This window comes from Acinetobacter sp. HY1485 (assembly GCF_027568475.1).
Classification (GTDB): Bacteria; Pseudomonadota; Gammaproteobacteria; order Pseudomonadales; family Moraxellaceae; genus Acinetobacter.
On record NZ_JANKZG010000001.1, the window covers coordinates 1 to 230,686 of the forward strand.

At 38.1% G+C, this 230,686-nt stretch carries 210 protein-coding genes, 5 tRNA genes and 7 pseudogenes (1 of these 222 cut by a window edge); 113 read left to right on the forward strand and 109 right to left on the reverse strand.

The window, feature by feature from the left end:
* From PCI70_RS00005 to PCI70_RS00015, 3 genes and pseudogenes are all read left to right on the forward strand, one after another.
* Positions 1-125: pseudogene (locus tag PCI70_RS00005) on the forward strand (OmpA family protein); the annotation flags it as partial.
* A 145-nt stretch (positions 126-270) separates the two neighbouring features.
* Complete coding sequence (gene lysM, locus PCI70_RS00010) at positions 271-747, forward strand: peptidoglycan-binding protein LysM (RefSeq protein WP_269913309.1); 477 nt, start codon at positions 271-273, stop codon at positions 745-747.
* 43 nt (positions 748-790) lie between these two features.
* Positions 791-1,609 (forward strand): alpha/beta fold hydrolase, encoded by an 819-nt coding sequence (locus PCI70_RS00015; protein ID WP_269913310.1) that lies wholly within the window; start codon positions 791-793, stop codon positions 1,607-1,609.
* A gap of 54 nt (positions 1,610-1,663) precedes the next feature.
* On the opposite strand, the gene PCI70_RS00020 is transcribed toward PCI70_RS00015, so the two are convergent.
* The 5 genes from PCI70_RS00020 to PCI70_RS00040 form a co-directional block, all read right to left on the reverse strand.
* On the reverse strand, positions 1,664-1,822 hold the full coding sequence (locus tag PCI70_RS00020) for a hypothetical protein (protein WP_269913311.1): 159 nt from the start codon (positions 1,820-1,822) through the stop codon (positions 1,664-1,666).
* Between the two features lie 3 nt (positions 1,823-1,825).
* Positions 1,826-3,022 (reverse strand): RtcB family protein, encoded by a 1,197-nt coding sequence (locus PCI70_RS00025; RefSeq protein ID WP_269913312.1) that lies wholly within the window; start codon positions 3,020-3,022, stop codon positions 1,826-1,828.
* A gap of 205 nt (positions 3,023-3,227) precedes the next feature.
* Positions 3,228-4,694 (reverse strand): amino acid permease, encoded by a 1,467-nt coding sequence (locus PCI70_RS00030; protein WP_269913313.1) that lies wholly within the window; start codon positions 4,692-4,694, stop codon positions 3,228-3,230.
* Positions 4,678-5,679, reverse strand: a complete 1,002-nt coding sequence (locus tag PCI70_RS00035) for a class I SAM-dependent methyltransferase (protein ID WP_269913314.1) — start codon at positions 5,677-5,679, stop codon at positions 4,678-4,680. Before PCI70_RS00035 ends, PCI70_RS00030 begins: the two co-directional genes overlap by 17 nt.
* Positions 5,680-5,710: 31 nt before the next feature.
* Positions 5,711-7,057 (reverse strand): nucleobase:cation symporter-2 family protein, encoded by a 1,347-nt coding sequence (locus PCI70_RS00040; RefSeq protein ID WP_269913315.1) that lies wholly within the window; start codon positions 7,055-7,057, stop codon positions 5,711-5,713.
* Between the two features lie 164 nt (positions 7,058-7,221).
* On the opposite strand from PCI70_RS00040, the gene typA reads away from it, so the two are divergent.
* Together typA and mscL are read left to right on the forward strand one after the other, a co-directional pair.
* Positions 7,222-9,060, forward strand: coding sequence for a translational GTPase TypA (gene typA, locus PCI70_RS00045; RefSeq protein ID WP_269913316.1), 1,839 nt, complete (start codon positions 7,222-7,224; stop codon positions 9,058-9,060).
* A 93-nt stretch (positions 9,061-9,153) separates the two neighbouring features.
* Positions 9,154-9,582, forward strand: a complete 429-nt coding sequence (mscL, locus tag PCI70_RS00050) for a large conductance mechanosensitive channel protein MscL (protein ID WP_269913317.1) — start codon at positions 9,154-9,156, stop codon at positions 9,580-9,582.
* A gap of 31 nt (positions 9,583-9,613) precedes the next feature.
* Here mscL and PCI70_RS00055 read toward each other — a convergent pair whose 3' ends face one another.
* On the reverse strand, positions 9,614-9,904 hold the full coding sequence (locus PCI70_RS00055) for a peptidylprolyl isomerase (protein WP_269913318.1): 291 nt from the start codon (positions 9,902-9,904) through the stop codon (positions 9,614-9,616).
* Positions 9,901-10,722 (reverse strand): bifunctional DNA-formamidopyrimidine glycosylase/DNA-(apurinic or apyrimidinic site) lyase, encoded by an 822-nt coding sequence (gene mutM / locus PCI70_RS00060; RefSeq protein ID WP_269913319.1) that lies wholly within the window; start codon positions 10,720-10,722, stop codon positions 9,901-9,903. The genes PCI70_RS00055 and mutM overlap by 4 nt, the downstream gene beginning before the upstream one ends.
* Positions 10,723-10,807: 85 nt before the next feature.
* Here mutM and PCI70_RS00065 point away from each other — a divergent pair, with 85 nt between their 5' ends.
* A complete protein-coding gene (locus PCI70_RS00065) occupies positions 10,808-12,868 on the forward strand; it encodes a TonB-dependent receptor (RefSeq protein ID WP_269913320.1) in 2,061 nt (686 codons plus the stop codon).
* 13 nt (positions 12,869-12,881) lie between these two features.
* Here PCI70_RS00065 and mdtD read toward each other — a convergent pair whose 3' ends face one another.
* Entirely contained in the window at positions 12,882-14,234 is a 1,353-nt protein-coding gene (gene mdtD, locus PCI70_RS00070; RefSeq protein WP_269913321.1) for a multidrug transporter subunit MdtD, read from the reverse strand.
* Between the two features lie 11 nt (positions 14,235-14,245).
* Positions 14,246-14,905 (reverse strand): CAF17-like 4Fe-4S cluster assembly/insertion protein YgfZ, encoded by a 660-nt coding sequence (ygfZ, locus tag PCI70_RS00075; protein WP_269913322.1) that lies wholly within the window; start codon positions 14,903-14,905, stop codon positions 14,246-14,248.
* Between the two features lie 404 nt (positions 14,906-15,309).
* Here ygfZ and PCI70_RS00080 point away from each other — a divergent pair, with 404 nt between their 5' ends.
* Complete coding sequence (locus tag PCI70_RS00080) at positions 15,310-15,621, forward strand: DUF2939 domain-containing protein (RefSeq protein ID WP_269913323.1); 312 nt, start codon at positions 15,310-15,312, stop codon at positions 15,619-15,621.
* Here PCI70_RS00080 and PCI70_RS00085 read toward each other — a convergent pair.
* Together PCI70_RS00085 and PCI70_RS00090 are read right to left on the reverse strand one after the other, a co-directional pair.
* Complete coding sequence (locus PCI70_RS00085) at positions 15,609-15,956, reverse strand: VOC family protein (protein ID WP_269913324.1); 348 nt, start codon at positions 15,954-15,956, stop codon at positions 15,609-15,611. The two genes, PCI70_RS00080 and PCI70_RS00085, sit on opposite strands and share 13 nt — an antisense overlap.
* A 35-nt stretch (positions 15,957-15,991) precedes the next feature.
* Positions 15,992-16,639 carry a helix-turn-helix transcriptional regulator gene (locus tag PCI70_RS00090; protein WP_269913325.1) on the reverse strand — a complete coding sequence of 216 codons (648 nt, stop codon included), beginning with the start codon at positions 16,637-16,639 and terminating at the stop codon, positions 15,992-15,994.
* Positions 16,640-16,642: 3 nt separating this feature from the next.
* Between PCI70_RS00090 and PCI70_RS00095 the strand changes: the two are divergent.
* Positions 16,643-17,611: pseudogene (locus tag PCI70_RS00095) on the forward strand (DUF1176 domain-containing protein).
* A gap of 3 nt (positions 17,612-17,614) precedes the next feature.
* Here the strand turns inward: PCI70_RS00095 and PCI70_RS00100 are convergent.
* Positions 17,615-18,544, reverse strand: coding sequence for a tRNA dihydrouridine synthase (locus PCI70_RS00100; RefSeq protein WP_269913326.1), 930 nt, complete (start codon positions 18,542-18,544; stop codon positions 17,615-17,617).
* A 32-nt stretch (positions 18,545-18,576) separates the two neighbouring features.
* Entirely contained in the window at positions 18,577-19,383 is an 807-nt protein-coding gene (locus PCI70_RS00105; protein ID WP_269913327.1) for a cytochrome C assembly family protein, read from the reverse strand.
* A gap of 128 nt (positions 19,384-19,511) precedes the next feature.
* On the opposite strand from PCI70_RS00105, the gene ffh reads away from it, so the two are divergent.
* Entirely contained in the window at positions 19,512-20,909 is a 1,398-nt protein-coding gene (gene ffh / locus PCI70_RS00110; RefSeq protein ID WP_269913328.1) for a signal recognition particle protein, read from the forward strand.
* Between the two features lie 26 nt (positions 20,910-20,935).
* On the opposite strand, the gene PCI70_RS00115 is transcribed toward ffh, so the two are convergent.
* Entirely contained in the window at positions 20,936-21,517 is a 582-nt protein-coding gene (locus PCI70_RS00115; RefSeq protein ID WP_269913329.1) for a LysE family translocator, read from the reverse strand.
* Between the two features lie 274 nt (positions 21,518-21,791).
* Between PCI70_RS00115 and PCI70_RS00120 the strand changes: the two genes are divergently transcribed.
* Positions 21,792-22,178 (forward strand): tautomerase family protein, encoded by a 387-nt coding sequence (locus tag PCI70_RS00120; RefSeq protein ID WP_269913330.1) that lies wholly within the window; start codon positions 21,792-21,794, stop codon positions 22,176-22,178.
* Here the strand turns inward: PCI70_RS00120 and PCI70_RS00125 are convergent.
* A complete protein-coding gene (locus PCI70_RS00125) occupies positions 22,160-22,879 on the reverse strand; it encodes a type III pantothenate kinase (RefSeq protein ID WP_269913331.1) in 720 nt (239 codons plus the stop codon). The two genes, PCI70_RS00120 and PCI70_RS00125, sit on opposite strands and share 19 nt — an antisense overlap.
* Complete coding sequence (locus PCI70_RS00130; RefSeq protein WP_269913332.1) at positions 22,872-23,606, reverse strand: biotin--[acetyl-CoA-carboxylase] ligase; 735 nt, start codon at positions 23,604-23,606, stop codon at positions 22,872-22,874. Before PCI70_RS00130 ends, PCI70_RS00125 begins: the two co-directional genes overlap by 8 nt.
* Positions 23,607-23,629: 23 nt before the next feature.
* Between PCI70_RS00130 and PCI70_RS00135 the strand changes: the two genes are divergently transcribed.
* A complete protein-coding gene (locus PCI70_RS00135; protein ID WP_269913333.1) occupies positions 23,630-24,418 on the forward strand; it encodes a sulfite exporter TauE/SafE family protein in 789 nt (262 codons plus the stop codon).
* On the opposite strand, the gene PCI70_RS00140 is transcribed toward PCI70_RS00135, so the two are convergent.
* Positions 24,401-25,012: a LysE family translocator gene (locus PCI70_RS00140; protein WP_269913334.1), complete on the reverse strand. Its 612-nt coding sequence runs from the start codon at positions 25,010-25,012 to the stop codon at positions 24,401-24,403. The genes PCI70_RS00135 and PCI70_RS00140 overlap by 18 nt on opposite strands.
* The gene (locus PCI70_RS00145) at positions 25,009-25,590 is read right to left on the reverse strand and encodes an alpha/beta fold hydrolase (RefSeq protein WP_269913335.1); all 582 of its coding nucleotides are present in this window, start codon (positions 25,588-25,590) and stop codon (positions 25,009-25,011) included. The genes PCI70_RS00140 and PCI70_RS00145 overlap by 4 nt, the downstream gene beginning before the upstream one ends.
* A 107-nt stretch (positions 25,591-25,697) precedes the next feature.
* On the opposite strand from PCI70_RS00145, the gene PCI70_RS00150 reads away from it, so the two are divergent.
* The 5 genes and pseudogenes from PCI70_RS00150 to ftn all read left to right on the forward strand — a co-directional run bounded on the left by PCI70_RS00150 (position 25,698) and on the right by ftn (position 32,606).
* Entirely contained in the window at positions 25,698-29,021 is a 3,324-nt protein-coding gene (locus PCI70_RS00150; protein ID WP_269913336.1) for a chromosome segregation SMC family protein, read from the forward strand.
* A pseudogene (locus PCI70_RS12145) lies at positions 29,018-29,192 on the forward strand (cell division protein ZipA C-terminal FtsZ-binding domain-containing protein); the annotation flags it as partial. The gene PCI70_RS00150 and the pseudogene PCI70_RS12145, both read left to right, overlap by 4 nt.
* A 203-nt stretch (positions 29,193-29,395) precedes the next feature.
* Positions 29,396-29,935: pseudogene (locus PCI70_RS12150) on the forward strand (cell division protein ZipA C-terminal FtsZ-binding domain-containing protein); the annotation flags it as partial.
* Between the two features lie 5 nt (positions 29,936-29,940).
* Positions 29,941-31,968: an NAD-dependent DNA ligase LigA gene (gene ligA, locus PCI70_RS00160; RefSeq protein WP_269913338.1), complete on the forward strand. Its 2,028-nt coding sequence runs from the start codon at positions 29,941-29,943 to the stop codon at positions 31,966-31,968.
* A gap of 173 nt (positions 31,969-32,141) precedes the next feature.
* Positions 32,142-32,606, forward strand: coding sequence for a heteropolymeric bacterioferritin subunit Ftn (gene ftn / locus PCI70_RS00165; RefSeq protein WP_269913339.1), 465 nt, complete (start codon positions 32,142-32,144; stop codon positions 32,604-32,606).
* Positions 32,607-32,637: 31 nt separating this feature from the next.
* Here the strand turns inward: ftn and gltA are convergent, their stop codons facing one another.
* Positions 32,638-33,912, reverse strand: coding sequence for a citrate synthase (gene gltA / locus PCI70_RS00170; RefSeq protein WP_269913340.1), 1,275 nt, complete (start codon positions 33,910-33,912; stop codon positions 32,638-32,640).
* A gap of 529 nt (positions 33,913-34,441) precedes the next feature.
* Between gltA and sdhC the strand changes: the two genes are divergently transcribed.
* The 7 genes from sdhC to lpdA all read left to right on the forward strand — a co-directional run bounded on the left by sdhC (position 34,442) and on the right by lpdA (position 43,628).
* Positions 34,442-34,843, forward strand: a complete 402-nt coding sequence (gene sdhC / locus PCI70_RS00175) for a succinate dehydrogenase, cytochrome b556 subunit (protein WP_269913341.1) — start codon at positions 34,442-34,444, stop codon at positions 34,841-34,843.
* Positions 34,843-35,208, forward strand: a complete 366-nt coding sequence (gene sdhD / locus PCI70_RS00180) for a succinate dehydrogenase, hydrophobic membrane anchor protein (protein WP_269913342.1) — start codon at positions 34,843-34,845, stop codon at positions 35,206-35,208. The genes sdhC and sdhD overlap by 1 nt, the downstream gene beginning before the upstream one ends.
* A gap of 9 nt (positions 35,209-35,217) precedes the next feature.
* Complete coding sequence (gene sdhA / locus PCI70_RS00185; protein WP_269913343.1) at positions 35,218-37,098, forward strand: succinate dehydrogenase flavoprotein subunit; 1,881 nt, start codon at positions 35,218-35,220, stop codon at positions 37,096-37,098.
* 14 nt (positions 37,099-37,112) lie between these two features.
* Positions 37,113-37,823 carry a succinate dehydrogenase iron-sulfur subunit gene (locus PCI70_RS00190; protein ID WP_269913344.1) on the forward strand — a complete coding sequence of 237 codons (711 nt, stop codon included), beginning with the start codon at positions 37,113-37,115 and terminating at the stop codon, positions 37,821-37,823.
* 305 nt (positions 37,824-38,128) lie between these two features.
* On the forward strand, positions 38,129-40,936 hold the full coding sequence (locus PCI70_RS00195) for a 2-oxoglutarate dehydrogenase E1 component (protein WP_269913345.1): 2,808 nt from the start codon (positions 38,129-38,131) through the stop codon (positions 40,934-40,936).
* Positions 40,937-40,954: 18 nt separating this feature from the next.
* Complete coding sequence (gene odhB, locus PCI70_RS00200; protein ID WP_269913346.1) at positions 40,955-42,142, forward strand: 2-oxoglutarate dehydrogenase complex dihydrolipoyllysine-residue succinyltransferase; 1,188 nt, start codon at positions 40,955-40,957, stop codon at positions 42,140-42,142.
* 52 nt (positions 42,143-42,194) lie between these two features.
* A complete protein-coding gene (gene lpdA, locus PCI70_RS00205; RefSeq protein ID WP_269913347.1) occupies positions 42,195-43,628 on the forward strand; it encodes a dihydrolipoyl dehydrogenase in 1,434 nt (477 codons plus the stop codon).
* A gap of 219 nt (positions 43,629-43,847) precedes the next feature.
* On the opposite strand, the gene trpS is transcribed toward lpdA, so the two are convergent.
* The gene (gene trpS / locus PCI70_RS00210; RefSeq protein ID WP_269913348.1) at positions 43,848-44,861 is read right to left on the reverse strand and encodes a tryptophan--tRNA ligase; all 1,014 of its coding nucleotides are present in this window, start codon (positions 44,859-44,861) and stop codon (positions 43,848-43,850) included.
* Between the two features lie 132 nt (positions 44,862-44,993).
* Here trpS and PCI70_RS00215 point away from each other — a divergent pair, with 132 nt between their 5' ends.
* The 17 genes from PCI70_RS00215 (at position 44,994) to PCI70_RS00295 (ending at position 67,108) form a co-directional block, all read left to right on the forward strand.
* Positions 44,994-45,890, forward strand: a complete 897-nt coding sequence (locus PCI70_RS00215; protein ID WP_269913349.1) for a DUF808 domain-containing protein — start codon at positions 44,994-44,996, stop codon at positions 45,888-45,890.
* 2 nt (positions 45,891-45,892) lie between these two features.
* Positions 45,893-46,744, forward strand: coding sequence for a KPN_02809 family neutral zinc metallopeptidase (gene ypfJ / locus PCI70_RS00220; protein ID WP_269913350.1), 852 nt, complete (start codon positions 45,893-45,895; stop codon positions 46,742-46,744).
* Positions 46,745-46,886: 142 nt separating this feature from the next.
* The gene (locus PCI70_RS00225) at positions 46,887-48,386 is read left to right on the forward strand and encodes a cation:proton antiporter (RefSeq protein WP_269913351.1); all 1,500 of its coding nucleotides are present in this window, start codon (positions 46,887-46,889) and stop codon (positions 48,384-48,386) included.
* Between the two features lie 179 nt (positions 48,387-48,565).
* Positions 48,566-49,381 (forward strand): ABC transporter permease, encoded by an 816-nt coding sequence (locus tag PCI70_RS00230; protein ID WP_269913352.1) that lies wholly within the window; start codon positions 48,566-48,568, stop codon positions 49,379-49,381.
* Positions 49,378-50,049 carry an ABC transporter ATP-binding protein gene (locus tag PCI70_RS00235; RefSeq protein ID WP_269913353.1) on the forward strand — a complete coding sequence of 224 codons (672 nt, stop codon included), beginning with the start codon at positions 49,378-49,380 and terminating at the stop codon, positions 50,047-50,049. The genes PCI70_RS00230 and PCI70_RS00235 overlap by 4 nt, the downstream gene beginning before the upstream one ends.
* A complete protein-coding gene (locus PCI70_RS00240) occupies positions 50,030-51,127 on the forward strand; it encodes a capsule biosynthesis protein (RefSeq protein ID WP_269913354.1) in 1,098 nt (365 codons plus the stop codon). Before PCI70_RS00235 ends, PCI70_RS00240 begins: the two co-directional genes overlap by 20 nt.
* Positions 51,128-51,130: 3 nt before the next feature.
* The gene (locus PCI70_RS00245) at positions 51,131-52,804 is read left to right on the forward strand and encodes a polysaccharide biosynthesis/export family protein (RefSeq protein ID WP_269913355.1); all 1,674 of its coding nucleotides are present in this window, start codon (positions 51,131-51,133) and stop codon (positions 52,802-52,804) included.
* Positions 52,805-52,817: 13 nt separating this feature from the next.
* Entirely contained in the window at positions 52,818-53,237 is a 420-nt protein-coding gene (gene tagD, locus PCI70_RS00250) for a glycerol-3-phosphate cytidylyltransferase (protein WP_269913356.1), read from the forward strand.
* Position 53,238: 1 nt separating this feature from the next.
* Positions 53,239-54,510, forward strand: coding sequence for a LicD family protein (locus tag PCI70_RS00255; RefSeq protein ID WP_269913357.1), 1,272 nt, complete (start codon positions 53,239-53,241; stop codon positions 54,508-54,510).
* The gene (locus tag PCI70_RS00260) at positions 54,477-57,974 is read left to right on the forward strand and encodes a CDP-glycerol glycerophosphotransferase family protein (RefSeq protein WP_269913358.1); all 3,498 of its coding nucleotides are present in this window, start codon (positions 54,477-54,479) and stop codon (positions 57,972-57,974) included. Before PCI70_RS00255 ends, PCI70_RS00260 begins: the two co-directional genes overlap by 34 nt.
* A gap of 12 nt (positions 57,975-57,986) precedes the next feature.
* Positions 57,987-59,576, forward strand: a complete 1,590-nt coding sequence (locus PCI70_RS00265; protein ID WP_269913359.1) for a hypothetical protein — start codon at positions 57,987-57,989, stop codon at positions 59,574-59,576.
* Positions 59,577-59,588: 12 nt separating this feature from the next.
* On the forward strand, positions 59,589-59,975 hold the full coding sequence (locus PCI70_RS00270; RefSeq protein ID WP_269913360.1) for an HAD-IIIC family phosphatase: 387 nt from the start codon (positions 59,589-59,591) through the stop codon (positions 59,973-59,975).
* Positions 59,976-59,978: 3 nt separating this feature from the next.
* Complete coding sequence (locus tag PCI70_RS00275; RefSeq protein ID WP_269913361.1) at positions 59,979-60,716, forward strand: glycosyltransferase family 2 protein; 738 nt, start codon at positions 59,979-59,981, stop codon at positions 60,714-60,716.
* Entirely contained in the window at positions 60,713-62,263 is a 1,551-nt protein-coding gene (locus PCI70_RS00280; RefSeq protein WP_269913362.1) for a hypothetical protein, read from the forward strand. Before PCI70_RS00275 ends, PCI70_RS00280 begins: the two co-directional genes overlap by 4 nt.
* Positions 62,264-62,324: 61 nt before the next feature.
* Complete coding sequence (locus tag PCI70_RS00285; protein WP_269913363.1) at positions 62,325-63,881, forward strand: hypothetical protein; 1,557 nt, start codon at positions 62,325-62,327, stop codon at positions 63,879-63,881.
* Positions 63,882-63,924: 43 nt separating this feature from the next.
* Entirely contained in the window at positions 63,925-65,877 is a 1,953-nt protein-coding gene (locus tag PCI70_RS00290) for a capsular polysaccharide biosynthesis protein (protein WP_269913364.1), read from the forward strand.
* 1 nt (position 65,878) lies between these two features.
* Positions 65,879-67,108 carry a capsule biosynthesis protein gene (locus PCI70_RS00295; RefSeq protein ID WP_269913365.1) on the forward strand — a complete coding sequence of 410 codons (1,230 nt, stop codon included), beginning with the start codon at positions 65,879-65,881 and terminating at the stop codon, positions 67,106-67,108.
* Between the two features lie 37 nt (positions 67,109-67,145).
* Here the strand turns inward: PCI70_RS00295 and PCI70_RS00300 are convergent, their stop codons facing one another.
* Complete coding sequence (locus PCI70_RS00300) at positions 67,146-69,557, reverse strand: membrane-bound PQQ-dependent dehydrogenase, glucose/quinate/shikimate family (RefSeq protein ID WP_269913366.1); 2,412 nt, start codon at positions 69,555-69,557, stop codon at positions 67,146-67,148.
* A 200-nt stretch (positions 69,558-69,757) separates the two neighbouring features.
* Positions 69,758-69,952 (reverse strand): heavy-metal-associated domain-containing protein, encoded by a 195-nt coding sequence (locus PCI70_RS00305; protein ID WP_269913367.1) that lies wholly within the window; start codon positions 69,950-69,952, stop codon positions 69,758-69,760.
* A 135-nt stretch (positions 69,953-70,087) separates the two neighbouring features.
* Here PCI70_RS00305 and PCI70_RS00310 point away from each other — a divergent pair, with 135 nt between their 5' ends.
* From PCI70_RS00310 to PCI70_RS00320, 3 genes are read left to right on the forward strand one after another with little or no spacing between them, the layout of a single operon-like run.
* The gene (locus tag PCI70_RS00310; protein ID WP_269913368.1) at positions 70,088-72,670 is read left to right on the forward strand and encodes a heavy metal translocating P-type ATPase; all 2,583 of its coding nucleotides are present in this window, start codon (positions 70,088-70,090) and stop codon (positions 72,668-72,670) included.
* Positions 72,667-73,068, forward strand: a complete 402-nt coding sequence (gene cueR, locus PCI70_RS00315) for a Cu(I)-responsive transcriptional regulator (RefSeq protein WP_269913369.1) — start codon at positions 72,667-72,669, stop codon at positions 73,066-73,068. Before PCI70_RS00310 ends, cueR begins: the two co-directional genes overlap by 4 nt.
* Positions 73,068-74,237: an amino acid aminotransferase gene (locus tag PCI70_RS00320; RefSeq protein ID WP_269913370.1), complete on the forward strand. Its 1,170-nt coding sequence runs from the start codon at positions 73,068-73,070 to the stop codon at positions 74,235-74,237. The genes cueR and PCI70_RS00320 overlap by 1 nt, the downstream gene beginning before the upstream one ends.
* Positions 74,238-74,264: 27 nt before the next feature.
* Here PCI70_RS00320 and betA read toward each other — a convergent pair whose 3' ends face one another.
* The 3 genes from betA to betI all read right to left on the reverse strand — a co-directional run bounded on the left by betA (position 74,265) and on the right by betI (position 78,078).
* Complete coding sequence (gene betA / locus PCI70_RS00325) at positions 74,265-75,959, reverse strand: choline dehydrogenase (protein WP_269913371.1); 1,695 nt, start codon at positions 75,957-75,959, stop codon at positions 74,265-74,267.
* Positions 75,960-76,037: 78 nt separating this feature from the next.
* Complete coding sequence (betB, locus tag PCI70_RS00330) at positions 76,038-77,477, reverse strand: betaine-aldehyde dehydrogenase (protein WP_269913372.1); 1,440 nt, start codon at positions 77,475-77,477, stop codon at positions 76,038-76,040.
* The gene (betI, locus tag PCI70_RS00335) at positions 77,470-78,078 is read right to left on the reverse strand and encodes a transcriptional regulator BetI (protein ID WP_269913373.1); all 609 of its coding nucleotides are present in this window, start codon (positions 78,076-78,078) and stop codon (positions 77,470-77,472) included. Before betI ends, betB begins: the two co-directional genes overlap by 8 nt.
* Before the next feature lie 302 nt (positions 78,079-78,380).
* Between betI and PCI70_RS00340 the strand changes: the two genes are divergently transcribed.
* The 6 genes from PCI70_RS00340 (at position 78,381) to epmA (ending at position 84,569) form a co-directional block, all read left to right on the forward strand.
* On the forward strand, positions 78,381-80,444 hold the full coding sequence (locus PCI70_RS00340; RefSeq protein ID WP_269913374.1) for a choline transporter: 2,064 nt from the start codon (positions 78,381-78,383) through the stop codon (positions 80,442-80,444).
* Positions 80,445-80,557: 113 nt separating this feature from the next.
* Positions 80,558-80,971 carry a DoxX family protein gene (locus PCI70_RS00345; RefSeq protein WP_269913375.1) on the forward strand — a complete coding sequence of 138 codons (414 nt, stop codon included), beginning with the start codon at positions 80,558-80,560 and terminating at the stop codon, positions 80,969-80,971.
* 74 nt (positions 80,972-81,045) lie between these two features.
* The gene (locus PCI70_RS00350; protein WP_269913376.1) at positions 81,046-82,341 is read left to right on the forward strand and encodes an MFS transporter; all 1,296 of its coding nucleotides are present in this window, start codon (positions 81,046-81,048) and stop codon (positions 82,339-82,341) included.
* A gap of 77 nt (positions 82,342-82,418) precedes the next feature.
* Positions 82,419-82,509: transfer RNA gene (locus PCI70_RS00355), tRNA-Ser, on the forward strand.
* A 78-nt stretch (positions 82,510-82,587) separates the two neighbouring features.
* Positions 82,588-83,610 carry a 4-phosphoerythronate dehydrogenase gene (locus PCI70_RS00360; protein ID WP_269913377.1) on the forward strand — a complete coding sequence of 341 codons (1,023 nt, stop codon included), beginning with the start codon at positions 82,588-82,590 and terminating at the stop codon, positions 83,608-83,610.
* Positions 83,607-84,569, forward strand: coding sequence for an EF-P lysine aminoacylase EpmA (epmA, locus tag PCI70_RS00365; RefSeq protein ID WP_269913378.1), 963 nt, complete (start codon positions 83,607-83,609; stop codon positions 84,567-84,569). Before PCI70_RS00360 ends, epmA begins: the two co-directional genes overlap by 4 nt.
* On the opposite strand, the gene PCI70_RS00370 is transcribed toward epmA, so the two are convergent.
* The 6 genes and pseudogenes from PCI70_RS00370 to lipA form a co-directional block, all read right to left on the reverse strand.
* Positions 84,544-85,773, reverse strand: a complete 1,230-nt coding sequence (locus PCI70_RS00370; protein WP_269913379.1) for a multifunctional CCA addition/repair protein — start codon at positions 85,771-85,773, stop codon at positions 84,544-84,546. The genes epmA and PCI70_RS00370 overlap by 26 nt on opposite strands.
* A gap of 60 nt (positions 85,774-85,833) precedes the next feature.
* Positions 85,834-87,084, reverse strand: a pseudogene (locus tag PCI70_RS00375) (malic enzyme-like NAD(P)-binding protein); the annotation flags it as partial.
* Positions 87,085-87,192: 108 nt separating this feature from the next.
* Positions 87,193-89,907, reverse strand: a complete 2,715-nt coding sequence (locus PCI70_RS00380; RefSeq protein ID WP_269913380.1) for an EAL domain-containing protein — start codon at positions 89,905-89,907, stop codon at positions 87,193-87,195.
* A 53-nt stretch (positions 89,908-89,960) separates the two neighbouring features.
* The gene (locus PCI70_RS00385) at positions 89,961-90,677 is read right to left on the reverse strand and encodes a 16S rRNA (uracil(1498)-N(3))-methyltransferase (RefSeq protein ID WP_269913381.1); all 717 of its coding nucleotides are present in this window, start codon (positions 90,675-90,677) and stop codon (positions 89,961-89,963) included.
* Between the two features lie 22 nt (positions 90,678-90,699).
* Positions 90,700-91,824 carry a DUF1624 domain-containing protein gene (locus PCI70_RS00390; RefSeq protein ID WP_269913382.1) on the reverse strand — a complete coding sequence of 375 codons (1,125 nt, stop codon included), beginning with the start codon at positions 91,822-91,824 and terminating at the stop codon, positions 90,700-90,702.
* Between the two features lie 79 nt (positions 91,825-91,903).
* Positions 91,904-92,905 carry a lipoyl synthase gene (gene lipA / locus PCI70_RS00395; protein WP_269913643.1) on the reverse strand — a complete coding sequence of 334 codons (1,002 nt, stop codon included), beginning with the start codon at positions 92,903-92,905 and terminating at the stop codon, positions 91,904-91,906.
* Positions 92,906-93,113: 208 nt separating this feature from the next.
* Here lipA and PCI70_RS00400 point away from each other — a divergent pair, with 208 nt between their 5' ends.
* From PCI70_RS00400 to PCI70_RS00415, 4 genes are read left to right on the forward strand one after another with little or no spacing between them, the layout of a single operon-like run.
* Entirely contained in the window at positions 93,114-93,773 is a 660-nt protein-coding gene (locus PCI70_RS00400) for an amino acid ABC transporter permease (protein WP_269913644.1), read from the forward strand.
* On the forward strand, positions 93,763-94,431 hold the full coding sequence (locus PCI70_RS00405) for an amino acid ABC transporter permease (protein ID WP_269913383.1): 669 nt from the start codon (positions 93,763-93,765) through the stop codon (positions 94,429-94,431). The genes PCI70_RS00400 and PCI70_RS00405 overlap by 11 nt, the downstream gene beginning before the upstream one ends.
* Before the next feature lie 3 nt (positions 94,432-94,434).
* A complete protein-coding gene (locus PCI70_RS00410; protein ID WP_269913384.1) occupies positions 94,435-95,166 on the forward strand; it encodes an amino acid ABC transporter ATP-binding protein in 732 nt (243 codons plus the stop codon).
* 10 nt (positions 95,167-95,176) lie between these two features.
* Positions 95,177-95,995, forward strand: a complete 819-nt coding sequence (locus tag PCI70_RS00415) for a cysteine ABC transporter substrate-binding protein (protein WP_269913385.1) — start codon at positions 95,177-95,179, stop codon at positions 95,993-95,995.
* Between the two features lie 171 nt (positions 95,996-96,166).
* Here the strand turns inward: PCI70_RS00415 and PCI70_RS00420 are convergent, their stop codons facing one another.
* Positions 96,167-96,463, reverse strand: a complete 297-nt coding sequence (locus PCI70_RS00420; RefSeq protein WP_269913386.1) for a class I SAM-dependent methyltransferase — start codon at positions 96,461-96,463, stop codon at positions 96,167-96,169.
* Between the two features lie 196 nt (positions 96,464-96,659).
* On the opposite strand from PCI70_RS00420, the gene PCI70_RS00425 reads away from it, so the two are divergent.
* Together PCI70_RS00425 and sthA are read left to right on the forward strand one after the other, a co-directional pair.
* Positions 96,660-97,817, forward strand: a complete 1,158-nt coding sequence (locus tag PCI70_RS00425) for an aminotransferase class V-fold PLP-dependent enzyme (RefSeq protein ID WP_333473508.1) — start codon at positions 96,660-96,662, stop codon at positions 97,815-97,817.
* Between the two features lie 54 nt (positions 97,818-97,871).
* Positions 97,872-99,287, forward strand: coding sequence for a Si-specific NAD(P)(+) transhydrogenase (gene sthA, locus PCI70_RS00430; RefSeq protein WP_269913387.1), 1,416 nt, complete (start codon positions 97,872-97,874; stop codon positions 99,285-99,287).
* 42 nt (positions 99,288-99,329) lie between these two features.
* Here sthA and PCI70_RS00435 read toward each other — a convergent pair whose 3' ends face one another.
* Genes PCI70_RS00435 through mrdA form a run of 3 tightly spaced genes read right to left on the reverse strand, consistent with a single transcriptional unit; the run spans position 99,330 to position 102,725 of the window.
* Positions 99,330-100,082 (reverse strand): N-acyl amino acid synthase FeeM domain-containing protein, encoded by a 753-nt coding sequence (locus PCI70_RS00435; RefSeq protein ID WP_269913388.1) that lies wholly within the window; start codon positions 100,080-100,082, stop codon positions 99,330-99,332.
* A 60-nt stretch (positions 100,083-100,142) separates the two neighbouring features.
* Positions 100,143-100,688 (reverse strand): 16S rRNA (guanine(966)-N(2))-methyltransferase RsmD, encoded by a 546-nt coding sequence (gene rsmD, locus PCI70_RS00440; RefSeq protein ID WP_269913645.1) that lies wholly within the window; start codon positions 100,686-100,688, stop codon positions 100,143-100,145.
* Positions 100,689-100,691: 3 nt separating this feature from the next.
* Entirely contained in the window at positions 100,692-102,725 is a 2,034-nt protein-coding gene (gene mrdA, locus PCI70_RS00445; protein ID WP_442865116.1) for a penicillin-binding protein 2, read from the reverse strand.
* 142 nt (positions 102,726-102,867) lie between these two features.
* Here mrdA and PCI70_RS00450 point away from each other — a divergent pair, with 142 nt between their 5' ends.
* The 3 genes from PCI70_RS00450 to PCI70_RS00460 are packed head-to-tail and all read left to right on the forward strand — an operon-like array spanning position 102,868 to position 105,066.
* Positions 102,868-104,178, forward strand: a complete 1,311-nt coding sequence (locus tag PCI70_RS00450; RefSeq protein ID WP_269913389.1) for a hypothetical protein — start codon at positions 102,868-102,870, stop codon at positions 104,176-104,178.
* A 21-nt stretch (positions 104,179-104,199) separates the two neighbouring features.
* Positions 104,200-104,850, forward strand: coding sequence for an adenylate kinase (adk, locus tag PCI70_RS00455; protein ID WP_269913390.1), 651 nt, complete (start codon positions 104,200-104,202; stop codon positions 104,848-104,850).
* A 48-nt stretch (positions 104,851-104,898) separates the two neighbouring features.
* Entirely contained in the window at positions 104,899-105,066 is a 168-nt protein-coding gene (locus PCI70_RS00460; RefSeq protein WP_269913391.1) for a hypothetical protein, read from the forward strand.
* Positions 105,067-105,219: 153 nt separating this feature from the next.
* On the opposite strand, the gene nth is transcribed toward PCI70_RS00460, so the two are convergent.
* The 3 genes from nth to PCI70_RS00475 form a co-directional block, all read right to left on the reverse strand.
* Positions 105,220-105,879, reverse strand: a complete 660-nt coding sequence (gene nth / locus PCI70_RS00465; RefSeq protein ID WP_269913392.1) for an endonuclease III — start codon at positions 105,877-105,879, stop codon at positions 105,220-105,222.
* Positions 105,879-106,619, reverse strand: a complete 741-nt coding sequence (locus PCI70_RS00470) for an RnfABCDGE type electron transport complex subunit B (RefSeq protein ID WP_269913393.1) — start codon at positions 106,617-106,619, stop codon at positions 105,879-105,881. Before PCI70_RS00470 ends, nth begins: the two co-directional genes overlap by 1 nt.
* 73 nt (positions 106,620-106,692) lie before the next feature.
* The gene (locus PCI70_RS00475) at positions 106,693-107,472 is read right to left on the reverse strand and encodes a ferredoxin--NADP reductase (protein WP_269913394.1); all 780 of its coding nucleotides are present in this window, start codon (positions 107,470-107,472) and stop codon (positions 106,693-106,695) included.
* Between the two features lie 96 nt (positions 107,473-107,568).
* Here PCI70_RS00475 and tsaA point away from each other — a divergent pair, with 96 nt between their 5' ends.
* Positions 107,569-108,234, forward strand: coding sequence for a tRNA (N6-threonylcarbamoyladenosine(37)-N6)-methyltransferase TrmO (tsaA, locus tag PCI70_RS00480; RefSeq protein WP_269913395.1), 666 nt, complete (start codon positions 107,569-107,571; stop codon positions 108,232-108,234).
* Positions 108,218-109,966: a GspE/PulE family protein gene (locus tag PCI70_RS00485; RefSeq protein WP_269913646.1), complete on the forward strand. Its 1,749-nt coding sequence runs from the start codon at positions 108,218-108,220 to the stop codon at positions 109,964-109,966. Before tsaA ends, PCI70_RS00485 begins: the two co-directional genes overlap by 17 nt.
* On the opposite strand, the gene hemP is transcribed toward PCI70_RS00485, so the two are convergent.
* The gene (hemP, locus tag PCI70_RS00490) at positions 109,959-110,117 is read right to left on the reverse strand and encodes a hemin uptake protein HemP (protein WP_269913396.1); all 159 of its coding nucleotides are present in this window, start codon (positions 110,115-110,117) and stop codon (positions 109,959-109,961) included. The two genes, PCI70_RS00485 and hemP, sit on opposite strands and share 8 nt — an antisense overlap.
* An 83-nt stretch (positions 110,118-110,200) precedes the next feature.
* Here hemP and PCI70_RS00495 point away from each other — a divergent pair, with 83 nt between their 5' ends.
* Positions 110,201-111,034, forward strand: coding sequence for an NUDIX domain-containing protein (locus PCI70_RS00495; protein WP_269913397.1), 834 nt, complete (start codon positions 110,201-110,203; stop codon positions 111,032-111,034).
* Here PCI70_RS00495 and PCI70_RS00500 read toward each other — a convergent pair.
* Both PCI70_RS00500 and mrcB read right to left on the reverse strand, forming a co-directional pair.
* Positions 111,016-111,555, reverse strand: a complete 540-nt coding sequence (locus PCI70_RS00500; protein ID WP_269913398.1) for a tetratricopeptide repeat protein — start codon at positions 111,553-111,555, stop codon at positions 111,016-111,018. The genes PCI70_RS00495 and PCI70_RS00500 overlap by 19 nt on opposite strands.
* Positions 111,555-113,918: a penicillin-binding protein 1B gene (gene mrcB, locus PCI70_RS00505; RefSeq protein WP_269913399.1), complete on the reverse strand. Its 2,364-nt coding sequence runs from the start codon at positions 113,916-113,918 to the stop codon at positions 111,555-111,557. The genes PCI70_RS00500 and mrcB overlap by 1 nt, the downstream gene beginning before the upstream one ends.
* Before the next feature lie 112 nt (positions 113,919-114,030).
* Between mrcB and PCI70_RS00510 the strand changes: the two genes are divergently transcribed.
* Together PCI70_RS00510 and PCI70_RS00515 are read left to right on the forward strand one after the other, a co-directional pair.
* Positions 114,031-114,945 (forward strand): NAD(+) kinase, encoded by a 915-nt coding sequence (locus PCI70_RS00510; protein ID WP_269913400.1) that lies wholly within the window; start codon positions 114,031-114,033, stop codon positions 114,943-114,945.
* Complete coding sequence (locus tag PCI70_RS00515) at positions 114,942-115,196, forward strand: YeaC family protein (protein ID WP_269913401.1); 255 nt, start codon at positions 114,942-114,944, stop codon at positions 115,194-115,196. Before PCI70_RS00510 ends, PCI70_RS00515 begins: the two co-directional genes overlap by 4 nt.
* Here PCI70_RS00515 and PCI70_RS00520 read toward each other — a convergent pair.
* Positions 115,189-116,184 (reverse strand): glycosyl transferase family protein, encoded by a 996-nt coding sequence (locus tag PCI70_RS00520; protein ID WP_269913402.1) that lies wholly within the window; start codon positions 116,182-116,184, stop codon positions 115,189-115,191. The genes PCI70_RS00515 and PCI70_RS00520 overlap by 8 nt on opposite strands.
* A gap of 85 nt (positions 116,185-116,269) precedes the next feature.
* Between PCI70_RS00520 and pheA the strand changes: the two genes are divergently transcribed.
* From pheA to PCI70_RS00535, 3 genes are all read left to right on the forward strand, one after another.
* On the forward strand, positions 116,270-117,376 hold the full coding sequence (gene pheA, locus PCI70_RS00525; RefSeq protein WP_269913403.1) for a prephenate dehydratase: 1,107 nt from the start codon (positions 116,270-116,272) through the stop codon (positions 117,374-117,376).
* Positions 117,376-119,607 (forward strand): bifunctional prephenate dehydrogenase/3-phosphoshikimate 1-carboxyvinyltransferase, encoded by a 2,232-nt coding sequence (locus PCI70_RS00530; protein ID WP_269913404.1) that lies wholly within the window; start codon positions 117,376-117,378, stop codon positions 119,605-119,607. Before pheA ends, PCI70_RS00530 begins: the two co-directional genes overlap by 1 nt.
* Positions 119,608-119,684: 77 nt before the next feature.
* Complete coding sequence (locus PCI70_RS00535) at positions 119,685-120,467, forward strand: glycosyltransferase family 25 protein (RefSeq protein WP_269913405.1); 783 nt, start codon at positions 119,685-119,687, stop codon at positions 120,465-120,467.
* A 30-nt stretch (positions 120,468-120,497) separates the two neighbouring features.
* Here the strand turns inward: PCI70_RS00535 and PCI70_RS00540 are convergent, their stop codons facing one another.
* On the reverse strand, positions 120,498-121,121 hold the full coding sequence (locus tag PCI70_RS00540) for an alpha/beta hydrolase (RefSeq protein ID WP_269913406.1): 624 nt from the start codon (positions 121,119-121,121) through the stop codon (positions 120,498-120,500).
* A 124-nt stretch (positions 121,122-121,245) separates the two neighbouring features.
* Here PCI70_RS00540 and yaaA point away from each other — a divergent pair, with 124 nt between their 5' ends.
* Positions 121,246-122,004 carry a peroxide stress protein YaaA gene (gene yaaA, locus PCI70_RS00545; RefSeq protein ID WP_269913407.1) on the forward strand — a complete coding sequence of 253 codons (759 nt, stop codon included), beginning with the start codon at positions 121,246-121,248 and terminating at the stop codon, positions 122,002-122,004.
* On the opposite strand, the gene phrB is transcribed toward yaaA, so the two are convergent.
* The 4 genes from phrB to PCI70_RS00565 all read right to left on the reverse strand — a co-directional run bounded on the left by phrB (position 122,001) and on the right by PCI70_RS00565 (position 126,641).
* Positions 122,001-123,377, reverse strand: coding sequence for a deoxyribodipyrimidine photo-lyase (gene phrB / locus PCI70_RS00550; protein ID WP_269913408.1), 1,377 nt, complete (start codon positions 123,375-123,377; stop codon positions 122,001-122,003). The two genes, yaaA and phrB, sit on opposite strands and share 4 nt — an antisense overlap.
* Before the next feature lie 67 nt (positions 123,378-123,444).
* Positions 123,445-123,930: an FKBP-type peptidyl-prolyl cis-trans isomerase gene (locus PCI70_RS00555; protein WP_269913409.1), complete on the reverse strand. Its 486-nt coding sequence runs from the start codon at positions 123,928-123,930 to the stop codon at positions 123,445-123,447.
* Positions 123,931-124,016: 86 nt separating this feature from the next.
* On the reverse strand, positions 124,017-125,306 hold the full coding sequence (locus PCI70_RS00560; protein WP_269913410.1) for an NAD(P)/FAD-dependent oxidoreductase: 1,290 nt from the start codon (positions 125,304-125,306) through the stop codon (positions 124,017-124,019).
* A gap of 72 nt (positions 125,307-125,378) precedes the next feature.
* On the reverse strand, positions 125,379-126,641 hold the full coding sequence (locus tag PCI70_RS00565) for a D-alanyl-D-alanine carboxypeptidase family protein (RefSeq protein ID WP_269913411.1): 1,263 nt from the start codon (positions 126,639-126,641) through the stop codon (positions 125,379-125,381).
* A 120-nt stretch (positions 126,642-126,761) separates the two neighbouring features.
* On the opposite strand from PCI70_RS00565, the gene PCI70_RS00570 reads away from it, so the two are divergent.
* On the forward strand, positions 126,762-128,450 hold the full coding sequence (locus PCI70_RS00570; protein ID WP_269913412.1) for a M61 family metallopeptidase: 1,689 nt from the start codon (positions 126,762-126,764) through the stop codon (positions 128,448-128,450).
* Here PCI70_RS00570 and PCI70_RS00575 read toward each other — a convergent pair.
* The 3 genes from PCI70_RS00575 to PCI70_RS00585 are packed head-to-tail and all read right to left on the reverse strand — an operon-like array spanning position 128,445 to position 131,772.
* A complete protein-coding gene (locus PCI70_RS00575; RefSeq protein WP_269913413.1) occupies positions 128,445-129,917 on the reverse strand; it encodes an amino acid permease in 1,473 nt (490 codons plus the stop codon). The genes PCI70_RS00570 and PCI70_RS00575 overlap by 6 nt on opposite strands.
* A 5-nt stretch (positions 129,918-129,922) precedes the next feature.
* The gene (astA, locus tag PCI70_RS00580) at positions 129,923-130,939 is read right to left on the reverse strand and encodes an arginine N-succinyltransferase (protein ID WP_269913414.1); all 1,017 of its coding nucleotides are present in this window, start codon (positions 130,937-130,939) and stop codon (positions 129,923-129,925) included.
* A 56-nt stretch (positions 130,940-130,995) separates the two neighbouring features.
* Entirely contained in the window at positions 130,996-131,772 is a 777-nt protein-coding gene (locus PCI70_RS00585; protein ID WP_269913415.1) for a pseudouridine synthase, read from the reverse strand.
* 140 nt (positions 131,773-131,912) lie between these two features.
* Here PCI70_RS00585 and icd point away from each other — a divergent pair, with 140 nt between their 5' ends.
* The 5 genes and pseudogenes from icd to PCI70_RS00610 all read left to right on the forward strand — a co-directional run bounded on the left by icd (position 131,913) and on the right by PCI70_RS00610 (position 137,852).
* On the forward strand, positions 131,913-133,163 hold the full coding sequence (gene icd / locus PCI70_RS00590) for an NADP-dependent isocitrate dehydrogenase (protein WP_269913416.1): 1,251 nt from the start codon (positions 131,913-131,915) through the stop codon (positions 133,161-133,163).
* Between the two features lie 186 nt (positions 133,164-133,349).
* On the forward strand, positions 133,350-134,732 hold the full coding sequence (locus tag PCI70_RS00595) for an L-cystine transporter (RefSeq protein WP_269913417.1): 1,383 nt from the start codon (positions 133,350-133,352) through the stop codon (positions 134,730-134,732).
* Positions 134,729-135,503: pseudogene (locus PCI70_RS00600) on the forward strand (PhzF family phenazine biosynthesis protein). The gene PCI70_RS00595 and the pseudogene PCI70_RS00600 overlap by 4 nt, the downstream one beginning before the upstream one ends.
* 2 nt (positions 135,504-135,505) lie before the next feature.
* Entirely contained in the window at positions 135,506-136,021 is a 516-nt protein-coding gene (locus tag PCI70_RS00605; RefSeq protein ID WP_269913418.1) for a hypothetical protein, read from the forward strand.
* A 211-nt stretch (positions 136,022-136,232) separates the two neighbouring features.
* A complete protein-coding gene (locus PCI70_RS00610; protein WP_269913419.1) occupies positions 136,233-137,852 on the forward strand; it encodes an inorganic phosphate transporter in 1,620 nt (539 codons plus the stop codon).
* Positions 137,853-138,432: 580 nt separating this feature from the next.
* On the opposite strand, the gene PCI70_RS00615 is transcribed toward PCI70_RS00610, so the two are convergent.
* Positions 138,433-139,029 (reverse strand): rhomboid family intramembrane serine protease, encoded by a 597-nt coding sequence (locus tag PCI70_RS00615; RefSeq protein ID WP_269913420.1) that lies wholly within the window; start codon positions 139,027-139,029, stop codon positions 138,433-138,435.
* Between the two features lie 71 nt (positions 139,030-139,100).
* Between PCI70_RS00615 and nfuA the strand changes: the two genes are divergently transcribed.
* The gene (gene nfuA, locus PCI70_RS00620) at positions 139,101-139,721 is read left to right on the forward strand and encodes a Fe-S biogenesis protein NfuA (protein ID WP_269913421.1); all 621 of its coding nucleotides are present in this window, start codon (positions 139,101-139,103) and stop codon (positions 139,719-139,721) included.
* Positions 139,722-139,747: 26 nt separating this feature from the next.
* On the opposite strand, the gene PCI70_RS00625 is transcribed toward nfuA, so the two are convergent.
* Positions 139,748-140,524: a hypothetical protein gene (locus PCI70_RS00625; RefSeq protein WP_269913422.1), complete on the reverse strand. Its 777-nt coding sequence runs from the start codon at positions 140,522-140,524 to the stop codon at positions 139,748-139,750.
* 98 nt (positions 140,525-140,622) lie between these two features.
* Between PCI70_RS00625 and PCI70_RS00630 the strand changes: the two genes are divergently transcribed.
* Positions 140,623-141,231, forward strand: coding sequence for a carbonic anhydrase (locus PCI70_RS00630; RefSeq protein WP_269913423.1), 609 nt, complete (start codon positions 140,623-140,625; stop codon positions 141,229-141,231).
* On the opposite strand, the gene PCI70_RS00635 is transcribed toward PCI70_RS00630, so the two are convergent.
* Entirely contained in the window at positions 141,196-141,816 is a 621-nt protein-coding gene (locus PCI70_RS00635) for a rhomboid family intramembrane serine protease (RefSeq protein ID WP_269913424.1), read from the reverse strand. The two genes, PCI70_RS00630 and PCI70_RS00635, sit on opposite strands and share 36 nt — an antisense overlap.
* On the opposite strand from PCI70_RS00635, the gene mtgA reads away from it, so the two are divergent.
* From mtgA to serC, 3 genes are read left to right on the forward strand one after another with little or no spacing between them, the layout of a single operon-like run.
* Positions 141,815-142,468, forward strand: a complete 654-nt coding sequence (gene mtgA, locus PCI70_RS00640; protein WP_269913425.1) for a monofunctional biosynthetic peptidoglycan transglycosylase — start codon at positions 141,815-141,817, stop codon at positions 142,466-142,468. The genes PCI70_RS00635 and mtgA overlap by 2 nt on opposite strands.
* Positions 142,469-142,507: 39 nt before the next feature.
* Complete coding sequence (gene ppk1, locus PCI70_RS00645; RefSeq protein WP_269913426.1) at positions 142,508-144,568, forward strand: polyphosphate kinase 1; 2,061 nt, start codon at positions 142,508-142,510, stop codon at positions 144,566-144,568.
* 39 nt (positions 144,569-144,607) lie between these two features.
* Positions 144,608-145,687 (forward strand): 3-phosphoserine/phosphohydroxythreonine transaminase, encoded by a 1,080-nt coding sequence (serC, locus tag PCI70_RS00650; RefSeq protein WP_269913427.1) that lies wholly within the window; start codon positions 144,608-144,610, stop codon positions 145,685-145,687.
* 147 nt (positions 145,688-145,834) lie between these two features.
* Here the strand turns inward: serC and PCI70_RS00655 are convergent, their stop codons facing one another.
* Entirely contained in the window at positions 145,835-146,761 is a 927-nt protein-coding gene (locus PCI70_RS00655) for a hypothetical protein (protein WP_269913428.1), read from the reverse strand.
* A gap of 119 nt (positions 146,762-146,880) precedes the next feature.
* On the opposite strand from PCI70_RS00655, the gene PCI70_RS00660 reads away from it, so the two are divergent.
* The 4 genes from PCI70_RS00660 to PCI70_RS00675 are packed head-to-tail and all read left to right on the forward strand — an operon-like array spanning position 146,881 to position 151,528.
* Positions 146,881-147,351, forward strand: coding sequence for a YaiI/YqxD family protein (locus PCI70_RS00660; RefSeq protein WP_269913429.1), 471 nt, complete (start codon positions 146,881-146,883; stop codon positions 147,349-147,351).
* A 55-nt stretch (positions 147,352-147,406) separates the two neighbouring features.
* Positions 147,407-148,642, forward strand: coding sequence for a lipoprotein-releasing ABC transporter permease subunit (locus PCI70_RS00665; RefSeq protein WP_269913430.1), 1,236 nt, complete (start codon positions 147,407-147,409; stop codon positions 148,640-148,642).
* Positions 148,635-149,315 carry a lipoprotein-releasing ABC transporter ATP-binding protein LolD gene (gene lolD, locus PCI70_RS00670; RefSeq protein ID WP_269913431.1) on the forward strand — a complete coding sequence of 227 codons (681 nt, stop codon included), beginning with the start codon at positions 148,635-148,637 and terminating at the stop codon, positions 149,313-149,315. Before PCI70_RS00665 ends, lolD begins: the two co-directional genes overlap by 8 nt.
* Entirely contained in the window at positions 149,303-151,528 is a 2,226-nt protein-coding gene (locus PCI70_RS00675) for a DNA internalization-related competence protein ComEC/Rec2 (RefSeq protein ID WP_269913432.1), read from the forward strand. The genes lolD and PCI70_RS00675 overlap by 13 nt, the downstream gene beginning before the upstream one ends.
* On the opposite strand, the gene PCI70_RS00680 is transcribed toward PCI70_RS00675, so the two are convergent.
* A complete protein-coding gene (locus PCI70_RS00680; protein WP_269913433.1) occupies positions 151,519-152,451 on the reverse strand; it encodes a lysophospholipid acyltransferase family protein in 933 nt (310 codons plus the stop codon). The two genes, PCI70_RS00675 and PCI70_RS00680, sit on opposite strands and share 10 nt — an antisense overlap.
* A gap of 111 nt (positions 152,452-152,562) precedes the next feature.
* On the opposite strand from PCI70_RS00680, the gene sppA reads away from it, so the two are divergent.
* Positions 152,563-153,558 carry a signal peptide peptidase SppA gene (gene sppA, locus PCI70_RS00685; protein WP_269913434.1) on the forward strand — a complete coding sequence of 332 codons (996 nt, stop codon included), beginning with the start codon at positions 152,563-152,565 and terminating at the stop codon, positions 153,556-153,558.
* A 26-nt stretch (positions 153,559-153,584) separates the two neighbouring features.
* Here sppA and purN read toward each other — a convergent pair whose 3' ends face one another.
* Positions 153,585-154,214, reverse strand: a complete 630-nt coding sequence (gene purN / locus PCI70_RS00690; protein ID WP_269913435.1) for a phosphoribosylglycinamide formyltransferase — start codon at positions 154,212-154,214, stop codon at positions 153,585-153,587.
* On the reverse strand, positions 154,211-155,260 hold the full coding sequence (gene purM, locus PCI70_RS00695; RefSeq protein WP_269913436.1) for a phosphoribosylformylglycinamidine cyclo-ligase: 1,050 nt from the start codon (positions 155,258-155,260) through the stop codon (positions 154,211-154,213). The genes purN and purM overlap by 4 nt, the downstream gene beginning before the upstream one ends.
* Positions 155,261-155,413: 153 nt before the next feature.
* On the opposite strand from purM, the gene cxpE reads away from it, so the two are divergent.
* Positions 155,414-156,550, forward strand: coding sequence for a chloramphenicol efflux transporter CxpE (gene cxpE / locus PCI70_RS00700; RefSeq protein ID WP_269913437.1), 1,137 nt, complete (start codon positions 155,414-155,416; stop codon positions 156,548-156,550).
* A gap of 5 nt (positions 156,551-156,555) precedes the next feature.
* On the forward strand, positions 156,556-157,260 hold the full coding sequence (gene hda, locus PCI70_RS00705; protein WP_269913438.1) for a DnaA regulatory inactivator Hda: 705 nt from the start codon (positions 156,556-156,558) through the stop codon (positions 157,258-157,260).
* Positions 157,261-157,263: 3 nt separating this feature from the next.
* Here the strand turns inward: hda and PCI70_RS00710 are convergent, their stop codons facing one another.
* The 11 genes from PCI70_RS00710 to PCI70_RS00760 form a co-directional block, all read right to left on the reverse strand.
* Positions 157,264-158,040: a TrmH family RNA methyltransferase gene (locus tag PCI70_RS00710; protein ID WP_269913439.1), complete on the reverse strand. Its 777-nt coding sequence runs from the start codon at positions 158,038-158,040 to the stop codon at positions 157,264-157,266.
* A gap of 2 nt (positions 158,041-158,042) precedes the next feature.
* Positions 158,043-159,014: a class 1 fructose-bisphosphatase gene (locus tag PCI70_RS00715; protein WP_269913440.1), complete on the reverse strand. Its 972-nt coding sequence runs from the start codon at positions 159,012-159,014 to the stop codon at positions 158,043-158,045.
* Between the two features lie 127 nt (positions 159,015-159,141).
* Entirely contained in the window at positions 159,142-159,702 is a 561-nt protein-coding gene (gene pal / locus PCI70_RS00720; RefSeq protein WP_269913441.1) for a peptidoglycan-associated lipoprotein Pal, read from the reverse strand.
* A 10-nt stretch (positions 159,703-159,712) separates the two neighbouring features.
* Positions 159,713-160,984 carry a Tol-Pal system beta propeller repeat protein TolB gene (gene tolB, locus PCI70_RS00725; protein WP_269913442.1) on the reverse strand — a complete coding sequence of 424 codons (1,272 nt, stop codon included), beginning with the start codon at positions 160,982-160,984 and terminating at the stop codon, positions 159,713-159,715.
* 21 nt (positions 160,985-161,005) lie between these two features.
* Complete coding sequence (tolA, locus tag PCI70_RS00730) at positions 161,006-162,670, reverse strand: cell envelope integrity protein TolA (RefSeq protein WP_269913647.1); 1,665 nt, start codon at positions 162,668-162,670, stop codon at positions 161,006-161,008.
* The gene (gene tolR, locus PCI70_RS00735) at positions 162,670-163,098 is read right to left on the reverse strand and encodes a protein TolR (protein WP_269913443.1); all 429 of its coding nucleotides are present in this window, start codon (positions 163,096-163,098) and stop codon (positions 162,670-162,672) included. Before tolR ends, tolA begins: the two co-directional genes overlap by 1 nt.
* Complete coding sequence (gene tolQ / locus PCI70_RS00740; protein ID WP_269913444.1) at positions 163,098-163,781, reverse strand: protein TolQ; 684 nt, start codon at positions 163,779-163,781, stop codon at positions 163,098-163,100. Before tolQ ends, tolR begins: the two co-directional genes overlap by 1 nt.
* Position 163,782: 1 nt before the next feature.
* Positions 163,783-164,202 carry a tol-pal system-associated acyl-CoA thioesterase gene (ybgC, locus tag PCI70_RS00745; RefSeq protein ID WP_269913445.1) on the reverse strand — a complete coding sequence of 140 codons (420 nt, stop codon included), beginning with the start codon at positions 164,200-164,202 and terminating at the stop codon, positions 163,783-163,785.
* Positions 164,203-164,211: 9 nt separating this feature from the next.
* Positions 164,212-165,207 (reverse strand): Holliday junction branch migration DNA helicase RuvB, encoded by a 996-nt coding sequence (gene ruvB, locus PCI70_RS00750; RefSeq protein WP_269913446.1) that lies wholly within the window; start codon positions 165,205-165,207, stop codon positions 164,212-164,214.
* A gap of 2 nt (positions 165,208-165,209) precedes the next feature.
* Positions 165,210-165,800, reverse strand: a complete 591-nt coding sequence (ruvA, locus tag PCI70_RS00755; protein WP_269913447.1) for a Holliday junction branch migration protein RuvA — start codon at positions 165,798-165,800, stop codon at positions 165,210-165,212.
* A 12-nt stretch (positions 165,801-165,812) separates the two neighbouring features.
* Complete coding sequence (locus PCI70_RS00760; RefSeq protein WP_269913448.1) at positions 165,813-167,144, reverse strand: deoxyguanosinetriphosphate triphosphohydrolase; 1,332 nt, start codon at positions 167,142-167,144, stop codon at positions 165,813-165,815.
* Between the two features lie 98 nt (positions 167,145-167,242).
* Here PCI70_RS00760 and PCI70_RS00765 point away from each other — a divergent pair, with 98 nt between their 5' ends.
* The 4 genes from PCI70_RS00765 to sohB all read left to right on the forward strand — a co-directional run bounded on the left by PCI70_RS00765 (position 167,243) and on the right by sohB (position 174,223).
* Positions 167,243-167,938: a VIT1/CCC1 transporter family protein gene (locus tag PCI70_RS00765; RefSeq protein ID WP_269913449.1), complete on the forward strand. Its 696-nt coding sequence runs from the start codon at positions 167,243-167,245 to the stop codon at positions 167,936-167,938.
* A gap of 168 nt (positions 167,939-168,106) precedes the next feature.
* On the forward strand, positions 168,107-171,874 hold the full coding sequence (gene purL / locus PCI70_RS00770; RefSeq protein ID WP_269913450.1) for a phosphoribosylformylglycinamidine synthase: 3,768 nt from the start codon (positions 168,107-168,109) through the stop codon (positions 171,872-171,874).
* 406 nt (positions 171,875-172,280) lie between these two features.
* Positions 172,281-173,183, forward strand: a complete 903-nt coding sequence (locus tag PCI70_RS00775; RefSeq protein WP_269913451.1) for a DMT family transporter — start codon at positions 172,281-172,283, stop codon at positions 173,181-173,183.
* 113 nt (positions 173,184-173,296) lie between these two features.
* Positions 173,297-174,223: a protease SohB gene (gene sohB / locus PCI70_RS00780; protein WP_269913452.1), complete on the forward strand. Its 927-nt coding sequence runs from the start codon at positions 173,297-173,299 to the stop codon at positions 174,221-174,223.
* Positions 174,224-174,251: 28 nt separating this feature from the next.
* Here sohB and PCI70_RS00785 read toward each other — a convergent pair whose 3' ends face one another.
* Both PCI70_RS00785 and PCI70_RS00790 read right to left on the reverse strand, forming a co-directional pair.
* Positions 174,252-174,980, reverse strand: coding sequence for a 5'-nucleotidase, lipoprotein e(P4) family (locus PCI70_RS00785; protein WP_269913453.1), 729 nt, complete (start codon positions 174,978-174,980; stop codon positions 174,252-174,254).
* Positions 174,981-175,052: 72 nt separating this feature from the next.
* Positions 175,053-176,249, reverse strand: a complete 1,197-nt coding sequence (locus PCI70_RS00790) for a L,D-transpeptidase family protein (RefSeq protein ID WP_269913454.1) — start codon at positions 176,247-176,249, stop codon at positions 175,053-175,055.
* Positions 176,250-176,371: 122 nt separating this feature from the next.
* On the opposite strand from PCI70_RS00790, the gene hemE reads away from it, so the two are divergent.
* Together hemE and PCI70_RS00800 are read left to right on the forward strand one after the other, a co-directional pair.
* Entirely contained in the window at positions 176,372-177,445 is a 1,074-nt protein-coding gene (hemE, locus tag PCI70_RS00795; protein ID WP_269913455.1) for a uroporphyrinogen decarboxylase, read from the forward strand.
* Positions 177,442-178,236, forward strand: coding sequence for a DUF817 family protein (locus tag PCI70_RS00800; protein ID WP_269913456.1), 795 nt, complete (start codon positions 177,442-177,444; stop codon positions 178,234-178,236). Before hemE ends, PCI70_RS00800 begins: the two co-directional genes overlap by 4 nt.
* 11 nt (positions 178,237-178,247) lie before the next feature.
* Here the strand turns inward: PCI70_RS00800 and folE are convergent, their stop codons facing one another.
* The 6 genes from folE to PCI70_RS00830 all read right to left on the reverse strand — a co-directional run bounded on the left by folE (position 178,248) and on the right by PCI70_RS00830 (position 182,358).
* The gene (gene folE, locus PCI70_RS00805) at positions 178,248-178,790 is read right to left on the reverse strand and encodes a GTP cyclohydrolase I FolE (RefSeq protein ID WP_269913648.1); all 543 of its coding nucleotides are present in this window, start codon (positions 178,788-178,790) and stop codon (positions 178,248-178,250) included.
* A 58-nt stretch (positions 178,791-178,848) separates the two neighbouring features.
* Positions 178,849-179,502, reverse strand: coding sequence for a Smr/MutS family protein (locus PCI70_RS00810; RefSeq protein ID WP_269913649.1), 654 nt, complete (start codon positions 179,500-179,502; stop codon positions 178,849-178,851).
* Positions 179,503-179,511: 9 nt separating this feature from the next.
* On the reverse strand, positions 179,512-180,297 hold the full coding sequence (gene trpC, locus PCI70_RS00815; protein WP_269913457.1) for an indole-3-glycerol phosphate synthase TrpC: 786 nt from the start codon (positions 180,295-180,297) through the stop codon (positions 179,512-179,514).
* On the reverse strand, positions 180,294-181,343 hold the full coding sequence (gene trpD / locus PCI70_RS00820) for an anthranilate phosphoribosyltransferase (protein WP_269913458.1): 1,050 nt from the start codon (positions 181,341-181,343) through the stop codon (positions 180,294-180,296). Before trpD ends, trpC begins: the two co-directional genes overlap by 4 nt.
* 5 nt (positions 181,344-181,348) lie before the next feature.
* Positions 181,349-181,933, reverse strand: coding sequence for an anthranilate synthase component II (locus PCI70_RS00825; protein WP_269913459.1), 585 nt, complete (start codon positions 181,931-181,933; stop codon positions 181,349-181,351).
* 134 nt (positions 181,934-182,067) lie between these two features.
* Positions 182,068-182,358, reverse strand: a complete 291-nt coding sequence (locus PCI70_RS00830) for a DUF3817 domain-containing protein (protein WP_269913460.1) — start codon at positions 182,356-182,358, stop codon at positions 182,068-182,070.
* 200 nt (positions 182,359-182,558) lie between these two features.
* On the opposite strand from PCI70_RS00830, the gene glnA reads away from it, so the two are divergent.
* The 6 genes from glnA (at position 182,559) to PCI70_RS00860 (ending at position 186,582) form a co-directional block, all read left to right on the forward strand.
* Positions 182,559-183,968, forward strand: coding sequence for a type I glutamate--ammonia ligase (glnA, locus tag PCI70_RS00835; RefSeq protein ID WP_269913461.1), 1,410 nt, complete (start codon positions 182,559-182,561; stop codon positions 183,966-183,968).
* Between the two features lie 73 nt (positions 183,969-184,041).
* Complete coding sequence (locus PCI70_RS00840) at positions 184,042-184,467, forward strand: MarR family winged helix-turn-helix transcriptional regulator (protein WP_269913462.1); 426 nt, start codon at positions 184,042-184,044, stop codon at positions 184,465-184,467.
* Between the two features lie 49 nt (positions 184,468-184,516).
* Positions 184,517-184,942: an organic hydroperoxide resistance protein gene (locus tag PCI70_RS00845; protein WP_269913463.1), complete on the forward strand. Its 426-nt coding sequence runs from the start codon at positions 184,517-184,519 to the stop codon at positions 184,940-184,942.
* A 76-nt stretch (positions 184,943-185,018) separates the two neighbouring features.
* Positions 185,019-185,483 (forward strand): chorismate--pyruvate lyase family protein, encoded by a 465-nt coding sequence (locus tag PCI70_RS00850; RefSeq protein WP_269913464.1) that lies wholly within the window; start codon positions 185,019-185,021, stop codon positions 185,481-185,483.
* 9 nt (positions 185,484-185,492) lie between these two features.
* Positions 185,493-186,344, forward strand: a complete 852-nt coding sequence (gene ubiA / locus PCI70_RS00855) for a 4-hydroxybenzoate octaprenyltransferase (RefSeq protein WP_269913465.1) — start codon at positions 185,493-185,495, stop codon at positions 186,342-186,344.
* A gap of 28 nt (positions 186,345-186,372) precedes the next feature.
* Positions 186,373-186,582: a hypothetical protein gene (locus PCI70_RS00860; RefSeq protein WP_269913466.1), complete on the forward strand. Its 210-nt coding sequence runs from the start codon at positions 186,373-186,375 to the stop codon at positions 186,580-186,582.
* A gap of 41 nt (positions 186,583-186,623) precedes the next feature.
* Here the strand turns inward: PCI70_RS00860 and PCI70_RS00865 are convergent.
* The 6 genes from PCI70_RS00865 to PCI70_RS00890 form a co-directional block, all read right to left on the reverse strand.
* Positions 186,624-186,699, reverse strand: a tRNA-Asn gene (locus tag PCI70_RS00865).
* Between the two features lie 157 nt (positions 186,700-186,856).
* A tRNA-Asn gene (locus PCI70_RS00870) sits at positions 186,857-186,932 on the reverse strand.
* A 157-nt stretch (positions 186,933-187,089) separates the two neighbouring features.
* Positions 187,090-187,165: transfer RNA gene (locus PCI70_RS00875), tRNA-Asn, on the reverse strand.
* Positions 187,166-187,462: 297 nt separating this feature from the next.
* Positions 187,463-187,538 (reverse strand) — tRNA-Asn (locus PCI70_RS00880).
* Positions 187,539-187,654: 116 nt separating this feature from the next.
* The gene (locus PCI70_RS00885; RefSeq protein WP_269913467.1) at positions 187,655-188,281 is read right to left on the reverse strand and encodes a superoxide dismutase; all 627 of its coding nucleotides are present in this window, start codon (positions 188,279-188,281) and stop codon (positions 187,655-187,657) included.
* A 109-nt stretch (positions 188,282-188,390) separates the two neighbouring features.
* Positions 188,391-189,146: a Nif3-like dinuclear metal center hexameric protein gene (locus PCI70_RS00890; protein WP_269913468.1), complete on the reverse strand. Its 756-nt coding sequence runs from the start codon at positions 189,144-189,146 to the stop codon at positions 188,391-188,393.
* A 62-nt stretch (positions 189,147-189,208) separates the two neighbouring features.
* On the opposite strand from PCI70_RS00890, the gene PCI70_RS00895 reads away from it, so the two are divergent.
* Positions 189,209-190,372: a S1C family serine protease gene (locus PCI70_RS00895; RefSeq protein WP_269913469.1), complete on the forward strand. Its 1,164-nt coding sequence runs from the start codon at positions 189,209-189,211 to the stop codon at positions 190,370-190,372.
* A gap of 32 nt (positions 190,373-190,404) precedes the next feature.
* Here the strand turns inward: PCI70_RS00895 and PCI70_RS00900 are convergent, their stop codons facing one another.
* Together PCI70_RS00900 and radA are read right to left on the reverse strand one after the other, a co-directional pair.
* Positions 190,405-191,352 carry a Tim44 domain-containing protein gene (locus tag PCI70_RS00900; RefSeq protein WP_269913470.1) on the reverse strand — a complete coding sequence of 316 codons (948 nt, stop codon included), beginning with the start codon at positions 191,350-191,352 and terminating at the stop codon, positions 190,405-190,407.
* 117 nt (positions 191,353-191,469) lie between these two features.
* Positions 191,470-192,855: a DNA repair protein RadA gene (radA, locus tag PCI70_RS00905; protein ID WP_269913471.1), complete on the reverse strand. Its 1,386-nt coding sequence runs from the start codon at positions 192,853-192,855 to the stop codon at positions 191,470-191,472.
* Between the two features lie 39 nt (positions 192,856-192,894).
* Here radA and PCI70_RS00910 point away from each other — a divergent pair, with 39 nt between their 5' ends.
* Genes PCI70_RS00910 through PCI70_RS00935 form a run of 6 tightly spaced genes read left to right on the forward strand, consistent with a single transcriptional unit; the run spans position 192,895 to position 198,071 of the window.
* Complete coding sequence (locus PCI70_RS00910; RefSeq protein WP_269913472.1) at positions 192,895-194,259, forward strand: amino acid permease; 1,365 nt, start codon at positions 192,895-192,897, stop codon at positions 194,257-194,259.
* A gap of 4 nt (positions 194,260-194,263) precedes the next feature.
* Positions 194,264-194,425, forward strand: a complete 162-nt coding sequence (locus tag PCI70_RS00915; RefSeq protein WP_269913473.1) for a hypothetical protein — start codon at positions 194,264-194,266, stop codon at positions 194,423-194,425.
* Positions 194,426-194,437: 12 nt separating this feature from the next.
* Positions 194,438-195,685 carry a diaminopimelate decarboxylase gene (lysA, locus tag PCI70_RS00920; RefSeq protein ID WP_269913474.1) on the forward strand — a complete coding sequence of 416 codons (1,248 nt, stop codon included), beginning with the start codon at positions 194,438-194,440 and terminating at the stop codon, positions 195,683-195,685.
* A gap of 4 nt (positions 195,686-195,689) precedes the next feature.
* Positions 195,690-196,532, forward strand: coding sequence for a diaminopimelate epimerase (dapF, locus tag PCI70_RS00925; RefSeq protein WP_269913475.1), 843 nt, complete (start codon positions 195,690-195,692; stop codon positions 196,530-196,532).
* Between the two features lie 2 nt (positions 196,533-196,534).
* Positions 196,535-197,200 carry an enhanced serine sensitivity protein SseB C-terminal domain-containing protein gene (locus tag PCI70_RS00930; protein WP_269913476.1) on the forward strand — a complete coding sequence of 222 codons (666 nt, stop codon included), beginning with the start codon at positions 196,535-196,537 and terminating at the stop codon, positions 197,198-197,200.
* A complete protein-coding gene (locus PCI70_RS00935; RefSeq protein WP_269913477.1) occupies positions 197,187-198,071 on the forward strand; it encodes a tyrosine recombinase XerC in 885 nt (294 codons plus the stop codon). Before PCI70_RS00930 ends, PCI70_RS00935 begins: the two co-directional genes overlap by 14 nt.
* On the opposite strand, the gene PCI70_RS00940 is transcribed toward PCI70_RS00935, so the two are convergent.
* Both PCI70_RS00940 and PCI70_RS00945 read right to left on the reverse strand, forming a co-directional pair.
* Positions 198,047-198,628: a GNAT family N-acetyltransferase gene (locus PCI70_RS00940; RefSeq protein WP_269913478.1), complete on the reverse strand. Its 582-nt coding sequence runs from the start codon at positions 198,626-198,628 to the stop codon at positions 198,047-198,049. The genes PCI70_RS00935 and PCI70_RS00940 overlap by 25 nt on opposite strands.
* A 10-nt stretch (positions 198,629-198,638) precedes the next feature.
* On the reverse strand, positions 198,639-199,124 hold the full coding sequence (locus tag PCI70_RS00945) for an Lrp/AsnC family transcriptional regulator (RefSeq protein WP_269913479.1): 486 nt from the start codon (positions 199,122-199,124) through the stop codon (positions 198,639-198,641).
* Positions 199,125-199,229: 105 nt separating this feature from the next.
* Between PCI70_RS00945 and PCI70_RS00950 the strand changes: the two genes are divergently transcribed.
* The 5 genes from PCI70_RS00950 to gyrA all read left to right on the forward strand — a co-directional run bounded on the left by PCI70_RS00950 (position 199,230) and on the right by gyrA (position 204,916).
* Positions 199,230-199,829: a LysE family translocator gene (locus tag PCI70_RS00950; protein ID WP_269913480.1), complete on the forward strand. Its 600-nt coding sequence runs from the start codon at positions 199,230-199,232 to the stop codon at positions 199,827-199,829.
* A 235-nt stretch (positions 199,830-200,064) separates the two neighbouring features.
* Entirely contained in the window at positions 200,065-200,811 is a 747-nt protein-coding gene (locus tag PCI70_RS00955; RefSeq protein WP_269913481.1) for an electron transfer flavoprotein subunit beta/FixA family protein, read from the forward strand.
* Entirely contained in the window at positions 200,811-201,740 is a 930-nt protein-coding gene (locus tag PCI70_RS00960; protein ID WP_269913482.1) for an FAD-binding protein, read from the forward strand. Before PCI70_RS00955 ends, PCI70_RS00960 begins: the two co-directional genes overlap by 1 nt.
* Positions 201,741-201,773: 33 nt before the next feature.
* Positions 201,774-202,211, forward strand: coding sequence for a hypothetical protein (locus tag PCI70_RS00965; RefSeq protein ID WP_269913483.1), 438 nt, complete (start codon positions 201,774-201,776; stop codon positions 202,209-202,211).
* A gap of 65 nt (positions 202,212-202,276) precedes the next feature.
* Positions 202,277-204,916: a DNA gyrase subunit A gene (gyrA, locus tag PCI70_RS00970; RefSeq protein ID WP_269913484.1), complete on the forward strand. Its 2,640-nt coding sequence runs from the start codon at positions 202,277-202,279 to the stop codon at positions 204,914-204,916.
* Positions 204,917-204,941: 25 nt separating this feature from the next.
* Here gyrA and oxyR read toward each other — a convergent pair whose 3' ends face one another.
* From oxyR to PCI70_RS00985, 3 genes and pseudogenes are all read right to left on the reverse strand, one after another.
* The gene (gene oxyR / locus PCI70_RS00975; RefSeq protein ID WP_269913485.1) at positions 204,942-205,838 is read right to left on the reverse strand and encodes a LysR family transcriptional regulator OxyR; all 897 of its coding nucleotides are present in this window, start codon (positions 205,836-205,838) and stop codon (positions 204,942-204,944) included.
* Positions 205,839-205,854: 16 nt separating this feature from the next.
* Positions 205,855-206,709 (reverse strand): annotated as a pseudogene (locus PCI70_RS00980) (alpha/beta fold hydrolase); the annotation flags it as partial.
* 37 nt (positions 206,710-206,746) lie between these two features.
* A complete protein-coding gene (locus PCI70_RS00985; protein ID WP_269913486.1) occupies positions 206,747-206,911 on the reverse strand; it encodes a rubredoxin in 165 nt (54 codons plus the stop codon).
* A gap of 206 nt (positions 206,912-207,117) precedes the next feature.
* Here PCI70_RS00985 and PCI70_RS00990 point away from each other — a divergent pair, with 206 nt between their 5' ends.
* Positions 207,118-207,645: an adenine phosphoribosyltransferase gene (locus PCI70_RS00990; RefSeq protein WP_269913487.1), complete on the forward strand. Its 528-nt coding sequence runs from the start codon at positions 207,118-207,120 to the stop codon at positions 207,643-207,645.
* 2 nt (positions 207,646-207,647) lie between these two features.
* Here the strand turns inward: PCI70_RS00990 and PCI70_RS00995 are convergent, their stop codons facing one another.
* On the reverse strand, positions 207,648-208,154 hold the full coding sequence (locus PCI70_RS00995; protein WP_269913488.1) for a YqiA/YcfP family alpha/beta fold hydrolase: 507 nt from the start codon (positions 208,152-208,154) through the stop codon (positions 207,648-207,650).
* Positions 208,155-208,273: 119 nt separating this feature from the next.
* Here PCI70_RS00995 and lysS point away from each other — a divergent pair, with 119 nt between their 5' ends.
* On the forward strand, positions 208,274-209,800 hold the full coding sequence (lysS, locus tag PCI70_RS01000) for a lysine--tRNA ligase (protein WP_269913489.1): 1,527 nt from the start codon (positions 208,274-208,276) through the stop codon (positions 209,798-209,800).
* Between the two features lie 177 nt (positions 209,801-209,977).
* Here lysS and PCI70_RS01005 read toward each other — a convergent pair whose 3' ends face one another.
* The 3 genes from PCI70_RS01005 to PCI70_RS01015 form a co-directional block, all read right to left on the reverse strand.
* Complete coding sequence (locus tag PCI70_RS01005) at positions 209,978-211,300, reverse strand: hemolysin family protein (RefSeq protein ID WP_269913490.1); 1,323 nt, start codon at positions 211,298-211,300, stop codon at positions 209,978-209,980.
* A gap of 30 nt (positions 211,301-211,330) precedes the next feature.
* A complete protein-coding gene (locus PCI70_RS01010) occupies positions 211,331-212,290 on the reverse strand; it encodes a LysR family transcriptional regulator (RefSeq protein WP_269913491.1) in 960 nt (319 codons plus the stop codon).
* Positions 212,291-212,375: 85 nt separating this feature from the next.
* Positions 212,376-212,726, reverse strand: a complete 351-nt coding sequence (locus PCI70_RS01015) for a hypothetical protein (protein ID WP_269913492.1) — start codon at positions 212,724-212,726, stop codon at positions 212,376-212,378.
* Positions 212,727-212,878: 152 nt separating this feature from the next.
* On the opposite strand from PCI70_RS01015, the gene mnmG reads away from it, so the two are divergent.
* Entirely contained in the window at positions 212,879-214,744 is a 1,866-nt protein-coding gene (mnmG, locus tag PCI70_RS01020; RefSeq protein WP_269913493.1) for a tRNA uridine-5-carboxymethylaminomethyl(34) synthesis enzyme MnmG, read from the forward strand.
* A 14-nt stretch (positions 214,745-214,758) separates the two neighbouring features.
* On the opposite strand, the gene PCI70_RS01025 is transcribed toward mnmG, so the two are convergent.
* The 13 genes from PCI70_RS01025 to ppsA all read right to left on the reverse strand — a co-directional run bounded on the left by PCI70_RS01025 (position 214,759) and on the right by ppsA (position 227,789).
* On the reverse strand, positions 214,759-215,748 hold the full coding sequence (locus tag PCI70_RS01025) for a helix-turn-helix transcriptional regulator (RefSeq protein WP_269913494.1): 990 nt from the start codon (positions 215,746-215,748) through the stop codon (positions 214,759-214,761).
* The gene (gene alr, locus PCI70_RS01030) at positions 215,745-216,809 is read right to left on the reverse strand and encodes an alanine racemase (protein WP_269913495.1); all 1,065 of its coding nucleotides are present in this window, start codon (positions 216,807-216,809) and stop codon (positions 215,745-215,747) included. The genes PCI70_RS01025 and alr overlap by 4 nt, the downstream gene beginning before the upstream one ends.
* Before the next feature lie 18 nt (positions 216,810-216,827).
* Positions 216,828-218,231 (reverse strand): replicative DNA helicase, encoded by a 1,404-nt coding sequence (gene dnaB / locus PCI70_RS01035; protein WP_269913496.1) that lies wholly within the window; start codon positions 218,229-218,231, stop codon positions 216,828-216,830.
* Between the two features lie 83 nt (positions 218,232-218,314).
* Positions 218,315-218,761, reverse strand: coding sequence for a 50S ribosomal protein L9 (gene rplI, locus PCI70_RS01040; protein ID WP_269913497.1), 447 nt, complete (start codon positions 218,759-218,761; stop codon positions 218,315-218,317).
* Between the two features lie 8 nt (positions 218,762-218,769).
* The gene (gene rpsR, locus PCI70_RS01045) at positions 218,770-218,997 is read right to left on the reverse strand and encodes a 30S ribosomal protein S18 (protein WP_087513862.1); all 228 of its coding nucleotides are present in this window, start codon (positions 218,995-218,997) and stop codon (positions 218,770-218,772) included.
* A 12-nt stretch (positions 218,998-219,009) separates the two neighbouring features.
* Positions 219,010-219,399 carry a 30S ribosomal protein S6 gene (gene rpsF, locus PCI70_RS01050; RefSeq protein ID WP_269913498.1) on the reverse strand — a complete coding sequence of 130 codons (390 nt, stop codon included), beginning with the start codon at positions 219,397-219,399 and terminating at the stop codon, positions 219,010-219,012.
* Between the two features lie 154 nt (positions 219,400-219,553).
* Complete coding sequence (gene cyoE / locus PCI70_RS01055; RefSeq protein ID WP_269913499.1) at positions 219,554-220,432, reverse strand: heme o synthase; 879 nt, start codon at positions 220,430-220,432, stop codon at positions 219,554-219,556.
* Between the two features lie 10 nt (positions 220,433-220,442).
* Positions 220,443-220,760, reverse strand: a complete 318-nt coding sequence (gene cyoD, locus PCI70_RS01060; RefSeq protein ID WP_269913500.1) for a cytochrome o ubiquinol oxidase subunit IV — start codon at positions 220,758-220,760, stop codon at positions 220,443-220,445.
* Positions 220,757-221,380 carry a cytochrome o ubiquinol oxidase subunit III gene (cyoC, locus tag PCI70_RS01065; RefSeq protein ID WP_269913501.1) on the reverse strand — a complete coding sequence of 208 codons (624 nt, stop codon included), beginning with the start codon at positions 221,378-221,380 and terminating at the stop codon, positions 220,757-220,759. The genes cyoD and cyoC overlap by 4 nt, the downstream gene beginning before the upstream one ends.
* A 4-nt stretch (positions 221,381-221,384) precedes the next feature.
* Entirely contained in the window at positions 221,385-223,376 is a 1,992-nt protein-coding gene (cyoB, locus tag PCI70_RS01070; RefSeq protein WP_269913502.1) for a cytochrome o ubiquinol oxidase subunit I, read from the reverse strand.
* Positions 223,377-223,379: 3 nt separating this feature from the next.
* A complete protein-coding gene (gene cyoA, locus PCI70_RS01075) occupies positions 223,380-224,426 on the reverse strand; it encodes a ubiquinol oxidase subunit II (protein WP_269913503.1) in 1,047 nt (348 codons plus the stop codon).
* Between the two features lie 254 nt (positions 224,427-224,680).
* Positions 224,681-225,376 carry an RDD family protein gene (locus PCI70_RS01080; protein ID WP_269913504.1) on the reverse strand — a complete coding sequence of 232 codons (696 nt, stop codon included), beginning with the start codon at positions 225,374-225,376 and terminating at the stop codon, positions 224,681-224,683.
* A gap of 52 nt (positions 225,377-225,428) precedes the next feature.
* Positions 225,429-227,789, reverse strand: a complete 2,361-nt coding sequence (gene ppsA / locus PCI70_RS01085) for a phosphoenolpyruvate synthase (protein WP_269913505.1) — start codon at positions 227,787-227,789, stop codon at positions 225,429-225,431.
* A 94-nt stretch (positions 227,790-227,883) separates the two neighbouring features.
* On the opposite strand from ppsA, the gene ppsR reads away from it, so the two are divergent.
* Positions 227,884-228,711 (forward strand): posphoenolpyruvate synthetase regulatory kinase/phosphorylase PpsR, encoded by an 828-nt coding sequence (ppsR, locus tag PCI70_RS01090; protein ID WP_442865124.1) that lies wholly within the window; start codon positions 227,884-227,886, stop codon positions 228,709-228,711.
* On the opposite strand, the gene folE2 is transcribed toward ppsR, so the two are convergent.
* The 3 genes in view from folE2 to PCI70_RS01105 are tightly spaced (at most 16 nt apart) and all read right to left on the reverse strand, a layout consistent with a single transcriptional unit that may run on beyond the window.
* Positions 228,691-229,554 carry a GTP cyclohydrolase FolE2 gene (gene folE2 / locus PCI70_RS01095; RefSeq protein ID WP_269913506.1) on the reverse strand — a complete coding sequence of 288 codons (864 nt, stop codon included), beginning with the start codon at positions 229,552-229,554 and terminating at the stop codon, positions 228,691-228,693. The genes ppsR and folE2 overlap by 21 nt on opposite strands.
* Complete coding sequence (locus tag PCI70_RS01100) at positions 229,551-230,657, reverse strand: GTP-binding protein (protein ID WP_442865136.1); 1,107 nt, start codon at positions 230,655-230,657, stop codon at positions 229,551-229,553. Before PCI70_RS01100 ends, folE2 begins: the two co-directional genes overlap by 4 nt.
* A 16-nt stretch (positions 230,658-230,673) precedes the next feature.
* On the reverse strand, positions 230,674-230,686 hold the end of the coding sequence (locus PCI70_RS01105; protein ID WP_269913508.1) for a D-Ala-D-Ala carboxypeptidase family metallohydrolase. 590 nt of this gene lie beyond the right edge of the window; 13 of the gene's 603 nt are visible here — the last part of the coding sequence; its start codon lies off the right edge, out of view; its stop codon occupies positions 230,674-230,676.

The following is a 230,686-nucleotide window of genomic DNA, read 5'->3' on the forward strand; positions in this document are numbered from 1 at the left end:
CACAAGGTTTTGCATGGGATCAACCGATTGCTGATAACAGCACAAAAGAAGGTCGTGCGATGAACCGTCGTGTATTTGCTACAATTACAGGTAGCCGTACAGTGCTTGCACAGCCAAACCAATAAGACAGATTAAAAAAAGATAGCATCCTAAGGGGTGCTATTTTTTTGCTTACATAATTTTACTTATTACGGCTCAAATGTAATCTTTTTCTTTGTTATATTAATTATAACTTATTATATTTTAAATAATTAATAACAGGAGTTGAATATGGGTCTTTTTGATTTTATTAAAGGTATTGGTAAAAAAAACGAAGCTAAACCAGCGCAACCTGCAGTAAATCCATCAGAACCAACTGCACAAGAAATTGCTAATCAGCTATTAGCACATATTCAAAGTTTGGGTATTCCTGTAGAAAGCCTTTCTGTATCTTATAACAGCACAACAGATACAGCAGTTGTAAAAGGTCAGGTACAAACTCAAGCAGATAAAGAAAAAATCGTAATTGCTGTAGGTAATATTGACCACGTTGCACAGGTAGATGATCAACTTACAGTAGCGCAACAAGAGCAGCAACAAGAACAGAGTCAATTTTATACCGTAAAATCTGGTGATACACTTTCAAAAATTTCAAAAGAAGTATATGGTGATTCAAACCAATATAATAAAATTTTTGAGGCAAATACGCCTATGCTGAAAGATGCAAATTCTATCTTTCCAGGACAGGTTCTACGTATTCCCCAATAAATTAAAAAGGACGCTTCAAGCGTCCTTTTTTAGGAATAAAAATATGTATTTTAAAACAAGTAAAGATGAGCAACTTTTTTATAAAGATTGGGGAGAGGGACAACCTATAGTTTTTTCTCATGGGTGGCCACTCTCAATTGATGCATTTGAAGACCAAATGCTCTTTTTAGCAAATCAAGGCTATCGAACTTTAGGGTTTGATCGGCGTGGGCATGGGCGTTCTGAGCAAACTTGGAATGGGCATTATATTGACCAATATGCCGAGGATTTACATCAATTTATTGAGCATTTAAATTTAGAGAATATTGTACTTGTCGGACATTCTACAGGTGGGGCAGTTGTTACACGCTATTTAAAAAAATATGGCTCGTCTAAAGTTGCCAAATTGGTACTTATTGCCTCCGTAACTCCGTTGATGATTGAGCGAGAAGATCATCCAAATGGTGTACCAAAAAAAGTATTTGATGATATGCGAGAGCAAGTTTTGGTAAATCGTGCAGATTTCTATCTTACGTTCTCTAAAAAGTTTTTTGGTTTTGATAAGTTACTGAATAAGACCTCAGAAGGGCTATGTCAGAGTTTTTATAATCAAGCGATGGCAGGTTCAATTAAAGCACAATACGAATGTATTGCGGCATTTTCAGAAACAGATTTGCGTGAAGATTTAAAAACAATAGGTGTGCCGGTCTTAGTACTTTATGGTGATGCAGATGAGATTGTGCCACCTGAGGTATGTAGTCAGGTTGCTGTAAATTTACTACCACAAGCACAAGAAGTCCGTATTGCGGGTGCACCACATGGTTTATGTTCTACGCATAAGGATGAGGTAAATCAAGCCTTGTTAAATTTTATTCGTGGTTAATAAAAAAAAACCTGACGGTTTCGTCAGGCTTTTTGCTCCTAAAGTATTCATGATTTAAATTCCTAGATGTTTAAGCATTTGCTTACTTTGTTTACGATCACGACGATGTTGTGCTTTCGGTTTTTCTGTTTCATGTATTCCACCTTTTTGCATAAGGGGTGAAAGCGCCACATGATTACGTGCCTTAACTTTTGGTAGTTTTTTAAGTTTCATAAATTATCCTTTAATACACATCACTTGTTTTAACGTATGAACAACTTCAATTAAATCAGTTTGATTACGCATCACCTCATCAATATCTTTATAAGCCGATGGAATTTCATCAACAACACCTTTGTCTTTACGGCATTCGATACCTTGCGTTTGTGCAATTAGGTCTTGTTGAGAGAATAAATTTTTAGCTTTACTACGGCTCATTTTACGTCCTGCTCCGTGTGAGCAAGAGCATAAAGAGTCAGGATTTCCTTTACCTTTGACAATAAAAGATTTAGCACCCATTGAACCGGGAATAATACCGTATTCATCTAAACCAGCACGAATGGCACCTTTACGTGTTACAAAGACGTCTTCGCCAAAATGGTGTTCTTTTTGTACGTAGTTATGATGACAATTGATTGCTTCTTTTGTCATTTGAAAACTAGGTAAAAGTGGACGAATAGCTTCTAAAATAAGTCGCATCATTTCACGACGGTTCTCGTAAGCGTATTCTTGTGCCCATTCTACGGCTTCTACATAATCATTAAAACTTTCAGAGCCTTGCGCAAAGTAAGACAAATCTTTATCGGGTACATGTCCAAAGCGGTGTTGTGCTTCTTTTTTGGCACGTTCAATAAAGTAGGTGCCAATCGCATTACCCAAACCACGGCTACCAGAATGTAACATAATCCAAACATCTTGATTCTCATCAAGGCAAAGTTCGATAAAGTGATTGCCACCGCCAAGCGTACCTAACTGTTTTGCCCATGTGATATCAAAATGACGAAGCATTCTTTTAAGACCGGGATGTTTCGTTATAATGACATTTAAGCGTTTTTCTAATGGTGTAAGCGTAGAAGCTTTAGCACGGATTTGTTTGTGCATTTCAAAGCCAACTGGCACTTTTCGTTCTATGGCATTGCGTAATGCACTTAAATTATCAGGTAGTTGACTTGATTTTAAACTTAAACGTAATGCGTTCATACCACAGCCAATATCAACGCCCACCGCAGCAGGAATAATGGCATTTTTAGTTGGAATGACACTGCCAACTGTTGCGCCTTTACCAACGTGTACGTCTGGCATTACTGCAATATGTGAGTGAATAAATTGTAACTGTGACATTTTATTCAGTTGCGTCATGCTGTCTGAATCAATGTCTGTGGTGTAAATTTTAACAGGTACACCACCATTATTTAGGGTGAGTTGTATGCTCATTTTGCTCTCTTTGGTTTAGTTTTTATTTTGTCCAAACAAAAAAAACCTAGCAAATGCTAGGTTTTGTAAGCATTCGGACACTGACACGTGTCCGTGAGCTGACATCGTGCCAAATTTAGATTGTATTTAATTGTAATGGCATGATGTCCTCCTTTAAGTCAAAATGGGTAAATTTTGACGCAGTTTAACGTGATTTTCTAAAAAATCAAGTTTTTTTGAGTGGTTGTACGTCCATTTTGTCGTATGGTACCAATTTTGTTTTGTGCTTAATCTTGTAAGTTAACCAAACAATTAAAAACACAGGGATGGTAATGTAAGTGGATAAAATTCCTTTCCAATCAATATGATCGCCTACAAATGCCTGATAGTTTTGACCTAACGTAATGACAAGGCAAAGTGCAAAAGCAAACAGTGGTCCAAATGGAAATAATTTAGCACGGTAAGATAAATCTTTAACTTGATAACCTTGTGCGACGTAGCCTTTACGGAAACGATAATGTGAAATTGCAATGCCTAGCCAAACAATAAATCCACACATACCTGACATATTGAGTAGCCAAAAATAAACTTCTTTTTCGCTGACAAAGTAGGTAAGTAAGCACAGTGCGGCAACAACTGTCGTGGCAATCAATGCATTCATTGGTACGCCACGTTTATTCAATTTAGCAAATGATTTTGGGGCACGTCCTTCTTTTGCCATGTTCCATAACATACGAGTTGATGAATACATGCCTGAGTTACCCGCAGATAACACTGCAGTTAAAATAACGGCATTCATTAAGCCTGCTGCAAATGCAAGTCCAGCTTTTTCATATAATAAGGTAAATGGAGAAAGTGCAACGTTATTGTCTGCTGCTGCTTGTAAAAGCATTGGGTCATCATAGGTAATCAGGGTACCAATAATGAAAATACACAGCACATAAAACAGTAAAATACGCCAAAAAATTTGTTTAATTGCCAATGGAATCGTTTTTTCTGGATTTTTAGATTCGCCTGCTGCAACGCCCACCATTTCTGTGCCCTGAAATGAGAATCCTGCAATCATGGCAACGCCAATCATGGCTTGTAGACCACCTGCAAAAGGGGCATCTTTATAGTGCCAATTATTTAACACTGCGCTTGGTTCTTGCATCATAATCTTTGCAATCATGAATAAGCCCAAACAAATAAAGATAACAATGGCGGTCACTTTGATGAGTGAAAATAAAAATTCACTTTCACCAAATCCCTTTACTGAGCAAGAGTTAATTGCAAAAATAATGGCAAGAAAAGCAGCACTCCAAATAACGCTTGGAATATCTGGAAACCAAAATTTCATAATAAACTGAACAGCAACAAGCTCAAATGCCACCGTAATTGCCCAGTTGTACCAGTAGTTCCAACCGAGTGCAAAACCAAAACCTTCTTCGACATATTTGGTGCCATAACTAAAAAAAGCACCTGATGTTGGATTATGTGTTGCAAGCTCACCTAAACTGGTCATCAAAAAGTAAATCATGATGCCAATGAGGGCATAGGCAAGTAACGCACCGCCCGGTCCTGCACTGGCAATGGTTGAACCAGAAGCCAAAAATAGCCCCGTACCAATACAACCGCCAATGGCAATCATATTAAGATGGCGAGCACCGAGCTCTCGTTGTAAATTCTTTTCTTCGCTATTTTGCGCAGGCATGTAGCACCTTAAAACCTTGTTGATCAGCTTTTACGGTACATTGACCGAATTGCTGTTCGATTAAACTTGAATAATTGAGAAAACGATTCGCGACAATCCACAATTCGCCTGATGTTTTTAAATGCGTTTTGGCTTGTTTGCATAGTGTTTCACTGACATCGTAATGTGTGTGAATACCTTGATGAAACGGTGGATTGCTAATGATAGCGTTTAAATTTTGGGGTGCATCTTGAATGCCTGTGACTGCACATAGTTTAAGTTGATGTGAAACTTGGTTTTGTGCAAACGTCAGCTCTGTAGATTTAAGTGCAAATGCATCTACATCAAGTGCATAAATGGTATTTTGTGAGTTAAGCTTTGCTAAATAGCAGCTAATAATGCCTGCACCACAACCAAAGTCGGCAAGTGTACCCGATTTTACTTGTGTAAGGTAAGGTAGAAGTACGGCTGTTCCAATATCTAAATGATTTTGACTAAAAACACCTGGTAAAGCACATACTGTAATATCTGATACGGTATAGGTTTTTACCCAATCTTGAAGTGGTTTAGGAGAAACAACCACATTTAAGCGTGTATGCCACATTTGGCAATGACGTGCACTATCAAGTTTCAGTGTTTTACCATAGCTTTGTAATTGTTTTGCTGCGCGTTCTATCCCCCCTTTTTTTTCACCGACCAAAAAAATGTCAGCTTGTTGAGGTAGATGACTTGCAACTTCGTATAGTACGTAAGCCAATAATTCTTTAGATTTTGGAACAAAAATCACTACTTGATCAAACTGATCTGAAGGAAATGCAGTATCAAAATATGATGTACCACCATTTTGCTGTTGCGCTTGATGGTCTGCGTAATTCCATGTCCAAATTGAGCCTTGAATAGATGTGCCTAATTCTGAGAGCAAAGTATCATGAGGTGCATTAATAAATAGTACACGCCCTTGAAGATGTTCTATTTGTCTTAAGACAACTTCGCTTCGTGGATCCATAGGGAGTTCTCTAAAAATTGAGGAATAGACTTTATTCGTTATTCTCTGGCAATACAATATTTAAAATGAGGGCAGTAATGCCACCTGTTGCCACGCCAGAGCCTAAAATATTACGAATGAGTTCGGGCATATGTTTTAAAAATTCGGGCACTTGAGCAATGCCTAAACCCAGTGCCAAAGAAATTGCAATAATAAGTAAAGCACGACGGTCTAGTTTTATGCTGGCTAAAATATTAATGCCCGATGCTGCTACAGCACCAAACATCACCATGACAGCACCGCCTAATACTGCTTGTGGAACAGCTTGAATAATACCTGCCACTTTAGGGAATAAGCCTAAAAGAATTAAAAGTCCTGCAATCCATATGCCAATATAACGACTTGCCACGCCTGTCAGTTGAATGACACCATTGTTTTGGGCAAATACTGAACTTGGAAATGTATTAAAAAGCCCTGCAAGTAATGAGTTTGCACCATTGACCAATACACCGCCTTTGATACGTTCCATCCATGTATCACCACTTACAGGTTGATGTGAGACCTTACTGGTTGCGGTAATATCGCCAATTGCTTCTAAAGAGGTGACTAAGTAAATAAAAGCAAAAGGAATAAACAACGACCAATCAAAAGACAGCCCAAAATGTAAAGGTGTTGGAATTTGAACCAATGGTGCTTGCTCAAATGCTTGGAAGTTAAGTTGACCTAAAATACCTGCCAAAATATAGCCAAACACTAAGGCAATCAAAAGTGATGCACTTTTAACCCAAATAATTTTAGAACGATTGAGCAAAATAATAAGAATTAATACAGAGCAAGATAGAATAAGGTGTTGCGTGTTTGCAAAACTACCATCTGCCATTGCTCCATATCCGCCACCCATGCTAATGAGCCCTTCTTTAATGAGCGTCAGTCCAATTAAAAGTACCACAATGCCTGTAACCAAGGGTGTAATGAGTTTTTTTACCCAAGGTAATATCCGTGATACGCCCATTTCAATAAATGCGCCTACCATCACCACACCAAAAATAGCACTCATAACGTGTTGATAAGGCGTACCATTGGCAATCATCATGCTACCAATGGCCATAATTGGTCCAATAAAGTTAAAGCTGGTGCCTTGAACAATAAGTAAACCTGCACCAAGTGCACCTACTTTTTTACATTGTAAGAAGGTCGCAATGCCCGATATGACCAATGACATGGATAAAATCATGGTTGTTTCGTGAATTGGTACATTTAATGCGCCACAAATGAGGATTCCTGGCGTTAATATTGGTACAATAATGGCAAGCAAGTGCTGTAAAGCAGCAAATAGGGCAACGCTTGCTTTCGGTCGATCATTAAGTGCAAGAACTAAATCGGATGATGTGTCTGACATAAAAGGATACGGATATTTGGCAGGGTGCTTGTATTCTAATCGACTTACATTGCTTTACAAATCTTTTTGTTTTTAAAAAAAGCAGACACTGAAGTCGGACTGACTACTCATTAGTCACTTTTTTCTATATAATCTGCCCTCAAATTTTAGGCGTATTGAATTTCATGTCATCAGATATTAAAAATCTCCGCAATATTGCAATTATTGCGCACGTCGACCATGGTAAAACAACTTTGGTTGATAAACTTCTTCAACAATCAGGTGCTTTAGGCGAACGTGCAGGCGAGATTGAGCGTGTCATGGACTCTAACGCGTTAGAGAGCGAGCGTGGTATTACCATTCTTGCAAAAAATACGGCAATTACATGGTTAGACAAACGTACTGATACCACTTACCGTATCAACATCGTGGACACCCCGGGACACGCCGACTTTGGTGGTGAAGTAGAACGTGTAATGTCGATGGTTGACTGCGTATTACTTCTTGTAGATTCTCAAGACGGTCCTATGCCACAAACACGTTTTGTAACGTCTAAAGCGTTTGCACGTGGTTTAAAACCAATTGTTGTTTTAAACAAAGTTGACCGTCCGGGCGCGCGTCCTGATTGGGTAATGGATCAAGTATTTGATTTATTTGATAACCTAGGTGCATCTGACGAACAGTTAGATTTCCCTGTTGTATATGCTTCTGGTTTAAATGGTATTGCAGGTCGTACGCCTGATGACCTAGCACCAGACATGACACCATTATTTGAAACAATCGTTGATATTGTTGAACCACCTAAAGTTGATGCTGAAGGTCCGTTCCAAATGCAAATTTCTTCACTTGACTATAATAGTTTTGTGGGCGTAATTGGTGTTGGTCGTATTCAGCGTGGTTCTGTGAAGTTAAATACGCCTGTAACAGTGATTGATAAAGAAGGTAAGACACGTAATGGTCGTATCTTAAAAATCATGGGTTACCACGGTTTAGAGCGTGTTGATGTTGAATCTGCGGGTGCAGGCGACATCGTATGTATCACAGGTATTGATGCATTAAACATTTCTGATACGATTTGTGATCCGAAAAATGTAGAAGCTTTACCGCCGTTATCTGTTGATGAACCAACAGTTTCGATGACATTCCAAGTAAACAACTCACCGTTTGCAGGTAAAGAAGGTAAGTTTGTAACTTCACGTAATATCCGTGAACGTTTAGACCGTGAACTTATTCATAACGTAGCGTTACGTGTTGAAGATACTGAAAGTCCAGACCGTTTCAAAGTATCGGGTCGTGGTGAGCTTCACTTATCTGTATTAATCGAAAACATGCGTCGTGAAGGCTTTGAGATGGGTGTATCTCGTCCAGAAGTAATCATGAAAGAAGTTGATGGTGAAATCCAAGAGCCGTATGAAAACGTAACATTTGATGTTGAAGAACAACATCAAGGTGCGATCATGGAGCAAATGGGTAACCGTAAAGGCGAAATGACAAACATGGAGCTTGACGGTAAAGGTCGTATGCGTATCGAAGCGACTGTTCCATCACGCGGTTTGATTGGTTTCCGTTCTGAATTCTTAACCATTACTTCTGGTTCAGGCATCATGACGTCAAGCTTCTCGCATTATGGTCCTGCGAAGCAAGGTGCTGTAGCGAAACGTCAAAACGGTGTGTTAATCTCTATGGTTAACGGTACATGTTTAGCGTTTGCTTTATTCACGTTACAAGACCGTGGTCGTTTATTTGCAGAGCCACAGCTTGAAGTGTATGAAGGTATGATCGTGGGTATTAACTCTCGTTCAGACGACATGACAGTAAACCCAACTAAAGCAAAACAGTTAACAAACATGCGTGCATCAGGTACTGATGAAGCATTAACGTTAACACCTGCAATTCGTATGACACTTGAACAAGCATTAGAGTTCATTGAAGATGACGAATTAGTTGAAGTAACACCGAAATCTATCCGTGTGCGTAAAAAATTCTTAACTGAAAATGAGCGTAAGCGTAACAAAGTTCGCTAAGTTCTTTTCAATAAAAAAGCTATCCTTGTGATAGCTTTTTTTTACTTAAATAAACTAGTATATTGATAAATAAATTACAAAAAGGAAATACCAATGAGTATTGTTAAAGAATTTAAAGAGTTTGCAATTAAAGGCAACATGATTGATCTAGCGGTGGGTGTGATCATTGGTGGCGCATTTAGTAAGATTGTCGATTCTTTAGTAAAAGACATCATCATGCCACTTATTACGCTAATTACAGGCGGTGGCGTTGATTTTACACAAAAGTTTGTTGTACTTGGTCAAAATCCAAATAACTTACAATCGCTTTCAGAATTACAAAAAGCAGGGATTAACGTCCTCACTTATGGTAATTTCTTAACCATCTTTATTAATTTTATTATTCTTGCGTGGGTCGTATTTTTAATGGTTAAAGTCATTAACCGAGTACGCCGTAAAGAAGAAGCAGCACCTGCACCTGCTAAAACACCTGAAGATATTGAGTTGTTACGTGAAATCCGTGATCAACTTAAAAACCGTTAAAATGAAAAAGGTCGCATGATGCGACCTTTTTTTAGCGTAATGATCCCATTCTAAACTTAACCTCAAGTAGGTGATAACCAAATTTGCTTTTAACTGGGCCTTGCAAGACTTTTTCAGGGGCAGAAAAAACAAGTTTATCAATTACAGGGACAAGTTGTCCTTTTTTAACTTCGCCTAATTCTCCACCACGATTTGCTGAATTACAAATAGAATGTTGCTTGGCAAGTTTTGCAAAATCTGCACCATTTTTAAGTTTTTGTTTAAGTGCTTCTGCTTGAGCAATATCTTTTACTAAGATATGACGGACGATAGCTGTACTCATGGTGTGACCTTTTTAAGTGGCTGACATTGTGGGCAAAATACGCTTGCACGTTGTCCAAGTTTTAGATTTTCAAGCGGAGTTTCGCAGTTAATACACATTTCGCCTGCACGTCCATAAGCAAGGAGCGTTTGCTGAAAATAGCCATTTTCCCCGTTTGCATTAGTATAGTCACGTAGTGTGGAGCCACCAAGTTCAATGGCTTGTTTTAAAATGCGTTTAATTTCAATGACCAGTTTTTTAAGAATAGATAGGTCTAAATCGCAGGCAGGCTGTGCAGGATGAATACCAAGGTTAAATAAACTTTCTGTTGCATAAATATTGCCTACACCTACCACCACATGGTTATCCATTAGGGCAACCTTAACGGCAACTTTTTTATTTTTAAGTTTTTGTTGTAAGTATTCTGCATTAAATGCATCAGTAAGTGGTTCAGGGCCAAGCGTATCTAATAGTTTTGTTTGCGTGGTTTCGTTTAACCACAAAATACAGCCAAAGCGTCTCGGGTCGTGATAGCGTAGTTCAAGCTCTGAAAATCCAAGAATAAAATGATCATGCTTTTTTAATGGTTCTGAAGGTTCGCAAATTCTAAAACTACCCGACATACCTAAATGCCAAAGCATCGTATCTTGGCTAAATTCTGCCAAAATATATTTAGAACGCCGTGTTAAAGCGTTAAGTGTTTGTCCTACTAAACGAGTGACATCTTCTGGAATTGCCCATCGTAAACTTGCATTATGGACATGAACGTTTTGAACCGTTTGACCAATCAAAGGTAACAAGCTTGTTTTGGTAGTTTCAACTTCTGGTAATTCAGGCATAAGCGTGCGAACAAGAAATAAAGATGATTATATCATGCGCTTTTTGCTGTTATTATGTGTGTTCTTGTAAGGGAATTATAATAAAATGCGTTTTCAACTTTTATTACTTAGCGTTTGTGTATGCCAAAGTTTGTATGCTGAAGAAACGGTATTACCTGTAATTACAGCAGAAGCAACTCATACCGATACGACTTATCAAAATACACCTGCTTCAATTTATCGTATTGATGCACCAAAACAACAAAATAATATTGGCGTTAACTTAACCGAAGTCGTGCAAGGTATTCCAAGTTTACAGCTCAACAATCGCCTAAACTACGCACAAGATTTACAGTTATCTATGCGTGGTTATGGTGCGCGTTCTACTTTTGGTGTGCGTGGTATTCGTATTTATGTTGATGGTATTCCTGCCACCATGCCTGATGGTCAAGGACAAACATCGAATATTGATTTGAACAGTTTAGATCATGTTGAAGTCCTGACAGGGCCATTCTCATCTTTATATGGTAATTCATCAGGTGGTGCAGTTTTAACTACTTCTAAAGAAGGTACAGGACGTGATTCAGTCACGGTGAATTATGGTGGTGGTAGTCATAATACGAACCATACAGGTATTGTGTTACAAGGTGGTGCAAAGAGCTCGAATGAGCCTACTTATGTAGTGAGCAGTTCTTATTTAAATAGTGATGGTTATCGTGATCATAGTAAAGCTGATAAAGTCTTAACTAATGCCAAATTAACATGGAATTTAGACGACGGCACAAAAATTAATTGGATTACAAATTACACTAAAATTAATGCTGATGATCCAATGGGTTTAACACGCGAGCAGTGGAAACAAAATCCACGTCAGGTTGTTGCAAGTGCTGATACGTTTAACACACGTAAAGAGTTAACCCAATTACAAACAGGGGCAACACTCACCAAGCCAATTAACGACCATAACGAAATTTATGCGATGGGTTATGTGGGTAGTCGTGATATTACGCAATATCAGTCTATTCCTGTCGCGGTACAAAAAAATCCAAAACATGCCGGCGGTGTCATTGATTTTAGCCGTACTTACTATGGTGCAGATTTCCGTTGGACGGGTAAAGAGCTTTTGCCTAATACCACACTCAGTGCTGGTGTTGCTTTAGATGCGATGGACGAAGACCGTAAAGGGTATGAAAACTTTAGTGGAAGCACGTTAGGGGTAAAAGGTAATTTACGCCGTAATGAAGAAAATACGCTGTGGAACATCGACCCATATTTACAAGCATCTTGGCAGTTTTTACCAACATGGCGTTTAGATACAGGTGTTCGTTATAGTAACGTGCATTACAAATCTAAAGATCATTACATTACAACAGGTAATGGGGATGATAGTGGTAAACAGACCTATGAAAAAGTTTTACCATCTGCTGCGTTAAGTTGGCAAATTATTCCGCAACTGACTGCCTATGCAAGCTATGCAAAAGGTTTTGAAACACCAACCTTTACTGAAATGGCATATCGTACAGATGGTCAAGGTGGTTTTAACTTCGAGCTTAATCCATCAACCAGTGATAACTATGAAGCAGGTTTAAAATCTGATAACCATTTAGGTAACTTTACGCTTGCTGTTTTTCAAAGTAAAACCAAAAATGATATTGTATCGGCAGGTACAAAAGATGGACGTGCAACTTATCGTAATGCAGATAAAACCTTGCGTGAAGGCGTAGAGTTTTCTTGGAATAAAAAGTTATGGCAAGACTTAGTTGCACAAGCAAGTTATAGCTACTTAGACGCAACTTTTGATGCCAATAGTGGTGATATTAAAAAGGGAACAAACATTCCCGGTATTGCTAAAAACCAAGCATTTGCACGTTTGGCATGGCAACCGAAAAATGGCGTGTACGGTGGTGTAGATGTACGTTATATGGATAGGCTGTATGTGAATGATGCCAATACAGATGCAGCACCAAGTTATACTGTAACTTCTGCAAATGTAGGTTATGCCTACACTTTACGTGATTGGTCATTTAATACGTATGCGCGTGTAGATAACTTATTTAACCGAAATTATATTGGTTCTGTCATTGTGAATGATGGAAATGGACGTTATTTCGAACCTGCAGATAAGCGTAATTGGAGCGCAGGTTTAAGTGTAACCAAGCAGTTTTAAACTAAGAGCGACCTCATAAGGTCGCTTTTTTTCTAAGTTGTGCAAAAATTAAACTTGAGCAAATGGTGAGAGCACCTAGACATAAGAACGTATAATGAAAAGCAGTCATTATTTGGTACTGATGGGTAAAATTATTAAGTACCGCACTTGCCATTGCTACACCCATACTCATCGCAAGTTGTTGTGTAACAGAAAGCAAACTGTTGCCACTGCCTGCATCTACTACGTCTAAATCTTTAATGGTAACAGTATTCATTGCTGTAAACTGAATGGAGTTTACCAATCCAAATAAAAAGAAATGAATAGCTTGCCACCACATAGGTGTATGCGTAGAAATAAGTGCAAAACTTGCAATACCTAATCCTACAAGTAATGTATTAACAACTAATACTTTTTTATATCCAAAGGCATGAATAAGACGACTAATAAAGCGTTTAATGAGCATTGCACCTAAAGCGAGTGGAATGATCATCAAACCTGCAACAGTTGGGTTAAAACCTAAAGCAACTTGTAGCATAAGTGGAATGATAAAAGGAATTGCCGCATTGCCTAAACGGGCAAACAGATTACCTAATAAACCCACACTAAAACTATTCACTTTAAAAATATGTGGTGAAAATAAAGGATCCTCTACACGGCTAGAGTGTAACCAGTAAGCAACACCTGACGACAAACCAAGAATAAAAATAAATAACATGATGGCTTGCGAATGCGTTTGATCTACTAAGTTATCAAGTACAAACAGTAAACTCACCATACTGATTGCAACAAATGTAAAGCCTGTAAAATCGAACGGTTTAAGCTGTTCTAGTTTTAAATCTGGCAAAATTTTGAGCGTGAAAAAAGCCCCAATCATACCAATCGGAACATTCATCAAGAAAATCCAATGCCAACTGGTATATTCAACTAATAATCCCCCTAAACTTGGACCAATGAGTGGGCCAATCAGCCCGGGAATACTTACAAAACTTAAAGCTGCCAAAAGTTGTGTTTTAGGCATTACTTTTAAAAGCGTTAAACGTCCAACGGGTTGTAGTAGAGCCCCGCCTATGCCTTGAAATACACGTGCAATAATGAGTTGTGTTAAATTTTGGGACAGTGCACAACCAATTGACGCAACACTAAATAGAACAATCGCAAAAAAGTAAGTTTTTCGAAGACCATATTTGTCTGCAATCCAACCACTTGCGGGAATAGTAACAGCCATTGCAAGCACATATGCCACAATAACAGACTGCATATTCAGCGGGTTTTCATGCAGACTTTTGGCAATATTAGGTAATGCAGTATTGATAATCGTGCTGTCGAGTTGTTGCATAAAAAAGCCCATTGCAACAAGCCATAAAATAGAACGATATTCCTGCATTGTATTTCCTTTTATTTTGGACGCCCAACCTCTTCATTGAGTGGTGTAGGGAGTTCGATCATGTTTTGTAATGCATCAGGTTTAGCGACAACAAGTGCATAGTCTTTAACAGCATTTACGATCGCAACATTCTCAGGTACAGGTGTGTTAACAAGGTGCAACCAACTTTTTGGTTTTGCTTTAAACCATAAACGTGCCACAATTTCTTGACCCAAGTAACAGCCTTTGTCGTAATGTACACCGTGACGCTGGTGTAAACGTAATTCTTGTGGCTGAAAAACATGTGCCGTGTTTGCGGTAATCCATGCTTGTCCATGCAAAATTGCTTGTTGTTCCCAGGCTTGTATATCTGTGGGTTGTGTATCAAACACGGTGGTTGTATCTTGAAGCGTTGGGTAAACCTGAGTAGCTTCGGTTAAACTAATTTTAGAAAACGCACCATATTTTTTAACATGTTTTTCAAAGTTTTCGCTTTGGTCTTGTGTAACCACAATCTCAAAATGTTCTGCAGAATGACGAGTTAGCCATAGACCAAACTCAATCCGTCCTTTTAAATCGCAAATAGCAGTATATTGAGAGGTAGTTACACGCTCTACATGAACAGTCACTTGCCCTTGTAAAAACTTTTGTACGTCTAAACCTGCAAATTGATAACGAATAAATGCCAACATAAATCATCTCAGTGTGTTTTCATTTATTGTGGCGGATTTTTTTGTTTTTAGGAAGTTTTCTAAGCATAGTGAGTGTTGCAAAAATTCATGCAAGAATAGATTTTGAAATCCTTTAAAAAGTATCTTCCTTTTTTCTATAGAAATCGAAATTATGCAATGTTTTATTACGTTGTCCATATAAGGAACTTTGTAAACTAAGATGTACCTTTTAATACTCAAAATGCGATTCTTGTTTTGGTAGCATTTTGGGTTGAAGCGAAAAACTTAACTTGAATGTTTAAGCTTATCGTAATCAAGTTTTGTGGGCATAGGATATTGCATGAAAAACGTCCATCAATTCGAGAGACTTACTTACTAAAAAAAGTACCGACTGTCTTTTTGAAAAAACACGCAAGAGATTATTTATGCAAAAAACTCGCAGAGGCTTAATCATTCTTATTTTATTAGGTATAGGAGCTTGGTTTGCTTCACCTTATTGGGTGCTATATCAAATTCATAACGCCGTAGAGCAGCGTGATTATCAAAAACTACTGACATATGTTGATTTAAAACAAGCAAAAATTAATCCATTGATGTTTATAGGAAAACATCACGATGGAAAAGACCAAGCTCACTATATGGGTTTAAATACATTTATGGTAACAACACATCAATTACCTGTGACATTTATTTTAACGCGCGATGGTTGGAGTTGGAAAATTACTCAGATTGAGTAGACACGTACTCGAATGCCATCGCAATCTTGTAAAGTAAATGTGTAACCAAATACCTGAGTAGGTGTTTGTAATACGATAAATTGTGATTGCCATGCTTTAAATAGCTCATCTACTTGATTTGTATTATCCACCTTTAATGCAAATTCGCTATTTGCACCTTCAAAATTGACAACAGGTTGTACTTGATTGGCTTGCCAAAAAGCCAGTTTAACGCCATTTACAAGCAATAAACAAAAAGTGGTTTGTTGTTCTAAAATTTGGGCATTAAGTAGCTCTGCGTAAAACATAGCAGAATTTATTGGATTTTGAACATAAAATACGGTCATCGGTTGCATGGCAATCTCCTTTAAAAACCGCAGTATAAAAGCGACTACTGACAATTTCTGACAGTAGTTTGCCATTGTTTTAAAAGTTCTGATTTCGGATCGTGAAATTGGCTATTAAGTACAGTGAGATGAGCAATCCGATCTAATCTAAAATGCCGAAAATCTTGTTTTTGTATACACCAACCCACTAACACGGCATTTTTTTCAAAATATCCAATAGTAATAGGGCAAATCATACGTGTGGAGTTTTCGTTTTTAAGGCTTAGATATTCAATCAATATTTCTTTTTTATGGCGAATGGCCTGTCTGATACTGTGCAAATCTACATTGTGCTGTGCATACATAATAGGACCCACACGTAAAGAGGTGGTAGGTGTATTGGTTACAGCCTTAATTTTATGTAATGCGTTTTGTGCGGACTTAGTTAAGTCAGGATCATTGAGTTTTTGTACCCATTGAATGCCAAGCATCACAGCTTCTAACTCATTTGCTGTAAATTTAAGTGGTGCAAGCACTAAATCTTGTCGTAAAACATAACCTGTACCTGCCTCACCTAAAATATCTGCACCCTGACTTTGTAGCTCGGCAATGTCGCGATATAGTGTACGTAAACTAATACCCAATGCTGTGGCTAAAGTCTGCCCTGTAATGGCTGTGGTTTGTTTTCTAAGTAACCGTTGTGTTCGAGACATATAATGAAAAAAATTCTATTGTTATTAAGCTGTTTAACTACAAGTGCATTTGCCCAATATTTTGAGCATAAAGATTGGGAAGTTGCATGTGATAATACACGAACTTGCCGTGTAGCAGGTTATTCTAAGGAAGAAGATGATTTGCGTATGTCTGTTTTGTTTACACGGCTTGCAGGACAAAACCAAGCTTTAACAGCTAAAATTACACTATCAGATATTGATGAAAATAATACTGATCGAGCTGTTTTGTTAATTGATGGTAAGCCATTGCGAACACTAAATTTTTCTAAAACAAGTAATCTTTCTTTAACAAGTGCAGAGACACAACAAGTTTTAGAGGCGATTAAAAGTACAGGTAAAGTACAACTAACTACCAATAAATAAATAGCAACCTTATCAAATGAGGGTGCAAATGCGGTACTACTTAAAATGGATGATGTACAAGGGCATGTAGGTACAACATCGGCAATCATCAAAAAAGGCAATAAAACGCAAGTCTTTCCTGCACTACCTGTACCTATTATAAAAAGCCAGCCTGTTAATACTTATGTGAAAAATATTAAAATAGATAAAAAAATATTTTTAAAAGATGCAATTACAGAAAAATTAAAAGATGAATGTATGGCGGATAGCTATGAACCTACGGTTGAAGCGATTTTAAATCAAGATAAATTATTAGTCAGTGCACGCTGTTTGGAAGGGGCTTATAACTTTTCTAACGCTTATTGGATAATCAATAAGCAAAAGCCATATCAACCTAAACTTATCAATACACAAGCCGATGGCTTATCTAATAATCAACTAAACTCTGATCAGAAGGGTAGAGGTGTAGGCGATTGCTGGTCACATGATACTTGGACGTGGGATGGGAAAAACTTTGTACACACAGCAAGTTGGGATACAGGTATGTGTCGTGCTATTCATGCAGGCGGTACATGGCAGCTCCCAACCATTGTGACAAAAGTAAAATAGCTGCTAGGTTTGCTGTAGTTTTTGGACAATTTCATCTAACGACTTAATGCGTTTGACGTCATTCCATACTTCTTTGGCTTGGGGGTATGCTTTGGTCATCATGCCTAACCATTGCTTGTAACGCCCCACCATATTAAGTTCTTTTTTACAGTTTCCATTTAAAAAACGGATTTGTAAATCTACGAGTTCTTGCCAAGAAATTAATGCCGTATCAGCATTTTCACGAATACATAATGTGAGGTCGGGTGTAGTGACTGCACCACGTCCAAGCATTAAATCATCACAGCCTGATTGTTCTTGGCAACGTTTAGCATGCTGATTATTCCAAATTTCCCCATTGGCAATAATATTGATATTGAGTGCATCTCGAATCGGTTTAATTTTTTCCCAATAGGCAGGTGGCGTATAACCATCTGCTTTCGTACGTGCATGTACAGTCAGCCAATTTGCGCCTGCATCTTCAATGGCATGGGCATTTTCTAACGTATGATTTTCATCTAAATAGCCTAAGCGTATTTTAGCTGATACAGGAATATGGCACGGCACAGCATCACGTACAGCTTTTACAATTTCATGAATGGTTTCTGGCTCATCAAGTAATACAGAACCACCACGGTGTTTATTCACTGTTTTTGCAGGACACCCAAAGTTTAAATCTATAGCAGGTGCGCCAAGCTCTACAGCTCTTACAGCATTTTGTGCTAAGCGACTTGGGTTATTTCCTAAAAACTGCACATGAACAGGTGTGCCTGATGCAGTTTTGCCTTCATTTTTAAGTTCGGGGCAGTAGTTATAATAAACATGATCGGGGAGTAAACTGTCTGTAACGCGAATAAACTCGGTGACACACCAATCAAAACTGCCTGTAGATGTTAAAACATCACGCATAACAGGGTCGGTTAAGCCTTCCATTGGTGCAAGTACCAGTTTCATTGTTTACTCTAATGGGAAAAACAGCGTTTATACTAGCGTCCTAAAATCATTTCAAGTACAAATTTACTGCCAATAAAGCCAACGGCTAAAAATAAAAAACCTGCAATAGTAAAACGAATGGCTTTTTGTCCACGCCAACCAAATCTAAAATGTCCAATTAATAGCGAACCGTACACAAACCAAGAAATGATACTAAACACGGTTTTATGAGCAAGATGTTGTTGTAAAAAGCTGTCTACGACGCAAAAACCAATACCCAGTGCCGCCGTAAGCATAATAAAGCCGGTTAACAGCATGTCAAACAGTAAAGATTCCATAACTTGAAGTGGTGGAAGTAAATTAACCCACAAGCGTTTTTGTTTATTTTTCAGTTCTTGGTTTTGAAACCACATCATCACGGCTTGAATTGTTGCCATGAGCAATACAGCGTATGCAGAAAGTGATAAGATAATATGAACATCTAACCCCAATGAATGTGCGACACTGTATTGGTTAGGTTGGCTAAATGCAAAACCTAAAATGAGTCCTGTTGCTGCAACAGGTGTGCCCAATAAATTGAGGGCAGACACAGGGCGATATGTGCTATACAACACGCTTAAACCAAGCATTAAACCAGAGGTAAACGAAACAAGGTTGAAAACGTCATAATTGACGCCATTTGCTGTAAGCATATCATTATGTAAAACATAACCATGTAACAGCAAACCAATGGTTAAGATGATGCCAATAAACCAACGGTTCGGTTCTTTTTTAGACACTAAATGTATAAAAGAGTACCAAAAACCTGTGGTATAAGCGATTAAAGCGAGTATCGTGTACACCAGTGGAAGACTAATCATGTCAAACCTTTGTTGGAATAATGAATATTCATGCTATGCGATATCAAGTATCCTATAGCATTTCATGCATAAATTTTCTATTTTAAGAAAGATTTTTTTGCAACAGACCATTTTAAGCGGAATTTGCAATGTTTGATACCTTAACAGAACGACTCACGCAGAGTTTAAAAAATGTTACTGGCTCAGGACAACTGACCGAAGACAATATTAAGGACACCCTACGCGAAGTGCGTATGGCACTTTTAGAGGCTGATGTTGCCTTACCTGTAACGCGCGAATTTATTGCGAAAGTTAAGGAGCAGGCATTAGGTCAGGAAGTTTTAACCCAACTTTCGCCGGGTCAGGCATTTGTGAAAATTGTTCACGATGAATTGACCAAAATGATGGGTGAAGAAAACCAAACCCTAGACCTTGCAGCAAAACCGCCTGTTGTGGTGCTTTTAGCAGGTTTACAAGGGGCGGGTAAAACCACTACAGCAGCTAAACTTGCACGCTTTTTAAATGAGCGTCAAAAGAAAAAAGTCATGACGGTTTCTGCCGATGTGTACCGTCCTGCTGCAATTAAACAGTTAGAAACAGTATCAGGTGAAGTTGGTGCGGAATTTATTCCATCTGAAGCAACAGAAAAACCAATTGATATTGTAAACCGTGCCATCGAACAAGCAAAAATTAAATTTGCTGATGTATTGATTGTGGATACGGCAGGTCGTTTACATGTAGACGACAACATGATGGACGAAATTAAAGCGTTACATCAGGCGGTTAAGCCAACAGAAACCTTGTTTGTGGTTGATGCCATGACAGGTCAAGATGCGGCAAATACAGCCAAAGCATTTAATGATGCGTTACCACTTACGGGTGTTATTCTTACCAAAACTGATGGTGATGCACGTGGTGGTGCGGCACTTTCCGTACGTGCCATTACAGGCAAGCCAATTAAATTCTTGGGTATGGGTGAAAAGTTAGATGCTTTAGAACCTTTCCATCCAGAACGTGTGGCACAACGTATCTTAGGCATGGGTGATGTTTTATCACTTGTGGAAGAAGTCGAGCGTAAAATCGACAAAGAAAAAGCCGAAAAAATGGCGAAAAAATTGCAAAAAGGCGGCAGCTTCAACTTTGAAGATATGTTGATGCAATTTGAGCAAATGAATAAAATGGGCGGAATGATGGGCTTCTTAGATAAGTTGCCTGGCATGAGTAACGCAGGTTTACAGCAAGCACTTGAACAGGCAAAACCTGAAAAACAAGTGAAAAAAATGGAAGCGATTATTCAGTCGATGACCATTAAAGAACGCCGTAATCCCGAGTTGATGAACCCAAGCCGTAAAAAGCGTATTGCCAATGGGTGTGGTATGGATGTTGCTGAGGTAAATAAACTGATCAAACAACATTCTCAAATGGCAAAAATGATGAAAAAATTTGCTAATCCAGCAGGCATGAGCAAAATGATGCGTTCATTAAGTGGTTTACAAAAGCAATTTGGTGGGGGCAACATGGGACCATTGTTTGGTGATAAAAAATAATTAAAAAGGTGCGTAAGCACCTTTTTTTACGCCTCAAATAAACCTAGGCGAACTCCTAGCCCAATAAAAATACTGCCACCTAGCCATTTAAAAGCCCGGTTGGAAGTTTTAACTTTTTTGCAAATTGTATGCGCTAAAAATACGCAACAGACATCGGCTGACGTGAAAGCTAAATTGACGATAAAGCCAAGTAATAAAAACTGTAGCCAAATTGTACCTTGTGTATCAATGAATTGCGGTAAAAAAGACACATAAAACAAAGCTGTTTTAGGGTTAAGTACTTCAACTAAAATGCTTTCTGTAAAAGTTTTTTGAGATGTCGTTTGTGTTGTCGTGTTTGGCGTAAACCACATTTTTAAACCTAACCAAATGAGCCAACACGCACCTAAAATTTTAATGGTGCTATATAAAGCAGGAATAAGCTTAAAGACAATGGTTAAACCAAATGCAGCAAGTGCAATATGTACATATCCGCCTAAGTGAATGCGAAACGTTGCCATTAAACCTGCTTTTTTACCTTTTGTAAGGGATTGATTTGCGGTGTACAGCATGGCAGGGCCGGGCAAGTAAGCAAAAATAAGTGTTGTTATTAAAAAAGTAGTGAGCATCAGTCTTCTGCATTCGGCTTTTACAAAAGAATAGAATAAAAAATAAGCACTTTAAGAATAAAATAAAAAGGAAATATGATGAACAGTTTTGTATTTAAAGCAAATATTATTATATGTAAACATGAGTCTCTGAGTTTTAAATGACTTGAACATTTTTTAATAGTAAGCGATAAAACTAGACATTTACGACAATACAAAATTTGCTTGCGTTAAGCACCTGTATTTACTGAATAATCAATGTATAGTTGTTTTATATATAAAGTTGAAAATCAATATGTCCCAAATTAAAATTTACGCACAACAATACACCATTCAAACGTATCGCCAATTACTTTCTGATGCTATTCATCATGCTTTAGTCAGTGCTTTACAGTATCCTAAAGATAAACGTTTTCAGCGTTTTATTGCCTTAGATTCAGAAGATTTTATTTACCCTCAAGACCGTACAGAAAACTATACAATTATTGAGATTTCGATGTTTGAGGGGCGTTCTACTGATGCGAAAAAGCAATTGATTATGCAGTTATTTAAAAACATTGAAGCAATTGGAATTGCACCGCATAGCGTAGAAATTACGATTTTTGAAACCCCAAAAGAAAATTGGGGTATTCGAGGACAGCATGCGCCAGATTTAGCGTTAAACTATAAAGTAAATGTATAGCGTTTTAAACCTTTTAGAAGTAAGTCAGGTTCTACAATAGGCTGATAATCACGTAAATGTTGTGCAAATAATGGTGCATCTCCACCTGTTAAAATAAGTGGCTGCGGTGTTTGTTGAAGTATCTTTTCGATAACACTGACTAACCCAAGTAAAATACCATGATGCACACAATCAAGCGTATTTGTACCGGGGGTGAGTTCTAAAAAAGCAGCATCAGGAATTTGAATACCTTTGGTATTTTGAATAAGCGCATCTCGTTGTAAGTACAAATTAGGTAAAATATAGCCACCTAAATGTTTTCGGTTTTCAATTAGGTCAATCGTTAGCGCTGTACCACAGCCCACCACACACGCCGTATTATGTTCTACGGCAAGCATTTGCAACCAACGATCAACTCCAAGTTGTGTTGGGTCTTGATAGCCACAGCGCAATCCTGCAAATTCTTGATGAACTTTGGCAAAGGTAATGGGAATACCTAACAAACTGAGTGTATTTTGCATACGTTTATTGTTTGTTGGGTCTAAAACTGAAGATATACCAATACAATCGAGCTCTTGTGCTTTTAAATGATGTATTAAGCCAAGCAATAAATCTGCAGGAGACTGTAGATGTAGTTCTGCCATATGCTCTACAATCTGCTGATCTTGTGTGATCCAATACTTTAGGCGGGTATTACCCACATCTAGCCATAAATTACGCATGACGTAAACGCCCTTGGTAATACGTTTGAACACCTAATGCTGTTTGTAATAGCACTGCACCGTCATCTTGAATACCCAAAAATGTACCTTGTACGGTGGTTTGGTTGGTTTCAAATAATACCTGTTCATTTTTATACATGGCAATATGGTTAAAACGTTGTGCCAAATTTTGACTACCATGTTCAAACCATTGTCCTGCTTGTTGTATGGCTTGATAAACCTCTGCGATCAACTCTATTTTAGATACATCTAATAAGCCAAGTTGCGAAAGCGAAGTGACTGCTTGATCAAGCTGTTGTAGTTCTGCACGAGGTAATACATTAATGCCGACACCAACGACAACTTGATGAGGTGAAATCGGCTCAATTAAGATGCCACCCCATTTGCCTTGTTTGCTATATAAGTCATTTGCCCATTTTACATATAAATCTTTAAAGTGGGCTAAACTTGGCATATGAATAAGGTTGAGCGCTACTTCTAAGCTTAAACGTCCGTCAATTGGGCGTATTGTATTTATGATAGTGCTGAGGTAAATATTCCCTTGTGGAGATTGCCATGTACGGTCATGTTGACCACGTCCTTTAGTTTGTATTTCACTACAAACTAAAGCAGTTTGCGTTCCTTGAGAAATAAGTGCTTTTACATCATCATTGGTTGAACCTGTGGTTGGTTTTAAAAGTACAACTTCAGGTACGTCCGGTAGCAGTTGTTGTAATTGTTGATCCATTTTGAATAAGTTAAGGAAATAACGTGGAGTTAATCATATATTTAGGGATTGGTGCAATTGCAGGATTTACAGCAGGTTTATTTGGTGTAGGTGGTGGATTGATTATTGTACCGATCTTATATGTGGTATTTACCCAACAAGGTTACGATGCCTCAGTGATTATGCAAATGGCATTAGGAACTTCACTTGCTACTATTGCAATTACATCAATTGGTTCAATTATGGCACATCATAAAAAAGGTGCAGTACTTTGGCAGGTTGTTCGCAACATTACACCGGGATTATTATTAGGGTCATTTTTGGGTGCAGGCATTGCACATTTGTTGCCAAGTCAGATTTTACAATTACTTATTGGATTTTTTGCCATTGTTATTGCTTATCGTATGTTTAGTGGAGCAAATAAACTTGTAGATAAATCTCAGCAGTTGCCTAATAAATTTGCCCAAGCAGGTGCAGGCGTAGGGATTGGGGTTGCATCGGCTATTTTTGGCATAGGCGGAGGTTCTTTAACAGTTCCCTACTTAAATAAATACGGTGTTGTTATGCAAAAAGCAGTTGCCACTTCGGCAGCATGTGGTTTTCCTATTGCAGTATCGGGCGCTATTGGTTTTATGTTTTTTAGTAATATATACATTCCGCATGCGATTGGATACGTCCATATTTATGCATTTTTAGGTATTAGTATCATGAGTTTTATAACAGCAAAATTTGGTGCTAAAGTTGCGCATACATTATCACCTGCCATGCTAAAAAAATGTTTTAGCGGATTATTATGTGTAATTGGCTATTATTTTTTATACAAGAGCTATTAATTCGCGAATAGGTGAAATAACCGAAATGACTAACAGCACTGCCATGGCTTGATTAAACCATTTTATTTTTTTAGGGTTTTTAGTAAAACGTTGAAATGATTCGCCAATATATGCCCAAATACCCACACTTGGAATACTCACAACACCATAAATAAATCCAATCCAAAGAAACAACCCAATAGAGCTTTGTGCCGAAGTATATGCCGTTACTGCACCCATAATCATAATCCATGCTTTAGGGTTAACCCACTGAAATAATGCCGCACCTAAAAAACTAAGGGGTTTGCTTTGGTTTGATTGTGTATTGATGCTGTCTGAATGATAAATTTGATATGCCAAATACAATAGGTAAGCAATTCCTAAGACTTTTATGCCTGTGAATAACATTGGAGAAGTACTGAGTAAAGTGCCTAAGCCAAGTCCAACTAAAATCACCATCAGCCCAAAACCAAAGCCAATGCCTAAAATATGTGGAATACTGCGTTTGAAACCAAAGGTAATGCCTGACGATGCCAACATAATGTTGTTAGGTCCGGGTGTCACGGAGGTCACAAAACAATAAATGATAAAAGAAAATAAAGTGATAAGGCTCATAAAAAACTCTGAACAAAAGGGGCAACAACGCTAGCTTGACTACAGGCAAATTGATGGTCGCCGTTATCAATAACATGAAGTTGTGCGTTTGGTATCGTACGTTGCAAGTATTGTCCGACACTTATAGGGCTAATCGTGTCTGCACTCCCCCAAAGGAGTAATGTTGGGCATTGAATTTGAGTTATATCTAAATGGATTTGAGCAGTTGAAAACCAATCGGGTACATAGTTTTGATGATGATAATCCGCTCGCCAATCGGCAACATCAAAAGGCGTAAGGTCTATACCACCTGATGTGGCAACTAGAACTAGTTTTTTAACTAAATGTGGCTTTTTGAGTGCTGCCAATACTGCAAAAATACCACCCATCGACTGTGCGATAATCCCACACTCTTGAGTAACCTGATCAAGTACATAATTTGTTAAATCTTGAAAGTTTTGAACATCAGGATGATCTGCACAACCATGAAAACTTGGATAAGCAATAATACGGTGCGGTGCATTTAAATTGAGGTTTTGAATAAGCGGGTGCCAAAATTGGGTATTACCTGATGCACCGGGAAAAAACAAATATTCCATTATTTGATCTAATCATTGGTTTTGTTGGAATTTTATACTAAAAAATAACGACAGTTGTCTACACATCACTTAAAATAGTCGCGCATCTTCTATAGACCTAGGACACTATGCGTTTAAGCAGCTTAAAACTTTCGGGCTTTAAATCTTTTGCCGATCAGACGACTTTAAACTTTAAAGCAAGCCGTAGTGCAATTGTGGGTCCAAATGGCTGTGGAAAATCAAACGTGATTGATGCTGTACGTTGGGTGATGGGGGAGTCGAGTGCAAGGCAGTTGCGTGGTGGCAACATGCAAGATGTTATTTTTACAGGCACAGCAAAACGTAAACCTGTGGGAATGGCAAGTGTTGAACTACGTTTTGAAAATACGCAAGGTAAATTAGGCGGTGCATATAATGCATATACAGAGCTTGCGGTACGCCGTCAGGTGACGCGTGAAGGAAAGTCTGAATATTTTTTAAATGGTACAAAATGCCGTCGCCGTGATATTACCGATATATTTTTAGGGACAGGTTTAGGACCACGTTCATACGCGATTATTGAACAAGGCATGATTAACCGCTTAGTTGATGCTAAGCCTGAAGATATGCGTATTTTTATTGAAGAAGCTGCAGGCGTTTCGCGTTATCAAGCCCGACGCCGTGAAACGTTACAACATTTAGAACATACGCAACAAAATTTAGAGCGTTTAGAAGATATTGCACACGAACTAAAATCGCAGTTAAAAACACTCAAAAAACAATCTGACAGCGCTGTACAGTACCAAGAAAAGCAAGCACAGGTACAACGTTTAAAAGTCGAAATTTTATCGTTTGAATATGAACAAAGCACACGCCTACAACAAACCTATACACGTGAACTGACAGAACTTGGTGATGAGTACAAGCTCGTTCATTCAGAGCTGACCACTAGGCAGCACAATCTACAAAATACACAAGTATTGTTCCAAAAATTACTTGAGCAATCTGCACCATTACGCCAACAAGAACAATTAGCAGAAAAAGAGCTTGCTGAACTTAGTATGCGTTTGGAGCAACAACAACACAGATTAAAACGTAATACGGCACGTTTGAGCGAACTTAAACAGCAACAGCAATATGTTCAAGAGCAATTACAAATTGCTGAGCTTAAAAAAGAAACGTTACAAACACAAGAAGAACAAATAGTAGAAGCCGTTGAAACACTTGAACAGCAATTACAGCAAAGCCAAACTGTACAACTCAAAAACGAATATGAAATACAAAAACAAGCCCATCAAACAGCACAACAGCAGTTAGAGCAATGTGAACGTGCTGTACAACAACAACAGTTACAGCTTGAGCAACTTAACCAAAACATTGCTCGTTTAGAACAGCAACACCAAGCATTTACTGCACAAATGCAACATGTTGAATCTTTAGATTTGCTTAAACAAGAATTACAAGATGCTCAAGCAACGGTTGATTTAACTCAAAAGATTTTAGAGGAAGACCATCAAAAGCTTAAAAATTTACAGACACAATCAAGCCAAACACAGGTAGATGAATTAAAACATCAAATTACCTTACTTGAAAAAGAACGCACACATATTCAAAAAATTAGTCTTAAAAAAAGTAAAACTTCTGAAAAGCAAAAATTACTTGATGTATTACAATTAAGTGAGCAAGCAAAGCCACATACAGCATTAATTGAAAAGTTTTTAGCACAGTGGTTATCTGCACATCTTGTAGATGAGTTTGAGCCTCAAATCGCACGACAAATTAAAACATCTCAAAGTAGAGTAGGCATTGAGGGTTTAACTTGCTTAGGTGAATGGATTAAAAGTCCGCAAGTATCACTGTGGCAAAATGTGGGCATTGCCAATACTTTGCAAGATGCACAAAATTATCCGCTACAAACAGGGCAGAGCATTTTAACGCTCGATGGTTATCATGTTGGAACAGATTGGGTCGTTGGGCTTGATTTTGAGCAACACACGCAAGGTGAATTGATCCATCGTGTACGTTTACAAGAGATTGAACAGTTATTTAAAAAATTAAACCCTCAATTAGAGCAAGCCGAGCAAAACCAACAGCAATGGCAAGAGCATGTACAACAGCTTCAAGATATTATTCAAGCCGAACAGCAACAGCACGATACACAAAAACAGCATGTGCAACAGTTGGCAATCCGCGTAGCAGAAGCACAGGCGTTTAGTGTGCAAAAATCTCAGCTTGAGCATATTTCTGCACAACTTATGCAAGATCAACGGCAAAAGCAACAGTTAGATCCTGCACCATTACAAGCACAATTAGGCAAGTTTAAAGCACAGTATGAGCAAGCTTCTCAGCAGTTTGACCAGATTGCAGAAAGTTTAGAGCAAGCACAAAAAACAGATCAGAACTTAAATGCACGATTGACCGAGCACGAACAGCAGTTACAGTATAATCAGCAACAAATTGCATTGTTAGAAAAAGATATTACGGTGCTCAAAGAAACGAGACATCGTTTAAATACAGAAGCTCAAAATACGCATGTTAATCCAACTTTAGTGCAAGAGTTGAGTGAACAACACGCTTTAAAAGCCGAACAAGTACAACGGCTACATCAAAATACACAAGGTTGGCAAACACAGTTAAACGATACGCAACATCAGCAACAACAACTTGAGCAAGAACGCCAACAGCTACAACAACGTGAGCAAAATTTAAAAACACAACTTGAAGAAAAACGTCTTGCTTGGCAACAAGCCAAAATCAATGCCGAGCATTACCAAGAGCAACTGAATGCGTTAGAAGCAAAAGCGATTACAGGTTTAAAGATTGATGTGCAACAACATCAAATTCAATTAGAACAGGCACAACAGCAACTTAAAAAATTAGGTGTAGTAAACTTAACTGCATCAAAAGAGTATCAAGAAATATCACAGCGTTACGATAATTTAAAGCGTCAAATGCAAGATTTAGAAAATACGGTTGATCAGCTTCAAAAAGCCATGAAAACCATTGATCAAGAAACAAAAAAACTGTTTATGGATACATTTGATCAGATTAACCACGCGTTAGGTGAGTTATTTCCAAAAGTGTTTAATGGCGGAGAAGCAAGTTTAATGTTAGAGGGTGATTGGCATTCAGGCGTTAAACTAATGGCACGCCCACCGGGTAAACGTAATAGCTCATTGGCGTTACTATCAGGCGGTGAAAAAGCCCTGACGGCACTTGCATTGGTATTTGCTATTTTCAAACTGAACCCTGCACCGTTTTGTGTACTTGATGAAGTAGATGCACCATTAGATGATGCCAACGTACAACGCTTTTGTAATTTGGTAAAAGAGCTTTCCGAACAAGTGCAATTCATTTACATTACACATAATAAATTAGCAATGACCATGGCAACGGATTTACTTGGAGTAACCATGCCCGAACCAGGTACATCTAAATTGGTTACAGTAAACTTAGAGGCGGAACAGATATGAGTATCGGCACAATTATTGGAATTGTCATTGCAGTTTTAATTGTTTTTATGGGCATCTTTATGATTGCAAGACGACCAAAACAATATGAATCGTCTTTAGATTCAGAACTTCATATTAACCCTGAAACAAATATGCCGATTATTCCGCGTTTTGTGCGTGACCAATTACAAGCAACACCTGATGAAGTTGTAGAAACAAAAATTGATGAGACTATTGAAGACTCAAAAGACTCAAAAGACTCAAAAGACTCAAAAGACTCAAAAGACTCAAAAGACTCAAAAGACTCAAAAGACTCAAAAGACTCAAAAGACTCAAAAGACTCAAAAGACCCCGAACCTACAGTAGAAGAATCAAAACCTGTTGCACGCCCTGCACCTGTGGTTGAGTTGAATAATATTGAGCCTGCACCTATTAAAGAGTTTGACGAAGAAAGCTCACTACTTGATATTCACTTGCATGAACAGCAGTGTTTTGATGATGCAAGTGCACTTGCTAATGCTCAACATATCATTGCGTTAAATGTGTATCCAAACCCACGCCGTGTACTAGCAGGCGATAAAGCACTTAAAGTGTTGACAAAGTACGGCTTACGTTTTGGTGAGATGTCATGTTTTCATCGTTATGAGAATACCGAAGAGCCAAGCCCACTCATGTTTTCTGTATTACGCGTTACTGATGAAGGACCTGCAGGGTTTGACTTGGAAACATTATCAGCAGAGCAAGTGCAAGGTTTAGCATTTTTCTTAGCATTACCAAGCAGTAACGCTCAAAAAGGCTTTGATATGATGGTGAGCATTGCTAATCTAATCGCACGAGATATTGATGGCAAGGTATACGATGAAAATAATCAAGAGCTGACACCACAACTCAAAGAACATTGGCGTCATCAAGTGATCGATTTTAAATCTGAGTAAACAAAATGATGAATGTTGTCACGCAAATGCGTCAGTTGATACAGCTGATCGCAAAACATAACCATGCTTACTATGTTATGGATCAACCTAGCATTACAGACAATGAATACGATCAATTGTTTCATCAACTCAAGGATTTAGAGCAACAGTACCCCGAGTATGTACAAGTCGATACGCCTACCAATAAGGTAGGTGGTGAGGCATTGGCTAAATTTACAACGGTGACGCATGCAGTGCCCATGTTGTCTTTAGGGAACGTTTTTAATCAAGATGATTTATTTGCGTTTGCACGCCGTGTAGAAGAGCGTTTGCCTAATCAAAAAGTACAATATGATGTTGAACTTAAACTTGATGGTTTGGCTATTTCGGTATGGTACGAAAAAGGGATATTGGTACGTGGCGTAACACGTGGTGATGGTGAAACAGGTGAAGATATTACCCAAAATGTAAAAACGATTCGTAATTTGCCCAAGTTTTTACATGGTGATGTGCCCGAGCTTTTAGAAGTACGTGGCGAAGTGCTCATGCCAAAACAAGGCTTTGAAAAACTCAATGCCACCAATGAAGCCAAAGGTGAAAAAACATTTGCAAACCCACGTAATGCAGCAGCAGGAAGTTTAAGACAGCTAGACCCTGAAGTTGCAGCATCACGTCCATTGGCATTTTATGCGTATGGTATTGCACAATGTGAGCCAGCACACCCATTAGAGACCATGCATGAAAGCCTACAATGGCTGACTACGTTAGGTTTTGAAATTGCGGAACGTCAATTTTTATGTGCATCTATTGAAGAAGTACAAGAAAAGTACGAGAAAATTCAGGCAGAACGTCCAAACTTATTGGTCGAAATTGATGGAATGGTCATTAAAGTCGATAACCTTAAACAGCAACAACAGCTTGGGTTTTTAAGCCGTGAACCACGTTGGGCAACGGCTTATAAATTTCCTGCTGTAGCAGCCGTGACTGATGTTGAAAATATTGATTGGCAAGTTGGACGGACAGGGGCATTAACACCTGTTGCACGGCTTAAGCCTGTATTGGTAGGTGGTGTTACTGTTTCTAATGTCACTTTACATAATATTGGTGAAATTCAACGCTTAGATGTGCGTGTAGGCGATCAAATCAGTGTTTATCGCACAGGTGATGTAATACCAAAAGTAGAGCGTGTATGGACAGAACTACGTAATACAGACTTACCGCGTACCAAGCTACCAAGTCATTGTCCTGTATGTGAATCGCCTGTGGTAATGCCAAAAGATGAAGCACTTGCACGTTGTTCGGGCGGTTTATATTGTGCTGCACAACGTATTGAGGCGATTCGTCATTTTGTTTCACGCAAAGCAATGGATATTGATGGTTTAGGTGACCGTTGGGTAGAATCTTTATTGCATTTAGATTTGCTTAAAGATGTGTCTGATATTTACCATTTACATAACCACCGTGAAACATTATTAGGTATTGAAAAAATGGGCGAAAAGTCTGTTCAAAACCTATTTGATGCGGTTGAGAAAAGTAAAGAGACCACGCTTGCCCGTTTTATTTATGCCTTAGGTATTCGTGGTGTGGGTGAAACAACGGCACGTATGTTAGCCAATACGTTTCAAACATTAGATGCACTACGTAAAGCCAATTTAGATGCGTTAAAAAAGACACCTGACGTAGGCGATATTACAGCAGAATGGATTTTAGACTTTTTTAAAGCAAAGCATAATATTGAAGTGGTAGATCGTTTACTTGAAGTAGGTATTGTTTGGGATGCACCGACAGCATCAACCCGTCAACCTTTAAATGGTGAAAGTTGGGTTTTAACAGGTACACTTTCTCATTGTACACGTGACCAAGCAACACAAATGTTACAAGCGTTGGGTGCGCGAGTAAGTGGTAGTGTGTCAAGCAAAACAAAATGCTTAGTGGCAGGCGAAAAAGCAGGTTCCAAGCTAGAAAAAGCTAAAAAATTAGAAATTAAAGTTTTGTCTGAACAAGCATTTTTAGACTTAATGCAACAGTACGGACAAAATTTACCAACTGAATAAGAAGCATTCTGTTTAGTTACAAAAAAAAAGATAAGTGTTTGCAACGGTAAGCACTTATTTTTTTTAATAAATTAAATGTAAATGCGTATGCTTATCATTTTAAGTTTATAAAAATCATGTACTTAACTAAATAACAAATCTATAATAAGCATGTCTAGTGAGGAGTATTAAAAATGCGTGGTAACCCAGAAGTAATTGACTATCTTAATATGCTTATCGGTGGTGAGTTGGCTGCCCGTGACCAATATTTAATACACTCACGTATGTACGAAGATTGGGGTTTAGGTAAAATTTTTGAACGTATCGACCATGAAATGCAAGAAGAAGCAGAACATGCTGATGCTATTATTCGCCGTGTCCTGTTTTTAGAAGGTACACCCAACATGAACCGTGACGACATTGATGTTGGCACAGATGTTGTTTCATGTTTAAAAGCAGATTTAGCCCTTGAATACCATGTACGTGAAAAATTGGTACAAGGCATTAAGTTATGTGAAGAAAAAGGCGATTATGTAAGCCGTGATATGTTACGTCAACAATTAAGTGATACAGAAGAAGACCATACATATTGGTTAGAAAAACAACTTCGCTTAGTTGAGCTAATCGGCGTACAAAATTATATTCAATCTCAAATGTAAAAAAAAGGACTGCGAAGCAGTCCTTTTTAGTTTAACGCTCAATATTGCGTTGTTGCTCGCCTGTATAAAGTTGGCGTGGACGCCCAATTTTATGCGGTGCAGACTGCATTTCTAACCAATGACTAATCCAACCTACAGTACGTGCAAGCGCAAAGATTACTGTAAACATTTCAGTTGGAATACCAATTGCTTTTAAAATAATGCCTGAGTAGAAATCGACGTTTGGATATAAGTTACGCTCGATAAAGTACTCATCAGACAATGCAATACGTTCAAGCTCCATCGCAAGTTCTAACTGAGGATCATTGATACCAAGTGCTTCTAACACTTCATCACATGTTTCTTTCATTACTTTGGCACGTGGGTCAAAGTTTTTATAAACACGGTGACCAAAGCCCATCAGTTTAACTTCTTTGGTTTTTACTTTTTCCATGAAAGACGCAACGTTGTCTACGCTACCAATTTCATCTAACATTTTAAGTACAGCTTCGTTTGCACCACCATGTGCAGGTCCCCAAAGGGCTGCAATACCTGCTGCAATACATGCATACGGATTAGCACCCGTTGAGCCTGCTAAACGTACAGTAGAAGTAGATGCATTTTGTTCGTGATCTGCATGTAATGTAAAGATACGATCCATTGCTTTGGCACAAATTGGATTAACTTTATAGTCACGGTCAGCAGGGGTTGCAAACATCATATGCAAGAAATTTTCTGCATAATCAAGGTCGTTACGTGGGTAGATAAAAGGTTGCCCAATGGTGTATTTATAGCTCCACGCCGCAATGGTTGGAATTTTGGCAATTAAACGAAGCGCTGTAAATTCACGATGATCGACATCTTCCATATCAAGGTTGTTATGATAAAACGCAGAAAGTGCACCCACAACGCCTACCATAATTGCCATTGGGTGGGCATCACGGCGAAAGCCATTAAAGAAACGGCTCATTTGGTCGTGAACCATCGTATGTTTGCGCACAACATCAGTAAATTCTGTTTTTTGTTGTTCGTTTGGTAACTCGCCATTTAGTAACAAGTAACAGGTTTCTAAATAATCTGTTTTAGTTGCAAGTTGGTCAATTGGATAGCCACGGTGTAAAAGTACACCTTTATTACCATCGATAAAGGTAATTTTTGATTCACACGATGCGGTTGCCATAAAACCAGGATCGAATGTGAAATGTCCAGATTTTAAGATGTCTTTGACATCGATAACATCGGGACCCATTGTACCGCTGTAAATAGGAAGTTCGTATTTTGTTCCATCTATTTCTAAAATAGCTTTCTTGCCAGTTAGGTCAGACATTCAGTAGATCTCCTGTCTTGTTGAATGTAACTCTTTTGTTGTAGTGATTGTTATTGAACAAAAAGAGTTGTTGTGAAATTGAGTATAGTCCATTTTCGAGGCTCAATGTACAGCAAGCGTATATTAAAAATATAGTGTTTATTTAAAGAAGTATTAAAAAATAAAAGAGGTTTAGTATAAAAAACAAGCATAAGAACAATGTAAGACACCATATTTAAAGGTTTTTGCATTGAAATATTTAGTAAAACTTTTTCTATTTAGCCGAATGTCTAAATTGACAAAAAAGTACAATTGAGCCTAATTTAAATATAATTTCGATAGCTTGTTGATTTTAGGATTAATTCAAAGGTAAATGAGAAAGTTTCGTATTTATCTTCTTGTTTTTTATGCAATAACCTTGTTTGAAATTTGTCAAGAGCCGTTCTATAATCAATTTAAGTATAAGGAGTTTAGGCGTATTATTGCCTAACAAATGCTAGCTTTCCTTCGAATCAATCAAACAAACTCCAGAGGGAGTTTTCACTACAGGATGCCCGCTGTGAAAAGCAACAGACCTGTCAATTTGTCCATGGGACAGGTGTTAGCGGTAAATTTACGCTCTCCCGTGGCAATTGCATCTATTTTACACCGTTTATCAGGTGTTATCGTATTTTTGCTGGTACCCGTACTTTTATGGATATTAGATAAGTCATTGTCTTCGCCTGAAGGCTTTACTTATGTGAAAGAAGAAATTTTTGGAAACTTTTTTGTACGCTTTGTGGTTTGGGTGTTTGTTGCAGGTTTAATTTACCATTTAATTGGTGGGATTAAACATCTAATTGCAGACCTTGGCTATAACGAAGGGCTACAAAGTGGTCGAATGGCAGCTACAATTTCATTGGTTTTATCTGCAATTGGGATTATTGCAGCATTTATATGGATTGTAATTTAATGAAAAGTGCGACTGGTTTAACAGGCTCAGGCTCACGCGATTGGTTTTTACAACGCGTGAGCGCTGTGGTATTGGCAATCTATACCTTTATCGTATTTGGTTGGATTTTATTTCATAGTGGCTTTAACTATGAGCAATGGTCTGGATTTATGATGACCTTGCCAATGAAAATTTTTTCATTACTTGCAATTTTATCGCTCATTGTTCATGCATGGATTGGTATGTGGCAAGTGTTCACAGACTATGTGACCACCCGACAAATGGGACCATCTGCCTCAGGCTTACGTCTTGTTTTAACGACTGCTGTGATTGTTGGTGTATTTATCTATGCAATCTGGGGCATTCAGATTTTTTGGGCGAAATAGGACACAATCATGCACGCAAATTATTCAAATATAGAAAGTTTAACCTTTGATGCTGTGATTGTTGGTGGCGGTGGCTCAGGAATGCGAGCAGCGTATCAACTTGCCCAAGCAGGCTTAAAAGTAGCAGTACTCACTAAAGTATTCCCAACACGCTCGCACACGGTTGCAGCACAAGGGGGTATTGGTGCATCTTTAGGCAATATGCAAGAAGATAATTGGCACTACCATTTTTACGACACCGTAAAAGGGTCGGATTGGTTAGGCGATCAAGATGCCATTGAATTTATGTGTCGTGAAGCACCAAAAGTGGTGTATGAACTTGAGCACATGGGTATGCCTTTTGACCGTAACGCAGATGGTACGATTTACCAGCGTCCATTTGGTGGACACTCTGCAAACTACGGCGAAAAAGCAGTACCACGTGCTTGTGCTGCAGCCGATCGTACAGGGCATGCGCTTTTACATACGCTTTATCAAAGCAATGTAAAAATGGGAACACAGTTTTTTGTAGAATGGGTTGCATTAGACTTAATTCGTAACGAAGCTGGCGATGTGTTAGGTGTAACGGCGTACGATCAAGAAACAGGTCAAATTGCTGCATTTCAAGCCAAAGCAACGTTATTTGCAACAGGTGGTGCAGGACGTGCTTACCGTGCATCAACCAATGCCTATATCAATACAGGTGATGGTTTAGGCATGGCTGCCCGTGCAGGTATTCCATTACAAGATATGGAATTTTGGCAGTTCCACCCAACAGGTGTAGCAGGTGCAGGTGTATTGTTAACCGAAGGTTGCCGTGGTGAAGGTGCCATTTTACGTAACAAAGATGGCGAACCATTCATGGAACGCTATGCACCAACATTAAAAGATTTGGCACCGCGTGACTTTGTTTCTCGTTCAATGGATCAAGAAATTAAAGAAGGACGTGGCTGTGGTCCTAAAGGTGATTATATCTTGTTAGATATGACGCATCTTGGTGCAGAAACCATCATGAAACGTTTGCCATCTGTATTTGAGATTGGTAAAAAGTTTGCCAATGTAGATATCACCAAAGAGCCAATTCCTGTTGTACCGACGATTCACTATCAAATGGGTGGTATTCCAACCAACATTCATGGGCAAGTGGTGGTTCCTATTGATCAGCAAGATGAACAGTTACATGCAGGCTACGATGTGGCATCTGATGAATACAGCACGAACAGTACGCGTAACTTTACGCAACCTGTAAAAGGGTTTTATGCCATTGGTGAGTGTTCTTGTGTGTCTGTACACGGTGCAAACCGCTTAGGTACAAACTCGTTGCTTGATCTTGTGGTGTTTGGTAAAGCAGCAGGCGAACACATTATTGATTATGTGACGAAGCATCATGGTGATGATTATGCACCGTTACCAAACGATGTATTAGAAAAAACGCTTGCACGTATTAATAAGTTAGATTCAACGCAATCAGGTGAGAATGCACAAGATGTTGCTGATGCGATCCGTGACATTGTTCAGGACCATGCAGGTGTGTTCCGTACTCAAGCATTGTTGGATAAAGGCGTAAAAGAAATTTTAGCCTTAGAACCACGCGTACGTAATATTCATTTAAAAGACAAATCTAAAGTATTTAATACAGCACGTGTTGAAGCGTTAGAAGTCGAAAATTTATACGAAGTGGCAAAAGCAACCTTAATCTCTGCGGCTGCACGTAAAGAGTGTCGTGGTGCGCATACGGTGGTTGACTATGAATTACCTGCGGATCATCCACAGTATTCGTATGGTCGCCGTGATGATGAGTGGATGAAACACACACTTTGGTACTCTATAGACAATCATTTAGAGTACAAGCCTGTGCGTTATAAACCACTGACTGTTGATGCGATCCAACCTAAACCACGTACATTCTAATCGGGAGAAATAAGATGAGTAGAGGCACTCGTACGTTCGAAATCTACCGCTATGATCCTGATAAGGATAAAGCGCCGTACATGCAAACTTATAAATTAGAGCTAACAGAAAAACACCGTATGTTGTTAGATGCGTTGTTGGCTTTAAAAATACAAGATGAAACATTGACATTCCGCCGTTCGTGCCGTGAAGGTATTTGTGGTTCTGATGGTGTGAACATCAACGGTAAAAATGGTTTGGCATGTTTACAGAACATGAATGATTTACCTGAAAAAATTGTAATTCGTCCGCTTCCTGGTCTGCCTGTGATTAAAGACCTAGTGGTAGATATGAACCAATTTTATGATCAGTACGATAAAATTCAACCGTTCTTAATTAACAATCAACCTGCACCGCCAAAAGAGCGTTTACAGTCTCCTGAAGAACGTGAACATTTAGATGGTTTATACGAATGTATTTTGTGTGCATGTTGTTCAACAGCGTGTCCATCGTTTTGGTGGAACCCTGATAAGTTCTTAGGACCATCTGCATTGTTAAATGCATATCGTTTTATTATTGATTCACGAGATACAGCAACGCAAGATCGTCTAGCACGTCTTGATGATCCGTTTAGTTTATTCCGCTGTAAAGGCATTATGAACTGCGTATCGGTTTGTCCAAAAGGCTTAAATCCAACAAAAGCGATTGGGCATATTCGTAGTATGTTGTTAGATCAAGCAGGTTAAACTTACGAAGCGCACATTCTAGAATGTGCGTTTTTTCTTTAAAACAATACATACAACATGGTAAAATTACTCCAACAAATACCACTGTTATACGTGTTACATTTTAATAAAATAAAGCCGAGTCAAGGAATGAGTCGCTTTTTAATAAAAACGCTCTGCAAAACTCGACTAAAGTTGAATGTATTTATGGAAAATGACGTTTTACCTAAACGTTATAATTCATAGTGATAACGATGAAAAGATATGTCGCATGGCATATCATAAGCAACTAATTGGTTTTTGCAAAAAAGGAAATGGGTCCACAAATGCAAGAAATTACCGACGCATGGCGTCTTGATACTGAACTGTCTGCTGATAGTGCAGCATATATCGAAGAACTATATGAGCAGTACCTCGCGTCACCGTCATCTGTCAGTGAAGACTGGCGTCAATACTTTGATAAATTCCCTAAAGGTGACCAGCCACATGGCACAGTGCGTGAACAGTTTTTATTACTAGGACGTAATTCAAACCGTGTTCAGCCTATTGTTCAAAGTACCATCAGCACTGAGCACGAACGCCGTCAAATTGGTGTATTACAACTGATTGCTGCATACCGTAATCGTGGACATCAAAAAGCAAAATTAGATCCACTCGGTTTGGCAAAACGTGAATATGTACCAGATTTAGAGCTTAATGCGCATGGTTTAACTAAGTCGGACTTAGACACTGTATTTAATACAGGCAATCTTGCTATTGGTAAATCAGAAGCAACGCTAAGCGAAATGCTAGATGCCATGGAAGCAACCTATTGTGGTTCAATCGGTGCTGAATATACGCATATTGTTGATACTGTAGAACGTGATTGGATTCAAGAGCGTTTAGAAAGTACGCGTGGTCAATTCAAGTTTACGCCTGAGCAGAAAAAACACGTTTTAGAGCGTTTAACAGCGGCAGAAGGCTTAGAAAAATATCTAGGTAATAAGTTTGTCGGTGCAAAACGCTTTGGTGTAGAAGGCGGTGAGTCTTTTATTCCAATGGTAAATGAGCTCATCCAACGTGCAGGCGCTGTAGGTTGTAAAGAAGTGGTTCTTGGTATGCCACACCGTGGGCGTTTAAACTTACTTGTAAATATCATGGGTAAAAACCCTGCTGATTTATTTGGTGAGTTTGAAGGTAAAGCACTCAATAAACGTGGTTCGGGCGACGTAAAATATCACCAAGGTTTCTCATCTAATGTAATGACACCAGGCGGTGAAGTACATTTAGCGCTTGCTTTTAACCCATCTCATTTAGAAATTGTAGGACCTGTGGTTGAGGGTTCTGTACGTGCGCGTCAAGTTCGCCGTGAAGATATTGGTGGTGATGACGTTTTACCTGTGATTGTGCATGGTGATGCTGCATTTGCAGGGCAAGGTGTAAACATGGAAACCTTCCAAATGTCACAAACGCGTGGCTATACGGTAGGTGGTACAGTTCATATTGTGGTGAATAACCAAGTTGGTTTTACTACATCTGATCCGCGTGATGCACGTTCAACAGAATACTGTACTGATATTGCAAAAATGGTTCAGTCACCAATTTTTCATGTGAATGGTGATGATCCTGAAGCAGTTGTGTTTATCTCGCAACTTGCACATGACTTCCGTCATAAGTTCCGCAAAGATGTTGTAATTGATTTATTCTGCTATCGCCGTCGTGGACATAATGAAGCAGATGAGCCATCAGCAACACAGCCATTGATGTATCAAGTGATTAACAAAAAAGCGACCACGCGTACGCTTTACGCTGATCAATTGGTGCAAGAAAATGTGCTTGATCGTGCTAGCGCAGATAAGATGATTGAAGATTATCGTTCTGATTTAGAAGCAGGTAAGCATGTTGCAAATGCATTGGTACTTGAGCCAAACAAGCATATGTTTGTGGATTGGTCGCCGTATTTAGGGCATGACTATACCGATGATTGGGATACCTCGTTTGACCTTGAGCGTTTAAAACAACTTGGCGAAAAAATGCGTGAGTTACCAGAAGGTTTCCAAATGCAACGCCAAGTGGCAAAAGTGATTGATGATCGCTTAAAAATGCAAACGGGTGAAATGCCACTAAATTGGGGTGCAGCTGAAACTTTAGCGTATGCCACTTTAATTGACGAAGGCTATTTGGTGCGTGTTAGTGGTGAAGATGTTGGGCGTGGTACGTTCTCACATCGTCATGCAAAGCTACATAACCAAACTGATGGCTCTGTGTATATTCCGCTGTGTCATGTAAAAGAAAACCAACCACGTTTTGCACTTTGGGATTCTTTATTATCTGAAGAAGCAGTGCTTGCGTTTGAGTATGGTTATGCAACAACAGTGCCAAATTGCTTAACCATTTGGGAAGCACAATTTGGTGATTTTGCAAACTGTGCGCAAGTAGTGATTGACCAATTTATTGCATCAGGTGAAACTAAGTGGGAACGTGTGTGTGGTTTAACCATGCTATTGCCACATGGCTTTGAAGGGCAAGGTCCTGAGCATTCATCTGCACGTTTAGAGCGTTTCTTACAGCTATGTGCAGAAGATAATATGCAAGTGGTAACGCCAACCACACCTGCACAAATCTATCATATTTTACGTCGTCAAATGGTGCGTCCATTACGTAAACCATTGATTGTGATGTCACCAAAATCATTACTACGTCATAAACTTGCAACATCAACATTAGATGAGCTTGCGCATGGTCAATTCCAAACAGTCATTGACGAAGTGGATCAAGTGGCAAAAGATGCTGTAACGCGTGTAGTTTTATGTGGCGGTAAAGTGTATTACGATTTACTTGAAAAACGTCGTGAACAAGCACTTGAGAATGTGGCAATTGTGCGTGTAGAACAGCTTTATCCATATCCTGAAAAACGTTTGCAAGAAGTGTTAGCAACTTATCCAAACATGAAAGATTTGGTATGGTGTCAAGAAGAGCCGAAGAACCAAGGGGCATGGTTGTGTATCGCACCGTTCTTAATGGAAACTGCGGGTCAAAAAGTTCAATTTGCAGGACGTGCAGCATCGGCAGCACCTGCATGTGGTTCACCTTACTTACATGCGAAACAACAAGCTCAACTTATTTCTGACGCACTTGCGATTGAAGTTGAATAATCAGGAGAGATAAAAACAATGTCCACCGAAATTAAGGCACCTGTATTTCCAGAGTCTGTGGCAGACGGCACTATTGCAACTTGGCACAAACAAGTGGGCGAGCCAATTGCACGTGACGAAGTGATCTGTGATATTGAAACAGATAAAGTGGTGCTTGAAGTTGTTGCCCCTGCTGATGGTCAACTTGTACAAATTGTAAAAGACGAAGGCGATACCGTTCTTTCAAGTGAAGTAATTGCGCAGTTTGAAGCAGGCGCGGTAGCAGCACCACAAGAGAAAAGGGTTGAAGAAGAAGTTGCTCATACACAAGCAGGTGCAGCGCCTGTCGTAGAGCGTCAGCCTGTGCAAGATCAAGCACCTGCGGTACGTAAAGCACTGACAGAAACAGGTATTGAAGCGTCTGATGTACAAGGTACAGGACGTGGCGGACGTATCACAAAAGAAGATGTGGTAAACCATCAGACAGTTGCACCTGCAACAACACCTTTAAGTGTTGCTGTGGGCGAACGTATTGAAAAACGTGTACCGATGACACGTCTGCGTAAACGCGTTGCAGAACGTTTATTATCTGCAACACAACAGACAGCGATGTTAACCACGTTTAACGAAGTGAACATGAAGCCAATCATGGACTTACGCCAACAGTATAAAGATGTCTTTGAAAAGCGTCATGGCGTACGTTTAGGCTTTATGTCTTTCTTTGTGAAAGCAGTGACAGAAGCACTTAAACGCTATCCTGCTGTAAATGCCTCTATTGATGGTGATGACATTGTTTATCACGGTTTTTATGACATTGGCGTTGCTGTATCTTCTGAACGTGGCTTAGTGGTACCTATACTACGTGATACCGACCGAATGAGTTATTCTGAGGTTGAATCAAATATCCGTGGTTATGCAGCTAAAGCACGTGATGGCAAGCTTTCAATTGAAGAGATGAGTGGCGGCACATTTACTATCACAAATGGCGGTACGTTTGGTTCATTATTATCTACACCAATTTTAAATCAACCACAAACGGGTATCTTGGGTATGCATAAAATCCAAGAGCGTCCAATGGCGGTTAATGGTGAAGTGGTAATTTTACCTATGATGTATCTTGCATTGTCTTATGATCACCGTATGATTGATGGAAAAGAAGCAGTTGGTTTCTTAGTGACCGTAAAAGAGTTGCTAGAAGAACCTGCAAAACTTATTCTTGACCTTTAACTATAAAAAACCACAATAACTCAAGCAGTTATTGTGGTATATGGAGATAAGTATGTCTCAACAGTTTGATCTTGTTGTGATTGGTGGTGGTCCTGGTGGTTATGAAGCGGCAATTCGTGCAGCACAACTGGGTTTTAAAGTTGCATGTATCGAAAAGCGTATACATAACGGTAAGCCATCTTTAGGTGGTACGTGTTTAAATGTGGGTTGTATTCCTTCTAAAGCGCTTTTAGATTCTTCACACCGTTATGAAGCAACAAAACACGAACTTGCAGAACATGGCATTACTACAGGCGAAGTTAATTTTGATTTAGAAAAATTACTTGCACGTAAAGAAAAAGTAGTAGAACAGTTAACAGGTGGTGTTGCAGGTCTATTGAAAGGCAATAACATTGAATGGTTACAAGGTACAGGTAAACTACTTGCAGGTAAAAAAGTAGAATTTGTACCACATGAAGGTGAAACACAAGTTTTAGCGCCAAAATATGTAATTTTGGCATCTGGTTCTGTGCCTGTAAATATTCCTGTTGCGCCTGTAGATCAAGACCTTATTGTTGATTCAACGGGTGCTTTAAGCTTTCCTGAAGTACCAAAACGCTTAGGTGTGATTGGTGCAGGTGTTATTGGTTTAGAGCTTGGTTCTGTTTGGCGTCGTTTAGGTTCTGAAGTTGTTGTGTTTGAAGCGATGGATAGCTTCTTACCAATGGCAGATAAAGCACTTGCAAAAGAATTCCAGAAAATTCTGAAAAAACAGGGCATGGATATTCGTATTGGTGCCAAGGTTGCAGGTACAGACATTAACGATCGTGAAGTGACTGTAAAATACACGCAAGCAGGCGAAGAAAAAACAGAAATATTTGATAAGCTGATTGTTTGTGTAGGTCGTAAAGCGTATGCAGAAGGCTTACTTGCAGATGATAGTGGTATTAAACTGACCGAACGTGGTTTAGTTGAAGTGAATGATCACTGTGCAACTTCTGTTGATGGTGTTTATGCAATTGGTGATTTAGTTCGTGGTCCAATGCTTGCACATAAAGCAATGGAAGAAGGCGTGATGGCTGTTGAGCGGATTCATGGTCATGCAGCACAAGTGAACTACGATACGATTATCAGTGTGATTTACACACATCCAGAAGCAGCTTGGGTAGGCTTAACTGAAGAACAAGCATCAGCAAATGGACACGAAGTTAAAACAGGTCAGTTCCCATTTGCAGTGAATGGACGTGCGTTAGCCGCAGGCGAAACAGCAGGTTTTGTGAAATTTGTTGCAGATGCCAAAACAGACCGTTTATTAGGTATGCACGTTGTAGGTCCTAATGCGTCAGATATCGTTCATCAGGGTATGATTTCTTTAGAGTTCGTATCTTCGGTTGAAGATTTACAACTCATGACGTTTGGTCACCCAACATTCTCTGAAGTGGTACATGAAGCTGCCTTGGCTGTAGATGGTCGTGCAATTCATGCCATACAGCGAAAACGCAAATAAATCAAACGATCCTTCGGGGTCGTTTTTTTTGGACAAAAAAAATGCGCAGTAGTTGGGGTGACGACTGCGCAGAACAACGAAAACCGTTGTAAAAATCAATAAAGGAATTATATGCCTAAAACCGAGTAAAATGCTAGGTTTTTAGTCATTAAATGGTGATTTTATGTACTTTTGCTTAAAAAAGGCGCTCATATGAGTGCCTTTTTTAAGGTGTATTACTTAAAAGCGAAACATACCAAGTCCGTGTTTGACTTCATTAAGTGTTTCTTGCGTAATAATTTGACATTTTTTAGTCCCTGTTTGCAGTACATCCATAATATAGTCAGGGTCTTTGGCAAGTTCGTTACGGCGTTCACGAATAGGTGCAATTAATTCTTTTAAAATACCTTCTAAACGTTTTTTTACTGTGCCATCACCTAAACCACCACGGCGATAATGCGCTTTTAAATCTTCTAATTCTTCTTTATTTGGATCAAATGCATCTAAATAAGTGAATACCACATTGCCTTCAACTTGACCTGGATCTTCAATGCGTAAGTGATTTGGATCGGTATACATTGAATTAACTGCTTTTTTAATATCTTTATCTGTTGCATTTAATACGATGGTATTGCCCAAAGACTTCGACATTTTCGCTTTGCCATCGAAACCTGGTAAACGTCCCATGTTAGACAGTAATGCTTTGCATTCAGGTAAAACATCTTGTCCAATTTGACGATTGATACGGCGTACCAATTCATTGGTTTGCTCAATCATTGGAATTTGATCTTCACCAACAGGGACAACTGTGGCTTTAAACGCAGTAATATCTGCCGCTTGTGCAACTGGGTAGCATAAAAAACCTGCTGGGATATCACGCTCAAAACCGCGCATCTGAATTTCAGATTTAATGGTTGGGTTACGTTCTAAACGTGCCACTGTTACAAAGTTTAGATAAAGCATGGTGAGTTCATTTAAAGCAGATAAATGAGATTGCACGCAAATTGTAGTTTTAGTTGGATCAATACCCACAGCAAGATAATCGGTTGCAACCTCTAATACGTTATTACGCACTTTGGCAAAATTATCGGCATTGTCAGTGAGTGCCTGCGCATCGGCAAGTAAAATATGTTGATGATGAGAGTCTTGTAAGCCGACGCGTGAACGTAACGAGCCTACAAAGTGTCCAAGATGGAGCTGTCCTGTTGGGCGGTCTCCTGTCAAAATAATAGGGCGTTGGTCTGCTACTGTCATCTGTTTTCCTAAAACTCTTTCTATTATGCGATTATTGTACGGTATAAAATGTGTGTCTATACATAATCTTGCTGTGTCAGATTAAATAAAACGCTTTACAATAATTGTGATAACTAAAATTTGGAAAAAATTATGGCAGGTAGTTTGCTTGTTTTATTAGATGATATTGCAACAGTATTAGATGATGTTGCCTTAATGAGCAAAACTGCTGCAAAAAAAACAGCAGGTGTCTTAGGTGACGATTTAGCACTCAATGCACAACAAGTCACAGGGGTAACAGCAGATCGTGAATTACCTGTGGTTTGGAAGGTTGCAAAAGGCTCATTACTCAATAAATGTATTTTAGTGCCCCTTGCGCTAGTGATTAGTGTGTTTGCAGCATGGTTAATTACACCGCTTTTGGTGATTGGTGGTTTATTTTTGTGCTATGAAGGTGTAGAAAAGGTTTTACATTCTTTGATGCATAAAGAAACAGAAGAGAAAAAAGAGCCTATTCAAGATGTAGAACAGTACGAAAATGAAAAAGTAAAAGGAGCGATTAGAACCGATTTTATTTTATCTGCTGAAATTGTAGTGCTGACTTTAGGTACAGTGGCAACGACAACATTGATGAATAAAATTGTTGTCATGAGCCTAATTGCACTTGTAATGACAGTAGGGGTTTATGGCTTTGTGGCAATGATTGTAAAAATTGATGACCTAGGCTTATACCTGACTAAAAAGCAATCTGCTGTACAAAAAGCATTAGGCAATTTTTTACTTTCTTTTGCACCTAAGCTCATGAAAGGTCTTTCTATTGTTGGAACAATTGCCATGTTTTTAGTGGGTGGTGGCATCATTGCACATGCAATGCCATCTGTTCATCATTTTACTGAAGAAGCAACACATCATGTTTCTACTATTCCAACAGTGGGTACAATTATTGATGGGCTAGTACCAACACTCATCAATATGGGGATTGGCTTTATTGCAGGCGCAATTGTGGTTGCAGTGGTATTACTTGGGCAAAAAATCTTTAAAAAGGCTTAATTATGCGCTTAGATAATCAAGAAGAAAGTAAAAATGTAGAAGACCGTCGCGGTGGTGCGGTTAAAACAGGTGGCATTAGTATTATTGGACTTGTGGTTGCATTTGTTGCATGGAAATTTTTTGGTGCAGACCCTCAGCAGGCATATCAAGTTACAAAACAAGTGACCTCTCAACAGCAACCCCAACAAATACAGCAACCTACCGCTGAGCAAGTTGCGTCTAAGACCTTTGTATCTAAAGTATTGCGTAGTACAGAAGAAGTATGGACACCCATTTTTCAACAGCACAATATGACCTATAAAACTCCTACTTTAGTGATGTATACGGGGGCAACTTCAACCGCATGTGGGCAAGGTCAATCGGCAATGGGTCCCTTTTATTGTCCTGCCGATCAAAAAGTATATTTAGATACTGAGTTTTTTAAACAAATGAAAACACAAATGGGGATGCAAGGAGGCGATTTTGCTTATGCTTATGTGATTGCACATGAGGTTGGACATCATGTACAGACGCTTTTAGGCACATCAAGCCAAGTCTCTAAATTACGTGCACAATCTAATAAAGTACAAAGTAATTTACTCTCGGTACGCCAAGAACTTCAAGCAGATTGTTATGCAGGTATTTGGGCAAAACAAAATAACGATCAAAAACAGTTTTTACAACAGGGCGATATTGAAAAAGCAATGGATGCTGCACAGAAAATTGGTGATGATTATTTACAGCATCAAGCAACGGGGAGAGTCGTACCTGATAGCTTTACACATGGAACAAGTCAGCAACGGATGACATGGTTTAACCGAGGACTACAAAGTGGCAATTTAGAGAGCTGTGATACATTTAGTGGCTCAATTTAATTTTGTTTTAAGCAAAGTGTCTTAAAGAAAGGCACTTTTTTTTGTGCAAAAATTCCATTTTTTTTGTACAATAATCGAAGTAATTGGACTTTTTTATAAATTCGATTGGTTTTTTGAATATCTTTTAAGAATAAGGTTGTCTATGGGAAGCTATTTTATTTTACAGGTTTTTACAGTGATTTTTGCACTGTCTATTGCAACCACCATTTTTAACCGCCGTATTCTTGGCTTTCCACAGGCAATTGGCGTACCAATTGTTTCAGCTGTTCTTGTCTTTATTTTGCAATGGTGTGCAAGTTTATTGAATGGGAATCAGTTTATTTCTATTAATATTCACCATATTGAAGATGCTGTCCGTCATATTGATTTTTATGACTTTTTAATTAATGGGGTCATCTGTTTTATCTTAACCTCATCTGCACTTAAGTTTAAAATTTCAGATCTACGTAATCATTGGAAACCAATTAGTATTTTAGCAACCATTTCATTAGTGCTTTGTGCAGTTTTGTTTGGTGGCATGTTATACGGTTTTCAGGCACTTATTGGCAATACTGTACCGCTTTTAGTTTTAATTTTATTGGGTTCTGCATTAGGTGCAACCGACCCAATTGGAGTAAAAGGTGTTTTAAGTTCAGTCCGTGCACCACATCATCTTATTGTTAAATTAGAGGGTGAGTCTTTATTTAATGATGCCATGTGTATTGCCGTGTTTATGACACTATTAAGTGTGTTACAGGGGAACAACTTTACGTTGCTTGGTACGTTAGAAACCTTGCTCTATGAAATTGTCATCGCAATTATTATTGGATGGGGCTTTGGTTTAGCTATTTTACGTTTGATGCGTGGTAAGCATGAGCATGAGTCTTTGATTTTAACGACTGCATTGCTTGCGTGTGGTTCTTACTTAGTTGCATTGTTTGCACATGCTTCTGCCCCTATTGCATGTGTGATTGGTGGTTTGATTGTTGGCAACAAATGGGAAGAGATTGTTGGTAAGCGTGAAACTCAAGAAATTAATCATTTTTGGCATACTGTAGAAGGTATTATTAATTCGTTTTTATTTACATTGATTGGCTTAGAACTTTTTATTCTTGATTTAAATGTAAGTATGATCATTGGTGGTATGGTTGCTTTTGTTATTTTACATATCTCTCGATTTGCTGCGAACTTCTTATCTTTTGCATTTATTCCGACATTTAGAAAAAATAGCTATAACGGTAGCTTAGCCATTTTAAGTTGGGGCGGAGTTCGTGGTGGTATTTCGCTTGCATTAATCCTAGCGGTTGCGAACCATCCTGCTTTAAGTCCATACAGTAGCATTTTAATTGGTTATACATTCATTAGTGTATTAATGTCTGGTGTGGTGTGTGGTTTGGGTTTACCTGCGGTGATGAATGCATTTTATCATAATCCAGACGAAGAAACGCAAGGCTTTAAAGGTTTGTACCAACGTTTATGCCATAAAATGAACCGTACAGGGGTAAAGTATATTGTAGGTGAAGATGCACATGGGCATGAAACAATTAGTGTATATAACCCAACAATTGTTGAAGACATTAAAGCAGATGATGGTGTGGCTGCATTTCATGACCCAAGTAAAGTTTCGGAAATGAAGAAGTTAGAAAATCCGAATAATTTCTAAATATTTATAAAATATAACTTTTTTAAACGATACATTTATGTGTCGTTTTTTACTTGGATAATCAATATTTTAAAGATTTTACCTTTTTTATATACATACAAAGCCTTTTTAAAGCAGAATGTTGTCTGTATGATGAGTAAAATTTTGAAATATTTTAAAAAAAATATATAGAGCGAAACATGTCATCATCTGCGCAAAAGCTGCCACGGCTTAAACCAAGAAGTGGTTTAAAAGTCATGTATGCGTCTATACGTGCTTTGTTGCTAAGAGAGCTACAAACACGTTTTGGTGGATATAGATTGGGCTATTTATGGGTATTATTAGAACCATTATTCAACATTGGAATTATGATTTTCCTGTTTGGTTCTTTAATGAAAAAAACACTTCCTGGTATTGATTACGAGATTTTTCTAATTAATGGAATTGTCCCATTTTTTATGTTTAGAACAGGGGTAACACAAGCGCTTAGTGCAGCAGCCTCCAATCAGGGTTTGTTTAGTTATAAGCCTGTTAAACCAATTGATGCTTTGCTTGCTCGTAATTTTTTAGAACTTTTTTTAGGTTTTTCAACCTATATATTTTTTACAATCGTTGTTTTGTGGTCAGGTTATCAGATGAGTTTTGAGGCTGTACCTGAGCTCTTATTTTATTGGTTCTTATTCTTTTTGTTTACAGTGGCTTTTAGCCTTGTATTTATGGTTCTAGGCGATTTTTCTAAAGAAGTTGCTAAGTTTTTATCTGTATTATTTACAGTTCTATATTTCTTATCTGGAATTATTTATTCAATTTCATTAATTCCACAGCAATATCAGTCTTATTTACTATTTAACCCAATTATTCATATTATTGAGCTTATGCGCCATGCAGTTGCACCAACTTATCCATTAGTACAAGGCATTAGCTTGAGTTATTTTCTTATATGGTTACTTGGTACATTGTTTTTAGGCCTTTTATTGTACAAGCGCTTTGAACGCCGTATGGTGAAGTCAAAATGATTAAGTTACAGAATTTGACAAAGTCTTATGTGACACCAAAAGGGCGACATTATGTATTTAAAAACTTAAATGCAGTGTTGCCAGAAAATAAAAGTGTTGCATTACTCGGGAAAAATGGTGCAGGTAAGAGTACGCTTTTGCGTATTATTGGTGGAATTGACTATGCTGATTCAGGAAAAGTGATTACAAATAAAACGATCTCTTGGCCTGTAGCATTATCAGGTGGTTTTCAAGGTAGTCTAACAGCCCGACAAAATGTAAGATTTGTAGCACGTTTATATGTAACAACCGAAGAACAAGTAGAATATGTGGTTAGGTTTGTTGAAGAATTTGCCGAAATTGGAAAATATTTTGATATGCCGATCAAAAGTTATTCTTCGGGTATGCGTAGCCGTATTGGCTTTGGGTTAAGTATGGCTTTTAATTTTGACTATTATTTACTAGATGAAGCAGGAGCAGTTGGCGATGCGGCGTTTCGTAAAAAGAGTCAAATGCTGTTAGATCAATTAAAAGAAAGCTCAAATATTATTATGGTTTCACATGATTTGGGTGATTTAACTCGAAATTGCGATGTTGCATTTTTGGTAAGAGATGGTGTTGCTGAATATTTCAGTGATGTTAAAGAAGCGGTAGAGGTATATAAAGATTATGCAATCCACAATAAATAAACGTATGGTAGGTGCATACGGTGCGTTTGTTATCGTACCGCTGCTTATAATTATTTTGTACCTCTGTTTTTTTGCAAGCGATCGTTATGAATCGTCTTCTGTTGTATTAGTTAAGCAAGTAGGAACTTCTTCTGCAGTAGATGGTAGCGGATTGAGTGCATTGTTGGGTGTGTCTAATACCAGTAACGAAGATACGAATATTTTAAAAGAATATATTACTTCGCGTGATATGGTCGAAAAATTAGATAAGACACTGAATTTAAAACAAGCATTTCATCAATCAAATGATCCATTTTTTTCATTATCACAAGATGTACCAATTGAAGATTTAGTAGAATATTTTAAGAAACGTGTAGATATTCGTTTAGATGAAAAAACCATGATGTTACAAGTGGCTACTGAGGGTTTCTCACCTGAATTTTCTCTAAAATTGAATCAAGCCATCTTAAATCAAAGTGACACTTTTATTAATTATATTTCACAGAGTATTGCAACGGAGCAACTTACCTTTGCTGAAAAACAATTAAAAGATGCAAATTTAAAGTTAGGCCAAGCACGCGAAAAAATGATTGCTTATCAAAATAAGAATCAAATGTTTGACCCTGAAACACAAGCTAAGGCAGTTGCAACTTTAGTTGCAGGATTACAAAGTAATCTAGCTCAGCTACGTACTGAAGAAAGAACACTACTGAGTTACTTAAACCCAGATGCACCACAAGTTGTGGCTATTCGTAGTCAAATTCAATCGGTTCAAAAACAAATTGATGATGAAAATGCAAAATTAACCTCGCCTAACCATCAAAAACTTAACCGTAATATTGCCGATTTTGAAGAGCTTAAAGCAGAGGTTGTCTTTGCTACAGATCTATACAAAATCTCATTAGGTTCTTTAGAAAAAGCGCGTCTAGAGGCTTCTCGTAAGCTCAAAAAACTAGTTGTAATTTCTACACCACGTTTGGCACAAGATGCCTTATATCCACGTAAAGTTTACTTAAGTTGTACAGCTTTTATTATTCTTAATATTTTATTTGGAATTGGTCTTTTGACTTACTCTATTATTCGTGAGCATCGAGAATAAATTATGAAAAAAATTCTACTTCTTTCAGTTTTGGCAACCAGTATTGCTCATTCTTTTGCTGCGGATATGAATAATCTCATACCAGATGTTGCCTATTCAAAAACAGAAACGACGACAGCATCTGCAGATCGTACAATTTTACCAAATCAATCTATTGTAGGACTTTCAGCAAGTAGTTCAAATAAGTATCTCAGCACCAAAAATATGTTTGGCTCACAGCTATTTAAAGGCGCTTTTGCAACAACGGCAGGTTCTACGTTTAATAGCAGTTATCGTTTAAATCCAGGTGACAATATCAATTTACGTTTGTGGGGTGCATATCAGTTTGCAGGTACACAAACCGTAGATCCACAAGGGAATATTTTTATTCCAAATGTAGGGCCTGTTAAAGTTGCAGGGACAACAAATGGCAATTTACAAAGCTTAATAGAGGCAAGTGTACGGAAAACCTACGTTGCAAATGTAGGGGTATATGCAGCCTTAGAACAAGCACAACCTGTAAAAGTACTTGTCACGGGTTTTGTAAATCAGCCAGGTAATTATGGTGGCGTTGCAAATGATACGGTAACTGCGTATTTAGATCGTGCAGGTGGAGTAGACCCAGAGCGTGGTAGCTATGTAGATATTAATATTATGCGTGATGGTAAGCTTATGCAGCATGTAAATCTTTATGATTTTTTACTTGCAGGAAAAATCTTACCATTTTCGTTTAAAGATGGCGATGTGATTGTAGTAAGTCCAAGAACACATACATTTAATGTAAGTGGAGAGGTGTACAATCAGTATGATTTTGAATTTAATCGCTCTGAAATTACAGTAGGTCAAGCATTAGGTATTGCTAAAACTAAGCCTGGTGCAACCAATGTAAGTATTATGCGCCGTCAAGGTAATGAATATCGTAGTGAGTATTACTCACTTGCAGCTGCTCAAAATGTAATGGTGCAAGATGGAGATGTTCTAAGCGTAACAGCAGACCGTTATGCAGGTACAATCCAAGTGCGTGTAGAAGGTGCACATAATGGGGCACATGCTGTAGTTTTACCTTATGGTTCAAAGTTATCTGAAGTTATTCAGCAAATTCAGCCAAACAGCTTGTCTCAATTACAGGCATTACAACTATATCGTCCATCTGTAGCAAAACGTCAAAAAGAGATGTTAAATACTTCTTTAGACAAGTTAGAAGATGCAACATTTAATGTACGTTCTAGTACACAAGAAGAAGCAAATTTACGTTCTAAAGATGCTCAACTTGTTAGAGAGTTTATCGCAAAAGCACGTTTAGTTGAGCCAAAAGGGCAAGTGATCTTAAACCCGAATACATACAATAATGTCATTTTAGAGCAAGGCGATGTATTAGTTGTACCAGAAAAAACATCTGTTGTTATGGTACATGGTGAAGTTGCTTTTCCAAATGGTGTTGAATATCAACCTAACATGACAGTAGAGCGTTATATTGATCAAGTAGGTGGCTTTAGTCAGAAATCCAATAAATCTAAAGTGATTGTAATTCGTCAAAATGGCGAAGCTTTACTTGTGAAGAAAAGCTATAAAATTCAAGAAGGTGATGAAATTATAGTCTTACCAAAAGTTTCATCTAAGTCTGTAGAAATTGCACGTGGTATTACCGAAATCTTGTACCGTATTGCTGTTGCTACTAAAGTTGCGTTAGATTGGTAAAGGAGAGTGTAATATGAAAAAAGTAATTACTTATGGAACCTTTGATTTGTTTCATGTTGGGCATTTGAAATTATTAAAACGTGCAAAAGCTTTAGGTGATTATTTAATTGTTGCTTTATCAACAGATGAATTTAACCAAGCAAGTAAAAATAAACATACTGTTATTAGCTATCAAGATCGAAAAGCGATTCTTGAGGCTTTAAAAGTAGTGGATATGGTTATTCCCGAAACAAACTGGGAGCAAAAAATTCAAGATATCCAGCAACTAGAAGTGGATACATTTGTAATGGGACATGATTGGGAAGGAAAATTTGATTTTTTAAAAGATTTCTGTGAAGTTGTATATTTACCAAGAACGGCTGCAATTTCTTCAAGTGAGCTTAAAAATCATATCTCGAGTCAACCAAATACTAAATATGAAAGAATAGCCTGAAATGCAACGACTTCATACTTTGCAACAAAAAATGAGAGATGAATATCTCTCATTTAATAAATATATGTGTCTTAAAAACTTTAAAGTTTATCCCTTTATTGTAATGTATAAAAAGTATCTAATGAGTGAAGGGGCTTACACTTACAAGATTCAAGATCTTATTGAAAAGATTAAGATTGTAGACAAAAATCTTGGTGAGTTTTGCCAAGCTGAAATTCTCTTTTTACAAGGAAATTTTAGTCAATCATTAGAAATTCTAAATCGTTTAAAACCAAATCAAGTTAAAAATACAGAAATTTATTATTTGATTCATAAAAATTATATTTTTCTAAATGAAAAAAATAAAGCAGATAGTATTCTTTATGAGTTACTCATGTTTTCAAATAGAAAAAAAACATGGTTGTACTTAGCAAACAATGTCAGTAGCCAACAACAATTTATTCGATTTAAAAAGTTATTTTTTAAAAAAATTAATATACAAGTAGAAAAAAATATTCAAATTTTTAATTATTATTCTGAAGCAGCATTACGTTCATGTAATTACAAAGAGGCATTAGATATTTGGATTATATTTATTAAAAATATAAAAAATAATATTAAACCACAGCAAAAAAAATATTTTAGTGATAAAAATGCAGAACAAGCATTATTAAATTTAAAAGAAATGTTAGATAATTCTAATATTCCTTTCTTTTTGGTAAGTGGTACATTACTTGGATGTATTCGAGAAAATAAGATATTACCACATGATAAAGACTTAGATATTGGGGTTTTTTCTGAAAAAATTAATAAAGAAAGATTAATAAAAACAATACTATATTCAGGATTTTTTGAAATCTTACCGACACGTATTTCTGAACAAGTTAAATTAAAACACCATAATGGTACGTATATTGATATCTTTATACATAATAAAAAAGATGAATATATTTGGCATTATGCTGCCAAGATTAAATGGTTTAATACGCCATTTAATCTTAAAAAGATTAAATTTTTAAATACAGAATTTTTAGTACCTGAAAATACAGATCAGTATTTAATAGAAAATTATGGTCAAGATTGGACAGTTCCTAAAGTAGACTTCGATTCTAATTTTGATACACCAAATGCTGTTATATCTAACCAACAAGAAATGCAAATTTTTTATGTTAGAATGTTGGCGTATAAATATTTACATAATGATATAAATTCACTTTCTTTTAATAGATTAGTCGAAAATTTAAGTAATGAGGTTATAGAGTGTTTAAAGCAAGAATTAATCTTAACAAAATAGTTAATGAGGCTTCTAAAAAAAGTAATTTAAATATATCATTTTTAAATGGACTGGTTTCTAAAGAGTCGATTAAAAATCCTGTAGATACATTAACTTTAATTAAAGCGATAAAACTTTATAATCAAAAAGATTATCAACAATCTGCAAAAGAGTTTTTAAAAGTAGAACACGTATTTCATGACAGCGCTTATGTAAATTTTAAAATAGGTATGTGCTTTTTTAAACAAAGTGAATGGGAAAAGGCAGTTCATTATTTTGAAATAGCTAAGAAAGGTATAGGATATAAACAAAGTTGGGATGTTCAGTATAATGCTGCATTTAAACATATCAATAAATCTACAACTAACCTAACAGTTGCAAAGAAAAAATATAAAACAAATAAAACTGATATTCTAAAATATGCTCAAGAACTATTTAAAAATAAATCGTATTGGGTTGCTGTGCATGAATTACAAGATTATATAGCACAACATAAAACTAATAATGAAATTGAGTTTTTACTAAGTAATTGCTACGAAAAATTAACTGATTATACAAATGCATTACTAATTTTAGAAAAGCTTTATGAAGCTCATCCAACTAACACAAATTATTTATACCGTTATGCTTACAACTTAGAATGTAGCGGTAATACAGATAAAGCCAATGACATTTATCAGGAATTTTTACTCTTAAAAATTTCAGACCAAGAAATATTTGACCATGGTATTGGTGTGGTACACGCAAAACGTGGTTTATGGGATACAGCTTTATCTGCTTATAAAGAACATCAAAAAATATTAGATGATTCAACGCCTGCAAGTTTATATGAGAAAATGGGTTATGCTTTTGGGCGCTTATATTTGTGGGCTGAAGCTGCAGAAGAATACAAAAAAGCTATTTTAACTTTAGATTATGCACCTGCAATTTTATATTTTAAGTGTGCAGAGGCATATGAAAAGTCAAAGAATGCTAAGGAAGCGATTGTCTTTTACAAACAGGCAATTATGCGTTCTAATGATTTTCAAGAATATTGGTATTACCGTTTAGGCACGGTATTAGAACAAAACAATCAATACAAAGAAGCAGCGCAATACTTTGAACAATCTCGGAAATACCAAACAGCATATGGTTTAAACCCCGACGATGTTTTAAAAACAAAAGAACAAAAAATGCTTGGTGTATATACCGAGTATTACGAAAAATTAAAAATTGTTGAAAATACAATTTTATTTGAAAGTTTTTTTGGTGATACGTTAAGTTGTAATCCGTATGCGCTTTTATGTAACTTCTTAGAAGATACAAAATTCAAAAATTATACTTTTATTGTTATTTTAAATAATTTAGCCCATATTCCCTTAGGTTTAAAAGACCCAAGAATTATTTTTATTAAAAGACAAAGTGATAGTTATTTGCGCTACCTTGCGTCTGCAAAATATTTAATTAATAACGTTTCTTTTCCTTATTATTTTATCCGTAAAGAAGCGCAAATCTATTTAAACACTTGGCACGGTACACCTCTAAAAACATTGGGCAAAGATATTCGTAAGCCATTTTTAGATTATGCCAATGTTGCACGTAACTTTTTACAAGCGACTCATCTTATTTCGCAAAATAGATATACCAACGAAATTTTGTTAGAAAAATATAATGTTAAAGATTTATATAGTGGTAAGGTTGCAGATACGGGCTACCCAAGAGTTGACCTCACATTAAATCTTACTTTAGATCGAAAACAAGAGATCTTACACGAGTTAGGTTTAACTAACCGTAAACCAATTGTGGTCTATGCACCTACATGGCGTGGCACAAGTGAAAGAAAAGACTTTGACACAGCACGTCTTGTTAGGGATTTACATCACCTTAAATCAGATAAATATCAACTTGTTTTTAAATGTCATCATTTAGCAGAAGCGGTTGTTAAAAAAGCCAATCTAAATATTGCTTTAGTTCCACATCATATTGATACCAATGAGCTTTTAGGATGTGCAGACGTTCTTATTAGTGATTACTCAAGTATTGTCTTTGATTTCTTACACTGCAATAAGCCTATCATTTCTTATGCATACGATTATGAACAGTATGTTGAAGAGCGAGGTATGTATTTTAGTAAAGCAGAGCTTTTGGGCACTGTTTGTGAAGATATTAAAAGTTTAAGAAAAGCAGTTATGCAAGCTTTAAACACAAAAGTTTCTTATTCTAAAGATATTAAAAAATATGCCCAACAAGATACTGGTAATGTTGCTAACAAAGTTAAAGACTTTTTGTTTAAACATGATGAAACCTATTGTTACCACTATGAGAAAAAGCCTGTAAATTTAGTTTTTTCAGGTCCTTATATTCCAAATGGTATTAGTCGTTCTTTTTCTAATTTGATGACCAATTTGCAAGATGCTTCTGATTTTCAGTTAAGTGTAATTGTGAATCGACAAGATATTAATGCTCATAAAAATCGTTTAGAAGAATTTGATCGTACATACTTAGATACGATTGCGTACCATGGTCGTATAGGCGCGATGCCAATGACAGCAGAAGAGTTATGGGTACGTACCAAATTTGAGAATATCAATAAATTCTATTCTCAACAATTTGAAGATATTTATAAAAAAATGTTTGCACGTGAATCTAGAAGATTATTTGGAGATACAACATTTGAGGCTGTTATAAATTTTGAGGGCTATTCAGTATTTTGGGCTTCTTTGCTTTCACAAACTAAATCACATAAAAAAGTAATTTTTCAGCACAATGATTTACATAGTGAGTGGAAAACACGTTTTGCGTATTTAGAAGGTATTTTTAATTTATATCCATATTATCAAAAAGTAGTTTCTGTATCTGAACTTACAATGTTAAATAATATTGAGAAGTTATCTTCACTTTTTAATATTAATAAAGAAAAATTTGAGTTTGCAAATAATACTATTTTGCCAAAAGAAATTTTGGCACAAGCACAGGCAGAAGAGGAAGCAAATCCAATTTATGCAGAATATACAGGGAAAAAGATATTAAATATTGGTCGTTTATCGCATGAAAAAGATCAAGAAAAATTGATTCGTGCTTTTGCAAAATCTGACATTATTGAGCAAGATGTAAAATTATTTATTCTTGGACAAGGTCCTCTGCAAGAGCATCTTGAAAAATTAATTACAGAATTATCTGTTACAGAAAAAGTTCATTTACTCGGACAAGTAGATAATCCATATATTTACTTAAAAGATGCTGATTTATTCGTTCTTTCATCTAATCATGAAGGTCAGCCAATGGTATTGCTTGAAGCACTCACACTTAATATTCCAATATTAGCAACTGATATTGTAGGAAACAGAAGTGTTTTAAATACAATGGATGAATGCTTAGTTGAGAATACCGAGGATGCTTTAGCAGTTGGATTGTCATACCATTTAGAGCATGCAAAGCCAAATAACTTTGATGCTGAGCAATATAATATAGATGCAATTAATAAAGTTTTAAAGATAATAGCTTAATTGGAAAGAATAATGGGTTTATTTAATCATCTAATTACCACAAAGTTAGAGACTAAAAAAGAAGCTAGATATAATTCTCCAGAGTTATATCTAGAATATTTAACTTTTTTGGGTCACACAGGGAAAGTAGATCAAATCTATTTTTCCATTAGACTACTAGATAAGAGTTTTATTGACAGCCAGAAAAACTTTTTTGATAAAAGTGATGTTTTTTTACGTCTAGAAAATTTAATCAAAAGAATTGAAGATAAAAATCAATATGGCATCAAAAATTTTCTTATAAAAAATAATGAGGAAAAGGTTGAGATTTATAAAACTGTAGAAATGTATTTTAAAGGTTTACAACCCGATACAGCATCTCATGAACAAAACTTTATTCTTAACTTTATGCTTAATATGCTGATTGAGCATAAATTATTAAATACAGACCTTGCTAAAAGTTTAGTTGAATATTTTTGGAAAGCAAAAAATTGTAATAATTACCGCAAAGATTTTTCTATTTTTTCAATTGTAAATTATTGTTTCGATCATAATATGCAAGATTTTTTTGCGTTAAGAAAACAATTCTATAATCATATACAGAAAATATATAACCAAATATACAAATCATCTCTCTTGAAAAAAGATGAAATAGCACTGTACCAAAAATATTTAAATGATCATATTAAGTCTATTAATCATTTAAAATCTAAGTCTAAATATAAAGTCGCTATTTGTATTTCAGGTTTGTACAGAAATCACGAAAATGCACTTAAAAGCATAAAAGATAATTTAATAGATCCCTTAGATGCTGATGTCTTTGTGCATACTTGGGATCAGAAAGCTGTATGGACTGGATTTGGAGGTACCCCGCACTATACTCGTGTTTTTGGTGATAAAGCTCAACAATTCGTACCTAAAGAAATATATAACTTAAAAAAGATAAAAGATTTTTTACCTTGTACATATTCTAAATTGGAAGCTGCTATTTATCATAAATGGGACGGCGAGGAGTTTTTAAATTACTTTAAACCAAAAAAGATCTTAATTGAAAATCAAGATGAGTTTGTAAATACTTTAAATAATAAAGAAAATTATACTTTAGCTCGTGGAAGTCTTAATCAAATTAAGATGTTTTATGGTTTGCAAAAAAGTTTAGAGTTAGCATTTAATCATGATAAATATGATTATATTATAAGAATTCGTCCCGATATTTTAGTAAATAGTCAAGTAAGTTTAGAAAAAGTAGCAGATCTAGAAAATAATATTATTTATACAAATGTAGGAGATTTTGGTCTACAGGACTTTGAATTCATGACATCTTCATCTGTTGCATATAATTTTTCAAACTTTATTAAAAAGATGTTTGATTTTGAAGCATTAAGTCCTTACGAAAAATATCCATTATATGATGCTCATAATTTAATGCTGTCTTGGATGATTGAAGGAAATTATAGATTTGATAAAGATGTTATGAAAAGATCATTATTAAACATGGTTAATCGTAAAATTTTAATTGATGGTCTAAATGAAGCGTTAGATCAAGATTTTGAGAATCTCTCACAAGACAATAAAGCGAAATTTATATTTTTTGTTGAATATTTAAGAGAAAACTACTGTTAAGCAGGTTTATAGATGAAACGAATTATTATGGATTTAGATGACACCATTTGCCAAACTCAAAATGGTGATTATGTAAACTCTAAGCCTGTTCCTACGGTTATTGAAAAAATGCACGAATACAAAGCATTAGGATTTGAGATCGCCATCAATACAAGCCGTAATATGCGTACCTACCAAGGTAATACAGGTAAAATTACAGCCAATACACTACCTATTATTTTAAAATGGTTAGAACAGCACAATGTACCATATGATGAAATCTATGTAGGCAAACCTTGGTGTGGTATGGAAGGCTTTTACGTAGATGATCGTTCTATACGTCCAAATGAGTTTGTAAATTTAAGTTTAGAAGAAATAAATCAACTTCTTGGCCCACTAGATATGGAAGAGCATCGTTAAGTTATGATTATTATCCCTATGGCAGGTTTAAGCTCTCGATTTTTTAAAGCGGGCTTTGCAGTACCCAAATATCAATTGACCTTACCAAACGGCCAAACCATGTTTGATTGGGCGGTTTCTTCTTTTAAACATTATTTTGAAACAGAAACATTTTTATTTATTGTAAGAGACGTATATAACACGCCCGAATTTGTAAAAAATCAAATAGAAGAAATGGGTATAAAAAATGCTCAAATTGTAGTGCTAGATAGAGAAACGGTAGGACAAGCCGAAACAGTACTATTGGGTTTACAAGGCGTACAACAATTAGATCAAGAAGACGAATGCTATATTTTTAATATAGATTCTTGTCGTCATAATTTTATTAAACCTGAAATTGCAAACCAAGTAGATGGTTATCTAGAAGTATTTGAAGGAGAAGGCGAGCATTGGTCTTTTATTGAACTTAATGACAATGACCAAGTGATTCGCACGACAGAAAAAGTCCGAATATCTAATTTATGTAGCGATGGTTTATACTTTTTTAAAAAAATTGCTAAATTCATACAACTTGTAGAAATTGCATTAGCTAAACAAGATTTTGTAAAGGGTGAATTGTATATTGCACCACTATATAACAGTATGATTAAAGAAGGGCACACAGTTGGTTATGATTTAATTCAACAAAATGCTATTAGTTTTTGTGGTACACCTGAAGAGTATGCTGAAATTTCCGCTGCAATGAAGGAGAAACAAGGATGATCTTAATTACTTCGGGTGCCTATGTAATTAATGAATTCCAAGCAGAACTTGGTAAAATTCCACCTTGTTTTTTACCTTTAGGCAATAAAAAATTATTAGAGCATCAAGTGTTAACGCTTAGTCAGCATTTTCCTGATGAGCAAATTATTTTATCGTTACCTGAAAGTTATCAGCTTTCTAGTGCAGAAAAAAAACTAATTATCAGTTTGAATGTTTTGGCTGTAGCTGTACCAGATGACTTTTCTTTGGCTGAATCTATCAGTTATATGATTAATGTAACGAATTATCTGCCAAAAGAAGATTCAATTAAAATTATGTATGGTGATACGCTGATACATGATTTGCCTGAGAATTTAGAGCAAGCAGATCTTTTAGGCGTTTCAGTCTCTCAAGATAGCTATGATTGGAAAATAGAATCTACTGGCTCTGATAACTCTACAATTTGGTGTGGTTTCTATATCTTTAGTGATCAAACACTTTTAATACGTTGTTTGGCTTTAAAAAGACATAATTTTTTAGAAGCAGTAGAAATATATAGAACGGAAAAGCCACTTACAATTCATTGTTTTAAGCAATGGTTTGATTTAGGGCATGTAAATACGTATTTTCGTTCACGAGCTGCAATTACCACGCAACGTGCTTTTAATGAATTACGTATAGAAAATGGTGTGCTACATAAAACAGGCTTACCTACACATAAAATAGAAGCAGAAGCAAATTGGTTCAAGCAACTACCACCTAAACTTAAACCATTTACACCTCAATTGATTGATACCTATACAGATCAAGAAGGGAAACCATTTTATGCATTAGAGTATCTACCAAACATGCCATTGAATGAGTTATTTGTGCATGGAAAAAATAGTGCTTTAGAGTGGAAGAGTTTGTTTAACTTAGTTAAAGGATTTCTTAAACAAGCCAATGTAGATTTACCTAAAGAACAACATACTAAAATTGCTCTAGACTTTAAATGTTTGATAGAAGATAAAACATTTATTCGTTTGGCTGAGTATGCAAAAGCTGAAAATTTGAATTTAGATGAACCTGTTTACTATAAAAACACAAAGTTACCAACGTTAAATGAAATTTGTAGAATTTGTATAGACAAAGTTCAAGCACTGCCTAAGTGTCATAGCATTTTACATGGGGATTTATGCCTTAGTAATACGCTATATGATTCAAGAGCATTACAAATTAAAGTGATTGATCCAAGAGGAATGAATTCTCAAGGAGAGTTAAGCATTTACGGCGATCAAAAATACGATTTAGCGAAGTTAACTCATTCAATTATTGGTTTGTATGACCATATTATTGCAGGGCGATATGTTTTATTAAAAAATGAAATTAAGTTTGATATTGACGAGCGAATTTTAGAAATTCAGAAGCAATATGCTAAATTTGATTTAATTGATGGTATTTCTATTGCTAAAATTATGCCATTGGTTGTTTTGTTGTTTTTATCTATGTTGCCATTACATAGCGATAGACCTGACCGCCAAAAAGCAATGTTAATGAATGCTTTAAGATTATATTCAGAGTCTCTTTAATTTATAAAATGGGGTAACTATGTTTAGTTATCCTATTTTAATGTAAAACTTAGGTTTATAAATGTTCAATTATATCTTGTCTTCAAAATATTCTAATATTATAAATAATAAACAGGATTCTTCTCATCATCAAAACTATATAAAGTTTTTATTAGATATTGGAATGTTAGAGGAATTAATATTAGAAAGTAAGAATATAAAATATGATTTTGACGTAAATAAATACTACCTTAATAAAAATATTGTCAAATTCAATGAAATAGAAAAGTTAGAAGACTTATGTAGTTATACACTAAAAAATAAATTTAGTTATGAAATTTATAATAAATTTTTTGATCAAATATTTCCTCAACATAAGCCTAGTACAAATACAAGTGAAGAAAACTTATTATTTTGCTATTTCTTAAATCTATCAATTAAATATGCTTATCTACAACATGATCATGCTGAAAAATTTGTTAATTTTTTCGCAAGATGCGCCAAAGTGAATCTTATTAGAAGAGAACATTGCTTTATAAGCATAACGCAATATATGTTAAATTCTACAAATTCTTTTTTTATGTTTCAAAGTGGATATAGCCATCAACAAATTATATTAAATGGAATAAAATCAACTCAGTTACTAGATAACCATATCAAAAGAGATATTCAGGCTCAATTTTTTAGAAAAATAAAAGCTTGTAATCCCCTTAATATAGAAAAGCCTAAAAAAATAGCAGTATGTATTTCTGGTATGTATCGAGGGCATGAACAATCTTTAAAAGAAATAGCTGAAAATATTGTAAAACCTTTAAATGCAGATGTATTTATGCATACATGGGATACGCAAGCTGATTGGCCAGGGATTGGAGGAACAGCAAGCTTTTTTAGATTGTTTGGACATGAGAACGAAAAAAAAATACCTAAGAAATATCATGGTGTAAATAATATTTTTAAGATTGAAGAAAGGTTTCCTCATCTATTTAACTTAATAAAAACACCTATTAGTCAAAATTTAGACCAAGAAAAAATAAAAGCAATATTTCCAAACATTCATATAAAAATAGAAAATCAAAATCAATTTGAAGAAATATATATAAAGAACAATAGATATGCAAAAAATACTAGATATAAAAATCAGTTAAAAATGTTTTATGGCATATATCAATCTTTTTATATGGCCTTACAACAGAGTCTTGAGTATGATTTTATTATTCGTATTAGACCCGATGTATCTGTAGAAACGTTTAACCCTAAAATATTTGATAATTTAGAAAATAATTTATTCTATGGTTTATCAGAAAATATAGCTGGCCCTACAGATGTAGAGTTTGTTTGTTCGTCTCAAATGGCATTATCTTTTATAAATTTTTGTAAAAATATTTTCTCAAAAGGAAGATTAAATCCATTTGAGCAAATGCCTGATGTAGATTCACATCGTCTAATTTTACTTTGGTTAATTGACAATGAATATAGTTTAGGCGATGACGTTATTAAAACTAAAATTTTAGATAGTCGACATTTTAAAGCTTTTAAAGATTTGGATAAGATTTTGGAAAAAGATATTTCAAATTTATCAGAGGCAGAATTTCTAGAAGAAGCTGACTTAATTGAGTTTTTCGCAAAAATTGTGGAATAAAATTCCTGTATAATTGCTATGCTTTTAAAAGAAGTTATTGATTATGCACTTTATTAATAAAAAAATAGCAAATATCCCAAACATTCATCAATTTTTTGATGAAGGTAATGCTGTTGTAGGATGGGGAAGAAAAAAGAGTTTTTTTCTTGCACAACACTATGCGCAACAGCATCATTTACCTGTTATTTGTGCAGAAGATGGTTTTATTCGTTCATTGGGCTTAGGTAAAGAAGGTTATCCGCCATTATCTTTAGTAGTTGATAAAATAGGAATTTATTTTGATTCAACACAACCTTCTGATTTAGAAAATTTAATAGGTCAACCTGAAGATATAGCTCAAAACAAAAGAGCACAGCAAAGCATTGAATTGATTACACAATATGGTATCACCAAATATAATCAAAAATTTAACAAAATAGATTCTGCTTTTTTTAAAGATAAAAAAAACATTTTAGTGGTCGATCAAACTTATGGCGATCAATCGATTAAATATGCAGGTGCAAGTGAATTAGATTTTAAACGTATGTTAGCACAGGCTTGTAAAGACCATCCTGATGCAACCATTTGGGTGAAAACCCATCCTGATGTAATGGCAGGGAAAGCTAAAGGTCATTTTATTAAAGATGACTTTAGTTCCAATGTAAAAGCATTAACACAAAACTATAACCCCTACGATTTATTGCAATATATAGATGAAGTTTATGTGGTGAGCTCGCATCTTGGTTTTGAAGCATTGCTTGCAGGTAAAAAAGTACAATGTTTTGCTATGCCTTGGTATGCAGGTTGGGGGTTAACGCAAGATCAGAAAAAAAATAAGCGACGTAATACTAAATGTTCTTTAACACATCTATTTGCTAAGGCTTACTTTGACTATGCCCGTTATGTATGCCCTGTAACACAGCAGCGTTGTGAATTAGAAAATATTTTACAGCTATTGATTGTAAATATTAAACAGCAAAAGCGACTACCTAGTGACTTAGATATTTTTGGATTTAGTCGTTGGAAACGTGTATTTATGCAGGAGTATTTAGATTTTCCTCATCTAAAATTAAATTTTAAATGGCGAAAACCTAAAAAAAACAATCATATATTTGCATGGGGTAAAAGAGCGCAAAAATTAAAACAAGAAGATTATAAATGTGTATGGACGGTAGAAGATGGATTTATACGTTCGTTAGGATTGGGTGCTGCATTGATAAGACCTTACTCATTGGTTTTTGATCCAATTGGAATTTATTATGATGCAACACAGCCTTCTTATTTAGAGAAGTTGTTAAATAAAAGTGAACTTTCTTTTGCACAAAATAAGCGTGCAGATCAACTTATTCAGACTATTCTTGAAACAAACATCTCAAAATATAATGTGGGTATAACAAAAGAACTGGCTAGACCTTCTACAAAAAAAGTAATTTTGGTGGTGGGGCAAGTTGAAGATGATATGTCTATTCAATTAGGTGGCATAGACATCAAAACAAACCTTGCTTTACTTAAACAGGTGAGAGCAAATAATTTAGATGCCTATATTATTTATAAACCTCATCCTGATGTGCATGCAGGGCTTAGAGTTGGACAAGTAGATGCGTCTGCTTATGCAGATCATGTAGAGCTTGAAACATCTATTTTAGATTGTTTTAAGATTTGCGATGAGTTGCATACTATTTCCTCTTTAAGTGGCTTTGAAGCATTGCTAAGAGGTCTTAAAGTATATTGTTATGGTTTACCATTTTATGCAGGTTGGGGGTTAACGCAAGATCGGCATAAATGTGCAAGAAGAAAAAAAGACATTACATTACAAACCTTGGTGTATATGACGCTAATAGAGTATCCTATTTACAATGTACCAGTTACAAAGCGTATGCGTCTTCCATTTGTAACACCTGAACATGTGATTGACTATATAAAAAAAGAAATGCAACAGCCACGCACTGTAGAATATTCTTTCATAAGTCGAATGTTTACAAAGGTAAGACGTATTAAGTTAGGAAATTTTCATTAATATGTCTGTTCATTTAGATGCACTATTATCTTCTAAAAAAGTGCTGTTATTACAAGGCCCAATGGGGGATTTTTTTAGTCAGTTAGCAACTTGGTTAAAAACAAAAAAAATTGAACCTTATAAGTTAAATTTTAATGGGGGAGATTGGCTTTATTATCACCACCACAAAAATGTATTTAATTACAGAGGGCGGATGGGAGACTTTTCGCTGTGGCTACATGATTTTTTATTAGAACATCAAATAGATAGTTTAGTATGTTTTGGTGATTGTCGAAAATACCATCGTATTGCCAATCAGGTCGCGCTTGACTTGAAGTTACAGTTTTTTGCATTTGAAGAAGGATATATTCGGCCCAATTATATTACGTTTGAGCAAGATGGCGTAAACTTCTTTTCCAATTTTACCAAACATTTGTTACAACAAATAGAAAGTAATCAGCAGTTACCTTTAGATCATTATATTGATGTGCATAATGATTATGCAAAGTTAATTAGAAGTGCTTTTTGTTATTATTTGGCTTGGTCATTTTGTGTTTTTGTTTATCCTCATTATAAACATCACCGTGGTATGACACCCTTGTTTGAACTGTATTGTTGGTTTCTCTCGGGTTTAAGAAGAATAAAAAATTACCATTTAGAAACACCACGATTTGAGCGATTTTTAGAACAACACTCAAAACAATATTATGTGTTTGCTTTGCAAGTGCACAATGATTTTCAAATTCGTATTCATAGCGATTTAAAACGAATGGAGTCTTATATTGAGCATGTGATTGAGTCCTTTAGTTTAAATGCCAAACCAGAACATCATTTAGTTTTAAAGCATCATCCAATGGATCGTGGTTATAGAGAGTATAGCCGTTTAATTAAAGATTGTACGAAGAAGTTTAATGTGGTGGGGCGAGTTCATTATTTTTGTGATATTCATTTACCAACGTTGTTAAAGCAAAGTTTAGGCATGGTCACGATTAATAGTACAACAGGAATACAAGCATTATTTCACGGCATTCCTGTAAAGGTATTAGGACGTGCATTATATGATTTACCTCGTTTAACTTCTCAATATCCCCTTTCTAAATTTTGGCATCAGCCGGGTGTAGTGGATAAAGTCTATTTTAGCCATTTTAGACATCAGCTTATAGAATACTCTCAACTGAATGGGGCCTACTATGGAGTATCTGCATGGATGGAAAGCTACCAAGAACCTGTTTTAGAAACTGTTGAGTCATAAAAAAAGAAGCCATTAGGCTTCTTTTTTTATTTGAGGTTTACTGTTTATTTTTAGGAAGTTTGTACGCCACTAAATAATCACCCACAGGGGTTTTCATAAAGTGATGACCGCCTGCCATAATCACAACGTATTGCTCACCGTTTATTGAGTAAGTCATTGGGGTTGCTTGACCACCTGCTGGCAGTGTATCGCTCCACAACTCTTTACCATTACGGTTATCATATGCACGGATTTTGTCATCTGTTGTTGCTGATACAAAGCTGATATTACTCGCTGTTGTAATTGGGCCACCGTTGTTTGGTGTACCAATGTTAATCGGCATATGTGTTGCAAGATTAAATGGACCGTTACGTTCTGCACTACCAAATGGATGTTGCCATAGAATTGATTTTGTATGTAAATCAATGGCTGTGATCATACCGTAAGGTGGTTCACTACATAACATACCTGTTGGGCTAAAGAAGGCACTAATTTTTACACCATAAGGTGTATCTGCCATAGGACGACCAGTACCACCCACTGGTTTGTAATTTTTAGCATCCATAGACTCTAAGCCTTCTTTGTTTGCTTCTTTACGTGACAGTAGTTGTGCGTACATTGGTGTGTTATTCCAATTGGCAATAATAACACCGCGGTTGCCATCATAAGCATAGCTACCCCAGTCACTACCGCCGTTATTACCTGGATACATAATCCAAGGTTTATCTAAGCTAGGTGGTGTATCAATACCTTGATAGTTTGCTTTACGGAATTTAATACGACACATCATTTGATCGATTGGTGAAATACCCCACATTTTTGTTTCATTTAAATCTGGGAAACCTAAACGCGGAATATCAGTAACAAATGGCTGTGTTGGTGAACGTGTATCATCAGGAACGCCACCTGTTGTTGGAACAGCACGTTCTTCTACTTTATTGAGTGGTTTACCTGTTTCACGGTTTAAGATGAAAGTTTGACCCAATTTAGTTGGAACAAGCATAGCAGGAACAGGTTTGCCTGATGCATCAGGGTAGTCCATAAGCGTTGGTTGAGAGCCTAAATCCTGATCCCATACATCTTTATGTACAGTTTGGAACGCCCAACGTAAATCACCTGTTTTTGCGTCTAATGCAACTACAGCAGCATTTACTTTTTCTTCTTCAGGGCTACGCATTGCGCTATAGTGATCGGCAGCGGCATTACCCATTGGTAAATAGACTAAACCAAGTTTGTCATCACCCACCATAGTTGCCCATGAGTTTGGTGTACCACGGCTATATTCTTCGCCGTCTTTTGGTTCACTATGGTCGTTTGGACGTTTTACATCCCAAGCCCATTTGAATTTACCATTTTCAGCATCGTAACCACGGATAACACCTGATGGTGCCCAACGGCGTTGATTATCACGTACTTCTTGGTTAACTACCACTGTACCATTTACAATAGCAACAGGCGATGTTACAGAAACGAAGCCCGGTGTTACAGGTCCCATCCCTTTGTTCAGGTCGGTTTGTCCGTGTGTACCAAAATCTTCACATGGTTTACCTGTTTCTGTATCTAATGCGATTAAACGCATATCCAGTGTACCCATCACCACACGTGTATGACACGCCTGACCTGTTGGTACAACTTTTGATTCGTAATAAGTTAAACCACGACATGCTGCCGTGTATGGGATACTTTGGTATTGAACGCCTGATTTAAATTTCCAAACTTCTTTACCCGTTGCAGGATCAATACGGCTTACGTTGTTTGTTGCACTACATACGTAAAGTCCATTACCCACTTTGATTGGGGTATGTTCCGCTGCCCATTTATCTGCTTTACCCGGAGGCGGTAGATCGCCTGTACGGTATACCCATGCTTTTTCTAGGTATTTAGCGTTATCGGCATTAATTTGCTTGAGCGGTGAGTAACGTGTAGCGTTGGCATCACGTCCGTAGTATGTCCAATCAGAATCTGACTGAGTGGTATCATTTACAGCACCTGCAAGCGGTTTGTCTGAAGGTTCTTTACCAGATTCGTAGTTATCATGCGGTACAAATGCACAACCACCTGCCACGATAAAACAAAATACAATAATACCTGTTAAAGAATAAGACAGTTTACGACTGACGCCTTGACCAATACGTGGTAGTAGTAAGGTTAGGAAAAATGCAAAAACTGCAAATAATCCTAGACGTGGTACCCAGCCCCAAAAGCGGCTACCTGTTTCATAGATGGTCCAAATGAGTGTACCAATAAAAAATAAACCAAAGATTTGAGCGCCCAATAGTTTATTTTTAAATAGTAGTACACCTGATGCGATGAGCATGATACTAGAGATGAGGTAGTACCAAGAACCACCTGCAAATGCAAGATCAACGCCTCCGATGAGTAAAGGCAATGCAAAAAGTGCTAAAATAACAGCAAAAACCTTGACTGCTATTGTACTTTTTGATTGTCCTTGTGAATTTTCTATCTCCATAAGTCCTCCATAGACTCATTTATTTTAATTCTTAAGAGATATGATCGTGGACTTTTCTTAAATAAAAAAGTAAAAATTTAAGTTTTATAAAAGTAAACCGATCGGTTTTTATGTAACATATTGTTTTTTATTGGTTAAATGAAATATTTTTTTTTTGTAAAAAAGTGAGTAATAGGTTAACTATTACTCACTCTAAAATTTTACTTAATAGTTGGTGGAAAACCATCTTCTTCTAAAGCTGATTTTACGGCATCTAAACTGGCTGTTGTGGTCACATCCACTAATTTTGTGTCTAAATCAATATTTACTTCTGCATTTGGGTCGACTTCTTTAATGGTTGCTGTTACACCTTTTGCACAGCCACCACAGTTCATATTTAAAATTTCGAATTTCATGCGTTTAAGTCCTATTTTGAGACAAAGATAGTGTAAACCTTTCCATAGGAAGAAGGTCAAGGTTTACAATAAAAAAATTGACCTTTACATAGGGTTAAGGTTTAAGGTGTTTTTGTTCAAATTTGAGTTGTGGCTATGAAAAAATATACATTATCTATTGAGGGCATGACGTGTGCTTCATGTGTGGGGCGCCTTGAAAAAGCGTTGAAAAAAATAGATGCTGTGACTGATGCACAGGTCAACCTTGCAACCGAAAAAGCCATTATTCAAACAGAACAACCCATATCAGTCCAAACACTTTATGATGCTGTTGAGCGTACAGGTTTTGGCGTAAAGCGTTATCCTGAAATTACATTAGGTATTCAAGGGATGACGTGCGCTTCATGTGTAGGACGCGTTGAAAAAGCTCTCAAAAGAGTAGAGAGTGTTGCCGATGCACAAGTTAACCTTGCTACAGAAAAAGCCACCATTCAAGTATTACAGCCTATTAACCAACAAGTTCTTGCCCAAGCTGTACAAAAGGCAGGGTTTGATGTGGTTAAAACCGTATCGCTCAAAGTTCAAGGCATGACATGTGCTTCATGTGTGGGACGTGTTGAAAAAGCCCTCAATAAATTAGAAGGGGTAAATAATGCACAAGTAAACTTAGCGACTGAAATGGCACATATTCAAACATTGCTTGAACCTCAAGAATTAATTAAAGCAATTCAAAAAGCAGGGTTTGATGCATCTATACCACAAACACAACAAGTTAATACGCGTGAAGAAGAAGCAACTCACTTAAAAAAAGATCTACTCTTTGCTTTTATTTTGGCACTCCCTGTTTTTTTAGTTGAGATGTCAGCGCATTTTATTCCTGCTGTACATATGGCGTTGATGCCGTATTTAAATGTAATTTGGTATATTCAGTTTGTTTTAACAACGATTATTTTGATATTTCCTGCACGCCGTTTTTACAAAAAGGGGTTGCCTGCGCTTGCACGTTTTGCACCTGATATGAATTCTTTGGTGTCTGTCGGTACACTTGCTGCATACAGCTATTCATGTATTGCCACATTCTTGCCACAACTTTTACCAAAAGATACGGTCAATGTTTATTTTGAATCGGCAGCGATGATTGTTGTGCTTATTTTACTTGGTCGTTATTTTGAGGCACGTGCTAAAGGTAAAACATCACAAGCCATTCAATCGCTTATTGGTATGCAACCTCAGGTCGCACGTTTAGAAAACCATCAACAAATTGCGGTTGATCAAGTTCAAGTCGGAATGACATTGCTGATTCAACCGGGTGAAAAAATCCCTGTAGATGCTGTGGTAACGCAGGGACAGAGCTTTGTAGATGAAGCGATGGTAACAGGAGAGCCGATTGCCGTTGCTAAACAAAAAGATGATCAAGTGGTTGCAGGTACGATTAATCAGCAAGGTATCTTGCATGTAAAAGCCACAGCAGTTGGTGAAAATACCCTGTTGTCTCAAATTATTCGTTTAGTAGAGCAGGCACAAGGTTCAAAATTACCTATTCAGAATGTAATTGATAAAATTACGATGTGGTTTGTGCCTGTGGTCATGGGAGTTGCATTACTTACTTTTATTTTGTGGTTTATTTTTGGTCCACAGCCTGCTTTAACATATAGCTTAGTCAATGCAGTGGCTGTACTTATTATTGCTTGTCCGTGTGCGATGGGTTTGGCTGTACCCACTTCAATTATGGTCAGTACAGGGCGTGGGGCGGCACTCGGTATTCTGTTTCGTAAAGGTGAAGCATTACAACAACTCAAAAGTGTGCAAACGGTTGCATTAGACAAAACAGGTACGCTTACACAGGGTAAACCACAACTGACAGACTTGATAACAGACCTTGACCGCCGTGATGTTTTAGCGTGGATAGCAGCAGTAGAGCAATACTCAGAGCATCCAATTGCGCAAGCCATTGTGGAACAAGCCCAAAAAGAACAATTAATGTTGCCAAAAGCAGAAAATGTAAAAGTTCTGGTAGGTTATGGCATACAAGCGACAATTGATGATCAAACTGTATATATTGGTGCAGATCGCTTAATGACTCAGCAAAATATTGATATTGATGACTATCAAAATGAAGCGCAAACGCTTGCACAAACAGGTAAAACACCGTTATATGTTGCAATTAATAATCAAGCGATTGCGCTTTTAGCTGTATCTGATCCAATTAAAGAAACCACACCACAAGCAATTAAAGCCCTACATCAAATGGGTTTAAAAGTGGCAATGATTACAGGGGATAATCAAAAAACAGCCCAAGCGATTGCCAAACAGTTAGGCATTGACCATGTGGTGGCAGAAGTTCTTCCTGAAGGAAAAGTAACCGCTTTACAAGCATTACAGCAAAATGGAAAAGTTGCTTATGTAGGCGATGGTATTAATGATGCACCTGCACTTGCACATGCCGATGTAGGTATTGCAATTGGAACAGGGACAGATGTTGCCATTGAATCGGCAGATGTCGTGTTAATGTCAGGGCAATTAACAGGGGTAACAAAAGCGATTGCATTGAGTCACGCTACAATTAAAAATATTCATCAAAATTTATTTTGGGCATTTATTTATAATATTATTTTAATACCTGTCGCAGCAGGTGTGTTGTACCCAATTTTGTTGTCACCTATGTTTGCAGCAGGTGCAATGGCGTTGTCTTCGGTATTTGTACTGACTAATGCACTACGTTTAAAGGCATTCAAATGAACATTGGACAAATTGCACAACAAACCTTGTTATCTGCAAAGATGATTCGTTATTACGAAGAAATTGGCTTATTAACTCATGTAAAACGTACCGAGGCAGGGTATCGTGTTTATACACATCAGCATGTGCGGACGCTTAAATTTATTCGACATGCAAAAAGCTTACATTTTTCGTTTGAGCAAATTAAAGAGCTTTTGCAACTGTGGCAAAACCACCATCGGCAAAGTGCTGAGGTAAAACAGCTTGCATTAAAACATATTGATCAGTTAAATAAAAAAATTGCTGAAATGCAAGAAATGGTTGATATTCTGAGTCAGACAGCACAATGTTGTGCAGGTAATGAGAGCGCAGACTGTCCAATTTTAGAGAAATTGGAACGTGGTATAAAGGAAAAATAATGTTTCAGCATATAGATGCCTATGCAGGCGACCCCATCTTAACATTAATGGAAAAATTCCAAAAAGATGAGCGTGCACATAAAATAAATTTAAGTATTGGGCTGTATTACAACGAAGATGGTGTTGTGCCACAGTTTGATGCCATTAAACAAATTGAACTTGATAAAAGTCATGCTCAACTTTATTTACCAATGTCAGGCTTGCCTGCATATTGCCAAGCAACGCAAGCGTTATTGTTTGGTGAAAAAGTGAGTGACCGTGTAGTCACCATTCAAACTTTAGGTGGTTCTGGTGCGTTAAAAGTTGGTGCAGATTTTCTTAAAAAATATTTTCCACAAGCAACGGTATGGGTAAGCCAACCGACATGGGAAAATCATATTGCAATCTTTGAAGGGGCAGGCTTTAAAACAGCGGAATATCCATATTTTGATGTGCAAACCAATGGCGTTGCATTTGAAAAAATATTGGCTTGTTTAAAGCAAATTCCAAAAGGTGATGTGGTGTTATTACATCCATGTTGCCATAACCCAACAGGTGCAGATTTAACCCAAGCACAATGGGATGAGATTATTCCTGTATTAATTGAGCGTGAGTTAATTCCATTTTTAGATATTGCTTATCAGGGCTTTGCAGAAAGTTTAGAGCAAGATGCCTATGCCATTCGTGCCTTGTACCGTGCGGGTGCAAACTTTATTTTAAGTAATTCTTTTTCTAAAATTTTCTCGTTATATGGCGAGCGTGTGGGTGGCTTAACAGCTGTGTGTGATGATGCAACCTCAGCACAACATGTACTTGGTCAATTTAAAGCAACTGTACGTAAGATTTATTCAAGCCCACCAACTACAGGTGCAAAACTTGTCAGTGGTGTACTCACAAATGACGAACTAAAACAAAATTGGCAACAAGAGCTTAGCCAAATGGCAACGCGAATTGCAAAAATGCGTACTATTTTATGTGAAGAGTTAAACAAACGTGTACCAAATCAAGACTTTACTTATTTAGTTAAACAACGTGGTATGTTTAGTTATACAGGTTTAAATGCAGAACAAGTAGACCGTTTGCGTGAAGAGTTTGGAATTTACTTATTACGTAGTGGTCGTATGTGTGTTGCAGGGCTAAATCAAAATAATGTATATAAAGTTGCTGAAGCGATTGCTCAGGTGATTTAAAAAAAGCGACCCGAGGGTCGCTTTTTATTATTTGATCATATCTTGTGTAAATTCACGTTTAGGTTGTTGGCGTACAGGTATGCCATCTGCCTTAAAATAAGGGGCAGTAGAACGTGGTAATTTTTGTCCACGAATTGCATCTGCAATTTTCTCACCAATCATAATGGTGGTGGCATTTAGGTTACCTGTAATAATGATTGGCATAATAGACGCATCAACCACACGTAAACCTTGTACACCATGTACACGACCTTCGCTATCGACTACTGCCATATCATCTTCCCCCATCTTACAACTACCACATGGGTGATATGCCGTTTCTGCATGAGTACGCACAAATTCATCTAATTGTTCATCTGTCACTACATCTTTACCCGGACTAATTTCACGACCACGGTATTCATCTAAAGCAGGTTGATGCATGATTTCGCGTGTGATGCGGATACAATCACGGAATTCTTGCCAATCTTGCTCGGTTGCCATGTAGTTAAACAAAATGCTTGGGTGCTCGTTTGGATCTAACGATTTGATACGAATGCGACCACGAGATGGTGAACGCATAGAGCCAACGTGGGCTTGGAAACCATGTTCTTTAATGGCTTTTGAACCATTGTAGTTAATTGCAACAGGTAAGAAGTGATACTGAATATTTGGGAAGTCAAATTCAGGACGACTACGAATAAAACCGCCTGCCTCGAATTGGTTACTTGCACCAACGCCTGTACCTAAGAACATCCACTCGGCACCAATAGCAGGTTGGTTTTGTAGTTTAAGAGCAGGTGCTAAAGATACAGGTTTTTTGCATTCGTACTGTAAATAGAGTTCAAGGTGATCTTGTAAGTTTTCACCCACACCTGGTAACTCATGTACCGTTGGAATATTAAATTCTGCAAGAAGCTCTTTAGAGGCAATTCCTGAGCGTTGTAAAATTTGTGGTGATGCAATAGTACCTGAACAGACTAAAACTTCACGACGTGCCTGAGCTGTTTTAGTTGTGCTACCTTGTAAAAATTGAACACCTGTTGCACGTTTACCCTCAAACAATACTTTGTCTGTTACCGCATGCGTAATGATGGTTAAGTTAGGACGACCTTTTGCCATGTCCAAATAACCACGCGCTGTACTAGAACGACGCCCTTGTTTGGTTACAGTACGATCCATTGGACCGAAACCTTCTTGTTGGTAACCGTTTAAGTCGTCTGTACGTGGATAACCTGCTTCTACACCCGCATCAATCATCGCTTTAAATAAAACGTTGTTGCCTGCTTTAGGTGTTGCAACACTAACAGGTCCTTCACCGCCGTGATAATCATTTTCACCAATATCACGTGTTTCTGCTTTGCGGTAGTACGGTAAGCAATCTGCATAGGTCCAATTCTCTAGACCTTTAAGTTTTGCCCAACCGTCTAAATCCATAGCGTTACCACGGATATAGCACATCCCATTGATTAAAGATGAGCCACCTAAGCCTTTACCACGACCACATTCCATACGGCGATTATTCATATGTGGTTCTGGATCTGTTTCGTATGCCCAATTATACGTACGCCCTTGTAGTGGGTAAGCCAATGCCGCAGGCATTTGTGTACGGAAATCAATACGGTGGTCTGGTCCACCTGCTTCTAAAAGTAAAACGGTTGTATCTTTGTCTTCTGTAAGGCGAGTTGCAAGAACGTTACCTGCCGAACCTGCACCCACAATAATATAATCGTAACTTGCCATGATTGTATCCTTATTGTGCTAGCAATAAAAAAGGCACACACCGCGTTGGAGTGTCGTTGTGTGTGCCATAACTTAAAATTACTCGTACGCTGCCATTTCAACTTGGATTGATTTCACACGAGTATAGTGTTGTAGAGTCGAGATCCCATTTTCACGTCCAACACCAGATTGTTTGTAGCCACCGACAGGCATTTCTGCAGGCGATTCGCCCCATGTATTGATCCAACAAATACCTGCTTCAATTTGATGAATAATACGATGTGCACGATTAATATTTTGACTGACAACACCTGCAGCTAAGCCATAAATGGTGTCATTGGCACGTGCAATTACTTCTTCTTCTGTGTCGTAGTACAAAATGCTCATGACAGGACCAAAGATTTCGTCTTGTACAATTGCCATATCGTCTGTGCAGTCTGTAAAGACTGTTGGTTCTACAAAAGCACCGTTTGGATAATCTTTTGCACGTTCACCCCCACATAATAGTGTTGCACCTTGTTCTTTACCTTTTTCTAGGTAAGACAGGACTTTTTCCATGTGCGGGAAGCTTACTAATGGACCAAAATCAGTGTCTTGAGCCATTGGATCACCCATACGGATGTTTTTAATACGCTTTAAAATTGCATCTTCAAATTCTGCTTTCATGGCACGCGGTACAAATACGCGTGTACCATTTGTGCATACTTGTCCTGTACTAAAGAAGTTTGCAAGCATGGCAATATCTGCCGCTTGGTTAATGTTGGCATCATCACAAATAATAAGTGGAGATTTACCACCAAGTTCCATGGTTACTTCTTTCAGCGATGAGCTTGCTGCACTTGCCATCACTTTTTTGCCTGTTGGCACGCTTCCTGTAAATGAGATTTTTTCAATAACAGGATGCTCAGACAACATTGCACCAACTTCGCCCAAACCTTGTACCACGTTAAATACGCCGTTTGGTACGCCTGCTTCTGTATAAATTTCGGCAAGTTTAAGGGCAGTAAGAGGAGTTACTTCACTTGGTTTGAAAATCATGGCATTACCTGCAGCGAGTGCAGGGGCAGATTTCCAAAGTGCGATTTGAATTGGATAGTTCCATGCACCAATACCTGCAACCACACCTAATGGCTCACGGCGTGTATAAAAAAAGCTCGTATCACGTAATGGAACTTGATCGCCTTGAATGGCTGTTGCAAGCCCTGCGTAATATTCTAAAACATCTGCACCGGTTACAATATCTACAGTTGAAGTTTCAGAATAAGCCTTACCTGTATCTTGAGTTTCAAGCACTGCAAGTTCATCATTACGTTCACGTAAAATGTCGACAGCACGGCGTAAAATACGTGAGCGTTCCATTGCTGTCATAGCAGCCCAAACTTTCTGACCTTTTTGTGCACTTTCTACAGCTTTATTAACATCTTCTTGTGATGCTGCTTGCACAGTTGCTAATACTTCACCATTGGCAGGATTAACAGTTTCAAATGTTTTACCACTGGTTGCATCTACGTACTGACCGTGAATATAAAGTTTACTCATCTTTATTCTCCTGCACTTGCATTTGTAAATAGTTGTAAGCAATTGAGCGTGCTTGTTGAGTATCAAAGTTATCATGATGATGACTCATTAAGCTGCCTCGTAACCATAAACCATCAATTAAAGCTGCCATGCCACGTGCGGCAACATTGGCACGCTCGGTGGGAATTAATTTAAGAAAATGATGTCTTAAATTAGAGTGAAGGCGCTGATCATTAATTCTTTGTAGGCGTTGCAGTTCAGGGGTATGCAAACTTGCCGACCAAAATTCAAGCCATAAACGCATTGCTTTAGGGTTGGTTTGGCTAATATCAAAATTTGAATCAATAATCGCTTTAATTTGGGCGCTTGGTGTACGGCTTACATCTGCTTTGTACTGTTCTGTTTTTACACGAAGATTGTTGAGCATGTTGCGCATACACGCATTAATGAGACCTTGCTTATCACCAAAATAGTGACTCACAATACCTGTTGATAAGCCTGCTTGTTTTGCAATTTTGGCTATCGTTGTATGTGTTAAGCCAAGTTCATAAATTACCTCAAATGCGGCATTCATAATTTGTTCTCGGCGAACATGTTCAGGTTTAACTCTGCTCGTAGTCATAAGTGCTTTGTGATTTAACGCTTAAATATAGAATAGCCCAAATTGATTGAACGTTCAATCAATGGGCTGTATGATGGGGGTAAGAAAATAAGCATAAAAGCATTAAATTATTGTTTTTACGCTTATTTTTATATTTGTTTTCAATTGTAGAAATATAAAAGGTGGTTTTTTGTACGTTTAAAATGTATTCTTAAGCGCAAGAATGCATACATCTTTTTTAAAGTTTTACTTTATATCTTACTGCTTTGAAAGCACATCTTTACACATTGTTGTGTACTCATTTTAAATAATAAGAGGATTTTATGAACCAAGATAACTCCTCCGCATCGCCTAAGGATAAGCTTAATAGCACGGTATTTTTTACCTCTGCTACAATTGTTTTAGCTTTTTCGTTTTTAACGATTATGTTTAATGAGGCAGCGGCAACCACCTTAGACCTTGTTCTTGATTGGGTAAGTTCTACGTTTGGTTGGTACTATTTTGCAGCGGCATCTATTTATATTGTTTTTGTTTTATTTTTGGCATGTTCTCGTTATGGCGACATTAAATTAGGTCCCAAACATGCAAAGCCTGAATTTAGTTTAATGAGTTGGTCTGCCATGCTGTTTGCAGCAGGTATTGGGATTGACTTAATGTTCTTCTCGGTTGCAGAGCCAATTACACAATACATGCAACCTCCTGTAGGAGAAGGGCAAACCATTGAAGCTGCACGCCAAGCCATTACATGGACAGTTTTCCATTATGGTTTAACAGGTTGGTGTATGTATGCGCTAGTGGGTATTTCATTAGGTTATTTTGCCTATCGTTATAATTTACCTTTAACCATTCGTTCTGCGTTATATCCAATTTTTGGAGATCGTATAAATGGTATTGTTGGGCATTTGGTAGATATCGCTGCTGTATTGGGTACTATTTTTGGTATTGCAACCACCTGTGGTATTGGTGTTGTCCAACTCAATTATGGTTTAACCACTTTATTTGGTCTACCTGAAGGCTTATCTGTTCAATTTGGACTGATTATTTTAGCTGTTGTGTTGACGATTATTTCTGCAACAACAGGGGTAGATAAGGGTGTTAAGTTCATGTCTGAAATGAACGTATACTTTGCTATTGGCTTAGTATTGTTTATTTTATTTATGGGCGATACCAAATTTTTATTAAATTCATTGGTATTAAATGTAGGCGATTATATTAGTCGTTTCCCTGCAATGACATTAGATACGTTTGCTTATAATCAAGATAAAGACCCACACTCATCGCAATGGATTAAAGATTGGACACTGTTCTTTTGGGCGTGGTGGGTAGCATGGTCGCCGTTTGTTGGCTTGTTTTTAGCACGTATTTCTAAAGGGCGTACTATCCGTGAATTTGTTGCAGGTACACTGATTATTCCTTTTGTATTTACGCTCGCTTGGTTATCTGTGATGGGTAATAGCGCGTTATATGAAATTATTCATGGTAACTTACAGTTTGCGCAAGAAATTTTAGCAAGACCAGAACTTGGGTTTTATAAATTACTTTCATTTTATCCATTGTTCAAATTTACGGCATTTATTGCATTTGTGACAGGGTTACTATTTTATGTAACGTCTGCCGATTCAGGTGCGATTGTACTAGGTAATTTCACATACAAGTTAAATGATGTAAACAGCGATGCGCCTAATTGGATTCGTGTATTTTGGGCAATGGTAATTGCAGTCCTTACACTTGCAATGCTGATGACAGATGGAATAACAACACTGCAAAAAGCAACAGTGATTATGGGATTACCATTTAGCTTTGTGATGATGTTTGTGATGGCGGGCTTATTTAAGTCATTACGTTTAGAAGATTACCGTTCGCAAAGTCGTTCGCTTAATGCAGCACCTGTAGCAGGGAATGTTGATATTTTAAATTGGAAACAACGTTTATCACGCGTGATGCATCACCCTGGGCGTCAAAATACACTGATTATGCTTGAAAATGTGTGTAAGCCTGCACTTGAAGAGGTAGTTAAAGAGCTACATCAAAAAGGTACAGATGCAGCACTAAGTGTTAAAGCGTTAGATGATGATCCTGATTTGTATCATATCGATTTAACCATTGGTATGAAGAGCGAGCAGAATTTTATTTACCAAATTTGGCCGCAACGTTATAAAACACCTGAGTTTAGTATTCGTAAGCAACATCGCGATAAAGCACACTACTATCGTTTAGAAACATTTTTATACGAAGGTAGTCAAAACAATGACTTAGTGGGTTACAACAAAGAACAAGTGATTAATGATGTACTTGATAAATATGAACGTCATTTAATGTTCTTACATTTAAATCGTGAAGAAACTGAAGGTAAAACATTAAGTTTTCCTGATCCAAATAACGATTAAACATTTCCCCCATATGGGGGATTGTTTCATAAATGCAACAGAGCGATATGTAAATATCGCTTTTTTTGTAATAAATAAAAATTAAACTAATAAAAAATATCAAGGATAAAACAATGCGTTATTTAGAATTTGGACACAGTAAAGATTTGATTTTGTTGATTGCCCGTATTTTATTAGTGGCACTTTTTTTAATTTTTGGCTTACCTAAAATTGCAGGTTTTTCAGGATTTGTAGGTTATATGACGTCATTAGGTGCACCATTACCAACTCTAGCCGCAGGCATTGCTGTATTTATGGAAGTTATTGCAAGTCTTGCCATTATGGTGGGTTTTTATACACGTCCACTTGCTTTAATTTTTGTATTTTATACTTTAGGCACTGCATTGATGGGACACGCGTATTGGTCAATGATAGGTGATGCACAACATGCCAATATGATTAACTTTTATAAAAATATAAGTATTATGGGGGGATTTTTGTTATTAAGCGTAGCAGGCCCAGGGCGTTTTTCATTAGACAAACGTTAGTTAGACTTTAGGCTAATATTACAACAATTGCTCTATTTTATCTGTATTTTAAAAAGATAAAAGGAGGGCTAGCCATGCAAGAAGCACAGCAAGAGTCCCGTATACGTTCAATTTTTAATGTAACGAGCGGGAATTTTTTAGAACAATACGATTTTTTCTTGTTTGGACTTTATGCCAAATTTATTGGAGAAACCTTTTTCCATTCAGATAGTGCATATGCCGCTTTGCTCAAAACCTTTCTGATTTTTGCAGTTAGTTTTTTTATGCGTCCAATTGGCGCACTCGTATTGGGTCCTTATGTAGACCGTTTGGGTCGCCGTAAAGGTTTAATGCTAACCTTGAGTATTATGGCTTTTGGTTCTTTAATTATTGCATTTACCCCAGGTTATGACACGTTAGGTATCGCCGCTGCTATTTTGATTTTAGTGGGACGTTTGGCACAAGGTTTCTCAGCAGGTGTTGAGCTGGGTGGGGTATCTGTATATTTGTCTGAAATTGCAGATGAACATAACAAAGGGTTTATGACCAGTTGGCAATCAGCAAGTCAGCAAGTGGCTGTAATTTTTGCCGCTTTACTCGGTTTTGGTATTAGTACATGGTTTACTACTGCACAAGTGGCAGAATGGGCATGGCGTATTCCCTTTATTATTGGGTGTTTAATTATTCCTGCTATTTTCTATTTGCGTGGAAATCTTAAAGAAACAGAAGATTTTGCGTCACGTACAGAACATCCAACCACAAAACAAATTTTAAAAACATTGGCAGAAAATTGGAAAGTAGTGATAGCAGGGATGTTATTGGTAGCAACTACCACCACGATGTTTTATTTTATTACGGTTTATACGCCAACTTACGGACGCGAAGTATTACATCTTTCAATAGCAGATAGCTTAATTGCGACAATTATGGTGGGCATCAGTAATTTTATTTTACTCCCTATTGGCGGTATGTTGTCAGATAAGTTTGGACGTAAGCCAATGCTTGTAGGTATGTCTGTACTTATTTTATTTTGTGCTTATCCATTACTCAGTTGGTTAACTGCTAATGTAAGTTTGGCACATATGTTGATGGTACTTTTTTGCTTTTCTTTAATTTATAGCTTTTACAATGGTGCAATGGTAGTAACACTTACCGAAATTATGCCACGTTCTGTACGGACATCTGGTTTTTCTGTAGCCTACAGTTTGGCAACGTCTGTGTTTGGTGGTTTAACACCTGTGATTGCAACTATGATCGTGCAACATACGGGTAGTAACAGTACACCTGCGTTTTGGTTAATGACAGCAGCCGTTTTAAGCTTATTGGCATGTTTTTATGTGTTTTCTGTTGCAAAATTGCACCATCAATCTAGAGAAACAGTAAAAATTTGATTTTTTGATGATTAAATGTTCGTTTAATCAATAAATTACTTGATTGAAAAAGCAAGTCTTTGTAATATACACCCCATGGAAGCGTGGCAGAGCGGTTTAATGCACCGGTCTTGAAAACCGACGTGGGTTAATAGCCCACCGTGAGTTCGAATCTCACCGCTTCCGCCAAATTCTAAAACCCCTGCACAAGCAGGGGTTTTTTTATATCTAAAATTAGGTATGATCATAGAATTTAGGTGTTAATGCATGAAAATTATTGCAGATGAGAACCTTGCATTTACAGAATATTTTTTTGAAGAATTTGAAGTAGAGCAATGTGCAGGACGTACATTACAAGCCAAAGATGCTGAGGCTTTATTAATACGTTCTGTCACGCAACTAAATGAAAAGTTGCTCAAAGATAGCCACGTTAAATTTGTGGGGAGTGCAACCATTGGTACAGATCATCTTGATATTGCTTATTTAGAAAAACAACAAATTAAATGGTGTAATGCAGCAGGCTGTAATGCACAAGCTGTTGCTGAGTATGTCGTCACTGCACTATTACACGTTAATCCAAAATTTTTGCATCAGAACATCACATTAGGCATTGTGGGGCTAGGAAATGTAGGCAAGCGGTTATCTGCACTTGCACAACGTCTAGGTTGGAATGTGGTGGCTTATGACCCATTTATAACAAAAACAACATGGGCAGAACTTCTAAGCCAATCAGATGCAATTTCTATTCATGTACCCCTCACCAAAACAGGTGATTATCCAACGTATCATTTATTTCATGAAAAGACGTTTAAACAAATGAAGCCCGATACAGTGCTTATTAATAGTGCGCGTGGTGCGGTAATTAGTGAACAGGCTTTATTAGAAGATATCAAATACACACAGCGCAAAGTGGTGTTAGATGTTTTTGAACATGAACCTGTAATTTCTCAAGCTGTATTAGATGCTGTGACGTTAGTAACGCCTCATATTGCAGGTTATAGCTTAGAGGGTAAAGCGCGTGGTACACAAATGGTATATGACCAATTTTGTGAATTTTATCAACGTCCAAAAATTAAAGATTTTAGAACACAGCTTCCAAGTTGTCAGCAGTATTTTGGTGAGCTTAAAACAGTCTTAGAACAACCAAAGCGTTTATATAATATTGCACAAGATGATGCCAATTTGCGTGCTTGTTTAAAAAATGGTGTTGTAGAGCAAAGTGCTTTTGATGATTTAAGAAAAAATTATCCGCTACGCCGTGAATGGGCATCACATGGAGATATTGCATGAACTATCAACCTACTTGTGGCTTAAGTGCGCTACAAGCCCGTGCCCGTATGTATGCGACTATTCGTCAATTTTTTGCTGAGCGAAATGTTCTAGAAGTTGAAACGCCTATTTTGTCAAAAGCAGGGGTAACCGATGTACATTTGGCATCTGTAAAAACACAGCGACATATTGCAGGTAAAGCACAAACACATTATTTACAGACATCGCCTGAATTTCCAATGAAACGCTTATTGGCAAGTGGTAGTGGGGCAATTTATCAGATTTGTAAGGTTTTCCGTGATGATGAACATGGGCGTAAACATAACAGTGAATTTACTATGTTGGAATGGTACCGCCCTGCGTTGAGTTTAAAAGACTTAATGCATGAAACTTCAGATCTGTTACAAGCGTGCTTAGGGGACCGTGTAACCCGCCCTGTGGTTTTAAGTTATAAACATGCTTTTGAAGACCGCTTAGATATTAACCCTTTACAAGCCACACTCATAGATTTAAAGACCTGTGCGCAACGTGTTGGACTAGATATAGATTTGGGTGATGATCGTTTAGGGTATATGGATTTACTGTTTTCACATATGGTTGAGCCAAGTTTAGGCTTTGATACACCTGTCTTTTTAACTGATTTTCCACCTGAAATGGCGTCTTTGGCAAAAACACGTTTAAATGATGACAACGAGCAGGTTGCAGCACGCTTTGAGGTATATATTGACGGGTTAGAGCTTGCAAATGCCTATGATGAATTGATTGATGCAGATGTGTTGCGTTTGCGCTTTGAAGCGGATAATAGCGAGCGTAAAAAACTAGGTCTAAATCCAATGCCAATAGATGAGTACTTATTAGCAGCATTACCTCATATGCCTGAATGTTCAGGCATTGCGTTAGGATTAGATCGTTTATTGATGATTGCACAACAAAAGCTTAAGCTAGCAGATGTGATTACGTTTCCTGCTGAGATCGCTTAAGTTGGTCTAGTTCATAAATGCGTTTTTTAATGAGTTGCTCGCCAATGTCAGGACCTTTTACATAGCTTGGAAGGTCTTTGGCTTTAATGTTGCGAACACATTCCATTGCTTTAAGTAAATAATCTTTTTGTGGGTAAGGACGGTTTTCTAGTCCTAAACGACCTCGTGCATCACACTCACAAGCTTGAATAAACTCAATAACACGCTCGGGACGTCTAAGAACGTCTAAGCGTTGGAGTAAACGCCATAGTGTTCCACCTTTTAATGTCATGGCTTGATGACATTTAAGGTGTTCTTTACATACAATTAGTGCAAACTGTTTTGTAGCGGTGGGTACTTTAAAGCGTTCACAAAGCATTGTTACAGGCTCAATACCGCGCTGCTCGTGCATAATGTGCCTTGGTAGCACATCGACAGGGGTTAGTGCTTTACCTAAGTCGTGTACAAGTACGGCAAAACGTACATCTAAGCTGTAATTGTGTTGGCAGGCTTGTTGCAGTGACATGAGTGTATGAATACCACAATCTATTTCAGGGTGATATTCGGGGCGTTGAGGCACTCCAAAAAGCGCATCAATTTCGGGGAATAAAACTGTGAGCGCACCACATTGGCGTAATACTTCAAAATAAACATCGGCATGTTTTTCCATAAGCGCGCGTGAGGTTTCTTTCCATACACGTTCAGGCGTTAAACATTCTAATTCGCCCGATGTTGCTAAAGTGCGCATAAGAGCAAGTGTTTCTTCTGCCACAACAAAACCATATTGTGCATAGCGTGCAGCAAAACGTGCAACACGCAATACGCGTAGTGGGTCTTCTACAAAGGCATCTGATACATGGCGTAAAATTTTATTTTGAATATCCTGTGCGCCACCGTAAGGATCATATAAATGCCCTGCATCGTCTTGTGCAATTGCATTGATTGTTAAATCTCGGCGGATTAGGTCTTGCTCTAAAGTAACACTTGGGTCTGTATAAAACTCAAAGCCATGGTAGCCTTGTCCTTGTTTTCGTTCTGTACGGGCAAGTGCATATTCTTCTTTTGTTTTAGGATGTAAAAAAACAGGAAAATCTCGACCAACAGGTTGATAGCCCTGATCCAACATTTTTTGTGGTGTGCTTCCAACCACAACGTAATCTTTTTCGTGATAGGGATGCCCAAGTAATTGATCTCGAACAGCACCGCCTACTAAATAAACGCGCATAAAAAACCTCTATTCTTAACATTTATCATGCATGAGAATAGAGGTTTACACAAGCTTTTAAACGAGTTGAGCGAGTGTTTTACGGTAAGCGTCAAAGTCTTCGATTGGGCGTGTTGCAACGCCTGAATCCATTGCTGCTTGTGCAATTGCAGGTGCAATTTCTGCAATTAAACGGTTGTCTAGAGGACCTGGGATCAGGTAATCACGACCAAATGATACGGCTGTTCCTTCTACTTCTGTATCAAGATGTGCCATTTTTGCAATTGCATGTACACATGCTACTTTCATTTCTTCGTTAATTGTAGTTGCACCTACATCTAACGCGCCACGGAAAATATATGGGAAACAAAGTGCATTATTTACTTGGTTTGGATAATCCGAGCGACCTGTTGCCATAATGGCATCTGGACGTACTTCATGCGCATGCTCAGGTAAAATTTCTGGATCTGGATTTGCCAAAGCAAAAATGATTGGATTTTCAGCCATAGTTTTAACCATTTCTTTGGTTAAAATCCCTGCTGCTGACAAACCTAAGAACATATCTGCACCTTCAATTACTTCGTGTAACTGAGTTTGTGGAATGTCTTGCATATATTGCTTTTTAGACTCATCTAAATTGCTACGTGAAGTAGTAATAAGACCACGTGAGTCAGCAACAGTAATATTTTCTTTTTTAACCCCTAATGCACAAATTAGGTTTAAGCAAGAAAGTGCTGCAGCACCTGCACCAGAAGCAACAATTTTGATATCTTCAATTTTTTTGTTGGTAATTTTAAGTGCATTGAGTAATGCTGCACCTACAATAATACTTGTACCATGCTGATCATCATGGAACACAGGAATATTCATGCGTTCACGTAATTTACGCTCAATGTAAAAACATTCAGGCGCTTTAATATCTTCTAAGTTAATACCACCAAATGTTGGTTCTAACGCAGCGACAATATCCACAATTTTATCTGGATCGTTTTCTGCAATTTCGATATCAAAAACATCTACACCTGCAAACTTTTTAAATAGAACGCCTTTACCTTCCATTACAGGTTTAGAGGCTAAAGGTCCAATGTTTCCAAGACCCAAAACGGCTGTACCATTGGTGATAACAGCAACTAAATTACCACGTGCAGTGTAGCGGGCAGCCACAGAGGGGTCACGGGCAATCTCTAAACAAGGTTCAGCAACGCCGGGAGAATATGCGAGTGCTAAATCACGTTTGCTTGCCAATTGCTTGGTTGGCGTAACGCTAATTTTTCCAGGGTGTGGAAATTCATGATAGTCTAAAGCTTGCTGTTTAAATGTTTTTTCGTCCATTTGAATCTCGTTAGTTACGGGTTAATCTAGCCATAAGACTGGGATAGACTTTTTAAATATAACACTACTGAACCCATTCGCACAGTTGCAAAGATGCTTAAAAAAGCCTTAATTATGAAAATTTTGCATAAAGTAAGTGGCATCATTGGCTTTTAAAGGTTTTGAAAATAAGTAACCTTGTATAATATGACACTGTTTACTTTGAAGGTAAGCAAGTTGTTCTTGCGTTTCAACACCTTCAGCAATAAGCGTTAGCCCCATTGCCGTTCCCATTGCAATAATGGCATTTAAAATGGCATTTTTACGGGGATTCTCAAAATCTTGAACAAATTGTTTATCAATTTTAATAACATCAAATGGAAACTCAGTTAGATAACCTAATGATGAGTAACCTTTACCAAAATCATCTAGTGCCAGTTTAATTTGTCGAACCTTAATTTGTTGCAAAACACGTTGTACGTAATCTGTATTTTCTATAAGAGAAGACTCAGTCATTTCAAATTCTAGGTATTGTCCGTTAATGTTGTATTTGGCAAGAAGATGATCTAAATGTGTTAAAAGTTGCCCACGATAAAGTTGTTGTGCATCTATATTGATGGATAATTGAATTAAAGGTAAGCCTTCATTTTGCCATTTTTTGAGTTGTATAATGGCATGTTTTAATACGTATTGCCCAATCTCTGAAATAATACTGGTTTGTTGGGCAGCAGGTAAAAATTGATCGGGTAACAATATACCTTTGGTTGGATGGTTCCAACGAATAAGAGTCTCAAAACCGAAAATACGTTGTTGTTGCGTGTCGATTTTGGGTTGGTAGTACAGTTCTAGTTCATTATTTTTAAGTGCACGATGAAGCTCATTTTCTAAGTGAATGTCAGGTAAATATGCCGTTTTATGTGTAGTTGAATAATATTGCACACTATCACCACCAAGTTGTTGAGCATGGTTAAGGGCTTGTTGTGCTTGCTGGTTCAGCGTTTCAAAGTTCTGACTATGATCGGGATAAATTGCAACCCCAATTGACAACGTTAAAATGAGTTCATGTTCTTCAACAGAAAATGGTGCTTTAAAACTTTCTAAAATTTGCTCACATAATGACTGAATACTTGGTTGAATATGATTGAGCTCATATACCAATACAAAATCTTCGCGATTTAAATACGCAATAATAAATGCATTCGGGTTGCTGATACGCAAACGTTGTGCAATCTTCTTGAGAAGAGTTGATGTCGCTTGATTACCTAAAAAAGCATGTAAAGCATTGAAGCGATCTATGCCAAGGCGAATAATAGCAATTTGATGAACGCTATTTTGGTGACTAATAAAAAATTCGTAAGTTTTATAATTGTAAGCAAAACGATTAGGTAAATTGGTAATGACATCATGATTTTCTAAGTAAGATAATCGTTTTTCTTGTTGTCTGTATTGGGTTAAGTCGGAGAATATACCTACATATTGCACAATATTTTGTTGATGGTCACGGATTGCATTGATATGACAGCGTATGTAAAGAGTATTCCCATGGGTGAAATGTTCTTCAAATTCACCTGTAAACTGTGCTTTTTTTAAAATTTGATCAGTAATAGAAAAATGTAAACTACGCTGCTGAGGACGGTAATTATCTGCAATTTCGAAGATCTTTTTGTTTAAAATTGCATTGGGTTCTAAACCTGTCATTTTATAAAAAAATGGATTAGCCTCAACATAGCAAAGGTTTTGATCAAGCGTGACCACGCCCACATCAATGTGTTGTAAAATATTACTTGAATACTCTATTTGTCCTTGTGCCTTTTTTTCCACCTCTATATCGTGAAAAACGCCTACCATATACAAGGGTTCATGGGTAAAGGTATTCCATTGAATGATTTGTCCTATACTTGAGATCCAAATCCAATCGCCTACATTATTTTTTATACGATATTCACATTTGAAAAATTCAGTGTCTTTTAAAAAATAACGCTTGAGGTTTTGTACTACGTGATCAATATCATCGGGATGAATGACTCCTTCTAAATATTTTTCGATTGTCGTGTCATTGCGCAAAATAATGGCTTCATGATGAGTTGCTTTAAAAATACTTTGTACCATATCCCATTCCCATGTTTTAACAGGAGTCAGATTATTGGTCATTGAAAGAATAGAGTTTTGTTTTTGTAATGTATTTGAAACCATATTAAATGAAGCTTGGGTCTGACAGCGTGTAATTTCTAAATTTTCTAAACGCTCTTGCAATTGTTGATGATTGTTTTGCAGTTTTTTGATTATATTATTTTTAGATGTGGCTTGTCTTTTCTTTTTGTCTAATAAATTCTGATATTTAAGGGTTGTTTTAGTTAAACGACTTTGTAAAGTATAAATAGGAATAGCTGTGGCAATAATAGCCAAAAAAAATAAATGAAAATCGAGAGGATAAACAACCACTAAAGGTAAAAGAGCTGGTATAAAATTAATTAAAAAATAAGTTAAGCGTTGGGTTAAAAATATCAGGCTTAAAATAGCATAAACCATTAAAAATAAAAAAGAAGTATAAGCGAGTAACTGAATACCACCCATGATCAAACCAATAATAAAAACAGTAATTTTGATAAATTGATGTTGTCTGTTTTGGCTTTGGTGAATTAAAAGTGTTTTTGAAAAAACGAGTAACCCAATGAGTATTGTTAAGCTTGCAAGTAGATACATAAAGAAGTGATGTAGCTGTAGAGAGATACAGCTAATCAGCATGATTGTACCCGTTATAAAATAGGGGAGAAAGCGTAGCGTATTTCTAATTTGAACGGCAAACGCATTTGAATGTTGGTATTGCCGAGGTGAAAAAGGCATGCAAAATTTAACTCCTCTATTCTTATTTTAAAGAATAATTTATAACAGAAAAGTTAAGAGAAGTGAAAGTTTAAAATTGATAATGCAACCACAGGTGCGGTTTCTGTACGCAGTACACGCTCGCCAATACACCAATTTTTGAATTCAGCTTGATTTGCAGCTGTAATTTCGGCTTCACTTAAACCACCTTCAGGACCAATCAATAAGGCAATATCTGTCGTAGCATTTTGTAATACATTGGTTTTTTCTTTATTAGGCGCAAGAACTAAACGCGTTTTAGGTAGTGTGGTGGTTAACCATTCTTGTAATGGCAGTGGTGCAAGAATTTGAGGAACTTGATTTAAACCACATTGCTCGCATGCAGCAATAGCAACTGCTTGCCAATGATCAATTTTCTTTTGATCTCGGTCATACTTTAGGCGCATTTCACAACGGTCACTTGTGAGTAGTTGAATTTGACTTACCCCTAACTCAACCGCTTTTTGAATAGCGTAATCCATTCGGTCACCTTTAGACATGACTTGCCCTAAAGTAGCGTTAAACGCTGGTGTACGGTTATCTAAATTGAAGTGTATAATTTCAACAGTGGCATTTTTTTTATTAATTTCAGTTAAACGAGCTGTATATTCGCCACCTTGTCCATTAAACAAAATGGCTTCATCATCTAATTTTGCACGTAATACCCGAACCCAATGATGAAAAACGGTTTCGTTTAGTAAGATTGATTCACCTAACGTTAATGGGGTTTCAATATAAAAACGGTTACTCATAAGAAGGCTCGGTATTAAGATACTAAAAATATTTTAACATCTTGATGTGCTTATTTTGATGTTTATATTTAGAAAACCAAGCAACCGCAGGATAAAGCGCCAAACAAAGAAAAATGGCAATCAGCCAAACGCTATATACATGGTCAACACCAAAATAAGCACCGTGATTTAAGCCAAACAGTTGTACGGCAATGAGGTACAGCGCTTTGAGCACATAAAGATGTAAAATATAATAAAACATAGGTACTGAGCCAAAGATCACTAATGGTTTAAACTCAAAGCGTTGTAGTAGTAACAATAGAAGTAAACCAATGCCACCATTCCATAAAATAAAGAACAAAGAAGGTGGGTATTTTGTTAGGTTAAAGAAGCTCATCACCGTTTGTAGTGCCGTTGGCATCACTTGCCAAGCATGGTCGCCGTAAATATTGATAAAGCGTAATACAAAAAATAGCCCAATAGCGCCTAAGGCAGTATATAAAATTTTACGATTACGTTGAGCAACGCTGATTCCTTCTTTAAACCATGCAGAGCCTAAGCAATAACCTAATAAGATCACACCAATCCAAGGCAATACAGGGTATGAGGTACGCATTTTAAAATGCTCACTCACTTGAATCCAACCACGGTCATGTAAGATATTCCACAGTGCCGAATCAAAATGAATGCCATCGAGTAAGTTATGTCCAAACACAATGGTTAAAGCAAGAATCCACTGCCACATTTTGGGTAAACCAATTAAAAGGGCGAGTGAAATCATACTTAACCCAATTGCCCAAATGACTTGTAAATAAACCACTTGTGGCGGAAATTGTCCTGTCCAAGCAAAGTTGACAACAATTAGTTCTAAGAAAATAAGAAAAAATCCACGTTTTAATAAAAACTCACGCGTCATTTTAAGGTTATTATTTTTGTTTTGATACAAATAGGCTGACAGCCCTGTTAAAAGAACAAAAACAGGTGCGCATAAATGAGCCAGTAAACGGCTGACAAACAGACTTGGTTCTGTTTCGCTTACGACCATAGGATCGGGTACTTGTTGATGTAAGAAAAAAGTTTCACGCACATGGTCAACCATCATAATAAGCATAACGAAGCCACGTAACGCATCAATTGCATGAAGACGTTGAGAATTTTGCACTGACATAATCTAAAAAAAATGATATGTTATAAGGTAACATTATTGTGCGTAAAAAAATACCCTCTCAGTGAGAGGGCGTTAATTTTTATGCTTCTACAACATCAATTTTGCGTTGTGTTTTGCGTCTTACTTCAGGTACAGGCTCGCCGTAATATTGACGATCTGCAAAATAACTTGAACGTACCATCGGAGCAGACCAAATATTTCTAAAGCCAAGTTTACGTCCATGCTCGGCATAACGCTCAAATTCTTCAGGCGTTACAAAGCGATCTAACGCAGCATGCTCTTTAGAAGGCTGTAAATATTGTCCAATCGTGACATAGTCAACACCATGTGCATGCAAGTCATCAAGTAACGATAAAACTTCTTCTTCTGTTTCACCAATACCTACCATCAAACCACATTTTGTTGGAATATCAGGGCAATACTCTTTAAACATTTTGAGTAAGGTGAGTGAATGTTGATAGTCTGAACCCGGACGCATCGCTTTATATAAACGTGGCACAGTTTCAATATTATGGTTAAATACGTCAGGTGGGCATTCAGTCATAATACGTAGCGCAGTTTCCATACGTCCACGAAAATCAGGGACTAAAATTTCAAGTAATGTTTTTGGGCTTAATGCACGCGCTTCTTTAATACAATCTACAAAATGCTGTGCACCACCATCTAGTAGGTCATCACGGTCTACCGAGGTAATAACGGCATATTTTAGTTTTAAGTTTGCAATGGTCTCGGCCATGTGGCGCGGTTCGTTTTCATCAAGTGGATTTGGACGACCATGTGCCACATCACAAAATGGACAACGACGCGTACAGATATCACCCATAATCATAAAGGTCGCTGTGCCTCCACCAAAACACTCAGGTAGGTTAGGGCAGGCTGCTTCTTCACACACGGTATGTAATTTTTGTGCGCGAAGGGTAGTTTTGATACGTTGCACTTCTTCTGGTGCAGTCATTTTAACCCGTATCCAGTCAGGCTTACGTGGTACATCAACGGTAGGAATGACTTTAACAGGAATTCTAGAAACTTTGTCTGCACCGCGTAGTTTAACGCCCTGTTCTGGCTTACGGCTGTTGGTCATATTCCATTTCCAATCTTTCATCTTTAACGGGTTATTTTATCGCTTGGTTTGCAGAAGATAAACCTTATTTTTGTAGAAGGTTTTAATCATAAGATAACCTGATAAGTCAAATATTATTTTTTGATAATAATATGATAAGAAAAGCTTTTTATGATTAAGCATTTAAAATAATATAGGCAAACTGAAAGTAAGTATGTTGGGTCTATCCTTGGATTGGCAATATCTTAGTAGCGTGATGCCTCAGTTTTATGATGCAACGTTAACCACGCTCAAAATCTCCTGTATTAGTATTGTGCTTGCTTTAATAGTAGGTTTGCTGTGTAGCATTAGTGTGGTTTATAAAGTTGCCGTACTAAACCAAATTTCGCGTGTATATATCCAATTTTCACGTAATACACCGTTGCTTGTGCAGTTATTTTTCTTGTATTACGGTTTGCCTAAATTAGGAATTAAGATTGATGGCTTTACCTGTGGGGTAGTCGGTCTTACCTTTTTAGGTGGAAGCTATATGGCAGAAGCATTTAGAGCAGGCTTACAGTCTGTGGCAAAGGGTCAGCTTGATGCGGCAAAAAGTTTGGGTTTAACGCCTGCACAGGTATTTAAATATGTGGTGTTTCCACAAGCATTTTCTATTTCAATCCCTGCTATTGGCGCAAATTGCTTATTTTTAATTAAAGAAAGCTCGATTGTAAGTGCGATTGCTGTTGCAGAGCTGTTGTTTGTGACCAAAGATTTAATTGGTATGGATTACAAAACCACGGAAGCATTATTTTTATTGGTGATGTCGTACGCCGTTATTTTGTGTCCTGTTTCTATTTTAACGAGCTATTTAGAGCGTCGTAGTCGTCGGGTGAGTTATGGGTCTTGAGTATTTATTTCAGCCTAGCCATCTTGAGCGTTTGGCATTTGGTTTATTAGAAACAGTTAAAATTTCTTTTATTTCGGTCGTTTTATCGGCAATTTTAGGAACGATATTCGGTGTCATCATGACATCAAATCATGTTGTTGTGCGTATGATTTGTCGTACTTATTTAGAAGTTATTCGTGTTGTGCCTATTTTGGTTTTACTGTTTATTTTCTATTTTGGTTTTGCCACATGGTTTGATTGGCATTTTTCAGCGTTTTATGTGTGCATTATGGTATTTGTATTGTGGGGCACTGCTGAGATGGGCGACCTTGTACGTGCAGCTATTAGTTCTATTGATCGTCATCAACAAGATGCAGCTTATGCGCTTGGGCTCAATAAATTACAAACGCTATGGTATGTGGTGTTTCCACAAAGTTTACGCCGTGTAACACCCGGTGCAATTAACTTGTTTACTCGTATGATTCAAACCAGTTCTTTAGCAGTTTTAATTGGCGTAATTGAAGTCATCAAAGTGGGTCAACAAATTATTGAAAATTCATTGTTGATTATGCCAAATGCATCGCTTTGGATTTACGGTTTAATTTTTATTTTATATTTTGCGCTTTGCTACCCATTATCGCGCTTGGCAAATCATTTAGAAAAGATTTGGGAGTTTTAACAGATGGCTTTATTACAAATTAAAGCGCTCAAAAAGAGCTTTGGCGACCATCAAATTTTAAAAGGCATTGATTTAGACGTTCAACAAGGCGAGGTCGTGGTGGTCTTGGGTCCATCGGGGTGCGGTAAAAGTACGTTGTTGCGTTGTTTAAATGGTTTAGAGCCCATAGATAGTGGTGAAATTAAATTAGAAAGTTTGGGTGTTTTAGGTAAAGATACATCGTGGGAAAAAGCACGCCAACATGTGGGAATGGTGTTTCAAAGTTACGAGCTTTTTGCACACATGAGTGTGATTGATAATATTTTACTTGCACCATTAAAAGTACAAAAACGTGTAAAAGCAGATGTAGAAAAACTCGCAGATGATCTTTTAAAACGTATTGGTTTGTTTGAGCGTAAAAATGCATACCCGCGTGAATTATCGGGTGGGCAAAAACAGCGTATTGCGATTGTTCGTGCTTTGGTGATGCAACCACAACTTATTTTACTTGATGAGATTACAGCAGCACTAGACCCAGAAATGGTACGTGAAGTATTAGAAGTGGTGATGGAACTTGCCAAACAAGGCATGACCATGATGATTGTAACACATGAAATGGCATTTGCTCGCCAAGTTGCCGATCGTATTATTTTTATGGATCAAGGGCATATTATTGAGCAGGCAAGTCCTGAACAATTTTTTGAACAGCCAAAAACTGAACGTGCTAAAAATTTTTTAAACATATTATCGTATTAAGGAAAACACAATGAAATATTTACTCAGTGGTTTAGTAGTTGCATTAGGGTTAGCAGGATGCAGTAAACCTGCCGAACAACAGCCAACCTCGACTATCGAACAAATCAAAAAAAATGATGTGGTACGTATTGGGGTATTTACAGATAAACCACCGTTTGGTTATTTAGATGAAAAAGGAACAAACCAAGGCTTTGACGTTGAAATTGCAAAGCAAGTGGCAAAAGACCTACTGGGTGATGAGAAAAAAGTTCAATTTGTTTCAACAGAAGCAGCAAACCGTGTTGAGTATTTAAAATCAAATAAAGTTGATATTATTTTTGCAAACTTAACGGTAACACCAGAACGTGCACAAGTAGTTGATTTTGCAAGCCCTTATCTAAAAGTATCTTTAGGTGTGGTATCACCTAAAACAAATTTAATTACAAATCTTGATCAACTTAAAGATAAAACGTTATTGGTGAATAAAGGCACAACAGCAGACAGTTTCTTTAGCAAACAACATAAAGAAATTAAATTGCAAAAATACGAGCAAAATACAGAAACGTTTGATGCGCTTAAAGATGGGCGTGGCGTAGCACTTGCACATGATAATTTACTTGTATTGGCATGGGCTAAAGAGAACCCAAATTATCAAGTGGGAATCACAACACTTGGGCAACATGACTATATTGCACCTGCTGTGAAAAAAGGTGATAAAGAACTCTTAGATTGGTTAAATAAAGATTTAGACAAGCTTAAAAAAGAAGGTGTAATGCATCAAGCATATGAAAAAACACTTAAACCTGTCTATGGAAATGGCATTTCTGAAAAAGATTTACTTGTAGAATAAATCCAAAAAGAGATAGGTCAGTGGGCATATCTCTTTTTTAAGATGAGTGTGTGCAAATGCCAATTTTTCATTTCACCACTCGCCAATGGCTTAGGTGCTTACTCTTCTTCGCAAAATAAAATGTCGTAATCTTGCCTGAATTGTGTTTCAAGCTCTTGTGTAGAAAAACCTTTAAAGCGTTGAGAGGTATGTTGTACCCAAAAATTGTAATAAAAAAATACCATTTTGTGGCAAAGCATCTTTGATATTAGATAAAACTCTTGTGAGTTGACTAGGCTGACAAAAAAATAAACTAAATAATGCAACGACTAAACTTGCTTTAGGAAAAGAGAAATTTTCAAATGTGCTTTGATAAAAAGAAAAACTAGGATGGTTCTGAAATCGCTCAGAACATAATTGTTTAGATTTTTCTAAACAATCAAAAGCAGTAACGCTAAAACCATTATTTAAAAGATGCACCACATCCATAGTCTATTGCCGTAAGTGGTAAATTTTGCATGTGATTATTGGTCGACGAAGCCCATTTTTAGTTACTTCTACGCAAGTTAAAATAAAAATTGGGATTAATTATCAGATAATCTCATAAGTTATATTTAAAATAGAGATGTTTTTTTAGGCATAATCATATATTTTATAAAAAGTGCTTTTTTTGTATTTTGTTATTATGAAACCTTTAATTTATTTAGATTACGCTGCGGCAACTCCTGTTTATCCAGAAGTATCAAAAAAAATGATGGAATGTTTATCTATTGACGGATTCTTTGGTAATCCTGCTTCTTCTTCCCACCATTATGGTGTAGATGCTCAAACGCTTGTACAACAAGCCCGTCAAGATGTAGCAGACTTAATTGGTGCAACTGCAAATGAAATTATTTGGACATCAGGTGCCACTGAATCTGATAACTTGGCGATTAAAGGAGTTGCTGAATTAGCACAGTCTGGGCATATCATCACCAGTGCTATTGAACATAAGGCAGTGTTAGATACATGTGCCAAACTTGAGAAAAAAGGCTTTAGCGTCACGTATTTACAACCACAAACAGATACAGGGCTCATTTTACCTGAGATGGTTGAGCAAGCAATCCGTGCTGATACTATTTTAGTCTCACTGATGATGGTAAATAACGAAATTGGAACGGTAACTGACGTAAAAAAAATTGGTGAAATGACCTATCAAAAAGGCATTAAATTCCATGTAGATGCAGCACAAGCAGCAGGTAAACTCCCTATTGATGTACGTGCTATGCATATTGATTTACTTAGTTTATCTGGGCATAAAGTATATGGACCTAAAGGTATTGGCGTACTGTATGTAAACTCAAATTTACACGTAGAAGCACAAATGCATGGCGGTGGTCATGAAAATGGCATGCGTTCAGGCACACTTGCGACGCATCAAATTGTAGGTATGGGCGAAGCATTTAAAATAGCAAAAGAAAAATTAAATTCTGAGCAATCACGTTTAAAAGAACTACGTGATTATTTATTTAATTCATTAAATGAAATGACAACTATTCAGTTAAATGGTGATTTAGATCAATCAGTTGCTAACTATTTAAATGTTAGTTTTACAGGTGATGATGCACTCGGTATTATTAATGCGATTAAGCATGTGGTTGCAATTTCAAGTAGTTCAGCGTGTAACTCTAAGCTAAAAAAACCATCACATGTTTTGGTGGGGTTAGGGCGTGAAGCCGTTTTTGCTAATCAGTCAATCCGTTTTAGTTTTGGTGGTTATACAACCAAAGCGCAGTTAGATACGCTTCTAAACTATATTAAAAAGCACTTAGAATTGAAAAAGCGATTTGTGACATTTGTATAAAGGTTACTATCTTCTTTTCTGATAAAATAAAGAGAAGAAGATGGAGGATCTTAGATGACACGTAAAAAAGAAATTATAAAAGGGAATTTTAGTAAATACGATGCACTTGTACTAGGTGCAGGACCTGCAGGTGAAGGTGCTGCCATGAAACTCTCTAAATCGGGAAAACGTGTTGCTATTGTGGATATGCGAGAACAGTTGGGTGGTAATTGTACGCATGTAGGGACAATTCCAAGTAAAGCACTGCGTCAAACCGTATCAAGCATTATGCGTTATCAACGTGATCCAATGTTTCAAAAAGTGGGTGAATGGAAAAAATTCACGATGAAACAGGTGCTGGCACATGCACATCGTGTTATTCAAAAGCAAGTTACCACTCACACACGCTTTTATGATCGAAATAATATTGATGTATTTCACGGGCGTGCTTACGTACAAGACAAAAATACAGCATTTGTATTTACCCCAGAAGGCATTAAAGAAACCATCTCATTTAAAGAGTTAGTCATTGCAACAGGGAGTCGTCCGTATCATCCGCAAGGTCTAGATTTTAATCATCCGCGCGTACTTGATTCCGACACAGTATTAGATCTTGATTATCCAATCAAAAAAATCATTATTTATGGTGCAGGAGTGATTGGTTGTGAGTATGCCTCTATTTTTATTGGGCTCAATCACAAAGTAGATTTAATTAATACACAGCCTAAATTACTCAGTTATCTTGATGCAGAAATTTCAGATGCGTTGTCTTATCACTTACGTGAACAAGGCGTTCTTATTCGTCACAATGAACAAATTGATCACTTAGAAACGTTTGACGATCATGTGGTTTTACACTTACAAAGTGGCAAAAAAATTAAAGCAGATGCAATTTTGTGGTGCAACGGTCGTTCAGGTAATACTGATGGGTTAGGTTTAGAAAACTTAGGTTTAAAGCCAAATAGTCGTGGGCAAATTCATGTCAATGAGCGTTACTGTACTGACGTAGAAAATATATATGCAGCAGGCGATGTTGTGGGGTGGCCATCTTTAGCATCGGCTGCTTATGACCAAGGGCGTTGTGCAGGTGCCAATATTGGTGGTGAAGAAAATGTAAAACCTGTAACAGATATTCCAACGGGTATTTATACTATTCCTGAAATTTCCTGTTTTGGTAAAAATGAAGAACAACTGACAGAAGAAAAAATCCCTTATGAGGTTGGGCAGTCATCATTTAGACATTTAGCCCGTGCGCAAATTACAGGTGATACGGTTGGCGAACTTAAAATTTTATTTCATCGAGATACGCTAGAAATTTTAGGTATTCACTGTTTTGGTAATAATGCCTCTGAAATTATTCATATTGGGCAAGCAATTATGCAGAGCTCAAATAATACGTTGAACTATTTTGTTGAGACGACATTTAACTATCCAACAATGGCAGAAGCATATCGAGTTGCTGCGCTTAACGGTATTAATCGTTTATTCTAAGATTAATGTGGGTTAGTATTTCTAACCCACACGAATTTATCATCACGTCATAATATTACATAAATGATTATATTTTTGGCGATCTTCTTCTGTCCAATCAAACGTATTACGATTTAATAAAGATTTTTTGAAAGATTTATAACGGTCATATACTTCAAAATCCTTTAAGATAGCAATAATATTAGAAAAATTTTGATAGCTTTTACTCTCGTGCGTATGTTTCAAAAATTGCCATGTTTGTCTCAGATCAAGATGCATAAGCACAGATTCTATGTTGTTATATTGTTTTAAAACACGATTTTTTCCAACTTGGGTAAACAATAATTTTTGATAAAAAGATGCTTTTCGGGCTTCAACCTGAATAAAAATATGATCAGCTTTTACTTTAAAAATAGCATGTAAAATGGCATGAACATACAAATCATAAAAAAGGCTTCTGTTTTTGTAGCTTTTAGAAATTGATAAAGAACCAAGTTCTACGGCTGTATCTGTGCCAATATCAATTAAATCTGCGAAGTTAGAAAAAACAGGTAGCTGACCTGTAAGGACGCCAATCGTACCGATCACTTTATAGTTGGACTTTGCTGTAAAAAGTATATTTTGTGAAGAAAAATAATATGGCAAATAAAGTAATGAGCTTTTTTGGGGTTGAATATATTGACGATAAACATAGTTATCGTGCAGTAATCTGCTACCACTAATGAGCTCTTGAATTGAGCTCATAGGTGAAATTTCAACATTTTCGCAGTGTGAGCGAATTTGAAATGGTCGTGACTGTATAATGTTCCTGTTCATTTTTTAATATCCTTTGTGTATTTTTTATACATAAAGTTTATCAAATTACTTGGGAGTTTGTTAACTTTTTTTAAATAATCCTGCTTGAACAGTGCCTGCTTTAGTTTGCTTAATAAGTACCCAATCGCTAGGTAATTGTAATTGCGTTAAATTTCTGTCTGCTTCAATGTATATGAGCCCAGTAGATTCAATTAACGGATTAATCATTAAAGCCAGCTCTTGCCATAGGTTGAGCGAATAAGGTGGATCTAAAAACACTAAATCAAATTTTTGATTAATTTTTGACAATATATCTTGAGCATTTTTAACATGTACTTCACAATTTTCAATTTTAAGAAGTTTACAGTTTTCTTTCAATTGTTGTGCTTGCACGCTGTTAGGTTCAATCATAACAACGTGTTTTGCACCTCGTGATAAGGCTTCAAATCCAAGTGCTCCAGAGCCTGTGCAAACGTCTAACACTTTTGTATTTTGAATATCCCACATGAGCCAATTAAACAAGGTTTCTCGAACACGATCGGGTGTTGGGCGCAAGCCTTCAATATTTGCAAAGTTTAAGGTGCGGCGTTTAAATTCACCGCCAATAATTCTGAGTTGGTTTTTCATCATTTATTCGCTAATGTCTGTTGGCGTTGGCGTTGGCGTTGGCGTTGGCGTTGGCGTTGGCGTTGGCGTTGGCGTTGGCGTTGGTTTTTTTACCGTAGCATTTGGATCTGGAGCAAGTAGGTTACTACCACTTGGGAGTTGTCCCGGTTGAATGCCTGCTGTCATTAAGCCGCCACTAATTTGTTGGGATGTTGGCTTAATGGGGTTATTTTTACGTTGTAACATCCAATAGTCAAAAATAGGGCGTGCAAGATGCGCTGCAGATCCACCGTGTCGTCCATTCTCCCAAATCACTGCAATCGCAATTTCGGGATTTTCTGCAGGTGCAAAACCAACAAATAAACCATGATCAAGTTGGCGTTCTGTTAGTAATGACTCATTATAGCGTTTGCCTTGTGCAATACTTTTTACCTGTGCAGTTCCTGTTTTACCTGCAATTTGATAAGCATTCGTTTTGATGCTACGACCTGTACCTTCGTTAATTACATTGATCATCGCATCACGCATTTTATTCCAATCGTCAGTTGTGCCATTAAATTTAACCTGACCATCGGGTGCGTTTAAAATTGGGTGTGGTTTTGCGCCTTTTGTACTGTACAGCACATGCGGCGTGATGTGTTTACCTTGGTTAGACACAATACTCACTGCCATGGCAAGTTGTAGCGGTGTTGCAATAAATGCACCTTGCCCAATACTCACAGAAATGGTTTCGCCTCGTAACCATTTTGATTTATAGGCTTTCATTTTCCAATCAGGATTTGGGTAAATCCCACGTGCTTCACTTGGTAAATCGACACCTGTTTTTTCACCAAAACCAAATTCGCGCATCCATTCATTCATGCGCTCAATACCCAATTGATTGGCAAGAATATAAAAATACGTATCGCAGGAAAATTGAATGGCTTTGTTCATATTCACAATACCATGACCTGTTTTTTTCCAGTCACGGAATTTGTGTGAGTCTCCTGGAAGTTGGAAATAACCAGGGTCATTAATTGCAGTCGACCAATCCACCACACCAAAGTGAATACCACCTAAACCTTCCATCGGTTTAATGGTAGAACCCGGTGGATAAGCGCCTTGTACCGCTCGGTTGTATAAGGGTTGATCGAGATTATCACGCAAGGCAGAATAATCTTTTCCGCTGATGCCTGTTACAAATAAATTTGGGTTAAAACTTGGACTAGAAACTAAAGCTAAAATTTCACCTGTACGTGGATCCATGGCAACAATCGCACCACGACGTCCTGCAAGTTGTTCTGAGGCAACCGTTTGTAAACCATAATCTACGGATAAATATAAATCATTACCACGCGCAGGGTCTTTTTTTCCTAAGTGACGTAGCACGTTACCATGTGCATCGGCTTCAACAGCTTCATTGCCCGGTGTGCCATGTAACAAGTCTTCGTAATAGCGTTCTATGCCACTTTTACCAATAAGGTTTGTGCCGGCATATAAGTCTTTGTTAATTGTTTTAAGTTCGCGGTCACTAATACGCCCAACATACCCAATCACATGCGCAAATAGTTCGCCATATGGATAGTAGCGTGTCATCTGCGTTTCAATTTGCACACCCTGAAATTGATATTTTGATTCACTAAACCGTGCAATTTCTGCTTCATTGAGATTAAGTTTAAGTGCCACACGTTCAGTTTTTTTAGCTGTTTTAATACGGCTGTTAAAACGGTCAACATCTTCTTGAGATAAATCTAAAATAGGGATAAGTCGTTTAACGGTATCATCTAAATTTTCGATATCTGCTTTACTAAGGGTAGCAGTAAAAACAGGATAGTTATCAGCTAATAATATGCCATTACGATCGTAAATATACCCACGCGTTGGCGGCATGGGTTGTAAACGGATACGGTTGTTATCTGATGCTGTAACAAACTGTTGATGATTGATGACTTGTAAATAAATATAGCGAGCAATTAAGACTGCAAAGCAAACAGTTACAATGCCCACCGCAATAAAAACACGGTTACGATAAATTCGTTTTTCTTCTTGGACATTCTTTAAAGGAAAATGTTGCTTCATATCCGCGCTAGGGTGGCAAAAGGCGAGCTATTTTAACGTAATATCGGCACCCATATCTATAAAGATAACAAAATACTGATTGGGTATGGCACAATAGGGCACGCATCCATCATATAGATATTAAAAAAACAGAGAGCGTTTCATGTTCGATTATATCAGTCAGTTATGGCACGAGTTTTGGCTTCGTCCAGACCATCTAGCAGTTTTAAGTATTGTACCTGTAACTGCATTCGTGACATGGGCTCATGTATGGATGGCGCTTAAAATGGTATTTTACCCGATTAAATTTTGGGGTTTTCATATTGGACGTTTTCCTGTGGGATGGCAGGGAATTGTGCCACGTAAAGCAGGTCGTATTTCAGGCATCATTACTGATAACACACTAAAAAAAATTGGTTCTTTAAGTGAATTTCTTGAGGCAATGGACCCTGAAGAAATGGCAACGATTATTGGTAAGCAAGTCGATGCACAGCTTGAAGATTTAATTGATGAGGTAATGTATGAGCGTTATGCAGTGGTATGGAATAATATGCCTTATTCAATTAAACGCCGTATTTACGATCAAGCACACAAACAATTTCCAACCGTATTGCATGATTTAGTCACAGAACTGACGTCAAATGTAGAATCATTAGTAGACATGCGTGAGATGGTGGTGAGTCAGATGGAAAATGACCGCCGTTTAATGGTACGTATGTTTTTAAAAGTAGGTCAAAAAGAAATTGATTTTATTTGGCATATCAGTGCGTTGATTGGTTGTGCATTTGGCTTGGTACAAATGTTGGTTTGGTTTTTAGTGCCATGGCATTGGACGGTGCCATTTTGGGCATCGGTATGGGGCTTACTCACAAATTGGATTGCTATTTGGATGGTGTTTAATCCAATGTATCCACATTATGTGCGTTACCCACAATTTTTCCGCCGTACACAAGGTTTTCCTTGGATAGTGCCTATAATGCCACGTATTGGGCGTTACAATATTCAAGGTGCATTTATGAAGCGTCAAGAAGAGGTGTCTGATGTGTTTGCCAAAGTGGTCACAGAAGAACTGATTACGCTTAAAACCATTATGACTGAAATGATGTATGGTCATTATAAAGACAAAACACGCCGTATTGTGAAAAAACATGTCAACCAAATTACAGATACACCGTTAGTACGTACCACGTTGCAGTTATCGTTAGGTGTAAAAGAATACGCAAAACTAAAAACAGACTTGATTGACCGCTCAATTGAAATTACGATGGTGCCTGTATGTGATCCGGCATTTAACGCAAGTCGGGCACGCAAAATTTTTCAAATGTTTAGAGATCGAATTCGCGATTTAACCCCACACGAATTTCAAAATTTATTACGTCCTGCATTTAAAGAAGATGAATGGATTTTGATTGTATTGGGTGGCGTTACGGGGTTTATTGCCGGAACGATCCATTTATTTGTGGCTTTTTTATAAACTTAAATGAGGATGTATTCGATGCGCATTATTTTACTCGGACCACCGGGCGCTGGTAAAGGCACACAAGCTCAGTTGATCTGTAAGCGCTATAATATCCCACAAATTTCTACAGGCGATATGCTTCGTGCTGCAATTCGCGAAGGGACTGAGTTAGGTTTACAAGCGAAAAGCGTGATGGATGCAGGCGGCTTAGTTTCTGACGAGTTAATTTTAGGCTTGGTAAAAGAGCGCATTGCACAACCTGATTGTGAGAATGGCTGTATTTTTGATGGTTTCCCACGTACGATTCCACAAGCACAAGCATTAGAAGATGAAGGCATCAGCATTGATCATGTGATTGAAATTGCTGTACCTGACGAAGAAATTGTAAAACGTTTATCAGGTCGCCGTCAGCATCCTGCTTCTGGTCGTGTTTACCATGTGGTATACAACCCACCAAAAGAAGAAGGTACAGATGATGTAACAGGTGAAGAACTTGTACAACGTCCTGATGACCAAGAAGAAACAATTCGTAAGCGTTTAAAAGCGTATCATGCAGAAACTGCGCAACTAGTTGGTTTTTACCAGCAACGTGCAAATCAAGAAAATGCTGCAACGTATGATAAGTTAGATGGCCTACGTCAAATTGATGATGTACAAAAAGAATTATTTGCTATTTTAGATAAATAATTTTGATAAAAAAGAGCCTTATTGGGCTCTTTTTTTAGGAAAAGTAAGATGAAAATACTGATTGTTATTGTACTGATTGTATTTATTGGAATTTCTATCTGGTTTTTAATTCAAAGCAAAAAGCTATTAAATGCAACTGTAAAAGCCGAGTCTGAATTACCTAAGCAACCAAAACCACGTCAATTGCATCCTCAAATTGCAAAAAATAAAAAATAAAGTATTGATCTAAATCTTGTATCAGTTTCACGATTTCACGATTTCACGATTTCACGATTTCACGATTTCACGATTTCACGATTTCACGATTTCACGATTTCACGATTTCACGATTTCACGATTTCACGATTTCACGATTTCACGATTTCACGGCTAATTTTGGGTTGCACCAAACTCAAAGCGATCTGTCCAATGGCACACATCGCTCACCACGCACTCACCACATTTAGGTTTACGTGCCACACAGCAGTAACGACCATGTAAAATAAGCCAATGATGGGCATCTAAAATAAACTCATCGGGAATCACTTTAATTAGGCGTTTTTCTACTTCTAATACATTTTTACCAACCGCTAACCCTGTACGGTTACCTACACGAAAAATATGCGTATCCACCGCCATTGTAGGCTGTCCAAATGCTGTATTTAAAACCACATTGGCAGTTTTGCGTCCTACACCGGGTAAGGCTTCTAGTTCTTTACGCGTTTGAGGGATTTCACTGTTATGTTGTTCAATCAACATTTTACAGGTTTTAATGACATTTTCGGCTTTAGCGTTATATAACCCAATGGTTTTGATATAGCTTTTTAGTGTATCTACGCCTAAGTCATAAATGGCTTGAGGTGTATTTGCAATCGCATAGAGCTTTTCTGTAGCTTTATTAACACTGACATCTGTGGCTTGTGCAGATAAAATAACTGCAATTAAAAGCTCAAAGTTGGATTTATAGTGTAATTCTGTACGTGGATTAGGACGTTGATTACGTAAACGTTCAAAAAAAGTTTGAACTTCTGCTTTGGTCATATTTTTCATTATTCACCTAATTGTTGTTGTAATGCATTCAGTTGATCACGTTTTTTAGCATCTTCACGCACACTTAACTGTTTTTCCAATTTTTTAATTTGTGTGCGTAAGCGTGCTTGTTCAATGGTCGTTTTTGCATCTAACATTGGGGTCTTAATGGCTTGTTTGGGTTTTAAATTTGGTACAAATTCGGCAAATAAAGCCGTATCAATTTGAGCTTTAACAATAGGTCCCTTGCGTGTACGTTCTGCTTCACGCGTGATATGTGCGTAATAGCGTGTGCGTAGGTCATTTTGTTGTTGCTGTTGTTCTTGTGCAGTTGGGACGTGTGGATCTTCGATTAAATCAATACAATCGACAGGGCAAGGTGGTACGCATAACTCACAGCCTGTGCAGAGGTCAGTCAAAATGGTATGCATCATTTTACCTGTACCAATAATGGCATCTACAGGGCAAGCGCTAATACATTTGGTACAACCAATACACTCATCTTCTCGAATAACAGCTTTGATCCGTTGTGGACGTCCATCACTTACCGTTTGCCACTGACTTGGTTGAGCAACCAAAGTAGGACGACCTAATAATTGAGCTAGTGCATCGGCAACAGGTTGCCCACCTGGTACGCATTTGTTGGCTGCTTCTCCTTCGGCAATTGCTTTGGCATACGGTAAGCATCCATCACGATGTCCACAAAGTCCGCATTGTGTTTGTGGCAGTTGTGCATCTATTTGCTGAATAAGGGAAAGCATGGGTCTCGTGTTTGCAACAAAAAAAACAATTGTATCACAAGCCCAAAAAAAGCCGACTGATGTCGGCTTTTGATTATTTTTCTACAAAGGCACGTTCAATCACGTAATCGCCCATTTCACCCATGCGTGGTGATTCTTTTAGACCATGTTGATCAAGTAGTGCTGCAACGTCTTTTAAGAACGCAGGGCTACCGCATAACATGGCACGGTCTGTTTCACGGTTAAAACGTGGTAAACCAATTTTTTCAAATAGTTCACCTGTTTCAATGGCAGTGGTTACACGGCCTTGAGTGTGGAACTCTTCACGCGTTACCGTTGGGTAATAAACTAATTTATCTTTAATGCCTAAATCTTCAAAGATCTCATTGTTTGGTAGTTCATCGGTAATCAGGTCTTGGTAAGCTAATTCGCTCACAAAACGTGTACCGTGTACCACAATTACTTTTTCAAAGCGTTCGTAAGTTTCAGGATCACGAATAATGGACAAGAATGGTGCAAGCCCAGTTCCTGAAGATAAGAGGTAAAGGTTTTTACCCGGTAAAAGGTCATCATGTACCAATGTGCCTGTTGGTTTGCGTGATACTAAAATCTCATCGCCCACTTTTACTTTTTGTAAAATAGAGGTAAGTGGTCCATCAGGTACTTTAATTGAGAAGAATTCGAGTTCTTCTTCATAGTTGGCACTGGCAATAGAATAGGCACGCATTAATGGTTTGCCATTTACTTCTAAGCCAATCATCACAAATTGACCGTTTTTATAACGTAATGCTTGGTCGCGTGTTGTTTTAAAGCTAAATAAAGTATCATTCCAATGGTGAACGTCTGTAATACGCTCAACGTTAAAAGCAGCCATTTATACGGTCCAGTAATTTAATATCTGTGTTCTATTTTAATCTAATTTTAATGCCGATAAACTGAATATATTTAATTGTCTTTATAAGAAAAAGTGATGAGCGATTTTTTAACCATTCCAATCATTGGAAAAATGCATTCTCCCTTTAAAGAAAAGTTTGGCATACCCCGTCAGCCTAATTTAGTGGAAATCGAAACTTTTATTGAGTTAAACCCACCGTACAATGACCTTCGTGCATTTGAAGGCATTGAGCAGTTTAGCCATTTATGGTTGTTGTGGCATTTTCATGAAAATAAACATACCGATTTTAGACCACAGGTACGTCCACCACGTTTAGGGGGTAATGAAAAATTAGGGATATTTGCGACACGCAGTATGTACAGACCTGCACCGATTGGTTTGTCTGTGGTGAAATTTAAACGCTTAGAACACACTCAACACGGCTTACGTTTAGTAGTGACAGGTAGTGATTTATTAGATGGAACGCCCATTGTAGATATTAAGCCGTATATTGCGTATTCAGATGCGGTGGATGCCCAAAGCGGGTATGCTACTGCTGTGCCTGAGCGTAAACGTGTAATTTGGGAAGTGACCCCCAATATTGCAATACAACAAGAAATTGAACAAGTGTTATCGCTAGACCCACGCCCTGCTTATCAGCAAGATCCAAACCGAATTTATGGTATGCGTTTTGGCGATTGGAACGTGCGTTTTAGAGTCGATGATGCCATTTATATTTGTGGGGTTGAACATGAACTTTGAAATTGATGTACTATGGTGTTTAGAGCAGTTAGTAAAAGATGGATTAATCAACGAGCGTGAAAAAGCACTTGTTCAAACCACACATCGTAAAAAAGAACAACTGATGTGGCATCCACTTCAATGGATTGCAGATTTTAATTTGCAAAATCAACAAGACCAAAAAGCGACCCTAAATTTAGTTTTTTTATGCAAATGGTTAGCACAAAAAGCGAATATTGCGTTTTATATTATTGATCCATTAAAAGCAGATGTTGCATCCCTTACCAAAGTGATGTCGCAAGAATTTGCCTTACGCAATAAAATTTTAGCGGTAGAAAGCAATGCCAATGAAGTGGTGATTGGGACAGCACAACCATTTGCAAATGAATGGGTCAAAAATCTAGAACATAGTTTAAGCCCTAAAAAAATACGCAGTGTTCTACTCAACCCAGAACAATTACAGCGTTATTTAACCGAATATTATCAAGTAAGCCGTGCCGTTAGCTCATCGCAAAAGCTCCAAACGACAGAAAACAAAGGGGTAGAGGCACTTTTACAATTAGGCGATACCCAAAACCCCGATGCCAATGATCAGCACATTGTGAAATTAGTGGATTGGATTTTGCAGTTTGCCTTTGAGCAAGGGGCAAGTGATATTCATTTAGAGCCACGTAAAGAAAAAAGTAATGTGCGTTTTCGTATTGATGGGGTGTTGCATACCATTTATAACATGCCTGCAACCACGCTCACAGCAGTGATTGCCCGTATCAAAATTTTAGGACGCATGAACGTTGCGGAAAAACGTAAACCGCAAGATGGTCGTTTAAAAACCCGTACACCTAAAGGTATGGAGACCGAGTTACGTTTAGCCACGCTTCCCACCGCTTTTGGCGAAAAAATGGTGTTGCGTATTTTTGACCCCGATGTGCTTGTGCGTACTTTTGAACAACTTGGTTTTGATCAACGTTTACTCAGCCAATGGAATACGATGACACAAAATAGTCATGGCATTATTTTGGTGACAGGTCCAACAGGTTCGGGTAAAACCACCACGTTATATTCATCTTTAAAACAGCTTGCGACGGAAGAAGTAAACGTATGTACCATTGAAGATCCCATAGAAATGCTAGAGGGCAGTTTTAACCAAATGCAGGTTAACTATGGCATTGATTTGGGTTTTGCTGATGGAATACGTGCCTTAATGCGTCAAGACCCCGATATTATTATGGTGGGGGAAATACGTGACCAAGATACGGCAGATATGGCAATTCAGGCGGCACTAACAGGGCATTTGGTACTTTCGACATTGCATACCAATGATGCACCGTCAAGTTTAACGCGTTTACACGATTTGGGCGTTCAGCCATTTTTAAGTTCTGCAACTTTGCTTGGTGTTTTGGCACAACGTTTGGTACGTAAACTCTGTAGCTGTAAAAAACAAGTTTCGGCTAATCCACAAGAATGGGCACAGCTCACTACAGGTTATACGGTTACACCACCACAATCAGTTTGTCAGCCTGTTGGTTGTGAGTTGTGTCGCCATACAGGGTACAAAGGGCGTATTGGTATTTACGAGTTCATGCCAATGACGTTATCACTTAAACAATTGGTGAGTGATAATGCGCCATTGGCTGATTTGCGTTACCAAACCAAGAAAGAAGGCATAGAACCACTGCGGATTGCAGGGGCACGAAAAGTAATGATGGGCTTAACTTCGATGGAAGAAGTTTTGCGTGTTGTGCCACTTACTTAGTTAAAATAAGGCGATTATTACGTGTGAGACGTAAACGGTATTCTTCCCCTGCATGCATGATGCGAATTTCACGCCCTAAGGCAAATAAATTATTAGAATGTAGCATTGGTAGGCTGTGTGCAGTTTCGGTTGTACGTGTAAAAAAATTCATGCCGTTGTCTCCATGACTTAACGATTTAAATGATAATCATTATCGAATAGACCTGTCAATATAAATTTACGAGTAATTACACAATGTCAAAAGTTGATGTCGCAATTGGATTATTGTTCTGTAAAAGCAAAGTTTTAGTGGGGTGGCGTGAAGCAAAACAGCATCAAGGTAACAAGCATGAATTTGCAGGTGGTAAGGTAGAACAAGGTGAAACACCACGCCAAGCATGTGAACGTGAAATTTTAGAAGAAACAGGCTTACATATAACAAATTGGCATGCGTGGGATACCATTTGCCACGAATATGAAGACCTTACAGTAACATTACATTTATTTTATGCACATACTCATCAAACAGAAGTAAAAGCCCCATGGCAATGGTACGAGCGTGATGAATTATTAAATCTAAATTTTCCTAAAGCCAATGATGCTATTTTACAGCGTTTGCAGTGGAAAAAATGGATTAAGATTACAGATCAATTTGAGCAATCTGAAAAAGCATTGGTGTATTGGCGCAACAATGTTGAATTGGCTGATCAGCCACTAGCCAATTTAATTATAAATATAGAGATTGCAAACACCTTACTACTAGATCAACAAAAACAACTTGGTGCTATACATTTAAGTCATTCACAGCTTTTACAAACCACATCACTCAAAACAGGCGTACGGTATATCGCTGCTTGCCATGATGCACAAAGCCTACAGTATGCGGAAAAAATTGGGTGTGATGCGGTACTTTTAAGCCCTGTATTTGCAACAAAAACCCATCCCGAAGCAGTGCCATTAGGATGGGAACAATTTACACACCTTGCTCAAAAAAGCAATTTGTTGGTTTTTGCTTTAGGTGGTGTGTCCCCACAACAAGATGTCCCTTGTTATGGGGTCGCAGGTATTTCTCAATTTAAAGCACTTTGAGCCTTTTGGATGGTTGCTGTGTCATTTTGTAGTTGAGCCGTACGTAATACTACTTGCCACAATTGCTTTTTGATTCCAGCATCTGAACTTAAGCTAATGCCACGATTTGCCAAAGATTTTGCTTGAGGCAGTTTGTTTTTTTGTAATGCAATTTGCGAAAGTAACAAATAACCCTCTGCCGATTGAGGAGCAAGGCGTTGTGCCTGTAAGCCTAATTGCTCGGCACGATCTAAATTATTTTGTTTAAATGCTTGTTGCGCTTGAGCAAGTGTACTTTTAAATGCAGGTAACGTTGAGCCATCGTTATGCTGTTGTGGTTGCTGTTTAGGCGCAACCACAATAGGGCGTGATTCACGCTTAATTTCACCCACGTTATAAGGTGTAATCGTTACCCCATTTTTGTTTGTGGTCGGTTGTACTGCTACAGGTGTTGGGGCAGGTTTAGGTTGTGGCTGAGGTGGGGTGGTGGTTGTACACCCCACTAATAGCAACATTAAAATACTACCAAGTTGAATTTTCATTATTGTTGTCCTTGCTCATAACTACCTGAAGAAATGACTTGTGCAGGTGGTTCAGTTGGTGGTGTTTCTGTTTCATTAATTAAGTTTTCAAGTGGGTCGCTTGCATCACTGCTTGGTTCGGTTTGGTAACCAGGTAAAGCACAAGATGTGGCATGTTTAGGTACAGTATTGGCAAGCAAGGGCACATACATTGCATTTGAACAGCCCTGAGCAGATAAATCACCTGATGGAACATCAATCCACTGCCATTGTACATCTTCAGGCTGTTTAAGATTAACAGGCTGTTGGCGAAGCTGACGCATTACATTTGTCCAAACAGGCAATGCCCCTGTAGAACCTGTTAAGCCTGTGATTTTATTATTATCTAAGCCTAACCAAACCACTGTGACATAGTTACCTGAATAACCTGCAAACCAAGAGTCACGCGCATCGTTTGTAGTACCAGATTTACCTGCAAGATTAAGGGTGCTTGGAAGCGCTTTATAAGCAGACTGACCTGTACCTGAACGCATCACTTGTTGTAAACCATAGTTTAAAATATAAGCTGATGCCGGGTCGATGGTTTGCTGAACATCTAAACTGTAGCGGTCTAAAACTTTACCATTTTGATCGACCACGGCACGGATGGATTTGGTTGGATATTTAAAACCACCTGTTGCAAAGTTACCATAAATACTCAGTACTTCCATAGGCGACATATTCACTGCACCTAAGAATGTAGATGGGTACTGTGGGACATCACTCGTTACGCCAAATTTATGCAGGTTATTGATAAAAGAAGCAACACCAAACTGTTGACCCATATTTACAGCAGCCAAGTTATATGAATGTTCAAGCGCTTGTACCATTGGCACCATGCCATGTTCACCGCCACCGTAGTTTTTAGGTGTCCATGCTTTACCATTACTGCGAATACTCACAGCTGTATCAGGAATTAAACTTGCCCAGTTGTAGCGTCCTGATTCAATCGCTGTAATATAAATGGCAGGTTTTAACAATGAGCCAACTTGACGTTTCGCATCAATTGTACGGTTAAAGCCTGTAAAGTCTTGAGTAGAGCCAACAGCTGCCACAAGTTCGCCATTTTCAGGACGTTGAATGAGTACAGCACCTTGTAAATTATTAAGTGCTTTAGGATTACGTTTAATGAGTAAATCCACACTTTGTTTCATTGCATTTTGTGTACGTATTTGGGCAATTGGGTCAAGTGTGGTGAAAATACGTAAACCTTGATTCGTCAGATCTGAATCTTGATATTCTGTACGCAGTTGACGACGTACAATATCCATAAAATCAGGGAAACGTGTTGGACCCAATGCAGGTTTTTCTACAACACCTAATGGGCGTGCAATTTCACGTTCATATTGTTCTTGCGTTAGCTTACCCATCACGAGCATATTGTGCAGTACGGTATCTCGGCGGTTTTTAGCCCCTTGAGGGTTGCGCCATGGGTTATAAAGCGATGGACCTTGTACTAAACCTACCAAAAAGGCTTGCTGTGAGATATTAAGTTCACGTAAGGGTAAACCAAAATAAAACTGTGAAGCTAAGCCATAACCGTTAATTGAATAGTTGCCGTTTTGTCCTAGATGTACTTCATTTAAATAGGCTTCTAAAATTTCATCTTTGCTGTAATGAACTTCGAGTAACAACGACATGAACGCTTCATTAAATTTACGTTTAAAAGTTTGTTCAGGCGATAAAAAGAAGTTTTTAACCAGCTGTTGGGTTAGGGTTGAACCACCTTGACGTCTACCGCCTGTCACATTACTCACAATGGCACGTGCAGTACCTCTAAATGACAAACCATGATGCTCATAAAAATTACGATCTTCGGTGGCAATCAATGCATTAATGAGCGGTTGTGGTACATTTTTTAATTTAATCAGTACACGGTCTTCGTTGTGTTGTGGGTAAATTCCACCAATCAACATTGGCTCTAAGCGAGTCATGCCTGTACTAGAGGCTTGGGTACTTTGTACGTTTATAATTTGGTCTTGGGCAAAAGCTAAAGAAATGACTTGCTCGGCTTCAGTGCTATCACCAAAATCGAAACCGCGCGTATGTACGGCAACCTGATTGCCATTGACTGTAAATGTACCGGGTTGGGTATAGCTATCGGCTTTTTTATAGTTTAACAGCTGTAATTCTTGTAAAAAATCGGTTTCGCTTACAGGCGCCTGATTATAAATTTCTAAAGGACGTGCATAAACTTTTGCAGGAATATCCCAACGTTGTCCTTCAAATTTAGATTGAATAACATTGTCTAACCGAACAAGATAAAAACTAAAAGCAATAAAACCGCCTATAACTAGGAGGACAAAAATCAGTGCAATAACACCAAGACCGCGTTGTGACTTCATATAAAAGTGATAAGCTATCTGAATAAACCCCGTAATCATGCGAAGCTTTTTTTTATTTTGCAATGATTATTCGTGTAACAGGTAAAAAAATATTTTAAATGGAGCGCCACCCTTGGCAAAAATTTCACCACAATCTTTTAGAAATATTGGACTTGTTGGACGCCCAGATAAATCTGCTGTGGTCGATACCTTGTGCTTAATTTATGATCATTTGCTTAAGCGAGGCTTACATCCTATTTTTGATGCAGATACGGCAAAATTAGTGCCATATCAACAATGCCAAAGTGTAAGCCGTGATGAACTTGGTGAAATTGTCGATTTAGTGATTGTCGTTGGTGGTGATGGATCATTGTTGCATGCCGCACGCGCTTTGGTTAAATATAATACACCTGTGATTGGGGTGAACCGCGGACGTTTAGGTTTTTTAACTGACATTAAACCTAACCAAGTGTTACAAAAACTCGACCAAGTGTTACAAGGTGATTTCCAACAAGATCGCCGTTTTTTACTTGATATTGAAATCAAAGCAGGCGATCGGGTCAAACATCGTGCAATTGCTTTAAACGATATTGTACTTCATTCGGGTAAATCTGTGCATATGATGGATTTTGACCTGTGTATTGATGGGCAATTTGTTTATCGTCAACATAGTGATGGACTGATTGTGGCAACACCCACAGGTTCAACCGCCTATGCACTATCAGGTGGTGGACCAATTTTACATCCTAATATGGATGCCATAGCACTTGTACCGATGCATCCGCACACCTTGTCATCACGTCCAATTATTGTAGGCGATCAAAGTGAAATTAAAATTACGGTAGGCGAAAGTCGCCTTGTGGCAATGGTGAGTGCAGATGGTCAGCAGAGTGTGGCGTTAAGTGTGGGCGAGAGTTTACATATTCGTAAACACCCGCATAAATTAAATTTGCTTCATCCACCGGGGTATGACTTTTATATGGCATGCCGAACCAAATTAGGATGGAACCAAGATTTTGAAGCCTTGCGTGAACAGGAAGAGTCATGAATATTGAGCAGATGTTAGCAATTTTAAACCCTGAAATTGTGCAAAAACTAAAAACAGCCGTAGAAATTGGCAAGTGGGAAAATGGCGTAGTACTCACAAAAGAACAGCGTGCAACATGTATGCAAGCCGTGCTGGCATGGGAGCATACGCATTTACCCGAACAAGAACGCATAGGTTATATTGATCGTGGTTCTAAGGAAGAAGGGGAGCAGTGCGATGATGAGCCACCACAACCCATTCGGTTTATTTAAAACGGTTTTGCCATAATTGTGTTGCAAGCGTTTGAGCCTCTACAAAAGTAGGGGCTTTTTGTAAGGCTACAAGTGCAATTGCCATGGTTTCAATAATTGCCACTTCGCCATAAGTATGAGGTTGTCCCTCCCAAACAGCTTTAATGGTGTCTAAATCAAGATATTCTTCTGCAGGGCTACGGTCGGGTGTGAGCTTTGGTAGTTCATGTTCGTACAGTTCACCATTTTGAATACCACATACTAAGGTTTTCGCATCAGGGTTACGTTCAAACTCACCACCTTCACCTTTAATTACTACACTGTTTAAGTAGCCTAAGCGTAATGCTGCATGTTGGTGGGATGTGCGATATGCAGGATGAAAAATAGACTGTAAAGTCACGGGTGCATTAAAGGGATTAATCAAGCGTGCAAGCGTATGCACAGGTGAGCGAAGCCCCATGACGTTACGCAATCCAATCAGTTCATCTAGTACAGGTGAGATTGCATATAAAGGCATGTAGGCAAAATTTTGTTGTTTAAGTTGCGCTTCTACTTCTGCTTGAGTTGTACAAATTGGAAAACCTAAATAGCTTAAGACTTGTTCTGAATAAACACGGTTAAGGGTATGACCTGCCGCCCCATGCATGACAATACGAATCCCATTTTTTGCAAGCGTAAGCGCTGCAAGTAAATACCATGGGTAATGTTTACGTTTGCCTGCATAAGATGACCAATCTAAATCAACCTCAAGGGGTTCAAACGTAAGTTGGTCTTTGGTGGCTTGTACAAAACCTGCGAGCTCGTCCACAGATTCTTCTTTAACACGTAACAGCATTAAAAAAGCGCCAAGTTGAACGTCTAATACGTCGCCGTTTAAAATCAGCCTAAATGCATCATATGCCTCTTGGTATGTGAGGCTACGTGCGCCATTTTTTCCTTTGCCAATAATTTTAATATATTGTGCAAATGGGTGTTCTAAGTCTTGGTATAAGTTGCGCTTTGTTGACATTTGCATCATTTCTCATTTGAATAATACGATTATATCTTGAATAATGGTTATACTTAAAATCCGTTATGTATAGGGCGAAATCAACATGATCCATGATGATCATCAAACGACTTCTTTAAATTTAGATCAAATCCGTTCAGATATTGATAGTGTGGATCAACAAATCCAAGATCTTATCAATCGCCGTGCACGTTTGGCTGAAGCTGTAGCAAAAGCAAAATTTGCAACAGAAGAAGATCCTTTGTTTTATCGCCCTGAACGAGAAGCACAAGTATTACGCAAAGTGATGGCACGTAACGAAGGTCCATTATCTGATGCAACCGTTGCACGCTTATTTCGTGAGATTATGTCGGCTTGTTTGGCACTTGAAGCACCGCAAAGCATCGCATTTTTAGGTCCTGAGGGCACCTTTACTCAAGCTGCGGCACTTAAACATTTTGGGCAAGATGCTGTGGTACGTCCACTCACAACCATTGATGAAATCTTCCGTGAAGTAGAAGCAGGGAGTGCACATTATGGTGTTGTTCCTGTTGAGAATTCATCTGAAGGGGTTGTCAACCATACATTAGATTGTTTTAAAGCATCACATCTTAATGTGATTGGTGAAGTTGAATTACGTATTCATCATCAATTCTTAGTGTCTGAAAATACGCGTAAAGACAGTATTAAACAAATTTATGCGCATCAACAAGCATTAGCACAATGCCGTCAATGGCTTGATTTACATTATCCAGGGGTGGAGCGTGTACCATTAACGTCTAATGCAGAAGCCGCACGCCGTATTCGTAATGAGTGGCATTCGGCAGCGATTGCATCTGATATTGCAGCAACGACGTATGGTCTAGAAATTTTACACAGCAATATTGAAGATAATCCTGAAAATACCACTCGCTTTTTAGTGATTGGGCGTGAAAAAATTCCTGCAAGTGGTAATGATAAAACCTCACTTTTAATTTCTGCGCATAACCGTGCAGGCGCATTGCTCGAAATTTTAGAACCTTTTTCAAAACACAAAATTAGTTTAACGAGTATAGAAACTCGCCCTGCATTACCAGAAAAATGGTCTTATGTCTTTTTTATTGATTTAGAAGGGCATATTGATCAAGAAAATGTAGCTGCTGCCATTGAAGAAATTCGCCCAATGGTCAAAGAACTTCGTGTACTTGGTTCATACCCTGTGGCGGTGTTGTAATGTTTGAAAAGGTCGCATTTATTGGGCTTGGGCTCATTGGTTCAAGTTTGGCTCGCGTTATTCATGTCAATCACTTAGCAAAAAATGTGGTGGCATCTACACGTTCACAAAAAACACTTGATGATGCGGTGGCACTTAGACTCATTTCTAAAGGGTTTTCTAACCCTGTAGATGCGGTAAAAGATGCCGATTTAGTCATACTTGCATTACCTGTACAAGCTACCGAAAAGGTACTTGCACAAATTAAACCATATTTGGGTGAACGTACGATTATTACCGATGTTGGCAGTACCAAAGGCAATGTGGTTGCTGCAGCCGAGCGTGTTTTTGGTACTTTGCCCAGTGGTTTTGTACCAGGGCATCCTATTGCAGGGGCAGAACATACAGGTGTGCATGCAGGTAAAGTTGATTTATTTGCACATCATAAAGTGATTTTGACACCTCTACCCACAAGTTCAGATTGGGCGGTACAAAAGCTGATTGCCCTTTGGCAAGCTGCGCAAGCTGAAGTGATTTGTATGGATGTTAAAAAGCATGATGAAGTGCTTGCTCATACTAGTCATTTACCGCATTTAATGGCTTTTAATTTGGTAGAACAGCTTGCAAATCGTGAAGATAACCTTGATATTTTCCGTTACGCTGCAGGTGGTTTTAGAGATTTTTCAAGAATTGCAGCATCTGACCCACGTATGTGGCACGATATCTTTTTTGGAAATAAAGATGCTATTTTAAATGCGGTAGATGGGTTTGAAACACAACTCGCTAAAATTCGTCAACTGATTGAAAATGAAGATTCTCAGGCATTGATGGGGCTTCTTGGACATGCTCAAGCAGCACGTCAACATTTTAATTATATGCTTGCTAAAAAACCTGTTATGGAGAAAAACAAGGTGACTCAAAAATTTACCATCCTGCCACAACAACACCGTTTTGAAGGAACATTTACTGTACCGGGTGATAAATCTGTGTCACATCGTTCTATTATGTTTGGTGCATTGGCAGAAGGCACAACCCACGTAACAGGCTTTTTAGAAGGCGAAGATGCTTTGGCAACACTACAAGCATTTAAAGATATGGGTGTAGAAATTGAAGGTCCGCACAATGGCGAAGTGACCATTCATGGTGTGGGCATGCACGGCTTAAAAGCACCAACAAAAGAGCTATACATGGGTAACTCAGGTACCAGTATGCGTTTGCTTTCGGGCATTTTAGCGGCACAAAAATTTGATTCTGTAATGACAGGTGATGCGTCGTTGTCTAAACGCCCAATGGAACGTATTGCAAAACCACTTCGTGCGATGAATGCTCAAATTCAAACAACAGGGGAAAAAGGTACACCACCTGTCAGTATTACAGGCAACCAGCCATTACAAGGCATTGATTACGAGCTACCAATGGCATCGGCTCAAGTAAAGTCGGGTGTGTTATTGGCAGGTTTGTGGGCGGCAGGTACAACCTCTGTGGTAGAGCCTGAGCCAACGCGTGATCATACAGAGCGTATGTTACGTGCCTTTGGTTATGATGTAAAAACTGAAGGCAATAAAATTAGCCTTGTGGGCGGTGGCAAACTAGTAGGTACTAATATTCAAGTACCATCTGATATTTCATCATCAGCATTCTTTATGGTAGGTGCTGCCATTTGTGAAAATTCTGATGTGACGCTTGAAGCGGTAGGGATTAACCCAACACGTACAGGTGTAATTGAAATTTTAAAACAAATGGGTGCGGATATTCAGGTACTAAACGAACGTATTGCAGGCGGAGAGCCGATTGCAGATATCCGTATTCGTGGTACACGTACATTAAAAGGAATTCATATTCCTGAAGATCAAGTACCTTTAGCGATTGATGAGTTCCCTGCATTATTTGTAGCAGCATCATGTGCTGAAGGACAAACTGTGTTGACAGGTGCGGCAGAATTACGTGTTAAAGAATCAGACCGTATTCAAGTGATGGCAGATGGTTTACAAGCCATGGGTATTGATTGCACACCAACAGCAGATGGTATTGTGATTGAAGGCAAGGGTAAAGCAGGCGATTGGTCACCAATTTTTAAAGGTGCAGAAATTGAGTCGCATCATGATCACCGTATTGCAATGAGCTTTAGTATTGCAGGTTTACGTGCAAGTGAAGCCATTACAATTTGTGGTACAGAAACGGTTGCAACGAGCTTTCCAACGTTTACACAACTTGCAAACGAAGCAGGATTAACCATTCAAACAGTAAATTAACACAAAGAAGCCGAACATTACGTTCGGCTTTTTAAATTCAAGTTAAACTATGAACAAGTTTATTTGTTTTATTTTTTATGAAAAAATTTGTGATCAGTTTGATTAATGAGAAGCAAAGACGTTCACATATTGTGCGTGAATTTACGCAGAAAAATGTAGAGTTTGATTTTTTTGATGCAATTGATTGTTCTCAAATCCATGAACAATTAGAAAAACTACAACTTTCAAAAGTTCCAACAGAGTTAAGACCCGCAGAAATTGCCTGTTTATTAAGCCACTTAATTCTTATTCAAAAATGTGTTGATGAAAATTTAGACTATATTTGTATTTTTGAAGACGATATCCATTTAAGTAAAGACATTAAGCAAGTCTTAGAGCATGGATTTCAGCAATACCATATTGTAAAATTAGAGGCGTTTTACCCTAAAGTTATCGTTAAAAAAGCAGCCCAATCTTATATGGGTCATCATGCTTTACATCGTTTATGTTCTAAACACTTAGGTTGTGGTGGTTATATAGTATCGCAAGCAGGTGCTTTAATTATTTTGGAACAGATCAGAAAAGCCGAAAAATTAATACCGATTGATCATTTTATCTTTAATTATTTTGTACAAGAGCAACGCTTGGAAGTATCACAAATATTACCTGCGGTTTGCATTCAAGATCATATCTTAATGCACAATCATGAGAACTTTCCAAGTGCATTAGAGGCTCAAAGAAGAGAACGTAAAAACTACCAGCCTAAACAAAGCACAAAAAAGACATTGTGGACGAAAATAAAAAATGAAACATATCGTCTTCAAGAAAAAATAACTTTATATGTTTTAGGAAAGAAAAAAGTCACTGTAAAATTTAAATAAAAGGCTCAAGAAAAATCTTGAGCCAAGGTTTTACATGGTAAAAAAGCGTGAAATTGTCACGCGCATTTGCTTGAGATAACCTGTAAAAAAGTGATTTGCCCCTGGAAAAACAGTAATGGCATGTTTTTGTGGTTGTGCCCATTTAATTGCATCAGACAGTAACGTCACTTCATCTGCTTCACCATGAATCAGTAAAATATCGCCTTTTAGATCTGGTGTTACATAATGGCGTAAGCCTTGTACGGTTGCGGTAGGTAAACCACAAAGCACCATTTGTAATGGACGGTCTGTAAGTGCATCATATGCTTTTGCCATAACATGTGCACCAAAACTAAAGCCTGCTGCATAAAACGGTAGGTCTGGATGTTGGCTACGTGCGTATTCAATGACAGCTAAAATATCATCAGTTTCGCCAAAACCTTCGTTATGTATGCCTTCACTTTGTCCAGCACCACGAAAGAAGGGACGATAAACCACGCAACCACGTTCTGCTAAAATAGTCGCTAACAGTGCAGGTACCTTATGATGAGGTGTACCGCCTTGTAAAGGATGTGGATGACAAACAATGGCAAATCCTTTTGGCTTATCTTGAGGTACATCTACGACAACTTCAATCTTTCCGACAGGTCCATTGAGAAATATTGTATTTGACATATTTTACGTAATTTTTAAAAAACAGAACCTATATTTTACCGATAACTATCATTAAAAACACAAATTGGCGTTAAAAATTACAGACTGATATAGTGATATGATTAGAAAATGAATAAGGTTTGTAATGTTAGCTTTAATTTCACCTGCAAAAACACTAGATTACACATCAGCATTACCAACAGACCAATACACTCAGCCCCGTTTGCTAGAGCAATCTGAGCAATTGATTGAAGTTTGTCGTCAGCTTTCTGTAACACAAGTTGCAAGTTTAATGAGTGTAAGTGAAAAAATTGCACAGTTAAACGTGGCACGTTTTCAAGATTGGACACCTGAATTTGATTTTTCAAATGCACGCCAAGCGTTATTTGCTTTTAAAGGCGATGTATATACAGGTTTAGACGCTTACAGCTTACAAAACATAGAGTTTGCACAACAGCATGTGCGTATGTTGTCGGGTTTATATGGACTTCTTAGACCTTTAGATTTAATGATGCCTTATCGTTTAGAGATGGGTACTAAGTTAAACAATCATATAGGAACTAATTTATATAGTTTTTGGGGCGATCAAATTACAGATTTAATTAATCAAGATTTAAAGCAAACAGACAGCCAAATTTTAGTGAACTTGGCATCTAATGAGTATTATAAAGCAGTGAATGAGAAAAAAATTAATGCTGAAATTGTACAGCCTGTATTTTTAGACCGTAAAGGGGATGAGTATAAAACGATTAGCTTTTATGCTAAAAAAGCTCGTGGTTTTATGACACGCTTTATTGTTGAAAATAAATTAAATACGGTAGAACAACTTAAAGACTTCAATACCGAAGGTTACTATTTTGATAGCACCAACGGTAAAGAACTCATTTTTAAAAGAGAAAACTAAAGACTTTTAAATGCTTCAAGCGCACGTTGGCGGGTCTTTTTAAGGTCGCATATTGGTTTAGGGTAATCTAAATGCGCATTGGCATTTTTAGAATATGGATCATGAATTTGTTTTTCATCAAGTTGTTTAAGCTCAGGAATCCATTTTTTAATATAGTCACCTTTCGGATCAAAACGCTCCGATTGTGTGATGGGATTAAAAATTCTAAAGTAAGGCACTGAGTCTGTCCCTGTAGAGGCAGACCATTGCCATCCACCATTATTGGCAGCTAAATCACCATCAATAAGATGTTGCATAAAAAACTGTTCGCCTTTACGCCAATCTACTAATAAGTTTTTAGTTAAAAACATCGCACAGATCATGCGTACACGGTTATGCATCCAACCTGTACTCAAGAGTTGACGCATGCCTGCATCTACAATCGGGATGCCTGTTTGACCTTCTGACCATGCTTTAAAGTCTTTTTCGTTATTTTCCCATTTTAGTTTTTTGGTTTCATCTTTAAATGGAAGATGTTTAGACACTTTAGGAAAATCATATAAAACATGTTGATAAAATTCACGCCACAATAGCTCATCTAACCAAGTTTGCTCGCCATCATGTTTGAAGTGCATTTGCCCATCATAAGGTGCAAACAACGCATTTAAACATTGACGAGCAGACAAAATACCAATATTCAAATACGCCGAAAGCTGACTTGTACCTGCATATGCAGGAAAATCACGTTCTTTGTTGTAGTCTTTGACATCATCTTGAATAAATGTATTTAAAAGTTGGTGGGCATGTTCTTCGGTGACATTCCAATGGGCTTGCTTGTGCTGATAATCTTTTTGATCAAGCGCATCCGACTGAATATGACAGTCTATTTTTGCTTGCTTTTCTATGCTTGGATAGCAACTTGGCACATCGTGATGCAGGCGTTCGTAACATGCTTTTTTAAATGGGGTAAATACTTTGTAAGGTTCGTTAGATTTATTACGGATACTTTTAACAGGGAACAAGGTTCTGTCTTGAAACAGTTTTAGGTTTTTAACTGCTTGGTCACGCTGTTGTTCGTGAATACCCAATTCTGCATTGGCATAAATATGCTCAATATCTAATTCTTTAGTGAGTTGTTCTAAGTAGTGTGGAATGTCTTGCCATTCATCAATTTTTTTAATGATAAGCGGAATATTTTTTTGTGCAAGTGAGTCTTTTAAACTTTCAAGTTGACGTAAATAAAAGTCAATTTTGATAGGTGCATCATTATGCTGTTGCCATTGTTTAGGAGAAAGTGCCACAAATGCAATACATTGACCTGCTTGCGTTGCATGCCATAAAGCGGAATTGTCTTGAATACGGAGGTCTTGGCGAAACCACATGAGTTGGGTCATGTTAAATCCCTAATTTTTTTTATTATAATAAAAAAAGGGTAAGGCCTAAACCTTACCCTCTTTGGAATTAGTGGTGATGACCACCAGCACCGTGTACGTGACCGTGCTCTAATTCTTCTTCTGTTGCATCACGTACTTCTGTGATTTCAACATCAAATGTTAAATCTTGACCAGCAAGTGGGAAGTTAGCATCAACAAGTACGTTGTCGCCTTCAACCGCTTTAACAGTAACGATTTGTACACCGTCATCTGTTTGTGCTTGGAATTGCATGCCTGCTTCGATGTTTTCTACACCTTGGAACATTTGCTTAGGTACTTCTTGTACAAGGTCAGCGTTGTATTCGCCATAACCTTCAGCAGCAGGTACAGTTACAGTGAACTTATCACCTACTTTTTTACCAAGAAGTTGTTTTTCTAAACCAGGAATAATGTTGCCTGCACCTTGCAAATATGCAAGTGGTTGACCTTCTTGAGATTGGTCAAGCGTTTCACCTTCTGCATTTGTTAGCGTGTAGTGAAATTTAACTACGTGGTTATTTGCAATAGCAGTCATGTTATATACCTATTTTGGTGTATGTTTAAAAGTACATGGGGTGTACCAAAACAATTTCAATGTTTTGGTGGTTAAATATTGTACACCTAGTAAAGTTTAATCTTTGGACCCACTTTTCTTGTCACAAAATCTTTAGTGGCAAGTAAGCCTGCTTGGGTATAGCCATGAATATGTGCCTGATGGATGCGATACAATGACGCATACATTGAACGGGCAAGTAATCCATGGACTTTGACTTGTCCTAAAATTTCGCCAATCGCTTTTTTCTGACTTAACGACACTAAAGAACCTTTATCTGTAAAGTTAAACATGGGCAGTTGTCCGCCACGTAAACGAATAGGGAGAGCATTGGCTAAAAACGTGGCTTGTTGGCTTGCTACTTGTGCACGTGGTCCTAAAGGTGGTTGTTTGGCTTCAGGTTGGCAATGTGCACAATCGCCAATCGCAAAAATATTAGGATCGGTAAGGGTTTGTAATGTTGCATAGACTTTTAAGCGGTTAATACGGTCACGCTCAAACCCTTCTAACTGTTCTAAAACAGCAGGGGCTTTTACGCCTGCTGCCCACACGGTTAAGTCTGATGCAATAGAGGTGCCATCTGCAAAATGGATACTTTTTTCATCTACACAATTAACTTTATGATGGGTTAAAACCGTAATTCCCATTTGCTCAAGGGTTTTTTGTGTTTGTGCCGAAATAGATTCGGACAAGGCAGGTAGAATACGTGGTGATGCTTCGATCACTGTGATTTTTACCAATTCAGGATTAATACGGTTTAAACCATATTGATGAAAGTTTTCTTTTGCATCAATAAGTTCTGCTGCAAGTTCAACCCCTGTTGCGCCTGCACCAATCACTGCAATATTGAGTGCATCCATATGGCTAGAATTTTGCGCATCTAAATATAAATGGAACAAATCTTGTTGGAATACTTCTGCTTGTTCACGGTTATCTAAAAAGTAGCAGTTATCACGCACACCTTGTGTACCAAAGTCATTACAGCGTGAGCCAATTGCCATCACAAGCGTATCGTATTCAAGCGTTGCAACGTGGTCGTGGTAGTATTTTTCGGAAAGTTGAGGAGAGCGAATGGCAATGGTTTTTGCATTGCGATCTAAACTTTCAAAATTACCAAGCACAAATTGATAATGATGTTTTTTGGCATGTGCAAAGTAATTGGTTTCTTCTGCATGCGGGTTAAGTGTTCCTGCTGCAATTTCGTGAAGAAGAGGTTTCCAAATATGGGAGAGAGCACGATCAACAAGGGTAATCTGCGCTTTTTTGTGTTTGCCTAATGTGTTGCCTAGCTGTGTGGCAAGCTCTAACCCACCAGCACCGCCACCCACAATTACAATACGATGTAACGCGTTACTCATGTAATTTGCCTATATAAAAAGCGAAAGATTTAATATGCCATTTTTTTTAGGCAGTTACATGAGACTTAGGTATTAATTGATTGGATAAACAACAGCTTCGGCAGTTTTTTTGGTAAAAAATGAACAAATCCATGTCAATAGACGTTCGAAAATATTGGCTTGTTCAATTTGTACGTGGGTTGCTATTGGAAACTCATCAATGACTTGGTCATTTTGTGTCACTTTGACTTGAGCAAGTTGCATGTTTTGATTAAGTGGCGCAGTTAAATTTTGCTTTAATAACGTGATGTTTAAGCGAGTTTGGCTTTGTGTAAGCGGTGCAATCGGTAGTTGCCCTGAACTGTTGTTAAACTGACGCATATCAATGGGTGCAATTTGATTATATAGCGATGTGGTCATGACTTTGGCTTGAGGTGAGATAAGTTTAAAATTCTCTTGTTTGCCTGTAAGTACAGGTAAAAGTGCAATTGGTTGATTAGCTTTAATTGCAACCTCATCACGTGTGTAGTTGTATGCCATATTCATCAGTTCATAAGCAACTTCTGCACGTTTAACAGCACTTTTTGTTCCCATCACAACCACAATTAAGCGTCTTTGTGGTAAATCAGGATTAGCACTTGGGCGTAATGCAGTTAGTGCTAAATTATAACCTGCTGCAGCTGTAAAACCTGTTTTTAGTCCATCAACGGTTGCATCTTGTTTTAATAGTAAGTTGGTTGCATGGTGTTGATGATTATTAAATGTATAGCTTTGTTGTTTTGAATAGCCTAAGTATTCGGGATAATTCTGAATTAAAGTGTTCCCTAGTTTTGCTAAATCCGACGCAGATGAATAGTGTCCATCCATCGTAATGCCCGCAGGATTGGTAAAGTGTGTATCTGTCATACCCAGTGCTTTGGCTTCTTGATTCATCATCTCAACAAAATGGGGGACATTACCCCCAATTTTTTCTGCCAATGTTACCGCTGCATCGTTGGCTGACATTACGACCAACCCTGCCAAAAGCTGATCAACAGAAATTGCCTGACCTTCTTTTAAAAACATTTGAGATTCGTCGGGTTGTACCATTTTAACGACATTAGTTGCGGTCAAAATATCGGATGTTTTGAGGTGTCCTGCTTTAATTTCTTTTAAGGTGATGTATGCCACCATCATTTTAGTTAAAGAGGCAGGGGCACGTTGTGCGTGGCTGTTGTATTCTGCAATGGTTTGCCCTGATTGTGGATCGTAAATTGTCCAAGCCGCAGCTTCTACAGAATGAGGTTCGATATTTAAAATAGAAGCATTTGCAACCGTTGCACATAAGCTTGCAACGACAAAAAAGAAACATTTCAAAACAGGCAGCCTTACACAAAACAAAAAGATGCTCTACTGAATCAGCAAAGCGGTACAGGCAAGCATATTAGAGTAAAAAAATGCTAAGCTAAAGTGTTATTAGAATGAGAATTCCGACTGATGTTGCACTATCAAATTGAGTTTGACGATTATCAACAACACCTGATGCACGTAACCGTGCGTTTTATGGCAAATCCAACACAGGTTTTATGGTTACCCACTTGGATTCCGGGCAGTTATTTAATTCGTGAATTTGCAAAGCATATTGAAGCGGTCAAAGCATATGATGAGGCAGGACGCCCACTCACCATCAGTAAATTTGAAAAAAATAAGTGGCAACTTTTTAATACAGATCATGAGCTGATTACCGTTGAATACGATGTGTATGCATATGATTTGTCTGTACGTGGGTCTTATGTAGACCAAACACGTTTTTATGTAAATCCTGCGTGTGCATGTTTAGGTTTACAAGACCAAGAAGATGCGCCGTGCGAAGTTGAGTTATTTTTACCTAAAGCCGTACAACATTTTACCTTGGCAACAGGGTTACCTTCTAAAAGTGCAGTAAAAGGGCGTTATACGTTAAAAGCCCAAAATTATATGGCACTCATTGATAGTCCATTTGAACTTGCTGAGCAAACCTGTTTTGATTTTGATGCAAAAGGGATTAACCACCGTTTTGTGGTATCGGGTAAGCACAATACAAATCTTGAGCGTTTAAAAACAGACCTCAAAAAAATCTGTGAAACTGAAATTGCGATGTTTGGTTCTGCACCGTTTAAGGATTATACCTTTATGACTATTGCAACAGGCAATAGTTACGGTGGGCTTGAGCATCCAAACAGTACCAGTTTAATTACTCCACGCGATGATCTACCTAAAACCGATGAACCGCAAGAACCGTCAGAAGGGTATCAACGCTTTTTAGGCTTGTGTAGCCATGAATATTTTCATTCTTGGTTGGTCAAGTTTATTCGCCCCGAAAATTATGCAACGTACAATTTGCATCAAGAAAGCTATACCTCGTTGTTATGGGTGTTTGAAGGCTTTACCTCTTATTATGATGATTTAATTTTGTTGCGTAGCGGTGTGATTTCACAGGAATCGTATTTAAAACTACTTAAAGCACAGATTGACCGTTATTTGCAAAATGCAGGGCGTCATGTTCAGTCGGTTGCCGAGTCTAGTTTTGATACATGGATTAAATTTTATCGACCTGATGAAAATACAAGTAATGCAGGCACAAGTTACTATAACAAAGGTGCATTAGTAGCATTGTGTTTAGATTTAGGCTTGCGTACCTATGGTTCAAGTTTAGATGCGTTGGTACGTAGATTATATGAGTCTGCACAGCAAAACATCCAAGTAACAGAACGCTTAATTTTAGCCTTATGTAAAGAACTAACAGGGCAAGATTGGACAGAGCGGTTAAATCATTTAATTCATACCACAGATGAGTTACCGCTTGCAGAGCTGTTACCTAATTTTGGCTTAAAGTTTGAAATACAGACGCAAGAAAGCCGTCCATTTGGGTTAAAAACGGTAGAAAAACCAGAAGGTGTATTGGTTCAGCAAGCGTGGCGTGATGGTACAGGGGCAAAAGCAGGCATTTCTGCACATGATGTGATTATTGCCATTGATGGACTTAAAGCAACCCAGAAACGTTTGAATACCACACAAGAGGTTGAAATTTTAGCATTCCGCCGTGATGAGCTATTAAAATTTAGCGTACAAGCAGATGCACAAGCTCAGCATACGGTAAAATTAACACCGCATGATGAGCAAAAACTAAAGGAATGGTTGTTATAAATCGATGCGTTTTCCATGCTTTAGAATCCATGCACGTTCTTCATCTTTACGTACACGGCGTTTATAGGTAATCAATAAGCCAATAAACCAAATGGGTGAACATAATAGTGCAACCAGTGTGTCTTCATCGAAGGCACACACTATTACCACAAAACTTAAAAAAGCCAAGCAAATCCAACTCATCGCAATACCAAATGGCATTTTATAAATTGAATTTTGGTGTAGGTCGGGGCGTTTACGGCGATACACTAAGTAAGACGATAAAATCATTCCAAAAGTAAAGACCATCAAAATAGAAGTAAATGCTGCCAAAATTGTAAATACGGTCATCACGTTTGGAATAACAAATAATAACGATGTGCCAAGTACCACAATACCAAGCGAAAACAATAAGCTATTAACAGGTACTTTGCCTTTAGACAGTTTTTTAAATTTAGGCGAGGCGTCTTTTTCAACCGCTAGACCATACAACATACGGCTTGTTGAAAAAATCCCGCTATTGGCAGAAGACATGGCTGAGGTTGCTACCACAAAATTAACAATACTTGCCGCAGCAGGTAAGCCAATTAATGTAAAGACCTCTACAAAAGGGCTTTGCGAAGGTGAAATTTTACTCCAAGACATAATTGTCACAATACAAATGAGTGACCCTACATAAAACAATAAAATACGCAGTGGAATGGTATTAATTGCTTTGGGTAGTGTTTTTTCAGGGTCTTTTGTTTCTGCAGCCGTAGTCCCTACAAGCTCAATACCTGCAAAAGCAAATACAGCAATTTGAAACCCTGCAACAAAACCACCAATGCCGTGCGGTAAAAAAGACTCACGCTCAGTTAAGTGTGATAACGAAGCTGTGACACCATTAGGCGAAACAAACGCCGTAGACACCAAATAAATACCAATAATTAAAAATAGAGCAATGGCAATCACTTTGATGAGTGCAAACCAAAATTCAAGCTCACCAAAAATTTTAACGGTAAATAGATTTAAAAACCCAAGTAATATTAAGGACGAAAATGCAGGAATCCAAACGGGGAGATGCGGAAACCAAAACTGAAAATAACCACCAATGACCACAACATCAGCAATAATGCTGGTGATCCAATTAAACCAATATGACCAACCTAAAAAGTAACCTGCCCAAGGTCCAAGATAGTCTGTTGCAAAATCTGCAAATGATTTATAATTGGTGTTGGAAAGTAATAACTCTCCCATGGCACGCATAATAAAAAATAAAAAGAAGCCAATAATCATGTACGTTAAAATAATAGACGTACCTGAAATGGCAAGATTTTTACCCGAACCTAAAAATAAACCTGTACCAATCGCACCACCAATGGCAATCAGCTGAATATGCCGATTGGTTAATGAGCGTTCTAATTTATCTTCTTGTTCAATAGGGGTGTAAGTATGACCCCCTAAAAGATCACCACGAATACGTGTCACATGAAGTTTGTTTCTCTGCATATTCCTTATGCCTCTAAAGGTAAAATACGTACCGCTTGTCCTTGTTGTAATTGCAATTTATCAAGTTGAGCTTGTGTCAGTTCAATTGAATTATCGCTGATTGTTGTTTTGGCTAAAATACCACGATAGTTTAAGTAGTCATCATTACTGACTAAGTAAAACTGTTCTTCTACAGGTGTATCGTTGAGTACAGTATTGAGGATTTGACTGTCTTTTACAGCACGTAGGTCTTGTATATCGGTTTGAAGCGTTGGTCCTGCATCAAAAATATCAATATAACCTTGAAAACGTAAGCCTTCAGATTCTAATAAGCGTGCCGCAGGTTGGGTATGTGGATGGGTTTTGCCAATCACGTCTTTGGCACTTTGCGGTAATAGGTCAACATAAATAGGGTGGCGTGGCATCAGCTCGGCAATAAAGGCTTTTGATACCGTACCGCTTAAATAGTCGGCATGCGAAAAGTTGGTATTAAAAAACTGTTGCCCTAATGCACTCCAAAATGGAGATTCGCCATTTTCGTCTGAAAAGCCACGCATCTCGGCAACCAATTTGTCTGAAAATAAGTCTTTAAAGGCACTAATAAACAAAAAACGGATTTTAGATAAAAATTTGCCATTTTTACTGTGGCGATAATCGGGATCTAAAAATAACGTACACAGTTCGCTATAACCTGTGTGGTCGTTACTTAAAAATAAAGTAGGAAAAGATTTGTGTACGCCTAAGGTTTTAGATGCATGCACTTGTTGTCCTACATGGAAGTTGTACCATGGCTCATTTAGACCCACAGCCACTTCTAATGCACTTAACCCAACCACTTTTTGGGTTGTGGTATCTTCCAAAACAAATAAATAGCCTTGCTGGTCACGGCTTGCTGTGCCATCTAATGTTTGGCGCATTCTTGTTATTCGATCACGCAAAATATCTTCATTACATGGCAAAGAGGTCAGTCCTGTACCTCCTTTTTTTGCCAATTCACAGATACTGTTTAAATCCCGTTCTTCTGCATGTCGAATAATCATCATGTTCCTACATTCTTATTGTTTCAATCGAGACTCAAAATGCAAGAAATGTACCAAGATTAACGAGGGCGACGACCACGACTTTTGGTATTTGGTCGTGTTGTCCCATTGGTAATACGGCGCGGTGATTTCACATCTGATTTAAAAATTTCAGCACGTACTTTGTCACGCTTTTTGTTTTTATTGGTTTTTTTGGTATCGCGTGATGATGTTGAAACAGGTTTTTTGTTAAAACGTTCGCGTGTTGGTTTTTCAGGTTCATTAAGTACTGCACGGAACTCATCGTGTAGTAAAGGTTCAATTTCACGTTGATCGCCTACTTCTAAGCCTAAATTTTCAAGCTTAATTGACCCAATTTGGATACGCACCAAACGTAATGTTGGAAAGCCAACTTTAGCGGTCATACGGCGTACTTGGCGGTTACGCCCTTCCATAATTTGGATTTCAAGCCATGTCGTTGGAATGTTGGCACGGTAGCGAATAGGCGGGTTACGTTCCCAAAGCCACTCAGGTTGTTCTACTTTTTTAACTTTAGCAGGTAGCGTTAAACCATCGTTTAATTCTACGCCCTTTTCTAGCGCATCAATGGCACTTTGTGTTACATCGCCCTCTACTTGTGCAAGATAAACTTTATATTGCTTCTTTTTAGGGCTCGTGATGGTGTTGTTAATCCCACCATGATCAGTTAAAAGGAGTAAACCTTCAGAATCACGGTCTAAACGCCCTGATACACGTAAAGTTGGGTCTGTAATAAAATCGGCAAGCGTTTGATGCTCACCATCTTGTCTGAACTGTGATAAAACGTTAAGAGGCTTATTCAGCGCAATAATTTTCATGCTATGCTCACTTATGCGTGAAGAAACATTCATATATAAAATATAGAACATTTCGGATTTAAATTTCAGATTCGGCAGTTTTCTATTAAGATGGACTTAGACAGTGTGTCGCCAAAATCATAAAAAGGGAGAACCTTGTAATGGGTTATGAAAAGATCGTTGTGCCAAACCAAGGCGAAAAAATTACCGTAAATGCAGATTTATCATTAAATGTACCCAATAACCCCATTATTCCATTTATTGAAGGGGATGGGATTGGTGTTGATATTACGCCTGCGATGAAAGCAGTGGTAGATGCAGCAGTACAAAAAGCATACGGTGAACAACGTTCGATTGAATGGATGGAAGTATACTGTGGTGAAAAGGCAAATTCTATCTATGGTAGCTATATGCCGCAAGAAACTTTTGACGTATTACGTGAATATGTAGTTTCAATTAAAGGACCACTGACAACGCCAGTAGGCGGTGGTATGCGTTCGTTAAACGTTGCATTACGTCAAGAACTTGATTTATATGTATGTGTACGTCCTGTACGTTGGTTTGAAGGTGTTCCTTCACCTGTGAAACACCCAGAACAAACAGACATGGTCATCTTCCGTGAAAATTCAGAAGATATCTATGCAGGGATTGAATGGAAAGCAGGCTCTGACGAAGCTAAAAAAGTCATTAAATTCTTACAAGAAGAAATGGGCGTTAAAAAAATTCGTTTCTCTGAAGATTGTGGTATTGGTGTAAAACCTGTTTCTAAAGAAGGCACACAACGTCTTGTACGTAAAGCAATTCAATTTGCAATTGATAATGATAAACCTTCTGTGACATTAGTCCATAAAGGTAACATCATGAAGTTTACCGAAGGTGCATTTAAAGAGTGGGGCTATGAGCTTGCACAAAATGAATTTGGTGGTGAGCTTCTTGATGGTGGTCCATGGGTTAAGATTAAAAATCCAAAAAATGGTAACGACATCATTATTAAAGATGTCATTGCAGATGCGTTCTTACAACAAATCTTGATGCGTCCGGCTGATTATTCAGTCATTGCAACGCTTAACCTAAATGGTGACTATGTATCTGATGCACTTGCTGCTCAGGTGGGTGGTATTGGGATTGCACCGGGTGCAAACTTAGGTAGCGGTATTTCAGTTTATGAAGCAACACATGGTACAGCACCAAAATACGCAGGTCAGGATAAAGTAAATCCAGGTTCTGTAATTTTATCTGCCGAGATGATGTTACGTGATATGGGTTGGACAGAAGCAGCTGATTTAATTATCAAAGGTGTTTCAGGTGCCATTTCTGCTAAAACAGTAACATATGATTTTGAGCGTTTAATGGAAGGTGCTCAATTATTACGTTGTTCTGAATTTGGCGATGCCATTATTAAGCACATGTAAAAGAAAAAGCCCCAAATTTGGGGCTTTTTTTTATAATAATAATTGCTATGTTTAGCATAAAACTAAATAAAACAAGCTAACTGGTTATAATAATTAAAGAAATATTTTTAGTCTAAAATCTCATCGTTTTATTTCTTTATCAATAAATGTTACTTATCACATTATAAAGCATATAGGGTATTTGTCATGATGATCATAAACATAATTGTGTTTGTGATGCTTTTGCTATTGTTAGCAAAAACACGCAACACGAATTGGAGTTTATCTAAGAAAGTATTTAGCGGTTTAATTTTGGGCGTACTGTTTGGTTTAGTACTGCACCTGATCTATGGTGCTGAAAGCACCGTACTTAAAGACTCACTCACATGGTTTAACGTGGTAGGCAGTGGTTATATTAAGCTATTACAAATGGTGGTTATGCCGTTGGTATTGGTTTCCATTTTAAGTGCGGTGAGTAAATTACATAATGCCACGACATCACTAGGTAAAATGAGTGTCTTGAGCATCGGTGTGTTATTGATTACCACGTTTATTTCTGCTTTGGTAGGTGTATTTGTCACCACATCATTTGGTTTAACCGCAGAAGGATTAGTGCAAGGTAGTGCCGAAACTGCACGTTTAGCAGCTATTCAAGGGTCTTATGTGGGTAAGGTGGCAGATTTAAGTGTGCCACAGTTTTTACTTTCTTTTGTACCCACTAACCCATTTGCAGAGCTAACAGGGGCAAATCCAACTTCTATTATTAGTGTGGTTATTTTTGCAACTCTTTTGGGTATTGCTGCACTTAATTTAGTTAAAGACCATCCTAAAAAAGGACAAGCAGTATTAGAAGCCATTGATACGGCACAGTCTTGGGTAATGAAATTAGTGCGTTTAATTATGACATTAACGCCGTATGGTGTTTTTGCCTTAATGACTAAGATGGTAGCAAGTTCAAATTTAGCAGATATTTTCAAACTTGGTGGCTTTTTAGTGGCATCTTATTTAGGGCTTGCAATTATGTTTGCGGTGCATGCACTGGTGCTTATGGGCGTTAAAGTATCGCCGTTACGTTTTTTTAAAAAGGTAATGCCTGTTTTAGCATTTGCGTTTACAAGCCGTTCAAGTGCAGCCACTATTCCACTAAGTATAGAAGCACAAACACGTCGTTTGGGTGTCCCTGAATCAATCGCATCGTTTGCTGCATCGTTTGGCACAACGATTGGGCAAAATGGCTGTGCGGGTCTTTATCCTGCTATGTTGGCGGTAATGGTTGCACCTACACAAGGCATCAACCCATTAGACCCAACATGGATGCTCACACTTGCTGCTGTGGTGACCATCAGCTCTGTAGGGGTTGCAGGTGTCGGTGGTGGCGCAACTTTTGCTGCACTGATTGTCTTACCTATTTTAGGTTTACCTGTCACTTTAGTCGCATTGCTTATTTCAATTGAACCGCTTATTGATATGGGGCGTACTGCATTAAATGTGAATGGTTCAATGACAGCAGGTATGGCAACTAGTCAATTAATGAAACAAACAGATTTATATGTACTTAACCAAAACGATGAGGCAGAGTTAAAGTCATGAAAATTTATCAAGTGGATGCATTTACCCAAACACGATTTAAAGGTAACCCTGCGGCAGTGATTATTTTAGATGAATGGTTAGATGCCCACTTGATGCAACAAATTGCTCGAAACGGCTTTTTTAAAAAAAATTACAGTAGATCGTTACCAAATTCGTTGGTTTAGCCCAACGCATGAAGTTGATTTTTGTGGGCATGCCATGCTTGCAAGTGCCTTTATATTATTCAAAACTGGCATAAATCAAATTATATTTGATGTTAAAAATTTAGGTCAATTTTTTGTGACCCAAGAAGTTGATGGCAAAATTAATATGAATTTTCCATCAGCTTCTTTTGAGCCAATTGAAACACCACCTGAAATTGCACAGGCATTTAAACAACCTTTTAAACAAGTTTATTTGAGTGAACAGGCATATGTGGTTGAGTATTTAACAAAAGAAGACCTACAAGCAGAACAACCTGATTTTACCCAACTCAAAGCTTTTGGTACAAAAACACATCGTGATTTTGTAATTACGACAGCAGGTGATGCAGATTACGACTGCTACTCACGTTATTTTGCCCCCGCTATTGGAATTCAAGAAGATCCTGTTACAGGTTCAATTCATACGGTTCTTGTCCCATTTTGGGCAAATAAATTGAATAAAACAGTGATTCATGCTTATCAAGCTTCTAAACGTGGTGGAGAATTATTTTGTAGGATTATTGATCAAAAACGTGTTGAAATCTCAGGTTATGGCGTATTGTATTTAGAAGGTCATCTTAGAGAATAAAAATGCTAAAAAAATTACTTTTGTTATCGTGTATAGCCACTCAAAGTTATGCAAATGTTGCAGATCAAGAAATTGGTTATTGGAGTTTGTGGTCTGATGAGCAGGGTATTTCTCATCAATCTTTTTGTAAACTAGACGATTTAACTTTACAAAATTTTAGTGTAAAAGGCGACCCTGAGTGGGTTTCTAATCATGATATGAAAACGACCCGTTATGTTTTTAATATTATGCCAAGACATTGGACAGGAACATGGCACAAAAGCCCGAAACCACAATGGACCACAACGTTATCAGGCAATTGGTATATAGAATCAATGGATGGACATCGTGTCGAGTTACCTGCAGGAACATTATCCTTTGGATATGATATTAATGCTAAAAATACCAATAGAAAATTAGGGCATCTGTCGGGTACGGTTGGGGATGAGCCAACTAAAATTTTAGTGGTACAGGTTGAAGATTTACCAAAAAATATTCAAGACAAGCGTTGTTTGGCAGGAGGAGCTTTTATTCGTTAACGTCATAAAAATGTCATGTTAATTTGTAATTGTATAAAAATAACCCAATTAAAATGAGTATAAATGCCCTAAAACAGTGCAAATAACCAATCAATGGTGCAATTTAAGTCAAAAAAGTAAATTTTGATTTTGCTATAAAACAGAATGTCATATAATTGTCATAATTTAAATGAACAATAAAGGGACTTATTTGTCTCTTTTTCCCGACTGCATGAATTCACAGATTCCCCCAGCACGAGAAACATCACATACTGACCCGTCAGCAAATGTGCATGTACCAACACCAAAATTTTTTATGCCGGTGTTTTTGACGGTGATTGTGGCAACTTTAATCTACATTGGTTTTCAAGTTAATGCAGATTTAGCCCATGTTCCACCGTTAAATTTATATTCTGTTATTTTACTTTCTACTGCGCTTTTTATTGCGTTAGGTTTTGAGTTTGTTAATGGTTTTCACGATACAGCAAATGCTGTGGCAACTGTGATTTATACCAATGCATTACCCGCACCTGTTGCAGTGATGTGGGCAGGCTTTTGTAACTTTTTAGGGGTCATGCTTGCAAGCGGTGCAGTGGCTTACGGCATTATTGCATTGCTACCTGTTGAACTAATTATGAATGTGAGTAGTGGTGCAGGGTTTGCAATGGTATTTGCTTTACTCATTGCAGCTATTATTTGGAATTTGGGAACGTGGTTCTTAGGTATTCCTGCATCAAGCTCTCATACACTCATTGGTTCAATTTTGGGTGTGGGGATTATGAACCATCTATTAAATACGGCTGCTGGTACAGGTACAAGCGGTATTGATATGGATCAAGTCATGAAAGTGGGTAAAGCACTTTTATTCTCACCTTTAATTGGTTTTGCATTTGCAGCAGTTGTTTTTTTATTGGTAAAAACAGTATTTAAAAAGCGTTTAGAGCTTTTTCAGCCACCTGAAGGGACTAAACCACCACCGCCAATGATCCGTGCATTGCTTATTTTTACCTGTACAGGTGTAAGCTTTGCACATGGTTCAAACGATGGTCAAAAAGGTATGGGCTTGATTATGCTTATCTTGATTGGCTTAGTACCACTTGCATATTCGCTTAATAAAAGTTTAGATGACAATGAGCTAAATGCATTTAAAAAATTATCGGCAGAAACTGCACAAGTTATTTCCGTAACGCCAAATCATATGGATAACGTAAAAGCGCGTGAAGTGCTGACACGTTATATCCAAAACCGTCAAATTAATAATGATGTTGTCCCTGCACTTGCAACCATGACGGCACATTTGGGGCAAGAGCTTCAACCTTACCAAACACTTAAAGACATTCCAGAAAAAGAAATTACAGATATCCGTAATGAAATGTATTTAAGTACAGCCACATTTAAAGGCTTAAAGAAAGCAGATGCATTGCCTAAATGGGATGAAACACAGGCTAAAGCTGTACAAAGCTATCAAAAAAGTTTAGATGGGTTTTTACAGTATATTCCAACTTGGGTAAAAGTTGCTGTGGCATTGGCATTAGGTTTAGGCACAATGGTGGGTTGGAAACGTATTGTAGTAACAGTGGGCGAGCGTATTGGTAAAGACCATATGAACTATGGTCAGGGTATGTCTGCAGAACTTGTTGCCATGAGCACGATTGCAGCAGCCGATGGTTTTGGTATGCCTGTAAGTACAACGCATGTATTAAACAGTGCTGTAGCAGGAACAATGGTTGCTAATAAGTCAGGCTTACAATGGTCGACAATCCGTAGTATTTTATCTGCATGGGTACTTACTTTGCCAATTACGATGTGTTTGTCGGCAGGGTTATATTGGTTGTTTTTACAAATTCTTTGATTAAAAAGCCTTGCATATTGCGGGGCTTTTTTTTTACGTTGTGAGCCGTGAGCCGTGAGCCGTGAGCCGTGAGCCGTGAGCCGTGAGCCGTGAGCCGTGAGCCGTGAGCCGTGAGCCGTAAAACTAATATATTTGCCTTAAGGTAATAATTTCTAAAAGTAAATATTATGGTGTTGATGTTTTATGCCAAACAACATATTTGCATTATTAATTACGAAAGTTTTTATAGTAAAGGTGTAATATTTTATTTTATACAAACTATCTCCCCTTTACTTAATCACTCACTAATAAGCTTTGTATACCATTTTTTACAGATTGAAGTTTTATCTATTTGATAAGACTAATTATTTGTAGAAAATTCACCATGTGTTATAAAGATCATAATTCGAAAATTTAGGAAAAATAACTATTTTTATCATTTTATCACATAAATATGCGAATGTTTTTAATGCAAAATATTTAGGCATTGTTGCTGAAACAGCATATATACTGTATCAGCAGGGAGATATTTCTATACAAAAAAAAGAAGATTGCTTTGAACAACGCGCAAAATTTTATCTATCAACACCTAAAATTTTAATTACAGCAATGCATTTAAAAAGTGTGGAACAACTCTTGGTTCAATAATAATGGTTGCAATAATACCGTAAGCTGCACCCCAAAGATGGGCACTATGGTTAATATTGCTATTATTGCGTTGGTTCGACCAAATGGTATAACCAATATAAAGCACTGCAAAAATAATGGCAGGCACAGGAATGAAAAATACATATATTTTATTCCATGGCTGAAACAAAATATATGAAAATAATACAGCAGAAACAGCACCCGATGCGCCAAGGCTTGACCATTGATGATCATTTTTATGTTTAAGGTAGCTAGGTAAAATTGAAAAAATTAAACCGCCTAAATAAAATAGAACAAAGCCCATATCAAAACAGTATTGGCGAAAAAATTTCTCCATAACACTGCCGAAGAAAAAAAGAGTAATCATATTAAACAGCAAGTGTGCACCATCGGCATGGACAAATCCGTAACTGATAAAACGATCGTACTGTGCTTTTTCTTTGATAGCAGGCGCCCAAAAAATCAGTCTAAATAAAACTTTTTGATTAGATAGGGCAAGTAAAGAAATTGCCACCGTAATTAAAATTAAAATAAGTGTATGACTAAACATAATTTACTCCTATTCCGACAAATTTAGTCGATTTTCAGTTAAAATGAATTCTTCAGATAGAGGGAAATAATATGTCGACTGAAAACGAAGAAATCCCAAACTTACTTATTACACCGACTGCGCAAGAGTACTTAAAAGACTTGTTAGCAAAGCAAAACACACCAGGTATTGGCGTGCGTGTATTTGTTGAAAGTGCAGGGACACCACGTGCTGAATGTTGTATGGCATATAGTGCACCTGAAGAAGTTGTACCAACAGATTATAGACAAGAATATCCTGATTTTCCTGCATTTGTTGATGCACCATCAATTCCGTATCTGCGTGATGCTGTAATTGATTATAACAAAGACCGTTTTGGGGGACAGTTGACGTTCCGTGCACCAAACTCAAAAGTACCGCGTGTAGGTCCTGATGCGTCTATTGAAGAGCGTATTACTTACATACTTCAAGCTGAAATCAACCCAAGTTTAGCAAGCCATGGCGGTAATTGTTCATTGGTTGAAGTGCAAGACGATGCTACACACGGTTTAACAGCGGTGCTTAAATTTGGTGGAGGGTGTCAAGGGTGTTCTGCCATTGATATGACGTTAAAGCAAGGTGTAGAAACGACGTTGCAAGAACACATTCCTGAGCTTAAACGTGTGGTTGACCAAACTGACCATAGCCAAGCAGAAGGTGCTTACTTTAAGTAGTAAAAAGGTGCAATATGCACCTTTTTTTATAGCAGTGCTTGTGTTGAAGGCAAATAATAAAATTGCTCAAGCTGTTGGCGTGTATGTTTGATAAACTCATCTGATGCAAAATACTGCTGAAGTGCAGGCGCAAATAAATCAAATTGCGTTCCTATATGTGCTTGCATATACCAATCTTTGAGTAGCGCTTGAAAAAATTCGCTTTGACTAAAATAGACCCAAAATGACTTGGTGATACTCAACGTTTTTGAAACTTCTTTATCATCAATAAGTTGCTTGAGCTTAATATCTTTTATTTTATGCCACACATCTGCTTGTAAGTGATAAAGTTTATCATCAGTCAGATGTTGATTAAGTAGGCTTTCGCTGATCTGTCCCAATTTTTTATGCAATGTCTGTTCTAAAACCGCTTTACCTGCTTTGAGTAATGGATTATTTAAATAATCCTGTAAAGCACGATTAATAATTTGTGACACTAAGCTAGAAAAAATAGGGCTGTACACAATTCGTTGTATAAGCTTTTGACGATATTCGGTTTTGCTTGAGATATATTGTGCCAGCTCATCAATTGTCATCACATTAACGATCTGTTCAATAGTGGTGCTGTGAGTTGCTTGGTGGGTCAGTGCTTGATGTAAATGCTCAGTTAAATCTAGCGATTGCAAGCATTGAAGCAAGTCATCAAACTCAACAAGCGTATGAATAGGTTTGTTGTGCAACCATGCTAAAAATTGCTTTGGTGTTTGGTTTTTCAGAATAAACTGAAGGTGTGCATCAATGAGTCGTTCGGTTTTTCTAAGCATAGTGAAAAACTTAAGTATAACGGAAAACGACAGTTTTAGTCAGTGACAACCTGTATAGCCACACCTAAAATGATTTTTATTTACAATGGATTTTTGCCATGATGACAGCTCAAGAAGCGTTAACACGTTTAAAAGAAGGTAATCAGCGTTATGTTGATGGGAAATGCTCAACGGTTATTTCTCAAGAACAACGCAACCAACTCACAGCAGATCAAAACCCCTTTGCTATTATTTTAGGGTGTTCAGACTCGCGCGTTCCTGCTGAGATTGTATTTGATCAAGGTTTAGGTGATTTATTTGTGATTCGTGTTGCAGGCAATATTGTTGCACCATCACAGGTAGGTAGCGTTGAATTTGCTGCGGCAAGTTATGATTGTGCGGTTGTGGTAGTTTTAGGTCATACAGGTTGTGGTGCGGTAAAAGCAACAATTAATGCGTTAAAAAACCCACATCAAGCGCCATCTAGTAACTTAATGTCGATTGTAAACCGTGTACGTCCATCGGTAGAAGTTTTGATGCATACAGAACTAAAAGATGACGAAGAAAAATTATGTCGTCATGCTGTACGTTCAAATATTTTTGCATCTGTGAATCAGTTACGTCATGGTTCTGCTGTGATGGAAGCACTTATTGAACAAGGTAAATTAATTGTTGTTGGTGCAGAGTATTCATTAGAAACGGGCAAAGTTGAGTTCTTTGACTTCTAACATGATAAAGCATAAAACAATACCTACAAGTATGCTCATGGTTTGAGTGTATTTGTGGTGTATGTAAGCCATTAATGCACCCATCATAAAACCACCTACATGTGCCATATTATTAATTTGAGGGGTAAGTACACCAATCATTAAGTTAAGTAGCATGATGCCAACTAAACCTCTTTTATTTAAACCCATCTGTGGTTTTAAAAAAGCAATAGTGGTCAGCACACCACCTAACCCCATAATTGCACCCGATGCACCAGCACTGACGATATCTGTACTACTGACTAAATTGCCAAAAATACCACAAATAAAATATAAAAAAATAAAAAAGCGAGTGCCATAAATTTGCTCTGCCACTGTGCCAAATACATATAATGCCCACATATTAAGTGCAAGATGAATAAAGCCAAAATGAAAAAATAAACTTGTGACAAGTCGATAGGGATATTGCGTTACGTTATAATTTGCGCCCCAAGCAATAGCATCTGCCGTACTTGGGGATGCGCTATCAACGCCCGTTGCAACTTGGTAAAGATACAATAAAACATTGATGGCAATAATGACATAGGTTGAAGGAGAGCGGGACATGATGCGTGTGCTTCGTGTTGTGATAGGGATTATTTTAGCAATTCAACTTTGGATTTTTGCAAGTTTATTGTGGTGGAAAACACATCCTGTACAAACTACGATGTTTATGCGCCTACAAGCAACAGGCGAGGTTCATCATCAATGGCAACCGTACAATAAAATTAGCCCGTATTTTAAACGTGCTGTTTTAGTGGGTGAAGATGCTAAATTTATGCAACATCATGGTTTTGATTGGGACGGCGTGCAACTTGCATTGGAGCGGAATGAAGAAAATGGCGAAATTGTGGCAGGAGGCTCAACGGTTTCTCAACAGCTTTCAAAGAATTTATTTTTATTTCCACAGCGGTCTTTTGTTCGTAAAGCACAAGAAAGTATAGCCACCATCATGATGGAACGTTTGTGGTCTAAACAACGTATTTTAGAAGTGTATATGAATTCTGTAGAGCTTGGTGAGAATATTTACGGTGTAGAAGCGGCATCACAACATTATTTTCATAAAAGTAGTCAGGCTTTGACCCAAAAACAAGCAATTTTTTTAGCAGGATTGCTCCCAAATCCAAAATATTATCAATCACATCCTCAAAATCCACGTTTTAAGTTCAGACAACGTTTTATTTATAAATATTTTCACTCTGTAGACATTCCGCAGTAATATATATCTGCGACAATCGTATTTTTTAGGGATAAAGAAATGCCAGAGTACACCTATAACGCGCGCTATATTAACCGTGAATTGTCTATTTTAGATTTTCATTTGCGTGTGTTAGAGCAAGCCGTAGACCCGTTACATCCTTTACTTGAGCGTTTAAATTTTTTACTTATTTTTTCGCGTAATTTAGATGAGTTTTTTGAAATTCGTGTTGCAGGTGTATTAGAGCAACTCACAACCTTAGGTAACGAAAGTTACACACCCGATGGTTTAACACCAAAACAAGTATTAGAGCAAATTTCTAAAACCACTCACGAAGCAATTGAACGTCAATATCGTATTTTAAATGAAGAAATTTTACCTAAATTGCGTGAAGAAGATATTTGCTTTTTACGCCGTGGTGAATTAACACCTGCACAAAGCCAATGGGTAAAAAAATATTTCCAAGAACAAGTTGCCCCTGTTTTAACGCCTATTAGTTTAGACCCTGCGCATCCATTTCCTCGTTTGGTCAATAAAAGTCTTAACTTTATTGTGACGTTAGAGGGCAAAGATGCATTTGGTCGTCAAATAGATTTAGCGGTTGTACCTGCACCACGTTCGTTACCACGCGTTGTACGTTTGCCCGATGAGCTAACGGATGGTAAAGAACATCATGTGATGTTGTCTGCCATTATTCATGAACATGTATCTGATTTATTTCCAGGTATGACCGCAACAGGTTGTTATCAGTTCCGTGTAACACGTAATGCTGACTTAGAGCTAAACGAAGATGTAGAAGATTTAGCCAAAGCTTTAAAAGGTGAGTTAAGTTCGCGCCGTTTTGGTCGGGCAGTACGTTTAGAAGTAACGCAAAATTGCCCTGAACATATTTACCAATATTTGTTACAAGAGTTTGAACTAAGCGAAGAGAGTCTTTATAAGGTAGATGGACCTGTCAATTTAGCGCGCTTACTTTCTAACTTTAAACGTCCTCATTTAAAGTATGATTCTTTTACCCCTCTTATCCCTAAAGTTTTAAAGAAATCTGAAAATATTTTTACGGCGATGAAGAAGCAAGATATTTTGCTACATCATCCGTTTGAATCATTTGCACCTGTAATTTCGTTATTACGTGAAGCTGCACGTGATCCACAAGTTTTGGCAATTAAACAAACGTTGTACCGTAGTGGTCCAAATTCTGAAATTGTGCAAGTACTTGCCGAAGCTGCGCGTAATGGTAAAGAAGTGACCGCGGTCATTGAGCTACGTGCACGTTTTGATGAAGAATCCAATATTGCTGTGGCAAACGTATTGCAAGAAGCAGGTGCAGTGGTGGTATACGGTATTGTGGGGTATAAAACACATGCCAAAATGATTTTGGTAGTACGCCGTGAAAACAATAAATTGGTGCGTTATGCCCATTTAGGTACAGGGAATTATCATGCAGGTAATGCCCGTATTTATACAGACTATGGCTTACTCACCACCGAAAAAGAACTATGTGAAGATGTACACCGTGTGTTCCAAGAGCTCACAGGAATGGGCAAAATGGCGAAGCTTAAAAAGCTGTTACACGCACCATTTACGTTGCATAGTCACTTACTCAGTTTTATTGATGATGAGATTGCCAATGCCAAAGCAGGCAAAGAAGCACGTATTATTATTAAAGTAAACGCGCTTACAGAAGTTCAACTCATTAATAAGTTGTACGAAGCATCTCAAGCGGGCGTAAAAGTGGATTTAATTATCCGCTCTATTTGTTGCTTGCGTCCGGGATTACCTAATTTATCTGAGAATATACAAGTGCGTTCTATTGTAGGACGTTTCTTAGAGCATACTCGTGTTTTTTATTTTAGTAATCTTGGTAAAGCACGTATTTATTGTTCAAGTGCCGATTGGATGAACCGAAATTTATTTAATCGTGTAGAAGCGTGTTTCCCTGTAGAAGATGAAACATTACGCAAGCGGATTTATCAGCAAGGTTTACTGAATTATTTAAAAGATAATCAGCAAGCGTGGTTATTACAAGGCGATGGTACATGGAAACGTGTTGTGCAGAAAGAAGGTGAAGTGGCACATAACTCACAACAAACGCTTGTAGAACTGTTTAAAACGTTGTAAATATGGAAATTTGTATGTTAGCTAAAAAAGGGAAAGACCATGCGTGCCTATAACTTCTGTGCAGGACCTGCAACAATGCCAACGGCGGTGCTTGAAAGAGCGCAACAAGAAATGTTGGATTGGCACGGTAAGGGTGTTTCCATTATGGAAATAAGCCATCGTAGTAAAGACTACATGGCAGTTGCTGAAAAAGCCGAAGCAGATTTACGCACTTTGCTCAATATTCCAAGCAATTATAAAGTTTTGTTTTTACAAGGTGGTGCTTCACTGCAATTTTCGGCAATTCCACTCAACTTGTTAGGAAAAAATGCACAAGCAGACTATGTGCATACAGGTATTTGGTCAGAAAAAGCCATCAAAGAAGCACAGCGTTATGGTGATATTCACGTTATTAACGCAGCGCATCAGCAAGATGGAAAAACAGCGATTGTACCTGTAAGTGAATGGAATTTACGTGATAACAGTGCTTATGTGCATTATTGCGAGAATGAAACAATTGGTGGTGTACAGTTTTCTGAAATTCCAAATGTAAAAGCACCGTTAGTAGCGGATTTGTCATCAAGTATTTTATCTGCACCCATTGATGTAAGTAAATTTGGACTCATTTATGCAGGGGCACAAAAAAATATTGGCCCTGCTGGTTTAACTTTGGTGATTGTGCGTGAAGACTTACTTGATCAAGTAAAACCTGAAATTCCAAGTTTACTTAAATATCAATCACAGGTACAAAATGACTCTATGTTGAATACGCCTGCAACGTATGCATGGTATTTATCGGGGCTTGTATTTGAGTGGTTACTTGAGCAAGGTGGTGTAAATGCCATTCATGCAATTAATAAGCAAAAAGCTGATTTATTGTATGGTTATTTAGACCAAAGCGATTTTTATGCTAATCCAATTGCAACAGCAAACCGCTCAATTATGAATGTGCCATTTACATTGGCAGATACGGCTTTAGAAAAGAAATTCTTAGAAGAGGCAATACAGCAACATCTTGTTAACCTTGCAGGGCATCGTTCTGTAGGTGGTATGCGTGCAAGTATTTACAATGCCTTACCATTAGAGGGTGTACAAGCCTTGGTAAGCTTTATGGATGATTTTGCACGTCGTTATGGCTAAAAAAAACCCCTCGTTTGAGGGCTTTTAAAAAAGACAGTGAAAAATAAAGAACATTAAAAATATGCCAAGTAAGAAAAAGCCGATGCTTCCAAGGTCTATGACTTTTAGTTGAGTTAGCACAAGCTCTTTCATGGTATGTTTTTAATGTTACTTTTGTTTTAGTTTAGAGTAAATATTCGCCTGAATCCATATGTTACCGCGAATATATTGTCCAATTTCAAATTTTGCGTCATCAGATGCAATGCGTACCAAAGTTGCCTCTTCGTTATCTTCTAGTAATAACGTCACATCGTACAAGGTATAGTTTTTCTCATTGCAAGTTGTTTGGCTTTTACCCACAATTTTGCCTTGAAACCATGCCTCGTCTTCTTGTCCAACATTTTCGCCGTATAAGTAAGCCACCATTTTAGAAAAATCAACTTTTAAAGGGGCTTTGTCATCTTCGGTTTTGGGTTCCCACGCATCAATCAGTTCTTGTAGATTGGCAGGCGCAACACCATCATGTGCGGCAAGTACATCATTTAAAGCACGATGATGCTTAATTGCAGCAGGGTCATCCACCATAATATGTTCGTGTGGTTGAACTTCTTCAAGCTGATATGCCCAAGCATTTAGGTGAGTGGCATAGATGGCATTTTTTTCATATTGTGCATGGTTAACACTATACAAAGAGTCAAATGCATAAACGATTGCATTTTTACCGACTTGTAAACGTAATACCGCTTGTGTATTGGATTGACTACGAATAATACGATCAATTTTTGCAGGTGTGTTGTATGGGCTTTCAAATGTTGGAAAAGCTGTTTTAACACATTTTGGACGGTTTTGTTCAACTTCAATTACTTGTGAAAATTGAATTTTACAGTCTTTTGGTCCCTGAATAAGCCATGTATTGGCATCCATATCAGTTTCCTGACGGCACAAGCCCATTGGCATAATGGGCTGATCTAATGCAATTCCCAACCATCGTGGCACAGTTGTCGTGGGTTCTTCAGTGAGCAATGTCCAATGTTCGACATGGCTACCAAATTTTTGATCATCTATGGTTACGATTTCTGGGCTGTTGTTTTGCATAGTCATAGGCACGTTGTCTGTCTTTTACATATCTTAATCGTGGGTGATTTGTACTTTTTCAAGGGAAGGTCAGTACTTTTTGTTGTAAACTGCCCTAAAAATGGACATTTAGAGTCATTATGCCAAGTTTTAAACTCTGGGTAGATGCCGACGCACTCCCTAAAATTTACCGCGATATTATTTTTAGAGCATCTGATCGTTATCAGCTTGAAGTAATCTTTGTGGCAAATCAGCCTTTAGGCATCACACCTTCGATACGCATTCGCTCGCAACAAGTGATGAGTGGTGCAGATCAGGCAGATCGTCAAATTGTTGAACAGATGCAAGCTGATGATATTGTGATGACACAAGATATTCCATTGGCAGCACAAGTCATTGAAAAAGGTGGTGTTGCGCTTCATCCACGCGGTGAAGTGTTTACCACAGCCAATATTAAAGCGCGCTTACATTTACGTGACTATATGGAGACACTACGCGGTGCAGGGGTACAAACAGGTGGACCGCCCCCATTGGGTGAGCGTGATAAGCGAGAATTTTCAAGTGCGCTTGATCAAACGATTGCAAAACAAATAAGAAAAACCAAAGTATAAGCATTTAACTTTATGAAGATAAACGCTAACATTTTCAAAAAATTATCGAGGTCGTATGTTTAAACCTATTTCGCTGTATATCGGGCTAAGATATACACGTGCACGGCGTAGTAACCATTTTATTTCCTTTATTGCTTTGGTGTCGATGATTGGGTTGACACTAGGTGTTGCTGTGCTGATTACAGTGCTTTCGGTAATGAATGGTTTTGACCGTGAACTGAAAACGCGTGTGTTGGGTATGGTGCCACAAGCCACGGTATCCTCAAGCGAGATTATTACCGATTGGCCAAAACTTGCTGATCAAATTTCAAAAAACAAGCATGTAACAGGTGTTGCACCTTTTACTCAACTTCAAGGCATGCTTACGGCACAAGGGCAAGTTTCGGGCATTATGGTGTCGGGTATTGATCCGAACTATGAAAAAAATGTCTCGATTATTCAAAATCATATGGTAGCAGGTAATATCAATGCGCTTAAAAAAGGCGAATTTGGTATTGTTTTGGGTAAACAGCTCACAGATGCGCTTGGCTTAGGTTTAAACGATAATGTGACTTTGGTACTTCCTGAAGCAACGCCATCACCAGCAGGGGTCGTACCACGTTTTAAGCGTTTTAAAATTGTGGGTATTTTTAGTGTGGGCGCAGAAGTAGACTCAAGTATGGGCTATGTTGATTTGTACGATGCTTCCACCTTGTTACGCCTACCTGACGGTGCACAAGGCATTCGTTTAAAACTAGACAATTTATTTTTAGCACCACAAGTGACTGATGAAGTCATTAAAGAATTACCACAAGGTTTTTATGGCTCTGACTGGACATACACGCATGGTAATTTATTTAGTGCTATTCAGATGGAAAAGTCGATGGTCAGCCTCTTATTATTTTTAATTGTGTTGGTTGCTGCCTTTAATATTGTGTCTTCTTTGGTGATGGTGGTAACAGATAAAAAGTCTGATATTGCCATTTTACGTACCCTTGGCGCATCACCCTCTACCATTACACGTATTTTTATGGTGCAAGGTACTATTATTGGTGTGGTTGGTACGCTAACAGGTGCAGTGTTAGGTGTCATTTTAGCTACAAGTATCAGTAACATTATTGATTGGTTAAATACGCGTTTGGGTTGGCATTTATTTGATGCTTACTTTATTAATTATTTACCTTCGTATTTAAGATGGCAAGATGTTGTAACGATTGTGGGTGTGTCATTGGTATTAAGTTTCTTAGCGACCATTTATCCTGCTATTCGTGCAGCAAAAGTACAACCTGCGGAGGCATTACGTTATGAGTAGTATTGTGTTGGAAGCTAAAGATATTACCAAGACGTTTACCGATGGTCGCTCAAGCGTAGATGTCCTAAAAGGCTTATCTTTACAGGTTTGTGCGGGCGAGTTTGTTTCGATTGTGGGTTCAAGTGGTTCGGGTAAAAGTACGTTACTACATGTTTTAGGGGGGTTAGACCGTCCTACAGCAGGCGAAGTATTTTTAAACAATGAACGTTTTGACACGCTCAATGAAACAAAACGAGGTGAACTGCGCAATCAGCATTTAGGCTTTGTGTATCAGTTCCATCATTTATTACCTGAATTTACTGCATTAGAAAATGTGGCAATGCCTTTGATGTTACGTCAGTCTGCCAACTACAAAAAGGTTTCTGAGCAAGCGAAATACTTACTAGATCGTGTAGGGTTATCTCATCGTTTAACGCATAAACCAGGTGAATTATCAGGTGGGGAGCGTCAACGTGTGGCACTAGCACGTGCATTGGTTGCACAACCTAAAGTGATGCTTGCAGATGAGCCGACAGGGAATTTAGATCGTCATACGGCAATGACTATCTTTGAGTTATTAACAGACCTAAAAAAAGAGTTTGATATGGCAATGTTGATTGTCACGCATGATGAGCAACTTGCACAATCGGCAGACCGTATTTTGCACATGCAAGACGGAATATGGACGCCGTAATTCGATGGATTTTGGTTGGATGGATTATTGGACATGCAACCATTGGTGATACCGCGTTAAATATTGCAACATTACCTCTCGTTTTGGGAGGTCTTGTTGTTGCATGTTGTATAAAAAAAACCATTATTTTTGGTATGTTTGCAATATTGCTTGGGCAGTACCATGCCAATACAATTTTAGAAAACCGTTTACAGCAAAGAGAACTACAGCCGAGTACACAGCGTGTTTTGGTGCATGTAAATCAAATTAATGAACGTAACCAACAAATTGTAGAGGTACAGCGTCCAACAGGCAATGTACAGTGGAAAGCGATTTTAAAACATGACACATTACAGTTAGGGTGTTTTTATTATTTAGAAGGTGATGTTAAACCCACACAAAGCTATGCGGTTTCAGGGGCATTTGACCAAGAAAAATGGATGCTTCAGCAAAATATAATGGCAACCATTTTAGTTAAAAAAATAGAGCCTACAAATCAGGTTCAACCCAATTGGATTGAACAGCAACGTTTAAAGTATCGTGAATATCTACAACAACAGAATTTTAGTCAAAAAGGCTTGTTACTTGCACTACTAACAGGTGATGAAACTCTACTGAGTTGGGAAACAACCAATCAATTTAAACAACTTGGTATTAGTCATTTACTTGCTATTTCAGGACCACATGTTCTTGTTTTTGCTTTAATGATGAGTTGGTTTTTGCATACAGTTATTTGTTGGCGTTTTCCTCGACTATACGAAACCTACCCAAAACATACAGTACTTGCACTGCCATTTTTTGCTTGTGTTTTGTTTTATTGCGCCTTTGTGGGTTTTGAAATTCCTGCACTACGTACGTTGATAACCACAGCACTGATTACACTGACGCTATTTTTTAAACAGCGTTTTTCTTCATTTAGTATTGTGATTGCAAGTGCCGCTATTTTACTGCTATACGATCCGCTGAGTGTACTCTCTGTCGCATTTTGGCTGTCTTACGGTGCCTCTTTTATTTTGCTACGTATCTATCAAACCATTGTATTTAAAGCCAATAGCACATGGCAAGAAAAAGTATGTACGGTATTAATGCAGTTTATACAATCACAAGGAAAAATCTTTCTTGCCCTTTTACCCATTACAATTTTATTTTTTCAGCAAGTGTCTTGGTTATCGCCTTTAAGTAATTTAATCGCAATTCCAATTATTGGCACATTGGTTGTCCCCATCGAAGTATTTGCAGCAACATTAGGCGCGTTTGCACCACGACTGAGCTACCCATTTTTTTGGGTTGCTAATCAGGCATTAGATGCTTTGGTTTGGATATTAGAAAAACTTACACATCTTGATCAGTTACATTTTATATGGCTTAACCCTTGGCAAGTGGTATGTTTAAGCCTAGCGGTGTTTATTTTATTTTTACCTAAAGGAATTGTCCCAAGACTATGGGCAGTCATTCTTTGCGTTCCTTTATTTTTACCGACTAAAACGCTACCTTTCAATTTTGCGGTATTAGATGTAGGACAAGGGCAAGCCATTACAATTCATGATCAAAACCATCAAATTTTGATTGATACAGGTGGTTCTTATAATGAAGAAAAATTTAGTTTAGCTGATAAGGTGCTTATACCGTATTTTGTAAATCAGGGTGTTAGTCGTTTAGATGAGGTATTTTTATCTCATTTAGACAAAGACCATAGCGGTGCATTTCCTAAACTGCAAAGTCATATGCAAGTCCAAAGGCTTACTACAAACGAGCGGTATCCAACGCCGTTTGAGTTTTGTTATGCAGGACAAACAAAAACTTATGGAGATACGCTTATTCAAGTTTTATCACCTACAAGTGCTGTACAAAATCCTAAAGAGCGTAATGAAAAATCATGTGTCTTGTATATCACTCATCATCAGCAACACTTTTTAATTATGGGAGATGCAGGCATGCAAACAGAACAATACTTGATGCAGGCTTATCCTGATTTAAAAGTAAATGTATTAGTACTTGGACATCATGGCAGTAAATTTAGCTCGTCTATTGAGTTTTTGCGACATTATCATCCTGATATCGCAATTGCCTCAGTGGGGCGTTTTAATCATTATGGACATCCAAGCATGGAAGTACAAGAACGACTTAAAACTTTGGGTATACCACTATGGACAACAGCACAAAAAGGGACTATTACCTTTACTGATACAAGTGTGAATTTTCAGCGTGATACCAAACGTTGGCTTCAACGCTGACGGACTTGCGCGACTTTTTGTAATGTTTCTTCTTTAGGTAAATTATAAATATTCTTTAATACACGATTTGCTTTGAAGCGCTTGTAACTCCAATGATAATGCTCAGGATATTGATGAATTAATTGTTCAATCATGTGATGAATAACTTGTGTGCCTTGTATGTCTGTGCCTTCATAAATTGCATCGTCAACAGGTTGAATAGTCATATCGTAACCTGCATTATCATTACGAATTGCATATAAAAACAAAGCTTTGGCTTTCGTTTTTTGAATGAGTTTTGCCGATAAATTACTCGATGCGAGAGGAATACCAAAATAATCTACCATTGCCCCACCAATATTCGGCGTATGGTCGGGAAGGATAACGGTGGTGCCGCCTTGTTTTAGAGCACGAAAAATTTGCCTTACACCTGATTCATCTGTTGGTACTAAGGTGGCATTTTCACGGCTACGTGCTTCTCGTACAAATTGATCGGCTGCATCATTTTTTATAGGTTTATACATAATGGTCATTTTAGTATGTTGTGCAAACCAAGCGTTCATAATTTCCCATGTACCAAAATGTGGCACAATCAAAACCAAACCCTTTTGTTCTTTTAGGGCATTAAAAAAATATTGCTTGCCCACAATATGATGAATACGAGAAATATTTTTAGCATTACTTGTGCCCCAAATATTGAAAAACTCAAAATAGGAGGTGAGCTCATTATGTGCTGCTTGCTTAACAATATATTCTCTTTTGTGTTTTTCAAGATGTGGGAGTGCAATTTGAATATTTAAATCAGCAGCTTTTACTGTTTTAATTGTTTTACTATATATAACTAGATAACTTAAAACATGTGCAAAACCACGTGCAAAGCTTAAAGGTTGCCTACTGAAAAATTTAAGGAAATGGTAGGTCAATGAATTTTGGGAGGTTGCCATCAGTATATAACAATGATCTTTATATGATTGTTGATAAATTATAAGTGAAAATCTGCAACTTAAACAATACGCGCGTATATAATGAGCATTATTTTAGAATAAGGATGGGATATGTCTGACTGGCCGCCAAAACCAACCAATGAGCCACAGCCACAATCTAAAGAGTGGCAAATTTTAGAAGAAGTGGTACTTTCTTCGGTAAAAGAACAGCGTCGTACCCGCTATTGGGGAATTTTCTTTAAAATTTTAACATTTATCTATTTATTTGCTGTTTTAATCTTGATGATGCGAGGCTGTGCAGATAAAGAAGAAACCACTGTAAATTCGCCCCACTTAGCCGTGGTTAATATCAATGGAACGATTGCATCTGACAGTAAATCTGTGAACAGTGAAGATACGATTAAGGCATTACGCAAAGCATTTAAAGCAGAAAATAGTAAAGCTGTGGTACTTAATATTAATTCCCCAGGGGGCTCTCCTGTAGAGTCAGATAATATCTGGCAAGAAATTCGCTATTTAGAAAAACAAAATCCAAGTAAAAAAGTATATGCTGTAATTGGTGATATGGGTGCTTCAGGGGCTTACTATATTGCATCTGCTGCTAATGAAATTTGGGTCAATCCATCAAGTTTAGTGGGTTCTATTGGTGTGATTATGCCAAACTATGGTGTGAGTGGTTTAGCACAAAAGCTAGGTGTTGAAGATCGTACAATGACATCGGGTGCTAATAAAGATATTTTAAGCATGACTAAACCTGTAAACCCTGTACAACGTGTGCATGTTCAAAGTGTATTAGATGATGTACATCAACATTTTATTGACGCAGTAAAAGAGGGGCGTGGTCAACGTTTAACGTCACAAGATCCTGCTATTTTTTCTGGTTTATTTTGGTCGGGTAGCCAAGCAATCAAATTGGGTATTGCAGATAAAGCAGGTAATTTAGAAACGCTAAAACGTACACTCAATATTGATAAAACAGTCGATTATACAGTGGAGCGTAGCCCACTTGAGTCTGTTTTAGGCAAAATGGGTGCAGAGTTTGGGCATGGGTTTAGTGAGTCTGTTGCACAAAAATTGCAAACGCAATCAGATTTAAAAGTACAATAAAAAAAGGTGCTTAAGCACCTTTTTTATCACTGACAGAACCGAATTGGTTTTGTTAGTGGTTTATTTCTAAAATTTAGTGTATTTGCATCAACATATTGCAGTTTTTTAGTACACAACCATTCTACAACTTCTGGATAAACCAAATGTTCGAGTTCATGTACACGGTTTTGTAATGTGGTTGGTGTATCTTTACAATTTACTTCCAATACACCTTGTGCAATCGCTAAACCTGCATCTAACTCAGCTGTTACAAAATGAACCGTACAACCATGTAAACGATCACCTGTGTGTAAAACACGTTGATGTGTATGTACGCCTTTGTACGCAGGCAATAGGGACGGATGTAAATTTAACATACGTCCTTGCCATTGATTAACAAAATGAGCACTTAAAATACGCATAAATCCTGCAAGTACAACTAAATCAACATCCCAATCTAAAAGCTGTTGATGCATAGCAGCATCAAAAAGCTCACGAGTTGGAAAATTCTGATGTTCTATCACACAGGTTGGAATATTGTGTTGTTTGGCACGTTGTAAAGCATATGCACTTGCTTTATTACAAATCAATCCAACAATTTGTCCAGATAAGTTGGCATCAATTAAAGCTTGGAAATTGCTACCATTACCTGAAACCAATACCGCGATTTTCATCATTTGAAAATAACACGCTCAGCTGAATCATTTGCTTGAATATGACCCATTTTCCAAGCATTTTCGCCTTGCTTTGTAAGGAGTTGAATTGCTCTTTCTGCATCGTTGGCATCTACGGCAATAACCATACCTACGCCACAGTTAAAGGTACGATACATTTCAAACTGTTCTACATTGCCTTCGCGTTGTAAGAGTTTAAAGAGTTCTGACCATTCCCATGAGCTTTCATCAATAACAGCTTGAGTACCTTCTGGCAAAACACGTGGTAAGTTACCTGGTAAACCGCCACCTGTGATGTGTGCCATCGCATGCACATCTACTTGTTTGCACAGCTCTAACACAGGTTTAACATAAATACGTGTAGGTTCCATCGCAACATCTGCGAGTGTGCGCCCGTCGATGGTTTGGTTTAAATCTACATTTTTAACATCTAAAATTTTGCGCAGAAGCGAGTAACCATTTGAATGGGCACCTGATGATGCTAAACCAATCAGAACGTCGCCTGATTTAACTTTAGAGCCATCAATAATTTTACTTTGTTCTACAACACCTACACAGAAGCCTGCAAGATCGTAATCTTCACCTTCGTACATGCCTGGCATTTCGGCAGTTTCGCCACCCACAAGCGCACAGCCTGCAAGTTCACAGCCTTGTCCAATTCCTGTAACCACATGAGCGGCAACATCAACATTGAGGTGACCAGTTGCATAGTAATCTAAGAAAAATAAAGGTTCTGCACCGCAAACTAAAAGATCGTTGACACACATCGCAACTAAATCTTGCCCAATGGTATCGTGCTTGTTTAAGTTCAGTGCTAGACGTAATTTTGTACCTACACCGTCTGTACCTGATACTAAAACAGGCTCTTCGTAGCCTTTTGGAATTTTACAAAGCGCACCAAAACCGCCAAGTCCTCCCATGACTTCTGGTCGCGTTGTACGTTTGGCAACAGATTTAATTCGATCGACCAGTGCATCACCTGCTTCGATATCTACACCTGCATCTTTGTAGCTTAAGCCCATGGTTGTATTTTCCGTTGAATTGCTCATGTCAAAAGTCTCCGCTTTTCGGTCAAGAGTATAACGTATCTTGTTTATGTCTTGGTCAATATTTTTGACAAAAATTCATATACGAAATTCATATAGTTTTTTTAAATCAAAGTGGTATCTTTATCTAAACTTAGATAAGTCATATTAAAAATTATGGTTGATCGTACATTACGTCGGATTTTTATTTTAGCGGGCATTGCATTACTTCTATGGGTCATTTACCTATTAAAGCCCGTGGTGATTCCTTTTATTGCAGCTTTAATTATTGCCTATTTGTTTAGTCCACTTGTAGCAAGATTATCTCGGCTTGGTTTACCACGCTGGTTATCCACCAGTGTGGTTTTTATAGGTATTGGTGTTGGAGTAGTGCTTGCTGCGTGGTACGTAGTGCCTTTAGCATGGAAACAGATTGTATATGCGCGTGACAGTATTCCATCTGCAGTTCATTGGGTAAATCATCAATTATTACCGTGGGTTGCGCATACGTTTAAGCTTGAACCTATGTCAATTGATACGGATCAAATTTCTGATGCGGCAATGCAATATATTCAAACAAATTATAGTGTGGATAGTATTCAATCGTTTGCTTTGCGTTTAGCACAGTCAGGTTTAAGCTTTATTCAAATTGGGGGAACGGTTGTTCTTATTCCAATTATTGCTTTCTACTTTTTACTTGATTGGCAACGTATGTTAGTACAAATGCGCCGTCTAATACCGCGTCCCTATGAAAAGACAACAGTACAGATTGTGAAAGAATGCCATAGTGTGTTGGGTGCATTTGTAAAAGGTCAATTCTTAGTAATGATTTTACTTGGGATTGTGTATGCAGTTGGCTTACAGTTAATTGGGCTTGAAGTAGGCTTAATTATTGGTATGGTGGCAGGCCTTTCAAGTATTATTCCTTACCTAGGGTTTGCGGTGGGTATTATTTCTGCTGTAATTGCTGCATTTTTCCAATTTGGATTAGATTGGGTACACTTAGCTCTTGTGGGTGTAGTATTTATGGTTGGGCAAGTGGTAGAAGGATATATTCTACAGCCATTCTTACTTGGCGATAAAATTGGACTTTCACCTGTGGCTGTGGTATTTGCTGTACTTGCAGGTGCGCAGTTAGGTGGTATTTTAGGTATGTTGATTGCATTGCCGGTTGCCGCTATTATTGTGGTGTTGTTAAAGCATGTCCGAGAGTTTTATGAAAGCTCAAATTTATATGGGCAACAACAACATACAACACAGTCGACAAATGTGGAAGTTGATATTAAGATTGAAAACACACAAGATAAGTCATAGTTAATATGCGTCAGTTGCAATTAAATATTGAGCCTCAACTTGATGCCAGAATTAGCGATTTTTCTGGACCAAGTTGGGGGCATGTAATTGATGCCATTCGTCAAATGCATGCAGGTTTACTCAACCGTTTTTATGTTTATGGTGGGGCAGGGACAGGGAAAAGTCATCTGCTATCGGCAATTTGTGATTCTTATTTAGAACTAGGAAAAACAGCAATACAAGTTTCTTTATTAGAGCTTTTAGATGCACCCATTGAAGCAATTACAGCATTAGAGCGCTATGATTTAGTTGCATTAGATGATATTGAGGCAATTAATGGGGTAAAACATTGGCAAAAGGCTGTTTTTCACTTAATTAATTATAATAATCAAGAAGGTGGGCAACTTGTTTTTTCTTCGCGTTATGCGCCAATTGAGCTTAAATTAGAATTACCTGATCTACAATCACGTTTAACGCAAGCAGTGAGCGTAAAGCTACCTAATGGTAGTTTGTTTGCCGATCGTCAGGCATTAGTGATGTCTGTGTTGGAACGCCGTGGTGTGCATTTAGATAATCAAATTATTGATCATTTACTTAATTATGGACCACACCAAGCATCTTCGTTATTAGTTGCGTTGGAACGATTGGAAAATTTACTTAAAGGTGAACGAACAAAATTGTCAAATGCCACCCTCAAGCAAATTTATGCACTTATTGATGAGTATCAATAACGTTTATTGACGTTGACGTACCATTTCAAAAAAGCAAATAGAACCTGCAATTGCAACATTTAAAGACTCTTGCCCACCTGGTTGTGGAATAGCCACTGCTTGTGCAGAAGCCAATGCAAAGTCAGATGCACCTTGTCCTTCATTTCCTAAAATCCAAACACATGGCTTTTTAAGGTCCTGTTGATATAAACTTTCTGAGAGATGCGAACTTGTGACATATACAGGAATATTAAACTTTGGCAAGGTTTGGTCTAACTCTACATTTTCAAAACACTTAAGACCAAAGTGAGCACCCATGCCTGCACGAAGCACACGAGGTGACCACAAAGAGGCAACACCTTTTGTGCAGACAACTTGTTTAATATTAGCAGCAGCGGCAGAGCGCAATAATGTACCCACATTACCTGGATCTTGGACATTATCTAAAATTAAAGTATCTGCTTTAAAGTCAATAACTTGATTGGTTTGATGTACATCAATAATGGCTAAACATGCTAGCGTTGTACCTAATGTACTCAAATCACGGTACAGCACTTCGCTAATAACGAAAATAGTGCCTTGATATTCATTCTGAATATCAATAAGGTCTGCATGCTCTAAAGCACTTTCTGTTGTAAAAATAGCATTAATTTTTTGCTGTGTTTCTAGCCAAGAAAGTGCAAGATGAGTACCTTCAAGCACTGTTTGACGTTGCTTTTTACGATAACTATTTTGCTCAATTAAAGCACGAAGATGCTTAATTTTAGGGTTATCTTTTGAAGCGAGGTAAATAATAGCCATAATTAGTGGTAACTTGTAATAAGGTCAACTTCATCTTTTGCACCTAAAACAACAGGTACACGTTGATGAAGTGTGGTTGGTTGAATATCTAAAATACGCTCACGCCCTGTGGTTGCTGCACCACCTGCTTGCTCAATCAGTAAGCACATTGGGTTAGCTTCATACATTAAACGTAAGCGTCCTGCTTTTTTAGGATCTTTAGAATCAAATGGATACAAAAATACACCACCACGCGAAAGAATACGATGAATATCAGCAACCATACATGCAACCCAACGCATATTATATTCTTTAGCACGCACGCCTTGTAAACCATCTAATAGTTCATCAATATAACGTTGTATAGGTGTTTCCCAATGACGTTTATTAGAAGTGTTAATTGCAAACTCTTGTGTATGTTTTGCAATTTTTACATTTTCTTGTGTGATTACAAATTCTTGTAAATCAACATCAAAGGTGAATAAAGTCACGCCATCCCCAACAGTCAAAGCAAGCATTGTTGATGGACCATACATCACATAACCGGCTGCAACTTGTTCATCGCCCTTTTGCATAAAATCTTCTGCTTGGGTAATCTTATTTTTAGCAGGAAGTACAGAAAAAATAGTACCCACACACATGTTAATGTCAATATTACTTGAGCCATCTAGTGGATCAAATAAAACTAAATAATCACCATTTTCTTGAGCAGGCGTAAATTCTTCTAACTCTTCAGAAGCAAGTCCACCAATACCAGGGTGTACTTTAAGAGCATCAATTAATTGATCATTTGAAATAATATCGAGTTTTTTTTGTGTTTCGCCTTGTACATTTTCGTGTTCTGCACTACCTAAAATACCTGCAATGGCACCTTTTTGTAAATCGCGGTCAATGACTTTACAACATTCAGTGATTGTATGAATGACATTTGCCAATTTTGGTTTTGCTGTCCCTAACTTTTGTTCTAAATATTCGGGTAGTGTGGTATTTGACATGCTGATAAGACTCCAAAAATTCTTCTTGGCAAATGGTAAACAATGGCTATTTTAGAGCAGATTACTTAAAAGTAAACTTGCTTTTTAATAGATCAAAAAAAGCGCCCTAAATTGAGCGCTTATTTAATTACTTAAGTAAAGGAGGTACGGCTTCATAGTTAAGCTCTACACGGCGATTTTCTGCCCATGCTGTTGCATTATGGTCAGGATTAATCGGCATTTCTTTACCGTAACTAACGGTGTCTAATTGGCTCTGATTCACGCCAATTGAAACTAAATAGCTTTGAACTGCTTTTGCACGACGCTCTCCAAGTGCCATATTGTATTCACGCGTACCACGTTCATCGGTATGCCCTGTTAAAGCAATATGAGATGCCATATTTGCTTTTAAAAATTGAGCATGTGCTTGTAAAGTTTGGTAGTCGGTTTGAGATAGTGAGCTACTGTCATAATCAAAATGTACAACACGGTTTGCTAAAAAGGCTTTATTTTCAGCGGTTACGCCTTTTGATGAAGCCCCTTTTAAATTTTGTGCATCTGCAGCAGCATCGTCACTTAGCCCTGTTGTATTAACAGTTGTTGTTGCAGTTGGGGTAGTTGTTACATTCGCATCAGTTGCTGGCTTACGATTTGCACATCCTGTAAAAAGTAATGCAGATACAACAACAGGTAATAATAATTGTTTCATTGTTTTCTTCCTATTTAGGTGCCCAAGCAGGTTCACGTACTTCACCTTGTTCGCTTGGTAAGTTCACACGGAATTGTCCGTTTATTGAAACGATTGACAGTAAACCACGGTTTCCTTCTTTAGTAGCATAAACAACCATTTGCCCATTTGGAGAAAAACTTGGTGATTCGTCTAATGTAGTTGGCGTAAGAATACTCACTACACCAGAATTTAAGTCTTGTAATGCAACTTTAAAATCACTACCTGCTTGGCGATGTACCATGGCAAGTTTTTTACCGTCTGCACTTAAAGTTGCGCGTGCGTTAAATGAACCTTTAAAGGTAACACGTTTAATACTGTCATCATCAAATGTATAACGATACACCTGAGGTGCACCTCCACGGTCGGAAGTGAAGATAAATGATTTACCATCGGGTGCATATCTTGCCTCTGTATCAATTGCTGAATCATGCGTCATACGTTGTAATTGACGTGTTTCTAGATTCATTTGATAAATTTCTGGATTACCATCCATAGACGCAGTAAACAGCATTGATTTACCGTCAGGTGAAAAGCTTGGTGCGCCATTGAGCCCTTTGTATTGAGTAAGTGTTTCACGTTGTCCAGAAGATAAATTTTGTAAGTAAATTACAGGACGTTTAGTTTCAAAGGAAACATAAGCAATTTTTTTACCATCAGATGTCCAAGCAGGTGACAAAATAGGATAGTGCGATGATAAAACTGTGAATGGACGCTCACCATCTGTGTCTGCAATTTGGAGTGTGTAACGTTGCTCAGGTGTTTTTGGATTACGTAGTACATACGCAATTTTACCACTAAAATCACCAACAATACCTGTAAGCGCTTGATAAATGGCATCACTAATAGTATGCCCAGCTTGACGAATTCGATTGTTTGGTACAGTAAGAACTTCGTTTAATAGGTATTGCTGTTTTTCCGTATCAAAAAGCTGATAATGGATTTGTTTCGTATTATCGTCAAGTTGTGTGACTTTACCCACAACAACATAAGGAACGCCTGCATTCTTCCAATTTTCAGCACTAATTTGATCTAATTGGGCTGACATTGGTAAATTTTGTGAACTACTAGTAAAACGTCCTGAGCGGTTAAGATCACTTTCTACAATAGAGTAAATTGCTTGGTCACTATTAAAGGGAACAATTGCAATTTTAGGTGCTTGTTCGGGTGCCTTTGCAATTTCAAGATGAAGTTGTGCAGAAGCAGTTGTCGTGATTGCTAAGCTGCAAGTAGCAAGTGCGGCAAGAGTGAGTATACGTATCATTTTTATTCACATTTCCTTTAATTACTTTGCGGTAAAAGTTGCACTGAAACTACGTGCTTCTCTACGTGCATCAGGGTCTGAAGGCATTGGGTAGGGGGCAGCGGCACGTACAGCAGCTTCAACACTTGCTTTTACGTCGGGATCACTAGAGTTTACAATGACTGAAGCAACCCCACCAGATTCTGTCAGCGTAACACGTACATTGGCAGTTTTTCCTGTTGAGCCAGAAGGAACATCCCACACGCGTTTAATTTTACTTTGAAATTCACCTTTTGCGTTAGAAGCTATTTTTTTAATTTCAGCTTTTTTATCTGCTGCGGCTTTAGCTTTAGCGTCTGCCTGAGCTTTTTCTTTTGCTTCTTGAGCGGCCTTGGCTTTGGCATCTGCTGCAGCTTTTTCTTTTGCCTCTTGAGCGGCTTTGGCTTTAGCATCTGCGTGAGCCTTTTCTTTTGCCTCTGTAGCAGCTTTGGCTTTAGCATCTGCTGCGGCTTTTTGTTTTGCCTCTGTAGCAGCTTTGGCTTTAGCATCTGCTGCGGCTTTTTGTTTTGCCTCTGTAGCAGCTTTGGCTTTAGCATCTGCTGCGGCTTTTTGTTTTGCCTCTATAGCAGCTTTGGCTTTGGCGTCTGCTGTAGCTTTTTCTTTTGCCTCTGCTGCGGCTTTTTGTTTAGCTTCTTGAGTAGCTTTGGCTTTAGCATCTGCCGCGGCTTTTTGTTTAGCTTCTTGAGCAGCATTAGCTTTTGCCTCTGCTGCGGCTTTTTCTTTTGCTTCTTGAGCCGCTTTGGCTTTGGCATTTGCTGCAGCTTTTTGTTTAGCTTCTTGAACAGCCTTGGCTTTAGCATCTGCGTGAGCTTTTTCTTTTGCCTCTTGAGTGGCTTTGGCTTTGGCATTTGCTGCGGCTTTTTGTTTAGCTTCCTGAGCGGCTTTAGCTTTGGCATCTGCTACTGCTTTTTGTTTAGCTTCTTCAGCAGCTTTGGCTTTGGCGTTTGCCTGAGCTTTTTCTTTTGCCTCCTGAGCGGCTTTAGCTTTAGCATCTGCTACGGCTTTTTCTTTTGCTTCTTGAGCAGCTTTGGCTTTGGCGTCTGCTACGGCTTTTTCTTTTGCTTCTTGAGCGGCTTTAGCTTTAGCATCTGCTACGGCTTTTTCTTTTGCCTCTGTAGCTGCTTTAGCTTTAGCGTCTGCTGCGGCTTTTTCTTTTGCCTCCTGAGCAGCTTTAGCTTTGGCATCTGCTACAGCTTTTTCTTTTGTCTCCTGAGCAGCTTTAGCTTTAGCATCAGCTACGGCTTTTTCTTTTGCTTCTTGAGCAGCCTTGGCTTTGGCATCAGCTGCGGCTTTTTCTTTTGCCTCTTGAGCAGCTTTGGCGTCTGCGACAGGCTTCATAAGAGGTTGTATTGGGGGAGGAGGTGTTATAGTTTGCTGTTGCTGTTGCTGTTGCTGTTGCTGTTGCTGTTGCTGTTGCTGTTGCTGTTGCTGTTGCTGTTGCTGTTGCTGTTGCTGTTGCTGTTGCTGTTGCTGCATTGCTGCAACTTGTTCAGGTGTTACAAGGTAAGTCTTTATTTTTTTAGGTGGTTTGGGTGGCTTACTCATCCCTGCATAAAGTAATGCCACAATTGCAATCGCATGTACACCTAGTGTAAATCCGATTGCAATTGCATTTTCTTTAAAAGGTGGTTTTTCAATCTTTTTCATCATTTAACAGGGTCTGTCATTAAGCCAACTTGTGATAAACCTGCACTTTGTAAACGTGCCATCAGAGAAACAACATCTCCGTAAGGTCTAGATTGGTCGCCATTTACCAGTACGTTTTCTGCATGTGCTTCTGTAAGAATTTTTTCAATGTCTTCAAGGGGCATTGGTTCATCATTATTATAGTCTTTGTATTGTAAATAGTAGTTACCATCTGCTTGTAAAGATACAATGGCAGGCGGTTCATTAGATTCAATGGGTGTACTATTCGCTTTGGGTAAATCTACTTTAAGGCTACTGCTAATCATGGGTGCAGTTACCATAAAAATGACGAGAAGAACGAGCATAACGTCGATATAAGGAACAACGTTCATCTCACTTTTAAGTGGTTTTTTAATACGACTAAAGCGTCCTGCACGTTGTATTGCCATTATTTTGTATCCTGACGTTGTAAAAGTGCCACCATTTCTTCTGCAAATAATGCACGGTCTGAATATACTGCTTCACTTTTGGCAGTAAGATGGTTAAAGGCAAGTACAGCAGGAATTGCAGCAAATAAACCAATTGCAGTTGCAATGAGGGCTTCTGCAATACCAGGTGCCACAGTGGCAAGGGTAACTTGTTCAACGGCAGCTAAACCAATAAATGCATTCATAATGCCCCAAACTGTGCCAAATAAACCAACATAAGGGGCAACAGAGCCAATACTAGCAAGTCCGCCAAGTCCTTTTTCTAGGTTTGATTGGTCACGGCTAAGTCCAACACGTAAAATACGTTCTGTACCATCTAATTTTTGTGCAAGTGTTGCTTTGCGTTCTTGAAGCTTTAAAAACTCTGCATATCCATCATAAAACACGTCTTCTAAGCCGTGGCGTTCTGAATTAAGCTGTGCATTGTTATAAAGTGTTTCTAAAGAAGCACCTGACCAAAACATTTTTTGAAAATGATCATCTTGTTTTTGTGCTTTTTTAAAGCTCATTGAAAGTTTGGCAATAATGTACCAGCTATACAATGAAGCAAGTAAAAGTAAAAACATCACAAGTTGTACAACAGGGCTTGCTTGTGTAATTAGATCGGTGATGTGTAGTGTCGTTTCTACGTGTTGGTTTGACATATTAGTTTGCTTTGCTTTCTAGTTCCATCTCACGATGAATAAATGCTTTAAGTTCTTCAGGTAATCGGCGTAAGCGCATTTCTTTACTTAGACACGCGAGTTCCACTTCACCTGATGCTAGCAAGATTTCACCACGATAAATTTCTTGTTGCAATATAAAAGATGTAGTTTTACAAGAAATTACACGTGCTGTGACGGTAATAAAATCATCCATTAAAATTGGGCGTAAATATTTAAGCGCAATTTTGTGGACGACAAAGTGGTATTGTCCTTGATTCCAATAGTCGCCAGTGCCTGAGGCACGTAACCATTCTGTACGTGTACGTTCCATAAAACGAATATGGTTAGAATGGTAAACAATACCGCCTGCATCGGTATCTTCTAAATAGACCCGAAAATTGAATTCAAAACGGTTAGACATAAAACGAGTTCACTCTGGTGGGGTCAGTCCAAATTGGAGATAAGACTGATTTGTTGCAATTCTGCCACGCGCGGTTCGCATGACATATCCTTGTTGGATCAGGTAAGGTTCGATAACGTCTTCTAAGGTACCGCTGTCTTCTGCCATTGCAGCGGCAAGCGCTTCTACACCGGCAGGACCACCCTCAAATCGCTCAAGTAACATAGTGAGGTAGCGACGGTCTAAGGTGTCTAGACCTGCTTTATCGACATTAAGCATATCTAAAGCACGTTGAGCCATTTCTTGTGTTACTACCCCTGTGCCTTTAACTTGGGCATAGTCACGTACACGGCGTAATAAACGATTGGCAATACGAGGTGTTCCACGGGAACGACGCGCGATTTCACTTGCACCTTCAGGGTGCATGGGCACATCCATCAAATCGGCAGAGCGTTGCACAATGTAAGTGAGGTCTTCAACAGAGTAAAACTCTAAACGTTGCACAATGCCAAAACGGTCGCGTAATGGTGAGGTTAAAAGCCCTGCGCGTGTGGTGGCTGCCACAAGGGTAAATGGCGGTAAATCAAGTTTTATAGAGCGTGCAGCAGGACCTTCACCAATCATAATGTCGAGTTGGTAGTCTTCCATTGCAGGATATAAAATTTCCTCAATGACAGGCGATAGACGATGAATCTCATCAATAAATAAAACATCGCCCTCTTCTAAATTAGTCAAAAGTGCAGCTAAGTCGCCTGCACGCTCTAAGACAGGACCTGAGGTTGATTTAAGACTGCCACCCATTTCTTTGGCAATAATATTGGCAAGTGTCGTTTTACCTAAGCCGGGTGGACCAAAAATTAAGGTATGATCGAGTGCTTCGCCACGCCCACGCGCTGCACCAATAAAAATTTCCATTTGCTCGCGTACAACAGGTTGCCCAATATAGTCGGCAAGTGATGTTGGGCGAATTGCACGATCAATTTGATCTTCTGTTTTTTCAGTACCGCTAATAAGTCGATCTTGCATGGTTATTTCATCATAGATTTGAGTGATGCACGGATAAGGTCTGACACTTCGGTATATTGATCTTTAATGGCGGCAATGGCTTTTTGTGCTTCTTGCGGTTTATACCCTAAAGATTGCAACGCCGCTTCAGCTTCAGCCACTGCAGAGTTTGCTTTAAACTGAGGCATTGGCTGTGTGCTACCTGATGGCGTTAATGTTTTGATACGATCTCTTAATTCAATGAGTAATCGCTCGGCTGTTTTTTTACCTACACCCGGTACTTTAACCAAGGTGTTTACATCATCGTGTTCTACCGTTTGTATGAGTAAATCGACACTGAGCGTAGATAAAATACCAAGCGCCATTTTAGGACCAACACCATTGACTTTAAGTAAGGTTCTAAAAAAACTCTTTTCTTGTGCCTCAATAAAGCCATAAAGTTGCTGTGCATCTTCACGAACCACAAGGTGTGTCCATAGTGTCACTTTTTGCCCTTTTTGTAATTGGCAAAATGTAGAAAGAGGGGTGTCTATTTCATAACCAACCCCATTCACGTTTAAGAGTACGGTCGGGGCTTCTAAAGCGAACACTTCGCCAATTAAACAACCAATCATGATGTTTTCCTGTTAAATAAAACCTGCACGGCGTCCTTGTAGAACTTGTGCTAGTTCGTAGGCTTGGTGATCTGAAAATTTACTAATAATATCTAAAACTTGCATAATGTTTTGGTAATGATGATCACCAAGACGTGCACCAAATTGTTCCAAAATTGTCATTAAACGTTTTTCTTTAAAGCTTAAGGTTTTGTTAGGCACAGTCAGCGGAATAAATGCATCTAAAATATGTTGTAAGCTCATGTGTGCAATGACTTCTAGGTCTATTTTTTCACGATGCTTAAAAATTTTATGGCGTGCTAAATTTTTGGCAGCTTCAATCCCTTTAGGAATATCAGGTGGGCAATAATCGAGTAAACAGCCTTTGAGTTGTCCTGTTAAAATTTGATGTTGATGACGAGCAAATGCAGAGGTGACTTCATCGACAAGACGTTTCATTACACGTCCACGAAGCGCTGCTATTTTTTGTTGCCAACTGCAAAAGGGTGTAGAAAGTTCACTTGGTACACCGTAATCTGCAATCAGATTTAGAAAAATAGGTTCAACCTCTTCATAGGTTAAAATATTTAAACTGATTCCATCTTCTAAGTCGATTAAGGCATAACAAATATCATCGGCTGCTTCAAGAAGATAGGTAAGCGGATGACGGCAGTAATAATATTCACCCAATTTAATGAGCCCAAGTTGCTCGGCAATTTCTTTTAAAATTTCTTTTTCTGTTTGATAGCACCCAAACTTTGCGCGCTGGTCTGATGGGCGACCATCAATAGTGTGTGATAGCCATGGATATTTAAAGTATGTACCAAGTGTGGCATAAGTTAAGCGCATACCGCCTTGATTGGGGTGATGATCAATACGCGTGAGTAAACGTAAACCCTGTGCATTGCCTTCAAATTGACGTACATCGGCTTCTTCTTCAGGCGATAGTGCTTTTAAAAAGTCGCTGTGTGAGGCATCGTCAAACCATTCGCGAATCGCATATTCTCCTGCGTGTCCAAACGGTGGATTACCAATGTCATGCGCTAAACACGCCGCTTGAATAATGGCACCAATATCGGCAGGATCAATCCAAACAGGCAAATCATCTTTAATTTTTTCTGCTGCCAACATACCCAAAGAACGTCCAACACAAGACACTTCTAATGAGTGTGTTAAGCGGGTATGTACGCCATCTTGTTGTGTAAGCGGATGGACTTGCGTTTTTCGGTTAAGTTGTCTAAAACTTTGGGAGAATACAATTCGGTCATAGTCTTTATGAAATTGGCTACGTCCACGCTCACTTTGACTATTTTTACTTCCTAAGCGTGTTGTAGAAAGTAAGTCTAACCACCGCATTTTATTCATTGAGTTTAGATTAAAATTTTAAAATACCATAATGCCAAAAAAGGCGCATACACTCTAGGGGCTTGCGTCACTATTTGTCGTACAAAAAAGGAAAAATAATGTCACGTCATTCTCATCATATCGAAAGTCATTATACCGAACGCTCAGGGTGGTTGCGTGCTGCAGTTTTAGGCGCAAACGATGGCATTATTTCTGTTACGAGTTTGGTGGTTGGAATTGCAGCCAGTGGTGCATCGTTACATACATTGTGGATTAGTGGTGTGGCAGGTTTAATTTCGGGTGCGGTGTCTATGGCGGCAGGAGAGTATATTTCTGTTAAGTCACAGCAAGATATTGAAGAAGCTGATTTACGTATGGAGGCGAGAGAACTTAAACGTAATCCCGATCAAGAGTTACAGGAATTAACAAAAATTTATATGAGTCGGGGGCTTGATGATCAACTTGCCCATCAAGTGGCACAGCAACTCACCGCACACGATGCGCTTCAAGCGCATGCACGCGATGAAATAGGCATTAATGAGGAAACATCTGCACAACCGATTGTGGCAGCTTTGGCATCTGCAGTAAGTTTTTCTTTAGGTGCAATTTGTCCGCTATTTTCCATTTGGTGCTTACCTGAGGAGTCTTTGCAATATAGCATTATTGTGGTGGGCGTGTTGGCACTTGGCTTAATGGGGGCAGGTGCAAGTTATGCAGGTGGCAGTAATTTACTTAAAGGTGCTGTGCGTGTAATGGTGTGGGGAATTGCAGCGATGACCTTTAGTTTTTGGATTGGGTCTTTGTTTGCAGTGTAAAAATATAGCATTGTATTAAAACAAGATTTCTTAAGAATTACAACGCTTTTTTGATGGGAAAAAACGTATAAATTTTCTCGCTCAAAAAAGGAATTGCAAGTATGATATTTGTTCTACCTAAGTCACATTGTGGTCATTGCAAAATTGATCCGTGGAGCCAAAATCAACATGTTTATCGTGGCAGGTGCAGTAGCACACTCTTCTTTTAAGAAAGCGCAACTATTATCACGTCTTAGTGCGGTTCAGTCCCTAGAAAGCCAATGGGTTTATTTGTTCGATCAAGCGCTCAATGAAAAGCAGCTGGAAGCGGCAAAACAATTATTGAACGATGGAACGTCTTTTGAACTTCAACAACCTCAACAAGATGAAATACAAATTTTAGTGACGCCACGCGTCGGTACAATTTCGCCGTGGTCATCTAAAGCAACCGATATTTTTAAAAACTGTAATGTGCCTGTACACCGTTTAGAGCGTGGTATTTTATATACCATTAAAGGCGTAAATAGCCCTGAGCTTAAACAAGTGTTACATGACCGTATGACTGAAACGGTATTTGAGCAGTTAGAGGATGCAAACGCATTATTTAGTCAAACTGCACCAAAACCACTCAATAGCATTGATATTTTAGGACAAGGTAAAGATGCCTTGGTTAAAGCCAATCAAGAGTTTGGTTTTGCTTTGTCTGATGAAGAAATTGATTATTTAACACAAGCATTTAATGATTTGGGTCGTAATCCTAACGATATTGAACTCATGATGTTTGCTCAAGCGAACTCAGAACATTGTCGTCATAAAATTTTTAATGCCGAATGGACAGTAAATGGTGAAAAACAACCATTGTCTTTATTCCAAATGATTAAAAATACCTATAAAGAATCGCCTGATGATGTGTTGTCTGCCTATAAAGATAACGCATCGGTGATTGTAGGTTGCGATACGATGCGTTTTTATCCAAAAGCCAATGATGCAGGGCATTACGTTTATAAATATAAGAGCCAAGCAGCTCATATTTTAATGAAAGTTGAAACGCATAACCATCCAACAGCAATCTCGCCGTTTGCAGGTGCTGCAACAGGTTCGGGTGGTGAAATCCGTGATGAAGGTGCAACAGGTCGTGGTGGTAAACCAAAAGCAGGTTTAACAGGCTTTACGGTATCTAACTTACATATTCCGGGTTACGAGCAACCATGGGAAGAACAATACGGTAAACCATCACGTATGGCATCTGCCTTACAAATTATGATTGATGGACCATTGGGTGGCGCTGCGTTTAATAATGAATTTGGGCGTCCAAATTTAAATGGTTATTTCCGTACATTTGAGCAAAACGTCAATGGCGATGTAAAAGGCTTTCATAAGCCAATTATGATTGCAGGTGGTTACGGGAATATCCGTCCTGATCATGTTGAAAAAGATGCTATTCAGCCAAACGATTTATTGATTGTACTCGGTGGTCCTGCCATGTTGATTGGTTTGGGCGGTGGTGCAGCGTCTTCTGTAGACAGTGGTACGATGGGTGAAAGCCTTGATTTTGCATCGGTTCAGCGTGAAAACCCTGAAATGGAACGCCGTTGCCAAGAGGTAATTGATACATGTTGGCGTTTAGAAGACCATAACCCAATTGTGTCTGTGCATGACGTGGGTGCAGGTGGTATTTCAAATGCAATGCCTGAGCTTGTAAATGACCATGAGTTAGGTGCGGTGTTGAATTTGCGAAAAATTCCATCGTTAGAGCCGGGTATGTCACCGATGGAAATTTGGTCGAATGAGGCACAAGAGCGTTATGTGCTTGCGATCCGTCCTGAATCTTTGGCACAGTTTGAAGCAATTTGTGAACGTGAACGTTGTCCGTTTGCGGTATTGGGTGAAGCAACAGAAGCACGTCATTTAACGGTAGAAGACCCGTTATTTGAAAATAGTGCCGTTGATATGCCAATGCAAGTATTGTTAGGTGGTACGCCACGTATGCAACGCTCGTATGAAACCACAACACGTAAAGGTGATGCGTTTGATGCAAGCCAAATTGATTTAAAAGATGCCATTTTCCGTGTATTAAAAAATCCAACGGTTGCATCTAAATCGTTCTTAATTACCATTGGCGATCGCTCTATTACAGGTATGGTTGCGCGTGACCAAATGGTGGGACGTTGGCAAGTACCTGTTGCAAATGCAGCCGTTACTACCACAAGTTTGCAAGGTTACACAGGCGAAGCGATGGCAATGGGCGAGCGTCCACCTGTGGCATTGCTTAATCCTGCAGCATCGGCACGTCTTGCAGTGGCAGAAGCCATTACCAATATTGCATCTGCATCTATTACAAAACTGAGCGATATTAAACTGTCTGCAAACTGGATGGCAGCAGCAGGGCAAGAAGGCGAAGACCAAGCTTTATTTGAAGCAGTACGTACAGTAGGCATGGAAATTTGCCCTGCATTGGGTATTGCTATTCCTGTGGGCAAAGACTCATTGTCTATGCGTACCACATGGGAAGATAAATCTGTAACTTCGCCAATGTCTTTGGTCATTACAGCGTTTGCTCCTGTCAATGACGTGCGTAAAACACTTACACCTGAGCTTAAAAATACAGACAGCGTATTGGTACGTTTTGACTTATCTAAAGGTCAGTATCGTTTAGGTGCTTCAATTTTAACGCAGGTGTATAAAGCATTGGGTGAAACTGCACCTGATGTTGATAATTTTGATGATCTCAAAGCATTGTTTACAACTATTCAAGATTGGAACGCACGTGGGTTAATTCAGGCATATCACGATATTGGTGATGGTGGCTTATTGGCAACCGTGAGTGAAATGATGTTTGCATCACGCTTAGGGGTGGCTTTAGAACCGCAAACCATCGAAAGCTTGTTTGCCGAAGAAATTGGGGTAGTGGTACAAATCACTAAAGCAGATTGGGAAACCATCAAAGGTGAAACAACGCTTGTTCAAGTGATTGGTACAGTTAACACAACAGATGCCTTAACTGTAAATGGTTTAACGTTTGCACGTACCGATTTACAACAAGCATGGGCAGAAACATCACATCAAATTCAACGCTTGCGTGATAATCCTGAAACGGCAGATCAAGAACAGTTATTGATTACGCAAGATCAAGGTTTAATTGCACAACCTACTTACGATTTAGATGAGCCGATTGAAGCACCATTTTTAAACCTACGCCGTCCAAATATGGCAATTTTACGTGAACAAGGCGTAAATGGTCATGTAGAAATGGCAGCAGCATTTGATAAAGTGGGCTTTAATACCATTGATGTACATATGAGTGATTTGCTTACAGGGCGTGTAAGCCTAAGCGAGTTTGAAGGCTTAGTGGCATGTGGTGGTTTCTCGTATGGTGATGTATTAGGTGCAGGTGGTGGTTGGGCAAAATCAGTGTTGTTTAACACGCAATTACGTGATCAATTTGAACAATTCTTTAACCGCCGTGAAACATTTAGCTTAGGGGTGTGTAATGGTTGTCAGATGATTTCGCAACTTGCACCACTTATTCCGGGTGCTGAGCATTTCCCACGTTTCCATAAAAATACGTCAGAAGCATTTGAAGCACGTACAATCAATGTAAAAGTTGAGCAATCTAATTCTGTGCTGTTACAGGATATGGCAGGTTCAATTCTTCCGATTGCGATTGCACATGGTGAAGGGCGAGTGGTCAGTCAGGATTTAGCAAACCTAAACCCACATGTTGCATTACGTTATGTAGATGCACAAGGTCAGGCAACACAGCAATATCCACTTAATCCAAATGGTTCACCAGATGCCATTGGTGGTGTGACGACGCTTGATGGTCGTACAACTATTATGATGCCACATCCAGAGCGTAACTTTAGAGCGATTCAACATTCTTGGTCACCAGAAAACTGGCAAGAAGATGGCGCTTGGTTACGTATGTTTAGAAATGCACGAAAATTTGTTGGATAAAAGAAAGCCACCTTCGGGTGGCTTTTTTACTTTTGATGTTACGTATACCTGAAAAACCAATGATATTTACTTATTGAGACTTAGGTTGATTTATGATGTCTTTGAATAAAGAAAGATTACTTTTTTAGTTTTAATCTATGGAAGAAGATTTAGCTGTAAAAGCTCTAGGCATATATTATTTTTAAGTAGATGAATGTAACAAGCTTATATCACAATACTTAAAATTAGCCCCACCATATTCAGTAGGGTATCCCCTTTAAATAGCAGTTTTATTCTTTCTCAAATGAGTACATGCTAAATCCTTTAGAATCTTTGTCCTTTTTGCAATAGTTTTTGTCTCTTCACCGCAGAATTTAAATCTAAATCTTTCTTAATATAGTTGATCTTTACACACGTATTGATACTTATGGACAAGAAAAATTATTTATATCCTTTATTGGCTATTTTATTTTGGTCGGGCAACGTCATTGTTTCCAAAATGGCAAGTCATCAGATTTCACCAATTGCAATTACATGCTATCGCTTAATCCTTGCTCTAGCTGTTATGGGTACTTTTGTACTTATCCCTACGTGGAGAAACCGTCATACAATTTTCCAATATTGGAAACATCTTGCATTAGGTGGTTTTTTATCAGTGTCGTTATTTCAGTTTTTGTCCTATCAAGCAGCTACAACGACAACGGCAACGAATATGGCAATTGTGACAGCTCTTATTCCATTAATTACTATTATTTTAAGTGTATTTATATTAAAAGAAAAAATTCATTCAGGTTTGGTTATAGGCGGTAGTTTATCTTTTTTTGGCATACTTTATTTACTGGGACATGGCCATATAAGTGAAGTATTTACTCAGGGCGTGCATGTGGGTGATGTTCTTATGTTAATTGCAGCCATTGGATTTGCACTGTATGGCGTATTACTAAAACGTTGGAAAATGCCAATTCCTGCATGGCAAGCAAATTTTGTGATGTCAGCTTTTGCACTTGTTTATGTTCTTCCATTTTTCGTTTTTTTACCTGCCACCCAAATGCAACTCAATCATCAAACTGTTCCAATGATTTTATATGCGGGTATTTTTTCTTCTATTCTTTTATCTTATTTATGGATTGAAGGTGTAAGACACTTAGGTCCAAATAAAAATAGTCTTTTCATGAATTTATTACCTATTTTTACATCAATTATTGCTGTTGTTTTATTAAGTGAGTCTTTGCAAAATTTTCACTTTATCGGTGGTAGTGTGACGTTAATTGGAATTTTATTTGCTCAAATTTCAAATAAACCATCAAAATTAACTTTAGATCATCATTAATCTATTGATAGGGCATTTCAAAAAATACATTTAATTTGTTCATTCAAAAGAGGAATTGAATTTTTTGAAATTGTCCTCATCTACATATTAATATCAATTTTTTAGGCGATTGTATGCTATTCCATTTGCCCAAGCTTCCTGCTGAAATTCACGTAACACATTTAAACGCACGTCTTAATGAGCAGCGTAAAAAAATTAAGCAACAAAATAAATCTAAAATTTCATTTAATTTTTTCAAAAAAAATGAAGCTAAGGCGAAAGACAAAGACCGAATTTATGTACTAGATTTTAAGGGCGACGTACAAGCATCTGCTGTGGCAAATTTCCGTGAAGAAATTACGCTACTCATTGCAACTGCTAAAGCAGGGCAAGACCGTGTCGTAATTCGTTTAGAAAGCCCAGGCGGTATGGTACATGGTTATGGACTTGCAGCAGCACAAATTATTCGTCTGCGCGATGCAGGATTTCACGTTACCATTTGTGTAGATAAAGTGGCGGCAAGTGGTGGTTATATGATGGCATGTATTGCCAACGAAATTATCGCTGCGCCATTTGCAATTTTAGGTTCTATTGGTGTTGTTGCCCAAGTGCCTAATTTTAATCGTTTGCTTAAAGAACATAATGTAGATTATGAGCTATATACCGCAGGTGAATACAAACGTACAGTTACCATGTTTGGTGAAAATACCCCTGAAGGTAAAGCAAAGTTTGAAGAAGAATTGCAACAAACACATAAGCTTTTTAAGCATTTTGTTGAAAAATATCGTGGTCAGCTTGATGTGGAAAAAGTAGCAACAGGTGAGCATTGGTATGGTGAAGATGCTGCAACCTTAAATTTGGTAGATAAATTAAAAACATCAGATGAAGTGATTTTAGATTTAATCGATCATCATGATGTGTATTTAATTGCAACGCGTAGTAAACCAACGCTAGGCGAGAAACTAGGTTTACAAGCTGCACAAATTGCAGACCATATTACACCTGTGGTACTTAATAAAGCGATTGATGTTTTATCAAAAAATAACGTTCCATCATTATAAAAAAAGCCACCTTTATGGTGGCTTTTTTTTATTTCACCCAAGGTACAAGTTGGTCTTTTGTCCAAGCCCCGTAGCTTGCATTTGGTAGTACAATCCAATCCTTACCAAAGTGTGCTTTAGTGCGTTGTACAGCTTCTGCACGTTCCTCTTTAGGTTGTTTACTATTAAAGTCTGTGGAGAAATCAGGCAGGCTATCTCCTAATAACATTACAATTTTATAATTTGCTGCTTCAATACTTTCACGGCGTTGTTGTTTTGGTGAATCTAAAAGAAGTACCGAATTTGCATTTACTTGAGGTAAATTTAGTTTTTCTAGACTTTTGATGGTTGCGGTTTTATTGGTTTGTGTACGGTCAGAAACGTAGAAAATTTTTACACCGTGTTCGTTCGCAAAATTAAAAAATTCTAAACTTCCCGGAATAAGTACGGGTTGTCCCTGTTTTTCCCAATCCACCCAAGTATCCCATTTTTGATAGTCATGACAGGTTTGTGTATCACGAGCAAGCAATGCTGAGTTATCAATAACGGTCTCGTCAAGATCAGTTACAATCGCTAAATTTTTGGCATTTGGGTTTTGATTTAAAATTTCTTTTAAGCGTAATGTTGCAAGCTCATAGCTTTGAATTTGTAGTGCTTGAATTTCAGCAGATTGTTGTTGATATTGCATCGCTGTTTTATATTTTTCTGATTCGCATGGTTTTGCCTGAGCGATGGTGCAAGCACTTGCGATACATAAAGCAGTGACAAGTTTTTTCATGACTGACATCTCAAATAAAAAAACATAGGGTAACAGACAAAAAGAAGCCCAGACAAGCTGGGCGACATAGTGTTAGTCAACAAACTTGACGACAACACCCGATTTAACCTTACGACCAAGATCATTTGCATCCCAGTTGGTTAAGCGAATGCAACCATGTGATGCTGTTTTAGAAATGGTTGATGGGTTTGGTGTACCATGGATACCAAATGATTTTTTACTCAGACCAATCCAAATGTTACCAACAGGTGCATTAGGACCAGGCGGTAGTGTGAGTGGTTTGTGGTTATTGCCTTGTACAAAGTTACTTGGTGAATAGCTATAATACGGGTTAGGTGCAACACCTGTAACTTTATATGTACCTGTTGGCGATGGCGTGTCCGAGCTACCAATCGTTGCAGGGAATGAACCCACCATTTGATTTTTATCATTAAATAGGTAAAGCTGTTTAGCACCTTTATGTGCAATAATTAAATGAATATTTTCAGGTAAATTATTGCGTACGTTTGGTACTAAAACAGTTTGTCCTACTTTATTAAAGTTTGCTTTAGGATTCAGCTGTTTTAAGAACGCTTCATCGATATGAAACTTCTCACCTAACATTTCAGTTACACGGCTATAGTACAAGCCTTTCATTTTTGCTTGTAACGCATAATCATGTGGAATTTGTGCATATGGTCCTTTAATGTCTGCATCTGTTATCGTGTATGACATATATGCATCACGTCCATTTTGTGCAGCTACTAAAGCATCCCATGTATTTTTATCAAGTTGACCTGTTGGCTTTAATCCATTCATTTGCTGGAAAGAAGCAACAGCTTTCAGCATATTTTTGCCACTTGTGCCATCAATAGCACCAGGAGAGGCATGCATATTGTTAAGCATCACTTGAGCGCGTGCATAAACAGGGAATTGACCCTTACCAATGTTGTCGTACCAATTTACACTGTTAAGATTTTCTAATGTCCAAGCCGTTTTTTCTGCTTTTGTACCTTTAGCGACGGGCGTGCTTGGGCTTTCAGATTTTTTTTCAGAAGTTTCATCAATGGCTTCAACTGTTTTAGTCACCTGATTAAAGTCTTTTTGCTCTTGTGGGGTCATTTGTACATCAGACGCTGAAGCTTCCATAATTTCAGACGCAGCTTTGTTATCTAATACAAGTGGATTAATAGGATCCTCGACCACAGATTGCTGTACCTCAGAAGCCGCAGAAGCAGTATTGAGCATTAAACAGCTAAGACTTACAGCTAGTAATGAGCGAACAAACATGTATTTAACCTTAGAATTATATTGTCGAACACAATAAGTATTACAGAATTTTCTCGCTTGTGCATTAACAAAATCCAAAGTTTGATATGATAGGTTAAATTTTTTTAATGATTGGAAAGAGCATGACGACTCTTAAAAATGACCGTTTTTTACGTGCATTATTACGTGAACCTGTAGACACCACGCCAATTTGGATGATGCGTCAAGCAGGGCGTTATTTACCTGAGTACAAAGCAACACGCGCACAAGCAGGTGATTTTTTATCATTGTGTAAAAATACTGAATTTGCATGTGAAGTTACATTACAGCCGTTACGTCGTTATGACTTAGATGCAGCTATTTTATTTTCTGATATTTTAACGATTCCCGATGCATTAGGATTAGGACTTTATTTTGAAACGGGTGAAGGACCTAAATTCAAAAAAACAGTGCGTACAGAACAAGATATTAAAGCGCTTCCAAAACTCAATGCAAAATCTGATTTAGATTATGTCATGAATGCTGTTTCAACGATTCGTTCTGCTTTAGGTGGGCAAGTGCCTTTAATTGGTTTTTCTGGTAGCCCTTGGACACTAGCAACTTATATGATTGAAGGTGGCTCAAGTAAAGATTACCGTTTTACTAAAGAAATGTTGTATAAAACGCCTGAATTATTACATGCATTATTAGATCATCTTGCTGAATCTGTAACAGATTACTTAAATGCACAAATCGATGCAGGCGCACAAGCTATTCAAATTTTTGACAGTTGGGGTGGGGCATTAGCACATCGTGAATATGTTGAATTTTCACTGAACTATATGCAAAAAATTGTACAAGGTCTAAAGCGTGAAAAAGATGGTCGCCGTATTCCTGTTATTTTATTTACCAAAGGCGGTGGTCAGTGGTTGGATGTCATGCTTGAAACAGGTGCAGATGCACTTGGTTTAGATTGGACAACACGTTTAGATGAAGCGCGTCGTTTAGTAAATGGACGTGTTGCATTACAAGGTAACTTAGACCCTGCAACGCTTTATGGCTCGCCTGCAACGATTGAAAAAGCAGTAAAAGCGATGCTTGACGATGCTTATTGTAACGGTGAAAAAACGGGTTACGTGGCAAATTTAGGGCATGGAATCACACAATGGGTTAACCCTGATATGCCAAAAATATTTGTGGATACTGTGCATGAATATAGCGCGAAGTATTTAGGGTGAACCTTGTTCTATGGATAGCACAGCGGGCGATTTCCGCTGCGCTATTTGGTATCTTACTGCTCATTGTATTTGCAATGAGTTTTAAAATGGGGCATCACAATTATTACGGGTTCTATCGTTACGATTACCTGTTTTTTTTTGCTGTCCTTATTCAAATATTTATGCTTTATTTTAAGTTAGAAACATGGGCAGAAGCTAAAGTCATTGCTTTATTTCATATTATGGCAATGGTGATGGAACTTGTACTCACTGCACCCAATATTGGTTCTTGGCAATATCCACAACCTTCTGTATTAAAGTTTTTAACTGTACCTTTATTTGCAGGTTTTATGTACTCTGCAATAGGTAGTTTTTTTGCTCGTTCGATTCGGTTGTTTGATATTTCATTCCAACGGCTTCCAAGTCTAAATAACATGCTTGCACTGTCTATTTGTGCATATGTCAATTTTATGAGTAAGTTTTTTATTATTGATATTCGTAGCATTTTATTTGTATGGAGTTTTTTGATTTTTTATAAAGCAAAAGCCACATTTAAAATTCAACATTATACGTTACAACTGCCGATGTTAGTGGTACTAGGTGGTATTTCAGTACTCATTTGGATTGCTGAAAATATTAGTACATTTTATGATATTTGGGTTTATCCTAACCAAACCGATGGGTGGCATATTGTATGGTGGGGTAAAATTGGTTCTTGGTATTTATTGTTATTACTTAGTTTAGTTTTGGTGATGCGCTTACTTGGACAACGTGACCAACATGGCAATTGGCACATAAAAAAAGGACATTAAATGTCCTTTTTTTAATCGGGTACAGCCTGTAAAAATTCGCGTTTGCTTTCTTGGTTGGTTTTAAACTCACCTAAAAAAGAAACCGTACGTGTGGTAGAACTTTGCTTTTGAACGCCACGCATCATCATACACATATGCGCAGAATCAATCACAACAGCAACACCACGTGCTTGCGTAACTTCTTGAACTGCTTCTGCAATTTGTTGCGTTAAATTTTCTTGAATTTGTAAACGACGTGCAAACATTTCTGTAATACGTGCAAATTTAGATAAACCTAAAACGTGCCCTTCTGGTAAGTAAGCAATATGTACACGTCCATAAAAAGGCAACAAATGGTGTTCGCATAAAGAATAAAATTCAATATTTTTAACGAGTACCATTTCACGGTTATCTGATGGAAAAACCGCATCGTTTGTTACTTCTTGGAGAGACTGCGTATAGCCTGAAGTTAAATACGAAAATGCTTTTGCAGCACGCAAAGGCGTATCCTTTAAACCAGGACGTTGTAAGTCTTCGCCAACGGCTGTGAGAATTTTTTCGTAGGATTGCTGCATAGACATAACAGGTGTTCACTTACACGGGTTGAGCAAGGGCATGATTGTAACAGAAAATTTACGCTTTGTACTTTGGATTTTTTTCTGTCCGTTTAATTAAAACTAAAACAGCGCCTGTACCACCTTGATTTTCAGGTGCACTCACAAAAGCTAAAACATCGCGATGCTGTCTAAGCCAACCATTTACGTATGTTTTTAAAATGGCGTCTGGTCCTTTACCATGCACAATTTTAACGACATTTTGATTTTCATCTTTTGCCATTTGAATGACTTGTAAGACAGCAGCACGCGCTTGTTCTACGGTACAACCATGTAAATCTACTGCTTCAAACCAGCGGATTTTACCTTGCTTTAAGTCTTCAAAGACACGATGTTGCAAAGTTGCAATACGGTAGTTAAGTGCTTGTTGACTACCCACAGGATTAAGTGCTGCTTGTGTATCAGACATCACCTCATCTTGTTGCTCTGCACCGCCTTCTGCAGCGATACGTTTTGCCAGTATTTGGGCATCAAGTTTTTTCTTTTTAGGCTTATCAATCACAACTGTATTGTCGTTTTTGATAGGTGCAACACCCTGCATGGCTTTTGCAAAAAGATCAATATCATCATCTTCTTTAGGTTCAGTAGGGGCAACAAAAACAGGTTGCCCAACTTGTTTTTTAAACTGTTTTAAGAGTTTTTGCTGATCTTTAGATAAAGAGTTTTGGCTCATCATCTGTCCTTACAATTTACCAAATAAAGCCGTAAATGCTTCATCGGGGCGAGGTTGTTTCATAAAACTTTCACCAACTAAAAAGTGGTGAATTTGATTTTCTTGCATTAAAGCAACATCCTGTGGCGTTGCAATACCACTTTCTGTAATAAGCAAACGAGATGCAGGGAGTTGTTTTTTAATGCGAAGAGAGTTGTTTAAATCTACTTTAAATGTTTTTAGGTCGCGATTATTGACACCAAGTAAGCAGCGTTCATCAAGTAATAACGCACGTTCTAGTTCTTTCTCATCATGCACTTCAACTAAAACATCTAAACCATGCTCAAATGCTGTTTTGGACATTTCTTCAAGTTGCTGATCAGACAGAGATGCCACAATGAGTAAAATGCAGTCAGCATGTAATGCGCGTGCTTCGACTACATTATAAGGGTCAATTAAAAAATCTTTACGTAGTGCAGGCAAATTACAGTTTTGACGGGCAATCAAAATATTTTCATCTGCACCTTGGAAGAAATCAATGTCTGTGAGTACTGACAAACATGCTGCACCCGCTTCTTCATATTGTTGTGCAATTTCGGCAGGGTCAAAGTCTGCACGAATAACGCCTTTAGAGGGTGAGGCTTTTTTAATTTCTGCAATTACCCCGGGTTGTTTAGCTTTTAATGCTTGAGCAAAGCCACGTACAGGGCTAGCAGCTTGTACGAGTTGTTCTAAATCATAAAAGGTGCGTTCTTTACGACGAATCGCAAGTTCTTCAATTTTACGATCAATAATTTTATCTAATATAGTACTCATACGGTTTCAACCAATTTAAGCGTTTTGGTAAATTCTGCAAATACACTCATTTTTTCAAGTGCTTGTCCACCATCAATGATATCTTGTGCAAAAGCAACACCTTGTTGGTAACTATTGGCTAAACCAGAGACATAAATACCTGCACCTGCATTGAGTGCAATCATATTAGCAGCTTTTTCACCAATTTTTGATTTCTTACGTCCAAGTGCATCTTTAATTAAAGCTAGACTTGCTGTTGAGTTTTCTACACTTAAACCACTTAATGTTTGTGAATCTATGCCTACATCTTCTGGAACAAGTGTCCATGTGGTAATTTCACCATTTTTTAGTTCGGCAATACTCGTTTTGTTGGCAAGGGTAATTTCGTCTAAACCATCTTGTGAATGAACAACCATCACATGTTCTGCACCTAGTTGCTTCATTACTTCTGCCATAGGTACACAGAGTTCTTCTGAAAAGACACCAATCACAAGGCGTTTTACATTTGCAGGGTTAGTCATTGGACCTAATAAGTTAAAGATGGTACGGATACCTAATTCTTTACGTGGCACAATGGCATACTTCATGGCTTTATGATGATTAGGTGCAAATAAAAAGCCAATACCCATCTCGCGGATACAGCGTTCGGTTTGTGCAAGCGATAAATCAAGGTGAATACCTGCTTGTTCTAATAAATCAGATGAGCCTGAGTTACTTGAAACGCCGCGGTTACCATGTTTAGCAACGGTTGCGCCTGCGGCTGACATTACAAAAGCAGAGGCTGTAGAAACATTGAAAATGTTTTGTCCATCACCACCCGTACCGACAATATCAACTAAATATGGAACATCGTCCACATTAATTTTAATGGCTAATTCACGCATGACGCGTGCTGCTGCGGTCATTTCTTCAATAGTTTCGCCTTTAAGACGTAAACCCATAAGAAGCGCGCCAATTTGTGCGTTGGTTGTTTCGCCACTCATGATTTGACGAATAACATTTTGCATTTGGGCATCGGTTAAATGAATATTTTTTGTAATACGTTTGAGAGCGTTTTGAATGTCCATTGTCATCACTTATAAGTTTCAAGGAAGTTTTTAAAAATTTGATGTCCGTGTTGGCTCAAAATAGATTCTGGGTGAAATTGCACCCCTTCTACAGGTAACGTTCTATGCCGTACACCCATAATTTCTTCCATTGAGCCATCTGCTTCTTGTGTCCAGCAGGTCACTTCTAAACACTCAGGCAGTGTTTCTTGGTCAATGACCAAAGAGTGATAGCGTGTTGCTGTAAATTCAGAAGGCAGATTTTTAAAGATACCTACATCATTGTGATACATATTGGATAAACGCCCGTGCATCACTGTTTTAGCACGTACGGTATCGCCTCCAAATGCTTGTCCAATACTTTGGTGTCCTAAACACACACCAAGAAGCGGAATTTTGCCAGCAAAGTGTTGAATTGCAGCAATAGAAATGCCTGCTTCACTTGGCGAACAAGGTCCTGGACCAATGACGAGGTATTGCGGTTGCCATCGTTCGATATCTTCTAGTGATACTTGATCATTGCGAACCACTTTTACATCTTGGTCTAACTCGCCAAAATATTGCACGATGTTATATGTAAAACTGTCGTAGTTATCGATCATCAGAAGCATATCGGTATTAACCTTTTGAACTATAAGAAATAATTAAATTGAACCTTCATTCTTACCCACAATATTACCCAAAAAGTAACTTGTTTTACTACTTTAGCAGAATTTAAATTATTTGTAATAACATCATTGACCTATCAATTTAAATAATTGTTGTGCTGGCATTTTTGCTTAATTAACTTTTCATTAATAAAACCGCCAAATGGGATAAATGCTAAAACAAAAAGTTGTAAGCGTTGTTTAGGTGTCCAAAGTGAAAATGTTTTGAACAAAAGTGCCATGTAAGCAATAAAAACAATGCCATGTAATGACCCAAGAAGTTTGGTTGCAATTGGATAGCCTAAAAAATACTTCACAGGTAAACCAATACAGAGTAAAAGTAAGAGTGTTGTACCTTCAGCTAAAGATAAGTATTGAAGTTGACGCATAGTACACCTTTAAATGCACTTAAATTGTGCAGTGGTAGAAGCCAAAATATTTTTTGAGTGTGTTATTTTGGTGCAGAATACGCAAATTAAATGCGCGCATGTCAATTTATCATATCTATTGTGAATTGGCATGAGTGTTGCTTAATACTAGTTAACAACTAACACGCACTGGCAAAGTGCAAAAATATTGGAGCAAGAACATGGCGAATAAAGTCCTTGAACTCATTAATGATAGCGGCGCTCGCTGGGTTGATTTTCGCTTTACAGATACAAAAGGTAAAGAGCAACACGTAACATATCCTGCCGATTCAATTGACGAAGATACATTTGAAGATGGCAAAATGTTTGATGGTTCTTCTATTGCAGGTTGGAAGGGCATTGAAGCATCAGATATGATTTTACGTCCAGATGCAGAAACTGGCTTTATCGACCCGTTCTTTGCTGAACCAACTGTAGTGGTAACGTGTGATGTGATTGAGCCATCAACAGGTCAAGGTTACGAGCGTGATCCACGTTCAATTGCACGCCGTGCTGAAGAATATTTAAAATCAACAGGGATTGGTGATACGGCATTTTTTGGTCCTGAACCTGAATTTTTTGTATTTGATGAAGTGAAATGGGACATTGATATGTCTGGCGCTCGTCATACTTTAATTGCAGAAGAAGCGGCATGGTCAACAGGTAAAGATTATGAAGCAGGTAACAGTGGTCACCGTCCGCGCGTAAAAGGTGGCTATTTCCCTGTACCACCTGTTGACTCATCACACGATATGCGTGCTGATATGTGTGCAAAAATTGAAGCAATTATGGGCGAGGGGCGTGTAGAAGTTCATCACCATGAAGTTGCATCTTGCCAATTAGAAATTGGTGTGAGCTTTAACACATTGGTACGTAAAGCAGATGAAGTACAGCAGTTTAAATATGCAGTACACAATGTGGCACATCAATATGCAAAAACGGCAACGTTTATGCCTAAACCAATGGTAGGCGATAACGGTTCTGGTATGCATGTGCATATGTCGATTTCTAAAGATGGCAAAAACCTGTTTGCAGGCGATGAGTATGCAGGACTGTCTGAAATGGCATTGTTCTTTATTGGTGGTGTCATTAAACATGCGCGTGCATTAAATGCATTAACCAATCCATCAACGAATTCATACAAGCGTTTAGTACCACATTTTGAAGCACCGATTATGTTGGCTTATTCAGCGCGTAACCGTTCTGCATCAATCCGTATTCCTTATGTATCTAGTCCTAAAGGTAAGCGTATTGAAGCACGTTTCCCTGATCCAGCGGCTAACCCGTACTTAGCATTTGCAGCATTGCTCATGGCAGGTCTTGATGGTATTCAAAATAAAAGCCATCCAGGTGATGCAGCAGATAAAAACTTATATGATTTACCACCGGAAGAAGAAGCACAAATTCCAACAGTGGCACATAGCTTAGAAATGGCATTAGATGCATTAGAAGCAGATCACGAGTTCTTGTTAAAAGGCGGTGTATTTACGAAAGAAATGCTAGATGCTTATATTGAATTAAAAACAGAAGATGTACGCCGTTTAAATACAACGACACATCCTGTTGAGTTTGATATGTACTACAGCGTTTAAGTTAAAAAAAGAAGCCCACTTCGGTGGGCTTTTTTATTACACTGCTATTTATTTATGATGTTAGGAAAGCTGCATGCAGTCAGATGAGTTATTAAAATTAGATCATCAGCTTTGTTTTGCCATTTATTCAGCCAATCTTGCTTTTAATCAAGTGTATCGTAAATTATTAAAACCACTTGGTTTAACTTATCCACAATATTTAGTGATGTTGGTTTTGTGGGAAAAGGACGCAGTCACTGTGTCAAAAATTGGAGATTTATTAAAACTAGAATCTTCGACACTTACACCTATGCTTAAACGAATGGAAGCATCAGATTTCATTTATCGGCAACGTTCAAGTGCAGATGAGCGACAAGTTTTAATTCATTTAACACAACATGGTGAAGAGCTAAAACAACAGGCACAAAAAATACCCCAAGCCATGCAAAATTATGCAGATTTAAAATATCAACTTATGCAATTATCAAAACAGCTTCAAGAAAAAATAGTTGATTCTTAATTTAAGTCGTGTACGATTTAATTGTGCGTTAAATAATTTGGAGTTGAAAATGGCATTAGAAAAAGTAATCTATACAGCAAAAGCACAAGCAACAGGCGGTCGTGATGGTCGTGCAACATCTGACGATAAAGCATTAGATGTAAAGCTTGGTGTACCTAAAGAAATGGGTGGCTTAGGTGGCGGTACAAACCCTGAGCAAATGTTTGCTGCAGGCTATTCAGCTTGTTTTTTAAGTGCAATGAAATTTGTTGCAGGACGTGACAAAATTTCGATTCCTAAAGATGCATTTGTAGAGGCAGAGGTGGGGATTGGTCCAATTCCAACAGGTTTTGCTTTACAAGTAAAATTAAATATCCATTTACCACAAATGGATGAAGCAGAAGCACAAAAACTTGTAGAAATTGCACACGAAGTATGTCCATATTCAAATGCGACACGTAATAATATTGATGTTGACCTTAATATTGTTCTTTAAGATAGTGCGCTCGGTAAGAGCGCATTTTTTTACTTAAAATAGTATATTATTTCTTTTTTCTTATTCTTTTAATGAAGTGTCAAAACAAATCCCTTCTTATCTCAAAGCATGGTTATACGCTCAAGGCTCTCTAACACAGCAACTCACTAAGCTAGGGCAGGGGCAGTTTTGTGTTGAGCCTCTTACAGGTCATTTTTGTCGTTTAACTAAAGCAGATGCCCAGTGGCTAAAAATGCCTAATACCCATACTTCTTGGGTGCGTGAGGCTTATTTGTATGGTTCTGAGAGAACACCATGGGTACATGCAAAAAGTATTTTTCCAATTTTAAGTTTACAAAAACAAGCACGTATTTTTAAGCATTTGGGGACACGTCCAATTGGTTATTTCTTATTTAAACGTACAACGCCAAAGTGTGAACGGCGTATTTTATATTTAAAACAAGGCTGGACACGTCAAAGTTGCTATACTTGGCATGGATGTAAGTTTATTGTTCAAGAAACATTTTTACCTGCATTTGAGCAATTTATTACAAATAAATAAGAGTATACGATGCATAAACTGAAAGCTTATTACTATTTATGTCGTTTTGATAAACCAATTGGCACAGAGTTGGTATTTTTCCCCACAATGTGGGCATTGTGGATTGCTGCAAAAGGTATTCCTGCTTTAGGTATTTTAATTCCAATGACACTGGGTGTTATTTTTATGCGTGCAGCAGGTTGTGCAATTAATGATTTTGCAGACCGAAAAGTGGATGCACATGTAGAGCGAACCAAAAATCGTCCATTGGCAACAGGTGCAATTCAACCTAAAGAAGCTATATTTGTATTTTTAGCATTGGTGCTTGCAAGTGCCTTGTTACTGTTTTTTTTGCCTATTGAGACATTCTACTGTTCTTTTGGTGCGCTGTTTTTAGCATTTATTTATCCATTTATGAAGCGTTATACGCATTTACCGCAAGTTGTATTAGGTGCAGCGTTTTCGTGGTCTATTCCAATGGCATTTACAGCGGTAGGGCATCCGTTAGACAGTACGTGTTGGTTACTTTATTTTGGTAATTTGGCATGGACAGTTGCATATGATACCCAATATGCCATAACAGACCGTGAATATGATTTGAAAATTGGCGTTAAATCTACGGCTATTCTATTTGGACGTTTTGATTTGCTTATTATCGGATTATTACAGTTTTTTAGTTTGTGTTTTATTGGCACTGCATTGTATCAAGAAGATCTATTACATCCATATGGCATTATTGCTTTGAGTCTTGCAGGTCTAGATTTTTTCTATCAGTGGATAAAAACCAAAGAGCGTGATCCTACACAGTGTTTTAAAATGTTTTTACACAATCGTTGGATTGGTATTATCATTTTTTTAGGAATTTTTGTCAGTTTGTTATAATGAAACCGTTTTTAAATTGAGTAGTCCCATGAACGAAGATATACGCCGTCGAGATCGTAAGCGCTGGACATTGTTTGCTGTTGGTTTATTAGTGCCTGTTTTATTGGTGACAATGCTATTTTTTGCTGCGTCTCAAGATGTAAAGACTAAACGTGGCTATGATGCACAGCGTGTAGTCTATGAAAAGCAACGTCAACTCGCATCTGATCCTGAAGTAAGTACCAGTCAACATCAATAAAAAAAGCCCCTAAGATTAGTACACTTAGGGGCTTTAGTATTTGGCTCTCCAACCTGGGCTCGAACCAGGGACCTGCGGATTAACAGTCCGTCGCTCTACCGACTGAGCTATTGGAGAATCTGAGGTGGATTTTAGGGATAAAATTTAAGTGCGTCAATAGATAAATGATTTATATGTATTTATTTTAAGCATTTTTTAGGCTTAGTGTAGGGTAGTGCTTTTAATTGATATAAAAAAAGCCCCTAAGATTAGTACACTTAGGGGCTTTAGTATTTGGCTCTCCAACCTGGGCTCGAACCAGGGACCTGCGGATTAACAGTCCGTCGCTCTACCGACTGAGCTATTGGAGAATCTGAGGTGGATTTTAGGGATAAAATTTAAGTGCGTCAATAGATAAATGATTTATATGTATTTATTTTAAGCATTTTTTAGGCTTAGTGTAGGGTAGTGCTTTTAATTGATATAAAAAAAGCCCCTAAGATTAGTACACTTAGGGGCTTTAGTATTTGGCTCTCCAACCTGGGCTCGAACCAGGGACCTGCGGATTAACAGTCCGTCGCTCTACCGACTGAGCTATTGGAGAATCTGAGGTGGATTTTAGGGATAAAATTTAAATACGTCAATAGATAAATGATTTATGTGTATTGATTTTGAACGTTTTTAATTATTCTAATGCTGAATGCTGAATGCTGAATGCTGAATGCTGAATGCTGAATGCTGAATGCTGAATGCTGAATGCTGAATGCTGAATGCTGAATGCTGAATGCTGAATGCTGAATGCTGAATGCTGAATGCTGAATGCTGAATGCTGAATGCTGAATGCTGAAATATGTATATTAAAAAAGCCCCTAAGATTAGTACACTTAGGGGCTTTAGTATTTGGCTCTCCAACCTGGGCTCGAACCAGGGACCTGCGGATTAACAGTCCGTCGCTCTACCGACTGAGCTATTGGAGAATCTGATGTGGATTCTATGGATTTAATGAACAGTCGTCAAGTTTTTATTTAAAAAAAAGAATTACTTGTTTTATTTATAGACAAAACCCTGCACTCAGCAGGGTTTTTTCAATATTTTATTTTTCTACGCCTGCATCTTCGCCTGCAAGTTTTGCAGTTGCATAATCCCAATTTACTAGGCTTTCTAAGAAAGTTGAGATATATTTTGGACGTGCATTACGGAAGTCGATGTAGTATGCATGTTCCCATACATCAATCGTAAGAACAGCGACTTTACCATGTGCAAGTGGTGTGTCTGCATTCGATGTTTTTAGAATAGATAAATCACCATTGATTTTGTCTGCAACTAGCCATGCCCAACCTGAACCAAACTGAGTTGCGGCAGCATTTGCAAATTCTTCAGCAAATTTTTCGTAAGAGCCAAAAGCTGCATTAATTTTATCCGCTAAAACACCTGTTGGTTGGCCACCACCATTTTGTTTCATGCAGTTCCAATAAAAAGTATGGTTCCATACTTGTGCAGCGTTATTAAATACGCCTGCTTTAGATGAATCTTTTGCAGTTGCAACAATAATTTCTTCTAGCGTTTTACCTTGAAGTTCTGTGCCTTCAATTGCTTTATTTAAGTTAACCACATAAGTATTGTGATGTTTATCGTGGTGATATTCTAATGTTTCACGGCTAATGTGCGGTGCAAGATCGTCATAACCGTATGGAAGATCTGGAAGTGTAATGGTTGTCATAATTTATTTCCTTGCTATTGAAGCTGGGTAAGTTGTTTAGTGTAATAATAAAAAGCAGTTTTGAGCTTACTTATTACACAGCGTAACAAAATCAACCCAGTAAGAGATATTAAATTGGGTTATTTTGCTCAAAAAAGCAATATTCCACATCAAATTTTTTTGCTATTTCTTGCCCAAGTCGTTGAATTCCATAACGTTCGGTTGCATGATGACCACAAGCAAAATAATTTACATCCAATTCTTTGGCTTCATAAAATGTACGTTCACTAACTTCGCCTGAAATATAAGCATCACACCCTTGTTCTGCGGCTTTAGTAATAAAGTCTTGCGCTGCACCTGTACAAAAACCAACTTTACTAATCAGTTGGTTTTTTGCAGGTAAATGAATCACTTGTCCAAAATGATAATTTAACAGCATTTTGAAATCTTCCGCTGATAAAGCATGTAATAAATAACCTGTATTGCCAATGGGATGACGTTCATTTGGATCCAAAGGTTCAATGGTATTTAACTCTAGTTTTTCTGCAATTGCTGCGTTATTACCGAGAGTAGGATGGGAATCTAACGGTAGATGATAGCCAACTAATGAAATATCATGCTGAATCAGTGTTTTGATACGTTTGCCACGCATCCCTGTAATGATACTTGGCTCGCCTTTCCAAAAATACCCATGATGAACCAATAACATATCGGCTTTTTGTTCAATACAAGCTTCAATGGCATCTAAAGAGGCACTGACAGCACATAAGATTTTTTTGACCTCATGTTTACCTTCAATCTGTAACCCATTAGGAGCATAGTCTTTAAATTCTTGTGTTTTCAGGGTCTTATCGCACCATTCAAGAATATCGTTTAATTGCGCCATATTTTTCCTATATGATGTTAAACCTGATACTAGAATACAATATTATTTTGAGGAACAATAACGTGCGTAGAGCATTAACATGGTTGCCTTGGATTCTGCTTGTAATTTTGGGAACGATGTTTTGGCAAAAAACACGTGTTGAAGCACCCATAGCGGCAGATGGCGTACAAATGCCAGTTGAAAAAGAAGAACCTTTAGTTAAACCAAATGCAGTCGATTCTTATAGTAATGCAGTGAATGTTGCTGCACCTGCAGTTGTAAATATTTTTACAACTCAAAAGCTCAATGGTACAGACAGTGCTTTACTTAAAGACCCTGCTTTTAAAAAATTCTTTGGTAATCGTTTGCCTGAACAAAAAAATCAAAATGAAAACAGTTTAGGGTCGGGTGTGATTGTACGTACTGATGGTTATATTTTAACAAATAACCATGTTATTGCCCAAGCCGACAAAATTATTGTGGGATTACGTGATGGGCGACGTGCCAAAGCAACAGTGATTGGTACAGACCCTGATACAGATTTAGCAGTGATTAAAATTGATCTGCAAGATTTACCTGTATTGCCATTTAAGCCGACAGGTAGCCAAGTAGGGGATGTGGTCTTAGCGATTGGAAACCCATTTGGTGTAGGACAAACTGTAACACAGGGTATTGTTTCGGCACTTGGGCGTTCTGATTTAGGAATTAATACATACGAAGATTTTATTCAAACGGATGCGGCGATTAATCCAGGTAATTCTGGTGGTGCGCTCATTGATGTATCTGGAAACCTAATTGGTGTAAATACAGCAATTTTTTCACAATCAGGTGGCTCATTGGGCATTGGGTTTGCAGTACCTGCTAAAGTATGTCAACAAGTATTTAACTCTATTTTAAAAGATGGGCGAGTTGTACGTGGTTGGTTAGGTATTAGTTTATTACCACCATCTTATAACTCTGATTTTGATACAGTCAAACCAACAGACGGTATTGTAGTTGCAGATATTTTCAGTCGTGGTCCTGCTGCAGATGCAGGTTTGCGTAAAGGTGACCGTATCTTAAAGGTAAATAATGAGAACATGCCATCAGCATCGCACCTTATTAACTATGTAGCGTTACAACCGCCAAATAGTACGGTGCAAATTGAAATAGAACGTAATGGTGAACCATTTAAAGTTGATGTACAAGTGGGTGAGCGTCAACAACAAAATGCAAATGCGCAGTATATTCCACTACCAAAACGTTAAAAAAAAGCCTGCAAATGCAGGCTTTTTTATGCTTAGCTTTCGACTTGAATACCAGCAACTAACCAATCTTGTTGATTAGAAACAGGTTTTACAAAATGCCATACTTCAGAGAATGGTTTTGGTGCACTGTTTAAATCTTCAGTGACTGTACCTGTAAAGCGAACGCTTACAACGTACTGACCATTTTCTGTTGCACTGTCTGCAATCATCGCATTTAAGTTTTCAAATTCTGCAACGTCTTGGTCACGGTTTGCCATAATGTCTTGATACATTGAGTTATATAAGTCTGGCGTTAAGTAACGACGGATTTCTTCAATGTTGCTTGCCGTATTCATGGCTTGAATATGGTTAAAGCGTTGACGTGCAATACGTAAAAACGCAGCAGGTTCTGTACCATCTGGTAATTGATTACCGTTGTTGGTATAGGCTGTACCACCTGCTGTGCTTTGACCAAACACATTTGTATTACCACCACTTGGCGGTGGAGGCGTAGTACCTGTAAATGGTGAGTTATTTACTGGTTTTTTTTTTGCATTCATTTTACGGAATACAAAGAAACCAATACCACCTAAGAGTACAAGCCATAACCAACCTGGAATACCAGATTTTTTCTCTTCTTGCTGTGCTTGTTGTTGAGCAGGCTGACTTGCTGCTGTTGCAGTCGCTTGCGTTGGAGCAGCAGCGTTATTGTTGTGGTTGTCTGCCATTGCATTTGCAGCAATAGCACCCACAGCAGCACCTGCTACACCTGCAGCAACCATTTTACCGACACCTGAACCTTGACGCTGTTGTTGAACAGGCGCAGGAGCAGGTTGTGCATAAGACGGTGCACGTTGTTGTTGATACGACTGACTTGGTGCAACAGAACGTGTCATGCCTTGGCTACGACCGCCACCTGCACGTTTTGCTTCAACCAACGGTGAAACCACCAAAGTTGCCATTAAAATACTTGCAACTAAGCCACGCTGGCGTAATTTCATTAATTTTTCCTATGAAAATTAAAGTTAGTGATGTATTTATGGGACTAAATGATAAAAAATTCAATAGTTACGATGTAAATTTTGCAACTATTTATATCAAATTTGAGCATATTTTGTTTATAACTCATCATTTAATTGTAATGCAGCCGTTAATGCTTCGTGTAAGCGTGCCACAGGAATAACTTTAACGCCTGCAATGGCTTTTTGTGGTGCATTGCCACGCGGTAAAATCACGTATTTAAAGCCATGTTTTGCTGCTTCTTTTAGGCGCTCTTGTCCATTGGGTACAGGGCGAATTTCGCCTGATAGCCCAACCTCACCAAATACAGCAAGTTGTTGTGGAAATGCTTTACCACGCAAACTGGATGCACAGGCAAGTAATACCGCTAAATCCGAGCCTGTTTCGGTAATTTTTAAACCACCAACGATATTGACGTAAACATCTTGCCCTGTAGTGTGTACACCGCCATGACGGTGCATAACGGCAAGGAGCATATTTAAACGGTTTTGCTCTAAACCTAGTGCAACACGCCGTGGTTGTCCGTGTGCATCATCAACCAAAGCCTGTACTTCTACTAACAATGGGCGTGTACCTTCACGGCTAATCATGACAATAGAACCTGCAATGGCTTCGTCATAACGGCTTAAAAAAATAGCCGAAGGATTAGCAACTTCACGCAAGCCTTTATCTGTCATACCAAATACGCCAAGCTCGTTGACTGCACCAAAACGATTTTTTACCGCACGGATCATACGGTAACGTGAGTCTGATTGCCCTTCAAAGTACAATACGCAATCCACCATATGTTCTAAAACACGCGGTCCTGCAAGTGCCCCTTCTTTGGTGACGTGTCCAACTAAAAACAGCGCCGTACCACTATTTTTGGCAAAGCGTGTGAGCAGAGCGGCAGATTCACGGATTTGAGAAACACCACCTGGGGCAGATTGTAAGGTCTCGGTAAAAAGCGTTTGAATAGAGTCAAGTACGGCAACGGCAGGGCGTTCTTGTGCTAATACCTCACAAATACGCTCTACACAAGTTTCTGCCATCACTTTAAGTTGTTCGGTGGGTAAGTCTAAGCGTTGGGCACGTAAAGCGACTTGCGATAAAGATTCTTCACCTGTGACATAAAGTGCAGGGCTATTGGCACTTGCCATGTGTGTGGCAGTTTGTAGCAAAATGGTCGATTTACCAATACCAGGGTCACCACCAATTAGAACGACTGAACCTGTCACTAAACCACCGCCTAAAACACGGTCAAACTCGCTAATTCCTGTTGAAACCCGCGATTCGCGTGAGATAGAGACTTGATTAAGTGTAGTGACATTGGCAATTTGTCCTGCATAGCCACCACCTGTGGTTTTGGGGCGTGCCCGATGTGTCACAGTGGGTTGTACTTCAAGTAAAGAGTTCCATTCACCGCATTCTGAGCATTGACCTGCCCACTTTAAATGGTCTGTACCGCACTGTTCGCAACGATAAACAGTTTTCACTTTACTCATATATCACCTATAGTACATAAAAAACGTCGAGGAACACGCATGTCGCATGAGTTGCAAAAGAGTTTATCTAACCGACATTTACAGCTAATTGCCATTGGGGGTGCCATTGGTACTGGCTTATTTATGGGGTCTGGAAAAACGATTTCACTGGCAGGACCATCAATTTTATTTATTTATATGATTATTGGGTTGATGGTGTTTTTTGTCATGCGAGCCTTGGGTGAACTTTTACTATCTAATTTAGAATATAAATCGTTTATTGATTTTACCACAGATTTGATTGGGCCATGGGCAGGTTATTTTGTGGGTTGGACGTATTGGCTGTGTTGGATTTCAATTGGTATTGCCGATTTATCTGCCATTATTAATTATCTACAATTTTTTAATAATGGTGTGGCGTTTAGTCCTGCCGAAAGTGCATTGATTTGTGCCACTTCTATCTTTTTTATTATGGGGCTCAATTTAGTTACAGTTAAGCTGTTTGGTGAGATGGAGTTTTGGTTTGCATTGGTGAAAATTATTGCCATTGTAGTCCTTATTTTAGTGGGCTTGTGGATGGTGTTTACAGGCTTTACATCTAGCGCAGGCGAGGTGGCATCTTTTACACACCTGTGGCAAAACGGTGGTTGGTTTCCAACAGGGGTGGATGGCTTTTTAGCAGGTTTTCAGATTGCAATTTTTGCATTTGTTGGGGTTGAGCTTGTAGGAACCACAGCAGCCGAAACACAAGACCCCGAAACAAATTTACCCAAAGCGGTGAATTCTATTCCTATACGTATTATTATTTTTTATGTGTTTGCCTTATGTATTGTCATGGCTGTCACGCCATGGAATAAAATTGATCCAACCATTAGTCCATTTGTAAGTTTATTTAGCCAAGCAGGGATTGCCGCTGCTGCCATTATTATGAATTTGGTGGTGTTGTCATCTGTCATGTCTTCAATGAATAGTGGTGTTTTTTCAACAAGCCGTATGTTGTTTGGGCTGTCTAAAGAAGGGCAAGGACCTAAATTGTTTGGGCGTTTAAACAACCGTCATGTGCCTGCCAATGCGTTATATTTTTCGGCATTATGTTTGTTAGGCGGTGCCGCACTTCAATATTTTGTCCCTAATACGGTAGAAGCATTTACACTTGCGACGACACTATCCACAATTTTGTTTATTTGCGTATGGCTCATGATTATTTGGAGCTATATGATTTATTATAAAACCCGTCCTCAACTGCATCAGGCATCTCAATTTAAACTGCCGGGTGGGTTGCTAACCTGTTGGATTACGGTTATTTTCTTTGTAGGCATGGTGTATGTTTTGTCGTTACAGCCCGATACGTTGCGTGCCTTACAAGTGAGTCCAATTTGGTTTTTAATTTTATTGATTGGTTATTTTTTTAGAACAAAGGAATAAAGTAATGCGTTTATTGGCATGTTTACTACTTGGTGCAACGCTTGCAGGCTGTGGTCAGTCTGGTGCGTTACAGCTTACAAATGACCCACATTTAGATACTCGCCCAAAATATTTACTTTGGCATAAAAATGAGCAACCCGCTCAACCTACCTCAGAACAGCAATAAAGGATCGCATCAATGAGTTTTACCCGCATTCAAGGAATTTTGCACGCAGAACAATGTAACTTAGAACAAGTTGCAAAACAGTTTGGTACACCGCTTTACGTTTATTCTAAGGCAGCGTTTGAAAAGCACTATTTAGATTTGCATCAAGCATTTGAATTTATTGATCATCAAATTTGCTACGCCGTAAAGTCAAACTCAAATCTTGCTGTGTTAAAGGTACTTGCTAAATTGGGTGCGGGTTTTGACATTGTGACAGGGGGAGAACTCGCACGCGTACTGGCGGCAGGTGGAGATCCATCTAAAATTGTATTTTCTGGATTGGGTAAATCAGAAGCAGATATTCAAAAAGCACTAGAAGTTGGAATTGCGTGTTTTAACGTGGAGTCTTATGCAGAGCTTGACCGTATTGAGCAAGTTGCATCACGCTTAAACAAAATTGCACCAATTTCTTTGCGTGTTAACCCCGATGTAGATGCCAATACACATCCATATATTTCTACAGGTTTAAAAGAAAACAAATTTGGTATTCCAAGCGATACTGTTTTAGAAACCTATCAATATGCAAACACATTGCCGCATTTAAAAATTACGGGGATTGACTGCCATATTGGTTCGCAACTGACTGAAACACAGCCATTTGTTGATGCCCTAGATCGTGTGATTGCCATGATTGAGCAATTAAAAGCATTGGGAATTACGCTTGAACATATTGACTTGGGCGGTGGCTTAGGTGTGGTGTATCAAGATGAAGTACCACCAACAGCTAAAGAATATGCAGACTCACTTAAACCAACGCTCGAAAAATTAGGCTTAAAAGTTTATTTAGAGCCAGGGCGTTGTATTAGTGCTAATGCAGGTGTGTTGCTGACGCATGTTGATTTACTCAAACCAACCAATCACCGCAATTTTGTCATTGTTGATGCAGCAATGAATGATTTAATTCGTCCATCGTTGTACCAAGCATGGATGGATATTCAAACCGTTAGCCCAAATGATGCAGATGTAAAAACGTGGGATATTGTGGGTGCCATTTGTGAAACAGGCGATTTTTTAGGTAAAGAACGTGAGCTTGCCTTAACACCAAACAGTACATTGGCTGTATTTGGTGCAGGGGCATATGGTTTTGTGATGAGTTCAAACTATAACACCCGAGGGCGTGCTGCCGAAGTGATGGTGAGTGATGATCAGGCTTATTTAATTCGTGAGCGTGAAACCATTGAATCATTGTGGGAAAAAGAACACTTCTTGCCTGAGGAATAAAATAATGTTGTTAGAATTTACAAAAATGCACGGGCTTGGCAATGACTTTTTAGTCATTGACCTTGTCACGCAACGTGCTTATTTAGACACAGTGACCATTCAGCGTTTGGCAGATCGTCATTTTGGTATTGGATTTGATCAATTACTAATTGTTGAACCACCTGATTTACCAAATGTTGATTTTAAATATCGTATTTTTAATGCAGATGGTTCGGAAGTGGAACAATGTGGCAATGGCGTACGCTGTTTTGCAAAATTTGTGCATGATCGTCAGCTTACACATAAAACCAAAATTCGTGTGCAAACCAAAGCAGGGATTGTAGAACCTGAATTGGGGGCAAATGGGTGGGTACGTGTGAATATGGGGCAACCAAAGTTTGAGCCACAGCATATTCCATTTGTTGCCGAAGAAACTGAAGATTTATATAGCGTAGAACTGAAGGAAAAAACAGTAGAGCTTGCTGTGGTGAGTATGGGTAATCCGCATGCTGTTACGGTTGTGTCTGATGTGATTAAAGCCGATGTAAAAACTCTAGGGCGTCAGATTGAAACGCACGAACGTTTTCCTGAGCGTGTGAATGCAGGCTTTATGCAAGTGATTGACGAAAAGCACATACGTTTACGTGTGTTTGAGCGTGGCGTAGGTGAAACATTAGCTTGTGGTACAGGTGCATGTGCTGCTGTAGTAAGTGGTATACGCCGTGGTTTACTTGCAAACGATGTAGAAGTGGAGCTTGCAGGTGGGCGTTTACATATTTCTTGGCGTGAGAACGATGTAGTTTGGATGACAGGACCTACAGCAACCGTATATGAAGGACGCTTTGATCTAAGTTATTTTCAGGGGTAACCATGACAGATTTACTAGAAAAAGCAGCGAAAAACCCACAGGCACGCCCTGAATTTTTAGCTTATTTGGCACAAGCAAACGTATATTGTTTGGCGATAGATCCTAAACAAAATACGCAGGCACTTAACTTAACTGAGCGTATTCAATTTCAAAAATGGGAAAACTCAACAGGACAGGCAGCAATTCCATTTTTTTTGTCATTAGAGGAGCTTGAGCGTTCTGTTCAAGCACCACACCCTTATGTGTGTTTATCATCACAACAGCTTTTTAAAATGACAAAAGGCGAAACATTAGTATTACATCCAATGTCGCCGTATGGTCGTGCGTTTTTACCACATGAAATTGAATTTTTAATCAGTATGCCAAAAGCTCAAGAACCTGATGTGGTATTAGGCAAACCTGAGCCAATGCCAAAAGAATTGCTTGCGCAATTACGCCAGGTATTTGTGCAACACACAAATATAAAACGTGCCTATATTGCCATGATGTATTTAGACATCAAAAGTGAGCCAAAAACGGTTGTGGGTGTAGAGGTAACACAAGATGTTAAAGCAGTGATGGATGTTTTAGATGCATTAGATGTAACTTGTGAATTTATACAAATACAGCAAGATACGGTAAGTGAATACATGCTAAACGAAACGCAACCGTTTTATGAGCAAAAATAACTTAGCACAGTGGCTGAGCGAACGAAAAGCACAAAATCAGTCTGCCCATACCTTAAAAGCGTATGAGCGGGATGTGAGTGCTTTTTTAGGTTTTTGTGAGCAAAAAAAACTTGAGTTTGACAGTATTGAAGCATCAGATTTACGTGAGTTTTTGGCATATCAGGTGGATACATACCAACTCAGTGCAAGCAGTTTGCAACGCCAACTCAGTGCAGTTCGGCAGTTTATGCAGTGGCTAAAAGAAAATCATATTTTACAGCAAAATATTGTCGAAGATTTTAAGTTAAAGCGTCAGTCTCGTGCATTGCCAGGTATGATTGATATTGAAACCATTATTCGAGTATTAGACCAAACCGAGCCTGAAGAAAAACGCTTATGGTTACGTGACAAAGCCATTTTGGAGTTATTTTATTCAAGTGGTTTACGTTTGGCAGAATTGCAATCACTCACTTTGCGTGATATCGATTTTTCACGGCAGTTGGTGCGTATTACAGGAAAGGGCAATAAAACCCGAATTGTACCATTTGGCTCTAAAGCAAAACACGCATTAGAAAATTGGTTACAGATTTATTGGGGAGAGCTTACACCTGACGCACCTGTTTTTATTTCTACGCAAAAAAAGGCTCTTAGTGCCCGTCAAATTGAAAATCGTGTAAAACTACAAGCACAACGAGCAGGGGTTAATTTACATCCTCATTTGTTACGGCACTGTTTTGCAAGCCATTTACTGTCTGCAAGTGGCGATTTGCGTGCCGTACAAGAAATGTTGGGTCATGCTAATTTATCGACGACGCAAATTTATACCCATTTAGATTTTGACCGTTTAGCATCGGTTTATGATCAGGCTCATCCGCGGGCAAGTAAATCTTGAAGATGTGCTTTTACGTTTGTCCATTCTCCTTGAATAATACTATACATCACCGTATCTCTAATTGAACCGTCTTTACGGCATGCATTACCTCTAATCACACCATCTTTTTTTGCACCAATGCGTTCAATAGCTTTTTGGCTCGCAAAATTAAATTGATCAGTACGTAGAGCAACGGTATTCACCCCAAGTGTTTCAAATGCATGTTCAAGCAATAAGAATTTACAAGTGGTATTGATGTGGGTACGTTGTGCGCTTTTGGCATACCATGTATAGCCAATTTCAACTCGCTTAGGTTCGGGTAAAATATCGTGATAACTGGTTGTACCCACCACAGTATTGGTCGTTTCATTAATAACCGCAAAAGCAAAACGGTCTAATGTTGTGTGTGCAAGTTGTACATAAGCCTCTACTTGGTCGGGCGTTGGGGTAGAGGTAATCCGTAGTTTCCATAGCTCGCCATCTTGTGTGGCTTTCTTTAAGCCTTCGATGTGTTGATCGGTTAAAGGTTCTAAACGAACATTATTTTTACGCAAAACCACAGGTTCAACAAAACTCATATTTATATCCTTATAATGGCAGTTGGTAACTTTGTTTTATAATTTGACTAGGTAAGTCAGTTTTAACACTGGTTATTCCATTTTTTTTGGTCAGATGACTTGACTGAAATTTACGATAGCTTTCTAAATCGGGTACAACCACTTTGAGCATAGCATCACATTCACCTAAAATAATATAGCATTCCATCACTTGAGGCAGTTCTTTCATTGCTTCGATAAAGCCATCAATTGTTTCGGCATCTTGTCCGATGAGCCAAATTCTAGAAAATAAAATGAGGTTTAAACCGACTTTTTGTGCATCCACAATGGTGGTGTATTCTTGGATAACGCCTGCCTCTTCAAGTAATTTTACCCGCCGTAAACAAGACGAAGGTGAAAGCCCAACATGTTGTGCCAAATCGTTATTTTGAATACGTCCATGTTGTTGAAGTTGTCTAATGATATTTTTGTCTATACGATCTAACTTTATTGATACAGAAGCACGTTGAATTTTCATAATTTCAAATTAAATTCTAAAAATAAGATAAATTATAGAATATTTGCAATCTAATTTTAGATAAAAATAAAGATAATTAGCCTAAGTTTTTAGTGTTATATCGCCATGTCAAATTTAGCTCTTTTTACCTTAACCATCTTACCTTTAATTTTTACGCCTGGTCCCGATATGCTGTTTATTTTATCGCAGGTGATGGGAAAAGATGCCCGTGCAGGTGTAATGGCAACCGTAGGTGTGTGTTGTGGCTATCTTATTCATTCGGTTTTAGTGGCATTGGGTATTTCTGCCATTATTTTGGCATATCCGTTGTTGTTTGATGCGATTCGTTATATTGGTGTGGCATATCTACTTTATTTAGCTTTTCAATTGTTTCGTTCTGTTTTTTCTAAAAACACGTTAGCGTTAAATAAAAAGGTGTCGAGTAATCCCATTAAGAAAGGTTTTTTTACTGCTTTGCTTAACCCAAAAGGGATGTTGATTTATTTTGCAATTTTACCGCAGTTTATGGATAAGACAGGCAATACCATTGTACAAGGTTTAACTTTATCTTTTATTTTTATTGGATTGTGTTTGGTGGTGTATAGCTCGCTTAGTTTTATTTTTGGCAAATTTACCAAAACAGTTGATCCAAGCAAACAAAAGTGGATTGATGCAGGTGCAGGTACCATGATTGCTGTGGCAGCAACATGGCTAATCTCACATTAAGATATTTCTAATGTATTAAATGAGAAAAACTGATAGTTTAAGTTTTTGATTTAAATATGTTTTATGGCTTGTCTTGTTGTGTTTTTATGTAGATAAGGCGTTGTTTTTGCCTAAAAGGGTCTGCTTGCACCAAATTGTGACTTGACCCATCTGCAAACGCATAGCAAGATAAGCAAGAATATGAAAAGTGGATTACTTTTCTTCGTATCATTTGGAATTTACAGCCGAGGAATACATGAAGGCTCTTGTTGCTGTCAAACGTGTGGTCGATGCCAACGTCAAAGTTCGTGTTAAACCAGATAATAGTGGTGTTGATTTAACGAATGTTAAAATGTCAATTAACCCATTTTGTGAAATCGCAGTTGAAGAAGCGATTCGTTTAAAAGAAAAAGGGATTATATCTGAAATCGTTGTAGTTTCAGTTGGACCAAAAGAAGCACAAGAACAACTTCGCTCCTCTATGGCGTTAGGTGCAGATCGTGCAATCTTGGTTGAAACTAACGAAGAAGTAGGTGCTTTAGAAGTATCTAAAATTTTAAAAGGTGTGGTTGAGCAAGAGCAACCTCAAGTTGTATTACTAGGTAAGCAAGCGATTGATGACGACTCTAACCAAGTTGGACAAATGTTGGCAGCACTTTTGGGTGCAGGGCAAGCAACATTTGCATCAGAAATTGTGATTGCTGATGGTAAGGCACAAGTAAAACGTGAAATTGATGGTGGTTTACAAACCATTGAGCTCACGTTGCCTGCAATTGTAACGGCTGATTTACGTTTAAATGAACCGCGTTACGCAAAACTACCTGACATCATGAAAGCAAAGAAAAAGCCTTTAGATGTAAAAGCACCAAGTGATTATGGTGTTGCAACAGGTACAAAATTAAAAACTATTAAAGTAGAAGCACCAGCAGAGCGTCAAGCAGGCATAAAAGTATCATCTGTAGATGAGCTTGTTGCAAAGTTAAAAGAAGTGAAGGTGATCTAATGAGTATTTTAGTTATTGCTGAACATGACAACCACACATTAAATACTGCAACACTGCATGTAGTGACAGCGGCTCAAAAAATTGGTGGTGATATTACATTGCTTGTTGCAGGCGAAAACGTGCAAACAGTAGCAGAACAAGCATCACAAGTTGCAGGCATTGCAAAAGTTTTAGTAGCAGATCATGCAGTATATGCACATCAACTTGCTGAAAATGTGGCTGAACTTGTTGCATCTTTAACAGGCTATACGCATATTTTAGCTGCATCAACAACAACAGGTAAAAATGTACTACCGCGTGCTGCTGCATTGTTAGATGTAAGCATGGTGACAGACATTATTGCAGTTGATGCACCGAATGTGTTTAAACGCCCAATTTATGCAGGTAATGCAATTGCTACTGTACAATCTGATGAAAGTATTGTTTTAGGTACAGTACGTACCACTGCATTTGATGCTGTGAGTGCTCAAGGTGGTACAGCATCTATTGAAAATACTGATGAAGTAAAAGATGCAGGTGTATCAAGCTTTATTTCTGAAGCGATTGTAAAAACTGAACGCCCAGAACTTGCAGGTGCTAAAGTGGTGGTTTCAGGTGGACGTGGTGTGGGTTCTGCAGAAAACTACCACAAAATCTTAGATCCATTAGCGGATAAGCTCGGTGCAGCACAAGGTGCTTCGCGTGCTGCGGTAGATGCAGGTTATGTACCAAACGATATGCAAGTTGGGCAAACAGGTAAAGTGGTTGCACCAGAGCTTTATATTGCGGTGGGTATCTCGGGTGCTATCCAGCATTTAGCAGGTATGAAAGACTCTAAAGTGATTGTTGCAATTAACAAAGATGAAGATGCACCAATTAATGCAGTGGCAGATTATTGGTTAACAGGCGATTTAAATGAAATTGTGCCTGAATTAGTAAGTAAGATTTAGTAAAGTAAAACGCTCCAAAAGGAGCGTTTTTTTATGCAATACGATCCACTTTACAAACGGTTATTTATTGTCGAGCTTGCAATGTTAAGCTTGCTTTTACTAAGTATGCCAATTGTTTATCTTATTCAAAGCAATCTAAATTATTTTTGGAAAATTTTGTTTTGCTATTTTTTAGGTGTTTTTGTGTGGTACGGCTTAAGTTTTTTTATCAAAGGTATTTTTTCTGATAAAGAGAAACTTTACAATTTTCCAATTTCTGACCGTTTTTCTGATTGGCATGTTAGTGGTATCGATGGGGGAGTTCCAATCATTGGTGAGCTTATAGTTATCATTTTTTTACCTGTATTACTAATAGTATTACGTATTCTTCCAATGGGCATTACTTGGCTTTACCGTCGGTTTGTTCCACTACATCCTCGTGCAAGCTTTATTCCTTTTGTCATCAAGCAAAAGCGTCTGCAATCCTCTTAATTAATATGTTAAAATATCCTGTTTTTTAGATTTTAAGCTTTATAGCAAAATAACAAGGAGTATGCATGAGCGTATCGGAAATTAGACCGATTGCCATTGAGGATGAACTCAAGCACTCGTATTTAGACTATGCGATGAGCGTGATTGTATCGCGTGCCTTGCCTGATGTAAGAGATGGTCTTAAGCCTGTTCATCGTCGTGTACTGTATGCTATGCACGAGCTAGGCAATGACTATAACAAAGCCTATAAAAAATCAGCACGTGTGGTTGGGGACGTGATTGGTAAATATCACCCACATGGTGATTCGGCAGTGTACGAAACCATTGTACGTATGGCTCAAGATTTTAGCTTACGTTATCAGTTAGTAGATGGTCAAGGTAACTTTGGTTCTATCGATGGCGATAGTGCCGCAGCAATGCGTTATACCGAAGTGCGTATGACACGTTTAGCTCATGAGCTTCTCGCCGATCTAGAAAAAGATACAGTAGATTGGGAAGATAACTACGACGGTTCGGAGCGTATTCCACAGGTTTTACCAACCCGTATTCCAAATTTACTTATTAATGGTGCAGCAGGTATTGCCGTAGGTATGGCAACCAATATGGCACCACATAATATGACAGAAGTGATTAATGCATGTTTAGCCTATGCAGATAATCCAAGTATTTCTGTTGAAGGATTAATGGAACACATCAGTGGTCCAGACTTTCCGACAGGTGGTACAATTTACGGTAAAGCAGGGATTGTAGATGCTTATCGTACAGGTAAAGGGCGTTTGCATATTCGTGGTAAGTACCACTTAGAAGAAGATCCAAAAACACACCGTACCACGATTGTATTTACCGAAATTCCTTATCAAGTCAATAAAGCACGCGTGATTGAGCGTATTGCTGAGCTTGTAAAAGAAAAGAAAATTGAAGGTATTTCAGAAATTCGTGATGAGTCAGATAAAGAAGGCATGCGTATTGCCATTGACTTAAAGCGTGGTGAAAATGCTGAAGTTATTGTAAATAACTTATTTATTAATACTCAACTTGAAAATTCATTTAGCATCAATATGGTGTGTCTAGATAATGGACAACCTAAGCTAATGAACTTAAAAGATATTGTTGCTGCTTTTATTCGTCACCGTCAAGAAGTCGTTACACGCCGTACTATGTTTGAGTTGCGTAAAGCACGCGAACGTGGGCATATCTTAGAAGGTTTAACCGTTGCGATTGCCAATATTGATGCGATTATTGAGACAATCCGTGGTTCAGAAAATCCTGCACAAGCACGTGAGCGCTTAACAGCAGGTGAGTGGGCTGCAGGTAGTGTGGTTGGCTTACTTGAAAAAGCAGGTTCAACGTCTGTACGTCCTGAAGAAATTGAAGGCGAAGATCCTGCACGTCCTTATGGTTTAACTAACGAGATTTATCGTTTATCACCAGCTCAAGTGAGTGCAATTTTAGAACTTCGTTTGCACCGCCTAACAGGCTTAGAGCAAGAAAAACTTCATGCGGAATACAGTGAAATTTTAAGTCAGATTGCAGAATTTACGGCAATTTTAAATGACTTTAATTTACTTATGAATGTGATTCGTCAAGAGCTTGCACAAGTACTACAACAATATGGTGATGAACGCCGTACACAAATTGTAGAGTCGCGCGTAGACTTTAGCCGTGAAGATTTGATTCCTGAAGAGCAAGTGGTACTTACTGTTTCTCAAACAGGTTATGCAAAAACACAGCCATTATCTGATTATCAGGCACAACGCCGTGGTGGACGTGGTAAGTCTGCAACAGGCATGAAAGATGACGATATTATTCAGCATTTAATTGTGGCATCTAACCATGCAACCGTGCTGTTCTTTACTAATGTTGGTAAGGTTTACCGTTTAAAAGCGTTTGAAATTCCTCAAGCATCTCGTGGTGCAAAAGGTCGTCCAATGGTGAACTTATTGCCATTAGAGCCTGAAGAAACGATTACGGCAATTTTACCAGTTAAAGATTTTCCAGAAGACCATTATGTATTTATGGCAACAGCGTCTGGTACGGTAAAACGTGTCGATCTTTCTAAATTTAGCAATGTGCGTTCTAATGGTTTACGTGCTATTGAGCTTAATGAAGAAGATACGTTAATTGGTGTTGCCATTACTGATGGCGAGCAACAAATTATGTTGTTCTCTAACGAAGGTAAAGCCATTCGTTTTGCAGAAACAGATGTACGTGCAATGAGTCGTACGGCTAAAGGTGTACGCGGTATGCGTGTATCTATGGCTCAAACGCTAGATGAAGATATTGAAGTAGATGACGAAACCGATGAGAATGAAGATTCGGCAGTAATAGAAAGTCGTATTGTATCGCTTGTGGTTGTGCCTGAGTCTGGTGAAGTGCTTTGTGCATGTGCAAATGGTTACGGTAAACGCACACCTGTTGAAGAATTCCCAACGAAACGCCGTGGTGGTAAAGGTATTATTGCCATTAAAACAAGCGATCGTAATGGTGAACTTGTAGGTGCAGTCTCTATTGATGAAAGCAAAGAAATGTTGCTGATTTCAAATGGCGGTACACTAGTACGTACACGTGCGTCAGAAGTGGCAAACACTGGACGTAATGCACAAGGTGTTCGTTTGATTCGTTTAAATGATGAAGTTTTGGTGAAGGTTGTTTCGGTAGAGGCAGTTGATCCCGAAGATGATGAAGTAGAACTAGAAGCAGAATAAAAAAAGGAGGGTTAACCCTCCTTTTTTATGCAGTAATTTTTTGCAAAATATTTGCGAGCACATCAAATTCATTATGTAATGGCGTACTTTTGCGTGTTACAAGTGCAACTGTACGCGTTGGTGCATCATGAATTTGCTTCACTTCAATATTTGGATGATATTGGACAATGTGCTTTTGTAGGGCAATTTTAGGCAATAGGGTATAGCCTAAATTAGAAGAAACCATCTCAATAAGCGTAGGTAGTGAACTTGCCTTTAAACGGTGATCATTTTTACGCTCGCCAATAGGGCAAGCACTTAAAACGTGATCGCGTAAACAATGTCCTTCTTCTAGTAGCATCAAACGTGACATTTCTAGATCGTCTAGAGATTGTGCACGTACACATTGCTGATCTGCTTTATTGTAGACTAAAACAAGCTCTTCTTTTGCAATTTCAGCTGTTTTAAGCCCACGTGTTTCAAATGGTAGCGCAAGTACGATCATGTCTAAGTTGCCATGTTCAAGCTTCTCTACAATTTTCTCGCTTTGCGCTTCGTGTAAATGCAATTGAATTTTAGGTAACTGACGATGAACTTCATCAAGAAGTTGCGTTAAAATAAAAGGTGCAATCGTTGGAATGATGCCGAGATGTAGGTCTCCCGTGAGTGGTTCACTCATTTCACGGCTTAAGCGCATTAAGTCTTGTGCATCTGCAAGCAATACACGAGCGCGAGCAACCACTTGTTCACCTAAGGGTGTTAGGCGAACATTTTGTCGATCTCGTTCCACGAGTACACCACCTAACAAGCGCTCTAATTCCATAATCCCGCCAGACAATGTAGATTGTGTGACAAAAGAACGGCGCGCAGCTTCGGTAAAGTGTAATGTTTCAGACAGTGTAACCAAATAAGAAAGCTGTCTTAAAGAAGGTAGTGCAGCCATAGTGTCCTAATACTTTTTAAGATTTAAAGTGATGTCCAAATAAACCACTCAGGTGATGGATAAAATGAGGCGAGATATCGTGCCCCATTTCTTCAATTAACTCAAACTTTGCGCCTTGAATTGCCTTTGCAACAGCTTTTCCATGCTTTGGTGGAAGTAAACGGTCGCGTTGTCCATGCACAACCAAAGTTTGTTGTTTAATTTGTTTATCCCAGTTCAACAAAGAGCCTGTACATAATATTGCTAAAAACTGTTGAAGTACACCCATAGGTGTGTAACTGCGGTTGTAAGCAAGTTGGGCTATTTTACGGTTATATGAATCATTTATATAGCCAGTAGAGCCAATTATTTGGTAAAGCTTAACACTTTGATCAATAATATCCTGCGGTTTATTCGATTTTGAGCGCTTTAACAGTGCTTGAAGTTGCTTGAAGTGAGGTGGTGGTAAAAATGCTTGGTTATTGCTTGTAAATAGTAAACCTAGCTTATTAACTCTGTGAGGGTATTTAGCGGCAAGGATTTGAGCAATCATTCCGCCCATTGAAGCACCAATAACATGGCATGTGCTAATGTTAAGATGGTCTAATAAGTTTATACAGTCATCAGCCATAGCTTCTAGTGTATAGCAAGCACCTGTATTTTTAAGCCCAAGTTGGAAGCGTACCATTTTAAATAAGAGTTTTTTAGCAGAAACGGATTGCTGAGTTTTGTAAGATAAACCGATATCACGGTTATCAAAACGCACAATATAAAATCCTTGTTTAACCAGTGCATGACAAAAATCATCTGGCCAATGTATGAGTTGGCATCCTAAACCCATAATCAAAAAAATACAGGGATCTTTGGGATTACCAAGTGTTTCTGCATAAAGTGCTGGCATAACGAAAAAAAGACCACAAGTGGGCCTTTTAGATTTCCATCATTTCAAATTGATCTTTGGTAATGCCACAATCTGGACATGTCCAATCTGCAGGAACATCTGACCATGCTGTACCCGCGGCAATACCATCTTCTGGCCAACCTTCTGCTTCATCATAAATAAAACCACAAATAATGCACTGATACTTTTTCATAAACACTCCAAGCTATTATTAAATTTTCGCTTGGTTTGCTTCTAAAGTAAAGTCTAACCTGTCTATCGACTAAAGTTGTACTTAAAACAGACTATCACAACCTATTTGGGGTCTTTTTGTACTCAAATCACACAGCAAGAATAGTTTTTTTTATTATTAGCGGTTAAAATTAAATCACTTAAACAACTTGTTGTCTCCTAACTGTTATGAATTTTTCTGAGATATTCTGGTCGCACATTCGTGCTGTGCCAAATTTTCCTAAAGCTGGTATCTGTTTTTACGATTTAACACCATTACTCACAGATCGTATTCAGGATTTAACTGAAGCTCTTGTAGCAAGTATTCCAGCAGAAAAAATTGAAGCAGTAGATAGCTTTATTGCGGTTGAGGCACGTGGCTTTGTATTAGCAAGCTTCTTGGCACAGCGTTTAAATAAAGGCCTTATCTTGGTTCGTAAAGCAGGTAAGTTACCACCTCCTGTTATTGGAGAAGGTTATAGCTTGGAATATGGTATAGACACATTAGAAATGTCTGCCGATATTAAGCCTCAAAATGTAATTTTAGTTGACGATATTTTAGCAACGGGCGGTACATTAAAAGCAGTTCGCTCTTTAGCAACAAAATGTGGTTTAACTGTACTCGGTACTTCTGTGTTATTAGATCTAGATTCAATTGAAAGTGATATTGGAATGGATGTATGGGCAGTGGTGGCAGAAAGCTCTAAGCCTGCGTGATACTAACCGACTCCTGCGAGTCGGTTTTTTACATCCTGAATGAGGTTGTTTAAGTGCTCAGGATATTGTAAACGGTGGTAGCCACCATCGTAAGTTTGAACAAACATAAAGCGTTCTAAGCGCTGTTGTACAGCTTGCATATCGACCAACTCATCGGCAAGTTCCAAATAAGCAAATTGTGGAATATCATGATTAAAAAACTGATCAGAAAGTTCCGGATAATCGGTCAGCATTGGGTTTAAACTTGGGTTGGCAACAATTGCGGGCAATTTAAACAATAATGACATTTTAAGTGCCCAATAGCCACCTAGACTATGCCCCACTAATAAGTTGGGTTTTATTTTTTTGACCATTTCTTGATAAAGCTGATTTACAGTCTCGTAATTTAAATTACGATAGTCCATATCAATACAAAATTTGTGGGCGTGGTGAATGGCATGAAATTTAGTAGATTCTTTAGAAGAATCTAAACCATGAAAGAATAATATTTTGACGTTGTTATTTTTCATTGTATGTCGGTTTAAATAAAAACAGTGTATCGTTCAATTTTGACGCTGAATAGTTAGCGTTTAGTCTAATGAATCTGCTATTCTACGTACTTCTTTTTTCAACTAATTTTGAGGCAGAGATGACGCAACATAACGCTCAATCGACTTCCGAACCCACTATTTCCGAAAACGATTTAATTGCACAGCGTCATGCCAAGTTAAAACAGATTCAAGAACAGGCAGCAGAAAAAGGGGTAAGCCCTTGGCCAAATACGTTTAAACGTGAGCATTATACCGCTGATCTACAAGAACAGTTTAAAGATAAAGATAAAGCAGAAATTGAAGCAGGCGAGCGTGTTTACGTTAAAGTAGCAGGTCGTATCATGCTTAATCGTGGTTCATTTATTGTACTACAGGATATGACAGGGCGTATTCAGCTTTATGTTGACCGTAAAGGATTACCAAAAGATACGCTTGCAACAATTAAAGCACTCGATTTAGGCGATATTGTTGCAGCAAGTGGTTATATTGGTCGTTCAGGTAAAGGCGATTTATATGTACATTTAGAAGATTTTGAGCTATTAACGAAATCTTTACGTCCGCTACCTGATAAGTTTCATGGTTTAAGTGATACAGAGGCAAAATATCGTAAGCGTTATTTAGACCTTATTGTAAATGAAGAAACACGTAAAACATTTGAAATCCGTGCCCAAGTGGTGGCAGGTATTCGCCAATATTTAGCGAATGAACGTTTTATGGAAGTTGAAACACCAATGATGCATATGATTCCAGGTGGTGCATCAGCGCGTCCGTTTGTAACACATCATAATGCGTTAGATATGGACTTGTTTTTACGTATTGCGCCTGAACTTTACCTTAAGCGTTTAGTCGTTGGTGGTTTTGAGCGTGTATTTGAAATTAACCGTAATTTCCGTAACGAAGGGGTTTCAACACGTCATAACCCAGAATTCACCATGATTGAGTTCTACCAAGCGTATGCAGATTACAAAGATCTGATGCAACTAACAGAAAATATGTTAGAAAAGCTTTCGGTTGATATTCTAGGCTCAACAGATGTGCCGTATGGAGAAGAAGTTTATAGCTTTAAAGGACCATACAAAAAAATCTCAATGTTTGATGCAATTTTAGAGCATAACCCTACATTTACGCCTGAAAATGTAAATGACCGTGAATTTTTAGCAGACTTTGTGCGTAATGAGCTTAAAGAGCAAGTTAAGCCAGGTTTTGGTCTTGGTAAGTTACAAACGATTGTGTTTGAAGAAACGGTAGAAACACAGCTTCGTCAACCAACATTTATTACAGAATATCCAGCAGAAACTTCACCGTTAGCACGTCGTAACGATAGTAATCCACACATTACAGATCGTTTTGAGTTCTTTATTGGTGGGCGTGAGCTTGCAAATGGCTTCAGCGAGTTAAATGACCCGATTGATCAGGCTGAACGCTTCCAAGCACAAGTTGCTGAAAAAGATGCAGGAGACGATGAAGCAATGCACTTTGATGCAGACTTTATTGAAGCACTTGAATATGGTTTACCACCAACTGCAGGACAAGGTATTGGGATTGACCGTCTTGTTATGTTATTTGCCAATGCGCAAAGTATTCGAGATGTATTGTTATTCCCACATATGCGTCGTAAAGACTAATAAAAAACCTCTGCTAAGCAGAGGTTTTTTTAATAAAGATGATTAAAATATTCGGTTTTACCAATCAATAATTTTTAATTATGCTATTTCCCCATTAAGGAGAAATAGCATGAATGAATTTAATAACTTATCAGAAGACGAAATTGAGGTATTGTATCAATTACAGCAACAATGGCATTAATCTTCTGATGATATAAGTGTTTCGGTCAGTTCAAGTGTACGAGTTACAAGCAGTTGATCAATCTTATAATGGTCTACGTCTACAACTTCAAATTTAAAGTTTTCAAACTCAACTACATCAGCAGGACGAGGCACTTTACGTAATTTGTACATAATAAAACCTGCAACAGTTTCGTAGTGACCATCATCTGGCATGTCATCAATATCTAGTGCATGTTTTAAGTCTTCAATAGGCGTACTACCATCAATTAACCATGAGTTATTATCACGTTTAATAATTTGTTGTTCTTCTTCAATTGGTGTTACCCAATCGCCCATTACCGTAATCATAATATCGCTAATGGTAATAACACCAACTACCCATGCATACTCATTGATAACAACGGCAAATTTTTCTTTTGTAGATCTAAAGCGGTCTAAAAGTTCAGACAGGGTAAGCGTATCAGGTACAGTGAGTACCGTACGAATTGTAGATTCATTTAATTGATTAATAGATTGATTATTTAAAATACGCACAAGAATATCTTTTGCGTCAACATAACCAATGACTTGATCTATCGTTTCATTACACACCAAAAACTTAGAAAATGGATATTCTGCAAGTTTTTGACGAATACTGTCTTCGGATTCTGTAAGCGTAAAAAATACAATATTTTCACGTGTGGTCATACTTGAAGGAACTGTACGTTCTTCAAGTTCAAATACGTTTTCAATAAAGTGATGTTCTTGTTTTTGTAATACACCTGCTTGCGCACCTGCTTCCATAACAGCAGAAATATCATCAAACGTGATATTGTCATCACGAATCGTATTTACTTTAAATAGTCTAAATAATAAGTTTGCAATTGCATTAATTAACCAAGAAAGCGGTTTACAAATTTTGATGTAAATTTGAATTGGATTAACTACAGCAACTGCAATTTTTTCAGGTGCAATCATTGCCAAGCGTTTTGGCATTAGATCGGCAAATAAAATAAATAATGAGGTAACTAAAGTAAACGAAAGTCCAAAAGAAATATTTTCACTCCATGGACCATGGTAAAAATTATCTAAAAGATTTAAAAACATGGGTCTAAATGCAGGTTCACCAATAATACCACCTAAGATGGCAACTGCATTTAAACCAATTTGAGAAGCGGCAAAGAAATCTGCCGAGTGTTCTTGAATATCAAGAACTTTTTGCGCGCGATCATCACCAGATTCGGCAAGAATTTTTAACTTAACTTTACGTGCGCCCGCTAAGGCGATTTCGGTTAGTGCTAAAAAACCTGCACCTACAATCAAAATAATAATCACGAGGATATTTTGAAACAGACTCACAGGGCACCTGTTGTTTTTTGTAAAAGTGTATCATTTGCTTCTATTTTCTTCATCCACAATTTGGCGTGCAACATACAAAATGAGTTGTCGTAACCAGCGGTGTGCAGGATGATGGTGCAGAAGTGGACACCATGCCATTTTTAGTTCAATTTCTGGAATATAAAAAGGAGGATCTTTAATCACAAGATCTTCACTTTCTGCTTGTAAGCGAGCAATACGTGTGGGTAGGGTTGCAACTAAGTCAACATTACGTGCAAGTAAAGCAGGCATTTGGTAATGACGAGTAAAGATTGAAATATTTCGTTTCTGACCAATGCGCTCTAAAGCCTGATCAATCCAACCTAAACCTGTTTGTTTTTCTGGGTTAACACCAAAGCCAATTCCCATTCCTGTTTTGGATACCCAAATGTGATCGGCATCTAAATAGTTTTTAAGATTTAAATTATCAACATGGGGGTGATTTTGATTGACTAAACAAGAAAAACTGTCACGCCAAACAAGGACTTGGTGAAAGCTTTGTGGAATTTCGTTAAAACGATTAATTGCAAGATCAACTTTACCTTGCTCCATATCACGATATGATACATCACTTGGGGTAAGAAAGTCTAAAACCACATGCGGTGCTTCAGCACGTAGGGCTTTAATGAGTCGAGGTACAAGCGTGGCTTCGGCATAATCAGATGTCATAATACGAAATACGCGCTTACTTGTATAAGGTCTAAACTCAGTACGTGGCTCTAAAATCATAGAAAGATCAGACAGAGCATCACGAATACGTGGTTGAAGTTCCAAAGCGCGTTCGGTTGGTGTCATACCTTCTGATGAGCGAATGAGTAAAGGATCGTTAAATAGGTTTCTTAAACGCCTGAGAATATTACTCATGGCAGGTTGTGTAATACCTAATTGTTCTGCGGCGCGTGTTACATTTTTTTCTCGTAATAAAACATCCAAGTAAATGAGTAAGTTAAGGTCAACGCGCTCCAAATTCATACTGTATCAATCAACATCAAATTGATCAAATTATGCCAATAAATCAAAAAAATAGCCATAGGTTAAACTATGGCTATGTGTTTTATTAAGCTTGTGGGCGAGGTGGTGCAAAAGCCACGGCACACTTACCTTTATAAGCTTGCCCATTTACTGTTACAGATGTTGCAGTTGGATCAGACTTACAAATACTATTTAATTCTGGCTCATCACCATGTAGGCTCATTGCTTTAGTGGGTACAAACTGTGTTTGGCATGTACCGTTCCATAACACACCATGTGCAGCATAAGATACAGGCGTACCATCTGTTTTACCCTTACATTTTTGGACAATTGTGGTTGGGCTATACCATGCAGGGCCTTCGCTTGGTGCGGCATGCGCCACACCGGTTAGTCCTAAACCTAAGCCTACACACAACGCGAATACTTTATTTTTCATTTTCTTCGTTCCTTAATTGTTATCTGCATTTTTAGTATAGGAATAAACTCTTCTTTTTTTTATAGACGTTTAGTAAAAGAATGTGTGGTTTTATGTAATTTGCATTTTATTTGATATAATACTGCGTCTTTTTTAAAGCTCTGACACAAATTATGCATTATCCTAAAGTTTACGATGTTATCGTTATTGGTGGTGGTCACGCAGGTACAGAAGCAGCGCTGGCAGCAGCACGTATGGGGCGACAAACGCTACTGCTAACTCATAATATTGAGACTTTAGGGCAGATGAGCTGTAACCCTGCAATTGGTGGGATTGGTAAATCTCATTTAGTACGTGAAATTGATGCGCTTGGCGGTGCAATGGCGCTTGCAGCTGATAAAGGTGGTATTCAATTCCGTATTTTAAATTCGCGTAAGGGGGCAGCTGTACGTGCAACACGTGCACAAGCAGACCGTGTTCTTTATAAGGCAGCCATTCGTGAGACTTTAGAAAATCAAGCCAATTTAGATATTTTTCAACAAGCCGCGGATGACCTTATTGTAGAAGGCGATACTGTAAAAGGTGTTGTGACACAAATGGGCATTCGTTTTGATGCCAAAACAGTTGTACTCACCACAGGTACATTTTTAGGTGGTGTTATCCATATTGGTTTACAAAATTCAAGTGGTGGTCGTGCAGGTGATCCGCCGTCAATTGCACTTGCATCGCGTTTACGTGAGCTTAATTTACCCGTAGGTCGTCTAAAAACAGGTACACCTCCACGTATTGATGCGCGTACAGTCGATTTTTCTGTGATGACAGCACAACCTGGGGATTTTCCATCGCCAACCATGTCATTTATGGGGGATGCATCAATGCATCCTGAGCAAGTGAACTGTTACATCACGCATACAAGCGAAAAAACACACGAAATTATTCGCCGTGGTTTAGATCGCTCTCCGATGTATACAGGGGTTATTGAAGGTGTTGGACCACGTTACTGTCCATCTATTGAAGATAAAATTCATCGTTTTGCAGATAAAGATTCACATCAAGTGTTTATTGAGCCTGAAGGTTTGACGACACATGAGCTTTATCCAAATGGTATTTCAACATCGCTACCTTTTGATGTGCAGTTTGATTTGGTACGCTCAATTCGTGGCATGGAAAACGCGCATATTTTACGTCCTGGTTATGCAATTGAGTACGACTATTTTAATCCACAAGCTTTAAAGTTTACCTTAGAAACCAAAGCCATTCAAAACTTGTATTTTGCAGGGCAAATTAATGGTACAACAGGTTATGAAGAGGCAGGAGCTCAAGGTTTACTTGCAGGTTTAAATGCTGCACGCCGTGCTTGGGAACAAGAAGAGTGGACGCCAAAACGTAATCAGGCATACATGGGTGTACTAGTTGATGACCTTATTACGTTAGGTACAAAAGAACCGTATCGTATGTTTACTTCACGTGCAGAATATCGTTTGATGTTACGAGAAGATAATGCCGATCAGCGTTTAACTGAAGTAGGACGTGAGCTTGGGTTAGTAGATGACACGCGTTGGGCGGCATATTGCGAAAAAATGGAAGCTGTAGAAACAGAAACAGCACGTTTACAGCATCTTTGGGCAGCACCAAATAATCCAATGGGTAAAAAGTTTGTTGAACTCACAGGTGCAGATTTAAGTAAAGAGTGTAATGCAATTGACTTACTTAAGCGTCCTAACATTAATTTCTCTCAAATTGCGACACTAACAGACTCAGAAGTATCTGAACAAGTGGGTGAGCAAATTGAAATTGCAGTGAAATATGCAGGTTATATTAACCGTCAGCAAGAAGAAGTATTACAGTTAAAACGTTTGGAGGAAACAAAAATTCCAACTAACTTTAACTATGATATTGTTTCAGGTTTATCGCGTGAAATTACGCAAAAACTAAAAACAGTATTGCCTGAAACACTTGCACAAGCGAGCCGTATTCCGGGTGTAACACCTGCGGCTGTACAGTTAATTATGATTACTATACGTAAAACCAAGAAATAAAAAAAAGCCTGCTTCTAGCAGGCTTTTTCATAGACTTCATTTGCTACTTCTTGCGGTTCTATATGTAGAATTTTCTTCCCAAAACTACGTAGCCACCAAACAAGTTGCGAAGTAAAAGGTACGGTTGCGCTTACTTCAATAATATTATCTTCAAGTAATTGAATATTTTGGTCTTTACTCAGTTGTGTTTCATAAAATGTTTGAGCCGTATTTTCAGACATGGTAAGTTTTAGAATTACATTTTGAGTGGGTGTATTGTAATCCACTCTAAAACCTAATGCACCTGAGTCTATATAGGTATCTAAATCAAAGTTTGTAGGATGCACCACATGCGTATCTAGTAATGTGGCTGATTGAAAACGGTGCAAGGCAAACGTTTGTAAATCTGTTTTATCATGGCGTGTACAAACCAAATAAATAACAGGACCTTTTTGAACTAAAGCCAGTGGGTTCAAAGTATAGTGCTTATCATCTTGGTTGTTACGTGTACGATAAATACAGTCAATTTGTTGATCTTGTAAAAGTGCTTCGTAAATAACTTGCTGTGCTTCTTTATTGAGTATAGGTGGAATAAGTGGCTGTGTGGCAGGTACCATTCTTACTCGATTAATCCATTGCTTAACGTTATTTTGATTTGCAAGACTATGACGTGCTAAATCAAACCATGGATTCATTTCTTCTAATAAACTTGGTGGAAGCAAGTGCTTCAGGTGTTCTTCAACCATCATAAAAGTAACGGCTTGCGAGCTTGTCATATTTGGTAAGCTCTGAATAGGTGCATCTGCTTTCCATCGCCAACCTTGTGGTACTTCTTCATTTTTTTCTATAGGAAAGCGTTCGCTGAGTTGATTTAGGTCACGTTGAATAGTGCGTAAACTTACTTTGATACCTTCACGTTCTAAAGCATCTTTAAGCTGACGTGTGCCTGTCCACTTGCCTGTAGTGAGTTTAGATAGAATTTGCCATTGGCGGTAAAGGCTATTTGATGTTTCTTGTATATTCATATGCGGTGAGGTCTTGTTGTTAGGCGGCATAAGAGTTCATAGCCAATCGTACCATTGGCAATAGCAACATCATCAACCAAACGGTGTTTGCCCCAAAGCTCAACTTTATCGCCAATAGAAGTTGGTAAATCAGTCACATCAATTGCCATCATATCCATACTAACGCGTCCAATTAAAGGAGCAAGCGTTCCATTTATATAAACATAATTCTGTTGTTGATAAGCTCTTGGATAACCATCACCGTATCCAACACCAATAACTGCAATTTTCATTGCATGAGGAGCAATAAAACTTGAGCCATAGCCAACTTTTTCACCTGCCTGTATGGTATTTAAAGCAATCACTTCTGCTGAAAAATCCATAACAGGTGTAAGCTCTAGTTCATTAACAGTATGATCTGCAAAAGGACTTGCTCCATACAACATAACGCCTGGTCTTACATAATCAAAATGAAGATCTTGCCACTTAAAAAGTGCTGCAGAATTACAACAAGACGCCAAGATCGGCGAACATTGCTCTTTAATATCTAAAAATAGTTTTTGTTGCTGTTGGTTTAAATCATGTTCTGTATCTGCATTTGCAAAGTGCATTGTTAAAATACAGGTAAAACCAAAAGATTTTAATTCTCTGATGATAGACACAATTTCATTAGGTTTAAAGCCTAAGCGATTCATACCACTATTTAATTTTACCCAAACTTTTAAATTTTTCTTTTTGTAAGATGTATGATGTTTTTTAATCCATTCAACTTGCGTTTGATGATGTACTAAACATTCACAGTTATATTCAATGGCACTTACGAGTTCCGCTTCGTCAAAAACACCTTCAATCAATGTAATATCTTGAGTGTAGCCTAATTTTCTAATTTGAATGGCTTCATCTAAACATGCCACACCAAATGCGTCTGTTTCAGATAGAGCACTTAAACATGCTTTAATATCATGCCCATATGCATTAGCTTTTACCATGCTGACGACTTTGGAATGTGGGGCAAGTGATTTAACACGATTAAAATTTTTTTTAAGTGCTTGTTTGTCAATGGTAATCGTTGCTTGCCGCACGGTTTACTCCTTTAAATTTTATTCATCATCATCAAATTGGTTGTAATATTCAGGAGATAAATTACTAAAACGTGTATATTGTCCTTCAAAGGCAAGACGTACAGTACCAATCGGACCATTACGCTGTTTACCAATTACAATTTCAGCTGTTCCTGCTTCTTTAGACTCTTTGTTATACACCTCATCACGATAAATGAACATAATTAAATCGGCATCTTGCTCGATTGCCCCAGATTCACGTAAGTCTGACATGACAGGGCGTTTATTTGGACGATTTTCTAGGCTTCGATTAAGCTGAGACAGTGCAATGACAGGACAGTTCATTTCTTTAGCTAATGCTTTTAAACTCCGTGAAATTTCTGAGATTTCACCAACACGGTTATCTCCCATACCTGGTACTTTCATTAACTGTAAGTAATCGACCATAATACAGCCAAGTTTTCCCCCATGTTGTTTCGCTATCCGTCGTGCACGTGCACGTAACTCTGTGGGTGGTAAAGCAGAGGAGTCATCAATATATAATGACTTTTCTTGGAGTTGTAAGATAGTACCTGTGACTTTAGACCACTCATCACTGTCTAATTTTCCAGAACGTAAATGCCCTTGATGGACTTTACCATAAGAAGAAATAAGACGCATTGCAATAGAGTCTGCTGGCATTTCCATAGAGTAGACAAGTGCTGGCAGATCTGAGTTAAACAGTACGCTTTCAACAAGATTCATTGCAAAAGTAGTCTTACCCATAGATGGACGTGCAGCAACAATAATTAAATCACCTGCTTGCATACCTGAGGTTTTATTATCTAGTTCAATAAACCCAGTCGATAAACCTGTAATGTTACCTTCTAATTGTGAGAGTTCACTGAGTTTATTAAATACATCTGAAACAACTGCTGTGATTGGTTTAGGTCCTACATTTTTTTTATTGTTATTATGTTGTTCTGCAATAGCAAAAATATTGGTTTCGGCTAAATCCAAAAGTTCGGAAACGTTACGACCTTTTGTATCATATGCATTGCTTAAAATTTCACTGCTAGCTTTGATCATACTGCGTAATGTTGCAAATTCACGAATTTTAGTTGCATAAGTTTCTAAGTTATAAAAACTTGCAGGCGAATCCGACATTAACTGCATCAGATAGTCTTCGCCACCTATTGCCTCAATGAGGTTTTGGGTAATGAGCCAATCGTGTACTAAAACTGCATCATAAGGGGAGTTTTCTTGTGCTAGTTTTTCAATTGCTCTATAGATATATTTATGACGTGTTGCGTAAAAGTCATCTTCACTTAAGATATCACCGACTTGTTCAAAAGATTCAGCTACAGTCATAAGGGCTGCTAAAACAGCTTGTTCAATTGCTAAATTATGAGGGGGAGTACGGAATCCAGCTTCTTTAGCATCAGATGAAACTGTGGCAGACATAAATAACCTTGGTAGTTGAGTTTGCGATATTTTAATGCAAAAAAAGAGCATGCAAAAGCATGCTCTTTTTTTTTGCTAAAGAATTACTCAGAAACGATTGTTACGAGTACTTCAGCAACAACATCATGGTGCAATTGAATTGCGATGTTGAATTCACCAGTGTGACGAAGCGCACCGTTAGGTAAACGAACTTCAGCACGATCAACGTTTAAGCCAGCATTTGTTAATGCATCAGCGATATCACGAGTACCGATAGAACCGAATAATTTACCTTCATCACCAGCTTTCGCTGTGATTACGATATTTACTTCGTTTAATTGGTCTGCACGTGCTTGAGCAGAAGCTAATACTTCAGCTTCTTGCTTTTCAAGTTCTGCACGACGAGCTTCAAAAGCTGCAGTGTTTGCTTCAGTTGCAGCAACTGCTTTACCCTGAGGGATCAAGAAGTTACGACCGTAACCAGCTTTAACTGAAACTTTATCGCCTAGTTTACCAAGGTTTTTAATGCGTTGTAATAAGATAACGTCCACAGCTCACCTCACTTATGGTTGTCAGTGTACGGAATCAAAGCCAAGAAACGAGCTTGTTTAATTGCAAGCGCTAATTGACGTTGATAGCGTGCTTTAGTACCAGTGATACGGCTAGGAACGATTTTGCCGTTTTCAGTGATGTACTGCTTTAAAGTATCGATATCTTTGTAGTCGATGTATGTAACGTTCTCAGCTGTAAAGCGGCAGAACTTGCGACGACGGTAAAAACGTGCCATTGATAGTTCTCCTTAAGCTTCAGCAGATTCTTGAGTTGCTTGTTGTGCTTCTTCACGTTGAGCTTTACGCGCACGTTTTTCTTCAGCACTTTTAGCAAGTAAAGATTCGTCAGTAATTGCATCTTCACGACGGATGATAAGGTTACGAATAATTGCATCGTTATAACGGAACAATTCTTCTAACTCATCAAGCGTAGTTTGACCACATTCAACATTCATTAAAATGTAGTGCGCTTTGTGAATTTTGTTGATTGGGTAAGCCAATTGGCGACGGCCCCAATCTTCTAAACGGTGAATTTGACCTTCAGCTTCTTTGATGTGAGAGATATAGCGTTCAACCATACCTACCACTTGATCGCTTTGGTCAGGATGTACCAAAAGTACGATTTCGTAGTGACGCATTGTCAGCTCCTTACGGTTTGGACAGCTTTTAATAATTTAAAAGCAAGGAGTCACAATAAATTTATTGTGCCGCAAATTGCGGAAGCTTGGATTATACATTTTTTTGAATGTAAAGCAAGGTAAAAAATAGAGTGGAAAGCCACTCTATCTTAAATTAAAAAATTGGTAGATGAGGTGCAGGAGAGTGGTAACTAAAGCTTAAACTTAAACTAAGTGCGGTAATTAAAATTACAGAATACAAAAAGTAGCGCTTTGCCCAAGCATGGTTATCTTCTGCTTTGAAACCAATGATAGAGAGATAGATCCAATAACCACATAAAGTGTTAAAGGTCACTAAAAAGAAGATATTTGTATAGTTAAAACAATATAATCCATTTAGAACAGCAGTAAAAAGAAGAACATAAATTAAAGATTCTACTTTTGTTCTAAAGATTGTGCGTGCTACAGGTAAAATTGGAATACCTGCTTGTTTATAGTCATTGAAACGGTAGATTGCAATTCCCCATGAATGTGGCATTTGCCATAAACCATACGCAAGAAATACAAGCAATGCTGCAACATCAAATTCATTACTTACAGCTGTATAGCCAATAACGGGTGGACAAGCTCCAGAAATACTACCAATTACGGTTTGATGTATAGAAGTGCGTTTAGACCAAAGACTATAAAAGAACACATAGACAATAAAGCCAAGAACTGCAAAGCTAACTGCATATAGATTGACTAAAAACCACAACATACTGATCCCTATAATCCCTAAAATAAAGGAATAGATAAGAGCAATAGTAGGAGTGATGGTTTTTTTAACTAAAGCGCGATTTTGTGTGCGCTCCATTTTGTGATCTATATCTTGATCAATGAAGTTGTTGACAACACAACCTGAAGCAACAACAAGTGTTGTTCCTACAAGCGTGTAGAGTAAAAGCAGGATATCTATATTGCCTTGGGCGGCTAAGAAAAAACCGCCCAAAGTGGTAACAAAGTTACCAAAGAGTATCCCTGGTTTTGTCAGGAATATATACTTTTTCAGCATGACAACCAGTTTAGATCATCATGTTGAAGTGTAAGTAATTCATTACCCATACAGAACCAATCAATAAAATTGAAATGGTTAAAATTGTATAAGTAAAGGCAATGACATTCCAACGTTGTTCTTCTGATGAATTCATGTGCAAGAAAAAGATTAATTGTACAAGAACTTGAACAAGCGCAGTAATACCAATAACGCTAAGAAGCATTTCACGGCTAAAACCACCAGTCATTACCATTCCAAAAGGAATAACAGTCAAGATGATAGATAGAATAAAACCGATTGTATATTGCTTCATACTGCCATGTGCGGCTTCAGAATGATGACTCATGAGATAGCTCCCATTAAGTAAACAACGCTAAATACACAAATCCATACGATATCTAGGAAATGCCAAAATAAACTTAAGCATGCTAGACGGCGTGTATTTGCTAATGTCAGACCATTTTTCTTGATTTGGCACATTAAAACGATCATCCAAACAAGACCTGAAGTCACATGGATACCGTGTGTACCAACTAAAGTAAAGAATGCAGACAAAAATGCACTATGACTTGGACCATGACCTTCATGCACTAGGTGCATAAATTCATTAATTTCCATACCAATAAAGGTTGCACCAAATAACCAGGTAATCATTAACCAAGTCATTACACCTTTTACGTTATTTTTATAACGTGCAAGAACTGCAAAGCCAAACGTTACAGAAGAAATCAAAAGTGCAAAGGTTTCGATTAAAACGTAATTTAAAGATTCGCTAAACATTTCATGCGGGCTTGGTGTACCTGCAGGAATATGATTTTGTAAGACAACATACGCAATGAAGAGTGTACCGAACAAAATCAAGTCACTCATCAAGTATGTCCAAAAACCAAAGACAGTGATATCTGTATCATCATGGTGATGATGATCATCGTGTCCGTGGTTTTCGTGATGAAGTACTTCAGCCATAGTCTTAGTCCTTCTTCAAGTGTTTTTCAAGGAGGGCAAAGCGTTCATTTTCGATACGCTCAACTTCAGCTGCAGGTACATAGTAGTCAACTTTTTTCGTATATGAACTACGAATGAAAGTAATGATTGTCGCTGCAAATGATGCGATAACCAATATCCACATGTGCCATACCAATGCAAAGCCCATTACTGTGATAAACATGGCAAGCATGAAACCAGCAGCACGGTTTGTTGGCATATGAATATCTTCATATTTTGTTGGCTTGATGTATGCAACACCATTTTCTTTATCTAACCAAAAACGGTCGATGTGTTCGCCATCTGGTAAGTAAGCAAAATTATAAAATGGTGCAGGTGAAGAAGTCGCCCATTCAAATGTACGGCCATCCCATGCATCGCCTGTGTAATCCATGTTGTTCTTACGTTGTAAGAAACCAACAACAATTTGCATCACAAAACAGAAAATACCAATTGCAACCATAACAGCACCAACCATTGCAATTGCAATGTACGGATCCCATTCTGGGTTGTCATATGTATTCAAACGACGAGTCATACCCATGAAACCAAGGATATAAAGTGGCATGAATGCAAAGTAGAAACCTAAGAACCAGAACCAAAAAGATGCTTTACCCCATGCTTCATTGAGTTTCCAACCAAACATTTTTGGCCACCAAAACACAATTGCAGCAAATAGAGCAAATACAACACCACCAATAATTACGTTATGGAAGTGAGCAATTAAAAATAATGAGTTATGTACTAAGAAGTCCGCAGGCGGAACTGCCATAAGTACACCTGTTAAACCACCAATACCAAATGTTACAAGGAAGCCTAGTGTCCAAAGCATTGGAGACGTAAACGTAATGCGTCCTTTGTACATTGTGAAAAGCCACGAGAACATTTTCACACCAGTTGGAATTGCAATGATCATGGTCATCACACCAAAGAACGCGTTGACGTTTGCACCCGCACCCATTGTAAAGAAGTGATGTAACCATACAATTAAAGAAAGTACAGCAATTGCAACGGTTGCATAAACCATTGTTTTGTATCCAAAGAGTGCCTTACGTGAGAACGTAGGTACTACTTCAGAGTAAACACCAAATGCAGGTAATACAAGAATATATACTTCTGGGTGACCCCATGTCCAAATCAAGTTTACATACAGCATTGGGCTACCGCCAAGCTCGTTTGTAAAGAAGTGGAAACCAAAGTAACGATCAAGTGTTAGCATTGCAAGCGTTGCAGTTAACACAGGGAATGTCGCAACTACAAGTACAGCAAACATTAATGCTGTCCATGTGAAAATTGGCATATCCATGAGTTTCATGCCAGGTGCGCGCATTTTGATAATGGTTACAAAGAAGTTAACCGCAGTTAACAATGTACCAAGACCTGAAATCTGTAATGACCAGATATAGTAATCAACACCAACGCCAGGAGAATACTGAATACCAGATAGAGGCGGATAAGCCATCCAACCAGTTGCAGCAAATTCACCTAAAACAAGTGATGCCATTACAAGACCAGCTGCACCAGCAAATGCCCAAAAACTAAATGAGTTTAGTAATGGGAATGCAACGTCACGTGCACCAATTTGTAATGGTGTAACAACGTTAATTAAGCCAGCAACAAGACCCATTGCAACGAAGAAGATCATAATAACACCGTGTGCGGTGAAGATCTGATCGTAATGGTCTGGATGTAAATACCCTTCGCCGCCGCCACGAGCTAAAAAGAGTTGTAAGCGCATCATGAATGCATCTGCGAAGCCACGTAGTAACATGACAACAGAGACTAAAATATACATGATACCAATTTTTTTATGGTCAACAGATGTAAACCATTCTTTCCAAAGGTAACCCCACTTTTTAAAGTAAGTTACCCCGACAAGAACAGCAAGTACACCAATTGCCATGATTGCCATTGTTACAAGAACAATTGGCTCTTTAGGGATGGCACCCCATCCAAGTTTACCTAATAGCATATCCATGAATTATTCCCCTGCAGCAACTTCTTGTTGCATATGTGCGTGAGAAGAAGCAGCTTTGTCTGCACCATGGTAATTGCTCATGTATTTATCAATAACATGTTTGAACAATTCAGGTTGTACTGAAGCATAGTAAGTAACAGGCGTTGGCTTGTGAGGGTATGAACCCAAACGCTTCTCTTCTTCAGCTCGTGCTTTTTCTTCAGGAGTTTTTGCATCTTCTAGCATTGCTTCGATTTGGTGTTCAGAACGTTCACCATCACGTAAAGCTTGAAGTGTTGCATAATCAAGAGCATCTTTTTGAACTGCATCTGCGTTTTCTTCAGTGCCTTTACCAGCTTTTACATTTGAAACCCATTTATCAAAATCAGGTTGGGTAACGCTGTGTGCTTTAAAGCGCATTTGAGAGAAGCCATAGCCGCTGTAGTTCGAAGAGAAACCACGATAAACACCTGGGTCGTTTGCTAAAGCGTGTAAATGCGTTTGCATGCCTGCCATTGCATAAATCTGACCAGCTAACTGAGGAATGAAGAATGAGTTCATTGTAAAGTCAGACGTGATATGAAAATGCACTGGTGTTTTTTCGGGGAAACGGATTTCGTTTACAGTTGCAATTTCTTGCTCAGGGTAAATGAAGACCCATTTATACGGCTCTGCAATAACTTGAATATCAACAGGTTTTTTGTTTGATTCCACATCTAAAGGGCGATATGGGTCGTATTGGTGAGAACCCCAGTACGCAATCCAAGCTAAAATAGCAATAATAATGATAGGTACACCCCAAACTACAACTTCAATTGCAGTTGAATGTGCCCATGTTGGTTTATAGTCTGCATCTTTATTTGACGCGCGATATTTCCAACCAAACCATAATGCCATAATGATAGATGGAATAACTACCAATAGCATTAAGTAGATCGCAGTCATCATGAGGTCACTTAGACCTTGAGCAACTGGACCTTTCGAGTTTAGAAGTACTAAATCACCACCGCACCCAGTAAGAAGTGCAGAAATCGCAGATAAAGACAATACAGCCAATATTGTTTGTCTCATTTTACAACCTCGGTGAAGAGCCCCAATTGATGGGGATAGCGATTTTAGTGACTGATGTTTCAAAAACATGTGGCACCGCTAATTTGTAAGCCATTATGCCTTATATTGATGTGTGAAGCTACATAAAGAAACGTTAAAAAATAAGAATATAAATCCAACTTTTAATGTTGGATTTATATTTAAAAAATTGAAAAAATGTTTTTTTTCATTATGTTAATGTTTTTTTGTTTATATACATAACAACATTTTATTGTCTATTTTTTAGCTTTTTTGATCACGATTGTCGTGGCAAGTTTATCGTGCAGTGCTTGTTTTTTAGCACTTAATGCGAAAACATAGTCAATAATTGTGATAATTGGAAAAAATAGCATATTTAAAATAATAAAAACAATGCTACGTAATAAGAAAACACGGGTTAGAGGAACAGGCTCATAAGTGTTTGCATCTACAATTTGAATACCTACCAATCGTTTACCAATACTTTGTCCTATTTTGCTTAGCAAGATGGCTTGAATAGCCAACATAATAAGCGCGTAAATTGCCATAGCTTGCCATGCCTGTGGGGAAACTAGACTCATCACTTGTGCTTGCATATCGGCTGTAATTGTTTTGGACTGTAAAGCAAGGAGTTGTTGCTTTGCTTGGGATGTCATAAAAAATGATGGCATTGCAAAAATAGGTAGCCAAAGAAGTAAATCTAATAACTTTGCAAGTGTCCGTTGCAGAATCGTTGCAAACGTTGGTAATTTAGGTTGTGGGCGCTTTGCTGTACCGTAGGGATTATAAAAAAGCTGTCCATGAGTGAGTTCACCCAATGGCTTCCAATGTTGCATTCCTTGATGCCAAACAAGGTCTGTAAGAAGGACTTGCTGGTTAGCAAGCATATTGTTGAGTTGTTCTAAAGAATAAGGACCCGCTTGCTCATTATTACGAGCCAAATAAATTTGCATAATATCTCAAAAGAAAAAAAAGACCTACGAATAGGTCTTTTTTAACATGTTTTTAGTTAGCAAGGAAGAACCAAGTATCTAACACTGAATCTGGATTGAGCGAAACCGACTCAATTCCTTGTTCCATTAACCATTTTGCAAGATCTGGATGGTCTGATGGTCCTTGACCACAAATACCGACATATTTACCTGCACGACGACATGCTTGAATTGCAAGTTCAAGAAGTGCTTTAACAGCAGGATCACGCTCATCAAACAATTGTGAAACAATGCCAGAATCTCGGTCTAGACCAAGCGTTAATTGCGTTAAGTCGTTAGAACCAATAGAGAAACCATCAAAATGTTCTAAGAATTGATCTGCTAAAAGTGCATTGGTTGGCAATTCGCACATCATGATGACTTTAAGACCATTTTCACCACGTTTTAAACCATTTTCTTCTAATAGTTCAATAACGCGTTTTGCTTCTGCAACGGTACGTACAAATGGGATCATGATTTGGATATTGGTTAGACCCATTTCATCACGTGCTTTTTTCAATGCACGACATTCAAGTTCGAAGCAGTCACGGAAGTTTTCAGACACGTAGCGACTTGCACCACGGAAACCAAGCATTGGGTTTTCTTCTTCAGGTTCGTACAACTTACCGCCAATTAAATTTGCATATTCGTTTGACTTAAAGTCAGACATACGCACAATCACAGGCTTATCTGCAAATGCAGAGGCAAGGGTTGAAATACCTTCTACTAATTTTTCTACATAAAACTCAACAGGAGAAGTATAACCTGCAGTACGTGCCATAACGGCTGCACGGGTTTCACGTGGTAGGCTGTCAATATTGAGAAGTGCTTTTGGATGCACACCAATCATACGGTTAATAATAAACTCTAAACGTGCTAAACCAATCCCTGCATTTGGAATTTGTGCAAAGTCAAATGCACGGTCAGGGTTACCTACGTTCATCATAATTTTGAACGGTAAATCTGGCATAGACTCAATTGAGTTACGCTGAATTTCAAAATCAAGTAAACCTTGGTAGATAAAGCCTGTATCACCTTCTGCACAAGAAACAGTCACTTCTTGTCCATCAGTTAGAAGCTCTGTTGCATTGCCACAACCAACAATAGCAGGTACGCCTAGCTCACGCGCAATAATAGCAGCATGGCATGTACGACCACCACGGTTAGTCACAATTGCCGCAGCACGTTTCATTACAGGTTCCCAATCAGGATCTGTCATATCTGAAACAAGTACGTCACCATTTTGTACTTTGTCCATATCTTTAATAGACGTTACGATACGAACTTTACCAGAACCGATACGTTGACCAATTGAACGACCTTCAGCAAGTACTTCTGCTTTTTCTTTAAGTAGGTAGCGTTCCATTGTACTGACGTTTTGACGGCTTTTTACCGTTTCTGGGCGTGCTTGCACAATGTAGATTTGACCATCATCACCATCTTTTGCCCACTCAATATCCATTGGTGCGCCATAGTGTTGTTCGATAATGAGAGCTTGTTTTGCAAGTTCATGAAGTTCTGCATCGCTCAGTGCAAATTGTTGACGATCTTGTTTCTCAACATCGACTACAACCACAGATTTACCTGCTGCAGCTTCTTCACCATAAATCATTTTTTGATGCTTCGAGCCTAAGTTACGGCGTACAACAGCATGTTTTTCATTTTTTAGAAGTGGTTTAGATAAATAAAACTCATCAGGGTTAACTGCGCCCTGTACCACCATTTCACCTAGACCGTACGATGCTGTAATAAAGACAACGTCACGGAAACCTGATTCTGTGTCAAGTGTAAACATGACACCTGCAGCACCTGTTTCTGAGCGCACCATACGCTGAATACCTGCTGACAATGCAACAAGTTTATGATCAAACCCTTGGTGTACACGGTAGGCAATTGCACGGTCGTTAAATAATGATGCAAATACTTCTTTAATTGCGATCAGAACGTTATCAATACCACGGATATTCAAGAAAGTTTCTTGCTGTCCTGCAAAAGAAGCATCTGGTAAATCTTCTGCCGTTGCAGATGAACGTACTGCTACAGCAATGTCAGCATTGTCTTTTGCTAATTCTGCAAATGCTTCGCGCACTTCAGCTTCTAGCGTTTGGGTGAGTGGAGTATCCACAATCCATTGACGGATTTTTGAACCTGTTTCTGCTAAAGCATTCACGTCGTCAACATCAAGCTGATCAAGTTCTGCTTGAATTTTTGCATTTAGTCCGCTTTGTTCAAGAAATTCACGATATGCAGCAGCAGTTGTGGCAAAACCACCAGGAACAGAAACTCCTGCATTAGATAGGTGGCTGATCATTTCCCCTAAAGATGAGTTCTTCCCACCTACTAGTTCAACGTCATGTTTCCCTAACTTTTCTAGACCAATTACGCGCGCTTCCAATGTAGTCTCTCCACTCTAAGATTGGCTATCTGCTCAAAGATGGGTTTACTATAATGAATATAGAGGCTTAAAACAAACATTTGAGGAGATTTTAGTGACCAAACTTAAAAGAAGTGTATTTTTTATTTCAGATGGAACGGCAATTACTGCAGAGACGCTAGGTCATTCTTTATTAGCACAATTTCCAAATGTCGAGTTTGATGTGCGTATTATTCCTTATATTGCAAGTGAAGAAGCTGCAACTCATGTTGTAGAAGAAATTAACCGTTGTGGACAGACAGATGATGGTTTGCCACTGGTATTTGATACGTTAGTTGATCCACATGTAAGAGATATTATTAATACAGCGAATGCAGTGAACCTAGATGTTTTTGAGGGATTAATTAGTAAGCTAGAGCAAGAGTTAGGTACTAAGCCGACAACACTTGTAGGGCAAACTCATGCTGTTACGGATACTGAGTACTATAAAGACCGTATAGATGCCGTTCATTTTGCGTTAGATAATGATGATGGTGCACGAACTCGCCATTATGATAAAGCGGATATTATTTTGATTGGAGTATCGCGTTCTGGTAAAACACCAACGTCAATTTATTTATCGCTACAGTTTGGTATTCGTGTTGCAAACTATCCATTGACTGAAGAAGATTTAGACGATAACCGTTTACCGCAAGTGCTGAGACCACATAAACAAAAACTATTCGGTTTGATGATTGATGCAGAGCGTTTGGTTGCCATTCGTACAGAACGTAAAGCGGGTAGTCGCTATGCAAGTTATAGTCAGTGTCAAAAAGAGTTACGTGCAGTAGAGGCAATTTATATTTCAGAAGGCATTCCATACTTAAATGTGTCGGAGATGTCTATTGAAGAGATCTCGACACGTGTGTTGCAAATGACAGGATTAAAACGCCGTATTAGCTGAGTAAGCCACTGCATTATGCGAGTGTAAGCTTTCTAAGTGATTGACTTTGACTTGCCAATGTGCGTAATGCTTTGATAAAACCTCGCTAAGACGTCGTGTAGCATCTTCAACAAACATTAAGTTTTCGCCGTTAAGTTGAGCAAAGGCTTGTTCATCTGTTCGTTTAACGGCAGTTTGTGTGGGGGTTTTAAGTGCATGTTCTATATGATCAATTAAACCCATTATGTCAAAGTGTTGCGTTTGTATAGCAAGGGTGGCAATACTACGTTGGCTATGCGGAGTGGCACTTGAAGCATGTTCTGTTAGCCAATTTGCAACATCAACACAAGCGACTTGTGTTTGTTTGTGTTGTTGTAAAAATTTTTGACTAATAAGTTGTCTTGCAAGTGCGGCAGAGCATGGGCAAGTAGATGAATACTCAACATCAACTTGATAATCTAAGGAAAATGTTTGTTGAACTTTTTGTACCGTAATTTTGACAGGGTAAGTTTTCCAACCTGTTAAGGCTAGATCGGTCAGTGCAGGACGCTCGACGGGAAGTTCAAAATAAATTTCAATTTTTGCAGCATTGGTTTGGCAGCTTATATGACTATCAATTAGCTCATTCAAACTATGTTCTAATCGTTCGGTGGTAATGTTTTTAATAGAATTACATATACGATATAAACGAGACATATGAATGCCTTTAGTTTGCGTACAGGGCAAGTTCACATAGACATTTATTTTTGCTGTAACAAGGGTATCATCTATATAAAGTGGTAGAGCAATATTTTCCATTCCAACCCAAGACAATGTACTACTTTTACTTACTGTTTGTTCTGAACATATATCGGGAAGGCTCATTGTAGGGCCTCAAATGGATTATCAAATGCTGTTGAAGGAAGATTAATTTCTTGATCTGTGAGTAAACACATATCAAGTTGTTGGGTAATTTGTGATTGATTCATTTCAATCCCAATCATAACTAATTCTTGCTGTGCTGTTTCCCAATAACCTGCCATACCATGGCGTGCAATGGCACCTGCTTGAGACCAAGACCATGCAACAGTTGGATCGCTTGCAAGCCAAAAAAAACCTTTTGAACGGACAACACCTTTCCATTCGGTGTTCACGTAATTAAAAAATCGCTGTGGGTGAAAAGGACGGGACGCACGATATACAAAGCTACTGATATTGTATTCTTTTGTTTCGGGAATATGTTCACCACGTAATTCTTTAAGCCAACCAGGTGCTTGTGAAGCTTGTTCAAAATCAAATCGTTGAGTATTTAATATTTGGTTTAAATCGACCTCACCAAAACGAGAAATAATGATGTGTGCACGTGGATTGAAGGTTTTAAGTAATGCAAATAGGCGTTGTTTTTCTGACTCGGAGATTAAATCAATTTTATTTAAGACAATGACATCACAAAATTCGATTTGTTCAATTAATAAATCAACAACCCCTCGATTATCTTGTTCACCTAACGATTCTCCTCGATCTTGCAACATATCGTAAGAGGCATAGTCTTTTAAAAAATTAAACCCATCAACCACGGTAACCATGGTATCAAGTTGTGCAAAGTCATTGAGTTTGACGCCGTTTTCATCTTCAAAGGTAAATGTTTCTGCAACAGGTAATGGTTCGGAAATCCCTGTAGATTCAATCACAATTTGATCAAATTTACCTTGATCGGCAAGCTGTTTAATCTCAATGAGTAAGTCTTCTCTTAGTGTGCAACAAATACACCCATTACTCATTTCGACCATTTTTTCATTGGTACGTGTCACCATTTTGGCATCAATATTGACCTCAGACATATCATTGACAATCACGGCAATTTTGCGTTGTTCACGGTGATTTAAAATATGATTGAGTAAGGTTGTTTTACCTGCGCCTAAAAATCCAGATAACACCGTAACAGGTAGCTTCACCACATTTACTCCAATAAATAAATATAATGTTATAACATAACAAATTTATTTACCAATATTTT

Bases quoted from the DNA above. Each gene is read 5' to 3' on its own strand.
- PCI70_RS00090 (WP_269913325.1), bottom strand. From the start codon at position 16,639: ATGTCTCGAACACAACGGTTACTTAGAAAACAAACCACAGCCATTACA.
- PCI70_RS00990 (WP_269913487.1), top strand. From the start codon at position 207,118: ATGAATTTTTCTGAGATATTCTGGTCGCACATTCGTGCTGTGCCAAAT.
- PCI70_RS00350 (WP_269913376.1), top strand. From the start codon at position 81,046: ATGCAAGAAGCACAGCAAGAGTCCCGTATACGTTCAATTTTTAATGTA.
- PCI70_RS00540 (WP_269913406.1), bottom strand. From the start codon at position 121,121: ATGTCAAATACAATATTTCTCAATGGACCTGTCGGAAAGATTGAAGTT.
- PCI70_RS00345 (WP_269913375.1), top strand. From the start codon at position 80,558: ATGCGTTATTTAGAATTTGGACACAGTAAAGATTTGATTTTGTTGATT.
- PCI70_RS00470 (WP_269913393.1), bottom strand. From the start codon at position 106,619: ATGCTTTCCCTTATTCAGCAAATAGATGCACAACTGCCACAAACACAA.
- sohB (WP_269913452.1), top strand. From the start codon at position 173,297: ATGCTATTCCATTTGCCCAAGCTTCCTGCTGAAATTCACGTAACACAT.
- PCI70_RS00965 (WP_269913483.1), top strand. From the start codon at position 201,774: ATGCAATACGATCCACTTTACAAACGGTTATTTATTGTCGAGCTTGCA.
- PCI70_RS00450 (WP_269913389.1), top strand. From the start codon at position 102,868: ATGTTCGATTATATCAGTCAGTTATGGCACGAGTTTTGGCTTCGTCCA.
- PCI70_RS00270 (WP_269913360.1), top strand. From the start codon at position 59,589: ATGAAACGAATTATTATGGATTTAGATGACACCATTTGCCAAACTCAA.
- PCI70_RS00610 (WP_269913419.1), top strand. From the start codon at position 136,233: ATGAATTCACAGATTCCCCCAGCACGAGAAACATCACATACTGACCCG.
- purL (WP_269913450.1), top strand. From the start codon at position 168,107: ATGTTTATCGTGGCAGGTGCAGTAGCACACTCTTCTTTTAAGAAAGCG.
- mscL (WP_269913317.1), top strand. From the start codon at position 9,154: ATGAGTATTGTTAAAGAATTTAAAGAGTTTGCAATTAAAGGCAACATG.
- PCI70_RS00425 (WP_333473508.1), top strand. From the start codon at position 96,660: ATGAAACCTTTAATTTATTTAGATTACGCTGCGGCAACTCCTGTTTAT.
- PCI70_RS00635 (WP_269913424.1), bottom strand. From the start codon at position 141,816: ATGTCCCGCTCTCCTTCAACCTATGTCATTATTGCCATCAATGTTTTA.
- PCI70_RS00655 (WP_269913428.1), bottom strand. From the start codon at position 146,761: ATGCAAAACAACAGCCCAGAAATCGTAACCATAGATGATCAAAAATTT.
- oxyR (WP_269913485.1), bottom strand. From the start codon at position 205,838: ATGGCTGCACTACCTTCTTTAAGACAGCTTTCTTATTTGGTTACACTG.
- PCI70_RS00710 (WP_269913439.1), bottom strand. From the start codon at position 158,040: ATGGCTATTATTTACCTCGCTTCAAAAGATAACCCTAAAATTAAGCAT.
- PCI70_RS00295 (WP_269913365.1), top strand. From the start codon at position 65,879: ATGTCTGTTCATTTAGATGCACTATTATCTTCTAAAAAAGTGCTGTTA.
- PCI70_RS00890 (WP_269913468.1), bottom strand. From the start codon at position 189,146: ATGGCGCAATTAAACGATATTCTTGAATGGTGCGATAAGACCCTGAAA.
- PCI70_RS00500 (WP_269913398.1), bottom strand. From the start codon at position 111,555: ATGAAAATTCAACTTGGTAGTATTTTAATGTTGCTATTAGTGGGGTGT.
- PCI70_RS00790 (WP_269913454.1), bottom strand. From the start codon at position 176,249: ATGTTTGTTCGCTCATTACTAGCTGTAAGTCTTAGCTGTTTAATGCTC.
- PCI70_RS00945 (WP_269913479.1), bottom strand. From the start codon at position 199,124: ATGAAAATTCAACGTGCTTCTGTATCAATAAAGTTAGATCGTATAGAC.
- PCI70_RS00475 (WP_269913394.1), bottom strand. From the start codon at position 107,472: ATGGCTGCTTTTAACGTTGAGCGTATTACAGACGTTCACCATTGGAAT.
- astA (WP_269913414.1), bottom strand. From the start codon at position 130,939: ATGATGATTATTCGACATGCAGAAGAACGGGATTTAAACAGTATCTGT.
- serC (WP_269913427.1), top strand. From the start codon at position 144,608: ATGCGTGCCTATAACTTCTGTGCAGGACCTGCAACAATGCCAACGGCG.
- PCI70_RS00775 (WP_269913451.1), top strand. From the start codon at position 172,281: ATGGACAAGAAAAATTATTTATATCCTTTATTGGCTATTTTATTTTGG.
- PCI70_RS00120 (WP_269913330.1), top strand. From the start codon at position 21,792: ATGTCCCAAATTAAAATTTACGCACAACAATACACCATTCAAACGTAT.
- mtgA (WP_269913425.1), top strand. From the start codon at position 141,815: ATGATGCGTGTGCTTCGTGTTGTGATAGGGATTATTTTAGCAATTCAA.
- betB (WP_269913372.1), bottom strand. From the start codon at position 77,477: ATGAGTAAACTTTATATTCACGGTCAGTACGTAGATGCAACCAGTGGT.
- PCI70_RS00665 (WP_269913430.1), top strand. From the start codon at position 147,407: ATGTTTAAACCTATTTCGCTGTATATCGGGCTAAGATATACACGTGCA.
- PCI70_RS00130 (WP_269913332.1), bottom strand. From the start codon at position 23,606: ATGGATCAACAATTACAACAACTGCTACCGGACGTACCTGAAGTTGTA.
- nth (WP_269913392.1), bottom strand. From the start codon at position 105,879: ATGAAAAATATGACCAAAGCAGAAGTTCAAACTTTTTTTGAACGTTTA.
- PCI70_RS00630 (WP_269913423.1), top strand. From the start codon at position 140,623: ATGATGACAGCTCAAGAAGCGTTAACACGTTTAAAAGAAGGTAATCAG.
- hemE (WP_269913455.1), top strand. From the start codon at position 176,372: ATGACGACTCTTAAAAATGACCGTTTTTTACGTGCATTATTACGTGAA.
- nfuA (WP_269913421.1), top strand. From the start codon at position 139,101: ATGTCGACTGAAAACGAAGAAATCCCAAACTTACTTATTACACCGACT.
- radA (WP_269913471.1), bottom strand. From the start codon at position 192,855: ATGAGTAAAGTGAAAACTGTTTATCGTTGCGAACAGTGCGGTACAGAC.
- PCI70_RS00240 (WP_269913354.1), top strand. From the start codon at position 50,030: ATGCAATCCACAATAAATAAACGTATGGTAGGTGCATACGGTGCGTTT.
- cyoA (WP_269913503.1), bottom strand. From the start codon at position 224,426: ATGAGACAAACAATATTGGCTGTATTGTCTTTATCTGCGATTTCTGCA.
- PCI70_RS01025 (WP_269913494.1), bottom strand. From the start codon at position 215,748: ATGAATATACAAGAAACATCAAATAGCCTTTACCGCCAATGGCAAATT.
- cyoC (WP_269913501.1), bottom strand. From the start codon at position 221,380: ATGGCTGAAGTACTTCATCACGAAAACCACGGACACGATGATCATCAT.
- ybgC (WP_269913445.1), bottom strand. From the start codon at position 164,202: ATGTCTAACCGTTTTGAATTCAATTTTCGGGTCTATTTAGAAGATACC.
- gltA (WP_269913340.1), bottom strand. From the start codon at position 33,912: ATGTCTGACCTAACTGGCAAGAAAGCTATTTTAGAAATAGATGGAACA.
- adk (WP_269913390.1), top strand. From the start codon at position 104,200: ATGCGCATTATTTTACTCGGACCACCGGGCGCTGGTAAAGGCACACAA.
- PCI70_RS00960 (WP_269913482.1), top strand. From the start codon at position 200,811: ATGAGTATTTTAGTTATTGCTGAACATGACAACCACACATTAAATACT.
- lysM (WP_269913309.1), top strand. From the start codon at position 271: ATGGGTCTTTTTGATTTTATTAAAGGTATTGGTAAAAAAAACGAAGCT.
- PCI70_RS00495 (WP_269913397.1), top strand. From the start codon at position 110,201: ATGTCAAAAGTTGATGTCGCAATTGGATTATTGTTCTGTAAAAGCAAA.
- ppk1 (WP_269913426.1), top strand. From the start codon at position 142,508: ATGCCAGAGTACACCTATAACGCGCGCTATATTAACCGTGAATTGTCT.
- PCI70_RS00385 (WP_269913381.1), bottom strand. From the start codon at position 90,677: ATGAGTAACCGTTTTTATATTGAAACCCCATTAACGTTAGGTGAATCA.
- PCI70_RS00520 (WP_269913402.1), bottom strand. From the start codon at position 116,184: ATGTCAACAAAGCGCAACTTATACCAAGACTTAGAACACCCATTTGCA.
- PCI70_RS00555 (WP_269913409.1), bottom strand. From the start codon at position 123,930: ATGACTGCTATTGCAAATAACCACGTAGTTAAATTTCACTACACGCTA.
- PCI70_RS00080 (WP_269913323.1), top strand. From the start codon at position 15,310: ATGCAAAAAACTCGCAGAGGCTTAATCATTCTTATTTTATTAGGTATA.
- PCI70_RS00785 (WP_269913453.1), bottom strand. From the start codon at position 174,980: ATGAAAAAACTTGTCACTGCTTTATGTATCGCAAGTGCTTGCACCATC.
- PCI70_RS01010 (WP_269913491.1), bottom strand. From the start codon at position 212,290: ATGAATTTGGAGCGCGTTGACCTTAACTTACTCATTTACTTGGATGTT.
- PCI70_RS00140 (WP_269913334.1), bottom strand. From the start codon at position 25,012: ATGAGCCTTATCACTTTATTTTCTTTTATCATTTATTGTTTTGTGACC.
- typA (WP_269913316.1), top strand. From the start codon at position 7,222: ATGTCATCAGATATTAAAAATCTCCGCAATATTGCAATTATTGCGCAC.
- PCI70_RS00410 (WP_269913384.1), top strand. From the start codon at position 94,435: ATGGCTTTATTACAAATTAAAGCGCTCAAAAAGAGCTTTGGCGACCAT.
- PCI70_RS00415 (WP_269913385.1), top strand. From the start codon at position 95,177: ATGAAATATTTACTCAGTGGTTTAGTAGTTGCATTAGGGTTAGCAGGA.
- PCI70_RS00915 (WP_269913473.1), top strand. From the start codon at position 194,264: ATGCGTTTATTGGCATGTTTACTACTTGGTGCAACGCTTGCAGGCTGT.
- PCI70_RS00560 (WP_269913410.1), bottom strand. From the start codon at position 125,306: ATGAGTAACGCGTTACATCGTATTGTAATTGTGGGTGGCGGTGCTGGT.
- PCI70_RS00995 (WP_269913488.1), bottom strand. From the start codon at position 208,154: ATGAAAAATAACAACGTCAAAATATTATTCTTTCATGGTTTAGATTCT.
- PCI70_RS00230 (WP_269913352.1), top strand. From the start codon at position 48,566: ATGTCATCATCTGCGCAAAAGCTGCCACGGCTTAAACCAAGAAGTGGT.
- PCI70_RS00320 (WP_269913370.1), top strand. From the start codon at position 73,068: ATGTTTCAGCATATAGATGCCTATGCAGGCGACCCCATCTTAACATTA.
- PCI70_RS00020 (WP_269913311.1), bottom strand. From the start codon at position 1,822: ATGAAACTTAAAAAACTACCAAAAGTTAAGGCACGTAATCATGTGGCG.
- PCI70_RS00950 (WP_269913480.1), top strand. From the start codon at position 199,230: ATGTCAAATTTAGCTCTTTTTACCTTAACCATCTTACCTTTAATTTTT.
- PCI70_RS00405 (WP_269913383.1), top strand. From the start codon at position 93,763: ATGGGTCTTGAGTATTTATTTCAGCCTAGCCATCTTGAGCGTTTGGCA.
- yaaA (WP_269913407.1), top strand. From the start codon at position 121,246: ATGTTAGCTTTAATTTCACCTGCAAAAACACTAGATTACACATCAGCA.
- PCI70_RS00245 (WP_269913355.1), top strand. From the start codon at position 51,131: ATGAAAAAAATTCTACTTCTTTCAGTTTTGGCAACCAGTATTGCTCAT.
- tsaA (WP_269913395.1), top strand. From the start codon at position 107,569: ATGAGCGATTTTTTAACCATTCCAATCATTGGAAAAATGCATTCTCCC.
- ftn (WP_269913339.1), top strand. From the start codon at position 32,142: ATGCGTGGTAACCCAGAAGTAATTGACTATCTTAATATGCTTATCGGT.
- mrdA (WP_442865116.1), bottom strand. From the start codon at position 102,725: ATGAAGCAACATTTTCCTTTAAAGAATGTCCAAGAAGAAAAACGAATT.
- PCI70_RS00055 (WP_269913318.1), bottom strand. From the start codon at position 9,904: ATGAGTACAGCTATCGTCCGTCATATCTTAGTAAAAGATATTGCTCAA.
- folE (WP_269913648.1), bottom strand. From the start codon at position 178,790: ATGCAGCAATCCTACGAAAAAATTCTCACAGCCGTTGGCGAAGACTTA.
- lolD (WP_269913431.1), top strand. From the start codon at position 148,635: ATGAGTAGTATTGTGTTGGAAGCTAAAGATATTACCAAGACGTTTACC.
- betI (WP_269913373.1), bottom strand. From the start codon at position 78,078: ATGACTACGAGCAGAGTTAAACCTGAACATGTTCGCCGAGAACAAATT.
- sdhA (WP_269913343.1), top strand. From the start codon at position 35,218: ATGCACGCAAATTATTCAAATATAGAAAGTTTAACCTTTGATGCTGTG.
- ygfZ (WP_269913322.1), bottom strand. From the start codon at position 14,905: ATGTTGGCATTTATTCGTTATCAATTTGCAGGTTTAGACGTACAAAAG.
- PCI70_RS00930 (WP_269913476.1), top strand. From the start codon at position 196,535: ATGACAGATTTACTAGAAAAAGCAGCGAAAAACCCACAGGCACGCCCT.
- PCI70_RS00035 (WP_269913314.1), bottom strand. From the start codon at position 5,679: ATGGATCCACGAAGCGAAGTTGTCTTAAGACAAATAGAACATCTTCAA.
- PCI70_RS00390 (WP_269913382.1), bottom strand. From the start codon at position 91,824: ATGTCAGTGCAAAATTCTCAACGTCTTCATGCAATTGATGCGTTACGT.
- PCI70_RS00215 (WP_269913349.1), top strand. From the start codon at position 44,994: ATGGCAGGTAGTTTGCTTGTTTTATTAGATGATATTGCAACAGTATTA.
- PCI70_RS00100 (WP_269913326.1), bottom strand. From the start codon at position 18,544: ATGAAACTGGTACTTGCACCAATGGAAGGCTTAACCGACCCTGTTATG.
- sthA (WP_269913387.1), top strand. From the start codon at position 97,872: ATGACACGTAAAAAAGAAATTATAAAAGGGAATTTTAGTAAATACGAT.
- PCI70_RS00680 (WP_269913433.1), bottom strand. From the start codon at position 152,451: ATGGCAACCTCCCAAAATTCATTGACCTACCATTTCCTTAAATTTTTC.
- PCI70_RS00460 (WP_269913391.1), top strand. From the start codon at position 104,899: ATGAAAATACTGATTGTTATTGTACTGATTGTATTTATTGGAATTTCT.
- PCI70_RS00305 (WP_269913367.1), bottom strand. From the start codon at position 69,952: ATGAAATTCGAAATTTTAAATATGAACTGTGGTGGCTGTGCAAAAGGT.
- sppA (WP_269913434.1), top strand. From the start codon at position 152,563: ATGTCTGACTGGCCGCCAAAACCAACCAATGAGCCACAGCCACAATCT.
- lysA (WP_269913474.1), top strand. From the start codon at position 194,438: ATGAGTTTTACCCGCATTCAAGGAATTTTGCACGCAGAACAATGTAAC.
- PCI70_RS00235 (WP_269913353.1), top strand. From the start codon at position 49,378: ATGATTAAGTTACAGAATTTGACAAAGTCTTATGTGACACCAAAAGGG.
- betA (WP_269913371.1), bottom strand. From the start codon at position 75,959: ATGGCAAGTTACGATTATATTATTGTGGGTGCAGGTTCGGCAGGTAAC.
- PCI70_RS00910 (WP_269913472.1), top strand. From the start codon at position 192,895: ATGTCGCATGAGTTGCAAAAGAGTTTATCTAACCGACATTTACAGCTA.
- trpC (WP_269913457.1), bottom strand. From the start codon at position 180,297: ATGAGTACTATATTAGATAAAATTATTGATCGTAAAATTGAAGAACTT.
- PCI70_RS00290 (WP_269913364.1), top strand. From the start codon at position 63,925: ATGCACTTTATTAATAAAAAAATAGCAAATATCCCAAACATTCATCAA.
- PCI70_RS00605 (WP_269913418.1), top strand. From the start codon at position 135,506: ATGCTAAAAAAATTACTTTTGTTATCGTGTATAGCCACTCAAAGTTAT.
- PCI70_RS00030 (WP_269913313.1), bottom strand. From the start codon at position 4,694: ATGCCTGCGCAAAATAGCGAAGAAAAGAATTTACAACGAGAGCTCGGT.
- PCI70_RS00040 (WP_269913315.1), bottom strand. From the start codon at position 7,057: ATGTCAGACACATCATCCGATTTAGTTCTTGCACTTAATGATCGACCG.
- icd (WP_269913416.1), top strand. From the start codon at position 131,913: ATGGGTTATGAAAAGATCGTTGTGCCAAACCAAGGCGAAAAAATTACC.
- tolQ (WP_269913444.1), bottom strand. From the start codon at position 163,781: ATGTCAAACCAACACGTAGAAACGACACTACACATCACCGATCTAATT.
- PCI70_RS00985 (WP_269913486.1), bottom strand. From the start codon at position 206,911: ATGAAAAAGTATCAGTGCATTATTTGTGGTTTTATTTATGATGAAGCA.
- PCI70_RS00065 (WP_269913320.1), top strand. From the start codon at position 10,808: ATGCGTTTTCAACTTTTATTACTTAGCGTTTGTGTATGCCAAAGTTTG.
- ffh (WP_269913328.1), top strand. From the start codon at position 19,512: ATGTTTGATACCTTAACAGAACGACTCACGCAGAGTTTAAAAAATGTT.
- pheA (WP_269913403.1), top strand. From the start codon at position 116,270: ATGATCCATGATGATCATCAAACGACTTCTTTAAATTTAGATCAAATC.
- PCI70_RS00225 (WP_269913351.1), top strand. From the start codon at position 46,887: ATGGGAAGCTATTTTATTTTACAGGTTTTTACAGTGATTTTTGCACTG.
- PCI70_RS00575 (WP_269913413.1), bottom strand. From the start codon at position 129,917: ATGCAGAGAAACAAACTTCATGTGACACGTATTCGTGGTGATCTTTTA.
- PCI70_RS00115 (WP_269913329.1), bottom strand. From the start codon at position 21,517: ATGCTCACTACTTTTTTAATAACAACACTTATTTTTGCTTACTTGCCC.
- trpD (WP_269913458.1), bottom strand. From the start codon at position 181,343: ATGGACATTCAAAACGCTCTCAAACGTATTACAAAAAATATTCATTTA.
- dnaB (WP_269913496.1), bottom strand. From the start codon at position 218,231: ATGTCTGCCACAGTTTCATCTGATGCTAAAGAAGCTGGATTCCGTACT.
- PCI70_RS00300 (WP_269913366.1), bottom strand. From the start codon at position 69,557: ATGGAGATAGAAAATTCACAAGGACAATCAAAAAGTACAATAGCAGTC.
- hda (WP_269913438.1), top strand. From the start codon at position 156,556: ATGCGTCAGTTGCAATTAAATATTGAGCCTCAACTTGATGCCAGAATT.
- tolA (WP_269913647.1), bottom strand. From the start codon at position 162,670: ATGAAAAAGATTGAAAAACCACCTTTTAAAGAAAATGCAATTGCAATC.
- PCI70_RS00340 (WP_269913374.1), top strand. From the start codon at position 78,381: ATGAACCAAGATAACTCCTCCGCATCGCCTAAGGATAAGCTTAATAGC.
- cueR (WP_269913369.1), top strand. From the start codon at position 72,667: ATGAACATTGGACAAATTGCACAACAAACCTTGTTATCTGCAAAGATG.
- ruvA (WP_269913447.1), bottom strand. From the start codon at position 165,800: ATGATTGGTTGTTTAATTGGCGAAGTGTTCGCTTTAGAAGCCCCGACC.
- PCI70_RS00380 (WP_269913380.1), bottom strand. From the start codon at position 89,907: ATGCCTTTTTCACCTCGGCAATACCAACATTCAAATGCGTTTGCCGTT.
- mutM (WP_269913319.1), bottom strand. From the start codon at position 10,722: ATGCCTGAATTACCAGAAGTTGAAACTACCAAAACAAGCTTGTTACCT.
- PCI70_RS00885 (WP_269913467.1), bottom strand. From the start codon at position 188,281: ATGACAACCATTACACTTCCAGATCTTCCATACGGTTATGACGATCTT.
- PCI70_RS00360 (WP_269913377.1), top strand. From the start codon at position 82,588: ATGAAAATTATTGCAGATGAGAACCTTGCATTTACAGAATATTTTTTT.
- PCI70_RS00625 (WP_269913422.1), bottom strand. From the start codon at position 140,524: ATGCTTAGAAAAACCGAACGACTCATTGATGCACACCTTCAGTTTATT.
- rsmD (WP_269913645.1), bottom strand. From the start codon at position 100,688: ATGAAAAACCAACTCAGAATTATTGGCGGTGAATTTAAACGCCGCACC.
- PCI70_RS00085 (WP_269913324.1), bottom strand. From the start codon at position 15,956: ATGCAACCGATGACCGTATTTTATGTTCAAAATCCAATAAATTCTGCT.
- ubiA (WP_269913465.1), top strand. From the start codon at position 185,493: ATGCATAAACTGAAAGCTTATTACTATTTATGTCGTTTTGATAAACCA.
- PCI70_RS00825 (WP_269913459.1), bottom strand. From the start codon at position 181,933: ATGCTTCTGATGATCGATAACTACGACAGTTTTACATATAACATCGTG.
- rpsF (WP_269913498.1), bottom strand. From the start codon at position 219,399: ATGCGTCACTACGAAATCGTACTTTTGGTACATCCTGACCAAAGCGAT.
- rpsR (WP_087513862.1), bottom strand. From the start codon at position 218,997: ATGGCACGTTTTTACCGTCGTCGCAAGTTCTGCCGCTTTACAGCTGAG.
- PCI70_RS00150 (WP_269913336.1), top strand. From the start codon at position 25,698: ATGCGTTTAAGCAGCTTAAAACTTTCGGGCTTTAAATCTTTTGCCGAT.
- purM (WP_269913436.1), bottom strand. From the start codon at position 155,260: ATGAGCAATTCAACGGAAAATACAACCATGGGCTTAAGCTACAAAGAT.
- phrB (WP_269913408.1), bottom strand. From the start codon at position 123,377: ATGACCCAACTCATGTGGTTTCGCCAAGACCTCCGTATTCAAGACAAT.
- PCI70_RS00535 (WP_269913405.1), top strand. From the start codon at position 119,685: ATGAAAAAATTTGTGATCAGTTTGATTAATGAGAAGCAAAGACGTTCA.
- PCI70_RS00660 (WP_269913429.1), top strand. From the start codon at position 146,881: ATGCCAAGTTTTAAACTCTGGGTAGATGCCGACGCACTCCCTAAAATT.
- tagD (WP_269913356.1), top strand. From the start codon at position 52,818: ATGAAAAAAGTAATTACTTATGGAACCTTTGATTTGTTTCATGTTGGG.
- PCI70_RS00310 (WP_269913368.1), top strand. From the start codon at position 70,088: ATGAAAAAATATACATTATCTATTGAGGGCATGACGTGTGCTTCATGT.
- PCI70_RS00760 (WP_269913448.1), bottom strand. From the start codon at position 167,144: ATGAATAAAATGCGGTGGTTAGACTTACTTTCTACAACACGCTTAGGA.
- folE2 (WP_269913506.1), bottom strand. From the start codon at position 229,554: ATGAGCCTTCCCGATATATGTTCAGAACAAACAGTAAGTAAAAGTAGT.
- epmA (WP_269913378.1), top strand. From the start codon at position 83,607: ATGAACTATCAACCTACTTGTGGCTTAAGTGCGCTACAAGCCCGTGCC.
- lysS (WP_269913489.1), top strand. From the start codon at position 208,274: ATGACGCAACATAACGCTCAATCGACTTCCGAACCCACTATTTCCGAA.
- trpS (WP_269913348.1), bottom strand. From the start codon at position 44,861: ATGACAGTAGCAGACCAACGCCCTATTATTTTGACAGGAGACCGCCCA.
- cyoE (WP_269913499.1), bottom strand. From the start codon at position 220,432: ATGCTGAAAAAGTATATATTCCTGACAAAACCAGGGATACTCTTTGGT.
- PCI70_RS00125 (WP_269913331.1), bottom strand. From the start codon at position 22,879: ATGCGTAATTTATGGCTAGATGTGGGTAATACCCGCCTAAAGTATTGG.
- PCI70_RS00370 (WP_269913379.1), bottom strand. From the start codon at position 85,773: ATGCGCGTTTATTTAGTAGGCGGTGCTGTTCGAGATCAATTACTTGGG.
- PCI70_RS00145 (WP_269913335.1), bottom strand. From the start codon at position 25,590: ATGGAATATTTGTTTTTTCCCGGTGCATCAGGTAATACCCAATTTTGG.
- sdhC (WP_269913341.1), top strand. From the start codon at position 34,442: ATGCCCGCTGTGAAAAGCAACAGACCTGTCAATTTGTCCATGGGACAG.
- PCI70_RS00955 (WP_269913481.1), top strand. From the start codon at position 200,065: ATGAAGGCTCTTGTTGCTGTCAAACGTGTGGTCGATGCCAACGTCAAA.
- PCI70_RS00830 (WP_269913460.1), bottom strand. From the start codon at position 182,358: ATGCGTCAACTTCAATACTTATCTTTAGCTGAAGGTACAACACTCTTA.
- PCI70_RS00275 (WP_269913361.1), top strand. From the start codon at position 59,979: ATGATTATTATCCCTATGGCAGGTTTAAGCTCTCGATTTTTTAAAGCG.
- PCI70_RS00935 (WP_269913477.1), top strand. From the start codon at position 197,187: ATGAGCAAAAATAACTTAGCACAGTGGCTGAGCGAACGAAAAGCACAA.
- cyoD (WP_269913500.1), bottom strand. From the start codon at position 220,760: ATGAGTCATCATTCTGAAGCCGCACATGGCAGTATGAAGCAATATACA.
- PCI70_RS00810 (WP_269913649.1), bottom strand. From the start codon at position 179,502: ATGAGCCAAAACTCTTTATCTAAAGATCAGCAAAAACTCTTAAAACAG.
- gyrA (WP_269913484.1), top strand. From the start codon at position 202,277: ATGAGCGTATCGGAAATTAGACCGATTGCCATTGAGGATGAACTCAAG.
- PCI70_RS00845 (WP_269913463.1), top strand. From the start codon at position 184,517: ATGGCATTAGAAAAAGTAATCTATACAGCAAAAGCACAAGCAACAGGC.
- sdhD (WP_269913342.1), top strand. From the start codon at position 34,843: ATGAAAAGTGCGACTGGTTTAACAGGCTCAGGCTCACGCGATTGGTTT.
- PCI70_RS00840 (WP_269913462.1), top strand. From the start codon at position 184,042: ATGCAGTCAGATGAGTTATTAAAATTAGATCATCAGCTTTGTTTTGCC.
- PCI70_RS00715 (WP_269913440.1), bottom strand. From the start codon at position 159,014: ATGTCAAATACCACACTACCCGAATATTTAGAACAAAAGTTAGGGACA.
- PCI70_RS00615 (WP_269913420.1), bottom strand. From the start codon at position 139,029: ATGTTTAGTCATACACTTATTTTAATTTTAATTACGGTGGCAATTTCT.
- cxpE (WP_269913437.1), top strand. From the start codon at position 155,414: ATGGTTGATCGTACATTACGTCGGATTTTTATTTTAGCGGGCATTGCA.
- PCI70_RS00280 (WP_269913362.1), top strand. From the start codon at position 60,713: ATGATCTTAATTACTTCGGGTGCCTATGTAATTAATGAATTCCAAGCA.
- mdtD (WP_269913321.1), bottom strand. From the start codon at position 14,234: ATGCAGGAATATCGTTCTATTTTATGGCTTGTTGCAATGGGCTTTTTT.
- mnmG (WP_269913493.1), top strand. From the start codon at position 212,879: ATGCATTATCCTAAAGTTTACGATGTTATCGTTATTGGTGGTGGTCAC.
- odhB (WP_269913346.1), top strand. From the start codon at position 40,955: ATGTCCACCGAAATTAAGGCACCTGTATTTCCAGAGTCTGTGGCAGAC.
- PCI70_RS00860 (WP_269913466.1), top strand. From the start codon at position 186,373: ATGAACGAAGATATACGCCGTCGAGATCGTAAGCGCTGGACATTGTTT.
- ruvB (WP_269913446.1), bottom strand. From the start codon at position 165,207: ATGCAAGATCGACTTATTAGCGGTACTGAAAAAACAGAAGATCAAATT.
- cyoB (WP_269913502.1), bottom strand. From the start codon at position 223,376: ATGGATATGCTATTAGGTAAACTTGGATGGGGTGCCATCCCTAAAGAG.
- ypfJ (WP_269913350.1), top strand. From the start codon at position 45,893: ATGCGCTTAGATAATCAAGAAGAAAGTAAAAATGTAGAAGACCGTCGC.
- dapF (WP_269913475.1), top strand. From the start codon at position 195,690: ATGTTGTTAGAATTTACAAAAATGCACGGGCTTGGCAATGACTTTTTA.
- lpdA (WP_269913347.1), top strand. From the start codon at position 42,195: ATGTCTCAACAGTTTGATCTTGTTGTGATTGGTGGTGGTCCTGGTGGT.
- PCI70_RS00765 (WP_269913449.1), top strand. From the start codon at position 167,243: ATGTCACGTCATTCTCATCATATCGAAAGTCATTATACCGAACGCTCA.
- pal (WP_269913441.1), bottom strand. From the start codon at position 159,702: ATGAAACAATTATTATTACCTGTTGTTGTATCTGCATTACTTTTTACA.
- PCI70_RS00265 (WP_269913359.1), top strand. From the start codon at position 57,987: ATGGGTTTATTTAATCATCTAATTACCACAAAGTTAGAGACTAAAAAA.
- tolR (WP_269913443.1), bottom strand. From the start codon at position 163,098: ATGGCAATACAACGTGCAGGACGCTTTAGTCGTATTAAAAAACCACTT.
- PCI70_RS01015 (WP_269913492.1), bottom strand. From the start codon at position 212,726: ATGAAAAATAAAGTATTCGCGTTGTGTGTAGGCTTAGGTTTAGGACTA.
- PCI70_RS00530 (WP_269913404.1), top strand. From the start codon at position 117,376: ATGTTTGAAAAGGTCGCATTTATTGGGCTTGGGCTCATTGGTTCAAGT.
- PCI70_RS00190 (WP_269913344.1), top strand. From the start codon at position 37,113: ATGAGTAGAGGCACTCGTACGTTCGAAATCTACCGCTATGATCCTGAT.
- purN (WP_269913435.1), bottom strand. From the start codon at position 154,214: ATGATGAAAATCGCGGTATTGGTTTCAGGTAATGGTAGCAATTTCCAA.
- ligA (WP_269913338.1), top strand. From the start codon at position 29,941: ATGATGAATGTTGTCACGCAAATGCGTCAGTTGATACAGCTGATCGCA.
- PCI70_RS00595 (WP_269913417.1), top strand. From the start codon at position 133,350: ATGATGATCATAAACATAATTGTGTTTGTGATGCTTTTGCTATTGTTA.
- PCI70_RS00025 (WP_269913312.1), bottom strand. From the start codon at position 3,022: ATGAGCATACAACTCACCCTAAATAATGGTGGTGTACCTGTTAAAATT.
- PCI70_RS00515 (WP_269913401.1), top strand. From the start codon at position 114,942: ATGAATATTGAGCAGATGTTAGCAATTTTAAACCCTGAAATTGTGCAA.
- glnA (WP_269913461.1), top strand. From the start codon at position 182,559: ATGGCGAATAAAGTCCTTGAACTCATTAATGATAGCGGCGCTCGCTGG.
- PCI70_RS00285 (WP_269913363.1), top strand. From the start codon at position 62,325: ATGTTCAATTATATCTTGTCTTCAAAATATTCTAATATTATAAATAAT.
- PCI70_RS00570 (WP_269913412.1), top strand. From the start codon at position 126,762: ATGTTGCACTATCAAATTGAGTTTGACGATTATCAACAACACCTGATG.
- PCI70_RS00585 (WP_269913415.1), bottom strand. From the start codon at position 131,772: ATGAAAATTATTGCGCTGAATAAGCCTCTTAACGTTTTATCACAGTTC.
- PCI70_RS01080 (WP_269913504.1), bottom strand. From the start codon at position 225,376: ATGCAAATTTATTTGGCTCGTAATAATGAGCAAGCGGGTCCTTATTCT.
- PCI70_RS00900 (WP_269913470.1), bottom strand. From the start codon at position 191,352: ATGAAATTACGCCAGCGTGGCTTAGTTGCAAGTATTTTAATGGCAACT.
- mrcB (WP_269913399.1), bottom strand. From the start codon at position 113,918: ATGAAGTCACAACGCGGTCTTGGTGTTATTGCACTGATTTTTGTCCTC.
- lipA (WP_269913643.1), bottom strand. From the start codon at position 92,905: ATGACCAACAGCCGTAAGCCAGAACAGGGCGTTAAACTACGCGGTGCA.
- PCI70_RS00015 (WP_269913310.1), top strand. From the start codon at position 791: ATGTATTTTAAAACAAGTAAAGATGAGCAACTTTTTTATAAAGATTGG.
- hemP (WP_269913396.1), bottom strand. From the start codon at position 110,117: ATGAATTTTTTTACACGTACAACCGAAACTGCACACAGCCTACCAATG.
- PCI70_RS00435 (WP_269913388.1), bottom strand. From the start codon at position 100,082: ATGAACAGGAACATTATACAGTCACGACCATTTCAAATTCGCTCACAC.
- PCI70_RS00255 (WP_269913357.1), top strand. From the start codon at position 53,239: ATGCAACGACTTCATACTTTGCAACAAAAAATGAGAGATGAATATCTC.
- PCI70_RS00940 (WP_269913478.1), bottom strand. From the start codon at position 198,628: ATGAGTTTTGTTGAACCTGTGGTTTTGCGTAAAAATAATGTTCGTTTA.
- PCI70_RS00420 (WP_269913386.1), bottom strand. From the start codon at position 96,463: ATGGATGTGGTGCATCTTTTAAATAATGGTTTTAGCGTTACTGCTTTT.
- tolB (WP_269913442.1), bottom strand. From the start codon at position 160,984: ATGATACGTATACTCACTCTTGCCGCACTTGCTACTTGCAGCTTAGCA.
- PCI70_RS00675 (WP_269913432.1), top strand. From the start codon at position 149,303: ATGGACGCCGTAATTCGATGGATTTTGGTTGGATGGATTATTGGACAT.
- PCI70_RS00195 (WP_269913345.1), top strand. From the start codon at position 38,129: ATGCAAGAAATTACCGACGCATGGCGTCTTGATACTGAACTGTCTGCT.
- PCI70_RS00105 (WP_269913327.1), bottom strand. From the start codon at position 19,383: ATGATTAGTCTTCCACTGGTGTACACGATACTCGCTTTAATCGCTTAT.